155 protein-coding genes and 1 pseudogene are annotated in these 174,774 nt (G+C 63.8%); 106 read left to right on the top strand and 50 right to left on the bottom strand.

Annotated features, from left to right (window positions below; genetic code table 11):
• Nucleotides 1-766: 766 nt before the first annotated feature.
• From GGD67_RS39145 to GGD67_RS04230, 23 genes are all read left to right on the top strand, one after another.
• Nucleotides 767-1,246, top strand: coding sequence for a hypothetical protein (locus tag GGD67_RS39145; protein WP_183232663.1), 480 nt, complete (start codon nucleotides 767-769; stop codon nucleotides 1,244-1,246).
• 356 nt (nucleotides 1,247-1,602) lie between these two features.
• On the top strand, nucleotides 1,603-2,205 hold the full coding sequence (locus GGD67_RS04335; protein ID WP_179731067.1) for a secretin and TonB N-terminal domain-containing protein: 603 nt from the start codon (nucleotides 1,603-1,605) through the stop codon (nucleotides 2,203-2,205).
• Nucleotides 2,202-2,804: an RNA polymerase sigma factor gene (locus GGD67_RS04330; RefSeq protein ID WP_018319904.1), complete on the top strand. Its 603-nt coding sequence runs from the start codon at nucleotides 2,202-2,204 to the stop codon at nucleotides 2,802-2,804. Before GGD67_RS04335 ends, GGD67_RS04330 begins: the two co-directional genes overlap by 4 nt.
• Nucleotides 2,788-3,798: a DUF4880 domain-containing protein gene (locus GGD67_RS04325; protein ID WP_179731066.1), complete on the top strand. Its 1,011-nt coding sequence runs from the start codon at nucleotides 2,788-2,790 to the stop codon at nucleotides 3,796-3,798. The genes GGD67_RS04330 and GGD67_RS04325 overlap by 17 nt, the downstream gene beginning before the upstream one ends.
• A gap of 194 nt (nucleotides 3,799-3,992) precedes the next feature.
• Entirely contained in the window at nucleotides 3,993-15,554 is an 11,562-nt protein-coding gene (locus GGD67_RS04320) for a filamentous haemagglutinin family protein (RefSeq protein ID WP_179731064.1), read from the top strand.
• A gap of 161 nt (nucleotides 15,555-15,715) precedes the next feature.
• Nucleotides 15,716-16,519: an STN domain-containing protein gene (locus tag GGD67_RS04315; RefSeq protein ID WP_092252023.1), complete on the top strand. Its 804-nt coding sequence runs from the start codon at nucleotides 15,716-15,718 to the stop codon at nucleotides 16,517-16,519.
• Complete coding sequence (locus GGD67_RS04310; RefSeq protein ID WP_179731062.1) at nucleotides 16,516-17,241, top strand: energy transducer TonB; 726 nt, start codon at nucleotides 16,516-16,518, stop codon at nucleotides 17,239-17,241. Before GGD67_RS04315 ends, GGD67_RS04310 begins: the two co-directional genes overlap by 4 nt.
• Nucleotides 17,242-17,431: 190 nt before the next feature.
• The gene (locus tag GGD67_RS04305; protein ID WP_084674892.1) at nucleotides 17,432-17,974 is read left to right on the top strand and encodes an RNA polymerase sigma factor; all 543 of its coding nucleotides are present in this window, start codon (nucleotides 17,432-17,434) and stop codon (nucleotides 17,972-17,974) included.
• A gap of 419 nt (nucleotides 17,975-18,393) precedes the next feature.
• A complete protein-coding gene (locus GGD67_RS04300; RefSeq protein ID WP_179731060.1) occupies nucleotides 18,394-19,383 on the top strand; it encodes a FecR domain-containing protein in 990 nt (329 codons plus the stop codon).
• A gap of 319 nt (nucleotides 19,384-19,702) precedes the next feature.
• A complete protein-coding gene (locus tag GGD67_RS04295) occupies nucleotides 19,703-21,370 on the top strand; it encodes a ShlB/FhaC/HecB family hemolysin secretion/activation protein (RefSeq protein ID WP_020508725.1) in 1,668 nt (555 codons plus the stop codon).
• Entirely contained in the window at nucleotides 21,370-23,358 is a 1,989-nt protein-coding gene (locus GGD67_RS04290) for a MotA/TolQ/ExbB proton channel family protein (RefSeq protein ID WP_179731058.1), read from the top strand. Before GGD67_RS04295 ends, GGD67_RS04290 begins: the two co-directional genes overlap by 1 nt.
• A 5-nt stretch (nucleotides 23,359-23,363) precedes the next feature.
• Nucleotides 23,364-23,768: a biopolymer transporter ExbD gene (locus tag GGD67_RS04285; protein WP_018319914.1), complete on the top strand. Its 405-nt coding sequence runs from the start codon at nucleotides 23,364-23,366 to the stop codon at nucleotides 23,766-23,768.
• A gap of 59 nt (nucleotides 23,769-23,827) precedes the next feature.
• The gene (locus tag GGD67_RS04280) at nucleotides 23,828-24,313 is read left to right on the top strand and encodes a hypothetical protein (RefSeq protein WP_246784220.1); all 486 of its coding nucleotides are present in this window, start codon (nucleotides 23,828-23,830) and stop codon (nucleotides 24,311-24,313) included.
• Nucleotides 24,310-25,029, top strand: coding sequence for a TonB C-terminal domain-containing protein (locus GGD67_RS04275; RefSeq protein WP_179731057.1), 720 nt, complete (start codon nucleotides 24,310-24,312; stop codon nucleotides 25,027-25,029). The genes GGD67_RS04280 and GGD67_RS04275 overlap by 4 nt, the downstream gene beginning before the upstream one ends.
• Before the next feature lie 53 nt (nucleotides 25,030-25,082).
• Nucleotides 25,083-26,921, top strand: a complete 1,839-nt coding sequence (locus GGD67_RS04270; RefSeq protein WP_179731055.1) for a putative porin — start codon at nucleotides 25,083-25,085, stop codon at nucleotides 26,919-26,921.
• Nucleotides 26,922-26,923: 2 nt separating this feature from the next.
• Nucleotides 26,924-27,523, top strand: coding sequence for a hypothetical protein (locus GGD67_RS04265; protein WP_210286303.1), 600 nt, complete (start codon nucleotides 26,924-26,926; stop codon nucleotides 27,521-27,523).
• Between the two features lie 53 nt (nucleotides 27,524-27,576).
• Nucleotides 27,577-28,566, top strand: a complete 990-nt coding sequence (locus tag GGD67_RS04260; protein WP_179731053.1) for a peptidylprolyl isomerase — start codon at nucleotides 27,577-27,579, stop codon at nucleotides 28,564-28,566.
• An 18-nt stretch (nucleotides 28,567-28,584) separates the two neighbouring features.
• Nucleotides 28,585-29,100 carry a YbjN domain-containing protein gene (locus GGD67_RS04255; RefSeq protein ID WP_179731051.1) on the top strand — a complete coding sequence of 172 codons (516 nt, stop codon included), beginning with the start codon at nucleotides 28,585-28,587 and terminating at the stop codon, nucleotides 29,098-29,100.
• Between the two features lie 65 nt (nucleotides 29,101-29,165).
• The gene (locus GGD67_RS04250; RefSeq protein ID WP_179731049.1) at nucleotides 29,166-29,651 is read left to right on the top strand and encodes a hypothetical protein; all 486 of its coding nucleotides are present in this window, start codon (nucleotides 29,166-29,168) and stop codon (nucleotides 29,649-29,651) included.
• 96 nt (nucleotides 29,652-29,747) lie between these two features.
• A complete protein-coding gene (locus tag GGD67_RS04245; protein ID WP_179731444.1) occupies nucleotides 29,748-30,392 on the top strand; it encodes a transglycosylase SLT domain-containing protein in 645 nt (214 codons plus the stop codon).
• 52 nt (nucleotides 30,393-30,444) lie between these two features.
• A complete protein-coding gene (locus GGD67_RS39140; RefSeq protein WP_246790729.1) occupies nucleotides 30,445-30,888 on the top strand; it encodes a hypothetical protein in 444 nt (147 codons plus the stop codon).
• Nucleotides 30,889-31,267: 379 nt separating this feature from the next.
• Nucleotides 31,268-31,717 carry a potassium channel family protein gene (locus GGD67_RS04235; protein ID WP_179731047.1) on the top strand — a complete coding sequence of 150 codons (450 nt, stop codon included), beginning with the start codon at nucleotides 31,268-31,270 and terminating at the stop codon, nucleotides 31,715-31,717.
• A gap of 23 nt (nucleotides 31,718-31,740) precedes the next feature.
• On the top strand, nucleotides 31,741-31,983 hold the full coding sequence (locus GGD67_RS04230; RefSeq protein WP_018319925.1) for a hypothetical protein: 243 nt from the start codon (nucleotides 31,741-31,743) through the stop codon (nucleotides 31,981-31,983).
• A gap of 23 nt (nucleotides 31,984-32,006) precedes the next feature.
• Here GGD67_RS04230 and GGD67_RS04225 read toward each other — a convergent pair whose 3' ends face one another.
• Nucleotides 32,007-32,690, bottom strand: coding sequence for a helix-turn-helix domain-containing protein (locus GGD67_RS04225; protein ID WP_018319926.1), 684 nt, complete (start codon nucleotides 32,688-32,690; stop codon nucleotides 32,007-32,009).
• A 308-nt stretch (nucleotides 32,691-32,998) separates the two neighbouring features.
• On the opposite strand from GGD67_RS04225, the gene GGD67_RS04220 reads away from it, so the two are divergent.
• Both GGD67_RS04220 and GGD67_RS04215 read left to right on the top strand, forming a co-directional pair.
• The gene (locus GGD67_RS04220; protein WP_026202278.1) at nucleotides 32,999-33,622 is read left to right on the top strand and encodes a response regulator transcription factor; all 624 of its coding nucleotides are present in this window, start codon (nucleotides 32,999-33,001) and stop codon (nucleotides 33,620-33,622) included.
• A 132-nt stretch (nucleotides 33,623-33,754) separates the two neighbouring features.
• Nucleotides 33,755-34,186, top strand: a complete 432-nt coding sequence (locus tag GGD67_RS04215; protein ID WP_312009892.1) for a response regulator — start codon at nucleotides 33,755-33,757, stop codon at nucleotides 34,184-34,186.
• Nucleotides 34,187-34,201: 15 nt separating this feature from the next.
• On the opposite strand, the gene GGD67_RS04210 is transcribed toward GGD67_RS04215, so the two are convergent.
• The 3 genes from GGD67_RS04210 to GGD67_RS04200 are packed head-to-tail and all read right to left on the bottom strand — an operon-like array spanning nucleotide 34,202 to nucleotide 37,401.
• Entirely contained in the window at nucleotides 34,202-34,789 is a 588-nt protein-coding gene (locus tag GGD67_RS04210) for an invasion associated locus B family protein (protein ID WP_179731045.1), read from the bottom strand.
• A 23-nt stretch (nucleotides 34,790-34,812) separates the two neighbouring features.
• Entirely contained in the window at nucleotides 34,813-35,700 is an 888-nt protein-coding gene (locus GGD67_RS04205; RefSeq protein ID WP_246790739.1) for an alpha/beta hydrolase family protein, read from the bottom strand.
• A gap of 12 nt (nucleotides 35,701-35,712) precedes the next feature.
• Nucleotides 35,713-37,401, bottom strand: a complete 1,689-nt coding sequence (locus GGD67_RS04200) for an aspartate:alanine exchanger family transporter (RefSeq protein ID WP_179731044.1) — start codon at nucleotides 37,399-37,401, stop codon at nucleotides 35,713-35,715.
• A 136-nt stretch (nucleotides 37,402-37,537) separates the two neighbouring features.
• On the opposite strand from GGD67_RS04200, the gene GGD67_RS04195 reads away from it, so the two are divergent.
• The 5 genes from GGD67_RS04195 to GGD67_RS04175 all read left to right on the top strand — a co-directional run bounded on the left by GGD67_RS04195 (nucleotide 37,538) and on the right by GGD67_RS04175 (nucleotide 45,023).
• On the top strand, nucleotides 37,538-38,218 hold the full coding sequence (locus GGD67_RS04195) for a YoaK family protein (protein WP_179731439.1): 681 nt from the start codon (nucleotides 37,538-37,540) through the stop codon (nucleotides 38,216-38,218).
• A complete protein-coding gene (locus tag GGD67_RS04190; protein WP_179731042.1) occupies nucleotides 38,215-39,918 on the top strand; it encodes a SulP family inorganic anion transporter in 1,704 nt (567 codons plus the stop codon). The genes GGD67_RS04195 and GGD67_RS04190 overlap by 4 nt, the downstream gene beginning before the upstream one ends.
• 183 nt (nucleotides 39,919-40,101) lie before the next feature.
• Entirely contained in the window at nucleotides 40,102-42,855 is a 2,754-nt protein-coding gene (locus tag GGD67_RS04185) for a decarboxylase (protein WP_179731039.1), read from the top strand.
• 12 nt (nucleotides 42,856-42,867) lie between these two features.
• A complete protein-coding gene (locus tag GGD67_RS04180) occupies nucleotides 42,868-44,568 on the top strand; it encodes an aspartate:alanine exchanger family transporter (protein WP_179731037.1) in 1,701 nt (566 codons plus the stop codon).
• A 20-nt stretch (nucleotides 44,569-44,588) separates the two neighbouring features.
• Complete coding sequence (locus tag GGD67_RS04175; protein WP_026202281.1) at nucleotides 44,589-45,023, top strand: hypothetical protein; 435 nt, start codon at nucleotides 44,589-44,591, stop codon at nucleotides 45,021-45,023.
• 54 nt (nucleotides 45,024-45,077) lie between these two features.
• Here GGD67_RS04175 and ppk2 read toward each other — a convergent pair whose 3' ends face one another.
• Together ppk2 and GGD67_RS04165 are read right to left on the bottom strand one after the other, a co-directional pair.
• Nucleotides 45,078-45,878, bottom strand: a complete 801-nt coding sequence (gene ppk2, locus GGD67_RS04170; RefSeq protein WP_018319936.1) for a polyphosphate kinase 2 — start codon at nucleotides 45,876-45,878, stop codon at nucleotides 45,078-45,080.
• 40 nt (nucleotides 45,879-45,918) lie between these two features.
• Nucleotides 45,919-46,371 carry a hypothetical protein gene (locus GGD67_RS04165; RefSeq protein WP_018319937.1) on the bottom strand — a complete coding sequence of 151 codons (453 nt, stop codon included), beginning with the start codon at nucleotides 46,369-46,371 and terminating at the stop codon, nucleotides 45,919-45,921.
• A gap of 162 nt (nucleotides 46,372-46,533) precedes the next feature.
• Here GGD67_RS04165 and GGD67_RS04160 point away from each other — a divergent pair, with 162 nt between their 5' ends.
• From GGD67_RS04160 to GGD67_RS04130, 7 genes are all read left to right on the top strand, one after another.
• Nucleotides 46,534-46,950 carry a hypothetical protein gene (locus GGD67_RS04160; RefSeq protein WP_179731437.1) on the top strand — a complete coding sequence of 139 codons (417 nt, stop codon included), beginning with the start codon at nucleotides 46,534-46,536 and terminating at the stop codon, nucleotides 46,948-46,950.
• Nucleotides 46,943-48,175, top strand: a complete 1,233-nt coding sequence (locus GGD67_RS04155; RefSeq protein WP_179731035.1) for an HlyD family secretion protein — start codon at nucleotides 46,943-46,945, stop codon at nucleotides 48,173-48,175. The genes GGD67_RS04160 and GGD67_RS04155 overlap by 8 nt, the downstream gene beginning before the upstream one ends.
• A 90-nt stretch (nucleotides 48,176-48,265) precedes the next feature.
• Complete coding sequence (locus GGD67_RS04150; RefSeq protein WP_179731033.1) at nucleotides 48,266-50,158, top strand: HAMP domain-containing sensor histidine kinase; 1,893 nt, start codon at nucleotides 48,266-48,268, stop codon at nucleotides 50,156-50,158.
• Nucleotides 50,159-50,266: 108 nt separating this feature from the next.
• Entirely contained in the window at nucleotides 50,267-51,247 is a 981-nt protein-coding gene (locus GGD67_RS04145; RefSeq protein WP_179731031.1) for an ABC transporter substrate-binding protein, read from the top strand.
• Between the two features lie 113 nt (nucleotides 51,248-51,360).
• Nucleotides 51,361-53,064 carry a DUF3300 domain-containing protein gene (locus tag GGD67_RS04140; RefSeq protein ID WP_179731029.1) on the top strand — a complete coding sequence of 568 codons (1,704 nt, stop codon included), beginning with the start codon at nucleotides 51,361-51,363 and terminating at the stop codon, nucleotides 53,062-53,064.
• On the top strand, nucleotides 53,061-53,978 hold the full coding sequence (locus tag GGD67_RS04135; protein WP_092252067.1) for a DUF2950 domain-containing protein: 918 nt from the start codon (nucleotides 53,061-53,063) through the stop codon (nucleotides 53,976-53,978). Before GGD67_RS04140 ends, GGD67_RS04135 begins: the two co-directional genes overlap by 4 nt.
• A 7-nt stretch (nucleotides 53,979-53,985) precedes the next feature.
• Nucleotides 53,986-54,432 carry a hypothetical protein gene (locus GGD67_RS04130; RefSeq protein ID WP_244550579.1) on the top strand — a complete coding sequence of 149 codons (447 nt, stop codon included), beginning with the start codon at nucleotides 53,986-53,988 and terminating at the stop codon, nucleotides 54,430-54,432.
• 182 nt (nucleotides 54,433-54,614) lie between these two features.
• On the opposite strand, the gene lpdA is transcribed toward GGD67_RS04130, so the two are convergent.
• The 5 genes from lpdA to GGD67_RS04105 are packed head-to-tail and all read right to left on the bottom strand — an operon-like array spanning nucleotide 54,615 to nucleotide 59,826.
• Nucleotides 54,615-56,012 (bottom strand): dihydrolipoyl dehydrogenase, encoded by a 1,398-nt coding sequence (gene lpdA / locus GGD67_RS04125; RefSeq protein ID WP_179731027.1) that lies wholly within the window; start codon nucleotides 56,010-56,012, stop codon nucleotides 54,615-54,617.
• 4 nt (nucleotides 56,013-56,016) lie between these two features.
• Nucleotides 56,017-57,288, bottom strand: a complete 1,272-nt coding sequence (locus tag GGD67_RS04120) for a dihydrolipoamide acetyltransferase family protein (RefSeq protein WP_179731025.1) — start codon at nucleotides 57,286-57,288, stop codon at nucleotides 56,017-56,019.
• Nucleotide 57,289: 1 nt separating this feature from the next.
• Nucleotides 57,290-58,303 (bottom strand): alpha-ketoacid dehydrogenase subunit beta, encoded by a 1,014-nt coding sequence (locus tag GGD67_RS04115; protein WP_018319947.1) that lies wholly within the window; start codon nucleotides 58,301-58,303, stop codon nucleotides 57,290-57,292.
• A 3-nt stretch (nucleotides 58,304-58,306) separates the two neighbouring features.
• Entirely contained in the window at nucleotides 58,307-59,566 is a 1,260-nt protein-coding gene (locus tag GGD67_RS04110; protein WP_049814964.1) for a 3-methyl-2-oxobutanoate dehydrogenase (2-methylpropanoyl-transferring) subunit alpha, read from the bottom strand.
• On the bottom strand, nucleotides 59,563-59,826 hold the full coding sequence (locus tag GGD67_RS04105) for a hypothetical protein (protein ID WP_157644358.1): 264 nt from the start codon (nucleotides 59,824-59,826) through the stop codon (nucleotides 59,563-59,565). Before GGD67_RS04105 ends, GGD67_RS04110 begins: the two co-directional genes overlap by 4 nt.
• A gap of 135 nt (nucleotides 59,827-59,961) precedes the next feature.
• On the opposite strand from GGD67_RS04105, the gene GGD67_RS04100 reads away from it, so the two are divergent.
• The gene (locus tag GGD67_RS04100) at nucleotides 59,962-60,474 is read left to right on the top strand and encodes an Lrp/AsnC family transcriptional regulator (protein WP_179731023.1); all 513 of its coding nucleotides are present in this window, start codon (nucleotides 59,962-59,964) and stop codon (nucleotides 60,472-60,474) included.
• Between the two features lie 107 nt (nucleotides 60,475-60,581).
• Here GGD67_RS04100 and GGD67_RS04095 read toward each other — a convergent pair.
• Nucleotides 60,582-61,151 (bottom strand): annotated as a pseudogene (locus GGD67_RS04095) (MFS transporter); the annotation flags it as partial.
• A 178-nt stretch (nucleotides 61,152-61,329) separates the two neighbouring features.
• Here GGD67_RS04095 and GGD67_RS04090 point away from each other — a divergent pair.
• From GGD67_RS04090 to dusA, 15 genes are all read left to right on the top strand, one after another.
• A complete protein-coding gene (locus GGD67_RS04090; RefSeq protein WP_179731021.1) occupies nucleotides 61,330-62,382 on the top strand; it encodes an NAD(P)-dependent alcohol dehydrogenase in 1,053 nt (350 codons plus the stop codon).
• Between the two features lie 1,132 nt (nucleotides 62,383-63,514).
• Nucleotides 63,515-65,185 (top strand): aromatic/alkene/methane monooxygenase hydroxylase/oxygenase subunit alpha, encoded by a 1,671-nt coding sequence (locus tag GGD67_RS04085; RefSeq protein WP_179731019.1) that lies wholly within the window; start codon nucleotides 63,515-63,517, stop codon nucleotides 65,183-65,185.
• Nucleotides 65,186-65,269: 84 nt separating this feature from the next.
• Nucleotides 65,270-66,310 carry a 2Fe-2S iron-sulfur cluster-binding protein gene (locus tag GGD67_RS04080; protein ID WP_092252087.1) on the top strand — a complete coding sequence of 347 codons (1,041 nt, stop codon included), beginning with the start codon at nucleotides 65,270-65,272 and terminating at the stop codon, nucleotides 66,308-66,310.
• Nucleotides 66,311-66,371: 61 nt separating this feature from the next.
• Nucleotides 66,372-67,442, top strand: a complete 1,071-nt coding sequence (locus GGD67_RS04075) for an aromatic/alkene monooxygenase hydroxylase subunit beta (protein ID WP_092252089.1) — start codon at nucleotides 66,372-66,374, stop codon at nucleotides 67,440-67,442.
• 6 nt (nucleotides 67,443-67,448) lie between these two features.
• Nucleotides 67,449-67,820: an MmoB/DmpM family protein gene (locus GGD67_RS04070; RefSeq protein ID WP_018319956.1), complete on the top strand. Its 372-nt coding sequence runs from the start codon at nucleotides 67,449-67,451 to the stop codon at nucleotides 67,818-67,820.
• Nucleotides 67,821-67,942: 122 nt separating this feature from the next.
• The gene (locus tag GGD67_RS04065; RefSeq protein ID WP_092252091.1) at nucleotides 67,943-68,965 is read left to right on the top strand and encodes an amidohydrolase family protein; all 1,023 of its coding nucleotides are present in this window, start codon (nucleotides 67,943-67,945) and stop codon (nucleotides 68,963-68,965) included.
• Between the two features lie 5 nt (nucleotides 68,966-68,970).
• Nucleotides 68,971-69,807 (top strand): metal-sulfur cluster assembly factor, encoded by an 837-nt coding sequence (locus tag GGD67_RS04060; RefSeq protein ID WP_179731018.1) that lies wholly within the window; start codon nucleotides 68,971-68,973, stop codon nucleotides 69,805-69,807.
• Between the two features lie 104 nt (nucleotides 69,808-69,911).
• Entirely contained in the window at nucleotides 69,912-71,543 is a 1,632-nt protein-coding gene (locus tag GGD67_RS04055) for a molecular chaperone GroEL (RefSeq protein ID WP_179731016.1), read from the top strand.
• A 175-nt stretch (nucleotides 71,544-71,718) separates the two neighbouring features.
• A complete protein-coding gene (locus GGD67_RS04050; protein ID WP_018319960.1) occupies nucleotides 71,719-72,213 on the top strand; it encodes a hypothetical protein in 495 nt (164 codons plus the stop codon).
• A 121-nt stretch (nucleotides 72,214-72,334) separates the two neighbouring features.
• Complete coding sequence (locus tag GGD67_RS04045; protein ID WP_246784222.1) at nucleotides 72,335-74,383, top strand: sigma-54-dependent Fis family transcriptional regulator; 2,049 nt, start codon at nucleotides 72,335-72,337, stop codon at nucleotides 74,381-74,383.
• A 17-nt stretch (nucleotides 74,384-74,400) separates the two neighbouring features.
• Entirely contained in the window at nucleotides 74,401-74,850 is a 450-nt protein-coding gene (locus GGD67_RS04040; RefSeq protein ID WP_179731012.1) for a hypothetical protein, read from the top strand.
• Nucleotides 74,847-75,155, top strand: a complete 309-nt coding sequence (locus tag GGD67_RS04035; RefSeq protein WP_018319964.1) for a hypothetical protein — start codon at nucleotides 74,847-74,849, stop codon at nucleotides 75,153-75,155. Before GGD67_RS04040 ends, GGD67_RS04035 begins: the two co-directional genes overlap by 4 nt.
• A gap of 8 nt (nucleotides 75,156-75,163) precedes the next feature.
• Entirely contained in the window at nucleotides 75,164-76,279 is a 1,116-nt protein-coding gene (locus GGD67_RS04030; protein WP_246784223.1) for a WD40 repeat domain-containing protein, read from the top strand.
• Nucleotides 76,280-76,326: 47 nt separating this feature from the next.
• Nucleotides 76,327-76,509: a hypothetical protein gene (locus GGD67_RS04025; RefSeq protein WP_092252105.1), complete on the top strand. Its 183-nt coding sequence runs from the start codon at nucleotides 76,327-76,329 to the stop codon at nucleotides 76,507-76,509.
• Nucleotides 76,510-76,848: 339 nt separating this feature from the next.
• The gene (gene dusA / locus GGD67_RS04020) at nucleotides 76,849-77,847 is read left to right on the top strand and encodes a tRNA dihydrouridine(20/20a) synthase DusA (protein WP_179731010.1); all 999 of its coding nucleotides are present in this window, start codon (nucleotides 76,849-76,851) and stop codon (nucleotides 77,845-77,847) included.
• 341 nt (nucleotides 77,848-78,188) lie between these two features.
• Here the strand turns inward: dusA and GGD67_RS04015 are convergent, their stop codons facing one another.
• From GGD67_RS04015 to GGD67_RS03995, 5 genes are all read right to left on the bottom strand, one after another.
• Nucleotides 78,189-78,743: a TIGR02281 family clan AA aspartic protease gene (locus GGD67_RS04015; protein WP_018319969.1), complete on the bottom strand. Its 555-nt coding sequence runs from the start codon at nucleotides 78,741-78,743 to the stop codon at nucleotides 78,189-78,191.
• Nucleotides 78,744-78,771: 28 nt separating this feature from the next.
• Nucleotides 78,772-78,975 carry a DUF1289 domain-containing protein gene (locus tag GGD67_RS04010; protein ID WP_026202286.1) on the bottom strand — a complete coding sequence of 68 codons (204 nt, stop codon included), beginning with the start codon at nucleotides 78,973-78,975 and terminating at the stop codon, nucleotides 78,772-78,774.
• 45 nt (nucleotides 78,976-79,020) lie between these two features.
• The gene (locus GGD67_RS04005; protein ID WP_179731008.1) at nucleotides 79,021-80,616 is read right to left on the bottom strand and encodes a HAMP domain-containing sensor histidine kinase; all 1,596 of its coding nucleotides are present in this window, start codon (nucleotides 80,614-80,616) and stop codon (nucleotides 79,021-79,023) included.
• Nucleotides 80,617-80,754: 138 nt separating this feature from the next.
• Nucleotides 80,755-82,035, bottom strand: coding sequence for a sodium:proton antiporter NhaD (gene nhaD / locus GGD67_RS04000; RefSeq protein ID WP_179731006.1), 1,281 nt, complete (start codon nucleotides 82,033-82,035; stop codon nucleotides 80,755-80,757).
• A gap of 114 nt (nucleotides 82,036-82,149) precedes the next feature.
• Entirely contained in the window at nucleotides 82,150-83,022 is an 873-nt protein-coding gene (locus GGD67_RS03995; RefSeq protein ID WP_179731004.1) for an NAD(P)-dependent oxidoreductase, read from the bottom strand.
• Between the two features lie 197 nt (nucleotides 83,023-83,219).
• Between GGD67_RS03995 and GGD67_RS03990 the strand changes: the two genes are divergently transcribed.
• From GGD67_RS03990 to GGD67_RS03955, 8 genes are all read left to right on the top strand, one after another.
• The gene (locus GGD67_RS03990; protein ID WP_179731002.1) at nucleotides 83,220-83,657 is read left to right on the top strand and encodes a VOC family protein; all 438 of its coding nucleotides are present in this window, start codon (nucleotides 83,220-83,222) and stop codon (nucleotides 83,655-83,657) included.
• Nucleotides 83,658-83,786: 129 nt separating this feature from the next.
• Nucleotides 83,787-84,929: an Mrp/NBP35 family ATP-binding protein gene (locus GGD67_RS03985; protein ID WP_018319975.1), complete on the top strand. Its 1,143-nt coding sequence runs from the start codon at nucleotides 83,787-83,789 to the stop codon at nucleotides 84,927-84,929.
• A 219-nt stretch (nucleotides 84,930-85,148) separates the two neighbouring features.
• Complete coding sequence (locus GGD67_RS03980; RefSeq protein WP_018319976.1) at nucleotides 85,149-86,237, top strand: TRAP transporter substrate-binding protein; 1,089 nt, start codon at nucleotides 85,149-85,151, stop codon at nucleotides 86,235-86,237.
• A 168-nt stretch (nucleotides 86,238-86,405) separates the two neighbouring features.
• Nucleotides 86,406-87,494, top strand: a complete 1,089-nt coding sequence (locus GGD67_RS03975; protein ID WP_018319977.1) for a TRAP transporter substrate-binding protein — start codon at nucleotides 86,406-86,408, stop codon at nucleotides 87,492-87,494.
• A gap of 185 nt (nucleotides 87,495-87,679) precedes the next feature.
• On the top strand, nucleotides 87,680-88,030 hold the full coding sequence (locus tag GGD67_RS03970; RefSeq protein ID WP_179731000.1) for a hypothetical protein: 351 nt from the start codon (nucleotides 87,680-87,682) through the stop codon (nucleotides 88,028-88,030).
• A 478-nt stretch (nucleotides 88,031-88,508) separates the two neighbouring features.
• On the top strand, nucleotides 88,509-89,072 hold the full coding sequence (locus GGD67_RS03965) for a MarR family winged helix-turn-helix transcriptional regulator (protein ID WP_092252365.1): 564 nt from the start codon (nucleotides 88,509-88,511) through the stop codon (nucleotides 89,070-89,072).
• Nucleotides 89,073-89,266: 194 nt separating this feature from the next.
• The gene (locus GGD67_RS03960) at nucleotides 89,267-89,941 is read left to right on the top strand and encodes a response regulator transcription factor (RefSeq protein WP_018319980.1); all 675 of its coding nucleotides are present in this window, start codon (nucleotides 89,267-89,269) and stop codon (nucleotides 89,939-89,941) included.
• Nucleotide 89,942: 1 nt separating this feature from the next.
• Nucleotides 89,943-91,391 carry an ATP-binding protein gene (locus GGD67_RS03955; protein ID WP_179730998.1) on the top strand — a complete coding sequence of 483 codons (1,449 nt, stop codon included), beginning with the start codon at nucleotides 89,943-89,945 and terminating at the stop codon, nucleotides 91,389-91,391.
• A gap of 205 nt (nucleotides 91,392-91,596) precedes the next feature.
• Here GGD67_RS03955 and GGD67_RS03950 read toward each other — a convergent pair whose 3' ends face one another.
• The 5 genes from GGD67_RS03950 to GGD67_RS03930 all read right to left on the bottom strand — a co-directional run bounded on the left by GGD67_RS03950 (nucleotide 91,597) and on the right by GGD67_RS03930 (nucleotide 97,586).
• Nucleotides 91,597-92,886, bottom strand: a complete 1,290-nt coding sequence (locus tag GGD67_RS03950; protein WP_179730996.1) for a M20/M25/M40 family metallo-hydrolase — start codon at nucleotides 92,884-92,886, stop codon at nucleotides 91,597-91,599.
• A 223-nt stretch (nucleotides 92,887-93,109) separates the two neighbouring features.
• Nucleotides 93,110-94,765, bottom strand: coding sequence for a TRAP transporter large permease subunit (locus GGD67_RS03945; protein ID WP_179730994.1), 1,656 nt, complete (start codon nucleotides 94,763-94,765; stop codon nucleotides 93,110-93,112).
• Nucleotides 94,766-94,791: 26 nt separating this feature from the next.
• Nucleotides 94,792-95,373 carry a TRAP transporter small permease subunit gene (locus GGD67_RS03940; RefSeq protein WP_092252375.1) on the bottom strand — a complete coding sequence of 194 codons (582 nt, stop codon included), beginning with the start codon at nucleotides 95,371-95,373 and terminating at the stop codon, nucleotides 94,792-94,794.
• Nucleotides 95,374-95,542: 169 nt separating this feature from the next.
• Nucleotides 95,543-96,562: a GTP 3',8-cyclase MoaA gene (gene moaA / locus GGD67_RS03935; RefSeq protein WP_179730991.1), complete on the bottom strand. Its 1,020-nt coding sequence runs from the start codon at nucleotides 96,560-96,562 to the stop codon at nucleotides 95,543-95,545.
• 349 nt (nucleotides 96,563-96,911) lie between these two features.
• Nucleotides 96,912-97,586, bottom strand: a complete 675-nt coding sequence (locus GGD67_RS03930) for an HAD family hydrolase (RefSeq protein ID WP_179730990.1) — start codon at nucleotides 97,584-97,586, stop codon at nucleotides 96,912-96,914.
• A 168-nt stretch (nucleotides 97,587-97,754) separates the two neighbouring features.
• On the opposite strand from GGD67_RS03930, the gene rpiA reads away from it, so the two are divergent.
• The 3 genes from rpiA to gor are packed head-to-tail and all read left to right on the top strand — an operon-like array spanning nucleotide 97,755 to nucleotide 100,448.
• The gene (rpiA, locus tag GGD67_RS03925) at nucleotides 97,755-98,468 is read left to right on the top strand and encodes a ribose-5-phosphate isomerase RpiA (RefSeq protein ID WP_092253038.1); all 714 of its coding nucleotides are present in this window, start codon (nucleotides 97,755-97,757) and stop codon (nucleotides 98,466-98,468) included.
• A 2-nt stretch (nucleotides 98,469-98,470) separates the two neighbouring features.
• Nucleotides 98,471-99,013 (top strand): DUF2059 domain-containing protein, encoded by a 543-nt coding sequence (locus GGD67_RS03920; protein ID WP_018319988.1) that lies wholly within the window; start codon nucleotides 98,471-98,473, stop codon nucleotides 99,011-99,013.
• 46 nt (nucleotides 99,014-99,059) lie between these two features.
• On the top strand, nucleotides 99,060-100,448 hold the full coding sequence (gene gor, locus GGD67_RS03915) for a glutathione-disulfide reductase (protein ID WP_179730988.1): 1,389 nt from the start codon (nucleotides 99,060-99,062) through the stop codon (nucleotides 100,446-100,448).
• A gap of 8 nt (nucleotides 100,449-100,456) precedes the next feature.
• On the opposite strand, the gene GGD67_RS03910 is transcribed toward gor, so the two are convergent.
• On the bottom strand, nucleotides 100,457-101,596 hold the full coding sequence (locus tag GGD67_RS03910) for a hypothetical protein (protein ID WP_179730986.1): 1,140 nt from the start codon (nucleotides 101,594-101,596) through the stop codon (nucleotides 100,457-100,459).
• Nucleotides 101,597-101,974: 378 nt separating this feature from the next.
• Between GGD67_RS03910 and GGD67_RS03905 the strand changes: the two genes are divergently transcribed.
• On the top strand, nucleotides 101,975-102,283 hold the full coding sequence (locus GGD67_RS03905; RefSeq protein WP_246784224.1) for a hypothetical protein: 309 nt from the start codon (nucleotides 101,975-101,977) through the stop codon (nucleotides 102,281-102,283).
• 13 nt (nucleotides 102,284-102,296) lie between these two features.
• Here GGD67_RS03905 and GGD67_RS03900 read toward each other — a convergent pair whose 3' ends face one another.
• From GGD67_RS03900 to GGD67_RS03890, 3 genes are all read right to left on the bottom strand, one after another.
• Nucleotides 102,297-102,482: a hypothetical protein gene (locus GGD67_RS03900; RefSeq protein ID WP_018319991.1), complete on the bottom strand. Its 186-nt coding sequence runs from the start codon at nucleotides 102,480-102,482 to the stop codon at nucleotides 102,297-102,299.
• Nucleotides 102,483-102,545: 63 nt separating this feature from the next.
• The gene (locus GGD67_RS03895) at nucleotides 102,546-103,775 is read right to left on the bottom strand and encodes a carboxylate-amine ligase (protein WP_179730984.1); all 1,230 of its coding nucleotides are present in this window, start codon (nucleotides 103,773-103,775) and stop codon (nucleotides 102,546-102,548) included.
• 19 nt (nucleotides 103,776-103,794) lie between these two features.
• Nucleotides 103,795-104,622: a class II glutamine amidotransferase gene (locus GGD67_RS03890; RefSeq protein ID WP_179731433.1), complete on the bottom strand. Its 828-nt coding sequence runs from the start codon at nucleotides 104,620-104,622 to the stop codon at nucleotides 103,795-103,797.
• A 499-nt stretch (nucleotides 104,623-105,121) separates the two neighbouring features.
• On the opposite strand from GGD67_RS03890, the gene GGD67_RS03885 reads away from it, so the two are divergent.
• The 5 genes from GGD67_RS03885 (at nucleotide 105,122) to GGD67_RS03865 (ending at nucleotide 107,674) form a co-directional block, all read left to right on the top strand.
• A complete protein-coding gene (locus GGD67_RS03885; RefSeq protein ID WP_179730982.1) occupies nucleotides 105,122-105,595 on the top strand; it encodes a tellurite resistance TerB family protein in 474 nt (157 codons plus the stop codon).
• A 2-nt stretch (nucleotides 105,596-105,597) separates the two neighbouring features.
• Complete coding sequence (locus GGD67_RS03880; protein ID WP_018319995.1) at nucleotides 105,598-105,960, top strand: hypothetical protein; 363 nt, start codon at nucleotides 105,598-105,600, stop codon at nucleotides 105,958-105,960.
• On the top strand, nucleotides 105,957-106,592 hold the full coding sequence (locus GGD67_RS03875; RefSeq protein WP_018319996.1) for a TerC family protein: 636 nt from the start codon (nucleotides 105,957-105,959) through the stop codon (nucleotides 106,590-106,592). Before GGD67_RS03880 ends, GGD67_RS03875 begins: the two co-directional genes overlap by 4 nt.
• A gap of 33 nt (nucleotides 106,593-106,625) precedes the next feature.
• A complete protein-coding gene (locus GGD67_RS03870; RefSeq protein ID WP_092252397.1) occupies nucleotides 106,626-107,207 on the top strand; it encodes a TIGR00645 family protein in 582 nt (193 codons plus the stop codon).
• A 203-nt stretch (nucleotides 107,208-107,410) separates the two neighbouring features.
• Complete coding sequence (locus GGD67_RS03865; RefSeq protein ID WP_179730981.1) at nucleotides 107,411-107,674, top strand: hypothetical protein; 264 nt, start codon at nucleotides 107,411-107,413, stop codon at nucleotides 107,672-107,674.
• A 164-nt stretch (nucleotides 107,675-107,838) separates the two neighbouring features.
• On the opposite strand, the gene GGD67_RS03860 is transcribed toward GGD67_RS03865, so the two are convergent.
• Both GGD67_RS03860 and GGD67_RS03855 read right to left on the bottom strand, forming a co-directional pair.
• Nucleotides 107,839-108,006, bottom strand: a complete 168-nt coding sequence (locus GGD67_RS03860; RefSeq protein WP_018319998.1) for a hypothetical protein — start codon at nucleotides 108,004-108,006, stop codon at nucleotides 107,839-107,841.
• A 1,442-nt stretch (nucleotides 108,007-109,448) separates the two neighbouring features.
• Complete coding sequence (locus GGD67_RS03855) at nucleotides 109,449-110,345, bottom strand: alpha/beta fold hydrolase (RefSeq protein ID WP_179730979.1); 897 nt, start codon at nucleotides 110,343-110,345, stop codon at nucleotides 109,449-109,451.
• Nucleotides 110,346-110,525: 180 nt separating this feature from the next.
• On the opposite strand from GGD67_RS03855, the gene GGD67_RS03850 reads away from it, so the two are divergent.
• Genes GGD67_RS03850 through GGD67_RS03840 form a run of 3 tightly spaced genes read left to right on the top strand, consistent with a single transcriptional unit; the run spans nucleotide 110,526 to nucleotide 114,046 of the window.
• The gene (locus GGD67_RS03850) at nucleotides 110,526-111,914 is read left to right on the top strand and encodes a class II 3-deoxy-7-phosphoheptulonate synthase (protein WP_018320917.1); all 1,389 of its coding nucleotides are present in this window, start codon (nucleotides 110,526-110,528) and stop codon (nucleotides 111,912-111,914) included.
• 4 nt (nucleotides 111,915-111,918) lie between these two features.
• Nucleotides 111,919-112,272 carry a diacylglycerol kinase gene (locus GGD67_RS03845; RefSeq protein WP_018320918.1) on the top strand — a complete coding sequence of 118 codons (354 nt, stop codon included), beginning with the start codon at nucleotides 111,919-111,921 and terminating at the stop codon, nucleotides 112,270-112,272.
• 16 nt (nucleotides 112,273-112,288) lie between these two features.
• The gene (locus tag GGD67_RS03840) at nucleotides 112,289-114,046 is read left to right on the top strand and encodes an NAD+ synthase (protein ID WP_179730977.1); all 1,758 of its coding nucleotides are present in this window, start codon (nucleotides 112,289-112,291) and stop codon (nucleotides 114,044-114,046) included.
• Nucleotides 114,047-114,069: 23 nt separating this feature from the next.
• Here GGD67_RS03840 and GGD67_RS03835 read toward each other — a convergent pair whose 3' ends face one another.
• From GGD67_RS03835 to GGD67_RS03815, 5 genes are all read right to left on the bottom strand, one after another.
• Nucleotides 114,070-114,462 carry a cytochrome C oxidase subunit IV family protein gene (locus GGD67_RS03835; protein ID WP_179730975.1) on the bottom strand — a complete coding sequence of 131 codons (393 nt, stop codon included), beginning with the start codon at nucleotides 114,460-114,462 and terminating at the stop codon, nucleotides 114,070-114,072.
• A 9-nt stretch (nucleotides 114,463-114,471) separates the two neighbouring features.
• Nucleotides 114,472-115,194, bottom strand: coding sequence for a heme-copper oxidase subunit III family protein (locus tag GGD67_RS03830; RefSeq protein ID WP_179730973.1), 723 nt, complete (start codon nucleotides 115,192-115,194; stop codon nucleotides 114,472-114,474).
• A 14-nt stretch (nucleotides 115,195-115,208) separates the two neighbouring features.
• A complete protein-coding gene (locus GGD67_RS03825) occupies nucleotides 115,209-115,913 on the bottom strand; it encodes a cytochrome c oxidase subunit 3 (RefSeq protein WP_018320922.1) in 705 nt (234 codons plus the stop codon).
• On the bottom strand, nucleotides 115,910-117,688 hold the full coding sequence (locus tag GGD67_RS03820; RefSeq protein WP_018320923.1) for a cbb3-type cytochrome c oxidase subunit I: 1,779 nt from the start codon (nucleotides 117,686-117,688) through the stop codon (nucleotides 115,910-115,912). The genes GGD67_RS03825 and GGD67_RS03820 overlap by 4 nt, the downstream gene beginning before the upstream one ends.
• A gap of 79 nt (nucleotides 117,689-117,767) precedes the next feature.
• On the bottom strand, nucleotides 117,768-118,601 hold the full coding sequence (locus tag GGD67_RS03815; RefSeq protein WP_018320924.1) for a cytochrome c oxidase subunit II: 834 nt from the start codon (nucleotides 118,599-118,601) through the stop codon (nucleotides 117,768-117,770).
• Nucleotides 118,602-119,133: 532 nt separating this feature from the next.
• On the opposite strand from GGD67_RS03815, the gene GGD67_RS03810 reads away from it, so the two are divergent.
• Nucleotides 119,134-120,039, top strand: coding sequence for a DUF2189 domain-containing protein (locus GGD67_RS03810; protein ID WP_179731431.1), 906 nt, complete (start codon nucleotides 119,134-119,136; stop codon nucleotides 120,037-120,039).
• Nucleotides 120,040-120,254: 215 nt separating this feature from the next.
• On the opposite strand, the gene GGD67_RS03805 is transcribed toward GGD67_RS03810, so the two are convergent.
• Nucleotides 120,255-121,436 (bottom strand): DUF2865 domain-containing protein, encoded by a 1,182-nt coding sequence (locus GGD67_RS03805; RefSeq protein ID WP_179730971.1) that lies wholly within the window; start codon nucleotides 121,434-121,436, stop codon nucleotides 120,255-120,257.
• A 178-nt stretch (nucleotides 121,437-121,614) separates the two neighbouring features.
• Nucleotides 121,615-121,920 carry a hypothetical protein gene (locus GGD67_RS03800; protein ID WP_018320927.1) on the bottom strand — a complete coding sequence of 102 codons (306 nt, stop codon included), beginning with the start codon at nucleotides 121,918-121,920 and terminating at the stop codon, nucleotides 121,615-121,617.
• Between the two features lie 292 nt (nucleotides 121,921-122,212).
• On the opposite strand from GGD67_RS03800, the gene cysS reads away from it, so the two are divergent.
• From cysS to GGD67_RS03780, 4 genes are all read left to right on the top strand, one after another.
• Nucleotides 122,213-123,595: a cysteine--tRNA ligase gene (gene cysS, locus GGD67_RS03795; RefSeq protein WP_179730968.1), complete on the top strand. Its 1,383-nt coding sequence runs from the start codon at nucleotides 122,213-122,215 to the stop codon at nucleotides 123,593-123,595.
• A 115-nt stretch (nucleotides 123,596-123,710) separates the two neighbouring features.
• Nucleotides 123,711-124,202, top strand: a complete 492-nt coding sequence (locus tag GGD67_RS03790; RefSeq protein ID WP_177236916.1) for a GNAT family N-acetyltransferase — start codon at nucleotides 123,711-123,713, stop codon at nucleotides 124,200-124,202.
• Nucleotides 124,199-125,797: a citramalate synthase gene (cimA, locus tag GGD67_RS03785; protein WP_179730966.1), complete on the top strand. Its 1,599-nt coding sequence runs from the start codon at nucleotides 124,199-124,201 to the stop codon at nucleotides 125,795-125,797. The genes GGD67_RS03790 and cimA overlap by 4 nt, the downstream gene beginning before the upstream one ends.
• 136 nt (nucleotides 125,798-125,933) lie before the next feature.
• Nucleotides 125,934-126,311: a VOC family protein gene (locus tag GGD67_RS03780; protein ID WP_179730965.1), complete on the top strand. Its 378-nt coding sequence runs from the start codon at nucleotides 125,934-125,936 to the stop codon at nucleotides 126,309-126,311.
• 4 nt (nucleotides 126,312-126,315) lie between these two features.
• On the opposite strand, the gene GGD67_RS03775 is transcribed toward GGD67_RS03780, so the two are convergent.
• Nucleotides 126,316-126,921, bottom strand: coding sequence for a TIGR00730 family Rossman fold protein (locus GGD67_RS03775; protein ID WP_026202462.1), 606 nt, complete (start codon nucleotides 126,919-126,921; stop codon nucleotides 126,316-126,318).
• A 201-nt stretch (nucleotides 126,922-127,122) separates the two neighbouring features.
• On the opposite strand from GGD67_RS03775, the gene GGD67_RS03770 reads away from it, so the two are divergent.
• From GGD67_RS03770 to GGD67_RS03755, 4 genes are all read left to right on the top strand, one after another.
• The gene (locus GGD67_RS03770) at nucleotides 127,123-129,081 is read left to right on the top strand and encodes an ABC transporter ATP-binding protein/permease (RefSeq protein ID WP_179730963.1); all 1,959 of its coding nucleotides are present in this window, start codon (nucleotides 127,123-127,125) and stop codon (nucleotides 129,079-129,081) included.
• A 49-nt stretch (nucleotides 129,082-129,130) separates the two neighbouring features.
• Entirely contained in the window at nucleotides 129,131-129,859 is a 729-nt protein-coding gene (locus tag GGD67_RS03765; protein WP_312009894.1) for a phosphatidylserine decarboxylase, read from the top strand.
• Nucleotides 129,860-129,946: 87 nt separating this feature from the next.
• Nucleotides 129,947-130,831, top strand: coding sequence for a phosphatidylcholine/phosphatidylserine synthase (locus tag GGD67_RS03760; RefSeq protein ID WP_018320936.1), 885 nt, complete (start codon nucleotides 129,947-129,949; stop codon nucleotides 130,829-130,831).
• A 122-nt stretch (nucleotides 130,832-130,953) separates the two neighbouring features.
• Entirely contained in the window at nucleotides 130,954-131,673 is a 720-nt protein-coding gene (locus GGD67_RS03755) for an RraA family protein (protein ID WP_028145264.1), read from the top strand.
• A gap of 15 nt (nucleotides 131,674-131,688) precedes the next feature.
• Here GGD67_RS03755 and GGD67_RS03750 read toward each other — a convergent pair whose 3' ends face one another.
• Nucleotides 131,689-131,982, bottom strand: coding sequence for a hypothetical protein (locus tag GGD67_RS03750; RefSeq protein WP_018320938.1), 294 nt, complete (start codon nucleotides 131,980-131,982; stop codon nucleotides 131,689-131,691).
• Nucleotides 131,983-132,081: 99 nt separating this feature from the next.
• Between GGD67_RS03750 and GGD67_RS03745 the strand changes: the two genes are divergently transcribed.
• From GGD67_RS03745 to GGD67_RS03710, 8 genes are all read left to right on the top strand, one after another.
• Nucleotides 132,082-132,906 (top strand): SDR family NAD(P)-dependent oxidoreductase, encoded by an 825-nt coding sequence (locus GGD67_RS03745; RefSeq protein WP_179730961.1) that lies wholly within the window; start codon nucleotides 132,082-132,084, stop codon nucleotides 132,904-132,906.
• A 213-nt stretch (nucleotides 132,907-133,119) separates the two neighbouring features.
• Entirely contained in the window at nucleotides 133,120-133,893 is a 774-nt protein-coding gene (locus GGD67_RS03740; protein ID WP_018320941.1) for a motility protein A, read from the top strand.
• A 23-nt stretch (nucleotides 133,894-133,916) separates the two neighbouring features.
• Nucleotides 133,917-134,747, top strand: coding sequence for a flagellar motor protein MotB (locus GGD67_RS03735; protein WP_018320942.1), 831 nt, complete (start codon nucleotides 133,917-133,919; stop codon nucleotides 134,745-134,747).
• A gap of 173 nt (nucleotides 134,748-134,920) precedes the next feature.
• Nucleotides 134,921-136,819, top strand: a complete 1,899-nt coding sequence (locus GGD67_RS03730) for a potassium transporter Kup (protein ID WP_018320943.1) — start codon at nucleotides 134,921-134,923, stop codon at nucleotides 136,817-136,819.
• A gap of 140 nt (nucleotides 136,820-136,959) precedes the next feature.
• Nucleotides 136,960-138,888, top strand: coding sequence for a potassium transporter Kup (locus GGD67_RS03725; protein WP_091954077.1), 1,929 nt, complete (start codon nucleotides 136,960-136,962; stop codon nucleotides 138,886-138,888).
• A gap of 158 nt (nucleotides 138,889-139,046) precedes the next feature.
• Entirely contained in the window at nucleotides 139,047-139,373 is a 327-nt protein-coding gene (locus GGD67_RS03720; protein WP_008139644.1) for a rhodanese-like domain-containing protein, read from the top strand.
• A gap of 7 nt (nucleotides 139,374-139,380) precedes the next feature.
• Nucleotides 139,381-140,562 carry an aminotransferase gene (locus GGD67_RS03715; RefSeq protein ID WP_179731429.1) on the top strand — a complete coding sequence of 394 codons (1,182 nt, stop codon included), beginning with the start codon at nucleotides 139,381-139,383 and terminating at the stop codon, nucleotides 140,560-140,562.
• Between the two features lie 2 nt (nucleotides 140,563-140,564).
• Entirely contained in the window at nucleotides 140,565-141,677 is a 1,113-nt protein-coding gene (locus tag GGD67_RS03710) for a polyamine ABC transporter substrate-binding protein (RefSeq protein ID WP_179730959.1), read from the top strand.
• A 39-nt stretch (nucleotides 141,678-141,716) separates the two neighbouring features.
• On the opposite strand, the gene GGD67_RS03705 is transcribed toward GGD67_RS03710, so the two are convergent.
• The 6 genes from GGD67_RS03705 to GGD67_RS03680 form a co-directional block, all read right to left on the bottom strand.
• A complete protein-coding gene (locus GGD67_RS03705; RefSeq protein WP_179730957.1) occupies nucleotides 141,717-142,649 on the bottom strand; it encodes a lipid A biosynthesis lauroyl acyltransferase in 933 nt (310 codons plus the stop codon).
• 8 nt (nucleotides 142,650-142,657) lie between these two features.
• Nucleotides 142,658-143,935, bottom strand: a complete 1,278-nt coding sequence (locus GGD67_RS03700) for a beta-ketoacyl-ACP synthase (protein WP_179730955.1) — start codon at nucleotides 143,933-143,935, stop codon at nucleotides 142,658-142,660.
• 18 nt (nucleotides 143,936-143,953) lie between these two features.
• Nucleotides 143,954-145,159 carry a beta-ketoacyl-ACP synthase gene (locus tag GGD67_RS03695; RefSeq protein ID WP_018320950.1) on the bottom strand — a complete coding sequence of 402 codons (1,206 nt, stop codon included), beginning with the start codon at nucleotides 145,157-145,159 and terminating at the stop codon, nucleotides 143,954-143,956.
• Nucleotides 145,156-145,626: a 3-hydroxyacyl-ACP dehydratase FabZ family protein gene (locus GGD67_RS03690; RefSeq protein WP_092252447.1), complete on the bottom strand. Its 471-nt coding sequence runs from the start codon at nucleotides 145,624-145,626 to the stop codon at nucleotides 145,156-145,158. The genes GGD67_RS03695 and GGD67_RS03690 overlap by 4 nt, the downstream gene beginning before the upstream one ends.
• A 10-nt stretch (nucleotides 145,627-145,636) precedes the next feature.
• Nucleotides 145,637-145,924 carry an acyl carrier protein gene (locus GGD67_RS03685; protein ID WP_007592476.1) on the bottom strand — a complete coding sequence of 96 codons (288 nt, stop codon included), beginning with the start codon at nucleotides 145,922-145,924 and terminating at the stop codon, nucleotides 145,637-145,639.
• 223 nt (nucleotides 145,925-146,147) lie between these two features.
• Complete coding sequence (locus GGD67_RS03680; RefSeq protein ID WP_018320952.1) at nucleotides 146,148-146,489, bottom strand: hypothetical protein; 342 nt, start codon at nucleotides 146,487-146,489, stop codon at nucleotides 146,148-146,150.
• A 341-nt stretch (nucleotides 146,490-146,830) separates the two neighbouring features.
• Between GGD67_RS03680 and GGD67_RS03675 the strand changes: the two genes are divergently transcribed.
• Both GGD67_RS03675 and GGD67_RS03670 read left to right on the top strand, forming a co-directional pair.
• The gene (locus GGD67_RS03675; RefSeq protein WP_179730953.1) at nucleotides 146,831-147,460 is read left to right on the top strand and encodes a ParB-like protein; all 630 of its coding nucleotides are present in this window, start codon (nucleotides 146,831-146,833) and stop codon (nucleotides 147,458-147,460) included.
• A gap of 23 nt (nucleotides 147,461-147,483) precedes the next feature.
• Entirely contained in the window at nucleotides 147,484-148,170 is a 687-nt protein-coding gene (locus tag GGD67_RS03670; RefSeq protein WP_183232670.1) for a hypothetical protein, read from the top strand.
• 24 nt (nucleotides 148,171-148,194) lie between these two features.
• Here GGD67_RS03670 and GGD67_RS03665 read toward each other — a convergent pair whose 3' ends face one another.
• On the bottom strand, nucleotides 148,195-148,350 hold the full coding sequence (locus GGD67_RS03665; RefSeq protein WP_177236918.1) for a hypothetical protein: 156 nt from the start codon (nucleotides 148,348-148,350) through the stop codon (nucleotides 148,195-148,197).
• 267 nt (nucleotides 148,351-148,617) lie between these two features.
• Here GGD67_RS03665 and GGD67_RS03660 point away from each other — a divergent pair, with 267 nt between their 5' ends.
• The 4 genes from GGD67_RS03660 to GGD67_RS03645 all read left to right on the top strand — a co-directional run bounded on the left by GGD67_RS03660 (nucleotide 148,618) and on the right by GGD67_RS03645 (nucleotide 155,372).
• On the top strand, nucleotides 148,618-148,761 hold the full coding sequence (locus GGD67_RS03660; RefSeq protein WP_179730950.1) for a hypothetical protein: 144 nt from the start codon (nucleotides 148,618-148,620) through the stop codon (nucleotides 148,759-148,761).
• A gap of 361 nt (nucleotides 148,762-149,122) precedes the next feature.
• Nucleotides 149,123-151,699, top strand: coding sequence for an HAD-IC family P-type ATPase (locus GGD67_RS03655; protein ID WP_179731427.1), 2,577 nt, complete (start codon nucleotides 149,123-149,125; stop codon nucleotides 151,697-151,699).
• Between the two features lie 557 nt (nucleotides 151,700-152,256).
• Complete coding sequence (locus tag GGD67_RS03650; protein WP_179731425.1) at nucleotides 152,257-154,221, top strand: TonB-dependent siderophore receptor; 1,965 nt, start codon at nucleotides 152,257-152,259, stop codon at nucleotides 154,219-154,221.
• 5 nt (nucleotides 154,222-154,226) lie between these two features.
• Nucleotides 154,227-155,372: a PepSY domain-containing protein gene (locus GGD67_RS03645; protein WP_179730948.1), complete on the top strand. Its 1,146-nt coding sequence runs from the start codon at nucleotides 154,227-154,229 to the stop codon at nucleotides 155,370-155,372.
• Nucleotides 155,373-155,589: 217 nt separating this feature from the next.
• On the opposite strand, the gene GGD67_RS03640 is transcribed toward GGD67_RS03645, so the two are convergent.
• Nucleotides 155,590-156,105 (bottom strand): MgtC/SapB family protein, encoded by a 516-nt coding sequence (locus tag GGD67_RS03640; protein ID WP_018320963.1) that lies wholly within the window; start codon nucleotides 156,103-156,105, stop codon nucleotides 155,590-155,592.
• Between the two features lie 281 nt (nucleotides 156,106-156,386).
• Nucleotides 156,387-158,126: an ATP-binding protein gene (locus GGD67_RS03635; protein ID WP_026202466.1), complete on the bottom strand. Its 1,740-nt coding sequence runs from the start codon at nucleotides 158,124-158,126 to the stop codon at nucleotides 156,387-156,389.
• Nucleotides 158,127-158,542: 416 nt separating this feature from the next.
• Between GGD67_RS03635 and GGD67_RS03630 the strand changes: the two genes are divergently transcribed.
• A complete protein-coding gene (locus GGD67_RS03630; protein ID WP_179730946.1) occupies nucleotides 158,543-159,511 on the top strand; it encodes a catechol 2,3-dioxygenase in 969 nt (322 codons plus the stop codon).
• Here GGD67_RS03630 and GGD67_RS03625 read toward each other — a convergent pair.
• Both GGD67_RS03625 and GGD67_RS03620 read right to left on the bottom strand, forming a co-directional pair.
• Nucleotides 159,508-163,029, bottom strand: coding sequence for a molybdopterin cofactor-binding domain-containing protein (locus GGD67_RS03625; protein WP_179730944.1), 3,522 nt, complete (start codon nucleotides 163,027-163,029; stop codon nucleotides 159,508-159,510). The two genes, GGD67_RS03630 and GGD67_RS03625, sit on opposite strands and share 4 nt — an antisense overlap.
• On the bottom strand, nucleotides 163,029-163,511 hold the full coding sequence (locus tag GGD67_RS03620) for a (2Fe-2S)-binding protein (RefSeq protein WP_018320967.1): 483 nt from the start codon (nucleotides 163,509-163,511) through the stop codon (nucleotides 163,029-163,031). The genes GGD67_RS03625 and GGD67_RS03620 overlap by 1 nt, the downstream gene beginning before the upstream one ends.
• Before the next feature lie 251 nt (nucleotides 163,512-163,762).
• On the opposite strand from GGD67_RS03620, the gene GGD67_RS03615 reads away from it, so the two are divergent.
• The 9 genes from GGD67_RS03615 (at nucleotide 163,763) to GGD67_RS03575 (ending at nucleotide 172,629) form a co-directional block, all read left to right on the top strand.
• Nucleotides 163,763-165,220, top strand: a complete 1,458-nt coding sequence (locus GGD67_RS03615) for a 6-hydroxynicotinate reductase (RefSeq protein ID WP_179730942.1) — start codon at nucleotides 163,763-163,765, stop codon at nucleotides 165,218-165,220.
• Nucleotides 165,217-166,113: a UPF0280 family protein gene (locus tag GGD67_RS03610; RefSeq protein ID WP_179730941.1), complete on the top strand. Its 897-nt coding sequence runs from the start codon at nucleotides 165,217-165,219 to the stop codon at nucleotides 166,111-166,113. Before GGD67_RS03615 ends, GGD67_RS03610 begins: the two co-directional genes overlap by 4 nt.
• 15 nt (nucleotides 166,114-166,128) lie before the next feature.
• The gene (locus tag GGD67_RS03605) at nucleotides 166,129-166,713 is read left to right on the top strand and encodes an amino acid synthesis family protein (protein ID WP_179730938.1); all 585 of its coding nucleotides are present in this window, start codon (nucleotides 166,129-166,131) and stop codon (nucleotides 166,711-166,713) included.
• Between the two features lie 79 nt (nucleotides 166,714-166,792).
• Nucleotides 166,793-167,995, top strand: a complete 1,203-nt coding sequence (locus tag GGD67_RS03600; RefSeq protein WP_179730936.1) for an ABC transporter substrate-binding protein — start codon at nucleotides 166,793-166,795, stop codon at nucleotides 167,993-167,995.
• A gap of 202 nt (nucleotides 167,996-168,197) precedes the next feature.
• Complete coding sequence (locus GGD67_RS03595; RefSeq protein ID WP_179731422.1) at nucleotides 168,198-170,087, top strand: ABC transporter permease; 1,890 nt, start codon at nucleotides 168,198-168,200, stop codon at nucleotides 170,085-170,087.
• Nucleotides 170,084-170,875 (top strand): ABC transporter ATP-binding protein, encoded by a 792-nt coding sequence (locus tag GGD67_RS03590; RefSeq protein ID WP_018320973.1) that lies wholly within the window; start codon nucleotides 170,084-170,086, stop codon nucleotides 170,873-170,875. Before GGD67_RS03595 ends, GGD67_RS03590 begins: the two co-directional genes overlap by 4 nt.
• Nucleotides 170,872-171,576 (top strand): ABC transporter ATP-binding protein, encoded by a 705-nt coding sequence (locus tag GGD67_RS03585; RefSeq protein WP_018320974.1) that lies wholly within the window; start codon nucleotides 170,872-170,874, stop codon nucleotides 171,574-171,576. Before GGD67_RS03590 ends, GGD67_RS03585 begins: the two co-directional genes overlap by 4 nt.
• Nucleotides 171,577-171,590: 14 nt before the next feature.
• Nucleotides 171,591-172,046: a MarR family winged helix-turn-helix transcriptional regulator gene (locus GGD67_RS03580; RefSeq protein WP_018320975.1), complete on the top strand. Its 456-nt coding sequence runs from the start codon at nucleotides 171,591-171,593 to the stop codon at nucleotides 172,044-172,046.
• Between the two features lie 193 nt (nucleotides 172,047-172,239).
• Nucleotides 172,240-172,629 (top strand): hypothetical protein, encoded by a 390-nt coding sequence (locus GGD67_RS03575; RefSeq protein ID WP_018320976.1) that lies wholly within the window; start codon nucleotides 172,240-172,242, stop codon nucleotides 172,627-172,629.
• Nucleotides 172,630-172,639: 10 nt separating this feature from the next.
• Here the strand turns inward: GGD67_RS03575 and GGD67_RS03570 are convergent, their stop codons facing one another.
• Entirely contained in the window at nucleotides 172,640-173,329 is a 690-nt protein-coding gene (locus GGD67_RS03570; protein WP_179730934.1) for a hypothetical protein, read from the bottom strand.
• 125 nt (nucleotides 173,330-173,454) lie between these two features.
• Entirely contained in the window at nucleotides 173,455-174,651 is a 1,197-nt protein-coding gene (locus GGD67_RS03565; RefSeq protein WP_179730932.1) for an amidohydrolase family protein, read from the bottom strand.
• Nucleotides 174,652-174,774 lie beyond the last annotated feature (123 nt).

Below are 174,774 nucleotides of genomic sequence, written 5' to 3'. Positions count from 1 at the left end.
CCAGCACGCTTCGAAGCCACCGGAGTTGACTGAAGCTGGCTTCATACGGGGAAATGGCGTCGGCAATGACAACGAGCATCATCCCCCCGCTTCGGACACTTCGCGAGGGTCAGCGAAGACGGCAGAAGCCGATGGTGTGGAGCACGGCAATTCGGGGCAGTCAGCCTCTGCAAAACCACCGGAAGCAGCCGACCCTGGTGAGCCAGGCCTTGGTAGCCCGGGCCGCGGTAACTCCCAGCACGCTTCGAAGCCACCGGAGTTGACTGAAGCTGGCTTCATACGGGGAAATGGCGTCGGCAATGACAACGAGCATCATCCCCCCGCTTCGGACGCTTCGCGAGGGTCAGCGAAGACGGCAGAAGCAGATGGTGTGGAGCACGGCAATTGGGGGCAGTCAGCCTCTGCAAACGCGCCGGAAGCAGCCGACCCCGGTGAGTCAGGCCCCGGTAGCCTGGGCCGCGGTAACTCACAGTACGCTTCGGAGCCAGCGGAGCTGACTGAAGCTGGCTTCATGCGGGCAAATGGCGTCGGCAATGACAACGAGCATCATCCCCCCGCTTCGGACGCTTCGCGAGGGTCAGCGAAGACGGTAGAAGCAGATGGTGTGGAGCACGGCAATTCGGGGCAGTCAGCCTCTGCAAAGCCACCGGAAGCAGCCGACCCCGGTGAGCCAGGCCCCGGTAGCCTGGGCCGCGGTAACTCACAGCACAATTCGGAGCCAGGGTCTGCAAAGGCGGCAGTCACGGAGTTAGCCGAAGCTGGTTCTATGCCAGGTTTCGGCAACGACAACGAGCGTCATTTCTCGGCTTCGGAAGCTTCACCAGATTCAGCGAAGACGGCTGAAGCAGATGGCGTGGAACGCGGCAATTCAAGGCACTCAAATTTTTCAGACGCACCTGAAGCAGCCGAGATGGTCGAACCAAGCGTCGCAAATGGCAGTAACGCCGGAAACTGGCCGCAGGCTGCGCAACCTGCTGCAACCGCGTTGGAGCCCGTACAGCCGGCTAAAGTTGCCTCCGAGATTGGCGGCGCGGAATTGGCGTTTCGCTTCGATAGCTATGCGACTCCTCCCACATTCGGCGCGGTAGTCGAGCTTGGTAGCCCGCTCGGTTCGCACGTTTCGCCCGGTCAGGAAGAGGACCTCCACGTCATCGGCAAATCGATTCCCAATGCAATGGACGAACACGCGGTCGCCCCCGTTCATAACGCTCCGCATCACGCCGCGCCTCATGACTTCCTGATTTGAAGCGCTCCATCGTTATTGATCGATGCAATCTTCGTGATTCACGCAACCGACCTTCTTTGAAAGCTCAGACCATTGCTCGAGAGCGGGCGCCGCCCCGTTGCGTGCTTCCGGCTCGGAAAGTGATCAGTGACATATCCTTGTCAAGAAACGTTAGTATATTGAGAACTTCTTGTGGCATCCAGGCAAGGGTTCGGGACGATCGTCATTCGCCTCTCGCGGTGCTGATGGCTTGCCGGAGCAATTGATCGGTGTCACGTCGCGTGCCGTATCTGGCTGTGTGTTTGATGTTTGCGGCCGTTGCAGCCGAAGCGGAGCCAAACGGTGCAACAATCGGGTCGCCGCGCGCGAGCTCGGAAATGTCCGCGCCTATGTCGTTCGACATTCCGGCCCAGCAGCTTGCTTCCGCACTCGAGCGATACGGCGATGCGACCGGTCGCGAAGTCCTCTACAGTCCGGCGCTTGCGCAGGGCCGCACCTCAGAAGCCGTCAAGGGCAGCTTTGAACCGGAGACGGCGCTGCAGCTGCTGCTTGCGGGCACCGGCCTTACCGCCCGCTTCCTGAAAGACGGCTCGTTCGTTCTAGCCCCGGCGCCCGAAGCCGTCGGACCGCCGGAAGGCAGTGCTGCTGCTCTCGCGCGCCAATACTATGGTGTCGTTCAGGCGCGGCTGCGCGATGCTCTGTGCCGGACCAACGGGGCGCGGCCGGGAAGCTATCGCGTCGCGGCCCTGGTCTGGATCGCGCCGTCAGGGGCCGTAGCCAGGTTCGAACGACTTGGATCGGCCGGCACGGCCGAGCTGGACCGCGGCATCGACAGCGCGCTTCGACAGTTCAGTGTGGGTGCCCCGGTGCCCCTCGGCTTTGCACAGCCGGTATTGATCGTGGTCCTGCCGCAGGCCTCGGGCGTCACAATGAGTTGTGGTGCGACGGCGTTGCCGCAGGCGGTCGGAGGCGTGCGGTGACTGAAGCCTCCGTGGCGATGCTGCGCCGGCTGCTGCTCGACCGATATGACGATCTCAAGCGGGGCTTGACCCGCCGCCTGGGTTCGTCCGAGATGGCGGGTGACGTCCTGCACGACACTTGGCTGCGCCTTGCCCGCACGGATACGACGATTGGCACCTTGCACAATCCGGTCAGCTATCTGCTGCGCATACTCTTCAACGTCGCACATGACCATCGTCGCGCTGAAAAGCGCCGTTTGACGAAGATCGACATCGAGCATCTGCTCGAGGTCGCCGACGAGACGCCTGGTCCCGCCGAAGTCGCGGAGGCGCGGTCGGATCTGGATGCGATGGCCGCCATACTCGCTGAGCTGCCGCCGCGCCGTCGCACCATCCTGCTCGCGGCCAGGGTGGACAACATGGCGCGGCAGGAGATCGCGGATCGGCTTGGCGTATCCTTGCGCCTTGTCTCAAAGGAGCTGCAACTCGCCCATGAGTATTGTCTGGCGCGGCAAAGGCAAATGGGTGACGCGGATTGCGCACCGGACCCGCGAAATTCGTCATTGAACCGAGACCTGTCGCCGCCGCGCGGTGATCGCGACCATGACCAGGCTGAATGACTCCATGATTCAGGGACAGACGCAAAGGCTCGACCTGCTGCAACGCGAGGCGATCGCGTGGGTCCAGCGCATCGATTCCGGCCATGCGACGTCTGCTGATGCCGAGACCTTGCAACGATGGTGTGCCGCGAGCCCGGAGCATGCGGCTGCCTTCGCTGCGGCGAGCGGTGTATGGCGCGACATCCGCCGGGCCGGCGCGAGCATTCCGCGCAACCAAATCGAGGCGTTGCCGGTCCACCAGACGCCACGCCCGGTGCTCGATCGCCGGCTACTTCTCGGTGGCGGGCTGGCTGCCGCCGCAGCCGCCTATGTCGCTGTTACCAACCCGCCGCTGGGCCTGTGGCCGTCCCTCCGTGAACTGAATGCCGACTACAGAACGGCCGTTGGCGAGCAGCGGCAAGTCAGGCCGGCGAAGAACGTCGCGGTCCGGTTGAATACGCAGACCAGCATTGCGGTCCACCCCGCTGGCGGGGAGGGCGATCGCCTGGAGCTGCTTGCAGGGCAGGCGCTCTTCGAGTCGGTCGAGAGCGTACGTCCGCTCGTCGTGTTGGCGGCGGATGGGCGTTCGATCGGCCGCCATGCACGCTTTGACGTGCGTTGCATGAACGGCCCGGCCGGCACGGTGGTGAGCGTCGCCTGCTTCGACGGACAGGTGCGCATCGAGCGCAACGGCAGTTCTGCCGTCATCGGCCCGGCGCAGAGCTTGCGTTACGACGCCAGCGGGCTCGGTCGGGTTGCCGCGATTGACGCAGAGGCGGAATCCGCCTGGCAGCGCGGAATCGTCCTGTTCCGCGCTACCCCGCTCGCGGATGTGGTGGACGAGGTCAATCGCTATCGCGCCGGCCGAATTCTCCTTGTCAATCCAGGCCTCGCGCAGAGGCCGGTCAGTGGCCGCTTCCGCATCGATCAGATGGATGAAATCCTCGTGCGCCTCGAACAGGCCTTCGATGTCAAGGCCCGAAAGCTGCCGGGCGGCCTGGTTCTGCTGGGCTGACGCCCCGCTGACAAGAAACTTTCACACAGAAACCGTGCGCGTTCGCCTACAGGCTTCCGTCTTAGAGCTAGATCGTCATCGCTCGGAATGACGAGGCACGACCCTTCATCGGGTTTAGCCGTGCTGCCAGAAGGAATGCCGTCTTGTCCCACCGCACCGTCCGTTTTCGCTCGTCCCGGTCCGTCAGACACGCGATGTTTCTCAGCGGTGCCAGTGTGGCTGCATTGCTGGTGGGGTCGGCTGCGGCCGATGCGCGCAACCTCGGCAGCGGCAGCGCGAGCCCGGTGGCAAACGTCGCCGTGACGACCAACACGGCGGGGCAGGCGGCATCGATCGCATCAGCGCAGGCGATGAGCCGGATCAACGCGTCGCTCCGTGCGATGCGCGACGTGCAGGCGGCGGCGAGAGCCGGCGCGTTGATCGGTCCGAATAATCTCGGCCTGAACAAAAATCATCCCGGAAATCTGCTTCCGAATGTGCCGAATGGTTTGGCTCCCGGAGGTCTCAATCCGACCAGCAATCCCACCGCGGTGATCGACGGCCAACCGGCCTGGACCGGCGCCGCTCAGCCGACCCAATCGACAGGCTCGAATGGGCGGGTCCAGGTTGAGGTCGTGCAGAACCAGCAGAAGGCGATCCTGACCTGGAACAAGTTCAATGTCGGACGCGAGACCGACTTATACTTCAACCAGTCCGCCGGAGGCGGTGGCGCCGCCAGCTGGATCGCGCTCAACCGTGTCCTCGACCCGAGCCTCGTTCCCAGCCAGATTCTCGGCACCATCAGGAGCGAGGGGCAGGTTTATATCATCAACAGGAACGGGATCATCTTCGGTGGCTCCAGCCAGGTGGATGTCGGCACCCTCGTGGCCACATCTCTCGCCTTGTCGAACGCGCAGTTCCTGGCTGGGATCAACACTTCCATAGTGCTCACCAACGACATTCACCTGCCGACCTTCGGCGAATACAATCCGCGGCTGGCCAATTCGCAAAAGCCGGCCACCGATCCGAGCCAGCCTGCGCGCTTCACGCCGGATGGCGTGCCGGGTGACGTCACCATCCAGGCTGGAGCTCAGATCAGCGCAAAGACCGGCGGCAAGGCAATGCTGTTCGCGCCGATCGTTTCCAATGCCGGCCAAATCAGCGTCCCCGACGGCCAGATCATCATGGCTGCCGGCGAACAGGTCTATCTGAGAACCAATCCGAGCGACGTACGCGGCGTGGACGTCGCCGTGACGGCCCCGATGCCCTGGCTGTTCAACTACAACCATTTGATGGGTGCGATCGCCGGCTGGGATCTCTTCACGGAGAAACCCTGGGGCGAAAGCGTTCGCGACATCCTGCTGCCCGAGATGTACGCGCGCGCGGCATCGGTCGGCTACAAGGTCGTGAACACCGGCGTCGTGCAATCCGATCGCGGCAACATCACCGTGATGGGGCGCGAGATCTTCCAGGGCGGCGTGATGCTGGCGGCAACCGCGCTCAACAACCGTGAAGGATCGATCCGACTGGATGCCTACAGCAACGGCATGATGGCCTCGAGCGGCAGCCTCGACGCCCAGCTCGTGTATTGGAAGACGGGTGACCTGCATCTTTCGCCGGGCAGCGTCACCGCCGTTCTGCCTGATGCCACCGACACGAGTGAGATCGAGGAGACGGCGAAGGCCACGCGCTACAAGCCGGGGCGCGTCGAATTACGCGGTAACCTGATCGATATCGGGGCGCAGGCGAACATTCTGGTTCCCGCCGGCACCATCAGCATCGTGGCCAGCACCGTGCCCGCGCCCACCGAGGAGCCCATCAACGGCGAGACGCCGGTCCGTGACGGTAGCCGGATCTATATCGGCGAGGATGCCTATGTCAGCGCCGCCGGCGTGCAGGACGTCCTGATCCCGATGTCGCGGAGATTTGTGCAGGCCGAATTGCGCATCAACGAGCTGCGTGATTCACCGCTGCTGCGGAATTCGTGGCTGCGGGGCCAGAAGATCACGGTCGATCGCAGCGCCAGCGGCGTCTTCGCCGATGGCGCTATGGCCGGCGTGAACTGGGGAGGGGCCGCGGGCGAATGGATCGGGACGCCGCTGGGCGACGTCTCGGCCTGGATCGGCAACAGCAAGACAAATCTCGCCGAGCTGTCGACCATTGGCGGCAACATCACCCTCAAATCGGCCGGCTCGATCATCACCCGTCAGGGCTCGTTGCTCGATGTCTCGGGCGGGTCGTTCCGCTATCAGGACGGAATGGTCAACTCGACGAAGTTGCTCGGCGCCGATGGAAAAATCTACGACATCGCCTCGGCGACGCCGGACAGGATCTACGTCGGTTTCGCCGGCGGGTTCAATCGCACGCACAACAATTGGGGTAAATCGGAGTCCTGGAGCACGCCGTGGTCGACGAGCCACTTCGAACGTGGCTTCACCGAGGGACGCGACGCCGGCGCCATCCAGTTCTATGCCACCGAAGGTGTTGCGCTGGAGGGCGGCTACTGGGGCGGCGTGATCGTCGGCGAGCGTCAAGCCGTAAGCGGCAAGACCGCCAAGGCCGGCTCGCTGACATTCGGCGGCGACGGCGACGAAGATCGGCTCTGGCTGCTCGGCAAGCTCGTGATCTCCAAGGATCCCACACAGCTGCCGACGAATTTCACGGCCACGTCGCAGCTTCCGTCCACCTGGTATTCGGGCGCTCCCGGCAACCAGGATTCGTTCCGGTTGCGAACGACCTATCTCGACTCGGATGCGCTTGCAGATGCCGGACTGGGGAAGATCGAGCTCTACGTCTCCAATAACGTCACGATCGAGAAGGGCACGAAGCTCGAGCTGACGCCGGGCAGCACATTTTCGATCAAGGCCAATTCCACCGTTGCATATAGCCAGGATTTCAAGATCGACGGGGTGATTCACGCACCCGGCGGCAATGTCAACCTCTTGGGCGCGGAGAACGTATCATTCGGAGCCGGTGCGGCCATCGACGTCAGCGGCCAATGGGTCAACCAAGTGAAAGGCGGCGCTGCCTCCGCGCTGCCGCCGGTCGTCAATGGCGGCAGCATCACGCTCGATCAGGCCCACTATCAGCCAGGCGTCGTGCTCGATATATCCGGCGGTGGCTGGTACAGGCTGCGCGGCGGCAAGCCGCAAGTGAAATTCGGCGATGCCGGCAAGATTACGCTGAACACGACCGAAGTGGCGGAATTGGCGAACGCCGATATGCGGGCCTATGCGGCTGGCTCCGGCGGCAGTCTGGCCATGAATCTGACTACGGAGTCGCTGCAGATCGGAGGCGGTACGCCGACGTCCCCCAACACCGTTCGCCTGTCGGAAACCCTGTTCTCGGAGCGTGGTTTCCGTTCGCTCCAGATCTCCACGGGCGGCGATATCACGATCGCCGAAGGAGCAAGCGTCACGCAGCTCCCATACAACGTTGATCTCAGGGGCATCGACGTCTCGGGCTTCAGCATGGGCACGTCGATCAGCGAGATGGGCCCGCTCGCCGTGTTGTCGCCGCCGCAGCGCCTGGCGCTCAAGCCGACGTCGCTCTCGCTCAGCGGCAGGTCCGTGACGGTCGGCACGGGAGCGACGGTGCGGACGGACACCGGCGGCACGATCGCGCTGTCCCTGCTCGGTTCTTCGACCGGTACACTGTCTGTTGCCGGCAGGGTGGAGGCCCTGGCTGGCACGATCAATCTTGCTGCAAGCACAGGATCGATCGTTGTGGCAAATACTGGCGCGATCGTCGCGCGCGGTACGGCAGTCGGCGAAATCGACGTCAAGGGACGCCGCAGCGGCGTCGTACGCAATGGCGGCTCGGTTGCGTTTGAGGCGGCCACGGTCGCACTCGAAGCCGGCTCGCTGGTCGACGTCGCGGGTGTCAGTGGCGAATTCGACATCGAGTCGAATGACCACCAGTTCGCGCCAGTCACCCTCGCCAGCAATGGCGGTTCGATCAGTGTCAAAGCCCAGCAGGGCTTGGTGCAGGGAGCCTGGCGCGGCCAGAGCGGGGGCAGTGGCGCACGTGGCGGCAAGGTGACGTTGGCGTCTGCGCTGTCGACCGTAATCCTGTCCGAAACGGCGGCTTCCCAGTCCGGTCTGGTCGTGCGCAGCTCGAGCCTGCAGGGGGCCGGCTTCGCCGATCTCGTTCTCCCGTCGACGACACGGCTGGATGGTGTCGACCTCGCCTTCAGCGGCTCGATTTCGATCACCGGATCCCTGGTCAACGGCAACGGCGCCAGCTCGCGGTTCTTTGCGCCTTACATCTCGTTGTTCAGCCTGGCGCCGAGCAATCCGGTGCGCGCAGGCACGCTGACGCTGGCCGGGTCCGTGATCGACATCGTGCAGGCAAACATCCGCGGCTTCGAACGAACGGTGCTCGAGGCGAGTGACATCCGGCTGACGCACAGTAATGTCAGCCAGTCCGCGTTCCTGGACGTCGACGGCACGCTGATCGTAAAGGCCGGTCAGATCTATCCCACCTCGCAGATCAACGCGACGATCAGGGCCAGCGACAAGCTGATCGTGCAGCAGAACGGAACTCCCGGTCTGGCACTGTCGGCCGGCGGGACACTGACGCTCGAAGCGCCGACGATCGAGCAGAACGGCACCCTGCGCGCGCCGTTCGGCCAGATCACGCTCAAGGCCAGCCAGCGCCTCACCCTCGGCGCCGGCAGCGTCACCTCGGTGACCGGCGACGGCCTCGTGCTGCCTTACGGTGCTCTCAGCAACAACGAAAACTGGACGGTGACGACCGGGCCGTTGCCGACAACCATTGCCAGCCTGCCGGAAAAGCGCGTGACGCTCGAGGCGCCGACGGTCGAGCTCGCCCCCGGATCGGTGGTGAACATCAAGGGTGGCGGCGACTTGATGGCATGGGAGCACGTGCCGGGACCGGGCGGCTCACACGACATGCTGGCGCTTCCGGGCCTGTTCGCGGTCATGCCGGCTTTCGCGGGTGCGACAGCGCCCAGCTCGGCGTCGATCCGCAGCGGAGATCGCATCTGGCTCGACGCCGGCAGCGGATTGCCGGCAGGCTGGTACACGCTGCTGCCCGCCTCCTACGCGATGCTTCCGGGCGCTTATGCGATCCAGGCAGTCGCCGGTTCGACAGGCCGGGCGACGACGTCCGCGGTAATGGCCGACGGCACGGCGGTCGTGTCCGGCTATCGCGCCAATGCGCTCGACGGCAGCCGCGACCAGCAGTCGTCCGCGTGGCGCGTGATGTCGGGCTCTGTGCTAAGGCAATACAGCGAGTACAATGAAGCCTTCGCCAACACCTTCTTCGCCTCCGATGCGTTCAAGCTGACGCAGTATCGGCTCACGGGTCAGCAGATCGTCACGCCGCGTCTGCCGGTCGACGGCGGCTCGGTGGTGTTCAAGGCGACGCAGGACCTGATCTTGAAGGGCGAGTTGCATTCTCAGGCCGCAGCGGGAGGCCGCGGCGGCCTGGTCGATATCGCCGCCAACAAGATCGCAATCCTGGGTGCCGACCAGAGCGCCGGCACTTTGCGGGCCGATGGTTATCTGGTCATCGATGCCGCTGCTCTGTCCGGCTTCGGCGCCGGCAGCCTGCTGGTCGGTGGTTTCCGCAGCGGCGACGTCGGCGGTCTGCGTGTTGATGTGCAGGCTCACGACATCGTCGTGCGCAACAGTGCAAATTCGGCGTTGACGGGACCGGAGATCATCCTGGCCGCAAGCGACACGATCGATGTCTCCGCAGGCAGCGTCATCGTCGCGCGCGGCGAGGCGCCGACCGGCGCCGGCGATCTCGTGATGGCCCCGCAGGCGTCCGATCGCGACTGGGGTGCTTTGATCCGCCTGTCCAACGGCGACGCGGTGCGGGTCCGCCGCAAGAACGTCGATACGACTGTTGGCGGCCGGGTGACGATCGGTGCCGGTGCCACCCTCGACGGCGGCAAGAGTCTTCTGATCGACGCGACGGGGAACGCGCTCGTCACCCAGGCCAGCCTGACGGGCGCAGCGCTGTCCCTGGCTTCGGGCCGGATTGGCTTCGGCGGCGGCAGCGGGCTGGTGCTCGATGCCGCGGCACTGGCCGCGCTCAACAACACCCAGCACCTGACCTTGCGCAGCTATTCAACCATCGATTTCCACAGCGCGGTGGACCTGTCGGGCCTCAAGGCCGTGACGCTTGATGCCGCAGGGCTGGTGGGCCGTGGCAACAGCGAGATCGCGGTGAACGGCAATCGGGTTGTGCTGGAAAATACGGCGAGCACGTTCAGCGAGCCGGTTGGCGCCGGTCATGGCAGTTTGAAGCTCACGGCAACCGAGCTGACCCTGGGTGAGGGCGCCAAGGCACTGCGTGGTTTCGACACCATCGTGCTGACGGGAACGACACGCATTACCGGCGAAGGCAAGGGCTCGCTCGATGTCGCCGGCGCGGCGGTGACTCTGTCAGCGCCGGTCATGACCGGCCGGGGCGGCAGCCAGCAGTCGGTCACCACGACCGGAATCCTCACGGTTGCCGCTTACGGGACGGCTAGCCCTGCGCGCGACCAGGACAGCCTCGGCTCCCGCTGGACGCTCACCGGCCGCGCCGTCGATTTCGCCGGACGCATTGACGCGCTTGGCGGAACGGTGAAGCTGAACGCCACCAATGGCAACGTCAATCTCGCGGCGGGTTCGCGGATCGACGTCGGGGGCTTCGAGAAGACGTTCTTCGACGTGTCCGAATATGCCGATGCCGGAACCATCTCGCTGGGGGCCCGCGGCGGCTCGGTGCTGCTCGCGTCCGGCGCGACCCTCGACCTCGGCTCGGCCCGCGACTCCGAAGGACGTCCCATCGGTGGCGGTGCGGGCACGCTCGCGATCGAACAGGACAGCAGCCAGGTCACGCTGGAAGGCACGATCAATGCCAGGGCCGCTGCGGGCAAACGCGGCGGCTCCTTCTCGCTCGACATCGCCGCGTTGTCGGATTTCGGCGGGCTCAACCAGCGCCTGAATGGTGCCGGCTTCACCAAATCGCGCAGCTTCCGGATTCGTTCCGGCGACGTCACGCTCGACGGTGCGACCACGGCCGAGGAATTCGCGCTGGCTGCCGATCAGGGAACGGTGACCGTCGCAGGCTCGATCGACGCGCGTGCGACCTATGGCGGCTCGATCTCGATCTATGGCGGCCAGGGTCTCACCGTGACGAATGCGGCGCTGCTGCGGGCAGGTGCGACCGACACGGTGGATGGGCTCGGCTCCGGCCGGGTCACACTCGGAATCTCGAACGGCGTGCTGCGGGTATTGGGCGGCGTGATCGACGTGGCGGGCGGCGAAGGCGGCAAGGTCACCCTGCGTGCGCCCGTCATCGAGCAGCCAGGGGCCGACAAGGTGAATGTCAGCTTTGCCGGCACGATCAACGGCGCGCGCGAGATCGTGCTGGAGGGCTACAAACGCTTCGACCTTGCGACGCTTGCATCCGATCCGCGCTTCGTCGGCGTCACCGTCAATAGCGGCGGCCAGGCCGAACTCGATCTCACGAAGGCCGCGGCGGGCAAGCTCAATGTGCTGGCAGATTACGGCGCCGGCACGCTGGTCGAATTCGTGCGCGACTTCGACGTCAGTGCCGGCTATGCGGATCTTGGCTCACTGACGAGCCAGTCGAACTTCCACGCGCGCGCGGGCATGGAGCTCAATTTTTCCGGCGACATCGTGCTCAAGAGTAACTGGAATCTCGGCGCAGGCGTGGTCAATCAGGCCTCGGCGCTCGCGGCTGGCGTGATGGCGATCGAGCCGGTACTGGGCAAGGCCTATGTGGTTGCCGGCAAGGAAAGCGCTTTGCTCCGTGACCATACGACCATGGCTTATCGCACCGGCGGCAGCATTCTCGGAGAGCCGGGCGTCCTGACTATGCGCGCCGGGGGCAATATCGATCTGAAGGGCAGCGTGACGGACGGCTTCTTCCAGTTCGCCAACCCGCTGGATTCGACATACGTCGCCGCCAAAGGCACCATCTCGACGAACCTGAGCATGGTGTTCAACGTCGGCCGCACCAGTACCACGTCCAATCTCTCGCCCTACGACAGCGCGAGCACAACCAACCCTTCAGTCTATGCCGGTATCACCTTTGCGACGGTCGGCACGAGGAAGACCGAAACCGTGACGGCGCCGCCCACGCTGGTCGGTGTTCCCTATAGCGCAGAGGCCAACTCGCCGGGCGCAAGTGCGCCGAATGCGCTCGCTTATTCGGTCCTGTTCCCCTCCATCACCGAGCCGGACGGCTCGAGGGTGGCGGTGCCGTCCTGGAGCTTGGGGCTCGTCGCGGGCGCCACGCCGATGGGCGAAAGCGCCGACCCGACGCGCCTCGCCAGCGGCGCGACGGGCAAGATCACGCTCAGCGAGCAGGCGGGTTACACCTATGTCAGCGGCCTGAATTCCGTCGCCGCGACCGCTTTTGTCGACTCGGTTGCCAGCTTTGGCGCGGGCAGTGCGCCTGGTTCGACGACGATGAATCCCGCCGATTGGCCTGCGAGCCTGGAGTCCACCTCTGGCACCCGTCTCAACAGCAATTCCAGCGCGCAGATTTCTTTCGGTCTGCCGACGGATCCAGCCTACGGCTACGTGCTCGACCTCTGGAATAACTATGCCGCCGCGAAGGGCCTGAACACCAATCCGGCGCAACCGCAGGCCGACTTCAGATGGACCAGCACGGCCGCCAGCGGCGGTAGCCGCCTCAACGTCATCACGAAGTACTCGACCTTCAAGGACTTCTACCTGACGAAGATCGTCCCCAATCTTGCGACCATCACTTCGCTCTATGCGACGACCAAGCCCGGGCCGACCACGACCACCGTCAATCCGATCACCATGGTTCGCACCGGCACCGGCGACGTCAGCATCGCGGCGCGTAGTGATCTGCAGCTCAAGGGCGGCGCCTCGATCTATACCGCTGGCCGGCGCGATCTCGCCACGTTCAACGATTTCACCACCGCGCCGGCGAACGCGACCTACGGAGTGGGCGGCGGCCATCTCGCCGTTGCGGTCGGCGGCAATATCGACGTGGCCCTGCCGGCAGACCGCTCGCAGATGCAGCACTATTCGGAGTGGCTAAACCGGCAGGGAGCGACGGATAACGCCTACGTCTTCGGTCCCTGGGCTCATTCCGCCTACGGCCAGATGCCGGCTCAACAAAGCTCCTGGTGGATTGACTACGCTAACTTCCTGCGCGGGGTCGGCGCGCTCGGCGGCGGCAATGTCGAGGTCCGCGCCGATGGCGATCTCAACAATCTGACGGTCGCGCTGCCGACCAATGGCCGTGTGCGGGGCGGGCGCTCCACGACGGAGGCAAAGCTCCTGGAACTGCGCAACGGCGGCGCGATGACCGTTGAGGCGGGCGGCGCCGTTCGCGCCGGCTATTACTACATCGGGCGCGGAGCCGGAACGATTACCGCTGGTGAATTTGCGGTCGGGCGCGATGTCAAGGCGCTGGTAGGGACGCAAATCGTCACCTATCCGATCGCCCCGATCCTGTCGCTCGGTGACGCAACCCTGGACGTGCGAACCGCAGGCGACCTGCGGCTGCAAACGGTCCTCGATCCGCTTCTGGTCGGCAAGGGGATGTCCCACGAACTGACGTTCATGAGCAGTCAAAGCGAGCGCACCGCGCTCAACCTGACATCGACGGGCGGAGACGTGATCCTGGTCGGGCAGGCGACATATCTGTCCAAGGACATAACGACGCCGGCCTTGCAGGTGTTTGCGAATGTGAACTCGTTGGCCGCAAACATCTATCCGTCGAAAACGCGCGTCACGGCGCTGAACGGCTCCGTGCTGAACAGCACGCTGTACACGATGCCGAGCAGAAATCCGGAGCTGCGGCTTCTCGCCGCAAACGACGTCCTCGTCGGCGAAATCGTCATGTCCCGCGCTGCACTTGAGATGATTCCGTCACCGTTCGAGCCTGTGGGAGGCACCGTTTCCTCTCCGGTCAACCTCGGCGGTTCCTCGCCGGACACCCTGAGCGGGCTCCACAACGTCCTGGTCAATCCCTTCTCCGCGCCGGCCAGCAATATCGCCGGCCACACGCTGCATCTGTACAACCTTCGCAATCCCGACCATCTGCCGAACGAGGCAGACTACGAGCCGAGCCGTGTCTATGCCTTGAACGGATCGATCGTTGGAACGCTAATAACCCAGAGCGGCTCGATCCTCACGGCCGGCGTCATGGCCAACGAGCAGACCTGGTTCCGTGCCGGCACGGATATCCGCAACATCAACTACTCACTGCGCAACGTTCATCCGACCGACGTGTCGTTACTCGAGGCCGGCAACGACATCATCGGCGGCCCGGTGCGAGGCTCGATCTTTGTCCAGGGACCGGGCGCAATGCAGGTGAGCGCGGGCCGTGACGTATACGCGCCGGAATTGGCGATCTTCAGCACAGGCAATCAGGAATATGATTCCAACAACCGGCCAAAGGATTTCACGCAGATCCTCGGCCTGCCTCAGCAGAGCGCGGCGATCACCGTGATGGCGGGCCTCAAGGGCAAGCAACCATCCTATGATGCGTTCCTGGCGGTCTATCTCGATCCGGCAAACATCGGGAAGATGCCCGATTATCTCAAGACCACGTTGGCGGACGGCACGGCGGTACCGCTCTATCTCACCGACGCATTCGAGCAACGTTCCTCCGGGCCGCACAGGACCCGCACCGGCATCGTCTCCTTCGTGGAGGACGTGACCGGCGAGAAGCTGTCTCCGCTTGATGCCTGGACCAAATTCCAGACCCTGCCGATGCTGGTGCGTGAACGCTTCGTTCGGCAGGTCTACATGCAGGAGCTACGGGCCGCAGGCGATGACCAGAACACACCCGACACGAGCGGTAAGCCACGCAATGGCGGTTATAATCGCGGTTATGCCGCGATCGAGACGCTGTTCCCGGGCAGCGACTGGGCGGGCGACGTCAGGACCGGAAATGCCAAGTTCCGGACCATGTCGGGCGGCAGCATCGAGGTCTTGACCCCCGGTGGCGGCCTGCAAGTTGCTGCGCTCGGCAAGCCGGCGCCGGTGGAGTTCGGCCTCGTCACACTGGGACCGGGCGACATCAACCTCTTTGCGCGCGACAGCGTCACCGTGAACCGCTCGCGTATCCTGACCTTTGCCGGCGGCAACGAGATCATCTGGTCGACGCAGGGCGACATCGACGCCGGCCGCGGCGCCAAGACCGCACGCGTGCCGTCGGCACCGGAGATCCAGACCGATCTCGATGCCGTCACGCGCGTGCTCGAGAAGGCCGATATCTCCGGAAGCGGCATCGGAACGATCATCGGCTTCACCGGGGTGACGGAAGGTGACGTTAACCTGATCGCTCCCCAGGGTACCGTGAATGCCGGCGACGCCGGCATCCGCGTCAGCGGCGACATCCTCATTGCGGCGCGCTTCGTCGTCAACGTGGACAACATCCAGGTGTCGGGCCAGAGCAAAGGAGTGCCGAAGGCGGAGGTCAAAACTGCGCCGCTCGCGATCGATACCAAGGACAAGGCTGCAAATGACGCCGTGAAGGACGTGACCAAGCAGGGATCTTCGGATCGGCCGTCGGTGATCATCGTCGAAGTTCTCGGGTACGGTGGTGGCGGCGGCGGTCAGTCTCCTCAGCCCGACGCCGGCGACGATGAGAAGCGGCGGGCGCCCGACAAGCAGAGCTACGATCCGAACGGCATGTTCCGCGTGCTCGGCAATGGCGAGTTCACGGCCGAGCAGTTGAAGAACCTGACGGAGGACGAGCGAGCCGTGCTGTTGCAGCGGCTGGGGCGCAAGGCGTCGCTCTAAGGCAGGGCCCGGGCAGGCATCCGGGTCCGACGTCCGGTCGTGCCGGTTCGTATCGATCGGCCGGGTGGGGCCCCACCCGGCCGGATGCACCGGTTAGATCACTGTCATGCAAACGATATAGAGGAGGCATCGCCCGCGCTTCAACGATCCAAACAGCCGAAGTGCGGTTTCTGGTCGACAAGAGCAGCACGATGAAAGCAGTTACATTGCATGGCGTCGCGGCGTCGGATGCCGACGGTCCTCGAGGCGGTCGCCGCGCCGCGTTCCGCTTGCTGGTGCTATTGCCCGCCTGGCTGATGACGGTCATCCTCGGCGCCAATGCCGCGGAAGAAGACCGGGTGGCGCGTGCGGAAAGGCCGATCGCATTCCGCATTCCGGCACAGTCCCTGGCTGGTGCGCTGCAAGCCTATGGACAGATCACCGGCATTCAAGTGCTCTATGAAAGCAACTCCGCGGTCGGTCGAACGTCGGTCGCGGTTGAAGGAACGTATGCCGCCGATGAAGCGCTGAACCTGCTGCTCGCGGGCACGGAGCTGAAGGTGCGCTATATTCGTCCCGACGCCATCACGCTTGCTCTTCCCAGCGCAGAAGGTGTCGGCTATGCACCTCCGGCGGCTCCGCTCGCAACATCGGACCTGTTCCTGGGAAGATTGCGCGTGCGTCAGACCGGCGATGCCGACGACGCCGCCAGATTGCAGGATTATAGCCAAAGAGTGCAGATGGACATTCAGAATGCGCTTCGAAAGAACGCAAGGACGCGCGATGGCAATTATCGCGCGGTGCTGGATATCTGGATCGATCCCGCGCGCACGATCGAACGCACCGAGTTATTCCGCTCGACCGGGGACCATGAACGGGATCTTGCGGTGTCGGCGGCGCTTCGGGGCTTGACGATCAGCAAGCCGGCGCCAGCGAATACGCCACAGCCGGTCCGCGTCGTCATCATGGTGAAGTCCCTGCAATGAGCGACAGCGATGTCCGCCCCGGAAACGAGAAGGGACGAGCGGCGGTCTTTGGATCCTATCGAGACGACGACCTGGATGCCGCCTCGCCATCGGGAGAGTTCTATCGCCTGCTGGGTATTCCCGCCCTGGCGGCCGTTCTTTTCGTTGGTGGCGTTTACTGGATCAGGATGCAAGTGCCAGCCGGCTCTCCGGGACAACAGTCGGCTGCGATCGTGCAGGTTCAGCTGCTTCCGCGGCCCGATGCCGTTCCGATAGCAGTCGCTTCGGATTCTCAACCGGAAAAGGAGAATGTCGCCAGCAGCGCCGATACGCCATTGAAGGACCCAAATCCGACGCCATCCGACGATCCCGTTCCGGTCCCGAAAGCGAGAAGCTTCACGCCCGGAGACGCTCCGCCCTCAAATGTCATGTCGACGCCGTCGGCCGTGAGCGGACCTGCCAGCAGCGCCGCCATCAAATTTCAGCAGTCGCTGCTTCGGCACGTTTCGCGCTATCAGCGCTATCCCAACGCGGCGCGCGCGATGCACCTTGAAGGAACGGTCGTCACGCAGTTCGCCATGGCCAGGGATGGTACGCTACTCGGCGTCTGGGTTCGGACGAGCTCGGGTCAATTGCTGCTCGACAAGGAGGCGATCGAGACCATCCGGCGAGCCCAGCCGCTGCCGCCGATTCCGCCCGAGCTGCCGGATCGGCTCAATATTCATCTGGAGCTCGAGTTTTGACCCGTCATGAAGTCCGTGCTTGGGCGATGGACAGGCATTCGTGCAGTGGCGGGCCGGACGCGATGTCGTCGCTCGCGCCTTGTGTCATAAATGTGTAGCCCGGCAACGCTACGACCTTCCGAACCTTTTGCAGTAGTTGCGTAGGCAATGTTTGCGCCGGAAATACCAGAGTATGTTGGGCACGTGAAACGTGGCTGATAGCAATCGAATACGGCTGCGGGGGCAGTTGGTCGAGAACTATGAAGGCCTGATCCGGAAGCTTACGCGCCGGTTAGGATCGGCCGATTTCGCCCACGAAGCCTTGCACGAAACGTTTCTGCGTCTCGACCGAGTCACGGATGCCGAGCCCGTACGCAGTCCTGCCGATTACATCTTTCGTACCGCCATCAATATCGCGAAGGATCGCCAGAAAGCGCAGAACTATCGTGTCAGCGCGTCGGAGATAGATGCGCTTCTCGATATACGTGATGACGAACCCGATCCGGCCAGAGTGGTCGAGGCGCGTTCGGAAATCGAGGCATTCAAGCGCGCGCTTGCCGAGTTGCCGCCACGGCCCCGCGAGGTTCTTCGGAGTATTTCGATCGAGGGGCAACCAGCGCACCAGGTCGCAGCACGTCTCAATGTCAGCATCCGGACCGTCGAGAGCGATCTGAAGCTGGCGCTTGGCCATTGTGCCGACAGCCTCGAACATACATTGCGACGCCGTCTCGGCGGCCCGCGTCCGCGATCCTGAGCGCGTCGATATTGCAACCCGGCGCATCGGAGGGCTTTTTTCGCCTGGCGCAGGCAGAAGGTTTGATCGATAGGCTATCCTTGCACGGTTTTTCTTCGGGATAGCCGGGCGCCATTCGTCTATCGAATAGATGCACCGGCAGGCGTCTCAGGCCGCGAGCTAAACAGAGGACTTCCGGGGGGAATGACGCAGGTGACGGCAGTGACAGCGATTGCAAGGTGGGCTAAGCCGGCAGTCGCGGCCGCTCGCTTCCCCGACCGCGGATGTGTCTTGCCGTTGATTGCCGGGGCGTTGCGGCCGATGTCCCGGTCCGGAGGGTGCTGTTCGAAATTGAGGGGAATCGATAACATATCGCCTCTGACCGTCTTTGGCCTGGTGTGGGTACCGGTCTGGCGAGTGCGATAGATGGGCTAGGGATCTTGACCGCGACCAACGAAACAAGTGAGCCGGATGCGCTTCTGCACGAAGCCCTGGACTTCGTCGTTCGCCTCAAGACGGGTGAACCGACCAGGGCAGACGTCGAGGCGCTGCAGGCGTGGCGTCAGCAAAGCGGCGCGCACGAAGCCGCCTTCAGGAACGCGGCCCGGATCTTTCGTCATGCGGGCGTCGCTGCGCAGGAGTTGGCGGATCGGCCGGTGACAGGAGACGTCGCACGGCTGACACGAAGACCGGTGTCCCGGCCCATTGGACGGCGCGCCTTTCTGGGAGGTGCGGGCGCCGCGGCAGCGGCCGCGGTGGGGTACGCAATCGTTCGTCCGCCGCTTGGCCTTTGGCCGTCGCTCGGAGAACTCTCCGCCGATTACCGGACCGGAAAGGGCGAGTTGCGCAAAATCGCGGTCGCGCCGAACGTGTCTCTGGAGCTGAATACGCAGACCAGCATCGCGCTGCGTTCGGCGTCAAACGAAACCCGGATTGAACTGATATCGGGCGAAGCCTCTGTAGCGGCGACGTCCGCCGCCACCCCCTTTGTGCTGCTGGCGGCGAATGGTCAGATCTCCGCGGTGGAAGCGGATTTCAACGCGCGTTGCCTCGATGGCGCCGTGTCGGTGACCTGCCTGAGCGGCAGCGTTGATGTTGCGCAAGGCGAGAGAACGGTGCGACTTGGCAGGGCACAGCAGGTGTCCTATGCGCCGGGCGGCATCGAAGCCTCGGTGCAGGTCGACACGGGGCAGGTGACAGCCTGGCAATCAGGGCTCCTGATCTTCCGCGATCGGCCGCTTGCGGACGTCGTGGAAGAGGTCAATCGTTATCGTTCCGGCAAGATCATCATCACCAATGCGGATCTCAAACGCCGCGTGGTCAACGGCACGTTTCAGATCGACAAGCTCGGGGATTTCGTGCCCCAGGTTCAGCAGCTGTTCGGAGCCCAGGCGCGGTCGCTGCCGGGCGGAGTTGTGCTGCTCGGTTGAGCCTCATCCGGCCGGGTTCGAATATGCGCAGACTCGTTGCCGCGCCCATTCTCGTTACTGCGCGCGAATCGATGCCGGCACATCACGCCAGATGCTGCTCCTAAAATAATCGCTAACGTTTCCCGATCTCGCAAAAAAGTTTTGCGGGTTGGGCGCGGCCCAATCGTCTTTAGAGCGAGGGGACGTGATCACGGTGTCCGGCCGTGACCTCGTTTAGCTGGTTCGGGAGTCGGGCGGGGCATCTGTGAAAAGTGGAATTGATTGCGAGCACCGCCGGCATGCGTCGGCGGGCACGGCGTTGCTTTGTCTGACGGCGGGCATGTTGGCCGGCGGCCTCGTTGCCGCGCTTCCGGCCCATGCGGCCAAGGTCTCCGCAGCCGGAGCGCCGAAGACTAACAACCCGTCCGCTCCCCCGGCAAGTGAAGCTGCTGCCGCGCAAAAGCCGGCCGCCGCCGTGCAGCGGTTCGACATCGACGATTTCGCGATCCAGGGCGCCGAGACGCTCCCGCAGATCGACATCGAAGAGGCGGTGTATCCATATCTCGGGCCGAACAAGAGTGCCGACGACGTCGAAAAGGCGCGAACGGCACTCGAGAAAGCATATCACGACAGGGGTTATCAGACCGTCAGCGTCTCCGTTCCGCAGCAGAACGCGCAGGCCAGGATGATCACCCTCAAGGTGACGGAGCTGAAGGTCGGCCGTCTGCGGGTCAAGAACGCGCGCTATTTCCGGCTCGACAAGATCGCCGAGGGCGCGGGCTCTCTCAAGGAGGGGACGGTCCCGAACTTCAACGAAGTTACCAAGGATATCGTCGCGCTCAACCAGTGGCCCGATCGACGCGTAACTCCCGCCCTGCGCGCCGGTGTGACGCCGGGCACGGTCGACGTCGACCTGAATGTCGAGGACAAGGTCCCGATACATGCCAACGTCGAAGTGAATAACCGCAAGTCCCCCAATACGACGGCGCTGCGCGTCAGCAGCACGGTGCACTACGACAATCTCTGGCAGCTCGGCCACTCCGTCAATTTCAGCTATCAGGTCGCGCCGGAGCGTCCGGGCGACGCGGAAGTGTTTTCCGGCTCCTATCTGGCGCGGGTGCAGAACGTCGATTGGCTGAGCGTCCTGTTCTACGGCGTGAAATCGAGCAGCGATGTCGCGACCGTGGGCGGCACGAACGTGATCGGGCCCGGAGAGATCATCGGCAGTCGCGCGGTGATGACGCTGCCGACGCGGGAAAACCTGTTCCATACGCTTTCGGCCGGGGTCGACTACAAGCATTTCGATCAGACCGTAAAGCTCGGCGGTGTCGGCTTCTCATCTCCGGTCACCTATTATCCGTTTGTCGCAAGTTATGGCGCGACATTCCAGGACGAGGGGTTCACGACCCAGTTCAATGCCGCCGTCACCTACAATCTGCGGCCGCTGGGCGATGGCGTGGTGCCGTTCGACAACAAGCGCTACGCGGCTTCCCCCAGTTTCACCCATTTCAACGTCGATGTCGCGCATACCCAGGAATTGCCGGAAGGCTTCCAGCTCTACGGCAAGGTGCAGGGACAGGTCGCGGACGGACCGCTGGTCTCGAGCGAGCAATTCAGCGTCGGCGGCCTCGACACCGTGCGCGGCTATCTCGAGTCGGAGACGCTCGGCGACAACGGCGTTGTCGGCAATCTCGAGCTGCGCAGCCCCAATGTGGGCGAGATGCTGCAAAGCCGGATGAAGGACGAGACCGGGCAGGGCAAGGCGCGCTTCACGATCTTCAACGAATGGCGGGCGTTCGCATTTGCGGACGCCGGCATGGCGACCATGCTGAATGCACTTCCCGACCAGCAATCGCAATTCAATCTGTGGAGTTACGGCGTCGGCAGCCGTTTCAAGATGTTCGACTACCTGAACGGCACGCTGGTTTATTCGGTGCCGATGGTCAGTCAGACCTACTCGAGCGCGAGGAGTCCGCGCGTCAATTTCCGAATCTGGGGTGAATTCTGATGACTGCGGGATGGGATCATATGGCTGGCGTGTGCCGATCGGCGCTTCGGCGAGCTCTGACAGGACTGGTGCTGGCGTTGGTTGCGGCCGCAATGTTGTGTCCGTCGCCTGCCAAGGCGTGGTGGAACGACGAGTGGCAGCTCCGCAAGAAGATCACGATCGACGCCAGCGCATCGGGTGCCGGCATTACCGATCCGATCGGGACTGCGCCCGTCCTGGTTCGGCTACATGTCGGAAATTTCCGCTTTGCATCCGCTAAGGATGACGGCAGCGACCTGCGCTTCGTGGCCGGCGACGATAAGACACCGCTGAAGCACCACATCGAGAAGTACGACTCGCTGCTCGGCGAGGCGCTGCTCTGGGTGGCCGTGCCCAACCTTCAGCCCGGCGCCAAGACCGACATCTGGCTCTATTCGGGCAACAAGAAGGCGGTCGCGACCAGCGATCCGAAGGGGACTTACGATCCGGATACGCTGCTGGTCTATCACTTCAGCGAACGGGGCACGCCGGCGCTGGATGCGTCGGTCTGGGCCAACAATGCGCAAAGCGTCGGCCAGCCCGCAGACGGCTCGCTGATCGGCACCGGCTTGCGCCTCGACGGTCGCGGCGTGCTGACTCTGCCGGCTGCATCGTCGCTCGCCTTGAGCGACAACGCTGCATTCACATGGTCTGCCTGGATCAAGCCAGGAGCGATGCAGCCCAACGCAGCCCTGTATAGCCGCCGTGACGGCGCCAACGGTCTCGTTATCGGGCTGGATAATGGCGTGCCGTTCGTGGAGGTCACGAACGCGGGGTCCGCGCAACGCAGCGGCGCCGCTGCGCCGCTGGCGCCGAATGGCTGGCATCATGTCGCCGTCGTCGCGAACGGCGGCCAGGTCGTGCTCTATCTTGATGGTGCACCCTATGCGTCGCTCGCGGCAACGCTGCCGGCGCTTAGCACGAATGCCACGGTCGGGGGCGATGCAGCGCCTGCATCACCCGTGGCCAGTGCCGCGGCGGCACAGCCATCGTCTGCAGCGGACGGTGCGGTAGCTCCGGATGCGTCAGCCCCGGCACCGGAGGCCGCAACTGTTGCCGCCGCGGCCATGGCCGCCTTCGTCGGCGACATCGACGAACTGCAGTTCGCAAAGGTTGCGCGGTCGCCGGGTTTCATCAAGTTCGTCGCCACCGGGCAGGGACCGAACCAGGCCAAGCTCGTGACTTTCAGCGTCGACGAGGAGACCGCGAGCTGGCTGTCGGGTTACTTCGCAGTGATCCTGAAATCGGTGACGCTCGACGGCTGGATCGTGATCGGCATCCTGTTGATCCTCGCGGTCGTCAGCTGGGTCGTGATGTACGACAGGGCTTCCTACCTGAACAAGCAAGCCAAGGCCAACGCGCGCTTCATGAAGAGCTTCCGCGAGCTCGCGGTCGATCTCACCATGCTCGATCGCGGCGACGCCGACGAGATCTGGACCCTGGGTGGCCGTATCGACGAAGTCGATGCAAAGATGATGCAGGCGTCGTCGCTCTATCGCATCTACCATATCGGGGCCTCGGAGATCCGCCATCGCTTCGCCGGGAAGGGCGAGCGTATGCCGGTGCTCTCGGCCGCGTCGATTGCCGCCATCCGCGCCGCGCTGGACGGCGGCTCGGTGAAGGAGACGCAACGGCTCAACCGGCTCATGGTGGTGCTGACCATCGCGATCTCGGGCGGACCGTTCCTCGGCCTGCTCGGCACCGTCGTTGGCGTCATGATCACCTTCGCCGCCATCGCAGCCAGCGGAGACGTCAACGTCAATGCGATCGCCCCGGGCATCGCCGCCGCGTTGGTCGCGACGGTCGCCGGCCTCGGCGTCGCGATCCCGGCGCTGTTCGGCTACAACTACCTGATCTCCCGCATCAAGGATCTGACCACCGACATCCAGGTCTTCGTCGACGAGTTCGTGACGAAGATGGCGGAGTTCTACTCCGCCGACCAGATCGAACGCAGCATCGCCGCGGAGTAACGACGATGCAGGTCCAGAACGACTCCAAGCCGTATGACGACATCAACATCACGCCGATGCTGGATCTCGCCTACGTTCTGCTGGTGATTTTCATCATCATGACGACGGCGACTGTGCAGGGCCAGAAGGTCAATCTGCCGAAAGCGTCAGCTGCGCCGAGCCTCGCTACCCAGACCACCAAGGCGATCACGGTCGCCAACGACGGCAAGATCTTCCTCGATACGATCCCGGTGACGCTGCCGGAGCTCGAGCAGCGCCTGGTGCAGCAGAAGGCGTTGACGCCGGAATTCCCCGTGGTGCTGCGCGGCGATGCGCAAGCCCAATATCAGAGCGTGATGGACGTGCTCGACCTGCTTGGCCGTGTCGGCCTGACGCAGGTCGGGCTCGCGACCAAGCCGCTTGTGAAGTGACGAAACGAATGGGCACCTCCATGGTTATGCGCGCCGATCCGCGAAGGGGAGCCAGGGCCTTGTGGGCATGGCTTCGCGGGATATCGTCCGGTGCGGACCAGGCCGCCGTCGACGTGCCATCGACCCTCGTAAGCGCGCATTCGCTCGAGCCGCGGGCACCGACTGCTGGAATGCGGGAGGTCGAGCAAGCCGGCGTCGGACGAAGCGCGCCCGATACCGGCACGGTGCTTCATTTCCCGATCCGCGGTGAAGCCCTGCTGGTCAAGCTTGCGGACCTGCTGCGCACGCAAGTCGCGAGCCGCGCGCCCGAGCGCGATCCGTTGCTTCTGGCGATGTCGCGCTGCCCAGGCTCGCGCCTGTCGATCGATCGCGTTGCCTATGTCGACTTCCTGCCCGATCAGGCAACCTATCACGTCGTCATCGAGGCGGCTCCCGATGCCACGATCACGCTGGATACGACCGACTTCGATACGGTCGTGAATTTCGTCGTGCAGTACGTCACCGGCAGGAATTCCGAACCGGTAGCGCTCGAGGCGGTGTCATGACGACACCGAATGAGCAGGGCGGTCCGCGGCCGCCAACCTTGCCGCGAGCGAAATCATGGCTGCGTTACGGTGCTGCCCTGGCCGTCATTGGCGTCCTTGGCGTCATGATATTCCTGCTCGTCGGCCACGACGATATGCCGCCGCCGCGCCAGGTGCGCGAGCTGACCGTCGTCACGATCACGCCGCCGCCGCCTCCGCCGCCACCTCCACCGCCGGCCGAGCAGAAGATGGTCGAGCAGCCGAAGATGGCGGAGCCCGAATTCAAGGAAGACAAGCCGGTCGAGAAGCCGAAGGACGAGCCGATCAAGGACGCCAAGAACGAAGAGCCGCCGGGGCCGCTGGCGCTCGATGCCAAGGCCGTCGGGCCCGGCGACCTGTTCAATCTCGGCAGCAAGGTGGGCGGCAGCCCCTATGGCGGCGGAGGAGGCGGCGGCAGTCGTTGGGGCTGGTATGCCTCCATCGTGCAGTCGCAGATCGAGGCGGCGCTGCGCGCCAACGGCAAGACGCGCAATGCGACGATGCAGGTGCAAATCCGGCTGTGGGCGGATGCGACCGGCCGCGTCAGTCGCATTCAGCTGGTCTCGTCGACCGGCGACGCCGAGCTCGACGCCGCTATCCGCAACGACGTGCTTGGCAGTCTCGTGTTGCGGGAGCCGCCACCCAGGGACATGCCGATGCCGATGGTGACGCGCGTCACGGCGCGCCGGCCAAGCTGATCCGCCGCAACCAATTCGTTCGAGTCGAGTGACTAGCAGAGGACTGGGGACTTATGTTCAAGAAGAAACGCGACGTACGCCGCCTGACGTCGTCGACCGCCATATCGCTGTGTGCGCTTGCCGTCGCGGCGCCCGCTTTTGGCCAGGCCGCACCGGATCAGAGCCCGATGGCGGCGAAGAAGTCCGAAGCCAAGCGTCCCACCGTGTCCGACGCAAAGCCGCTGTCGTCGAACACGACGATCAACCTGGTCAACTTGCTGGTGAAGCAAGGCGTGATCAAGGAGGAGCAGGCCCAGGCGCTGATCAAGCAGGCCGACGACGAAGCCTATGTGTCGCGCCAGGCCACGAAGGACGCCGCCGCCAAGGCCGATGAAGCGGCAAAGGCCGCGACCGCTGCAACTGCGGCTGCCTCGCCGCCCGGCACCCGGCACGTCACGTACGTGCCGGAGGTGGTCAAACGGCAGCTGCGCGAGGAGATCAAGAAGGAAGTGATGGCCAAGGCGCAAAAGGAAAACTGGGCTTCGCCCGGCGCCTATCCGGAGTGGGCGCAGCGGATCCGATTCACGGGCGAAATACGCTCGCGCTATCAAGGCAGCTTCTTTCCGGAAGGCAACGATCAGCTTCACGCTTATAATTTCAACGCGATCAACACGGGCTCCCCGTACGATCTCAATAGCAACAGCTTCGCGCCGACCTACAACGCCACGCAGGACCGGCACCAGGCCCGGCTTCGCGCCCGCCTGGGCATGGAGGCCGACATCTTCAATGGGTTTACCGCGGGCATACGCATCGCGACGGGAGAGAACAGTTCGCCCGTCTCCACCAATCAGTCGCTTGGCGCGAACGGCGGCAACTTCTCGAAATACGCGCTGTGGCTCGATCGGGGCTATCTCAAGCATCAATCCTGGGATGGAAACCTGTCGGTGTCCGTCGGCCGCTTCGACAATCCGTTCTGGTCGCCGACCGATCTCGTCTGGCACAAGGATCTCGGCTTCGACGGCCTCGCCGTGCAAGGAAAGTATGAGATCGCCAAGGACGTCACGCCGTTCGCGGTAGCCGGTGCGTTCCCGATCTACAATACCGACTTCAACCTCGGTACCAATTTCGATGCGAACACCGGCGGGGTCACGAAGTTCGCCAGCCACGACAAATGGCTGTTCGGCGGCCAGGCGGGCGTGGCGGCGCGCCTCAGCTCCGAAACGTCGATGCGCGTCGCCGCCGCCTATTACGATTTCTCCAATGTCCAGGGACGCTTCTCCAGCCCCTGTCTGGTGCAATCATCGTCGGATCTGTGCGACAGCGATGTGACCCGGCCCTCGTTCGCCCAGAAGGGCAACACCTATACGACGCTGCGCAATATCGTCTCCGACCCGGCGGTGGCCGTGCCGCCGCTCTTTCAATATTTTGGTCTGGTCGGGCAGTATCGGCCTGTCGTCGGCAGCGTGCAGTTCGATCTCGGCCATTTCCACCCGGTGCATATCGTGCTCGACGGCGAGTACGTCTGGAACAGCGCGTTCGACCGCAATCTGATGAATCGATATGCCGTCAACAACCGCGGGCCCGATGTCGCGGCCGGTGTGCCAGGTGCCTTCAACGGCGGAAATCAGGGATGGCTCGGCCGCGTCACCGTCGGCCATAGGCAGATCAAGCATCTCTGGGATTGGAACGTGCATGCGGGTTACAAATATCTGCAATCCGACGCCACCATCGACGCGTTCGTCGATTCCGATTTCGGGCTCGGCGGCACCAATCTCAAGGGCTACTTCGTCGGTGGCAATGTCGGACTCAGCGATGACGTGTGGGCCAGCGTCCGCTGGCTGAGCGCGAACAACATCGCGGGCGTGCCTTACGCCGTCGATGTCCTGCAAGTCGATCTGAACGCGAGGTTCTGATCATGCTTTCCCGGATTCCCGGTCTCGTGGCGGCCGCAATCGCGACCGCGATGTTCTGTGGCGAGGTTCATGCCGAAAGCGAGACCGACCGCTTGCGCGAGGCGCTGCGCAGCGCCATCGCACAGGCGCGGCAGATGGAGGACCAGCGCACGGCGCTGCAGGCGAAGATCGCGGACGCTGACCGCGAGAAGGCGGCCCTGAAGGCGCAGATCGATGCGGCCAAGGCGGAAGCGAAGCAGCTTCAGAAGCAGCATCGCGAAGCAGTCGATGAATTCAATCAGCGTCTGGAGGAGCGCAACCAGACGCTGGAGAAGTGGAAGGTCGCTTACGAGGAGGCCGCCACCGTCGCCCGCACCAAGGACGCCGAGCGTGCCAAGTTCGAGAGCGAGGCGGCAGCGTTCAAGGCCAGCACCAAGAGTTGCCAGGCCAAGAACGTACAACTCGTCAATGTCGGCCGCGACATTCTCAATCGATATCGCAGCCTGACACTGGGCGACGCCGCAGTCGCGAGCGAGCCGCTGACGGGTCTAGGCCGCGTCGGCGCGCAGAATTTCGTCCAGGAAAGTGTCGACAAGCTGCTTGACCAGAAGGCAACACCATGAACCGTCCCAACGTTATCCGATCGTCGAGATCGACCCTTGTTGTCGGAGCTGCCGTGGCGATCTTGGGCCTGTCGGTGGAGACGGCATTTGCCCAGACCGCGCCGGCGCCTCAACGTCCGGCTCAACCCGCGGTGAAGCCGAAGCCGGCGGCTCCCGCCGCAACAGCGCCGACGTCGGCGACCCCCGCACCGTCGACCCAGGGGTTTGCTTCCGCCAGGACGACCGGCGGCGATGACGTCATCGCCCGGGTCGGCGAGGCCAATATTTCGGCGGAGGAGCTCCGCGCTTATGTCGGCGCGCTGGGACCGCGCGAGCAGGCGGCGCTCGCAAAAGACCCGGCGCTGCTGAGTCAGGCGGTTCGCATGCTGCTCGCCAACCGGCTGGTCTTGCAGGAGGTGATCGCCAAGAAGTGGGATCAGCAGCCCAAAGTCGCGGCGCAGCTCGATCGCGTGCGCGAGAACGCCGTGGTCGAGATCTATCTGCAATCGGTCTCGACGCCTCCAGAGAGCTTCCCGAGCGAGGACGAGGTCCAAAAGGTCTACGACGCCAACCGCGGCGCCTTGCTGGTGCCTCGTCAGTTCCACCTCGCGCAGATTTTCGTCGCAGCGGCCGAGGGCGACAAGGCAGCTGACGACAAAGCGAAGAAGGCGATCGAGGTAATCCAGGCGAAGCTGAAGGCGCCAGGCGCCGATTTCGGCACGATTGCACAGGCGGATAGCGATTCAAAAGGCGGCGGCGATCTCGGCTGGGTGGCTGAAAACCAGATCCGGCCTGAGATCAAGGCGCAGGTGCAGGGACTGGCCAGGAATACGATCTCAGAGCCCGTCCGGCTCGACGATGGCTGGCACATCGTCAAGCTGATCGACACCAAGGCGGCGTACACCCGGACCTTGCCCGAAGTGCGCGATCAGCTGGTGCAGCAGATGCGCAGCGAGCGGGCCACCGCGCTGCGGCGGGCCTATCTCGCTGAATTGCTCAAGCAGAACCCGCCCATTCTCAACGAGCTTGCCCTTTCGGGTTTGCTCGACAATTCCCGGAAATGAGTCGCAGTGGAGTTAGCAATGTCCAATACAATTATCGTCAAGCTCACGCTCAATGATCTGCGTTCAGCACTGCAACAGGTCGGCTACCGCGTGGAGGAACTCACCGATCCCGTGGTCAATCTGACCTATCTCCGCTCGGCAACTGGCGGTCTGACCTTCGACATTCGTCCGGGGAATTGGCTCGCGGACCCGGAGAGTTTCGTCGATGCAGCCCTTACTGCGGTGCTCCAGGTTCAGGGCGAGCTTCCGCTCGATCTGGTCAATCGCTGGAACGCGACGCGCCGGTTTGCGCGTCTTCAACTCAGCCAGCAGTTCCTCGTGCTTTCCCTGGATGTCTCGGTCGCGGGCGGCGTGACCGCGGACCATCTGCGCGCGCAGATCGACATCTGGGATCGCCTGGTCCAGGAGCTGATCGTTTATTTGCGCGATGAACTTCGCGAGCTGTCGGCGAGGAAGGGAACGACTGCGCCGGTCGAACAGGCAGCCGGATACGAGAACGCCGACGTCAGCGGCCAGGCGGCCGCTCTTCAGTAGCTCGTTGCGATGTCCCCGAGGCTTCGGAAAGAGTTCGCGCGCAAGTCCAACGAGACATGTTGACGATGGCCGACCGCGAATCCCGCGCAACGTGGTGGAATAGAATCGCGGGCTCGCTGGCTGCGGCGGCCGGTTTGCTTGCCGCCGGAGCTGGCGTCGACGCATCGCCCGTTGCCGCGGACAGGAGCGACTACCGTGCGGCCGATGCAGCTCCGCCGGCTTGGCAGGCTTTCGCAGGGCGATTGAAGGAGAAGATCGAGCAGCGACTGGCGTCCGACGACGTAAGGGCACGACATTTCCAGGAGTACCTGGACCGCCGCGTCACAGGCGGCGATGCGCCGCCTGTGACATTCGTTCTGCGAGCTTGGGTATCGTCGGACGGTCGGCTGCATCGCGTCGAGTTTGACGGACTCGATGACCCCAAGGCTTCCGTCGAGCTTCGGGCCTTGCTGACCGGAGGAAATGTTGGTGTGCCACCGCCCGAGATGCTGCAACCGCTGCACTTGCGGTTCTCGCTGCGGGCGACGGATCGATTGCAGCAGGAGAAATAGAAAATGTCGGCCCGCAACGGGAGCGCTGGCTTGGCGCGGTCAATGATGTCGTTGCCGTCGACGGCTTTGGTCCCGGGATTGCTTCTGCTCGCCCAATTGTTGCCGGCAGGCGCTCGCGCCGAGGCGACCTCGGCACCGAAAACGGTCGACGCTCGTCACGCTGCGGTCGAAGCGCTGCCACCGCGAGCCCCCGATGCGGGTTCGCGTTATCGCGCCCTGATTGAAAAGGAGGCCGCGCAGGCCGGTCTCGCGCCCGAGATCGCCGAGGCAGTGATGGCTGTGGAGAGCGGGTATGATCCCCGGGCCGTCGGCGGGGTCGGCGAAGTCGGCTTGATGCAAATCCTGCCCTCGACGGCACGCATGCTCGGTTTCTCCGGCACGCTGGCCGATCTGGCCGTGCCCGAGATCAACATCCATTACGGTGTCGTCTATCTTGCGAAGGCCTGGCGCCTCGCCGGTGGCGACCTCTGTACCGCCGCGATGAAATATCGCGCCGGCCATGGCGAAACGCGCTTCTCATTCCTTTCGGTGAACTACTGCATGGCGGTGCGTTCCAAGCTCACCGCTCGCGGCTTTCGCGTGACCGGCAGTGTTCCCGTGCCGACGTTTGGCGAGCCGGCTCCATCGGGCCGCGGCTGCGGGCGGAAATGTCTGGGCCTGTCGCGAACGGGCACGGTGAATATTGTTGCGCTCAACACCCAGCTCAGCGCGCTCGTTGCGCAGGCGCGGGCAGGGCGATAGGGGCCGTGCGAACGAACGGATTGTCCGGGGTGAGCCAGTTCGCGCCCACTCTTTGGAAGAGGAGATCGCGATGCGGCTGGTAGCGCCTTCGTTCGTTCTGACAGCCTGTCTCCTGTCACAAGCCGTGGCCGAAGAGCAGGTCAACGTTCTTCCGCCGATCGTAATCGGAAACAGCGCCCCCAGGATCGCTCCTGATGGCCGCATGTCGGCCTCGCCCACCGGCAGCCGCGCGCCGGCCTTGCCCGACAGATGCGTAGAGGTGGAAATCGGTTCCAGCCGATCGATGGACTGTCTCAACCAGAAGCTCAGGAGGGAGGTCGATCGAGTCAATCCGAGCATCAATCTGCCGCCCATCGATGCCAGGTCGCCTGATCCCAAGCTCGGGGTCGTCAACATCCCCGGTGTTCAGCAGCAATATGGCCGGAACTTCGGAGTTTCCGTCACTCCCTACCGGCCGCCGCCGCCGGTGTTCTCCTCGCCGATCGGGCATCGATGAAGGGATCCAAGGCCTGTTAGCGGAATCGTGCTCCGAGAGCGTCTCAGCTCTCGCGACGGTTTGCTGACGAAGCAATCAGATTCCCACGGCGGAGCTGCTTTGGATGCTTCGCGAAGCTGTCACCGGGGCCCGGCGCAGTCATGAAATCTGCTATTCCCGGGGTGGACTTGAACGACTATAGGGTCCGCATGTTATCTCACCGCTTTTCCGTGGCCCCCATGATGCGATCCACCATTGACGTGGATCAATCGCGACGCTTGCCGGCGGCGCCCAGCTACGCATGGCCGAGCAGCTGACCTGATGCAGCTGTGGCGACGCAGTCGTTTCGGAACTCGGTGATCGAAGACCAGGACCAGCCAGTTGCAATGCGGTGGGCGCTATGATGCTTCAGTTTCTCGTCGGCACGCTTGTTAGCCTGGTCGGTATCGGGCTGCACGCACTGGTGACCGTCGTCGCGGTCGGTATAGCCCGCAGCGCAGGTTTGCGTCACACGACGCGGCCGGGATCGCACTTGATGGGCGTGATGATGGCCACCGCCGTGGTGCTGATGGTCGCGCACACACTCGAAGTCCTCGTGTGGGCTGCGACTTACGGCATTGTCGGCGCGGCAAGTGTCGAAAACGGACTGCTCTATTTTGCCTTCGTCAATTATACAACTCTCGGCTACGGTGATGTCACGCCCGTTCGCGAGTGGCGGCTCATTGGCCCACTGACAGCTATGAACGGGGTGCTGCTGTTTGGATGGTCGGCGGCCGTGCTGTTCGAGGTCCTGCGCAAGACGCTCGACCATCTCGAAGTCGTCAAGGCATCTGGAGCGGTTCGGGGGTAATCCGAGCGCCGCAACGGAGCGGCGTGGATGATGTGACGGGATCGGGACTCATCGCCGATTTCCTGTTCGGCTTGGGCGATCTGTTCGTGATCATCAACCCGTACGGGCTCGCTTTCATGGCGCGGCTGTTCGGCGAGGAAGCACCGGTGACGAAACTGTCAGCATTCCTGCTGCTTTGCATGGGCGTTCAAATCATCGTCACCGGCGTATTGGAGGTCGCGCGATCTCTATCGACGACGCGTCACGCGCCGTCTAGTAGACGCTGATCCGGGTGCAAGTCGAACCAAGATCAAGGCTGCAGATCGAGGCTGGCGAGCTGGTTCCGGTCGAGCAACACGATCTGCCGTTGGGTGTTGCCGATGAAGCCGAGGATGCCGAGTTCGTGCAGGCGCGACAGAGCGCGTGAGACGGTCTCCAGCGTCAGGCCGAGATAGTCGGCAATATCGCGTCGCGACATCGGGAGCGCGATGACGCCCGCCGCCGTCAGCCGCTTGTCCATTTCGAGCAGGAACGCCGCGACCCGCTCCAGCGAGGTCTTGCGGCCGAGCAACAGCATGTGGTCTTCCGCATGCTGGAGGTTGTTCGTGGTCATGCTGAGCAGGTTTCTGGCTACCATGGCATCGCTCTCGGCCACCGTTTCAAGACTTTGCCGCTTGATCAGGCGCACCGTGGTGTCGATGACCGCTTCCGTCGTGAATCGATGCTCCCCACCGTTCTCGAGCCCAAAGATGTCGCCGATGAGGTGGAATGCGCCGATCTGCCGGCGACCATCGGACAACAGCTTGTAGCTTCGCACCGCGCCCGCCTTGACCTGATAGACATATTCGGCGGGCTCTTTCTCACCGTAAATCTCGGTGCCTTTTCTGTACGAAAATTCGCTTAAACTGACGAGCGCATTTGAATCGCTGGTCATGCCGAGGTCACGGAGGGAATTGGGACGCAGTGCGGAATCGGTTGTGATGCGAACAAACATAGGCCAAGTCCTCAGCTCATCGCCGAATTTGGTCCGTTCGACGAGAATTTTCGCTGCTGGGAATGCGCCGCGCTGTCCCGCTCCCGCCGGGTTGATTTACGCCCAAGGCAGTATTTCAATCCATTGTCCCTAGGTTCATTGTACCAAGGGACAGCTTCTGGCGCTTGGTGCGCAGAATGAGAAAGCGCTGCCGCTGCGGGGATTTGGCTCATTGCAAGCAGATATTTCGGTTCTCAAACTGTTGAAGCTGACTTTGTCGAGCGAGAGGACGTCAATGGTCCTCGCTGGAACTGGGCGAGAGGTTGAAGGTGCCGGGTCTCGTTCACGTGGTTGATGACGACGAGTCCTTTCGGACCGCGATCGCACGGCGTCTGAAGCTCGCGGGCTATGAGGTCGCGACCTATGCGTCGGCGCTGGAGTTGGAGGAGTCTGCGCTGGATCCCGAGCAGGCCGGATGCATTCTGCTCGACGTGCGCATACCAGGATTGAGCGGCCCCGATTTGCAGGCGCGATTGATCGCGTCCGGCTCGACGCTGCCGATCATCTTCCTGACGGGGCATGCAGACACGCCGACTACCGTGCGGGCGATCAAGGCAGGTGCGGAAGACTTTCTGACCAAGCCGATATCCTCCGAGCAGTTGATCGATGCGATCGAGCGCGCTCTGGCGGGTCAGCGGACGGCGCGCGCCCAGCGCAGCAAGCTGGAGACGTTTCGGACTCATCTGGCCACGCTGACGCAACGCGAGGGACAGGTGTTCAATCTGATCGTGCGCGGCCGGATCAACAAGCAGATTGCGCATGAACTCGGGACGACCGAACGAACCGTGAAAGCTCACCGCCATCAGGTGATGGAGAAGATGCAGGTTCATTCGCTTGCCGAACTCGTTTCGATCGCGGAACGGCTCGGAATGCTCGGTACGAACGAGCATTAGCTGCTTCGTCACCGCAAGCCCGGTTCCCACGGTGTGATTGCCCTAAAGGACAATATCGAGGCGTGTTGACAGTGCACGGCGAGGCGTGCGCAATGATGCACAGGCGCCGGGTCGGCAACGCAAAGCAAGCGTGTGCAGTATCCCACCGCCGTCACAGCGCTCGCAGTTCGTTCATCTCCCGAAAGGCAGATCGCCTTGCCGCTATGCCCGTCCGTTTTTGTCGTCGATGACGATCAGTCCATGCGGACCAGCCTGAGCAGGTTGCTGCGTGGGCACGGTTTCGACGCCACGCTGTTCGACTCCGCGAGGGCCTTGCTCCAGCACGGCAAATTCTACACCGCGATCTGCATCGTCCTCGACATCGATCTTGGTGGAAAATCCGGCATCGACGTACGGCGAAGACTGGCTGAGCAGGGCGTCACCGCACCGGTTATCTACATTACCGGCAACGACAGCCACGCGAACCGCGCTGCGGCGCTTGGGTCCGGCTGCATCGCCTATCTGATCAAGCCCTTTACGGGCGAGTCACTGATCGAGTCCGTCGAACGCGCCGGCACCTCGTAAGATCGACTCCGGCCGTTATTCGTCGATCTGCTGCTCGAGCGTCCTGGCTGGCGTTCCCTTGTGGACTGAGGCGAATTGCGCCAGCGGAATCGAAGTCGTCAGGGCCAGGAGGTTCGAATCGACGAGTTCGAGCGTCAGGGTCTTGCCGGATTCCATTTTCCTGATGATCTTCGGCGCCGCCACATCGGCGGCGATGCACAGATTGGTGAGACACCAGGTGTAGGGCAGGCGGAAAGGCGCGCCCTGGTCGACGCTCAACCTGGGTGCATGTTGCAGGTACATGCCGACAGGCACGAACAGTTGCAGCCGGGCCGTGGCGGCGTCTTCGCGTTCGATCAGATCGACGCGCACGGCCGTCTGTCCGGTCGCGAATTGGCCGGTGATCGAGGTCCGGCACAGCGTGGGCGCGCCGCCGGCCTTGAAGCAGAGCTTCTGCCAACCGCCGTAGCTGATGTCCTTTGCTTCACGCTGACCACGTGTGGCGACTTCGGCCGCCGGCTTCTCGCCCTGGGCGCCCTTCGGTGCGGCATGGCCGGGCGCTGCCGTGGCGCCGGCGATGGTGATAAGCAGAAGAATGGCAAGGCAGTCGCGGGCATTGGGCATGATTTCACCTACGGATCCGGCATCTATTTCAGCGCGTCGAGGAACGTCGTTACCAGTGGCGACCAGAGCGGGATGGCATCCCTCGAGCCGATGAAGAAATGGCCCTCATTGCCGAACGGCGGCATCAGGTGATACTCGGCCCGGCCGCCGGCGGCGGTGAAAGCCGCATGCATGCGCTTCGACAGTTCGGGGCCGAAGAAAGTGTCGTTCTCGATATAGATCCACAGCATCGGCACACGCGATGTGCGGCCGAAATCCGCGGTGGCCTCAACCAGCCTGTCGGGGCCGCAGTTGTTGTTCGGCTTGCCGCCGACGCGTCCACCACGACCCGCAGCGAAGGTGATGATGGCCTTCACCTGCGGCGGGTTCATGCTCGACAAGGCGATCGAGGCCCAGCCACCGGCGGACTGCCCGATCACGATCACGTCCTTGGGGATGATGCGCTTCTCGGCGGCCAGATAGTCGATGATATCGAGGTCGACCTTGGCGACCGCGAGCCCGGCGTCGCGGAAATTGGGATTGCTGCACTTGCCGATCTTGGAGAAGAACGGTCCGTAGATCGCGCGCTCGGGAATGTCGATGGCGACTGCGCCATAGCCGGAGCCGACCGGCGCCACCACGAGGTAGCCGCGCCTTGCGAACCATTGGGCGGCGTCGCGAAATTGGACCAACGGAAAGAAGCTGCGGTCGGTCGGGTTGAGCGAGACGCCGTGGTTCATGATCACGAGCGGGAATGGGCCGTCGCCGACTGGACGCACCAGATAGGCAAACATCGGAAGCGGCAGTGGCAACGCCCAGATCTCTTCCTGAATGCGGAGGTCATCCGCCGCGCGCGCGGCCGCGGCGAAGGCGACCCACGCGAACAATACGGCCGCGAAACACCCCAGCACCGATCTGGCCGGTCGCCGCATCATGGGTCTCCGTCATCCGCTGTAGGTTGCCGCTACGATGATCGGCCCGAGGACGGTGAGCACCACGTTTCCGACCGCATAGGGCACGGCGACGCCGAGAACCGGCGTCTGGCTCTCGGCCACCTCGCACGCGCCGGTCACCGCGGCATCGACGGTCATGGCGCCGGCCAGTGCGCCGCAGGTCACGACCGGGTTCATGCGCAGCACATAGAAGGCAAACAGCGTCGCGACGATCAGCGGCACGAGCGTGATGACGAGACCCATGCCGACCAGAAGCAGCCCGTGGGCCTGGATCGCGGCCCAGGCCGCGGCGCCGTTGCCGAGCCCGATCGCCGCGATGAAGCCGCCGAGTCCGAGATCGCTCAGGGTCTGTTGCGCCGCCGGCGGCAATGCGCCCATGGTCGGCTTGCGCGACCGTAGCCAGCCGCAGACGAGGCCCGCGATCAGCGCGCCGCCGCCACCGCCAAGCGTGAGCGCGACGCCGCCGATCCTGAAGCTGACGAGCCCCGCGAGCAGGCCGGCGGCGATGCCGGCGGCAAGAAAGGCGATGTCGGCACGATCACCCGACCGCAGGATCTGGCCGATGGCCTTTGCTGCACGTTCGATATTGTGCGTGCTGCCGACAAGCGTCATGACGTCGCCGACATAGATCCGAGTGTCCGCGCTCAAGGGAACCTCGCGGCCCATGCGGGTGAGGGCACGTAGAAAAACGCCCCGGGCGTCGGTGCCGACGCGCGCCGCGATCTCCTGGATCGAGCGGCCGTGGAGATGGCGATTGTCCACGAGCACCTCCAGCACGTTGCCCGGGACGGCCTTCAAGATTTCGTCGGCGTCGATCTCGGTGCCGATGATCGGCTTGGCGGCGACGATGACCGCAGTGCGGCCGGCGATGACGATGTCGTCGCCGGCCTCGAGCACGGTCTCCAAACGTGGCTCGATGTCCGCGCTTTGGCGGACGATGCGCTCGACGACCGTGCGGCTGCCAAGTTCCTCCTCGATCGACTTGACGGTGCGCCCGGCGCCCGCGGTCACGCGATAGGCGCGGGCCTGGAACTTGCGATAAGAGAGATTTTCGGTTTTGGGCGGTTCGCCGCCGGCAAGCTCCGCCTCGAGCTTCTTTGCCTCAGCCTTCAGGTCTATCCGCATCAATTTCGGCGCGACGAAGGGGACGAACAGCAGCGTCAGGATATAGCCGAGCACGTAGGTCACCGCGTAGCCCGCCGCGATGTTCGCCTCCTGCTGGCTCAGCACATCCTTGGGCAGGCCGAGCTGGGCCAATGCGCCTGAGGCGGTCCCGATGACCGACGATTGCGTCAAGGCTCCGGCCGCGATCCCGGAGGCGGTGCCGGGATCGAGCCGGAAGCCGTGAGCAAACAACAGGACGACGACCAGTCCGGTGCCGCCCAGCACCAGCGCCATGGCGACCTGCGCGAGCGTGCGGACGCTCAAGGAGGCGAAGAACTCGGGCCCGGACCGGTAGCCGATGGTGAACACGAACAGGCTGAACAGGATGACGCGGAGCAGCGACGGGAACGCAAAACTGCCGAGCTGTCCGAGCAGCACGGAAACGATCAGGATGCAGGCTGTGGTCCCGACGGCAAAGCCGCGGATCCGGACTCGGCCGAGGATCGTGCCGATGGCGACGGCCAGCAGCAGAAAGATTTCGGGAGCGGTGGAGATGATCCACCTGACGGTATCCATGTCGCATCTCCCCCGGCGCTTTGCCGAGATCTCAGTCGGGAAATCGCGGGCATTGCTTGATCCAGATCAAGCCCTGCGAGCGGCAAGGCACCGCCTATCGGATGATGCGGAATTCGCGACAGCCGGCATCATCAACATGAGCGCTCTCGACCTCGCGGCCGGCGCCATCCGCCGCGACGAAACCGTGGAGATCGTCCTGCTGCTCGCCTTCGTCGGCGGCTATATCGACGCCTATACCTGGATCGTCCACGGCGTCATGGCGAATGCCCAGACGGCTAACCTGATCTTCCTCTGGGTTTACGCGACGGCCGGCGATTGGACGAAGGCGTTTCACTTCGTGCCGCCGCTTCTCGCCTTTGCCGCCGGTATCGTGATTGCCGCATGGCTGCGCCGCGCTGCGGGCGAGCGGGCCAGCGCAATCAGCACCCTGCTCGAGATATTGCTGCTGATCGCGATCAGCATCCTGCACAACAGGCTGCCGGATCTGGCTGGAACGCTCGGCATCTCGTTCGTCGCCGCGATGCAGACCGCGATCTTCACCAGGGTCGAGGGCGTTGTTTGCAGCACGGTGATGATCACGGGCAACATGCGCCAGGCGATCGAGGCTGTCTTTTTGGCCGCCGCCGGAGGCGCGCCGCTGGGGACGCTGCGTCGGTCGGGCATCTTCTTCGCCCTGTGCGCCGTGTTCGGCTTGGGCGCCGCGCTGGGCGCCTTCGCCACCAAGGCTATTCCGGACCTCGCGCTCGGCATTCCCGTGGTCGCGCTGTTGGTCGTCTTGCTGCGCTGCGAAGCGTCGCATCAGAGGGCGGTCCAATGAGTGCGCCGTCCGAACCTGGATGGATACGGTTCTTCCCGCCGGCCGGCTGGCTTGGCGCCTACCGGCGAGAGTGGTTTTCCTCCGACGCCGTCGCTGGTGTCACGCTGGCTGCTTACGCCATCCCGGTCTCGCTCGCCTATGCCGCGCTGGCCGGCCTGCCGCCTCAGATCGGCGTTTACGGCTATATGCTCGGCGGCCTCGGCTACGCGCTGTTGGGGGCGTCGCGGCAACTTGCGATCGGACCGACTTCGGCGATTTCCCTGATGATCGCGGGCACCGTCGGCGCGCTGGCCGGAGGCGATGCGATCCGCTATGCGCAGATCGCGAGCCTTGCGGCCTTTGCAGTGGCGGTGCTGTGCTTCATCGCGTGGTTGTTCAAGCTGAGCGTGCTGGTCCGCCTCGTCAGCGACAGCATCCTGGTCGGCTTCAAGGCCGGTGCCGGGCTCACGATCATCATGAGCCAGCTGCCGAGCTTGCTCGGCGTTGCCGGCGGCGGCCACAATTTCTTTGACCGCGCCATCACGCTGGCCGGCCAGCTCGGGACCGTCAACCTGCTCGTGCTCGCGGTTGGCGCTGTCGCGCTCTTGCTGCTCCTGTTTGGCGAGCGGCTCCTTCCGGGAAAGCCGGTCGGCATCACCATCGTCGCGCTCGCGATCGGGACGGCGACGCTCCTCGGCCTGCCGGCTCTCGGCGTGCCCGTCACCGGGAAGATACCGGAAGGTCTGCCGGCCCTGGGCATTCCGACGCTCGGCCTGCTGGACTTTGACGATCTCTTCCCGCTCGCCGCAGGGTGTATCCTGCTGGCCTATATCGAGGGCGTTTCGGCCGCCCGCAGCTTCGCCGCCAAGCACGGCTATCCCCTCGACGTCCGGCAGGAGTTCCTGGGGCTGGGCGCCGCGAACCTCGTCGTCGCCTTCGGCCATGGCTATCCGGTTGCCGGCGGGCTGTCGCAATCGGCCGTCAATGACAGCGCCGGCGCACGGACGCCGCTCGCTTTGGTGATCTGCTCGGTGACGCTCGGGCTGTGCCTTCTGTTCTTCACGGGACTCTTGACCAACCTGCCCAAGGCCGTGCTTGCAGCCATCGTCTTTGCCGCCGTCTACAAGCTCGTCGACGTTCGCGCGCTGGTGCGGATGTGGCAGGTCAGCCGGATCGACTTCTACGCCGCAACGATTGCGCTGGTCTCCGTGCTATTGCTCGGAATCCTGCAAGGCGTGCTGCTGGCCTCGATCGCTTCGATCTTTTTGCTGCTGGCCCGGGCCTCGCGGCCAAACATCGCGTTCCTCGGCCGCTTGCCCGGCAGCGGCCGTTATTCGGACAGTTCAAGGCACGCAGACGTCGAGCCCTTGACCGGCGTCATCGCGTTCCGGCCCGAGGCCTCGCTGCTCTATATCAATGCCGAGACGATCCTCGAAACCGTCCTGATCGCGCTTCGGCGCTCGCCCGAGATCCGGCTGGTGGTGTGCGATCTCTCGGCCTCGCCGTATATCGATCTCGCCGGCGCGGGCATGCTGCACGACCTCTACGACGAGCTCGCCGCGCGAAAGGTCATTTTCGCCATCGTCGGCGCGCACGCGCAGCTCCGCGACCTCTTGCGCGCGGAAGGGCTGGCGGAGAGGACGGATAGCGGCCAGTGGCTGCGATCGCTTGACAGCGTTCTCGGTGACGAGCAGGCCGTGACGGCGCAGCTGACGGCCTGAGCGGGCGTGTTGCAATGCGAACGACGGCTGCGGCCGACGGTCTCGCCAGAATGCGCCCGACCGTTGACTTGGATCAATGGAGCGACCGGCGCCGAACTCACGATCACGCTCATCTTCGCCCCAACTGGCATCAAATGACCATCGAGTGACCGTCAAGGCACCGCCGAGGATCGGGAGAGACGCATGTCCAAGGACACCAAGCAGGCGCAAAAGCGGATCGATCAGTTCTTTTCCGGGCCGGGCGCCCGGGCGGATGACTGGCGCGACCTCGTGGAGGCCGCGAAGGCGTGGGCCCGTGTCGGCAATCGCGCTGTCTACGATGCGGCACTGGCCGAGCTCTCGGTAACCGAGGAATTCTACGGCTATCCCGGGCTGCATCTGATGGCGGCATTGCGGGAGGCCGCGTCCGCGGGAGATGGGGCAACGACGCTCGCCCTTGCGACGCGGATTACCCAGGCCCTCGCGACCCGGTCTTTCCGCCAGCATGCCGGCGACTGGAGCGCGAAGGATGACGGCAATGGGGATGCGCCCGAGCTGGTGCCACCGACATTCGGTGCGCATACGGCTCGCCGGCCGTATTTCGAAACCCTGATCGTGACCGGCGTGTCATCCAGTCAGTGGCCGGCGCTCGCCGCCGAATGGCGCAAGTTGCGGCGTCCAATCGATGGCTTCATCTATGAGCCCGTCATCGTCGGCAGCCTGGAAGACGCGTTCTGCGCGACCATGCTCAATCCCAATATCGCGGCCGTCATCATCAACGAAGGCTTCGGGCTGCGCTCGCGCCACAATGCACCCGTGCTGCGCTCGATCACGGCTTCGGCCGGCCTCAACGACGAGTCCGACGCCTCTGCGCTCCGGCTCGCCCAGATCATCAAGCGCGTCCGTCCCGAGCTCGACCTCTACATGATCTCGAACCGCGACGTCGAGGAGTTGGCTGGAAACCCTGAAGCCAACGTCGTTCGCCGCATCTTCTACTCCGTCGAGGAGCTTCTCGAGCTGCATCTGTCCATCCTCGAAGGCATTCAGGATCGCTACGACACCCCGTTCTTCGACAATCTGAAGAAATATGCGCAGCGTCCGATCGGCACGTTCCATGCTTTGCCGATCGCCCGTGGAAAGTCGATCTTCAAGTCCGACTGGATCCGCGACATGGGCGAATTCTACGGGCCGAACCTGTTCCTGGCCGAGAGCAGCGCCACCACGGGCGGCCTCGACAGCATGCTGGAGCCGACCGGCAACATCAAGAAGGCGCAGGAGAAAGCGGCGAGGGCGCTCGGCGCTGACCGCGTCTTCTTCGTCACCAACGGCACGTCGACATCGAACAAGATGGCGGTGCAGGCGCTGCTCGCGCCGGGCGACATCGCGATCGTCGATCGCAACTGCCACAAGTCGCACCACTATGGAATGGTTCTGGCGGGTGCGCAGCCGCTTTATGTCGAAGCCTTCCCGATGACGGAATACTCGATGTACGGCGCGGTGCCGCTGAAGACGATCAAACAGGCGCTGCTCGGCGCCAGGGCCGACGGCCGGCTCGACCGCGTCAAGATGATCGACCTCACCAACTGCACCTTCGACGGCCACATCTACAACACCCGCCGGGTGATGGAGGAATGTCTCGCTATCAAGCCGGACCTGATCTTCCTCTGGGACGAGGCCTGGTTCGGCTTCGCGCGCTTCTCGCCGTTCCTGCGCCGGCGCACAGCGATGGGGGCGGCCAACGAGATCGAGGCGTGGATGCACGACCCGAAGTCGGTCGCGGCCTATGAGAAGCAGCAGGCCGAGCTCGGCAAGAACCCGTCGGATGAGATGCTGCTCAAGACCCGGCTGATTCCCGATCCCAGGCAGATCCGCCTGCGCGTCTACCAGACCAACTCGACCCACAAGTCGATGTCGGCGATCCGGCAGGGCTCCATGCTCTCGGTCAAGGACGTCGAATTCCACACGGTCGAGCAGCAGTTCAAGGAGGCCGTGTTCACCCACGCTTCCACCAGCCCGAACCAGCAACTCATCGCCAGCCTCGATATCTCCAGGCGGCAGATGGAGCTGGAAGGTTACGGCCTCGTGGCCAATGCGATGGAGATCGCGCTTGCCATTCGCCAGGCGGTCAACAACAACCCGCTGATCTCGAAATATTTCCGCATCCTCGGCGCCGACGCCATGGTGCCAGCCCAGTATCGCCAGAGCGGCTTTACCGATTATCTCGCCGCGGGCGTGAATTGGGTCAACACCCTCAAGAGCCTGGATGAGGACGAGTTCTGCCTCGATCCGACCCGTATGACATTGGTGTGCGGCATGGCCGGTTATGACGGCACCCAGTTCAAGGGTATCCTCGCCAATGAGTATAACATCCAGGTCAACAAGACCTCGCGCAACTCGGTCCTGGTCCAGTCCAACATCAACAACACCCGCAGCGACGTCGCGCATCTCATCCGCGTCCTCGCCGAGATCGCGGGCGAGGTCGATCGCGGGTTGGCGCAGGGCGGCGTTAATGCGAAGAAGACGTTCGAGGCACGGGTCAAGAGCCTGATGACCGACGTACCTGATCTGCCCAACTTCTCGCATTTCCACCCGAGCTTCCGCGGCGATGCCGGCAGCAAGACCAATGAAGGCGACATTCGCAGCGGCTTTTACGCTGCCTACGACGTGGCGGGTTGCGAGCACATCCGCCTCAACGATCCCGAGATCGATCGCCGGCTCAAGTCGGGACCAGAGCTCGTCTCGGCCAATTTCGTGATCCCGTATCCGCCGGGCTTCCCGATCATGGTGCCCGGTCAGGTCATCACGCAGGAGACCATCGACTTCATGCGCAAGCTCGATGTGAAGGAGATCCATGGCTACGACGCTAAGGAAGGGCTGAAGCTCGTCCGCTCCGAAGCCTTGGCGAAGATCGGCAAGCCCAGGCCCGCCGCGACACCGAAGTTGAAAGCGGCATCTTAGAGGGGATCGAACATGCAGGGCTTTTTCACGTTCCTGCAGCAGAATCCGTACCTGCTGCTGTTCTTCGTCGTCGGCCTCGCCGTCTATATCGGCCGGGCCAGCATCAAGGGGTATGGCCTCGGCATGGTCGCCGGCGCCATCGTGGTCGGCGCCGGCGTCTCGGTGTGGTCGTCGACCTACGGCGTGAAGCTCGAGCTGAACAATTTCGCCAAGAGCCTGTTCTACTATCTCTTCATGTATGGCGTCGGGTTGCGTGTCGGGCCGTCCTTCATCAACAGCCTGAAGGGCGACGGCTTGAAGTTTTGCATCCTGGCCGTGATATCGAGCGTGATCGGACTGGCGCTGGTGGTGATCGGCGCCAAGATGTTCTCTCTCCCGCCGGGCGCAGCCGGCGGCATGTTGGCGGGATCGCAGACCATGTCGGCGGCGATCGGCTCGGCCGAGCAGGCCGTCACGTCGGGCGTCGTCAAGCTGCCCGAGGGAATGAAGCCTGAGGATGCCTCAGGCATGATCGCGCTGTCCTACGGTATCACCTACATCTGGGGCACCGTCGGCATCATCCTGATCTGCAAATACCTGCCGCGCTGGTGGGGCGTCGACGCCAGGGCCGCCGCGAAGCAGTACGAGCGGGAATTCGGCGTCAAGGATCTCGAAGGCGGCGGCCTGACCGGCTATCGTCAGTTCGGTCTGCGGGCCTACCGGCTGGAGAACCCGGCGACGGTCGGCATGAGCATCGCAAAGTTCCGCGCGATAAATCCGGAATACCGGATCGTCAATGTCGGGCGGAACGGCGAGCCGCAAGGCGCGGATGCCGACCTCGTGCTGCAGAAGGGCGACATCGTCGCCCTCGGCGGCTCGACCGAGCACCTCACCGAGAAGATGGGCCTGATCGGTCCGGAGGTCTCGGATGCCAAGACGCTCGGCATTCCCATGGACCAGGCGGACATCCTCATCACCAACAAGGAGATGGTGGGACGTACCTTCGAGTCCTTCCGCGACACCGCGATTGCCGGCCAGCTGCAGGTCACCAAGGTCGAGCGCGGCGGTGTGCAGATTCCGGCCGGTCTCAAGACCAAGCTGGAGCGGATGGACATCGTTTCCGTGGTCGGCTTGAAGTCTGCCGTCAACGAGCTCGGCGAGATGTGGGGCCGCATCGCCCGGTCCAACACCTCGACCGATCTGCTGACGCTGGCTGTCGGCATGATCATTGGCTTCCTGATCGGCAAGATCGAATTCCCGGCATTCGGCGCCAAGGTCGGCCTCGGCAACGCCGGCGGTCTGCTGCTATCGGGTGTGATCGTATCGTCGATCGTGTCGCGTCTGCGATTCTTCGGCAATACGCCGAACGCGGCGCGCAACGTGCTGGAGGATCTCGGCCTCGTGGTCTTCGTGGCCATCGTCGGCGTCAATGCCGGCGCGGGACTGCTGTCCCAGCTCACGGGTGCAGTCGCCTTGAAGATATTCCTGGTCGGCTTCATTGCGTGCACGATCCCGCCGTTCATCGTCTGGGCGATCGGCTACCACGTCTTCAAGATCAACCCGGCCGTGCTGATGGGCGGCGTTGCCGGCGCGCGGTCGCACTCCGGCCCCGCCCGCGAGGCTGCGGTCGAGATCCAGAGCTCCGTGCCCTGGATCGGCTTCCCGGTCGGTTATGCCGTCTCGGGCATCCTGCTCACCGTGTTCGGCTACTTCGCAATGATCCTTGCGCAATGATCAAGAGGGGGAAGAAAGTCATGAAGAAACTTGCCGTTGGCGTCGCCCTGGTTGCCTCGATTGCGGCCCTGACCGGTCTCAGCACGCCGTCGCGTGCCGAGACCGGCGAGGTCGCCGTCGTCTTCACCAAGGGCGGCTTCATCGTCGGTGTCGGGGGCGGTGAGGGCGTTCTGCTCCTCAGGGGCAAGAAATATCCCTTCACCGTCTCCGGCATGAGCGTCGGCCTCACCGTCGGGGCCTCGACCACGAAGTTCGTCGGTCGGGCGCTCAATCTGAAGGGGCCAGCATCCATCGAAGGCTCCTATGCGGTGGGAGGAGCGGGCGGAGCCGTGGCCGCAGGCGCTGGCGCCGTTCAGCTGCAGAACGCCAATGGCGTGATCCTTCAGCTCAGCGGTCCGAGGGTTGGCGCGGAAGTGTCGGCTGCCGTCGGCGGTGTCACGATCCGCCTGAAGTGATCCTGAGGGCAATCAGGGCAATCGGGCTGCCTCACCGGCAGCCCTTTTCGCGTCTCAATACCGCTCGGCGACGAAGTTCATCCCCTTCAGGCCGGCCTGGTCGTTGTAGCGGCCCTTCTCGGAGCGCTTCGGCAGCTTGATTTTGTCCTTCTTGATGCGCTTGTAGGGAATCGCGCCGAGGAGATGTGCGATGCAGTTCAGCCGCGCCTTGCGCTTGTCATCGGAGCGGATGATGTACCACGGCGCTTCCTTCGTACTGGTCTGCTTGAGCATCAGATCGCGAGCTCGCGAATAGTCGTACCAGCGCCGGTAGGACTCCAGGTCCATCGGGCTCAGCTTCCATTGCCGCACGGGATCATCGATCCGGGCGTGGAAGCGACGCTCCTGCTCGTCCATTCCGACCTCGAGCCAGATCTTGATCAGGATGATACCACCGTCGATGACGTATCTCTCCATCTGCGGGCAGAGGGAGAGGAAGCGCTGGTGCTCGGCGGGCGTAGCAAAGCCCATGACATATTCGACGCCGGCGCGGTTGTACCAGCTCCGGTCGAAGATCACGATCTCGCCGCCCGCCGGAAACTGCTCCATGTAGCGCTGGAAGAAGAGCTGTGTCTTTTCGCGGTCCGACGGCGCCGGCAGCGCCACGACGCGGAACACGCGCGGGCTGACCTTCTCGGTGATCGCCTTGATCGTGCCGCCTTTGCCGGCAGCGTCACGGCCTTCGAACACGATGATCACCCGGAGCTTGTTCGCCCGCACGTAGTCCTGGAGGTGACAGAGCTCGACCTGGAGCTTTTCCAGCTCCTTCTCATAGTCCTTCCGCTTCATTCGCTCCGCGGGCGCATCCTTGGCCATGCCGGTCCTCTCGCTGCTGAGCTTGTCAATCGCCCCAGAACTAATCGTCCCAGGAGATGGTCACGCCGATATCGCCGGGCACGCCGCCCGGGAATTCGATGATCTGGTAGGCGATGCGATAGCCGCGCGGTTTCAGATAATCGGTCCAGAGCTGGAAGATCTCCTTGGGGATGCCGGTCAGCGTGGTCTCCCAACCCTTTTCCATCTGGTTGATGGCGCGCCCCCTGTCGGTGCAAAGCGAGTTGGGGAAGCGATAGACCAGCACCTCCGTCAGGCCGTTTCGCACCGCACGCTGGATGATGGTCGAGGCGAGTTTGATCTTCTCCTCCTCGCTCTTGCCGGAGGGTTTGCTGAGCCGCTCGATCAGCGCGCGCTTCTCGGCTTCGACCGCTGCGGCGAGGCGGACATACTCCTCGGCTTTCTCGGCCTCCTTGAGGGCGGCTTCCTTCCGAATCTGGGCGGCGTTGGGGATGAGATCGTCGAGGCCGGGCATGGCTTGCGGCTCCTGATGGTTATCCAATCAGCATCCAGGAAAGGCTAGGTCGGGCGGAGGGTGTTCCCTTGATTCAAATCAAGCAAACCGCGGCCTGCCGAACACAATATCGCACATGCGCATTTGATCGGGAGAGACGCTTTGAGCGACCAGCTTCATCCGATGGCTCCGCACCATTTGCCGTTTTATCTGGCGCCGGGGAGCGGGACCGATACGCTGATGGTTGTGATGGGGCTGTTCCTGATCGGCACCGTGCTCTGGGTCGGTACGCTCTATTGGAAGCTGCACAGCCTGCCCGAGCGGATGGCGCACAAATCACAAAAATTGCAGTTCGAGCTCGTCGCGGTGCTCGGCCTGATCTCGTTGTTCACGCACATGCATATTTTCTGGGTCGCCGGCCTCCTGCTCGCGTTGATCGATCTTCCCGATTTCGGCACCCCGCTGCGTAGCATCGCCGGGTCGGTCGAGAAGATTGCAGAGGCGGCGCCTGCCGCCGGTGGCGAAGAGATGCGGACGGAGGCCGCGACGCCTCCCGCACAGAAGCCGGAAGCCGCAAAGAAGGAGCACAGCCATGTTTGAGCTGATGTTCTGCTCGCTGCTGACGATCCTGCCAGACTATCTCTATCGCCGCTACGCCCAGGGCAAGCGTTTCGGCAGGGAGATCACCTTCTTCTCGGTCTGGTACGAGCTGCGCTGGGGCATCACCGGCTGCCTGATGCTTACGGTGTCGCTGATCACCATGATCTTCTACTTCCATCCTTCGACGTCATCGGCGACGCTCTATTTTCGCACCGTGCCGATCCTGCCCGAAGGCTCCGGCCGCGTTGCCGAGGTCAAGGTTGGCTTCAGCGAGCCGGTGAAGAAGGGCGACGTGCTGTTCACGCTCGACGCCTCGAAGCAGCAGGCCGCGCTCGAAACCGCCAGGCGGAAGGTTGCGGAGGTCGATGCCGCCATGCAGACGGCGCAGGCCGACGTGGTCAAGGCCGAGGCGCAGATCGGGGAGGCGAAGGCGAACTATCAGCAGGCCAAGGACGAGCTCGAGGTCAAGACCGAGCTCCAGCGCCGCAATCCCGGCATCGTTCCGCAGCGTGATATCGACAAGCTCCAGGTTTTGGTCGATCAACGTCAGTCCGGGATCGATGCCGCGACCGCCGCGAAGCAATCCGTATCAATGCAGGTCTCCATCCTGCTACCGGCGCAGAAGGCCAGCGCGGAGGCCGCGCTCGACCAGGCCCAGGTGGATATCGACAAGACCTTGGTCCGCGCCGGTGTCGATGGGCGCGTCGAGCAATTCCTGATCCGTCCCGGCGACGTCGTCAATCAACTCATGCGGCCCGCAGGCGTTCTCATCCCGGAGGGGGCCGGCCGCAAGATGCTGCAGGCCGGGTTCGGCCAGATCGAGGCACAGGTGATGAAAGAGGGCATGGTGGCGGAAGCGACCTGCATCTCCAGGCCATGGGTGATCATCCCCATGGTGATCACGACAGTCCAGGACTACATCGCGGCCGGACAATTCCGATCCGGGGAGCAATTGGTCGATCCGCAGAACGCCGTCCGCCCCGGCACCATCCTGGTGTTCCTGGAGCCGCTTTACAAAGGTGGCCTCGAAGGCGTGACGCCGGGCAGCAGCTGCGTCGTCAATGCCTATACCAGCAACCACGAGGAGATCTCGGCCAAGGGGACTTCGACCAGCCGGAAGATCGCCTTGCACGTGGTCGACGGTGTCGGCCTGGTGCACGCGCTGCTGCTGCGCATCCAGGCGCTGCTGCTGCCGATCCAGACGCTGGTGCTGAGCGGGCATTGAGCTGTGAAGCCGCCCCCGGGGCCTGTCGCAGCGGTGCAATTCCCGCTAGAATTGCCGCGACAGCAGTTGCTGGAGCTGCAAGGATGGAGCATGAGCGGGCGCACGTCCATCTCCAAGGTCAGGCCAGGGGCCGTGACGGCGCTATACTGTCTCGCGCTGCTTTTCGCCGTGTGCCTGTCCGCTGGGCGAGTTGGTGCAGTCGAGCGGAGTCTCCGTGGCGAGCTGAAGCGCGTCCTGGTATTGCATTCATTCGGCCGTGATTTTCGGCCGTGGAGCGAGTATGCGCGCGACATCAAGGCCAAGCTCGAACGGCAATCGCCCTGGCCACTCGATATACAGGAGCACGCGCTGCTCACCGCGCGCTTCAACAATCCCGGTCCTGAGGCACCTTTCGTCGACTATCTGCAATCGCTATACCAGGGAGCGATGCCCGACATCGTATTGAGCATCGGCGCGCCTGCGGCCCGGTTTGCGCAGAAATACCGCGGAAGATTATTCCCTGATGTGCCATTGATTCTCTCCGCGGTCGAGCATCGGCTGATCAATCGCGCCGATCTCAGCGACAACGACGTCGTCGTGGCGATCCGCAACGATTTCATGGCCGCGTTCCGCAACGTTCTCCAGATTTTGCCTGACACAAAGTCGATTGTGGTCGTGATCGGTGCCTCGCCGCTCGAGAAGTTCTGGGTGGAGGAGGTCAAGCGGGAACTGCAACCCTTGGGCGAGGAGGTCGAGCTGGTCTGGTACTCGGACTTGTCATTCGACGAAATCCTGAAGCGCGCTTCAAAGCTGCCGCCGCACACCGCGCTGTTCTGGGGGCTGATGTCGGTCGATGCGGCCGGGGTCGTCCACGAGAGCGACATCGCCTTGCGCAGCCTGTACGCGGCCGCGAATGCCCCGATCTTCTCCTACCAGGAGCCGTTCTTCGGTGACGGCACCGTCGGTGGACCGATGCATATGATCGCGGAAACGAGTTCCAGGACCGTCAGTGCGGCGATTGGCATTCTCGGCGGCGCGAAACCAGCGAGCATCAGTTACGAGCCGATCGGATTCGCCGCGCCGAGATATGATTGGCGCCAATTGCAGCATTGGGGCATCAGCGAGAGCCGTTTGCCTCCCGGCAGCGAAATCATGTTTCGCGAACAGAGCATCTGGGAGCGCTATCGTTGGCAGATGCTGCTGATCGCGTCCGTCATTCTGGTGCAGGCCGGCCTGATCAGCGGGATGCTGCATGAGCGCCGTCGGCGCCAGATCGCCGAAGTCGAGTCACGCCAGCGTCTGGCCGAGCTTGCTCACGCCAACCGCTATTCGGCCGTTGGCGAGTTGACCACGTCGATCGCCCATGAACTGAACCAGCCGCTCGGCTCCATCCTGACCAACGCCGAGACTGCGGAGCTGATGCTGAAGGCCGCTTCGCCCGACATCGACGAGATCCGGCAGATCCTCGCCGACATCCGGCGTGACGATCAGCGGGCCAGCGAAGTCATCCGCAGGCTACGCAGTATTCTGAAAAAGACGCCGTTCGAGGTCAAGGACATCGAGCTCAACGATATGGTCCGCGAAGCGATCGGCCTTGTGCGGGCCGTCGCCGATGGACGCCGGATCACATTGATCTACACGCCTGTCCTGGCCGACCTGCATGTCAGAGGCGATCCGATCCAGCTTCAGCAGGTCGTTCTCAACCTGATCATCAACGCGATGGATGCGATCTTCGACGCAGATCCCGGAAAACGCCAGGTCAGCGTCTCGACCCTGCGCGTCGGCAACGAAGCGGAGATCCGGGTCTTCGATACTGGTCCCGGGATTGCCGCTTCCGACCTTGCGAACGTGTTCAATCCGTTCTTCACGACCAAGCCCCAGGGCATGGGTATGGGGCTCGCGATCGCCAAAACCATCATCGAGGCCCATCACGGCACGATCTCTGCCGAAAACCAGGCCGCGGGCGGCGCGCTCTTCACGATCCGTCTTCCGATCCTTCACTGATCGCCGGTGTCTTGATTTTGATCAAGCTCACGGGATCGGCGAAGCCGTTTCCTTCTCGCAATTGCGCGATGACCGGGATGGGTGCGCATGTGGGGAGTGTCGGTGGCCATGAGACGCCGTGAGTTCATGTCGCTGGTTGGTGCCGCGGCGGCGTTCCCGGTCTTGGCGCGGGCCCAGGACAGAGCGCCGTTCGTCGGCGTGCTGACCGGCAATGTCGCCGGCGATCCCGGCGCGCAGATGCGTGTCGATGCCTTTCAGCAGGGGCTCACCGATCGTGGCTGGATCGCCAACCAGAACTATCGCCTCGAGGTGCGCTGGCCGGGTCCCAGTCCGGCACGCCAGCAATTGGAGGCGCTCGAGCTCATTGCCGCCGGGCCGGACGTACTGCTTTCGACCAGCACGGGCACGACCCGGACGCTGCGCGATGCCACGCAGCGAATTCCGATCGTCTTCGTCGGGCTCTCCGATCCCGTCGGGACCGGCCTCGTCGCCAATCTGGCGCGGCCGACCGGCAATCTCACCGGCTTCTCGCTCTATGAGCACTCGATGAGCGGGAAATGGCTCGGTCTGCTGAAGGATATGGTGCCGGGAATGAGCCACGCGGCGCTGCTGTTCAATCCGGAATCGTCGCCCTATGCGCCGTTCTATCTTCAGGCGGCGCACCAGATGGAAAACCGGCTCGGTCTCAAGGTCACCGGTGCCAGTGTCCGGAGCGGGGCCGAGATCGCGGCGGCCATCGAGACCGCGACACGCGACGGCGGCGGCCTCGTCGTGCTCCCTGATGGCGGCTTCTTTGGGGCCCAGAGCGCGATGACGATCGCGCTGCTGACGCAGCGCCGCGTGCCCGCGATTTTCGCGGTCCGCTTCTACGCGGTGAACGGTGGGCTGATGTCCTATGGCGCCGATCTCACCCAGCAATTTCGCGACGGCGCCGGCTACGTCGATCGCGTCCTGCGCGGCGCCGAGATTCGATCGCTCCCGGTGCAATTCGCCACCAGGTTCGAGCTCGTCATCAACATGAAGGCGGCCAATGCCCTCGGGCTGACGGTGCCGGCCCGCCTGCTGATGGACGCCGAACTGATCGAATGACGCGTGGCTCTCGCGCTGCAGCAGCCACGAGGGCCTCGTTTCGTTGATCTCGATCAACAAACGTCTGCGTCCCGGCCCGATCGTCCCACCCTGGAAGTGCAAGGGAGGATGCAATGTTTCGCTGCGGCAAGACCCTGATGGCGCTTGCGGTCGTCATGGCGACATCGTTCGCCGCATCGGCGCAAACCAACACGACGCCTGCGGCCCCGTCTCCGCAAGCGCAGCCGGGTCCTCCGCCTGCGCCGACGGCCGAGCTTCTGAAGCCGGAGCAGCTCGAGGCCTTGGTGGCGCCGATCGCACTGTACCCAGACGAGCTCCTTGCCAATGTGCTTGCCGCCTCAACCTATCCGTTGGAGGTGGTGCAGGCCGACCGCTGGCTGAAGGAACGCAAGACCCTGAAGGGCGATGCGCTGAAGACGGAGGTCGAGAAGCAGGCCTGGGACGACAGCATCAAGGCGCTGGCCAGCACTGCCGATGTCCTGACCATGATGAGCGATCAGCTCGACTGGACCAAGAAGCTCGGCGATGCCTTTCTCGCCCAGCAGCCTGACGTGATGGATGCGATCCAGCGCTTGCGCAACAAGGCCTATGACAACAAGAAGCTGGTCACGACCAAGCAGCAGAAGGTCAGTGTCCAGTCGCAGGAAGGCAAGCAGGTCGTTGTGATCCAGCAGGCCAATCCCGCGGAGATGTACGTGCCGTATTACGATCCGGCGACGGTCTATGGCAGCTGGCCCTATGCAGAGTATCCGCCGTATTATTGGGGCTACCCGTCCTATATCGGCGCCGGCGTGGTTGCGGCGGGCCTCGCTTTCGGCACGGCTTGGGCGATCGGGCGCTGGGGCAATTACTGGGGCGGCGGCTGCAATTGGGGCAACCGCAATGTCTACGTCAATCATCGCACCACCAACATCGGTAACGGCTGGCAGCATAATCCGGCGCATCGCGGTGGCGTGCGCTACAACAACAGCAACGTTCAGCAGCGTTTCGGCAACAACAACCTGAAGGCCGGCGTGTCGGACCGGATGGATTTCCGCGGCCGTGACGGCAACCAGGTGCTGCGGCCCAACCAAGGTGCTGGAGATCGCGCCGGCGATCGCGCCGGTGACCGTGCTGGTGATCGTGGTGGTCCCGGTGATCGCGCAGGCGATCGTGCGGGTGATCGTGCGGGCAACCGCGGCGATCGGCCCGGCGGTGGCGATCGCGCTGGAGCCGCGGATCGTGCCAAGGGCGGCGGCGACCGTGCCAAGGCTGCAAACAAGGGTGGCGGAGATCGCGCCAAGGCCGCCAACCGCGCCGGCGGCGGCGCGGCAGCCAACCGTGGTGGCGGCAATCGCGGCGGTGCGATGAACGTCTCCTCCGGCCGCTCGGCCGCGGCGGCGTCCGCGCGCGGACGATCCAGCATGGCAAGCATGCCGCGCGGTGGCGGCGGCGGACCGAGCATGGCCGGCCGCGGCGGCGGTGGCGGAATGGCAATGCGGGGCGGTGGCGGTGGCGGATTCCGCGGAGGCGGCGGTGGCGGCTTCCGTGGCGGTGGCGGCGGTGGCCGGCGCTCCGATATCGCGTTGAAGCATGACATCGTCCTGCTCGGTCATCTCGCGAACGGCCTCGGCTATTATCGCTTCAGCTACATCGGCAACGACAAGGCCTATGTCGGCGTCATGGCGCAGGAGGTCGAGCAGGTGATGCCTGCCGCCGTGATCCGCGGCAGCGATGGATATCTGCGGGTTCGCTACGAAAAACTCGGACTGACATTCCGCAGCTATGGCGACTGGCTCGCCGGCGGCGCGAAGATCCCTGCGGAGGTGACGCCATGACCGGCTTGAAATCATTCCGTCGCGCGATGTTGCCGGGACTCGTGGCGCTGGCGCTGCTCGGCTCAGCATCGCAGGCGCAGCAATCCTTCAAGACGCCGGAAGATGCAGCGGCCGCGCTTGCCGCCGCGGTCAAGAACGGACCAGACGATATCCTGAAAGTGCTGGGCCGCGCCGCAGACGACATCGTCTCGTCCGGCGACGAGATCGCCGACAACGACATCCGCCAGCGCTTCACGTCGATGTATGACGCCAAGCACGGCATCAAGGCGGAGGGCAACAAGACGGCGACCCTGATGCTGGGGCCCGATGACTTCCCGTTCCCGATTCCGCTGGTCAATACCAAGGCCGGCTGGGAGTTCGACACCGACGAGGGACGCATCGAGGTGCTGCGCCGGCGCATCGGCCGTAACGAGCTCGACGCGATCCAGACCGCGCTCGCCTTTGTCGACGCGCAGAACGAATACGCCGACAAGGACCGCGGTGAGGGCGCCGGCGTCTATGCGCAGCGCATCGTCTCATCGCCCGGCAAGAAGGACGGCTTGTTCTGGCGCGACGACAGCGACCCGAGCCCGCTTGGCGCGCTGGCGGCCGAGGCCTCGAAGGAGGGCTATCGCGCGGGCGACGTCGGACCTGCGCCCTATCACGGCTACTATTTCCGCATCCTCAAGGGGCAGGGCCGCGATGCGCCCGGCGGCGCGCTCGACTATGTGGTCAAGGGCAAGATGATTGGTGGTTTCGCCCTGATCGCGTGGCCCGCGGAGTACGGCAATTCGGGCATCATGACCTTCCTGGTCAATCACGCCGGCACCGTCTACCAGAAGGATCTTGGCAAGCGCACGGCGTTTGTCGCCGAGCGCACCACGCTGTTCGATCCCGATGAGACTTGGAAGAAGGTCGATGCCGCAAAACCCTGAATGGCGCATGTCCATGCGCCGGCGCCGGCTCGGCCTGATAGCGTTCCTCCTGTTGGCAATCGGACTGACCATGCCGGCGACCCCAGCCTTGGCGCAGGCGTCCGGTCACGTCAGGGCCAAGATCGTCAAGGCCGGCCTTCTGGTCGGCGGCGGCGCCGGGAATGGCGTGCTGACCTATCGTGGCAAGTCCTATCCGTTCAGGATCAGCGGCCTGAGTTTCGGCATCACGGTCGGCGCGACGGTCGGCCGGCTCGATGGCTGGGCCTCCGGGATCCGCGAGGTCGGCGACTTTGCCGGCACCTACAGTTCGGTCGGCGGTGGCTTTGCTCTGGTCGGCGGCGTCAGCGGCGCCCACCTCCGCAACGAAAAGGGCGTGACGATCGTGCTGCAAGGCCCCAAGGCGGGACTCGAGCTGGCGGCCAATATCAGTCAGATCACGATCTCTCTGCGATAGGACGACAATCGAGGAAACCGGTCCTGCCGCAGCAACATCGTGGTAGCGGCAGCTCACAATCTGTTGAGACATCGGACCATGTTCTCTGATGCTTGATCGTCCTTGGTCTCCCTCGATGACCAGTGACCGGACGTACGTTGTGGCGCCAGTTGGCAGCTCTACTGCGCAGGTGGCGCCTGTGCTTAGATATGAATCGCATGCCCTAGCGACTTCAGCGCAGCTTCCTGAAAGGCTTCGCTTTGGGTTGGATGCGCATGGATGGTCATGGCGATATCCTCCAGCCGCGCGCCCATCTCCAGCGCAAGAGTGAAGGCTGCCGAAAGCTCGGCGATGCCGGCGCCGACGCCCTGGATACCCAACAGGAGGTGGTTGTCGGCTCGCACGACCGTCCGGATGAAGCCGTCTTCCCGATCCAGCGTCAATGCGCGGCCGTTGGCCTTGAACGGGAAGAGGTCCGTCTTGACGTCGAATCCCCTGCTGCTCGCCTCGTTGGGTGACAGGCCGACCGTGACGAGCTCGGGGTCAGTGAAGCAGATCGCCGGGATCGAAACCCGGTCCCAGGCGCGACGGCGGCCGGCAACGATCTCGGCTACCATCTCGCCTTGCGCCATGGCGCGATGCGCCAGCATTGGCTCTCCCGTGACGTCTCCGATCGCGCAGATGCCGTGCATCGAGGTGCGACATCGGTCGTCAATTCGAATGAAAGGTCCGTCCATATCGAGATCGAGCTGCTCGAGGCCAAAGCCACTCGTCACGGGTCTGCGGCCGACCGTAACAAGAATCTTGTCGGCTGCGAGCGAAGCCTGCTCACCATTGGCGGTCTCGACCGCCAGCGCCGTTCCGTCGGTGGTGAGTGCTTTCACCTTTGCGTCCGTCAGAACCGTGACCCCGAGCGCGGTCAAGCGTCTTGCGACGGGCTCGCTCAGGTCGCGATCATATTGCGGGAGAATGCGTGGCGCGGCCTCGACGACCGTGACGGCCGTGCCGATTTTCGCGAATGCAGTACCGAGCTCGAGACCGATGTACCCGCCGCCGACCACGACAAGCGTCTTCGGGATTTCGGTGAGCGCTAATGCCTCGGTCGAAGAGATCACCCGCCCGCCGAAGGGGAGAAACGGTAGGGCGACCGGCTCGGAGCCTGTCGCAATCACCACCGTTTCGGCATGGATCACCTGCCGGCCGGATTGCGTTTCGACCTCGACGGTCTTGCCGTCGCGGAAGCGAGCGTAGCCGGCCACGAGCCTGACACCGGCCCTTCTCAAGAGACCAGCCACACCGCCGTTCAGACGTCGGACGATATTGTCCTTCCAGGCGATGGTCTTGGCGAAGTCGAGAGACGGCTTCGCGGTGGTGATGCCCAGTGCGCTCTCGCCCGCCGCGGCGCGCGCAATGGTTTCATACTCACCGGCCGCATGGATCAAGGCTTTGGAAGGAATGCAGCCGACATTGAGGCAGGTTCCACCCGGCTTCTCGGCCTCGACAATGATCGTATCGATGCCGAGCTGGCCGGCACGGATCGCGCAGGTGTAGCCGCCGGGGCCCGCGCCGATGACAAGGAGCTTGCACGTGATTTCGGTCATCATCCTACCCGTCAATGAAGATCATGGCGGGTGTCTCCAACTGTGTCTTGATCCGCTGCACGAACTGGGCTGCATCGAACCCATCGATGACCCGGTGGTCGAAGCTGGACGACAGGTTCATCATCTGACGCGGCACGAAGGCGACGCCATCCCAATGCGGACGGATCGCGATACGGTTGACGCCGATGATCGCGACCTCCGGATGATTGATGATGGGCGTCGTCGCGAGCCCGCCCAGCGCGCCGAGCGATGTGATGGTGATGGTCGAGCCGGTGAGCTCGTCACGGGTGGCGCTGCCGTTCCGAGCCGCTTCCGCGAGCCGTGCCACCTCGGCGGCGCAACTCCAGAGGTCGCGCGCTTCCGCATGCCGGACGACGGGGACCACGAGGCCGGCCGGCGTTTGCGTGGCGATCCCGATATGAACGCCTGCGTGCTGGTGAACGATCCCGGCCTCGTCGTCGAAATGGGCATTGAGATGCTGCTGCTCGGCGATCGCGCGCACCATGGCGCGCATCAGGAAGGGCAACATTGTCAGTTTGGGTCTACCCGGCTGCTTCTGGCTGTTGAGCTTCGCGCGCAAATCCTCGAGCGCGGTGACGTCGACCTCTTCGACATAAGTGATGTGCGGAATGCGCGAGCTCGCAACGGACATCTTCTCGGCGATCTTGCGTCGCAAGCCGACGATCTTGATGTCGGTGACCGCGGTTTGCGTTGGATACGGCGTCGCCGTCGTTCCGGTGCGGCCGCGCGCGAGATGGGCGTCGAGATCATCATGGGTGATCCGCCCGGCGGGACCCGTGCCGCGGATCTGACGCAAGTCGACGCCTGCCTCCCGCGCGCGGAGCCGAACCGCGGGGGCGGCGAGAGGCCGATCGCCTGCGTGGTGGGGTGGCGCCGCAGAGGGCTGCGACTTCAGCATGTTGGGCGGCTCGCGCGCCATGCGCGGGGCGCTTGCGGCAACGTCAGGCTTTTTGGCCAAAGTGCTTGCCGTGGACGAGGCCGACTTCACTGCCTCCGCCGCTGGCGCGCTTTTGCCGTCCACCTCCAGCCGAACAAAGTCCGAGCCGATGGCGAGAACGTCGCCCACACTGCCGGCGAGCCAGATGACCCGTCCGTCCGTCGGCGAGGGAATTTCAACCGTCGCCTTGTCGGTCATGACGGCACCGAGCACGGCGTCTTCGCGCACGACATCGCCGACCTTCACGTGCCATTCCACCAGCTCTGCTTCCGCAATGCCTTCGCCGACGTCGGGCAGCCTGACCACGCGCTCGGCCATCTCAAGCCTCCAGCGTTTCGATCAATGCGCGGCCGACACGCGCAGGGCCCGGAAAGTAGTCCCATTCCTGGGCATGCGGGTAGGGCGTGTCCCATCCGGCGACACGCACGATCGGGGCTTCCAGATGATAGAAGCATCGTGTCTGGACCAATGCGCAGAGCTCAGCACCGAAGCCAGAGGTCAGCGTCGCCTCGTGCACGATGACGCAGCGTCCGGTCTTCTTGACCGAGGCTTCGATGGTGTCGAGATCGAGAGGCAGCAGCGAGCGAAGATCGATGATCTCGGCATCGATGCCGGATTCGGTCGCGGCGGTCTCGGCGACGTGCACCATCGTCCCGTAGGCGAGGATGGTGACGGCCTCACCCGGCCTGCGGATCGCGGCGCTGCCGAGCGGAATTGCAAAATGCCCGTCGTCGACTTCGCCGAGATCATGCTTCGACCACGGCGTTACCGGCCGGTCGTGATGACCGTCGAATGGACCGTTATAGAGCCGCTTCGGTTCGAGGAAGATCACGGGATCGGGATCCTCGATCGCAGAGATCAGCAAGCCCTTGGCGTCCCGTGGGTTCGACGGCACGACCGTCTTGATACCGCAGACATGCGTGAACAGAGCTTCCGGGCTCTGGCTGTGTGTCTGGCCGCCAAAAATGCCGCCGCCGGTCGGCATGCGCACCACGAGCGGGCAGGTGAATTGACCGTTGGAGCGATAGCGCAACCGCGCGGCCTCGGAGACGATCTGGTCGTAAGCCGGATACATGTAGTCGGCGAACTGTATTTCGACACAGGGTTTCAGGCCGTAAGCCGCCATGCCCACTGCGATGCCGACGATACCGAGCTCGCTGATCGGGGTATCGAAGCAACGGCTCGTTCCGTATTTCGCTTGCAGGCCCTGGCTGGCGCGAAACACGCCCCCGAAATAGCCGACGTCCTCGCCGAACACGACGACGTCGTCATCGCGCGACATCATCACATCCATGGCCTCGCGAATCGCCTCGATCATGGTTTTGCGCGGCATCGCTCAGACTCCCGCTTCCTGGCGTTGCCGTCGCAGGTGCGGCGGCATCTCCGAGAACACGCCTTCGAACATGTCACGCGCCGAGGCATGCTGAGGTGAATGCAGCGTGCCGTAGCCCTCGGCCTCCTTCTGCGCCGCGATCACTGTGTCCATGATCTCCGCCTCGGCCTGCTTGTGCCGTTCCTCCGACCAGGCGCCGCGCACGATTAAATGATTCTTCAGCCTGATCACGGGATCTCCGAGGGGCCACGCTTCGGACTCCGTCTTCGGCCGATAGCCCGCGGGATCGTCCGAGGTGGAGTGCGCGCCGACGCGATAGGTCACGTGCTCGATCAGGGTGGGGCCAAGATTGCGGCGTGCACGCTCGCACGCCCATTTCGCGACGGCGTGGACGGCGAGGTAGTCGTTGCCGTCGACGCGTAGGGCCGGAATGCCGAAGCCGAGGCCGCGCGCCGCGAACGTGCCGGAGCCACCTCGCGCGATGCCCTGGAAGGTCGAGATGGCCCATTGATTGTTGACGATGTTGAGTACGACCGGCGCGCGATAGGTCGAAGCGAACACGAGGGCCGCGTGGAAGTCGGATTCAGCGGTTGCGCCATCGCCGATCCAGGCGACCGCGATCTTCGTGTCGTTCTTGATTGCCGAGGCCATCGCCCAGCCGACCGCCTGAATGTATTGGGTGGCAAGATTTCCCGAGATCGTGAAGAAGCCGTGCTCCCTTGAGGAATACATCACGGGCAGCTGGCGCCCCTTCAGGGGATCGTTTGTGTTGGAATAGATCTGGCAGGCCATCTCGACCAGGGAGTAGCCGCCGGCGATCAAAAGTCCGGCCTGGCGATAGGTTGGAAAATTCATGTCTCCCGGATTGAGCGCCTTGCGGAAGGCGCAGCTCACGGCCTCTTCGCCCATGTGCTGCATATAGAACGAGGTCTTGCCCTGACGCTGCGCCATCTGCATGCGCGCATCGAACGCACGCAGCGTCATCATGTGACGCAGGCCCTCAAGCAGTTCGTTGTCGGAGAGCGCACCTGCCCAGGGACCGACGGCCTCGCCGTCGCGATTGAGCACGCGGATAACCGAGAAGGCGAGATCACGAATCGTCTCGGCATCCACGTCGACGTCGGGACGATTGACCTGGCCTGCGCGCGGAATGCGGATGTTGGAGAAATCGGGCGTGCCACCCGGGCGAACCGCGGGCTCCGGCACGTGCAGCCTCAGTGGCGGATGCTCGGCGGATGGAGCCGCCCCGTCTTGCGGGATCATGTCACGGATGAGGTTGGGGTCGGGCATTGGCTTTCACCTCTCACCTCGATTGCATCGACGCAGAATAACGCACCAACGCGCCGAACGAGCCGGTCGATGACGTCGCGGTCATTGATGTCTATGGAAGCCGAGATGCGGCAGGCATCCGCATCCGCCCGCGCACTGAGAGCAGCAAGCGGCAGCCCTGCGACACGGGTCTGGTCGAGCAGGCGGCCGAGTGCGGCGTGCATATTGCTGGTCTGCAGTTCGAGAACAAACACCGCATGCGTCTCATTTTGGTAAGCACATCGTACTGGCAAAAGCCGGGATTGTCGTTCTTTTGATCTGGGTGTAGTCTAAAAATGCGGTAAGAATTTTCTAAATAAGTATAGCAAAGCGAGAATAGGATTCTTGGTATGGCATCGACCGGACGTGCCAGAGGGCCTGTCAAAGCTCCGCGCAAGGATGCACTTCGGCTCGACGAGATCGATCGCAAGATCCTGCGTGCCTTGCAGCAGGATGCGCGCCTGACGACGGCGCAACTCGCCGACAGAATCGGGCTCTCCGCCACGCCATGCTGGAACAGGCTGAAGCGTTTGGAGACGCAGGGCTATATCGATGGCTACGTCGCGCTGCTCAATCAGGACAAGCTTGGCCTGCCCGAAACGGTCATCATAGAGCTGACGCTCGACCGCCACGACGAGGAGATGCTCGAGCGCTTTGGCCAATTGCTTACGAATTTGCCGGAGGTGATCGAGGCCTATCTCACCACCGGCGATTACGATTACATCGTGAAGGTCGCGGTCGAAAGCACCGCCGGCTATGAACGCTTCCTGCGCGAAAAGCTCTATCGCATCCCTGGCATCCGCCACAGCCGGTCGTCGTTTGCGCTGCGCTGCCTGAAGAAGCTGACCTCGGTCCAGGTCTAGTAAGGGATCAGGGCACTCCGTCGCACCTAATCGCTTCTGACGCTGAGTCCCCCATACCCCAAGTTGGGAAATGGGCCTCGCATTTGCCACGGCGATGCTGGAAAGGCTTATCGCCCCGGCTCGGCGAACTCGTGCTTGCTCTCGTGCCCGCCGACGAAGACCAGGATGCCGGCGATCAAGGGCAGGATCGCGAGCACGAGCAGCCCTGTCGAGGTTTGCCCTGTCGCTTCCTTGACCCAGCCGATCAGATAAGGACCGCCAAAGCCGGCGAGATTGCCGATCGAGTTGATCAGCGCGATCGCGCCGGCCGCCGCCGTTCCCGAAAGCCAGGCTGTCGGCAGGGTCCAGAACACTCCAAAGCAGCAGAATACGCCGACGGCAGCCACCGTCAGCGCCACCATCGTCATGGTGGGATCGGTGAGATAGGAGGAAACGGCGAGCGCAATTGCGGTCAGGATCAGCGGCGCGCCGACATGCATCACGCGCTCACGGGTGGCATCCGAATGCCGCGCCCACAGGATCATCGCGATGGTGCCGAACAGATACGGGATCGCGGTGACGAAGCCGGTCTGGGCGTTGGTCAACCCGAACGCCTTGACGATCTGCGGCAGCCAGAACTGCATGCCGTAGAGAGCGCCGACGAAGCCGAAATAGATCGCGCTCAGCGCGATAGCCTTTCTGCGTTGCAGCGCGGACGTCACTTTTCATCCATGATGAAACAACCGCGCAGCAAAGTCCACCCGCGGCCCGGACAATGGCTGTTGGCGCCGCGACATGAATCTACTGGCACAAAAAATGCTGAGGCTCGAATGACCCGACGGCGCACCGAAGTTCGCCGGGGGCACGGAGGAGAAAATGAGAGCCCAAGTATTGAGAGCCTACGACGAGAAACTTTCCAACGACCTTTGGGTCGGGGAAGAGAAGGTGCCTGATCCGAAGCTGACAAAATCAACGGACGTCATCGTCCGCATCGGTGGTGCGGGCGTATGCCGAACCGACCTTCACATCGTCGAAGGCGTGTGGAAGCCGCACATGGATCCGAGCGGTGACAAGCTGCTTCCCCTCATTATGGGGCACGAAAATGCAGGCTGGATCGAAGAGGTTGGCAAGGAAGTCGAGGGACTAAAGAAGGGCGATCCTGTCATCGTCCATCCGAAGATCAGCGGCGGGACGTGTCTCGCCTGTCGCCGAGGATTCGACATGCACGGTCCTGGAACGTTCCCAGGCCTCGATTGCAACGGCGGCTATGCAGAGTTCCTTTGCACCTCAGAACGCAACATCGTCCCGCTGCCACGGACTTTGGCGCCAAAGGATGTCGCGCCATACGCTGATGCAGGCCTCACCGCCTATCGCGCTGTCAAGAAGGCCACGCGTCACCTTTTGCCAGGCGAATCTTGCGTTGTTATCGGTGCGGGAGGGTTGGGCCACATCGGAATCCAGTGCCTCAAAGCGATGTGTGCGGCCGACATTATTGTCGTCGACAAGTCCGAAGCTTCGCTACAACTGGCCGAAAAATCAGGCGCCGATCATCTCGTGAAAGCTGACGGCCACGAAGTGGAAGCCGTTCTGGGCCTGACCGGTGGAAACGGTGCGGAAGCAGTGATCGACTTCGTCGGCGAGAAGGGCACGACGTCGAAGGGCCTGGCAATGACCCGTCCGATGGGCAGCTACTACGTCGTCGGTTACGGCGAGGACATTCGGGTGCCGACAGTTGACATGGTGATAACCGAGAAGAACATTATCGGCAATCTGGTCGGCACATGGGCCGAACTAACCGAGCTGATGGCCCTTGCGGACCGAGGTCTGGTTGAGCTTGCCACGGCCGAGTATCGCCTTGCGGACGCCAATAAGGCCTTGCACGATCTCAATGCCGGCAAAATTCATGGACGGGCCGTGTTGATCCCTTGAAGGATAGCTGCATCATCCATCGCGAGCATGCATTTCCTCGCGATGGATCGAGCGAGCGGCCATCGTCATGCTCGCGTGGTGTCGTCTGACGCCGTCACCGGAGCCCCGGCCGCGTCACGCGCTGCAGCAGTCCAATCAGATCGGGCTCACACAAGCTCATATCGCAGTGCAAACACCGCAAAGGTGGACAGTGGTCTGATCTCCGGAGTCTCATTGTGCGCCATCGTCTCAATCTGCATCGTTGTCAATCTCATATCGATATGATCGCTTAGGAACGCCGTATGAGGTTCGTCCTCGTCAATGGCAGAACACCGTGGCTGAAGACGTTCTGCATGTCTTGCTCAGAGCCCATTCACGCTCACTATCTGAGAGAATTCAGCACCGGGCTCCCTTTCTGCGATCATGATTGCTACGCCCAGTATACGGAACGCTGGATCGAGAAGGTCCGGCAATCAAACCAGGCGGCCGGTTTCGAGGGCTATCGCTAGTCCGAGTGGGCGGGCAACGAGCCGGTCTCGGCAATGCGCGGCCTTCAACGCGAAAGAGTCTGTCGCATCGAGGAGCTGTGTTCAATTCCCAAAGCGCCCAACGTATTGCCCGGGGAAATTCTGGCGCTGCTGCAGCGCAAACATTGCGCCGCGAAGTGGCGGTCTCCGCGTTGCTCCGATTCTCATTTTGCAACTCTTGTCGCAGTTTGCATTTCCGCGGCTCGCCAACCGGGAGCCGCGACGTCTCCGTCAGTGCTGATCCTCACCTCCGGCAGTCAGAAATCGATTTGGCGGGGCAAGAGAGCGCTGGCACGCCCATTGCAAAGCTGTTTGGCACAACAACGCTGACTGCTCCGTCCGGGGCGAGCCGCGAAAAGAACGAGGGAAGGGGATGTCAAGCTGAGGGCGAACCTCGCGCGGGCTGACTCAATTGCGATCGGAAGACGGCTGGGTCCGAAGATCGCTCCTGATCATCCCTGAGGCGTTCCACAGTCATCCTAAGACCCTTGCCGATATCAAACGTCCGGCCGTGCAAACGGTCGCGAGGTGGCCCGTAACGCACGGGTAAGCACTGCTCGGTCCGCGAAGGTCCAGGCAGGCGGAATATCGATGTGGTTTCTGACCCGATCAGGAGGAAAGACGAGATGTCTGGAACGCTAACACTCAACAAGATCACCGCCCAGCGCGGCATTTCTGTCGGTGAGGCTGCAAAGAAGATTGCAGATCTCGGATGGAATCCGTCCTACGTCCAGGAAGCGATGACCTTCCCCACCGACTACAAGATCACGAAGGCGCCGAAGGATCCGATGAAGCAGGTCCTTCGCTCCTATTTCCCGATGCAGGAGGAAAAGGACAACCGCGTCTACGGCGCCCTCGATGCCGCGCTTCGCGGCGACATGTTCCGCAACGTCGAGCCACGTTGGGTCGAGTGGATGAAGCTGTTCCTGGCGATCATCCCGTTCCCGGAAATCTCCGCCGCGCGGTCCATGGCCATGGTCGGGCGCCTTGCACCCGGCGAAGATCTCCGTACTGGCTTCACCATGCAGATGGTCGACGAATTCCGTCACTCGACCATCCAGATGAACCTGAAGAAATGGTACATGGAGAATTACATCGACCCGGCCGGTTTCGATATCACGGAGGAGGCGTTCGGCAAGTGCTACGCCACCACGATCGGTCGCCAGTTCGGTGAAGGCTTCATCACCGGTGACGCCATCACGTCGGCGAACGTCTACCTGACCGTCGTCGCCGAGACGGCGTTCACCAACACGCTGTTCGTCGCCATGCCGTCGGAGGCGGCGCGCAACGGCGACTATGCGCTGCCAACCGTGTTCCTTTCGGTTCAGTCGGACGAGAGCCGCCATATCGGCAACGGCCACTCGATGCTGATGTCCATGCTGAAGGAGCCGGAGAACCACCTGCTGCTCGAACGCGACATGCGGTATGCCTTCTGGCAGAACCATGCCATCGTCGACGCGGCGATCGGGACGTTCATCGAATACGGCACCACGAACCGCGACAAGAACAAGGAGTCGTATGCGGAGATGTGGCACCGCTGGATCTTCGAGGACTATTACCGGACCTATATGCTGCCCCTCGAGAAGTACGGCATCAAGATCCATCATGACGACGTGCAGACCGCCTGGAAGCGGCTGACCGAGAAGCACTACGTCCACAAGGTCGCGCAATTCTTCGCAGTCGGCTGGTCGGCGAACTTCTGGCGCATCGAGGCCCAGACCGACAAGGACTTCGAGTGGTTCGAGCACAAATATCCGGGCTGGTACGCGCAGTTCGGCGAGTTCTGGAAATGGTACGAGAAGCTGTCGCATCGCGGCCAGACCAACATCCTGTTCAACAGCGATGTCGGCTACGTCTATCCGCATCGTTGCTGGTCGTGCCTCGTTCCGTGCCTGATCCGTGAGGACATGGTCACCGACGAGATCGACGGCAAGCTGCACACCTTCGCCCATGAACTTGACCGCTGGACGGCCGTCGAAGCCTTCGCCGGCGAGTACCAGGGTCGTCCGACCCCGGCGATGGGACGGTTCAGCGGCCGTCGCGAGTGGGAGAGCGTCTACCACAACGTGGATATCGCCGACGCCATCAAGGATCTCGGCTTCGTGCGCACGGACGGCAAGACGCTGGTCGCCCAGCCGCATCTGCGGTTCGACCAGAAGGAAATGTGGACGCTCGACGATGTCCGCGGCCACATCCTCAAGAGCCCGCTGCAGACGCTGCGGGAGATGAGCCCGGCCGACCGCGAGAAGCATCTCGCCGACTACCGCAAGGGGTTCACGATCAATCCCTGCAACTAAGTGAGACGGAAGGGGCCGGCTGCGGCCGGCTCCTTCCAGATCGCTCCCCGGAAGAAATGAAAGCGTTCGTTTGAGGAGGCCCCTATGGGCGCGCCCGCTAATGTCGTTCGCCTGCAACCGGTAGGCATAGAGTTCGAGGTCGAGGAGAACGAAACGGTTCTCGACGCTGCGTTTCGTCAAGGGATCGCGCTGCCGCATGGTTGCAAGGAGGGGCAGTGCTCGGCGTGCAAGTGCGTTCTTACTGGGGGGGACGTGGAGCTGAAGAAATACTCGACGTTTGCCCTGAACGAGATGGAGCGTGGCCAGGACTACATTTTGCTCTGTCGGACCTTGGCGTACTCGGATCTGGAGGTGGAGCTCCTCAACTATGACGAGGAAGTGCTGTCGAAATCGATTCCCGTCAAGGATTTCACGGGCACCGTTACGAACGTCTCTGCGCTGACCCATGACATCCGCCGCCTCGAAATCACACTGGAGCAACCTCTGAAGTTCTGGGCGGGTCAATATGTCGACATCACGCTCCCGGGACCAGAGACGATTACGCGCTCGTTTTCCATGGCAAATTCGCCGGGCGAAAGCCAAAAACTCGCGTTCATCATCAAGAAGTATCCCAACGGGCGCTTCTCCTCACGACTTGACGGAGATCTCGCCGTCGGAACCGAAGTCGGAATCAAAGGACCCTACGGGACCTGCTTCCGACGAGAAAACAAAACGGGAGCCATGATCCTGGTCGGTGGCGGATCCGGAATGTCGCCGCTGTGGTCCATCCTGCATGATCACATCAGCTCCGGGGAAGTTCGTCCGGTGCGCTTCTTCTACGGAGCCAGGACGCAGGGCGACCTTTTCTATCTCGATCGCTTCGCCGAGCTCGCAGCCAACCATCCGGAGTTCACCTTCGTCCCCGTTCTTTCCCATGCAGCGGACGATACGGCCTGGAGTGGAGCGAAGGGCTTCGTGCACGAAGCGGTCGGATCGCACCTTCGCAGCGCCGGATATGGCGAAGACGTCGACGTTTACGCTTGCGGACCATCGCCGATGATCGAGGCGTTGACGCCGGTACTGCAGATGAACGACGTCGAGTCAGACCGAACCTTCTTCGACAAGTTTACGCCAGCCAACAACTAGGGCGGCTTTGACCGCCGAGCGACCCATCTTAAGGCCCGACAACAGGAGGAGGAAGACGACCATGACTGCCGTTCAAACTGAATCAGCCAAATCCGGTGCAGCAGGTTCTGCGGTGTTCCCGGACTCGGATAGCCGAAAATATCGGTATTTCGAGCCGCGCAGCAAGCGAGCCACGCACTACGAGGACGTGACGGTCGACGTCCAACCCGACCCGGAACGCTACCTGTTGCAGGACTGGATCATCGCCTTTCCGAACGGCAAGGGTGCCTACACCAAGGACAACACGGCGGCGCTCAGCTCGAACTGGCACGCCTTCCGCGCCCCCGACCAGGAGTGGGAGCGCACTCACTACCAGCGGCAGTCCAGGATCGAGGCGATGGTCCAGGCGGTGATCGCCAACGGCCGCAAGTCCGGCGCACCGAAGAGCTTCGACAAGGCCTGGATCAAGATCCTGCAAAACCATCTGGGCGCCTGGAAGCATGCCGAGTTCGGTCTCGGCACGTCGCTGATGCAGGCTCAGCGCTACGGCTACACCCAGATGATCAACAACGCGACGCTGACCAACTCGTCGTACAAGCTCCGCCTTTCCCAGGACATCACGCTCTATCTGGCCGAAATCGGAATGGACATTCCGGGCTTCGACGACGCGGCAGGCAAGCGCGCCTGGCTCGAAGACAAGGGCTGGCAAGGTACCCGGGAAGCGATCGAATCGATCATGGGCTCGCCTGACTATCTCGAGCAGTACTTCGCCACGAACATCGTGTTCGAGCCACTCGTCGGCGAATTGTTCCGCAGCGGTTTCCTGATGCAGGTGGCCTCGTCGAACGGCGATTTCATCACGCCGCCGGTGATTTCGTCTGCGGAGGCGGATTACGAGCGAAATCTCGCCAACACGATCGATCTGATGCACCTCCTGGTGACCGACAATCAGCATGCCGCCCACAACAAGAAGCTGTTCCAGGGGTGGGTGAACAAGCATGTGGCGCTGGCGAACAAGGCGGCGGCCGGCCTTCAGCCGATCTGGTCGCAACCGCACTCGAAGCCGGTGCAATACGCCGATGCCCGTGCGCAGTCGGTCGAACGCATCAAGAAGATTCTCGGCGAGCTCGGCCTCACCCTTCCCAAGGAGTAAATTGCAATGTCCGTCGTCTCCAGATCTGCGACCAACCAGAACATCTTCCAGAAGATGGGAGATCTTCGTTTCGAGCAAACGATTTCCCATCAGTGCGGCGTCACCATGAACGACAGCGTCGAGGCGCGAGCCATTGCCGAGTTCATGGGAAAGAAGCCGAACGTCACCGTGACCTACCAGCCCGCGCTGATCCGCATCGACGGCGAGGGCAAGCTGATCTTCAAGATGGACGAGATCAGCGAAATCCTAGGGAAGGAAATGACGGCCGAGATCTTCGAGGTGAATACCTCGACCCACTACGGCCGGATGGTGCGCATCGACGACAATACGGTGACGCTGTTCGGCAACATGGACGAGGTCTTCGAATACATCGAGTGAGCTCCATTCTCCCTGACTGGGTGGGGCCGCTTCGTGGCCCCACCTCTTCTCGAACCGTTCCAGCGCGACGACTGCGCATCGATTGATCGAATAGAGCTAACCAAGGATTCCTGGAGATCACCATGTTTATCACTCCCAGCGGCGAGGAAGTTTTCGTTATCGACGGCCACACCCATTTCTGGGACGGTAGTCCGGCAAACCAGCTCAACATCCACGGCAAGCAGTTCATCGACTGCTTCTACGCTTATCACACCTCGCTCAGTCCGAAGGACAAGCTCTGGCCGAAGGAGCAGTTCGAGAAATACAGTGCCGATCAGATGTACCACGATCTGTTCGTCGATGGTCCGGACGACATGGCCGTCGTTCAGTCGACCTACCTGACCGAGTTCTACAAGAACGGGTTCAACACCATCGATCGCAATGCCGAGATGGCGAAGAGGTACAAGGACCGCTTCATCGTCAACGGCGCCTTCGACCCGCGGGATGGCGAGAAGGCTCTCGAGTACATCCACTACATGAAGGAGACGTTCGGCATCAAGGGCGTCAAGCTCTATACGGCCGAGTGGAAGGGCGACTCGCGCGGGTGGAAGCTTACGGATCCCAACGCCTATCGCTGCTTCGAGCTTTGCCAGAAGCTGGGGATCACCAACATCCACGTCCACAAGGGGCCGACGATCATTCCGTTGGACAAGGATGCCTTCGATGTTCACGACGTCGACCATGCCGCGACCGATTTCCAGGGGCTGAATTTCATCATCGAGCATTGCGGCCTGCCGCGACTCGACGATTTCTGCTGGATCGCCGTGCAGGAGACCAACGTCTATGGCGGCCTGGCGGTGGCGCTGCCGTTCATCCACGGCCGTCCGCGCTACTTTGCCGAGGTGATCAGCGAATTGCTGTTCTGGGTCGGTGAGGACAAGATTCTCTTCGGCAGCGACTACGCGATCTGGACGCCTCGCTGGCTGGTCGAGAAGTTCTGGAACTTCGAGCTGCCGGAAGACCTGAAGCAGGAGCACGGCGTCGACCTCACTCCCCAGGCGAAGCGGAAGATTCTGGGCCTCAATGCGGCGCGCCTCTATGGCGTCGACGTCGAGGCACAGAAGGCGAAGCTTGCGCAGCAGGTTCATGCGACTGCGGCGGAGTAGACATCATGAGCGCGCTCCAACATCAGCATGATCGTAAGACCGGCGAGGTGTGGGAGCGCCTTGCGATGGTGACGGATCCCGAGCTGGACGAGTCGGTTACCGAGCTCGGATTTGTCGAGCAAGTCTCCGTCGATCATGACGACGGCGTCGAGATCGTCTTTCGTCTGCCGACCTATTGGTGTTCGGCGAACTTCGCCTTCCTGATGGCCGATGACATGCGCCGGGCGGTATCCTCGCTGCCGTGGGTTCGCGAGGCCCGTCCGCAGCTTCGGGATCACATGGTCGCCGAGGAGATCAACAAGGGTGTCCGCGAGGGCATGTCGTTTGGTGATGCACTCAAGGACTTCGCGGCCGGCGGGTCGCTTGACGAGCTGCGGGAGAAATTTCGCCGCAAGGCATTCGAACGGCGCCAGGAGACCATGATACTGGCATTGCGAGGGCTGGGTTATGAGGATCCGGCGATCTGCCGGATGGATCTGAGCACCTTTGACGCGATCAACTTCGACTCGGAGGAGATTGCCCGCCAGAAGCCGCGTTATCGAGAGCTTCTGGTCGAGCGGAACCTCGCCAATCTCGCCGGCGATCGCGCCTTTGTCACCTACGATGGATGCACCATCAAGCGACACGAAATGGTCCCGTATCTGCAGCGGTTGCGAGGCGTGCGTATCAACATGGAGTTCAACAGCTCCTTGTGCAGAGGGCTTCTTGCGGTCCGCTATCGCGACGTCGATGGGGATCGGCCGAGCCAGACGCCCGGGCCATGCGGCGGCTGCCGCAGTGGTTGTGCCGCACAGTCAGTCGGGCCGGCGGTCACAAAGACAAATTCTGCCGCGCTTGTGTGAGGCTGGGCCGCTACACGAAGCGCCTGCGAGCGCCAATAGACGGAGCGGACAGCAAGCCCGCCCGAGCTGATAACCAAGAGACGACCACGTGGGAGTGAAGCGCAATGCCAAAAGTTCTGCTGCATGACATCGAAGCTCGCCGTGCTCTCGCGCGCGGGGTCCAGAAGCTCGCCGCCGCGGTCGAATCGACGCTCGGTCCGAAGGGCATGAACGCGATGGTGGATAGGCCGATCGGCACGCCCATCGTATCGCGAGACGGCGTGACCATCGCCTCCGAGATCGAACTGCCGGACCGGTTCGAGAACATGGGCGCACAGGTGGTGCGCGAGGTCTCGATGCAGACCAACGAAGTCGCCGGCGACGGTACGACGACGGCGATGGTGCTCGCGAACGGCCTCATTCAAGGCGGCGTTGTGGCCCTGGAGCGAGGCGCCAAGGCCGTCGATCTCTGCAAGGGGATCGACCGGGCCGTCGATGTCGTGGTCGAGACCCTGAAGGGTGCGGCGGTCGCCGTAACGGATCGCAAGACCCTGCAGGCGGTGGCGACGATCGCATCGACCGACGCTCACCTGGGCGGTCTGATCGCCGAGGCGGTCGAGCGCGTTGGCAAGGACGGCATCATCAGTTCCGAATACGGGCTGACGACGAGCACGACGCTCGAGGTCGTCGAAGGCATGTCGTTCGACCGCGGTTACATTTCCCACCATATGGTGACGGACGTCGAGAAGATGGAAGTGGTGCTGGATCAGCCCTACATTCTCCTGACCGATCTGAAGATCAGGACGCCGAGCGAACTGTCACCGGTCCGCGCGATGGTGGCCGCGGCCGGACGGCCGCTCGTCATCGTCGCTGAGGAGATCGCGCCGGAGGTCGTCGTTACGCTGCTGGGTGATGGCAACCGCGGCAAGGTGCTCGTGGTCAATCCACCAGACTACGGCCACTGGCGCAAGGCGATGATGGACGACCTCGCCATCATCACCGGCGGGCAGGTCATTGCCCGCGAGCTCGGCGGCAGGCTGGAGGAGATCGGCATCGGCGATCTCGGCACCGCGCGGCAGGTGCGGGCAAGTGCGCGTGAAACGGTCATCATCAGGGGCGGTGGCGACGATGCGGCGATTGCGGCGCGGCGCCAGCAGGTGGCCAAGCAGCACGATCTGGCACCGCCCAACATCGAGCAGGACAAGCTCAAGGAGCGCCTCGCCAAATTGTCGGGCGGAACCGCGGTTATCTTTGCGGGGGGCGTCACGCCGGTCGAGCAGAAGCGCACGATCCAGCTGATCGACGATGCGCTGAGCGCAGCGCGGGCCGCGGCCGAGGAGGGCATCGTGCCCGGTGGTGGCACGGCATTGGCGCAGTGCGCGCCGGTGGTGGCGCGCACGCTCGGCAACATCAATGGCGATCTGGGTGAAGGCATCAGGCTGGTACGTGAGACCTTGTCGCGTCCTGCCGCCTTCATCGCGCGAAATGCGGGGCATGATGCGCAGAAGGTCGTGGCCGAGCTGCAAAGCTCGCGTACGGGTGTCGGATTCGACGCCGCAAACGGCGTTTTCATCGACATGGTTTCGGCCGGCATCGTCGACCCCGTCAGGGTGACGTATACCGCGCTTCGAAACGCAGCCTCCGTCGCCACGCTGGTCCTGACCACCAACACGCTGGTTGCGGACGTGCCGCAATACACCGATCCGACGCAGGGACCGGCGCTCGGCGGCGGAGCAGAGAAGCTTGGCCGCGCATGAGGCGTGTGCACGCACCTTGTGTTCCGCCGCACCGCTTCAGGCTCGAGCGGTCGGGATATCTTAGGTGACAACGATCCGGAACGCGGTACAATCTTGGAAGCTCCGGCATGAGCCGAAGGAGGCGTGTAACAAGCCTCCACGGACATCCGACTAGCCGGGCAGGAGGAAGCGGGACATGGCCTACATCATCTCCAAACGCGACGGTCCGCACCGCGAAGAGGTGGCGGCGAAGGACTTCCTTCAGAAGAACCGCACCACCATCAACTCGCTCGCCAATCATCTGACGCTCGGGCGTTGGCAGGAGTTGCGCAATCCGAAGCCTCCTTCACAGCCTGAGCCATCCGGCAAGCTCTGGTCCACGTCTCCGGCGCGGCCAAAGGAGCTCGAGCCCTATGTGCGGATCAGCTTTAATGGCCGCGTCGTGATCGCCGATCTCGCTTCGGGCCGGCAACTCCATTTTGTCGGCGAGCTGCGCGGCAGCGGCCGATCGCGCCGCTTCGCGCTGGCGACGCGCGAGAACGGGATCTTCGATCCGCTGGACGACGAGTTGTACAAGGTCCTGGTCGACCTGGAAGGCGTGAGCGTCCCCGATGAGACGTCGGAGGCGCAGCTGGAGCAGGTCATCTCAAATCGTCTCGGCTTGGACGCGATCGCCAGAAGCATCGAATAGTCTTCACGACCTGGACCTTGCGGGATATCGATCTCGATCGGGTCCGGCTCATGTCGTTTCTGCCGATCAAGCTGCTGTTTGCCCATTCAGATTTGGTGCCCCAATGCTGACGGAAACGTTCATGGCTAAGCCGCCGTTTTCCCTGGAAGGCTACAAAGTTCCGGACGCGACTGATGCGGAGCAGGGGCGGCCCTACGATGAACGAGAGACCAACAGGGCGTGGGAAAACTTCCTGACGTTCGGGGACGCGAAGCGCGAGAACGCGCTGGTGCGAGGCGTCATCGAGGAGTCGTGGCAGCGCAGCATCCAATCGGGCGTCGATGCCCGTTGCAAGGGTAGCGGTCTCATCGCCTCGCCGGACGATCTCTATGAGCTGCGTCTGAAGAACGACGACCTGCTCGGCTCCAGCGCTCAGACCTTTCGCCGGGTGGCGGATGTCCTCGGCGATGCGGCCACGATGTTGGTCATCACCGACAGGAACGGCGTCGTGCTCGATGTCGGGGGCGACCAGCGGACGATCGATGCGGGACACGATATTCGCCTCGAAGTCGGCGCCGACTGGGGAGAGACGGTGACCGGCACCAACGGCATTGGCACGGCGCTCGTCACGGGCAAGCCGGTCCATGTCCACGCGGCGGAGCACTTCTCCGAAGGCATCAAGGCCTGGACCTGCGTCGGCAGTCCCATTCGCAGCCCGATCGACGGCAGCATCATCGGCATCATCGATTTTTCCGGACCCCAGGCGATCTTTCACCGACACAACGTCGCATTGGCGGTGATCGCGGCCAACCATATCGAGCTTGCCCTTTCGGAAAAGATCCGGCTCGAGAGAATAATGCTCCTCGAGGCGAGCATCTCTCGAATGCCGGGGATGGGCAGTGCCGACGGCGTGGTGATCCTGGATCGCTTTGGTCGGGTCGTCCATCACAACGACATGGCGTCGGCTCGCTGGCGTCGGCTCGCGCAGTCTCGTGAGTTGAGCATTGGGTCACAGATTCTTCCAAGTCGCGAAGGCCTGTTGGGAAAAGACCTGGCCGAGGGGTTGCCCGAGGAGCTGCGTGAGCAGCGGATCGAGCCACTAATCGTCGACGGGGTCGTGAAGGGCGCAATGCTCGTGCTTGCTTCGAAGCCGCGGACAAATCCTGCTGCATCCGAGATGTCGCCGACAACCCGCGCCGCCCTGATGTCGGCAAAGGAAGCAATCGTCGGATGTAGCGAGGCATTGCTTGAGGTGGTGCAGAAAATCGAGCGGGCGGCGCTTGGCCGGACAGCAATCCTGCTCGAGGGCGAGACGGGCGTCGGCAAGGAACTCTTCGCCCGCTTGGTTCATGCCGCCAGTCAGAAGACCGGCAAGGAGCCTTTCGTTGCCTTCAATTGCGGTGCGGTTTCGAAAGAGTTGCTCGGCGGCGAATTGTTCGGGCATGCGCCGGGCGCCTATACCGGCGCTACGCGCGAGGGAAGGCCCGGGCGGTTCGAATTTGCCAATGGCGGCGTGCTCAGCTTGGACGAGATCGGCGAGATGCCGATGGACCTGCAACCTTACCTGCTCCGTGTGCTGGAAGAGCGCGCGGTGTACAGACTGGGTGACAGCAAGGCGCGCCCGGTGGACGTCAGGCTGGTGGCGTCGACCAATCGGAACCTGAAGCAGGAAGTGGCCGAGGGACGTTTCCGGAAAGATCTGTACTTCCGGATTGGCGTCGTCAAGTTCACCATTCCGCCGCTCCGCGACCGGCTGGGCGATGTCGAGATCCTGATCGATCACTTCAACAGGCAATTCGCTACGATCTACAGCACCCAGCCGCTGCGCTTCGAGGCGGCCACGATGGAGCTGCTGCGCCGCTATTCCTGGCCGGGAAACGTTCGCGAGCTGCGCAATCTGATTGAGAACCTGGTGCTGATGACGATAACCGGCATCGTCACGCCCAGGGACCTGCCAGAGGATTTCGTGGAGGTCACGCCGGCTCAACCTCCCTCGATGTCGGTGCAGTCGGAGAACGGCGCGACGGGATCGGAGGGCGACGAGATCGCGCGCTTTGACGAGATGGAGCGGCGTGCCATCGAGAGGGCCGTCGCAAACGCCGGCGGCAATATTGCGGCTGCCGCGGAAAAGCTCGGGCTCTCGCGCGCTACGCTGTACCGCAAATTGCACCAATACCGGTCCCGGACCTAGCGATCGGAGAGCCTTTCATGGCGGCTGTCTGGGATGAGCAAAAGGGCGGGAAAGGTCCGGCCCCCGCGGCGACGCTGGCCTCGCAGATCCTTGCGCGCGCTGACCGCGACGTCACTTTCGTGGTGCACCTGGTTGGCGAAAGCCAGAGTTTGCTGGTGCGGCATTTCATCTTGTTCATCGAGACCGAGCTCGCAAAGCGCGGCATGAGCTACGGCGTACATCCGCTGCTGCGGCCGTTCGTCGAAACGCATGCACGCGAGCTGTCGGATTTCGTATTGCAGGGGATCGGCTTGCGGCATCAGTTCGGTCTTCAGGCCATCGAGACGATGAGGGGCGATCCGGCGCGGTTGCTGAGGGTCGATCTGTGGGACTCGCTCCAATCTTACGTCAACGACGCGCAGCAACACTTCGTATCCGATGCCCGGGGTCTCCAGCGGATCCTTGATCAAATCGAGCCGAGCGCATGAGTGTCGATCCGGAGGTTCTTGTCGAGATGCTGAAGGAGCGGTTGCTCGTCGTTCAGCAGATGTCGGCCGCTCAATCGTGGAACCTTCTGAACCGTCAGCTTGCCGGTGGAGCAGAATTCGAGATTCAGAGGATTGAGCAGGAGATCGCGGCGACGGGCGATTCGCATGCATTCGGCCACGTTATCGAGGAAGCGCACGAGCGCTTGAAGGAAGCAAGGGCCGGAATGGCAACATGCGACGCCCAATGCGCCGCGCTGGAACGACGCCTTGAAGAACTCGACAGGTGTATTGCGACCGGCAGGTGAGACGACCGATGGACACGATGGAAGCTGAGACGGCTACGCTCTATGACTTGCTTGGTCGGCATTGGACCATGGGGGCGCCGGTTACGAACGCGGCGTTCGACGCTGCGGGACAGGCAGTGGCGTTCGGGCTTGCCGATGGCTCTCTGGCCATCGCTCCGCTGGCCGACAGCGAACCGCCGAAAGACCGTTATCGTATGGCCTTGGACGGCGGCCGATCGACGATCTCACCGCGGCGGAATCCGGTCCCGCCATTGACGAAAGTCGTCATCAGCGATGCTTCACTTCATCTCGCCTCGATCGAGCCGGAGGGCTTCATCGCAAGCGATGGCAGTCAGTTGCTGCACGTGTCGGCATCCGGCGTCACGCGACAGGCCGCAAAATTAGCGGCCCCGATTGATCTCGTTGCCCCGGTGCATGCCGGCGGTATTCTGGCGGCTTCCGACGGGTCGGTCATATACTGCGATTCCAACGGCGACGTCGGATGGCTTCAGGAGCGTGCGGGAGGGCGTTCATCCGCGATCGCCGTCTCGCCAGACGGTCGGAGCTTCGCGATAGGAGCTGACGGTTGTCTGCTTGTGCGTGCCTTCGGACCCCGACCTGAGCCCACCGCTACAATGGCTTTCGGCTTCATCTCCAGCTTGGCATGGAGTCCCGATGGAAGCTGGCTGGCAATGTCCGTCGCAGAAGGAGGTATCGTATTGCTGCGCCTTTCCGATGCGCGCGCCGTTCGGATTCCGAGCTATCCTGCAAGCGTCCGGTCTCTTTCGTGGAGTGCAGACTCCCGCGTTCTTGTGACGAGCGGAGCCTACCGCATGATCGCATGGGACGTTTCCAGTCTCGACGACGGTGGCGAACAGCCGAAGAGCGTTGGCACCGGCCGCGGTGGCTTCGTCCTTGTCGAGGCAGTGGACATGCATCCGGGACGTCCGTTGGCTGCGGCAGGATACAGCGACGGCAGGGTCGTCGTTGCCAGGATCGGCGAACCCGACGAACTGGTCGTCAAACCGCCGGGCCGGAGCCCGGTCCAAACCGTCTGCTGGTCCGACGACGGCCAGCATCTTGCCATCGGGACATATGGCGGCGAGGCGGCGATCGTGACGTTTCCGCCGCAAATCTTCAAGTAACGGCGAGCTGGGCGACGAGCCTTGCCGCGAGCTCCAGGAGCAAGTTCATGACAGCCACCGAAGCGCGAAGCGAAGCCACAAGCAAGGATCACTTCTTCAAGGAACTGGCGGAGCTCTCCGAGCGCATGATTGCCGCGCACGGAAAGGAGTTTTCGATGGGGGCCTTGGTGTTGGCGGCGAGGTTCATCGCCGAAAACAAGCCTTTCGAGAGTAGCGCAACAACGCAGTGACAGGTCATCTAACTGCACGCGAAATCTAATCGAAGGGTCAAGGGGGCAGCATGTTGAAGGGGCTTATTCGGGACAACGAACTCGTCCACAAGGCCGAGTGGCTCGAGACGCTGTCGCTGCATTGTGGCATCGGATTGTGGGATGCGATCCTATATGAGGGGGATGCGATGCACGCCAAGGCGCGGTGGACCTGGTCGAGCGAATTCCGGCGCTTGTGCGGGTACAAGACGGAAGCCGAATTTCCCAACGTCGCGGACAGCTTCGCACGCGCCTCGCGGCTATACTATTCTCACGGAAATAGTATAACGGGAATGGACCGCAAGAGGACCAGGTAACAGATTGAAATCGCAAGACTATCGCTTTTCCGTCGCCCCCATGATGGATTGGAGCGACCGGCACTGCCGGGTGTTCCACCGCCACCTGACGCGGCGGGCGCTGCTCTATACGGAAATGGTGACGACCGGCGCTGTGATTCATGGCGACCGTGAGCGGCTGCTTGGGTTCGATGCGAGCGAGCATCCGGTGGCGCTTCAGCTTGGCGGCTCGGATCCGCGCGAACTGGCGCAAGCTGCGCGGATCGGCGAGACGTTCGGCTATGACGAGATCAACCTCAATGTCGGCTGCCCGTCGGACCGCGTGAAGGATGGCCGCTTCGGCGCCTGCCTGATGGCGGAACCAGAGCTGGTAGCGAGGTGCGTCGAGGCGATGAAACGCGCTGTCGCGGTTCCCGTCACGGTGAAGTGCCGCATCGGCATCGACGACCAGGATCCGGAAGTCGCCCTTGATGCGCTTGCGCGCGCGGTGGTCGCCTCCGGCTGCGACGCACTGATCGTGCATGCCCGCAAGGCCTGGCTCAACGGGTTGTCTCCGAAGGAGAACCGCGACATCCCGCCGCTCGACTATGAGCGCGTCTATCGGCTCAAGCGCGCAATGCCTGACGTGCCTGTCATCATCAACGGCGGCATTCGAGGCCTCGACGAAGCGAGAGCGCATCTCGAACATGTCGATGGCGTGATGCTCGGCCGCGCCGCCTATCAGGACCCGTGGCGGCTGCTCGGCGTCGATCACGAAATCTTCGGCGAGGCGACGTCGCACGCGACCATGCAGGACGCGCTCGAGGCGATGATGCCCTATATCGAGCAGCAGCTCGCGCGCGGCTCGCGGCTGCATGCGATCACACGGCATTTCGTCGGCGCATTCCATGCCGTGCCCGGCGCGCGGGCCTTCCGCCGCCATCTGGCCGAGCAGGGGGTGAAAGCAGGCGCCGGTCCCGAGGTGCTGCGCGATGCGATCGCGCGCGTCGGTGCGCGCGCTCCTGCGGAGGAAGCCGCGGCCTAGTCGCATTCCTGCGGGCCGATGTAATGTTTCAGAGGCCGATGAGTTGACGCGACGGACGGCCGGACCGACTCTGGCGGATTGCGCGATGTTGCCCTTCTGCCGGTGTTTTGCCCGACGTGTCACCAATATCCTTGCCCCGACGCATCCAATAACTCCGGGGAGGCGCCCATCGTTGTCCCGCGTAAGTCCTTGATCGCACAAGCATCGGCTACTGTGCATGGGGTTGTTTTCGCGTTTTCTGTTCGCCGCACCAACCGGCATGCACGCATCGCGCAGGGATTAAGTCGCGGCCCGTGTGAAGCGAGGTCGTTGGCGCCTGCGCGACGGTTCTTGCGGATGGTCTAGTCGAGCGCCGTACGCGAGCGGCGATGGCTGCTCTGAAGCTCGGGATAGCCGGTCAGCATCAGCTTGTCGGCGCGAACCCCCCAGCTCTCCAGGCGGTCGAGGAAGCTCATGCCAAGCAGATTGGTCTTCATCTGCCCGCGCTGGACGACGAGGGCCGGCACCGATTTTTCGACGAGATGGCCGACGGAGAGACGGTCGAGCGTGAGGCGGGCTGCCTTGGTATGGCCGCCCGCGGTTTCGAGGTCGACATCGTATTCGAGCATCTCGAGCGGCAGCCCGATGGCTTTCGCGGTCTCCCAGGTCAGCACCACCGACGTCGCGCCGGTATCGATCACCATTGGCGCCGCGACACCGTTGATCTTCGCACGCAGCGCGAATTCGCCGCCCTGGCCGCGCGGGATCTGCACGGCAGGAGCGGGCGTTGCCGTCTGCGCGCGAAAGATGTGCGAGACCTTGTGGCTGGCGCGCGCGATCTGATCGGGATCGCCATAGGCGACGACCGCGCCCGCCGTGCCGGCAAGCATGACGAGAACAAGCAGGAAGCGGATCATCGCGCGCCTCCGCAGGCGGGCAGGCCGGTCAGGTGCGTTTCGGCGATGCCGCGATCGGCGCCAGTCCGGCTTCCGTCATGCGTGCCGGCAACAGCGCCATGACCGCGAGCCGGTCTGCGCTTTCCATGGCGTGCCAGCGCGCGATCTCGGGCAAGGTCCGGCCGCAGCCGAAGCACAGCTTGGTCCTGGGATCGATCATGCAGACGGCGACGCACGGCGTTTCTTTGCTCATTCGGACATAGTGGGGGATTGTCGGGCATGTCTGCAAGCATCTGGTTTAAGAGCCTGTGCCTGCGCTCATGATCGGCTTGTGGCGCGGCCGGCGCTTCTCCTCGGGCAGTACGGAACTATCGGGCTGGAGCGGCGGGGAATCATCCGACAGCGGCGCCAGCGCGCTCATCACGCGCTCCGGCGGGAAGGTGACGATCACCTCGGTGCCGATGCGCAACTTCGATTTCAGCGTGAACGTGCCGCCATGGAGGTCGATTAGATTCTTGGCGATCGGCAGGCCGAGACCGGCGCCCTGTTCGGCGGACTTGATCGAGTTGGAGCCCTGGCCGAACGAGGCGAGCACGACCGGGATCTCGTCCTCAGGGATTCCGGAGCCGGAATCCCGCACCGAGAGATATTGTCCGCCCGAGGCGGTCCATCCCGCCTTGAGCCAGATCTCGCCGCCTTGCGGGGTGAACTTGATCGAGTTGGAGAGCAGGTTGAGCACGACCTGGCGGATCGCGCGCTCGTCGGCCCACAGCCGCGGCATGGCCTGCTCGAACACCTCGTGGATGGTGATGCCACGGCTGGAGGCGCGCAGCTTCATCAGGTGATGGCAGTCGGCGACGATGCCGACCAGCGACACCGCTTCCTCGTTGAGCTCGTAGCGGCCGGCCTCGATCCGCGACAAGTCGAGGATCTCGTTGATGAGGTTGAGCAGGTGCACGCCGGAATTATGGATGTCGGCGGAATATTCCTTGTAGACCGGCACGGCATGCGCGCCAAAAATCTCGCTCTTCATCACCTCGGAGAAGCCGAGGATGGCGTTCAGCGGCGTGCGCAGCTCGTGGCTCATCTGCGCAAGGAAGCGCGACTTGGCGACGTTGGCGGATTCGGCGCGGTGGCGCGCCTCGTCCGAGATCGCCTTGGCCTGTTCGAGCTCGCCGATCAGCGCGTCCTTCTCCGCGCGCGCTTCCAGCGTGGCGAAGGTGGAGGAGTGCAGGCGGTGCGCCAGCAGCACAAAATAGCCTTCGGCGGCGAGCGCAAGCGCGGCCAGAATGTAATTGTCCAGCGAGCCGGTCATCACGAAGCTCAGCGCCATGGCGACCGCGACCGGCGCGGTGGCGGCGAGGGCTGCGATCGGCAGATTGGCGGCGAGCATGCTCGACACTGCGATCACCAGCAGCATCAGGAACATCATCAGCGTTTCCGTGACCATGTCGAGCACGGGATGGATCAGGATCGCCATCCAGCACAGGCCATAGAGCAGGTCGAGCACGACGAAGCGCGTCCGCCAGGCGCGCGTGGCCGCGGGCGAGGCGGGCTCGGTCAGGAAGCGCCGGCAACTGCGGGTCATGGCGCTGTGGATGCAGAGCATGCCGGCGGTCCAGGCCGCGGCCGGGATCGGCTGCATCCACAGGCCGAACAGCACGCCGGTCGCGACCACCAGCAGCATCACGACATAGGAAGCCGACAGCCGCGTCTGAGCGTATTGACGCAGCATCTCGGCGTCGAAGGCCGGCCGGGTTCCGCTGGTCGACGTTAACTTGTCCCGCGCCTCGCGCACCCGCTGCGCCGCAGCCCTTCGGCTGCTCGCCGATGGAGCGCTCACCGGCTCGGCCGGAAGCTGCACAACCTCAGGCTTTTCAGCGGGGTTACTCATCAAGCAACAACGATTCCTGCCCACGCCGGACGCGGGCCTTCTGCATTGTCTATCTCTGGCAAGAAATCCTTAAGAGGTGCCTTAAGGAGCTAAAGAATTACGTTAACCCGGCGTTAATTTTGGAGATCGCCTGCGCCGTCAATGCAGCGCCGCGTACTGCGCGATGTAGACCATCGCACCCGCCAGATACCCCACCAGCGCGGGGCCTGCGATGCGGCGGGCGTACCAGAAGAATTCGATCTTCTCGAGTCCCATGGCGGCAACGCCCGCGGCCGAACCGATGATCAGGATCGAGCCGCCGGTGCCGGCGCAATAGGCGATGAACTCCCAGATGAAGCTATCGGGCGGATGTTGCACTAGACTGTACATGCCCATCGTGGCCGCGACGAGCGGCACGTTGTCGATGATGGCGCTCAAGAGGCCGAGCAGGATGACGATGACGTCGAGACGCCCGACCGTGGCGTCGAGCCATTTCGCCAACAGTTCCAGCACGCGAGCATGCTCCAGGCACGCGACGGCCATGAGGATGCCGACGAAGAACACGATCGAGCTCATGTCGATGCGCGTCAGCGCATGGACGAGGGTGAGGGGACGGCGCGCGTCCTCGTCCTTGTGGCGGTGAACGATCTCGCCGACCAGCCAGAGGATGCCCAGCCCGAAAAGAATACCCATGAAAGGCGCAAGGTGCGTCACGGCCTTGAAAACCGGAACGGCAACCAGGGTGCCGAGGCCGAGGTAGAACATCAAGTTGCGCTCGAACACCTCGACCCTGAGGGCCTGTGCTTGGCCTTGCAGCGGAGGGACGATCTCCTTTCCCTTGAGCGAATAGCCGATGATGAGCAGCGGTATCAGCAAGTTGAGCAGTGAGGGCAAGAACACCGACTTCATGATGCTGAGGGGAGTGATCTGCCCTCCGATCCAGAGCATCGTCGTGGTGACGTCGCCGATCACGGTCCAGGCGCCGCCGGCATTGGCCGCGATGACGATGATGGAGGCGAACAGCAGGCGATCGCTCTTGTTGCCGATCAGCTTCTGGATCAGCGAGATCATCACGATGGTGGTGGTGAGATTGTCGAGGATCGCGCTCAGGAAGAACGTCACGAAGCCGATGATCCACATCAGCGTGGTCTGCTTCGTGGTGCGGATGACCGAGGTGATGACTTCGAAGCCGTTATGGGCGTCGATCACCTCGACGATCGTCATGGCACCGATCAGGAAGAAGACGATCTGCGCGGTCGAGGCGACGGATTCGTCGAGCTGGTGGTTGACGAGCGAGGGGTCGCCGACGGACAGCGCGTAGATGGTCCAGAGCAGGCCGGCTCCCAGGAGAGCCGAAGCGCTTTTGTTGACGCCGAGCGGATGTTCGAGCGCGATGGCAGCATACGCAACGATGAAAACGGCGGCTATCACGCTCAGCAAGTCAATTCCCCCCGGAATCCGTTCTTCGGCTCAATGCGAGCCTCGTCGCGACGGGCGCCGCGTCGAGACCCGCGAGGGCCGCAGCTGCCCCGGCTGCGGCCGTCAATGCGTTCCTCAGCGTTGCAGGCGCGCGAGCAGGCTCGACGTATCCCAGCGCTTGCCGCCCATCTTCTCGACCTCGGAATAGAACTGATCGACCAGCGCGGTGACCGGCAGGTTGGCGCCGTTGCGGCGGGCTTCAGCCAGCGAGATCGAGAGGTCCTTACGCATCCATTCGACCGCGAAGCCGAAATCGTACTTGTCCTCGTTCATGGTCTTGTAGCGATTTTCCATCTGCCAGGACTGCGCCGCGCCCTTGGAGATGGTCTCGATCACTGCGGCGACGTCGAGGCCGCTCTTCTTGGCGAAGTGGACCCCCTCGGAGAGACCCTGCACCAGACCGGCGATGCAGATCTGGTTGACCATCTTCGTCAGCTGGCCGCTGCCGGCGGGCCCGAGCAGTTTGCACATCCGCGCATAGGCGCCTGTGATGATCGGCTCGGCGCCGGAATAGGCGTCCTGCGCGCCGCCGCACATCACCGTCAGAACGCCGTTCTCGGCGCCGGCCTGGCCGCCGGAGACAGGGGCGTCGATGAACTTGAAGCTGGCCTTGGTCGCGGCCGCATCCAGCTCACGTGCGACTTCGGCGGAGGCGGTGGTGTGGTCGACGAAGGTCGCACCCTTCTTCATGCCGGCGAAGGCGCCATCGGGGCCGATCGTGACCGCGCGCAGATCATTGTCGTTGCCGACGCAGCACATCACGAAATCCTGACCTTCGGCGGCCGCCTTCGGGGTCGGTGCGGTCTTGCCGCCGAACTTGTCCGCCCATTCCTTCGCCTTGGCCGCGGTGCGGTTGTAGACGGTGACCTCATGGCCCCCTTTTTTCACGAGGTGGCCGGCCATGGGGTAGCCCATGACGCCGAGACCGAGGAAAGCGACTTTAGCCATGTGTGGTACCTTGTCCGTAGCTTGAGTTTTACGGTTGCAGCCGGGCGAGGGCGCCAGGGCGGCGTCCTCGAAGTTCCGCCGCGAGGGCGGATCGGAGGCGCACCATAAACCGTTAAGGGCGGAGGGCAACGGCTTCGTTTGGCGGTCCCCTGTGCTAAGATGGCGGACCTAAGGACTTCAAAAAAGGGAGCGAAAGCATGGGCGGCGTGAGCGTTGGCGTCCTCGATCATTTCAACATCCGGACCCGGAATCTGGCCGAGACCGTCCGCTTCTACGAGGATGTGCTGGGCCTGGAAAAAGGTGCCCGGCCGAATTTCGCCTTCCCTGGCGCCTGGATGTACAGCGAGGGCAAGGCGGTGGTGCACCTCGTCGATATTTCTGCGACGGCCGAGCCACAAAAGCCGGATTCCGGCGTTGTCCATCATGTCGCCTTCGCCAGTCGCGGCTTCGCCGGCATGAAGCAGCGGCTGGCATTCAAGGACATGAAGTTCGAGTCCCGCCAGGTGCCCGGCGGCGACCTCTGGCAGATCTTCGTCAACGACCCCAACGGGGTCATGATCGAGCTGAATTACGAGGCGGCCAGGGAGCAGGGGGCAGCGCCCGCCGAAAAGGCTGACGATATCGGCAGGCAGTAGCCTTTTGGGCGTTTCCGCTCTAATGGGGCATCCTAAAGTCTCGAGCATGACCTTGCCGGAAAGCCGTGCCACGCTTGGCGCTGGTGCCGTCCTCCCGGTCCGGATCATGCTCCGTTCAGGAGATGCGCTTTGAGCGTGACGCAGCAACAGGTTCTCGACAGCCTCGCCCGGATCAAATCCCCCCGCGGGGTCGCGCTCACCAATGCCAATGTGCTGAGCGCGATCAGCGCGTCCGACGGCAAGGTGTTCTTCTCAATCAATGTCGATGCCGCCGAGGCGAGGGCCTGGGAGTCCATCCGGGCCGAAGCCGAGGCCGCTGTGCGCACCATTCCCGGCGTCACCACCGTCATGGTGGCGCTGACCGCCGAGCGCAAGCCGGGCTCCGCGCCGCCGCCACCCCCGCAGCCCAGCCGCGGCGCGCCGGGCGTGCAGCCCGTCCATGCCCACAAGCCGCCGCCGCAGGGTGGCGCCCAATCGCCCATGGCGCGGCAGTCGGAAATCCCCGGCGTTGCCGCCGTGATCGCGGTCGCCTCCGGCAAGGGCGGCGTCGGCAAGTCGACCACCGCGCTGAACTTGGCGCTGGGCCTGCGCGACCTCGGCCTCAGGGTCGGGCTGCTCGATGCCGACATCTACGGCCCCTCGGTGCCGCGGCTGACCGGCCTGCACGACAAGCCGGAGCTGAACGACGAGCGAAAAATGATTCCGCTTCGGCGCTTCGGTCTCGCCATCATGTCGATCGGCTTCCTGGTCGAGGAAGAGACCGCGATGATCTGGCGCGGTCCCATGGTGATGTCGGCGGTGACGCAGATGCTGCGTGACGTCGAATGGGGCAAGCTCGACGTGCTGGTCGTCGACATGCCGCCGGGCACCGGCGATGCCCAGCTCACGCTGGCGCAGAACGTGCCGCTGAAGGGCGCCGTGATCGTCTCGACCCCGCAGGATCTGTCCCTGATCGACGCGCGGCGGGGGCTTGCCATGTTCAAGAAGGTCAACGTGCCCGTGCTCGGCATCGTCGAGAACATGAGCTACTTCCAGTGCCCGCATTGCGGCACGCGGTCGGACATTTTCGGCCATGGCGGGGCGCGGCACGAGGCCGAGAAGCTCAAGGTACCCTTCCTCGGCGAGATCCCGCTGCACATGGCGATTCGGGCCAGCTCGGATGCCGGCAATCCCGTCGTCGACAGCGAGCCGGACGGTCCTCATGCGGCGATCTACCGCGCCATTGCAGGGCAGGTGCGCGACCAGCTCAAGGGCGTCATCGCGGCCGCCTGAGCCGGCCGCCCGCGGCCCGCCTTCTCGTCCTTTTGGGGGACATGCGACTTTCGTAGAGCCCCGTCATGCCATTGTCGCGTTCCGCAAGCGGGGCTTCCGTGGTAAAGGCCCACGGCAGTCAAGCCCCTTCGGTTCGACGCGGCCCTAACGCGTCGCCGGAATGAGCGGCGGCAAGAAGAGAAGTTAAGGGGAAACGCCCCAGCAAGGAGAGACCTGAAGATGAAGCGTCGTGATTTTCTGAAAGTGTCGGCAGCAGGCGCGGCGGCAACCGCTGTGGCCTCGCCGGCGATCGCACAGTCCTCGCCCGAGGTGAAGTGGCGCTTGACTTCGAGCTTCCCGAAGTCGCTCGATACCATTTATGGCGGTGCCGAGCAGTTGGCGAAGTACGTCGCCGAGATGACCGACAACAAATTCCAGATCCAGGTGTTCGCCGCCGGTGAACTCGTTCCCGGCCTGCAGGCGCTCGATGCGACCTCCAGCGGCACCGTCGAGATGTGCCACACGGTGTCCTATTACTACGTCGGCAAGGATCCGACCTTCGCGATCTTCGCCTCGGTGCCGTTCGGCCTCAACGCGCGCCAGCAGAATTCGTGGCTCTATCAGGGCGGCGGCAACGAGCTCGCCAACGAGTTCTTCAAGAAGTCGAACGTCGTCGGCTTCCCGTGCGGCAATACCGGCACCCAGATGGGCGGCTGGTTCCGCAAGGAGATCAAGACCGTTGCCGACCTCTCGGGCCTCAAGATGCGCATCGGCGGCATTGCCGGCCAGGTGCTCCAGAAGGTCGGCGTGGTGCCGCAGCAGCTCGCCGGCGGCGACATCTATCCGGCGCTGGAGAAGGGCACCATCGACGCCGCCGAGTGGGTCGGGCCTTACGATGACGAGAAGCTCGGCTTCGCCAAGGTCGCCAAGTACTATTATTACCCCGGCTTCTGGGAAGGTGGTCCGACCGTCCACGCCTTCACCAACCTGGATAAGTGGAATTCGCTGCCGAAAAACTATCAGGCGATCCTCACCAACGCGACGGCCAACGCCAACGCCTGGATGGCCGCACGCTACGACATGCAGAACCCGGCGGCGCTGAAGCGCCTGGTTGCCGGCGGCACCCAGCTTCGTCCCTTCACCAACGAGGTGCTGGAAGCCTGCCTCAAGGCGACCAACGAGCTCTGGGCGGAGATCTCGGCCAAGAACCCCGACTTCAAGAAGTCGATCGACGCCATGCAGGCCTACCGCTCCGACGAATACCTGTGGTGGCAGGTTGCCGAATATACCTACGACAGCTTCATGATCCGCTCGCGCACGCGCGGCTGATCGCCTAGGCCTAAAGTCGCAAGACCGGAAAGCCCGGCCTCCAGTGGAGGCCGGGCTTTTTCTTTGCCGCAGTGCGATCGGGATGGAATTAGGCGGCGGCTTGCGTCATGGTGGTGCCAAGCCTCGGCAAGAAGGCCCACAATCACTGGTACATCAGGGCAGGAAATCATGAAGAGAAGAGACTTCATCAAGGTCACAGGACTTGGCGCGGCCGGCGCCGCCACGCTCGCGGCTCCCGCGATCGCGCAGTCGATGCCGGAAATCAAATGGCGCATGCCGACGAGCTGGCCGAAGTCGCTCGACACGCTGTTTGGCGGCGCCGAGATGATGTGCAAGATGGTCGCCGAGGCGACCGACAACAAATTCCAGATCCAGATCTTCGCGGCCGGCGAGATCGTGCCGGGCCTCCAGGTGCTCGACGCCGTTCAGAACGGCACCTGCGAAATCGGTCATACCGCGTCCTACTATTATTTCGGCAAGGATCCGACCTTCACCTTCGGTTCGGCCGTGCCGTTCGGCCCCAACATGCGCATCAACCAGGCCTGGTACATGCAGGGCGGCGGGCGCGATGTCCTCAACGAGTTCTACAAGAGCTACAACGTCACCTCGCTGCTCGCGGGCAACACCGGCTGCCAGATGGGCGGCTGGTTCAGGAAGGAGGTCAACACGCCCGACGATCTCAAGGGCATGAAATTCCGCATCGGCGGCTTCACCGGCCGCGTGCTCCAGAAGCTCGGCGTGGTGCCGCAGCAGCTCGCCGGCGGCGACATCTATCCCGCGCTGGAGAAGGGCACCATCGATGCGGCCGAATGGGTCGGCCCCTATGACGACGAGAAGCTCGGCTTCTACAAGATCGCGCCGCACTACTACTATCCCGGCTGGTGGGAAGGCGGGCCGATGCTGCTGGCCTTCGTCAACCTCGACAAGTGGAACGCGCTGCCGAAATATTACCAGAGCGTGCTGGAGCAGGCCGGCCACTACGCCAACAACTACATGATGGCGCGCTACGACACCGCCAATCCGCTGGCGCTGAAGAAGCTGCTCGCGGGTGGCACCAAGCTGCACGCCTTCTCGCCGTCGATCATGGATGCCTGCTACAAGGCCGCCAAGGAGCTGCATGCCGAAGTCGGCGCGACCAACGCCAATTTCAAGAAGGTGCACGACTCCCTCGCCAAGTTCACGAGCGACGGCTACGCCTGGTTCCAGGTCGCAGAGGTCGGCTACGACATCTTCATGGCGCGGCGCTCGCAGAGCTGAGCTCAACACCGTTGGATGCAGCGCCCCGGAGCGAAAGCTCCGGGGCGTTTTCTTGTGCGTCCTGGCCGGCGCCGGACGCAAAATTTGAAAAACAACCCCATGCACAGTAGCCAGCGGCTCGAAGCAGTGGCAAAATGTAAAAATCGAATAAACCGAAATATAGTCGGCAGCCGTTGGACGTGACGATGAGTTTCGATCCCGAGCCCGTTCAAAGCGCGCTGCTCAAGGCGTGGTCGCGGTCGACCGCGAGCCAATGGACGGCTGACAATCCGGCCGCAGGACAATGCAACGTCACGTCGCTGCTCGTTCATGAACTCTTCGGCGGCGACCTGCTGAAGACGCCACTGCCGGCCGGCGACCATTTTTACAATCGGATCGAAGGCAAGAGGTACGACTTCACGGCGAGCCAGTTCGACCGGCCGATCGCTTATGCGGACTTGCCTGCAGATGGGGCCGACGCGTTGCTGGGAGCAACGAGCGATCAATTAGCCGAACTCAGGGCAGCATTTCAGCAGAGCCATACCAAGTCAGGCTAGCGCCACCAGGTGGAAGACGAATGCGAGTCTGACAACATTGCATGCGTTGCCTTCCGTTGAGATTTGCCGGAGGTGTCTGTTCGGAGCGTTCAATCCATAAGGCGGTTCTTCGCTGCGCTCTCTCCATCCTTCACGCTGAAGCGCCATTGCTTACACGAACCTGACAAGCGCGCCCTTCTCTGATGCCTGCTCACCAGCGGTGCGCCGGGAGCGACCATCGCGTTCGGACGCGAGAGATTTCGTGTCATTCAACGCCCACGCGCTGCGTAATTTTTCGGTGTTCCTTTTACGGAACGGTCGAGTTATCGGAATCCGGCAATCGGGCTGAAGTCGCGGCGTGTCATCACGCCGGTCGCGCTTCACGGTACGGTATACCGGACTCAACCAGTCCCGACGGGAATGCAGCATTCACCGAATACGGCGGTTCTCGATCGTTGATCGAGATGCAAGGGCGGCCGTTTCCCGCGGGACTTCTCAAATGAAACTGGCAATTGAAATTCTACAACTCCTGGTCCAGTCGGCCGACAGCTGGCTTTTTGAAGGGAGCCTTGCGGGGCTGAGCGATCGGGAATGGATGGCCTTGCGCTTCCTCGCCCGCGCTAACAGGTTCTCGCGGACGCCCACGGCTCTTGCCAGCTTTCTGGGCACGACCCGCAGCGTCGCATCGCAGATCGCCGCCGTGCTCGAGAGCAAGGGGTTGATGGTTCGCAAGCCATCTGCAGAAGACAAGCGCTCGATTGCACTCTGCATCACGGGCGAAGGCGAAAAGTTCCTCGAGCGCGATCCAATTAACGTCCTTCGAGATCAGCTCGTGACACTTGAACTCCCCGATCGATCTCAGCTGCGCGATACGCTTCGCCGCGTCCTCGATGGGCTCGATGTTGCCAAGCGCCGTCACAACGCCGACGTCTGCGGCAGGTGCATGTTCCTGATCGAGAGCGGAGAGGGGAGGGATCGTCACTTCAAGTGCCGGCTGTTCCGGAAATCCTTAGCTCCAAAGGATACGACCCTGCTTTGCGCCTATTTCGAGGGACGAGGCTAGGATAGCTGCTACGAACGTCCGCAGGCCCCTGCCTTTGGGTCACCTTTTGGGGCACACCTGGTCGGCTTACACAAACCTGACAGACGACTGGTTCGGCCGGACGCTTTTTCGCTGGCCGAGGCGTCCGGAATGATGGAAGACAGCGAAGATGCCGCGCGAGGCGTGCGGTGACCTGAGTATCCGGCGGATATGCGATGCGTCTTCTGATCGTCGAGGACAATGCCGAGCTGTCGCGCCTCGTCGCTGGCGGGCTGGCGGCGGCCGGCTACCAGAGCGACATCGTGGGCAGCGCGGCCGAGGCGCGCGAGGCGGTGAGCAGCGTCAGCTATGCCGCGATGATCCTCGATCTCGGGCTGCCCGACGGCGACGGCCTGTCGGTGCTGCGCGAGTTGCGCATCAAGATGGAACCGCTCCCCGTGCTGGTGCTGACCGCCCGCGGCGGCCTGCAGGACCGCGTCAGCGGCCTGCGCAGCGGCGCCGACGACTATCTCGCCAAGCCGTTCGCGATGGAGGAACTGGTGGCACGGCTGGAGGCGATCCTGCGCCGGCCGGGCCAGCTGCTCGGCCGCTCGCTCAGTCTCGCCAACCTCGTCTACGACACCGAGAGCCGCCAGATCTTCGTCGACGACCAGCCGCGGATCATCTCGGCGCGCGAGACCTCGGTGCTGGAGATTTTGCTGCGCCGGCAGGGGCGGGTGGTGCCGAAGAAGAACGTCGAGGACCACATCTTCGGGCTGGACGGCGAGGTCGCCTCCAACGCGGTCGAGGTCTATGTCTCGCGGCTGCGCAAGCAGCTCGCCGAACACGGCGCCAAGGTCGTGATCCATACCATCCGCGGCGTCGGCTATCTCATGGATGTGGAGAAATAGCGTGGCCCAGCCCGGATCCAACGTCGGATCCTATGCCGGGTCCTATGGCAGGTCTCCGACGTTCAAATCGCTGATCTGGCGCATCGTGTTCCTGCACATCCTGGCGGTCGCGGTGGTCGCGATCTTCCTGCCGCTGGTGCTGTTCTGGCTGCTCAATTCCGAGATCGACCAGCTGCATCGCGATGCCATGCGCGCCCAGGCCGAGGTGCTGGCGGAGCGCATCGTTGTCCAGCCGGGCGGCCTGCTGACGTTCAATCTGCCCGACAGTCTCAAGGGCCTCTATTCTGAAGCGTATGGCCGCTATCAGTACGATATTCGCGATGCCGAGGGCCGGCTGCTGTTCTCCTCGCATCGGCGCTCTGCCGCCACCGCGGCACCGCGCTCGTCGGAGAGCATTTCCGGCGCCGCCGTCACCCGCGACCTCGACGGCAAGACGGTGCGCATCCAGGTCGCCGAGGACCTCGCACACCGAGACGTCATCATCGACGACATCGTGTCGAATTTCTTCCGGCGCGTGGGATGGATCACCATCCCGATTCTGCTGGTCCTGCTCGCCACCGACATCATCATCTTCCGCCGCGCGATCGCGCCGCTGTGGAAGGCCTCCGAGGAAGCCAGCAATATCGGGCCGGCGCGCACCGACATCCGCCTGCCGACGGAGCAGATCCCGCGCGAGATCTTGCCGCTCGTCACCGCCGTCAACCAGGCGCTCGACCGCCTCGAAGGCGGCTTTCGGGTGCAGCGGCAGTTCACGGCGGATGCCGCGCATCAATTGCGCACGCCGCTCGCGATCCTGCGCACGCGGATCGAGACGCTCGACGATCGCGCGGCACGGCAGGCGCTGCATGCCGACATCGAAACCATGAGCCGCCTCGTCGCGCAATTGCTGGAGATCGCCGAGCTCGATACCCTGGTGCTCGATCCCGGCGAGACTGCGGATTTGCGCGCCGTCTGCGCCGAAGTGGTCGCCTCGATTGCCCCGTTCGCGATCGCGCAGCACAAGGACATCGCGCTCCGGGGTACCGACGCGCCTGTCAGGATCCACGGCAATTCGGAGATGCTGCAGCGCGCTGTCTTCAACCTCGCGGAAAACGCCATCAAGTTCACGGCCAAGGACACCACCGTCGACGTCGAGGTGCGCGAGGACGGTTCGGTGCGCGTGCGCGATAGCGGCCCGGGGATCGCAGAGGCCGAGCGCGAGCTGATCTTCCAGCGCTTCTGGCGCGCCGACCGCCGGCGCAGCGACGGCGCGGGACTGGGGCTTTCCATCGTGCGCGCGGTGGCGGACGACCACGCGGCCACGGTCGCGGTGGAGAATCTTCCGGGGGGCGGGGCTGAGTTCACGCTGCGGTTTCGGCTGGCGCAGGAGGCTGCTTCTTTCCCCTCTCCCCTCATGTCCGCCGAAGCCTTGGCGAAGGCGGATGTGGGAGAGGGTGGCTCGCCGCGATAAGCGGCGAGACGGGTGAGGGGTTCTCTCCACGAGTCCCACTCTCAATCGAGCGCATGGAGAGAACCCCTCATCCGGCGCCGTAGCCGACGCTGCGCGTCGGCGTATGCTTAAGACGGCGGCCGTAGGCCGCCTATGCCACCTTCTCCCACATCCGCCTTCGCCAAGGCTTCGGCGGACATGAGGGGAGAAGGAAGAAAGCGCGCCCCTATTTCAGCTTGCCCGTGGACAGGTCCATGATCATGCGTGTGGCGAGATACAGCCGCGGCACGATGCTGCCCACCTGCACATATTCGGCGTCGTTGGAGTGCGCACCGAAGCCCGACAGGCCCATGCCCTCCACCACGGCTCCGCTGGTCTTCAGCGCGGCAAATGCCGCGTCGGTGCCGCCGCCGGTCGCCTTCTCGTCGACCTTGAGGGACATGCCGATCTCCCCATAGATCGTCTTGCCGTAGGCCGCCACGCGGCGCGAGGCCTCATTCGCCTCTAACGGCGGGCGACGCACCTCGAACTTGAGGGCGACCTTGGAGTCCGGCAGCAGGCGATTCTTGATCTTGTCCTGCAGCGCCTTCTCCAACTCGTCGAAGTCGGACACCTTGAGCGCACGCGCATCGGCCTGGGCGGTGGCGTCGGCAGGGATCACGTTGCGGTTGGTGCCTGATTTGGAGACCGTCCAGTTCAGCTTCAGGCCCTGCTCCGGCTTGGAAAGGTCCTTCATCTGCAGAACCTGGTGCGAGAGCTCGTACAGCGCATTCACGCCGCCCTCGGGCCTTGCGCCGGCATGTGACGACTTGCCTTGCACGCTGAGATAGGCCGAGCCGATGCCGCTGGTGGCGAGGCGCAGCGTGCCATCCATTCCGCCGCCTTCGAACGAGAATACCGCGTCCTGATCCGAGGCGAATTTGGTGATGGTGCTGCGCCAGCCGGGCGAGGAGATCTCCTCGTCGCCGTTCGTGAGCACCGTGAGCGTGCCGTAATCACGGAAGCTCAGCTTTTGCAGTAGCGCCACGGTATGGAGAATGAGGGCGACGCCCTGCTTGTCGTCGGCGATGCCGAGGCCGTAGGCCTTGTCGCCGTCGATGCGGAACGGCTGATCCTTCAGCATGCCCTTCAGGTACACCGTGTCCATATGGGCGATCAGCATGATCTTTTTAGTTCCCGTGCCCTTGAACACGGCGTGCACGGCCGGCCCGATCTTCTCGGGCGTGTCGTCGAGGCGATAGATGTCGGTGGGTTGCAGGATCTCCACCGTGCCGCCGAGCTGCTTGAGCTGACCGGCAACGCGCTCGGCGATCTGGTTCAGGCCTTCGACGTCCTTGCTGCCGGATTCGATGTTGACGAGATCGCGCAGCGTGTCGAGCAGCGGCTGCTGCTCTTTCTGCGCCAGCGCGTGAACATCGGTGACCGGCTCGGCCCGCACCATCGTTGCGGCACAGGTCAGCCAGAGTGAGGCGATCAACGGGCCAAGGACCGAGGGAGCAGGGTGCAATCGGGGCATGAGCGGCATCCATAGGCTGAGGATGGCCCGGTATGCCTCCGTTTCCGGTGCTTGTCACGCGCGGTGTACCCTCTCCCCTTGTGGGAGAGGGTGGCTTCGCGAAAGCGAAGCCGGGTGAGGGGTATCTATCCCCACGAGCGGTCTCGCGACGGAGAGAACCCCCTCATCCGGCGCTTGGCGCCACCTTCTCCCACAGGGGAGAAGGAAGAAAGCGCATCCGCCGCTACTTCGACGGCGGTCCGAGATCCAGCGGCGGCAGCTCGATCTGCGGCACCTCGATCTTGATCGTGCTGGGATCGATGTTGGTCTGCACGCCCTTGTAGTGCATGACCATCGACGGGAACGCGATCACCAGGCCGACCATGATCATCTGGATGACGACGAATGGCACCGCGCCCCAATAGATCTGGCCCGTGGTGACCGGTTCCATCCGCTTGCCGGTGACGCGATCGGTGTATCGCTCCTTCGGCGCGACCGAGCGGAGATAGAACAGCGCAAAGCCGAACGGCGGATGCATGAACGAGGTCTGCATGTTGACGCCGAGGATGACGCCGAACCAGATCAGGTCGATGCCGAGATGCTCGGCGGCAGGTCCGAGCAGCGGGATCACGATGAAGGCCAGCTCGAAGAAATCCAGGAAGAAGGCCAGCACGAACACGAAGACGTTGACGAAGATCAGGAAGCCGATCTGGCCGCCGGGCAGCGAGGTGAGCAGATGCTCGACCCAGACGTGCCCGTTGACGCCGTAGAAGGTGAGCGAGAACACGCGGGCGCCGACCAGGATGAACACGACGAAAGCCGACAGCTTGGCGGTCGATTCCGTGGCCTGCCGGATCAGGTCCCAGCTCAGCCGCCGCTTCGCGGCACCGAGGATGAGGGCGCCGGCGGCACCCATCGCGCCGCCTTCGGTCGGGGTCGCGATGCCGATGAAGATCGTGCCCAGCACCAGGAAGATCAGGAACAGCGGCGGCACCATGACGAAGGTGGTCTGCTGCGCCATCTTCGAGAGGAAGCGGAAGCCGGTGAGCTTGTCGATGACCCAGTTCACCACGGCGACGGCGAAGGCGAAGATGATGCCGCAGAACATGCTGAGCACGACGTAATCGGCACCATGCACGGTCGAATTGCGCATCATGAACCAACCGAACACGCAGCTCGCGAGGAACAGCATACCGAGCGAGACCAGGCCGCGGCTGCCACTCTCCTCGCGGAAGCCGATGGCTTCCTTCGGCAGGCCCGGGGTGGCCTTCGGGAAGAACATGCTGACGAGGAAGGCGTAGAGGGCGTAGAGGCCGGCGAGCACGAGGCCGGGGATGAAGGCGCCTTCGTACATGTCGCCGACGGACTTGCCGAGTTGGTCGGCCATGACGATCAGAACGAGCGAGGGCGGAATGATCTGCGCGAGCGTGCCGGACGCCGCGATGACGCCGGCGGCCACGCGGCGGTCATAGCCGTAGCGCAGCATGATCGGCAGCGAGATCAGACCCATCGAGATCACGGAAGCGGCGACCACGCCGGTGGTCGCGGCGAGCAGCGCGCCGACGAAGATCACGGCATAGGCAAGGCCGCCGCGGATGGTCCCGAACAATTGGCCGATGGTGTCGAGCAGGTCCTCGGCCATGCCAGACCGTTCCAGCACCAACCCCATGAAGGTGAAGAAGGGAATGGCGAGCAGCGTGTCGTTGTTCATCACGCCGTAGACGCGCTCGGGAAGAGCCTGGAGGAAGTCCGGGCGGAACTCGCCGAGCTGGATGCCGACGATGGCGTAGAACAGGCCGACGGCGCCGAGCGAGAATGCCGCGGGATAGCCAAGCAACAGCATGACGACCAGCGACGCGAACATGATGGGCGCCATATTGGCGATGATAAACGCGGTCATGATTTCCCCTAAACCGTCGCCAACGGCTACTTCTTCTCGATCGCTTCGACGAGATGCTCGACTTCCGCCTCCAGCGCCGACACCTGGGATTCATGCGGGTCCGGAATCATTCCGCGCATGACGGCAATTCGCTTGATCAGCTCGGAGATGGCTTGAACGAGCAGGAAGGCGAACCCGATCATGATCAGGGATTTGGCGGGCCATTGCGGCAGACCGCCGGCGTTGCCGGATTGCTCGTTGATATGGAATGAGCGCTGGAAGAACGGCACGCCGGTGATGATCATGACGATGCACAGCGGAATGAGGAAGAACAGGTGACCAACCACGTCGATGAGGTTGCGGACCGTCTTCGGCAGCGTGTTGTTCACGATGTCGATGCGGATATGCTCGTTGTCGAGCAGCGTCCAGGGCGAGCACAGCAGGAACACGATGCTGAACAGCACCCATTGCAGCTCGAGCCACGAATTGGAGGACGTGTCGAACGTCTTGCGGACGATCGCATTGACCGCCGAGATGATGACGGCGGCCACGATCAGCCACGCCAGGCGCTTGCCCGTCCAGCGCGTGAAGGCGTCGATTCTCTGGCTCAGCTTCAGGAGCGCTTGCAACGAAAGGTCCTCCCCAATGGTGCCGCGGTCGCCTTGACTGCCCGGGCGGGGCGCGTCGGCTTGTCTGGCCGCGCAGGCATGAGGCTGCCGCACCAAAACAGCGGGCGCGCAGGCCGTCAATTGGAACTTGGTTGATAGTTCAGGGAAATAAGGCCGCAGCCGGGTGGTGTCAGCCGCCGGTGACGCTCATGTGCCTGGAGACGCTGGGACGGTCGTGGCGGCGGTCGATGATGAAATCGTGGCCCTTGGGTTTCAGGCCGATGGCGCGGTCGATCGCATCCGCAAGCAGCATGTCGTCATCGGATGCACGCAGAGGTTTACGCAGATCGGAGGCATCCTCGTGGCCGAGACAGGTGTGCAGCGTTCCCGTGCAGGTAATACGAACCCGGTTGCAGGATTCGCAGAAATTATGCGTCATCGGCGTGATGAAGCCGAGCTTGCCGCCGGTCTCGGTGACGCTGACATAGCGGGCCGGACCTCCGGTGCTCTCCGCTAAATCCGTCAGCGTGAATTGCTGGGCGAGGCGCGCGCGCACCAGCGAGAGCGGCAGATACTGGTCGATGCGGCCCGAGCCGATCTCGCCCATCGGCATGACCTCGATCAGCGTCAGGCCCATGCCCTTGCCGTGGGCCCAGCGCATCAGGTCGGGAAGCTCGTCCTCGTTGAGGTTCTTCAGCGCCACCGCGTTGATCTTCACGGCGAGTCCTGCGGCGCGCGCGGCCTCGATGCCTTCCAGCACCTTGTCGATCTCGCCCCAGCGGGTGATCTCGCGAAACTTCTTGGAATCGAGCGTATCGAGCGAGACGTTGATGCGGCGCACGCCACAATCGGCGAGCTCGCTTGCGTGTTTCGCAAGCTGGGTGCCGTTGGTGGTCAGCGTCAGCTCGTTCAGGGCGCCGCTCGACAGATGCCGCGAGAGCGAGCGGACCAGCGTCATCACGTTGCGCCGGACCAGCGGCTCGCCACCGGTGAGCCGCAGCTTCTTGACGCCCTTGGCGATGAAGGCCGAGCAGAGCCGGTCGAGTTCCTCCAGCGTCAACAGGTTCGCCTTGGGCAGGAACGTCATGTCTTCCGACATGCAGTAGAAGCAGCGCAGGTCGCAGCGATCGGTGACGGAAACGCGCAAATAGCTGATGGTCCGCCCGAACGGATCGGTCATCGGGGTGGACAGCGCGGCGGATCCGTTCATGCGAGAGGCCTTGTCACTAACGGCGACGGGTGCACCTGGCTTCAGCGGTGCTCGGCACCCAATCTAAGCATCGGACGCGACGAGGACAATCGGGTGGTATACGTAGATCAACGCCTGCCGGAGCAGCCACCAAGACTTGCCGCTCCCAATAGGCTGGCTCCGGCTAGCGCAACCGCGATGACACGACGCATGAGCCATCCACTTCGTCTGCGACAAACCGCCACATAACCCCGGGCGGACCTTAGGAGGCGTCGTCTGGGGAAGGCAACCGGCCGGCTGCGCATAGATAATGGATGGTTAGGTGCGGGGTCTCGCGAAATACCGTAGCGATATCAGTATCTTGGTTGCGTCATGCCGTCATCAGGCTGCTGGCGGCGGCTGGCAGGTCGCGCATGTGATGGATCAGCCGGTCCGGCTTCAGCTCGGCGATCGGCACGTCGGTATAGCCAAAACTGACTCCGATCACCGGCACCCCGGCCCGGCGGGCCACCCCGACATCGGTTCCGGCATCGCCGACCATGATGCTGGCTTTGACCGCTCCGCCGGCGCGCGCCACCGTTTCACGAAAGATGGTCGGGTCGGGCTTCTGGACGCCAAAGGTGTCCGCGCCGCAGATCGCCGCGAAGCGGCGACTGAGGTCGAGCTCGTCCAGCAGCCGCTTCGACAGCCATTCCAGCTTGTTGGTGCAGACGGCGAGGCGATGGCCTTGCGCGGAAAAATGGTCCAGCGCGGCCTCGAGCCCCTCGAAGGGGCGGGATTCGACGGCGATGTGATCGGCGTAATAGGCGATGAAATCCGCGGTCATCCGGTCCATGTCGGCGGGGGTGACGGTGCGGCCCTCGGCCTCCAGCCCCCGCTCGATCAGCTTGCGGGCGCCGGCGCCGATCATGTTGCGGGCCGTGGCCATCGGCACGGGCGGCAGCCCTTCGCGGTCGAGCACGTGGTTCAGCGCGGTGATCAGGTCGGGCGCCGTATCCACAAGCGTGCCGTCGAGATCGAAGACGATGGTGTGAGGGGAGGTCATGGTCCAAGCGCTACCGGCCCGGTCAGGTCAGTGCAAGGGGCGGCGCCATAAGTTCAGCTTATAGCCTGGTTCCCAGACCCTGTTCTCCGGCGGAAAACGAGGCTACATAGGCCGCCGAAAGCGGCCACGATCGGCGGCATGTTCGAGACTTCAGAGGCGGGCGCAAACGTGAATATGGACCAGTTGAAGCGACAGGCCGCGGCGCGCGCGCTCGAGGAGGTGCGGGACGGCATGCAGCTCGGGCTCGGCACCGGCTCGACCGCCAAGCATTTCGTCGAGCTGCTCGGCGAGCGCGTCGCCGCCGGGCTCAAGGTGATCGGCGTGCCGACCTCCGAGGCGACTCGCCTCGATGCTGTGCGGTGCGGCGTGCCGCTGACCACGCTCGACGAGATCGACCATCTCGACATCACCATCGACGGCGCCGACGAAATCGATCCGGCGCTCAACCTGATCAAGGGCGGCGGCGGTGCGCTGTTGCGCGAGAAGATCGTGGCCGCGGCCTCGGATCGCATGATCGTGATTGCAGATGACACCAAATGGGTGCCGACGCTCGGCCGCTTTCCGCTGCCGGTCGAGGTCATCCCGTTCGGGCTCGGCGCGACGCGCCGGGCGATCGAGAAGGCATTTGCCGAATGCGGCGTTTCCGGGCAAATGGCGGTCCGCAAGGCCAAGGAAGGCCACGTTTTCGTCACCGACGGCGGCCACTGGATCGTCGATGCCCAGCTCGGACAGATCGGGGATCCTGCCGGCCTCGCCAGCGCGTTGAGCGCGATTCCCGGCGTGGTCGAGCATGGGTTGTTCATCGGCTTGGCCAGCTCGGCTGTTCTGGCGGGCGGCGAGGGAATTCGCGTGATTGAACGGCGTAAGCCGAAAGGAGACTAGGAATGAAGAGCGTTTTGAGATTTTTGCCGGCTGCGACCCTCGCTGTGGGACTGGCCCTCGCGGTCGTCCCGGCCGCCGCGCAGCAGCCGGCGCCGAAGGCTGGCGCCGCACCCGCCCAGCCCAAGGCCTCGCCTGCGGCGATCGCGGCGGCGAGGGAGATCCTGCAGATCAAGAACGCCACCGCGATGTACGCGGGCGCGGTGCCTGGTCTGGTCGAGAAGACCAAGATTGCGCTGACCCAGCAGAACCTCAACTACCAGAAGGACCTCAACGAGGTCGCCCCGATCGTCGCCCAGCAGCTGCAAGGCCGCCAGAACGAGATTGGCGAAGGCATGGCGCAGATCTACGCCAGCGAGTTCACCGAGCAGGAGCTGAAGGATCTCGTCACCTTCTACAAGTCGCCGCTGGGCAAGAAGCTGATCGACGCCGAGCCGCGCGCCATCGGCCTGTCCATGGCCTTCATGAACTCCTGGGCCCAGAACTTCGCCGAGACCGTGATGGGAGCCTTCCGCGCCGAGATGCGCAAGCGTGGCAAGGAGATCTGACAGACACTATCTGATCAGAAATTCCTGACCGGGGTCGGAGTGGACAATGGCTGAATTCGACGTCGACCTCTTCGTCATCGGTGGCGGTTCGGGCGGCGTGCGTGCCGCCCGCATCGCGGCGGGCTACGGCGCCCGCGTGACGATCGCGGAAGAGTACCGCATGGGCGGGACCTGCGTGATCCGCGGCTGCGTGCCGAAGAAGCTGTTCGTGATCGGCTCGCATTTTCGCCACGAGCTCGAGGACGCCGCAGGTTTCGGCTGGACCGTTCCGCCTGCCAGCTTCGACTGGCCGACGCTGATCGCCAACAAGGACAAGGAGATCGCGCGGCTGGAGGCGGCCTACACCGCCAATGTCGAGAAGTCAGGCGCGCAGATCGTCAAGAGCCGCGCGGTGATCGAGGACAAGCACACCGTGCGTCTGCTCGAAAACGACCGCAAGATCACCGCAAGATACATCCTGATCGCCACCGGCGGCGCGCCCAACCACGGCGCATCGATTCCCGGCATCGAGCACGTGATCTCCTCCAACGAGGCGTTCCACCTTGCGAGGCTGCCGAAGCGGATCGTGATCCAGGGCGGCGGCTACATCGCGCTGGAATTCGCCGGCATCTTCGCCGGCTTCGGCTCCGACGTCACCGTGATCTATCGCGGCGACAACATCCTCCGCGGTTTTGACGAGGATGTCCGGACCCACGTTCGTGCCGAGATGGAGAAGCAGGGCATCACCATTCTCACCGGCTGCACGGTGAGCAAGGTCGACCGCCACGGCGATGAATTCACCACGCATCTGTCGAACGGATCGAGCATCGCCTCGGAGCAGGTGATGTTCGCCATCGGCCGCCATCCGGCGGTGGCCAATCTCGGGCTGGAGAACGCGGGCGTCGCCATCAACCCAGCGAATGGCGGCATCGCGGTCGACCATTTCTCCAGGAGCTCGGTCGACAGCATCTATGCGATCGGCGACGTCACCCATCGCTTCAACCTGACGCCGGTCGCGATCCGCGAAGGCCACGCCTTCGCCGACACCGTGTTCGGCAAGCGCGAGGTGAAGGTCGACCACGCCAATATCCCGACCGCGGTGTTCTCGCAGCCAGAGGTCGGCACCGTTGGTCTCACCGAGACTGAAGCGCGGGCGCAGTTCAGTCACGTCGACATCTACAAGACCTCGTTCCGCCCGATCAAGGCGACGATGTCCGGCCGCGACACCCGCGTGCTGATGAAGCTCGTGGTCGACGGCTCGACCGATCGCGTGCTCGGCTGCCACATCGTCGGCGATGCCGCGGCCGAGATCACGCAAGCCGTCGCGATCGCGGTGAAGATGAAGGCGACCAAGGCTGATTTCGACGCGACCATCGCGCTGCATCCGACCGCGGCCGAAGAGCTCGTCACCATGCGCACCCCGACCGCGCGCCACGTGCGCCAGGCCGCGGAGTAGGGCGTCTCCTAAGCGTAGAGATATCCGACAGGCTTGCCTTCGGTGCGCAGCGGACGAATGTCTTTCTGCGTGATGATCTGGCCGGCGAGACCGTCGATCTCGTCGCGCTGCGTCGGCGTCCAGCCGCGAAGGTCGTCGATACCCTTGAGAAGGCCGAGCCGCAGCACCTGCGTGTTCTCGCCGACCGCAATGAGGCTGATCGAGCTCTTGCCTGCGGTCACGACGTCGCCGGCCGCGAGCTCGAAGGTCTCGCCGGCCTTGTTCCTGAATTCGGCCGTGCCGCGAATGACGCGATAGATCACGACCTCGCCCTTGGCGAACGAGGCGGCGTCCGCGGATGCCGATGTGCTCTTCGGCAGGAGCGACCGGCCGCGCGGATCTGTTGCGATGATGTGGCCGGTGACGAGCTGGCCGCTCGGCGCCTCGATGCCGATATCGCGCACGTAAACCGGCAGCGCCGATTTGATCGAGCCGTCGCCAAGCGGCTTGAACAGTGCATCCAGCGCCAGCGGATCCTGAAGCCAGAAGCCGGCATTGGCCGGGCGATCGTGCAACGGATGGCTCCAGGCCACGCGCGGCGTTTCGGCTTCGTTGATCTGATCGGGGCCGACGATGGTGGGATTCGGAAAGGTGGTGGGATCGGTGATGAAGGCTTCGAGGAATTTGCCCGAATAGCCCATCGAGACCGGATCCGGCACCACCGTCTGCGGCGTCTTCAAATTCTCTTCGGTTGGCAAACCCGACCAGGTGTAGAACAGCTGGCGATGCACGATCGCGCTTTGCAGCATCACCGCGCCGGGTCCGACATTGTAGAAGCGCCCGTCATAGTCGAAGGTGAAAGCGCCCGAGGTGACCAGCACGAGCTGAAAGCCGCCGGGCGGCAGATGCAGATGGAAGTCGGTGGGACCGGTGTCGGGACGGTAGATCGGCAGATTGGTCGCGACTTCGTGGAGCAGGAAGGTTTCGTTGTTGGCGTGAAAGCCTTCATTGGCGCGATTGTAGAGCGCTTGCGGGCGATACGTCGCCTCGAACTTCGCATTCCGATCGCGATCGATCGCGATGAAGTCCTGCGTGTTGAGGCGGAGCGGCGCGCCATTCGGATGGGTGAGGCCGGTCGTCTTGAGATCGCCCGCAGCATGCACGTTCATGACGTTCTCCGCTCTGCGCCGTTGCTTCGCTTGCACCGTCACTGCGAATTTTGGGCCAGTTGGTTTGCGAAGCAGCAAGCGGGCCTGGCGCCGCGATGCCGGCGTGCCCGTTCAGGAAAAATCCGGTGGCGGCACGGGAGGTTAGATCGACGGCTCGTTCTGCTGGTCGGACGCGTGCTGGGGATGCGCGCGTCCGGCGCAGTGAGGGGACCTGTCTAATTTGTCGGCAAGCCCCGCGAGTGCGCGTGCAGCGGTGGCGGTGCCGGATCGGTCCGATGGCGCCTTCGGGATTTAGCGAAAACGTCGCGACCGGGCAGGGCGGCGATTGACAGATTGTTCACGTTTTGTTCTTATGCTGCGACCGAGATGGAGGCAGCCATGGACAACCGTATCAACGAAATTCGCAGAACCATCAGAGCGCTCCGCGTCAGCATGCGCGAAGCCGAAGCGATCATGCATGAGCAGATCAACCGCGACGAGGATTGCAGCTTCGTGGCGCAGGAAGTCATCAAGATGCGCTCGGTCATGAGCCTGCTCGCGAAGGAGCGGATCGCGCTCGGCGATCACGAGCCGATCGTCGTGAACAATTTCTTCATCCCGCGGCGCCGGCCGACGCGAGAGCCGGTCACGGCTCTTTCGCCGACCGCGGATTCCGTGTTCCGTCCGCGCGTGGTGGCGCGGGTTTGACGCAGAGGGCGGCTCAATCAAAGGCGTGAGGCGCGGCCCGATCCGGCTTGCCGGCCGGGCTGTCAGCCCACTTTGCCATCTCCATGGTCCGGGCGTCGACGCCCTCGCACCAGAAGCAGCTTGGCCGCGCGCGGCCGTTCTCGGACAGGATCGGGACCAGGCTGTGGCCGCAACCGGCGCACCAGGCGATGTCAGTCATGCATTCCCCCACGGCGTAGCAAATTCAGAAATGACGTTCTCGTCCGGGAAGCTTGCGCGGGCGCTATGACGGCGCTGGAGCGCTGCGCCCGATCGGCGCGCTGGTTCCTGAGATCGTCGATGTAGCGATCCATCGTGACACGGCTGCGATGTCGTCGCCGTTTTCGCGATAGGCGCGAAGCTGGAATTCGGCCGAGCTGCCGCGGTCTACAATGACCCGGGAATGCTCGATCTCGGCGGCGCAGCCCAGTGCGTCGGCGTCCTCGGTGGTGTCGTCGATGATTCGGGAGAGCATCTCCGAGATCGTGACCGGTCCGTCTCTGGAGGCGAAGATGCAATCGGTGCCGTAGCGCTGGGCGCGCCATTTATTCTCAACCGCAATTGCGCGTTCGACCGCGGTGACCCCTTTGGACAGATCCGGTCGCAGATAGAGGCGGCGCGTCAGGCAGCGATAGAGCGAGGCGATGGCGACGGCATCGTCGACGAAGGTGCAGGTATCGGGCGCCCGAAGCTCGAGGGTCGGATGCCGCATCGACGGGCGCATCGCCCACCAGATGTGGCTCTCGTCGGGAATCACGCCGGAGCGCTGCAACGCGCCGACATAGTCGTCGTAGTCCTGCCGGCTCTCGAACAGTTCGGGCAGGCCGGTGCGCGGCAGCTCGGAATAGGCGGCGAGACGGTAGCCCTTCAGCCCGGTCTTGTGCGAATTCCAGAACGGGGAGGACGCGGACAGCGCGATGAACAGCGGCAGATGCGGCAGCATCGCCCGCATCACCGCCATGCGCTTCTCGGGATCAGGCAGCTGGACGTGCACATGCATGCCGCACATCATGTTGCGATGGCCGATGCTGCGCAGATCCTCGATCATCTCCTCATAGCGCGGTTTCGGGCTTGGCTGCGACATGCGCCAGACCGCGGTCGGGTGCGTGCCGCAGGCCATGATCACGAAACCATATTGCGCGGCGACGTTCGCGACTTCGCGCCGCAGGAAGCGAAGCTCTTCGCGGGCGTCGTTGACGTCGACGTGAACGTTGGTGGCGACCTCGAGCTGCGATTGCAGCATCTCCCGCATGGCCTGGCCGCCGGTCGACCAATTCGCCGATTCGAACAGCTCGTTCGGAGTTTGAATGGCGACCTCGAAGCTGCGGCGGTCCGCCAGGAAGTACTCCTCCTCGATGCCGAAGGAATATTCAGCCGCCTTGGCCCCGCCGCCGGCAGAGCGAATGACCAGGTGCTGCCTATCACCCGAGGAATCGAGGCGCAGCAGTTTCAAAACGTCTGAAGTAGATGTCATTGGCCACCCGGCAAAGGCATTACCTGCGGGCGATAATCCGTCTGACGGGGGCGGGTTCCGCGTCGCACTTACCGGAAATTGCAACGTCGAACGGAACAATCTTCACGTTTTCGGACGCGCGCGCGATCAGCGCGTGATTTGGCGGCACTTCGGACCAATCCGATTCCTTGTCGAAGGGTTCGGACACGACGATGACCTGGCCGCCGTCCTCCCGGTAATACAGCGTGTTTGCGGCGTCGTTGACCGCAACGCGAAACGCATAGAGATCCCGGCCGTTCGCGATCGCACTGGTGAAGCGCAGCCGTTCGCGCAGCTGCCCCTCGTTGACGAGGCCGACGAGGGCGTGCAGCACGCGCCGCGTCGCTTGAAGCGGATCGCTGTCGAGCCCGGCACCCATCATCGCCAGGAACACAGCCTCCGAATCGGTCGTGCCCAGCCGCGATGGATAATAGGCATCGGGGATCAGCGCCTCGACCTTGCGCCGCAGCCGATTCCAGCTCCCGACGAATCCGTTGTGCATGAACATCCAGTGGCCGCAGGCAAAGGGATGGCAATTCTGCCGCGTCACCGCCGTGCCGGTGGCGGCGCGCACATGGGCAAAGAACAAATGCGAGCGCAGATGTCGGCAGAGATAGCGCAGGTTTTCGTCCGACCAGGCTGGGCGGGTCTCGCGATAAAGGCCGGGCTCCGGATGCTCGCCGTACCAGCCGAGACCAAAGCCGTCGCCATTCGAGCCCGCCGTGGATTGCAGCGAGCGGATGCTCTGCGCGACCAGCGAATGTTCGGGCTCGGTGACGTAAGGCTCAAACGAGGTGGTCTCGCCCCGGTATGCGATCCAGCGGCACATGGGAGTTCCTTGCGGCTTCCTGTCAGACAATGCGTGCTGAGTTGCACCGACACACCCGCCGAGGCGATGTTCCCGGCGCCGAGGGCTTGCCCCGGACGCAGTGCAGCGCCTCTTGGCGGCGCACTGCTGAGCCGGGGCCCACAAGATTGGGTGCGCCATCTGGGTCCCGGCTCTGCGCAGCAGCGCTACGCGTTGCATCGCGTCCGGGACACGGAGCGCGACGTGCTTAACGAAATGCACGACCGCGGAACCGATGCGGCCGCTGGTCGCAGTCATCTCGCCTTGATTCCGACGGACCCACCTTTATCTCTGACACGAACAAGAATCCGGGCCCCTCTGGCGAGGACGCCGACGTTCGTCGGCAAACCTCGTGATGTCGGATGACCTGTCCCGCGCGAATGCGATGGATCGGCCGATCGTCGGGCCTCTGTACGTTCTCTCCGACCATTCGTCCCCATCGCAGCTCCGTGCGGCCATTTCGCAACATTGAGGAGCAACGATGACTGACGCCAAGCATTCAAATCCGATCGAAATCGAAATCACGGAACCGTCCAGCCTGAACGAGCAGGCCGCGGTCGCGCTGGTGATCGTGGGCGCGCTGGTTGCGGTTGCCGACCGGCGGGTTTCGCCGGTCGAGCGCGACGAGGTGATCCGTTTCATCAAGGATCGCAAGCTGGCGCCGCACATCTCGGACGAACGGCTCTATGCGATGTTCGATGAGCTCGCCGAACGGCTCGAGGAACCGGATTTTGCCAATGTCGTGATCGACACGCTGCGGCCGGTTTCGAACCTGCCGCTGTCGTCCCATTTGATTGAGCTGTCGGAGCGGGTGGCTGCGGCGGATGAGGACGTCCATCCCCACGAAGTGCAGGCGATCAAATTGTTGCGCTTGCTGACGCTGGTGCTGCCGCGCGCGAAGCCGGTCACGTCGGGTCAAGGGCGCACCGAACGGCAGATGGCCACAGAGGAGTAGGCATGAGCGCAGCATCGCACGAGCGTACGAGTGAAGCCGCAAGTCCCGCCAGCGAAATGGCCGGCGGCGACCCGCGCCTCGAAAAGCTCGTCGATCGGCTGCCGCCCCGTATGGGTGACACGGTCACCTATCTGCTCAAGCCGTCGAACCGCTGGGTCAGAATTCCATCGGGCGCGCTCCTCATTGTGGGGGGCGTGCTTTCCTTCCTTCCGATCCTCGGCGTCTGGATGCTGCCGCTCGGTCTCGCGCTGCTTGCCGAGGACGTGCCTGCGTTGCGCTCCTCACGTTCGAAGGTCCTGGATTGGGTCGAGCGGAAGAAGCCGCATTGGCTCGATCCATCCGCATCGAAAAATGATCAATCATGACTGAATTCATCACGCCCGAAGCGCTCACTGCGCTGCTTCAAGTCGTCCTGATCGACCTCGTTCTCGCCGGCGACAATGCCGTCGTCATCGGCCTCGCCGCAGCGGGACTTCCGGCCAAACAGCGCCGCCGCGCCATCATCGTCGGTATCGCCGCCGCCACGGTACTGCGCATCGTCTTCGCCGGCGTCGCGACCCAGTTGCTGCAGGTCATTGGCCTGTTGCTTGCCGGCGGCGTGCTGCTGCTCTGGGTGTGCTGGAAGATGTGGCGCGAGCTGCGCGAGCAGTCGCATGGGGGGCAGCTGGCGTTCAGCCACGGCGGCGGCGCGGATGGTGCGACCGTGCAGCGAAAGACCTTCGGTCAGGCTGCGGTGCAGATCGTCGCCGCCGACGTCTCGATGTCGCTGGACAACGTGCTCGCGGTCGCGGGCGCCGCGCGCGAGCATCCCTACATTCTCGTCTTCGGGCTGTTGCTGTCGGTCGCTATGATGGGCGTTGCCGCCGATCTGCTTGGCCGCGTGCTCCAGAAGCATCGCTGGGTCGCCTATGTCGGCCTTGCCATCATCATTTACGTCGCCTTCGAGATGATCTATCGGGGCTCGCTCGAGCTCGCGCCTGTCATCGCGAGTCTCTGAGGCGACAACTCTTTCCGCAATCCGGAGTAATTCATGACGTCCGAACCCAAAGCACCTTCGGCGCAAGGCGAGCCGCCGCGCCTAGGCCTGTTTGCGCAGCTCATCTTTGGCTCGCGTTGGCTGCAAGTGCCGCTCTATGTCGGCCTGATCGTCGCGCAGGCCGTCTATGTGCTGCTGTTCCTGAAAGAGCTCTGGCATCTGGTCGCCCACTCGTTCGACGCCAGCGAGCAGCAGATCATGCTGGTCGTGCTCGGGCTGATCGACGTCGTCATGATCTCGAACCTTCTGATCATGGTGATCGTCGGCGGCTACGAGACCTTCGTGTCCCGCCTGAACCTGACCGGTCATCCCGACGAGCCGGAATGGCTGAGCCATGTCAATGCCAGCGTGCTCAAGATCAAGCTCGCTATGGCGATCATCGGCATCTCCTCGATCTCGTTGCTCAGGACCTTCATCGAGGCCGGCAATCTCGGCACCACGCGCAGCAATTTCACCGAGACCGGCGTGATGTGGCAGGTGCTGATCCACATGACCTTCATCGTCTCGGCGATCGGAATCGCCTGGGTCGACCGCCTCAGCGACAACGGCCATCGCAAGGAGGCCGCCCACGGCTGACGAACCTGGCCGCCTGACAACCTCCCGAGCGGCCAATCCTGAGCCCGCCTGATCGTCCGATCCGGCGGGCTCCTTTTTCAATCGATAAAATTGTCTGCAAACCGCTCAGCAGCAGCAAACCCTGCGGACAAGAAGCCTGGTGCCTTAAACCAGGCCTTTGGAACCGATCTGCATCCTGCTCGCAAAAGGGCAGGGCTATCGGCATGTCAATTCTAAGGGAGATCGTCGCATCGGTCGCGGGAGTCTACGCGCTCCTGCTCGTCTGTGACGCATTGTTCGGGGTCGGCGAGGCGCGCTTCGACGACGCCTATTATCACGCCAGCTTCTACGCACCGCGGCCGAAGGAGTTTCGGTTTGCGACCGACACGCCGCCGGCGGTCCGCGTCAGCGACGCGTTCTCGCAGTTCGCGCCGGGCGAGGCCAAGCCCAACAGGCGCTACTCGTCCCTGACGACGATTATCCGTTAGGGCCTGTACTCATTAATCGGCTGTCCGCCTGACGTCCGGTTTACCGCCAGCCAGGGCGCTGGCAGTTCAACCGCTAATGAGCTTGTCGAATCCGACCAGTAGCCAGAATCCGACGGCGCGACCCGAGCTAGATGGACCATGGCTGGAAACTGCCGGCAACGTGATCAATGAATATTGAGCTTTTCCAGAGGCAATTGCAGTTCCGCCGCTCTCTCGGCACGATCCCTCTTGCGGAACTCGTTCTCTTTGCGTTCGAACTTGATCATCTCCTGCTGAGCTGCTTCGAGCAGGCGATTTCGCTTAGCGTCGTCGTATTGCGTATTGTCGGTCATGATCAGGTCCTCTCGCGGCCTTACTCCTAAGCAAATCGGGCGACAGCGCCAAGGTTCGATGCCTGAAAATTACGGATTTATGACGGCGCGAGAGCAGGGCAGCAGTTAAAAGAGGCGCGGCCGGGCTTGAAATATGCGTCCCGGCGGCGCCCTATTCTCTAACTGAGCACTGAAATCTCAGTTGACGCCAATGTGCAACGAACATGCCACAGGCTCGTGACATCACCTTGCTCCTGCATCACGGTCGTGGCCCTTTCTGTGCCAACTAGTGCCTAAGGCACGCCTTCAGAAACTCGATAGGTGAAATACCTTTCCTGCCGCGCATGTGCCGTTTCACATCTTTTACGTGAAGCAACGCTAAGATCTCCGGTGAACGCCTTTTACAAATGTCGGTAATTTTCAGCAGTTGCAGCTCTTGGAGCTCGTAATGAATAGTCGTGGTCGGATTTGCGACCGTATGATCATTTTGAATCAACGGGTCTGGTTGCTCAACTCTCAACTTGCAGAACTTCGGAACCTCCGCGCTCGGGTATTGAAGACCTGCGAGAGAAGCAGCCGCAAACGATCGAAAGTCCGAGTTATCTGGGCCAAGCGGCGGTAAATTTGTAGTTGTAGTGTCCGCTCTGGGTTACGAACAGTAGATCAAGGTGGCGACTTCCGCTTTACGGTGGTGAGCCGACATTTATGGGTTCACGCCCTAATTCAAGGCGGACGCCGGCGGTCCCACGGCCTTCAGCTCAGAGGCTTCCTCGTCGGTGAAGATGCGGCTGCGCGCCGGGAATCGCACGCCTTTCAGCGTTTCCACGGAAACGCTCCAGCCGCGGCCGCACGATATCCACAAGGCCTTGTGTTGCCCGACAGGCAAAACACGCGAGCCCTGGGTCAACGCGCGCTGCCAAAAATATTCCACTTTACCGAAATTCGGAAATCGCGTATGTGTCGCGGCATCCCGGCCCAACGAATAGGGGCGTATCGCGATCGTCACGAACGCGGGCGGGGTGGCGGTGGACGTGGGTCACATCGGCGCTGAGGGTTTTGCAGGGCGGGCAACCGTGAGCGAAACACCTGGCGCACACGACCGGTGGGATCCGCGTACGGCAAAATCGTGTGGTCCTGGCGCCCGGGGTCTGTGCGCCAAGTCTTGCGGTGATGTGGCGGTCCAACCGGGCACGCGCATCAGTCATCCACAAGGCGACGGGGGCAATAGTGCAACGCTCCCCGGGGAGAGTACGACATAAGCCGTAAAGCCACTGCGCAGGGAAGGCCGGGATGCTCCGGTTGCCCTGTTACCCGCTATGCATGAAGCACACGCAATCTGCTCTTCGCATGGCGGTCGATGGGAGCCAACCGGCTCCCGGCCTTCCCTGCGCCCTCTTTCATGAGAGGGTGAGGTACTGGTCAAAGCTCGGGCGAGAAAAGCCGCGAGAACGCGAAGCTGTGTCTCAGTCCCCCTGGATCCATTCGGCGACGCCGCGCCACAGCGTGTCGCGATGCTCGGGCCGGAAAAAGCCGAAATGGCCGATCGTCTTGGCGCCGACGTCGGACGGCTTGACGTTGAGCACCTCCGGCTTGATCGCGGTGAACCCGCTCGCGAGCAGTTCGACCGCCGGCCGCGTCGCCCAGGGATCGTCGGAGAAGCACAGCGCCCGCAGCTCGCCCTCGAACTTCGCAAAATTCTCCAGCGCCGGCAGCTTGGAATCGAAGAGATAGCGGGGGCTCGAGACCCATTCGGCCCATTGCAGGAAGACGCCCTTGGGCAAATCCTCGCCGACGCCGGCCCAGCCCGGGGCGTAGCCGAGCGTGTGGGTGAGCGGTACGCCGATGAGGTTCATGAAGGCGAATACGCGGTATTTCTCCGGCGATGTCATCAGCCGCCACGTCGCGGCCTGCGAGGCCACGAACGCGGCGCGCGAGATTTCGCTGTTGTTGGCGATCAGCCCCAGCGCCTGACCGCCGAAGGAATGGCCGACATAGGCCAGCGGCAGGGTGTTGTAGCGCTCCCGCATCCAGCTGACCGCGGCGGTGACGTCGAGCGCGGCCCAATCCGACATCGAGGCCTTGAAGCCGACCAGCGATTTCGGCTGGTTGTAGCCGACCATCGCCGGCTGCCGGGAATCGCCGATGCCGCGATAATCGTAAGTGAGCACCGCGCAGCCGCGATGGGCGAGATAGGAGGCAAAGCCCCGATAAATCTTGCGCGGCACGGCGGTCGCCGAATTGATCAGGACGGCATGGCGTTTGGTGCCGCGCGGCAAGAACAGGGTGCCGGCCAGGGCATACCCGTCGGTCGCCGGGAAGTTGATCTCGTCGATGAAAACGTCGTCCAGTGCCGCGTCCATGGGCGCAAGGTATCCTACCAGTTTGCCTCGCCCTCCCAGCAAATGCGAATTTGGCTTTCCCCGCAAGGGTTTGCAGTGCCGGATGGATTTACAACTGGCGGGGCGGGGCCAGCCTGTGTATAAGGCGGCCCTCGCAACCCCTAGATCAGGTTGTGCTTTTTGCTTCACGGAGAGATTGCGATGTCCGAGCGGTGGACGCCCGAGTCCTGGCGCAGCAAGCCGGTGCTACAGGTGCCCGACTATCCCGACGCCAAGGCCCTGGCCGACGTGGAGGCGCAGCTTGCGACCTTTCCGCCGCTGGTGTTCGCGGGCGAGGCGCGCAACCTGAAGAAGGCGCTGGCCCGCGTTGCGGCCGGCGAGGCCTTCCTGCTCCAGGGCGGCGACTGCGCCGAGAGCTTTGCCGAGCACGGCGCCAACAACATCCGCGATTTTTTCCGCGTGCTGCTGCAGATGGCGGTGGTGCTGACCTACGCCGGCGCGGTGCCGGTGGTGAAGGTCGGCCGCATCGCCGGCCAGTTTGCAAAGCCGCGCTCGTCGCCGACCGAGAAGCTCAATGGCGTCGAGCTGCCGAGCTATCGCGGCGACATCGTCAACGACATCGCCTTCACCAGGGAAGCGCGCGTGCCGGATCCGCAGCGCCAGCTGATGGCCTATCGCCAGTCGGCCGCGACGCTGAACCTGCTGCGCGCGTTTGCGACCGGCGGCTACGCCAATCTCGGCAGCGTGCATGAGTGGATGCTCGGCTTCCTCAAGGATTCGCCGCAGTCCCGCCGCTACAAGGAATTGGCCGACCGCATCTCGGACGCGCTCAACTTCATGCGCGCCTGCGGCCTCGATCTCGAGAGCCATCCCGAGCTGCGCGCCACCGATTTCTACACCAGCCACGAGGCGCTGCTGCTCGGCTACGAGCAGGCCATGACCCGCGTCGATTCCACCACCGGCGACTGGTACGCGACCTCGGGCCACATGATCTGGATCGGCGACCGCACCCGCCAGCTCGATCACGGCCATATCGAATATTTCCGGGGCATCAAGAATCCGATCGGGCTGAAATGCGGCCCGTCGCTCAAGTCCGACGAGCTTTTGAAGCTGATCGACGTGCTCAATCCCGACAACGAGCCGGGACGGCTGACGCTGATCGGCCGCTTCGGCTCCGACAAGGTCGGCGAGCATCTGCCGAACATGATCCGCGCCGTGAAGCGCGAGGGCAAAGTGGTGGTCTGGTCGTGCGATCCCATGCACGGCAACACCATCACCTCGACCTCGGGCTACAAGACGCGCCCGTTCGACCGCGTCCTGTCGGAGGTGAAGTCTTTCTTCACGATCCATGCCGCCGAAGGCACCCATGCCGGCGGCGTGCATCTGGAGATGACCGGGCAGGACGTCACGGAGTGTATCGGCGGCGCCCGCGCCATCACGGACGAGGACCTCAACGACCGCTATCACACGGTCTGCGATCCCCGCCTCAATGCCGAGCAATCCATCGACATGGCTTTCCTGATCGCCGAGCTCCTCAAGCAGGAACGCGCGGGCAAGGCCACGCCGATGCCGGCCGCAGCGGGGCTCTAGGATCTTGCTGCGGATCTGGAAGGCCACGATCAATTCCCGTAACGGTCTGGCCTTTGCGTTCCGATCGGAGCAGGCCGTCCGCGAGGAGATATTTGCGCTCCTGGTGTCGCTGCCGCTGGCCTGGTTGGTCGGCGCGACCGCGATGCGCGCGGTCGAGCTGGTCTGTTCGGTTGCGTTCGTGCTGACAGTCGAGCTGCTCAACACCGCGATCGAAAAGCTGGCCGACCGGCTGACGATGGATCACGACAAGCAGATCGGGCGGGTCAAGGACATGGGCTCGGCGGCCGTCGGCGTCGCGCTGCTGATGGCAGGCGCGTTCTGGATCATCGCCATCATCGAGCGACTGGGATTTATCTGATCGGAGCGCGGCGGCCATGACCGAACGTCTCAAAGCATTCGCGGTCACGCTCGCCCAGCTCAATCCGACCCTGGGCGACATCGAGGGCAACGCCGTCAAGGCGCGCAGTGCGCGCGCGAGAGCCATCGCCGACGGCGCCGATCTCGTGCTGTTTCCGGAATTGTTCATCGCCGGCTATCCGCCGGAAGACCTCGTGCAGAAGCCGGCCTTCCAGGCGGCCTGCCGCGCTGCGATCGAGGCACTGGCCCGCGAGACCGCCGACGGCGGGCCGGCCATGCTGGTCGGCACGCCCTGGGTCGAGGACGGCAAGCTCTACAATGCGTGCGCGCTGCTCGACGGCGGCCGCATCGCTGGCTTGCGTTTCAAATGCAATCTGCCGAATTACGGCGTGTTCGACGAGAAGCGGCTGTTTTCGCGCGGCCCTGCGGCGGGCCCTGTGACCGTGCGCGGCGTGCGCATCGGCGTTCCCATCTGCGAGGACATCTGGCTGGAAGAGTCCCAGGATTACGAGAACGTGGTCGAGACGCTGGCCGAGACCGGCGCCGAGATCATCCTGGTGCCGAACGGCTCGCCTTACGCCCGCGACAAGAACGACGTGCGCCTGTCGGTCGCGGTCGCCCGCGTCACCGAGAGCGGCCTGCCGCTGGTCTATCTCAACCAGATCGGCGGCCAGGATGAGCTGGTGTTCGACGGCGCCTCCTTCGCGCTCAACGGCGATCTTTCGCTTGCGGCGCAATTGCCGGCGTTCGAGGAGAGCATCGTCACGCTGCGCTTTGTGAGAAATGGCGACGACTGGCGCTGCACGGGCCCGGTCGCCGAGCAACCCGAGGGCGACAAGGCCGATTACGCCGCCTGCGTGCTGGGCCTGCGCGACTACGTCACCAAGAACGGCTTTCCCGGCGTGCTGCTCGGCATTTCCGGCGGTATCGATTCGGCCCTCTGCGCGGCGATCGCGGTCGATGCGCTCGGCGCCGATCAGGTGCATGGCGTGATGCTGCCGTACCGCTACACTGCAGCACACTCGATCGCCGATGCGGGCGAGCTCGCCGGCCATCTCGGCATCCGCTATGAGGTGCTGCCGATCGCGGAGGCCGTGACCGGCTTCGAGACCATCCTCTCGGGCCTCTTCAAGAATCTGCCGCCCGATATCACCGAGGAAAACCTCCAGGCCCGCAGCCGCGGTACGCTTCTGATGGCGATCTCCAACAAGACCGGGTTGATGGTGGTGACGACAGGCAACAAGTCGGAAATGTCGGTCGGCTACGCCACGCTCTATGGCGACATGAACGGCGGCTTCAACCCGATCAAGGATATCTACAAGACCCAGGTGTTTCGGCTGGCAAGCCTGCGCAACGGCTGGAAGCCCGATGGCGCGCTCGGGCCGGCGGGCGAGGTGATCCCGCCCGACATCATCACGCGGCCGCCGAGCGCGGAGCTGCGCGAGAACCAGACCGACCAGGATTCGCTGCCGCCCTATGAGGTGCTCGATGCCATCCTGGAGCGTCTTGTCGAGCGCGAGCAGCCGCTGGATCAGATCATCGCCGCCGGTTTCGATCGCGAAACGGTCACCCGGATCGATCATCTGCTCAACGTCGCCGAATATAAGCGCCGCCAGGCCGCGCCCGGCGTGAAGGTGACGCCCAGGAATTTCGGCCGCGATCGCCGCTATCCCATCACCAACCGCTTTCGCGACAAGGGGGAGGGGCTGCCCGCCGTCGACGAAACGTTGGTCTCGCGCGGCAGCAAGGCGTCGATCGACGCGTTCGAGGGGTGAGGGTAGAGACTGGCCTGCCGGTGCTACGACGGGGTTGCGAAAAACAGCACCCGCAGGAAGTGCGTGTATTCGGATTCGAGCACCATGATCGACACAAAGACCAACACCGCGATCGGCGGCAGTAGGATGGCATAGGCCAAGGCCAGTCGCTCCCAGGCCATGTGCATGAAGACGGCGACGATCAGGCCGGCCTTCAACATCATGAACAGCAGGATCAGCGACCACCTCAGATAGCCATGCAGGCCAAAATAGTCGACGAGGTAGGAGCACGTGCTGAGGACAAACAACCAGCCCCAGACCACGAGGTAGAGCTTGATCGGGTGCTGTTGACCCTTGGCGTGAACGGCTCCCGTTGCGACTGCGCCATGCGCCGGAGCGTGGAGCTGTCCTTCCATGTGTACCGCCGCGTTTGTCATGCGCCGACCTCACCAAAGATAGAAGAATGCAAAGATGAATACCCACACGAGATCGACGAAGTGCCAGTACAGGCCCGTGATCTCGACGATCTCGTAATACCCCTTGCGGCTCGTGAAGAAGCCACGCCTCTCGACGTCGAAGTCGCCGCGCAAGACCTTCCGCGCAATGGCGATCAGGAAGATCACGCCGATCGTCACGTGGGTGCCGTGGAAGCCCGTGATCATGAAGAAGCTCGCGCCGAACTGCGGTGCGCCCCACGGATTGCCCCAGGGCCGGACGCCCTCCATGATCAGCTTGGTCCATTCGAAGGCCTGCATGCCGACGAAGGTTGCGCCGAACGCCGCCGTGGCCAACATCAAGGCTGCGGTTCTCACGCGATCGCGGCGGTAGCCGAAATTGACGGCCATCGCCATCGTCCCGCTGCTGCTGATCAGCACGAAGGTCATGATGGCGATCAGGATCAGGGGGATGTGGTTGCCGCCGATATTGAGGGCGAAGACTTCGCTGGGATTGGGCCACGGCACGGTCGTCGACATGCGCGCCGTCATGTAGGAAAGCAGGAAGCAACTGAAGATGAAGGTGTCGCTGAGGAGGAAGATCCACATCATGGCCTTGCCCCAGGACACGTTCTTGAAGGCGCGCTGATCAGACGCCCAGTCGGCGGCGATGCCGCGCCAGCCCTCAAGCCGCGCAGTCGAATGGCCCGGATTTGTCAGCACGGTCTCTGCCATCTGGTCTCGCCTCCCTAGCTCAGCAATCGGCGACAGATGTTGACGAAATCGTCGGTCCAGCCCGTGAGAAGCCCGAGCAGCACAAGCCAGACCAGCAGCAGGAAATGCCAATAGATGGCGCACAGCTCCACGCTCAAGCGCATGTCGGCGATCCCGGCGCCGCGCCACATCTTGGTCGAGGTTCGGCCCAAAGCCACCAGACCGCCGGTCAGATGCAGCCCGTGCACTGCGGTCAACAGGTAGAAGAAGGAGTTCGCCGGATTGGACGCCACGAAATATCCGGCCGCGCCGAGCTGTTGCCAGGCCAGAAGCTGTCCGCCGAGGAAGATCACGGCAGCTGCGCCGCCCGCGAGCAGGCCGATCATGACGCCTTCAGCGTCGTCTCGGTGCGCGGCCACGTAGGACCATTGCAGCGCGACGCTGCTCAGGATCAGGACGCCCGTGTTGAACCACAGCAGCCGCGGCACGGGCAGCGTCCGCCAGTCCGCCACGTCCATGCGCATCGAGTAGGCGCTGATGAAGAGGACGAACAATGCGCTCGCGACGGCGAGAAACACCCCAAGTCCGACCTTTGCTGCCGGCCAGGTCATGGCATCGCCGCCGGGGAAGTCACCAGCCGGGCCTTCCTCCAGCCAGGGCTTGGCCGTCAGCCGCTGCTGCGACAGCCACCACCCGGCGATCACCGCAAGCACAGCCAGGAAAAGGATGATGGCGCTCACGAAGCAGCTCCCTGAATGAGCTGCGTCGCGTGCGGCGGCTGGTTCTGCGGAATGAAGTCCTCCGCGGCGCCAGGCACACTGTAATCATAGGCCCAGCGGTACACGACCGGGAGCTCCTTGCCCCAGTTGCCGTGCCCCGGAGGCGTCTCCGGCGTCTGCCATTCCAGCGTCGTCGCCCGCCACGGATTGCCGCCTGAGGCCTCACCTTTGAACAGGCTCCAGGCAAGATTGAACAGGAACACCATCTGGCTGAAGCCGACGGTCAAGGCCACCACGGAGATGAAGGCGTTCAGTGAATGGGCCGAGGACGGGATGAACGACGTATCTCCAAGTTCGAAATACCGGCGCGGAACCCCGAGCAGTCCAAGATAGTGCATGGGGAAGAAGATCAGGTAGGCGCCGAGGAAAGTGACCCAGAAGTGAAACTTGCCGAGTGCGTCATTGTACATTCGCCCCGTGACCTTGGGGTACCAGTGATAGATCGCGCCGAGCACGACCATGATCGGCGCCACGCCCATCACCATGTGGAAATGCGCGACCACGAACATGGTATCCGAGAGGGGCACGTCGACGACGACGTTGCCGAGGAAGAGGCCGGTGAGCCCGCCGTTCACGAAGGTGATGATGAAGCCGAGGGCGAACAGCATCGGCACCCTGAGATGAATGTCGCCGCGCCACAGGGTCAGCACCCAGTTGTAGACCTTGATCGCAGTGGGGATGGCGATGATGAGCGTCGTGGTGGCGAAGAAGTACCCGAATTGCGGGAACATGCCGCTCACATACATGTGGTGCGCCCATACGATGAAGCTGAGCGCGCCGATGGCCACGATCGCCCAGACCATCATGCGGTAACCGAAGATGTTCTTGCGTGCATGCGTGCTGATCAGATCGGAAACGATGCCGAAGGCGGGCAGGGCAACGATGTAGACCTCGGGGTGGCCGAAGAACCAGAACAGGTGCTGGAAGAGCAGCGGGCTGCCCCCGCCATATTTCGATAGCTGGCCCATCTCGACGAGGGAGGGCATGAAGAAACTGGTTCCCAGCAGGCGGTCGAGCAGCAGCATGACCGAGGCAACGAAAAGTGCAGGGAATGCCAGCAACGCCATCACGGTTGCCGTGAAAATGCCCCACACCGTCAGGGGCAGGCGCATCAACGTCATGCCGCGGGTGCGTGCCTGGAGCACCGTCACCACGTAATTCAGCCCGCCCATGGTGAAGCCGATGATGAACAGGATCAGGGACGACATCATGAGAATGATGCCCCAATCCTGCCCGGGCGTTCCGGAGAGGATTGCTTGCGGCGGGTACAGCGTCCAGCCGGCGCCGGTCGGGCCGCCGGGCACGAAGAATGTCGAGGCCAGCACGAGGACTGCGAGCAGGTAGACCCAATAGCTCAGCATGTTCACATAGGGGAAAACCATGTCCCGGGCGCCGACCATCAGCGGGATCAGGTAGTTGCCGAAGCCGCCCAGGAACAATGCGGTGAGCAGGTAGATCACCATGATCATGCCGTGCATAGTGATGAACTGAAGGTACTGGTTGGCATCGATGAAGGAGAAGGTGCCGGGGAATCCCAGCTGCAGTCGCATCAGCCACGAGAGCACCAGGGCCACCAGCCCGATGGCCGAGGCCGTCAGCGAGTACTGAATGGCGATCACCTTGGCGTCCTGCGAGAAGACATACCGTGTCCACCAGCTCCTCGGATGATAGAGCTCGACATCAGGTACTTCGGCAGGCGGAGTGCCTGCGATCCCTTCATATGGAATATCGACCATAGAAAACCTCCTCGGTCGTTTCCATCGGGGGCGACGAGTTGGTCTCACGCACCCGATCCATCTTCGCGGCGGCGCCTTGCTACTTGCCGCCGGATTGATATGTCGCCTTCACGACGGTGCTTGCCGGCGGCAATCCTGCAAACGTTTTCTGTTGCTCCAGCCAGGCGTGATATTCACGCTCTTCGTCGACGATGACCTTGGCCCGCATCTGATAGTGAGCCGCGCCACAAAGCTCCGCACAGAGAACGTCGAACGTTCCGGTTCGGATCGGCGTGATCCAGAAATAAGTCACCATGCCCGGAACCATGTCCATCTTGGCCCGGAATTCGGGCACGTAGAAATCGTGCAGGACATCAACCGAGCGGAGCAGAACCTTGACCGGCTTTCCCAGTTGAAGGTGAAGGTCGCCGTTCTCGATCACGACGTCGTCCTGCGCATGCGGATCATCGCGATTGAGCCCCATCGGATTTTCGGACGCGATGTTGCGGACATCGGATGTGCCCAACCGCCCATCCTTGCCCGGAAGGCGGAAGCTCCATTGCCATTGCTGGCCCATCACCTCGACCTCGGTGGCATCCGCAGGCACCGTCACGAACTGGTGCCAGACCACGAGGCCAGGGGCGAGCATCGCCGCGACGCCGATTCCGGTTCCCACGCTCAGCCACCATTCGAGCTTTTTGTTTTCAGGATTGTAGTCAGCCCGTCTTCCCTCCTTGTGGTGAAAGCGGAAGACGCAATAGGCCATGAAGGCGATGACCGCGACGAAAACGAAGCCCGTGATCCAGAACGTGATGTTGATGGTGTGATCGATATAGGCCCAGTTCGTGGCGATCGGCGTCCACCACCATGGGCTGTAGAGGTGAAACAGCACCGAGCCGATCGCGACCAGAAGCAGTATCAGTGCGACAGCCATCCTGATCCATCCTTGCCATCGAAGGCTACGGATACGAATCCAGGGCGGAGCTCATGTCTGTCGCGATGGCTGGCCTTTTTCGGTTGGCACTTATGCCATCGCCGGCCTCTTGCCTCGCCCATTCCACTGGCCGCGAAATCAAGAGAATATTCGCGACCATCAACTCTAAGGGCGTCTGCGTCTAAAATGATACCAGCCCAACCCGGCGTCAATAGCGCAATGTAGGTGCCCCGACGTGGTTGATCGCCGTGCTGGCAAAGCCGACAGAGCATCAGGCGCGCAGGTTGGGTCTGGGTGATGCAACGCACAAATCCGTGCTGGTGCACAATTCACCCAACCGTGAGTGCAGCCTTGCGCCGCAAGCGCTAAAGTTTGCGAGGCAGGTCGCGACGGGTTCCGTCCGGCCAGGCTCGTTCGTTGAACCTGGGTTGCCGTACTCGACCCATCGCGTTTCCTGCTCATCAGGCGGACACGCGTGGCTGGAAAGCGCGTGTTATCGAAACCGCGATTTTCAGCACGGGAGGGTCCGTTCATGGCCACTCTGTACTCCCACGACATCATCAGGCGGCACGTATTCGGCGAAGCGGCCTCTTATCCCGTTCGCAAGATCAGCCTGTCCGATCTGACCGAGGCCCTGCGCCTGGGTTGGGAGGATTTCCAGGCGATGCCGAGTCACGCGATCGTCGTGTGCGTGATTTATCCCGTTCTCGGTCTCGTCCTGTTCAGGATGGTTCTCGGCTATTCGGTGCTGCCGCTACTATTTCCACTGGCCGCCGGCTTTGCCCTGATTGGCCCGTTTGCCGCGATCGGTCTCTACGAACTCAGCCGGCGTCGTGAGCGCGGCGAGGAGGTCGATGCATGGGATGCGGTCAAGGTGCTGCGCGCACCGTCGTTGGGCGCCATGGTCGAACTCGGCGTGCTCCTGCTGGTCCTGTTCGGGGCCTGGATCGGTGTCGCGAACGCAATCTATGTCTCAATCTTCGGTCATGCGGCGGCCGCAAGCATTCCCGACTTCGCAACGCGCGTGCTGACGACACCGGAAGGCTGGTCGCTCATCATCGTCGGTTGCGGTGTCGGCTTCCTGTTTGCGGTTGTGGCCTTGTGTGTCAGCGTCGTGTCGTTTCCGTTGATGCTCGACCGGCATGCGACTGCGATCGACGCGATCCGCACCTCGCTCCGAGCAGTAGCGGCGAACCCGGTTGCGATGGCCGGATGGGGCGTCATCGTCGCGGTGCTGCTCGTGATCGGCTCGTTACCGCTCTTCGTCGGTCTCGCTGTCGTTCTGCCGGTGCTTGGCCATGCCACCTGGCACCTCTATCGGCGGGTGGTCGAGCCAAATCCGAATCCACCGGACGCGCCGCCGCCGCCCAGGAAGGGAAGGCGCTACGCGGCGGACTTTCCGGCCAATCTCTTCCCGTGGAGCCGCGAGGGTGAGTGAGACGGGCGATCGCGCCCCATTGATTGTTGGCATCATCCGCGAAAGCGGATGATCCAATACTCCGCGGCGCTGCCGGTGCGCGCCAACTGTCGACACGGAGTACTGGATGCCCCGCTTGCCGCCTACGCTGAAGCTTCGGCGAGCCAAGACCTCAAACCCCGGCGAAGCCTTGGCGTAGCCGGGTCGCGGGGCATGACAGTTGAGCAAAAGATGATTTACTTTTGCTGCTGCGGCAGGAAGGTCGGCCCGACCGACCGGATCGGCTTGTTCTCGGAGCTCGCAGGGGGGGCGGTATCTGCCGGCGGCGTCGCGGCTGGTGAATTCGCCGTGGTCGGCGCGGGAGCTGCGCCCTTCTTGGCATTCGCAGGCGCACCCTTGTTGAGCCGCTGCTGCTGCATCTTCTTGGCGCTCTCCTCGGTGACGATGATGTCGCCCTGCTGCTCGGCTGCCGCCTTGTCGTCGGCCGATTTCAATGCGTCCGCCCAGGTCTGTCCTGCGGCCTTGCAGGAGCAGGAAGGGTTGAACTCGCTGCGGAATTTGAAAGCGGTCGGCAGCGCCGTGTAGGGTTGGCCACTGACGGAGACCGCGGAGTTCATGTCTTCGCCGGGATTGCGATGGGTGTAGAGCACGGCTTCCGCGGCCGGGCAGAGTGCCTTGCAGGTCTTCTCGTCGTCGGGGAAGCGCGCCGGCACCGTCGCAAACGAGACCGGGAAATAGGCGCCGTCGCAGGTGCGCACGCACACGGTGCGATAGGTGCCGGATTGCGGGCCGAGATCGGAGGGCGGCACGCCTTGCGGATTGCCCGCGTTGTTGCCGCCGAACAGATTGCTGAGGAAGTTGCCGCCGCCTTGCGACTGCACGGCGTTGGCATATTGCGGGCCGCAATTGTTCTGCGCCAGCGCAACCAGCACCGAGCGGCGCTGACTGTCGCGTTCCGCGCTGAAGCCGCCACCGCCGCGCAAACGCTCGAGATTGCCGGTGATCTGGTCCAGATTGGCGCGCATCTGCTGGATCTGGGTGTTGACCGGTCCGCATTGGGCCGACTGGCCGTTGAACAGCGAGAAGAAGCCGGAGGAATCGCAGCCCATGCGCTTGGCCTGCATGGTGACGCGGTCCAGCTCGGCCTGCTGCTTGGCCTGGGAATCCTGGTAACGGCGGATCTGGTCTTCGCGCGCGGGGTCACCACCGCCGCCGCGGTCCAGCGCCGCGAGCTGGCCTTCCAACCGCACGCACATCGGATTGGGCCCAAGTCCGTTCTGGCCGGGCTGAGGCGGCGGTCCGGGCGGACCGGCCTGCGCGAGGGCGCCGGTGACGAGCACGGCCGTGCTCATGAGCACGGTGCAGGCAAGAAGCAAGCGAGCACGAGAGAGGGACAAGAATTCAGGCATATCCGCCATTCTAGCGAGGTCATGGCCCAATGTGACTTGGACTGAAGCGACTTGGACTGAGGCGACTTGGACGCCGAAGCGATTTGGGCGCCGAAGCGCGCCCTCCCAATAGCCGCTTCCTGCGGCATCGTCACGTCGTTTTGGGGGCCAATGGACCGGGCCTAAGCTGCGCCAGCTCCGAGCGAATTCAGCGCTGGCAAGTGATTGCGACATATTCGTCGCAATGGCCATGGGAGCAGTTTGCGCCGGATTTGGGGACAGAGCCGGTAATTTCGTCGGGATCGACCCGGCGATAGCTTGATGCCTGGGCAAAATCTCGTGACTGGCAGTAGGTGCGGGCGACGGAGGCGCCGCATTTCTCGCCCTTGGCCAGGCACTGATCGACGCCGTAGCCGTCAGCCTGGTTGGCGATGATGAAGACGCGGGTCTCGGCGCGGGCACCGGATGCCGCGAGGATCGAGGCGCTGAAAATGAGCGCGAGCAAGGATCGCATGAAAATACCGGGAGGCAAAAAAGGGAACAATCTGGTTCCAGAATGGGCTCAAATAGTTAAGGATCACGAACCACCCCGGCGGGCTGCGCGCTTTGCGGACATAAAACGGCATTTCCGCGGCTCCCTTGACGCGGGGCCGCCTCATAGCCCATATGTGGCCGCATGAACGGTCTCCTCGCCATTTGCGCCATTTGCCGCGAGATTATGAGCTAGCGATTCGCTGGCTGGAGCCGTCTTTTCTCAAAAACATTGAGAGCCTTGGACGCCCGGCCAACAGCCGACGGGTATCCATATGGAATTGCGCCTTTACGATACGCTGACGAAGGAAAAACGCATCTTCGCGCCGCTCGATGCGAAAGACGTCCGCATGTATGTCTGCGGGCCGACCGTCTATGACTTCGCCCATATCGGCAATGCACGGCCGGTGATCGTGTTCGACGTGCTGTTTCGGCTGCTGCGCCATCTCTATGGCGAGGCGCACGTCAAATATGTCCGTAACATCACCGACGTCGACGACAAGATCAACGACCGCGCCGCGCGCGATTTCCCGGGCCTGCCGCTGAACGAGGCCATTCGCAAGGTCACCGAGCAGACCGGCAAGCAGTTTCACGCCGACGTCGATGCGCTTCGAGCGCTTCGGCCGAGCGTCGAGCCGCGCGCGACCGAGCATATCGGCGAGATGCGCGAGATCATCGAGCGGCTGATCAAGGGCGGCTTTGCCTATGCCGCCGAGGACCATGTTCTGTTCTCGCCGCAGGCGATGAACGCAGCAAATTCCTCGCTGCCCCGCTACGGTGCGCTGTCGAAGCGATCGCTCGACGAGATGATCGCCGGCGCCCGCGTCGATGTCGCGCCCTACAAGCGCGATGCCACCGATTTCGTGCTGTGGAAGCCGTCCAAGCCGGGCGAGCCGTCATGGCCGTCACCGGCCGGCATCAAGGCCGAGGGGCGTCCCGGCTGGCACATCGAGTGCTCGGCCATGGCCTGGAAGCATCTCGGCGAGCATTTCGACATCCATGGCGGTGGCATCGATCTCGTCTTTCCGCATCACGAGAACGAGGTCGCACAGACCTGCTGCGCCTTCCACCGAGAGCGCATGGCGAATTATTGGATGCACAACGGCTTCCTGCAGGTCGAAAGCGAGAAGATGTCGAAGAGCCTCGGCAACTTCATCACGATCCATGAGCTGCTCGCGGACTGGCCCGGCGAGGTACTGCGCTTGAACATGCTCAAGACGCACTACCGCTCGCCGATCGACTGGACCATGAAGTCGCTGGAGGAGAGCGCCAAGACGCTCGACGACTGGTATCGCGTTGCCGCCGACGTCGCGCCCGGCGAGCCGGCTGCGTCCGTGGTCGAGCCGCTGCTCGACGATCTCAACACGCCGCTGGCGATCGCGGCGTTGCATGGCCTGCGTGGAGGTGACGTGGGTGCTCTGGCGGGCTCGTTGCGCCTGCTCGGCTTCTTGTCCGAGAGCGCAGCGCAGTGGGAAGGACGCAAGCAGCAGGCGAGCGGCGTCGATGCCGGGGAAGTCGAGCGCCTGATCGCGGAGCGGACGGCGGCCCGTAGCCGCAAGGACTTTAGGGAATCCGATCGCATTCGCGATCTGCTCGCTGCAATGGGCGTCGCGATCAAGGACTCCAAGGAAGGAACGACGTGGGAGGTCGCGCGATGAAACGGCCCGACACGCCTTTCCCGCGGCACTGGCTCTATTACATCGCGCTGAAGATCGCGCTGCTCGCGGGTGCCGTGGCGCTGGTTCTCAAGCTCTATGGGATGTGGTGAGGACGATGGGACAGACTTTGCCAAAGCCCGGCTTGCGGCCGTTCCTGCCGGCGGACGTGCCAATTCTTGCTGCGATCTTCACCGCCAGCATCGAGGAGCTGACTGGCGACGACTATAGCGAGGCGCAGCAGCAGGCCTGGATGGAGGTGGCGGACAGCGAAGAGTTCGGCAAGCACCTCGCGTCAGACCTGACGCTGATCGCGACGCTCGATGGCTCGCCGGTTGGCTTTGCCTCGCTGCGCGGCAATGACCACATCCGCATGCTCTATGTGCATCCGGCCGTCAGCGGGCAGGGCATCGCCACCATGCTGGTCGATGCGCTGGAAAAGCTTGCCGGCGGCCGCGGCGCGCAGAGCCTCAACGTCGATGCCAGCGACACCGCGCAGGGCTTTTTCGCCAAGCGCGGCTACACTGCCCAGCAGCGCAATAGCGTCACCATCAATGACGAATGGCTTGCCAACACCACCATGAAGAAGACGCTCGGAGCGGGGCAATGAGCAAAGAGCGCCTTTATCTGTTCGACACCACGCTGCGCGATGGCGCGCAGACCAACGGCGTCGATTTCACGCTCACCGACAAGCAGGTTATCGCCGCGATGCTCGATGACCTCGGCATCGATTATGTCGAAGGCGGCTATCCCGGCGCCAATCCGCTTGACACCGAGTTCTTCGGCAGCAAGCCCAAGCTCGCCCATGCGCGCTTCACGGCGTTCGGCATGACGCGACGGGCCGGGCGCTCGGTCTCGAACGATCCGGGTGTGGCCGGGCTTTTGGCAGCGAAGGCCGACGCGATCTGCTTCGTCGCGAAGGCATCCGCCTATCAGGTGCGCGTCGCGCTCGAGACGACGAAGGAGGAAAACCTCGCCTCGATCCGCGACAGCGTCGCGGCCGCGAAGGCCGCCGGTCGCGAGGTCATGCTCGACTGCGAGCATTTCTTCGACGGCTACAAGGAAGATGCGAGCTTCGCGCTCGCCTGCGCCAAGGCCGCCTTCGAGGCCGGCGCGCGCTGGGTGGTGCTGTGCGACACCAATGGCGGCACCATGCCGCACGAGGTCGAGGCCATCGTCACCGAAGTTACTAAGCACGTCCCCGGCGACCACGTCGGCATCCACGCCCATAACGACACCGAGCAGGCGGTGGCCAATTCACTCGCCGCGGTGCGTGCCGGCGCGCGGCAGATCCAGGGCACGCTGAACGGCCTTGGCGAGCGCTGCGGCAACGCCAATCTCTGCTCGCTGATCCCCACGCTGAAGCTGAAGCCGGAGTTTTCGGACGCCTTCGAGATCGGCGTCACGGCCGAGAAGCTGGCAACTCTGGTCAAGGTCTCGCGCACGCTCGACGACATGCTCAACCGGGTGCCGAACCGGCATGCTCCTTACGTCGGCGAGAGCGCCTTCGTCACCAAGACCGGCATCCATGCGTCCGCGGTGCTGAAGGACCCGCAGACATACGAGCACGTACTGCCGGAGACGGTCGGCAATCACCGCAAGGTCCTGGTCTCGGACCAGGCCGGACGATCCAACGTCATCGCCGAGCTCGACCGTGCCGGCATTCCCTACGAGAAGAGCGATCCGAAGCTGACGCGCCTCGTCGAGGAATTGAAGGAGCGCGAGGCGGCCGGCTACGCCTATGAATCCGCCAACGCCTCGTTCGAGCTGCTGGCGCGCCGCACGCTCGGCAAGGTGCCGCATTATTTCGAGGTCGAGCAGTTCGACGTCAATGTCGAGCAGCGCTACAATTCGCACGGCGAACGTGTCACCGTCGCTTTGGCCGTGGTGAAGGTCGACGTCGCCGGCGAGCACCTGATCTCGGCTGCCGAAGGCAACGGTCCCGTCAACGCGCTCGACGTTGCCCTGCGCAAGGACCTCGGCAAGTACCAGAAATACATCGAGGGGCTGAAGCTGATCGACTACCGCGTGCGTATCCTCAACGGCGGCACCGGCGCGGTCACGCGCGTCCTGATCGAGAGCGAGGACGAGAACGGCGACAGCTGGACCACGGTCGGCGTCTCCCCCAACATCATCGACGCCTCGTTCCAGGCGCTGATGGATTCGGTGATCTACAAGCTCGTGAAGTCGGGCGCGCCGGCGTAGTCCCTCGATGACTGTCATACCCCGCGAAGGCGGGGTATCCAGTACGCCGCGGCTTCTCGGTAGCTCTCGCGCGGCTCGGAGTACTGGATCGCCCGGTCAAGCCGGGCGATGACAGTGGGTGAGGAAAGGGCAGGGCATGATCGACCACATCTCCGTCGGCGTCAGCGATCTCGAGCGCGCCGCGAAATTCTACGAGGCAACGCTCGCCGCCCTCGGCCTTTCGCGCCTCGTCACGCGGCCGCGCACGGTCGGTTTCGGCAAGGCCTATCCGGAATTCTGGATCAATCTACGCGAGACCATGCCGCCCGTAGCCCCCGAAAGCGGCGTCCATATCTGCCTGCGGGCGAAGACGACAAGCGAGGTCGATGCGTTTCACGCCGCAGCGCTGTCCGCCGGCGGCGTCTCGGACGGTGCGCCCGGCATCCGTCCGCATGACCGCGTACGCTACTACGCGGCCTTCGTCACCGACCCCGATGGTAACCGGATCGAGGCGGTGACGTTTCCGAGCGAGTAGGACGTCAGAGCTTGCGGGCGACTTCCGGGGCGAGCTTCTTCTCGGCCTCGTCGATCTGGGCCGCGGCCGCCTTCAGCTTCGGCAAGATGTCCTCGACCCGATCGGCCTTGAGGATGTCGACCGAAAGGCCGGCGCGGATGAACTCCGTCTGGCGCATGTGCGACAGCAGCGAGAACAGCGGCTCCCAGAAATTGTCGATGTTGGCCAGCAGGACCGGCTTGGCGTGACGGCCGAGCTGTTTCCAGGTCAATTGCTCGACCAGCTCTTCCAGCGTGCCGACGCCGCCGGGCAACGCCACGAAGGCGTCGGAGCGTTCGAACATCAAGCGCTTGCGCTCGTGCATGTCGGGGGTGACGATCATCTCCTGCACGCGTGTCAGCGCGTTCTCGCGCATCCGCAGGAATTCCGGGATGATGCCGGTGACGGTGCCGCCGTGATCGAGCACGGAGGTCGCGACCGAGCCCATCAGGCCGAGCGAGCCGCCGCCATAGACGAGCCGAACGTTGTTCTCGGCGAGCGCCTTGCCGAACGCCTTGGCGCCTTCGGTGAAGCGGGGATTGGTTCCGGGGCCGGAGCCGCAATAGACACAGACGGTTTTAATAGTGCTCATTGGTGCCATGATGCATTGCAGCGAAGAGGCGTCAAGCCCAATCGGTGATTCGGATCACCCGGAAATCTACCGGTAAATGGCGGCAAACAATCGAAGATTCGCCATCTGGCGGGGTGCGCTGGCATCGGGAAGGCTCTATATGACGTGCGAAAATCGTTAATCGCAGCGACGCCCGCATCCGGCGGGCTTTCAGGCTTTTTGATGGACCAACCTCAATCGTTCGACGGCGCCGACGTTCCCGATCCTCCTCCCGGCGGCGCACCGGAGCGGGCGACGCTGATGGGCACGCTGGCGCATCTGTGGCCCTATATCTGGCCGGGCGACCGCTTCGACCTGAAGATGCGCGTGATGTGGTCGCTTGTGCTGCTGCTCGCTGCCAAGCTGATCACGCTGACGGTGCCGTTTAGCTTCAAATGGGCGACGGACGCGCTGACCGGCGCCAACACGGCGCCGGTGCAGGCGGACAATTGGCACCTCTGGGTGATCGCCTCGCCGCTGTTGCTGACCGTGAGCTACGGCGTGATGCGCATCTTGATGGCGCTGCTGACGCAATGGCGCGACGGCATTTTCGCGCGCGTCGCCATGCATGCGGTGCGCAAGCTCGCCACCATCACCTTCGTCCACATGCACGAGCTCTCATTGCGCTTCCACCTCGAGCGCAAGACCGGCGGTCTGACGCGCGTGCTCGAGCGCGGGCGCGAGGGCATCGAGGTCATCGTGCGCATGGTGATCCTGCAGCTGATCCCGACCATCGTCGAGGTCTCGCTGCTGATGGCCGTGCTGCTCTGGCAGTTCGACTGGCGTTACGTGGTCGCCACCCTGATCACGGTCACGCTCTACATGTACTACACCTACATCGCGACCGAGTGGCGGATCGGCATCCGCCGCCGGATGAACGATTCCGACACCGAGGCGAACACCAAGGCGATCGACTCGCTGCTCAACTACGAAACCGTGAAGTATTTCGGCGCCGAGGCCCGCGAGGCGCAGCGCTACGACAAGTCGGTCGCGCGCTACGAGGAGGCGAGCGTCCACACCTACACCTCGCTCGCGGTGCTCAACACCGGCCAGGCCGTGATCTTCACGCTGGGGCTGACCGCGACCATGCTGATGTGCGCGATCGGCGTGCGCAATGGCACCAACACGGTCGGCGATTTCGTGCTGGTCAACGCCATGATGATCCAGCTCTACCAGCCGCTCAACTTCATGGGCATGGTCTATCGCGAGATCAAGCAGGCGATCATCGACATCGAGAAGATGTTCGGCGTGATCGGCCGCGAGGCCGAGATCAAGGACGCGCCCGATGCAACGCCTCTGGTCATCTCCGCCGGCACCGTGCGTTTCGAGGATGTGCGCTTTGCCTATGAGCCGACCCGCCCGATCCTCAAGGGCATCAGCTTCGAGGTCCCGGCCGGCAAGACCGTTGCCATCGTCGGACCGTCGGGCGCAGGCAAGTCGACCATCTCGCGGCTTCTGTTTCGCCTCTATGATGTCTCCGGCGGCAGGATCCTGATCGACGGCCAGGACATCCGCGCGGTGACGCAGGATTCGCTTCGGGCCTCGATCGGCATGGTGCCTCAGGACACCGTGCTGTTCAACGACACCATCCGCTACAACATCCGCTACGGTCGCTGGGACGCCGATGACGCTGAAGTCGAAGAGGCGGCGCAGCTGGCCCAGATCGACCATTTCATCCGCATGGCGCCGATGGGCTACGAGACCCAGGTCGGCGAGCGCGGGCTCAAACTGTCCGGCGGCGAGAAGCAGCGCGTCGCGATCGCGCGCACCGTCCTGAAGGCGCCGCCGATCCTGGTGCTGGACGAGGCGACCTCGGCGCTCGATACCCATACCGAGCACGAGATCCAGGGCGCGCTCGACCGCGTGGCGAAGAACCGCACCTCGCTGGTGATCGCGCACCGGCTTTCGACCATCGTCGGGGCCGACGAGATCATCGTGCTGGATCAGGGCCGCATTGCCGAGCGGGGGACCCATGGCCAGTTGCTCGCGCATGGCGGTCTCTATGCCAGCATGTGGAACAGGCAGCGTGAGGCCGAGGCGGCACGCGAGAAGCTGGCCAAGATGGCCGATACCAGCGAGGCACCCAACCGGGAGCCGCCACCGGTCAACGACGCCCTGACGGCGCCCGCGGCGGCGGAGTGACCTTGTCTCCGGTCCCAACTCTGGCCTAAACAAGCCCGCGCGACGACCCGTGCCATTAACCCCCGAGCGGCAGATACCGATGTCCATTCTCGATTCGATCCAGCGTCAGATCCCGCCGATCCACAAGGAGGGCTATCCCTTCATCGGCGGCTTTGCGCTGGCAAGCCTCGTCCTGTTCTGGCTGTGGTCGCCTTTGGGGTGGATCGGCACGATCCTGACCGTGTGGTGCGCGCTGTTCTTCCGCGACCCGGTGCGCGTGACGCCGGTGCGCGAGGGGCTTGTGGTGTCGCCGGCCGACGGCCGCGTCTCGATGATCACCATGGCGCTGCCGCCGGCCGAGCTCGGGCTCGGCGACCGGCCGCTGCCGCGCATCTCGGTGTTCATGAGCGTGTTCAACTGCCACGTGAACCGCGCTCCCGTAGCGGGCAGGGTGGACCGCATCGCCTACCGGCCTGGCCTTTTCATCAATGCCGAGCTCGACAAGGCCAGCGAGGACAATGAGCGCAACTCGCTGGTCATCTCGACAGCGACGGCGCGGATCGGCGTGGTGCAGATCGCAGGGCTCGTCGCCAAGCGCATCGTCTGCTTCGTCAGGGAGGGCCAGGCGATCGGCGCCGGCGAGCGCTTCGGCCTGATTCGCTTCGGCTCCCGGCTCGATGTCTATCTGCCCGTGGGGAGCAAAGCGCTGGTCTCGGAAGGGCAGACCGCGATCGCCGGCGAGACGATTTTGGCCGACCTTTCCGGAGACGACCCCAGCCGCGCCTTCCGCGCCAATTAACCAATAAGTCGGTCTGTGGGGGCCTTCCGCCGCAATGGCGGAGGGGGACGCGGCTTGCTATATCTCGCCTTGAGGTGAGGACCCGCGATGACGCCCTATGACTTCAAATACCCCGATACGCGCCGCCGGCGGTTCCGCCCGATTCCGGTGCGGATGCTGGTGCCCAACGTCATCACGCTGCTGGCGATCTGCGCCGGCCTGACCTCAATCCGGCTGTCGATCGAGGGGCGGATGTCGCTCGCGGTCTATGCCATCGTGTTCGCGGCCGCGCTCGACGGCATCGACGGCCGCATCGCGCGCATGATCAAGGGCCAGTCAAAGTTCGGCGCCGAGCTCGACAGCCTCGCCGATTTCGTCAATTTCGGCGTCGCGCCGGGCCTGATGCTGTATTTCTGGCAGCTGCACGAGCTCGGCAATGCCGGCTGGATCGCAGCCATGGTGTTCGCGATTTCCGGCGGCCTGCGCCTGGCGCGCTTCAATGCCACCATGGACGACCCGAACAAGCCGGCCTTCGCTGCCAATTTCTTCACCGGCGTGCCGGCGCCGGCCGGCGCGATCACCGTGCTGCTGCCGATCTATGTCGCGTTCCTCGATCTCGGCCGCTGGCCCGCAGGGTTGACCGCCGCCTACACACTGCTGATCGCCTTCCTGATGGTGTCGCGCCTGCCGGTGTTCTCCGGCAAGACCAAGCGCATGCGCGTGCCGCCGGAGCTGGTGCTGCCGGCGTTCGTCGCGGTGATCGTCTTCATCGCGCTGCTGATCGCCTATCCCTGGCACGTACTATCGATTGGCACGGTGCTGTATCTTCTCGCTTTGCCGCTCGGCTACAAATCCTATCGCGACCAGGCCCGCGCGATGGACGCCACCGCGCCGTCGGGAGGCGAGGTCACCTCGCCGCCGTCGGCGCCGACGCTGGCGAATTTGTCGGAGCCGCCCAACGACGACGACGACCGGCCCGGACGACTGCACTGAGCGGCCACGCGCGGATATCTGCCATGAGGCCCCCCGAGTTGGGTTGAGACCTGATCTCGGCTATATCGCCTTGTGCCGGCGGCATCGCGCCAACAGCGACCGCCAATCTGGGAGAGAACGCCGTGACTGATAAAGCGACCGGGCCGCTGCCCGCTTCCGTCCTCGAAGCGCTGGGCCGCTACGACACGCCGACGATCTGCAATGCCATGGAGATCGTGGCGCCCGAGCGCCGACTGATCGGCTACACCACCAAGCAACTGGTCTGCCCGTTTCCCGACCTGCCGCCGATCGTCGGCTATGCCCGCACGGTCGCGATCCGCTCGGTGCTGAAATCCTCGCTTCCGGCCGAAGAGCAGTCCAGGCGCCGCATCGAATATTACGAATATGTCGGCACCGGCCATGGTCCGCGCATCTCGGTGATCCAGGACATCGACGGTCCCGACGTCGGCTACGGCGCGTTCTGGGGTGAGGTGCAGAGCAACGTGCACAAGGCGCTCGGCTGCCTCGGCGTCATCACCGACGGCTCGATCCGCGACATCCCGCAATGGGCGCCGGGCTTCCAGGCGCTGGCCGGCTCGATCGGCCCGTCGCATGCCTGGGTGCATGCGGAGAGCTTTGGCGGCGAGGTTCGCGTTGCCGGCATGACCGTGAAGTCCGACGACCTGATCCATGCCGACCAGCACGGTGCGATTGTGATCCCGCTCGACATCGCCGCGAAGCTGCCGGAGGCCGCCGAACTCTGCGGCCGCCGCGAGACGCCGATCCTGGAGATCGCCCGCAGTCCCGACTTCTCGCTCGAGAAGCTGAAGGCCGCGCTGAAGCGCTCGGCGGAGATTCACTGAGGGGGGATGGGCCGCCTAAGGCTGCGACACCGGCCGTGGGCCCCCCTGTTCCGTCAGAAACAGGGCGGCCTGATCCGGCTCGCCGAACACTGCAGCGGCGCACCCGATCAGGGTGAAGCCGCCTGCAAGGTCCCACAGCGTGATGTCCTCCGCATTGTCCGGAAGGTGGATCAAGCGCGCTGCGATCACCGCGAAGGCGGCCTCGGCAAAGAGCACGAGGCTGAAGGCCGGTAGAACGAGTTCCGGCTCGAGCAGGTGGAGCGCCAACACCGCAGGCAGCGCGGTGAGAAGACTGAACAGCGTCAACATTGCAAAACGGCTCCCGCGATGGAGCATGCTGCAGGGCTAGAATAGCAGTCATCCCTGGTTCCGCCCCCGTGGCGCAGGGCCGCAGCCGGAGGACGCACGATGAAGATGAATGGCAAGACGATCCTGGTAACCGGCTCGACCGACGGCGTCGGCCGCTACGTCGCGCGCCGGCTGGCCGAAGACGGTGCAAGGGTCCTGATCCATGGCCGCGATGCGGCGCGTGCGAAGGTGTTGAGCGACGAGATCGCGAAAGCCGGCGGTGCCGCGCCGACCTTCTATCAGGCCGATCTGTCGTCGATGTCGGGTACGCGTGCGCTCGCCGAAGCGGTCATCCGCGATCACCAGCGTCTCGACGTCTTCGTCAGCAACGCCGGCATCGGTTCGCAGAACGACGGCCCGCAGCGGCAAGTTAGCGCCGACGGTCACGAGCTGCGTTTTGCAGTGAACTATCTCTCGGGTTTCTTGCTCGTCCATCTATTGCTGCCGCTGCTGAGGTCCGCGGCGCCGTCGCGGATCGTCAACGTCGCCTCCCTCGGCCAGCATCCGATCGATTTCGATGACGTCATGATCACGCAGGGCTACAGCGGTTCGCGTGCCTATGCACAGAGCAAGCTCTCCCAGATCATGTTCACCATCGATCTCGCTGACGAACTGAAGGGCGCGGGCATCACCGTGAATGCGCTGCATCCGGCGACCTACATGAACACCACGATGGTGCGCGCCGGCGGCGTCACGCCGATCTCGACGGTGGAGCAGGGCGGCGCGGCGATCCTGCGCCTCGTCGAGGGTGACGATGTCGCAGGCAAGAGCGGGCTGTTCTTCAACGGCATGAACGAGGCGCGCGCCAATCCGCAGGCCTACGATGCAGCTGCCCGCAAGCGCCTGCGCGAACTGAGCCTGAAGCTGACGGGTCTGGCACGCTAGCGCGCCGCAATCATGGTTAGCAAAGCGTTGAAATTCGTGTCGGCCATCGGCAAAGCCGGCCTCATCCCGATGCGCTGCGCCGGTCTGGCGTGCCGGATCAACTTAACCTTTACGCGGCTTTAAGGGCGGCACTCTAGGGTTTCCGATGCGGTTCGGGGTTGGGCCGCGCCAGCGGCCAGGACGGCCGTTGTTGCGTACGCGTTGGAGTATCCCATGGATATCATGACGAGCGTCGGGCTCATTGCGGGCATCATCGTCATCACGATGATGATCTTCATGGGCGGCGACCTTCACATGTTCATCTCCGAACATGCCATGATCATCATCTTCGGCGGCTCGATCTCCGCCACCATGATCCGCTTTCCGCTCTCGGCACTCCTGCACGGCCTTCCGCTCGGCGCCAAGTTCGCCTTCACCATGAGCCGCCTGTCGGCGCACGACCTCGTCGACGAGCTCGCCCGCATCGCCGAGATCGCCCGCAAGCAGGGCCCGGTGGGTCTGGAAAAGGTCGAGACCGATGAGCCCTTCCTCGCCAAGGGCATCCGCTACGTCGCCGACGGCTACGACCTCGACTTCATCCGCGACAATCTCGAGCGCGACCGCGACAACTTCCTCATGCACCTTGACGAGGGCAGCAAGATCTATCGCGCCATCGGCGACTGCGCTCCGGCCTTCGGCATGATCGGCACCCTGATCGGCATGGTGCAGATGTTCGCCAACATGACCGACCCTTCCAAGCTCGGCCCGTTCATGGCGACCGCGCTGCTCGCCACGCTCTACGGCGCGCTGGTCGCGAACCTGTTCTGTCTGCCGATCGCCGACAAGCTGCACGGCAAGCTGCTGGACGAGGAGACCAACCGCACGCTGATCATCGACGGCATCCTGATGATCCGCGACTCCAAGAGCCCGACCCTGGTGCGCGAAATGCTGCTGGCCTACCTGCCGGAGAAGCATCGCCACGCCGAGGGCGAGCCGGTGCCGGCGTAAGCACGCCCGCCGGGATTTGAGACATGGCCAAGAAGAAACGCGGCGATGCCCATGGAGGCGGTCACGGCTGGTTCGTGACCTTCGCCGACCTCATGGGCCTGATGATGAGCTTCTTCGTGATGCTCGTGGCGTTCTCGACGCAGGACGCCAACAAGCTGAAGATCGTCGCGGGATCGATGCGGGACGCCTTCGGCGTGCAGAGCGAAGCGCGCTATGCCGGCATCGTCGAGTCAGACGGTTTGCCGACCCGCCCGCGGCTGAAGAACGTCGACCATATCCAGCCCGAGGATGCCTCCAACACGCCGACGCCGGACCAGGAGGATCGCGACCGCACGTCGGGCGCGAAGATCAAGGTCGACCGCAATTTCGCGCTCGCCGCAGCCTCGCTGCGCCAGGCGTTGCAGGACATGCCGGAGCTGACCGAGATGTCCAAGCACATCATGTTCGAGGAGACCAAGCAGGGTCTCAACCTGGAGATCGTCGACCAGGACGGCCGCTCGATGTTCGCCGACGGCTCCAAGGTGCCCTATGATCGCACCCGCCGCCTGGTCGAGAAGCTCGCGATCCCGCTCAAGGCCACGCCGCTGCGCGTCTCCATCGCCGGCCATACCGCGGCCGGCTTCGTGCCGACCCGCAGCGACTACGGCGCCTTCGATCTGTCGGCCGACCGTGCCAATGCCGTGCGCCAGATCCTCGAACGCGAGGGCCTGCCGCCGTCGCACATCTTCGCCGTCTCCGGCAAGGCGGACACCCAGCCGCTGTTTCCGGACGATCCTTCGCTCGCGGCCAACCGGCGGGTGACCATCACCCTGATGCGCGAAGATCCGCCGCTGCCGCCGAATCTGAAGCCCTAACCCCCTTGCGCTACCATCTTACCTGAGGCATGTCGTCGCGCTGGCGATGAGCGTGGCTGCGGCGTCACAGCATCCAGCTCGGCGCCTGCTATGGTGGTGCGCCGATTGACAGGCGCGCCGGAAGCGTCAAAAGGCGCCGGATCAATTCCAGGGAAGAAGCGTTTTCCACCTTCATGACGGCGAGCATCACACAGGCCGAGACCCAGGACGGGCCGGTCACTTCAGGCTTTTGGTCCCTTACGCTCGGGAGCATCGGCGTCGTCTTCGGCGATATCGGCACTTCGCCGCTCTACGCATTCCACGAGGCTGTCAGGGGCGCCGCCCATGGCGAGCCGGTCTCGCGGGTCATGGTTCTCGGCGTGCTCTCCCTGATCCTGTGGGCGCTGCTGATCGTCGTCACCGCCAAATACGTGCTGCTGCTGCTGCGCGCCGACAACAACGGGGAGGGCGGCACGCTCTCGCTGATGGCGCTCGGGCAGCGCGCGCTCGGGCGGCGGAGCTGGTTCCTGCTCGCCCTCGGCGTGGTCGGCGCTTCCATGTTCATCGGCGATTCCATGATCACGCCGGCAATCTCAGTGCTATCGGCGGTCGAAGGCCTGAAGCTCGCAACCCCTGCGTTCGAGCATTACGTCGTGCCGCTCACGGTCCTTATTCTGGCGTTGCTGTTCGCGGTCCAAAGCAAGGGGACCGCGCTGGTCGCCTCGGCCTTCGGGCCGGTGATGGTGATCTGGTTCACCGTCATCGCCGTGATGGGAGCCGTCCACATCGCCGACGATCCGTCCGTGCTGGCGGCGATCAATCCCTATTACGCCGTGCAGTTCGTGCTGTCGCACGGCACGATTGGCCTTGTCACCCTCGGCGCGGTGTTCCTGGCGGTGACCGGGGGCGAGGCGCTCTATGCCGATCTCGGCCATTTCGGCCGCAAGCCGATCCAGTCGGCCTGGATGTTCTTCGTGCTGCCCGCGCTCTTGATCAATTATTTCGGGCAGGGCGCGCTGGTGCTGTCCGATCCCAGCGCGATCGAGCACTCGTTCTATCGCATGGTGCCCGAGAGCCTGGTGCTGCCGCTGGTCGGGCTTGCGACCGCCGCGACGGTGATCGCGAGCCAGGCGGTGATCACCGGCGCCTATTCGCTGGTCTATCAGGCGGTACAGCTCGGCCTCTTGCCGCGCTTCGAGGTCCGCTACACCTCCGAGACTCACGCCGGCCAGATCTACCTGCCGCGGGTGAACCGGCTGCTGCTGATCGGCGTGATGCTGCTGGTGCTGCTGTTCCACACCCCCAGCAACCTGGCCTCGGCCTACGGCATTGCGGTCTCCACCACCATGGTCGCCGACGGCATCATGGGCTTCATCGTGATCTGGAAATTGTGGAACTGGCGCGCTGCCACGGCTGCGGCCGTGATCATGCCCTTCGTCATCGTCGATCTGAGCTTCTTCAGCGCCAATCTCCTGAAGCTGCTTGAGGGCGCCTGGGTGCCGCTGCTGTTCGGCGTGGCCATGGCGGGAACGATCTGGACCTGGCGGAAGGGCTCCGGAATCCTGATCCAGAAAACGCGCCGGATCGAGGTGCCGCTGGACGATCTGATCCGCAGCCTGGAGAAGCGGCCCCCGCACATCGTCAAGGGCACCGCGGTGTTCCTGACCAGCGATCCCTCCTTTGTGCCGACCGCGCTGTTGCACAATCTCAAGCACAACAAGGTGCTGCACGAGCACAACGTGATCCTGACCATCGAGACCGCGCATACGCCCCGGGTCGATCTGGCGGAGCGTTTCCGTATGGAGAAGATCAGCGACAAGTTCTCGAAAGTCCGCCTGCGCTTCGGCTACATGGAGCAGCCGAACGTGCCCAAGGCACTTGCGATCGCGCGCAAGCAGGGCTGGCAGTTCGACATCATGTCGACGTCATTCTTCGTGTCCCGGAGGTCGCTGAAGGCGTCGGCGCAGTCGGGCATGCCGCTGTGGCAGGACCATTTGTTCATCGCGCTGAGCCGGTCCGCCAACGACGCCACCGATTACTTCCAGATCCCCACGGGACGGGTGGTTGAAGTCGGAACCCAAGTCACCATCTAGAACGCAACTGCCTCAGTCATGCAAATTTGCATGTCTAGGCCCCGGAATCGGGCTAGGCTATGCCGGTAGCGCAGGACTATAAGCCGCGCGCTCTTCCGCCGTTGTGCAGTGAAGCATTTTAGAGGCCACTGGGCTCTCCCATGACAAGTGATGTAGTGATTTCCGCCCCGGAAACGGCGGCGGCCAATGGCCATGGCGAGGCCCACACCACCGCCCGTTTCGGTGCGCTGACCCTCGGCAGCATCGGCGTCGTCTACGGCGATATCGGCACCAGCCCGCTCTACGCGTTCCGCGAAGCGGTGATGGCCGCCTCTGGCGCAGAGGGGCTGCCGACGCCGGCGGCGGTGCTCGGCGTGGTCTCGCTGATCCTGTGGGCACTCATCGTCGTGGTGACGCTCAAATACGTCGTGATCCTGCTCCGGGCCGACAACAATGGCGAGGGCGGCACGCTGGCGCTGATGGCGCTGGCCCAACGCGCGGTCGGCACCGGCGGGGCGACCGTCGTCCTGCTCGGCATCATTTCCGGCGCGCTGTTCTACGGCGATGCCGTGATTACGCCTGCGCTGTCGGTGCTGTCGGCGATCGAGGGCATGAAGGACGTCACGCTGCGGTTCGAGCCTTACATCGTGCCGTTGACGGTGGTGATCCTGGTCTGCCTGTTCGCCGTGCAGTCGCGCGGAACCGCCCGCGTCGCCGCCTTCTTCGGCCCGATCATGTGCGTCTGGTTTGCGGTCCTCGCGGCGGCGGCGATCCATCCGATCATCCAGCAGCCGCAAGTGCTGTATGCGCTGAACCCGCTCTACGCCGTGTCCTTCATGTTCCACCACGGCATCATCGGTTTCGTGACGCTGGGCGCCGTGTTCCTCGCGGTCACCGGGGCCGAGGCGCTCTATGCCGATCTCGGCCATTTCGGCAAGCGGCCGATCCAGACCGCGTGGCTGTTCATCGTGCTGCCGTCGCTGGCGCTGAACTATCTCGGGCAGGGCGCGCTCGTGCTCGGCGATCCCGGCGCGATCGTCAGCCCGTTTTTCCAGCTCTTCCCGCAGGGCTTTTTCCGCGGCTGCATGGTCGTGCTCGCCACCATGGCAACCGTCATCGCCAGCCAGGCGGTCATTACCGGCGCCTATTCGCTGACGCGCCAGGCGATCCAGCTGGGTCTGTTGCCGCGCTTCGAAATTCGCCATACGTCGGAAGCCCATTCCGGCCAGATCTTCATCCCGCGCATCAACCAGCTGCTGCTGGTCGCGGTGGTGCTGCTGGTGCTCCTGTTCCGCTCGTCCAGCGCGCTCGCCTCGGCCTACGGCATCTCCGTCACCGGGACCATGGTGGTCACGGCGATGATGGGCTTCGTCGTGATCTGGAAGGTCTGGCGCTGGTCGCCGCTCGCGGCCGGGGCGCTGATTGCGCCGTTCCTGTTCCTCGACCTCACGTTCCTGGCCGCCAACCTGCTCAAGGTGTTCGAGGGCGGCTGGGTGCCGCTGGCGCTCGGCGCGGTCATGATCATCCTGATGTACACGTGGCGGCGCGGCAGCCGGCTGCTGTTCGAGAAGTCGCGCAAGCTCGAGTTCCCGCTCGCCGATCTCGTGGCGATGCTGGAGAAGCGGCCGCCGCAGCGGGTGCCGGGAACCGCCGTGTTCCTGACCTCCGACCCGCTCAGCGCGCCGACGGCGCTGATGCATAGTCTGAAGCACTACAAAGTGCTGCATGAGAAGAACGTCATTCTCACCATCGAGACGGCGCAGACCCCACGGATCGATCCAGCCGAGCGCGTCAAGCTGGAGCAGATCAGCCCGACCTTCTCCAAGGTGACGCTGAAGTTTGGCTTCATGGAATCGCCCAACGTGCCGAAGGCGCTGGCGATCGCCCGCAAGCTCGGCTGGCAGTTCGACATCATGTCGACCTCGTTCTTCCTGTCGCGCAGAGCGTTGAAGCCTGCCGTCCATTCCGGCATGCCGCGCTGGCAGGACCGGCTGTTCATCTCGCTCAGCCGCTCGGCCAACGACGCCACGGACTATTTCCAGATCCCCTCAGGCCGCGTGGTCGAGGTCGGAACGCAGGTGACGATCTAGGCGGCCGAACCAACGCCGCACTTCAAGTCGCTGCGATTTAGCTTTAACTTGCGCCGCGCGGCTCAAGCCTTTGTAGCGCTTGATTTTCGTGAGCCGAGAGGCGAGGTTGCCGCCGGCCGGGATAGGTCCGGCTGGCACGCGCGACGTTGGAGGATGATGTGGCAAACCAGGTGCAGGATCTGACCCCGGACGAGGTCTCCAAGGGTGTTGCGGAGGGCCGCTATCTCCTCGTCGACGTGCGCGAGCCGAACGAGGTCGAAGCCGAGGCCTATCCCTACGGCGTCGTGGTGCCGCTCTCGACCTTCGATCCCAAGGCGATCCCCGATCCCCAGGGCAAGGAGGTCGTGTTTGCCTGCCGCTCGGGCAAACGCTCGGTGACGGCCTCGCTCGCGGCGCAGGCGGCGGGCCTGCCTTACGACAAGCATCTGGCCGGCGGCATGCTCGGCTGGAAGGCGGCGGGTCTTCCCAGCAAGGTCGGTGGCTGACCTCGCGATGACGTCCAAGAGCTCTTCGCTGAACAAGGTCTTCGCCGACCTTCCCGTCACCATCTTTGAGGCGATGTCGCAGGCCGCGCGCGACAATGCTGCCATCAATCTCGGCCAGGGCTTTCCCGATGATCCGGGCCCCGAGGACATCCGCCGCGCCGCGGCCGAGGCCTCGCTGAACGGCTACAACCAGTATCCCTCGATGATGGGCCTGCCGGAACTGCGCCAGGCGATCGCGACCCATTACGGTCATTGGCACGGGCTCAAGCTCGATCCGATGAGCGAGGTGATGGTCACCTCCGGCGGCACCGAGGCGCTGACCTCGGCCATCCTCGCGGTGGTCCAGCCCGGCGACGAGGTGGTCTGCTTCCAGCCGGTCTACGATTCCTATCTGCCGATCATCCGCCAGGCCGGCGGCATTCCGCGCCTGGTTCGTCTGGAGCCGCCGCACTGGCGGCTGAATGAGGACATGCTGAAAAGCGTCTTTAATTCAAAGACCAAGGCGGTGCTCTTCAACAACCCCTTGAATCCGTCGGCGGTGGTCTATCCGCGCGAGGACCTCGAGCTGCTTGCGCGCTACTGTCAGGAGTTCGACGTCATCGCGATCTGCGACGAGGTCTGGGAGCACGTCACCTTCGACGAGCACAAGCACATCCCGCTGATCACCATTCCCGGCATGCGCGAGCGCACCATCAAGGTCGGCTCGGCCGGCAAGATCTTCTCGCTGACGGGCTGGAAGATCGGCTTCGTCTGCGCCGCGCCGCCGCTGCTGCGCGTCGCCGCCAAGGTGCATCAGTTCCTGACCTTCACCACGGCGCCGAACCTGCAGGCCGCCGTCGCCTACGGCCTCGGCAAGCCGGACGAATATTTCCTGTCGATGCGGAAGGACTTGACGCGGAGCAGGGACCGCCTGACCAAGGGGCTGGAGAGCCTCGGCTTCCCCGTGCTGAAGTCGCAAGGCACCTACTTCCTCACCGTCGACCTGTCGCCGCTCGGGCTCAATGAGAGCGACACCGAATTCTGCTGGCGGATCGTCAAGGACTACAAGGTGGCGGCGATCCCGGTGTCGGCCTTCTACGAGCAGGACCCCGTGACCTCAGTGGTGCGCTTCTGCTTTGCCAAGAAGGACGAGACGCTCGACACCGCGCTGGAGCGGCTGTCGGACGCGGTGCGTGGACGCAAGAGGTAGAGATGACCAATGTCGGCCGCTCCGGGCTTTGCCGTGCTTTTGCAATCGCCGCCGCGCTGACGTTGCTTTCCGCTCCCGTTAGGGCCGAGGAGCGGGTCGTCAATTTCTACAACTGGTCCAACTATATGGCGCCGGATGTCCTCGAGGCCTTCACCAAGGAGACCGGCATCAAGGTGGTCTACGACACCTTCGATGCCAACGAGACGCTGGAGACGCGCCTGATGGCCGGCAAGTCCGGCTACGACGTCGTCGTGCCCACGGCCTATTTCCTGCAGCGCCAGATCAAGGCCAACATCTTCCAGAAGCTCGACAAGGCGAAGCTGCCGAACCTGGAAAATGCCTGGCCGATGGTGACCAAGAACCTTGCGACCTACGATCCCGGCAACAACTACGCCGCCAACTACATGTGGGGCACGACGGGCATCGGCTACAACGTCGCCAAGGTGAAGCAGATCCTGGGGCCGGATGCCAAGATCGACAGCTGGGACATCGTCTTCAAGCCGGAGAACCTCGCGAGGTTCAAAGACTGCGGCGTGCACATGCTCGATTCCGCCGACGACATCTTTCCGGCGGCGCTGAATTATCTCGGGCTCGATCCGAACTCGACCAAGCAGGCCGATCTCGAGAAGGCCGCCGATGTCGTCGCAAAAGTCCGCCCCTCCGTGCGCAAATTCCACTCCTCCGAATACTTAACCGCGCTCGCGACCGGCGAGATCTGCTTCGTGGTCGGCTGGTCCGGCGACATCATGCAGGCCCGCGCGCGTGCCGCTGAGGCGAAGAGTGGCATCGAGATCGGCTACGCCATTCCGAAGGAGGGCGCGCAGATGTTCTTCGACAATCTCGCGATCCCCGCGGATGCCAATAACGTCAACGAAGCCTACGAGCTGATCAACTATCTCTATCGGCCCGATGTCGCCGCCAAGAACTCGGACTTCTTGTCCTATGCCAACGGCAACCTCGCCAGCCAGAAGCTGGTCGATCCGAAGATTTTGAACGACAAGAACATCTATCCGGACGAGGCGACGCTCGCAAAACTGTTCGTCATCACGGCGCGCGAGCCGGCGACCCAGCGGATCATCAACCGGCTCTGGACCAAGGTGAAGACGGGGCGGTGAGGGGCATTCGTCGCTCCGCTCTTCGCAATGACGGCGTAACTACCGCCACCTGCGATGCAGCCAGAGCCACTGCTCGGGATGCTCGCGCACCCAGCTCTCCACGACGCTGGTGATTGCCTGGGTCGTGCCCTGGATGTCGATCTTGCCGTCGGCGTCGCGCACCGGCTTGACCTCTTCGGTGAGCTCGCCTCGAAAGCGGCCATCGGGCAGGCGGATGATGCGGACGCCGTGGATCGGGCATTCGACCTGGCGCAAGAGGCGGGCCAGCATCGGGTTGGCGCGGGTCTTGCGGCCGAAGAAGGTGACCTCGACGCCGGCGGTCAGATACTGGTCGATCAGCATGGCGACATGCTTGCCGTCCTTGAGCGCCTGCGCGAGCCGCAGCGGCGCGTCGCGGCCCGCCGGGATCAGCGTGCCCATGTTGACCTGGCGCATCTCCTGGATGATGCGGTCGGCGGAGGCGATGTTCGGCCGGCGATAGAGGATCGCGGTATCCAGCTCATGCGCGACGGCAGCGAGCGCCGGCAGCTCCCAATTGGCGAGATGCGCGGCAAAGATCAGCGCCGGCTTGCCGTCGTCGCGAATCTGGTCGAACAGCTCGATGCTGCGCGGCGACAATTCGATCCGGCTTTTTTCCGGGTGGTCGCGATCGTAATCCCAGACATGGTCGATATGGGCGAATTCGGCGCCGACGCGGCCGAGATTGTCCCAGACGCCCATCAGGATGGCTTCGATCTCCTCGGGCGACTTCTCGGGAAACGCCGCGGTGAGGTTGGCGCGGCCGATGCGGTGCTCGCGCAGGCGCGGTCCGATCATCTTCACGACGCGCGCGAAAAAGTCCGAGGTCTTGGCCGGATCGAAATAGCGCGTGGTGCGCAGCATGCCCACGGTGGCGGCGCCGATCAGGCTGCCGCCGATCGATTTTGCAGCCTCCCGCGCGCGGGCCTTCGTCCTCGCAGGAAGCAGCGCCATGCGTCCGGTCAGGCCGGTTCGCGGGTCAGGATCAGCGAGGCGTTCTGGCCGCCGAAGCCGAACGAGTTCGACATCACCGCGGTGACGCGGGCGTCGCGCGCCTTGTTGCCGACGACGTTGAACAGGATCGTGGGATCCGGCGTCTCGTAATTGATCGTCGGCGGGATGCGCTGATGCTCGAGCGTCAGCAGCGAGAAGATCGCCTCCACCGCGCCGGCCGCCGAGATGGTGTGGCCGACCATCGACTTGTTGGACGTCACCGGAATCTTCTGCGCGAGCTCGCCGAACACGGCCGATGTCGTGTTGAACTCCATCTTGTCGTTCTCGGGCGTCGCGGTGCCGTGCGCGTTGATGTGGTCGATCTGGTCCGGCGTCATGCCGGCATCGGCCAGCGTCTTGTTCATGCAGCCGATGATCGGCTTGCCGTCGGGCGAAGAGCGGGTGCGATGGAAGGAATCGGTGAGCTCGCCGCAGCCGGCGATGACGCCGAGAATCTTTGCGCCGCGCGCGGTGGCGGCCTCAAAGCTTTCCAGCACGAGCGCGCCGGCGCCTTCGGCCATGACGAAGCCGTCGCGGTTCTTGGAGAAGGGGCGGGAGGCGGCTTGCGGCGGATCGTTCTGGGTCGACAGCGCCGAAAGCAGCGAGAAGCGTACCAGGGCTTCCGGATTCACGGTGCCGTCGGTCGCAACGCACAGCGCAGCGTCGGTCTCGCCGCGGCGGATCGCCTCGACGCCGAGCTGGATCGAGGTGGCTCCGGACGCGCAGGCCGTCGACAGCGAGATCGGCGAGCCCTTGGTGCCGAAGGTCTCGGCGAGATGTGCGGCTACCGAGCCGAACATGAAGCGGTGATGATAGGCGCTGTACTTGCCGCCACCGGAGATGCGCAAGAGATCGTCATAGTTGAAGTCGAGCGCACCGACGGCGCGGCCGAGCTCGCGGCGCTGCGGCCATTCGACCTCGACCGGCGCAACCGCGAGGAAGAGGGGTCCCGGAAAATCGGCCTTGGCGCCGATGCCGGCCTGCTCGAGCGCTTCCTCCGTCACGAGCTCAGCCATCCGCTCGGACAGGCCGGTGGAGGAGAACGGATCGACGCTGACGAAATCGACGGTGCCGGCCATCGTGGTCTTCAGTCCGTCGACCGGAAAGCGCGTGATGGTGCGGATGCCGGATTCGCCGGCAACGAGCTTGGCCCAATTGTCGGCCTTGCCGGCACCGAGCGAGGTCATGATGCCCATGCCGGTGACGACGATGACGGGGCGCCCGAGTTTATCGCGTGGTGCAGTCATGTCGATCCCCCGGGTGAGCTAGCTAACTGCCTCGACCAGCGCCATGCCTTCGCCGCGCCAGTGTCCGGCTCCCACCACCACAATCTGGGTGGGCGCTCCCTGCATTTCAATCTCGGTGCCGGTGGAATCGTTCGGCGGGAACAGCGCACCGCGCGAGATCGACAGCGCGGCGAGCGCGATGCCGAGCGGGAATTGCGTCTCCATGGTGTGGCCGAACATCGTGCCGGTCGAACGCACAGGAAAGTCGGCATGGCCTTTCAGGAAGTCGCGCTCTTCGCTTGTCGCGGGCTCTGCACCGGTCGCGCCTGAGATGATCGCGCCCTTGCCTTCGCGCCTGGGCAGCTTGGCCCACAGCTGCTCCAGCGTCGCGGCCATGTCGCCGGGCTGCTTGCGCCGGGCGAGGTCGGCGACCACGCTCGACAGTCTTGCGAACGGCTTTGCGCCGCGCGCTTGCGCATGCGCTTTCGACTCCAGCACCAGGAAGGCGCCGGCAGACCCCAGCGCGAAGCCGGCGTGGTCCTTGCGCGCCCAGACCGGAGCGAACTTGTCCTTGAGGTTGAAATCGCCGAATTCGTAGAGGACGAGCAAATCCTTGCGCTCGCCATTGTGCGAGCCGCCGACCAGCGCGATGTCGCTCTCGCCCGAGGCGATGCGTGCCAGCGCGATGCGGGCGGCATCGGCGCCGGCGACCTCTTCGCCCATGAAAGTGCGCGAGGTGCCGCCAAGTCCGTGCACGATGGCGATGTTGCCTGCGAGCAGGTTGGAGAGCTGCGCCAGGAACAGCGTCGGCCTGAGATCGCTCATCAGGCGCTCGTTGAGGAAGCCGGGCGCGTTCGCCCCCTTGGCCTCGGCCGTCAAGACGCCGGTGTCGACGTTGAGATCGCGCTCGCCACCGCCGGCGGCCACCACCATGTCGATCTTCGACAGGATGTCCTTGTTGCCCTTGATCCCGGCGGAATCGAGCGCAAGGCCGGCGGCGTAGGTGCCGATGCGCTGCCAGGCTTCCATCTGGCGCTGGTCGCCCTTCTTCGGGATCTGGCTGTCGAAGCTAACAGGCGTCAAGGGATGCACGACGTAGGGCGCAAAGCCCTTCTCGTCGACATTGATGCGCTTCTCGGCAAGCGCGGCCCAGTTGGCGTCCAGGCCCTCGCCGAGCGAGGTCGCGAGTCCAATGCCGGTGATCCAGACTTCGGTCTGGCCGGGCTTCGAAGCAGTGTCAGTCATGGCGATACGGCCTGTTGCGGAAAGCCGACGCGCTCGGCGACTTTCGCCATGTAGCCGCGCATATCCGCATTGGGGAAGGGGATCAGCGTGAAGGTCAGCGCCGAGTTCGCGCGCAGCTTGCCGCCGACCCTGATCTTGGCTTCGGTCATGGCATAGCCGGAGCCTTCATGGACGAGGCTCGCCTCGATGCTCATGAGATCGCCTGGGAAGACCGAGCCGCGGACCTTGGCCTCCTTCACGGCGGCAAGGATCGGCATGCGCTCGAACTTGAACACGCCGAGTTGAAGCCAGCCCGAGGCCTGCGCCATCGATTCGATCAGGAGCACGCCGGGCATCAAGGGGTAACCCGGGAAGTGCCCCTCGAAGATGGTGCTCTCCTGCGGGACCTGCGCTTCGACGACGATCGTCTTCTCGTCGACCTTGAGGTCGACGATGCGATCGATCATGTGGAAGTATTCGAGTTGCATGACCGCGCGCTTAGGCGCTCGCGCCCTTGGCCGCAACCAGTTCGTCGATGCGGGCGCACAGATTCTTCAGCACGAAATACTGCTCGGTGGTCGCCTTGCCGTCGTTGACCTCCTGGGTCCACTTTTCCAGCGGGAGCTTGATGCCGAACTGCTTGTCGATCGCAAACGCGATATCGAGGAAATCGAGGCTGTCGATGCCGAGATCGTCAATGGCATGACTATCCGGCGTGATCGTGTCGCGCGGGATGTCGCAGGTTTCAGCGATGATCGTGGCGACCTGATCGAATGTGGAAGACATCACTAAGCCTTTGATATATTGCGGATATTTGTCAGATTATCCAGAGTGGCACGGTGGGTGGGCATCGCGCCCCTGATGACGCCCTCAAACCCCCCTCTGGCCGGGTCGAAAGCCCGTATATCGGAGCGCCGCCCTGAGTTCAATGGAGCCGGGCAGGCGGCGAGAGAGGGCTGGGGATGCCCCGCGGGAGTCCCTTGCCCGCCGGGGCCGGGGCGAGGCGGGCCTAGATATGTGGCGTCGTGATCTTGACGCAGTCGCGACGGCCCATCAGCACGCAATCCTGGGTCCGGCGCAGGTCGGCGATGCTGACCGCGAGCCAAATTCCGATTGCGGTCAGCGCGATGGTGAAGGCCAGCGCCGCGATGTTGGCGAGCATGCGATGGCGGAAATCGTCCGGCTCGGCGCGGGGCTTCTCGTAGCGCGACAGGTCGAGTGGTTCGGGGGCGACTCGCAACGGCTGCACGGTGCCGCTACCGCGGTGGACCGTCGGGGAAGGCGAGGTGCGCGGCCTGAACTGGAGCACCCGGTGCTCGTCGTCAGAGCTTATGGGCCGCTGGGTAGTCATGGGGCGGGGATCACTCCGAAGCAGCGATTTTAGATAGCACACGGGATGAACGTGTTGCAGAAAATCTTCGCAATGCCCGCGTGCATTTGTACGCTCGCACTATTTGTGCATGGACGGTGGGAAGCGACCGCGGAACCGGCCGTCGTGTCGGCGGCAGGGATGCAAGGGTTGCGTTGCAACAACGGAGGTAGCTAGGGCCAAGGACTTCACGCCTTCGTTCCCCTCTCTACATCGGCTTGTGATCTCCGCGTCCTTCCGAACACGTTTTGCCGCCGCAAGGCCCATGTCATAGTCGGGGGAACCTGATCCGTCAGTTGCATCCATGCGAGGGGCCTTCGATCATGACCACGACCAACGCGCGTGAGCCGAGAGTGCACCCGGTCCCGATCCTGTCGCTGCGGCCGACGCAGATGACGGTCGGCATGCGCGAGGTCAAGGAGAAGCGCAAGCGCTGGCGCGAGCATGACAAGAAGAAGCAGGCCGATCTTCTCGGCAAGCACATGATCCCCGTCGTCTACGGCCCCGACGCGCGGTACTATGTGATCGACCATCATCATCTCGGCCGCGCACTGCACGACGAAGGCGTCAAGGAGGTGCTGGTCACCATCGTCGGCGATCTCCGCATGGTCGAGCGCGAGGCTTTCTGGGGCGTGATGGACAACAAGCGTTGGGTCTATCCTTACGATGCCAAGGGCGAACGGCGACAGTTCCGCGACCTGCCGAAATCGGTTGCCGATCTCAAGGACGATCCGTTCCGCAGCCTTGCCGGCGAATTGCGCCGCCTGGGCGGCTTCGCCAAGGACACCACGCCGTTCTCCGAGTTCCTGTGGGCCGATTTCCTGCGCCGAAAAGTCTCGCGCAAGGCGGTGGAGGCTGATTTCGACAAGGCGATCGAGAAGGCGATGTCGGCGGCCAGGAGCAAGGATGCGATTTACCTGCCCGGCTGGTGCGGTCCGGAGGACGATGATTAGGGCAGCGGGCATTGCGTGCTGTGATGCCTCAGCAGGGCGTTTTCATCTTCACGATGATGGCGGCAATCGCGCCGCTCATTGCCCTTCTCCGTCGGGATGGACGGGCGCTGGGCCGGAGCTTGCTGGCCGTCGTTCTGGTGTGCTGGCTGGCCAGCTATCCATACTTGGTGCCAGTTGCGATCCTGCTCATCATTGCGTCGTTCGGATTGGCGTGCGGCGGATTGAGCTTGCGCCTGCCGGCCGTCTCAGCGGAGACGTCTCTCTGGATACGGACCATAGCGCTCTATTCGCTGTTCTTCGCCATCACCGGATATGCGCTGAATCTATTCCTCAGCTACAAGTGTGCGCCTCCAAGAATCCTGGCGGAGCCGCTTGCCTCGCCTCTGAATGACCGTGATGGTCCAATGACGGCGACCCTGAATGCGCAGTTCCCGGAAGGGACCGACGAGGCAGTGTTGAGAGCATCCTTGCTACAAGATGGTTTTTCGGACGTCGCGCAGCCGCGCCCGTTGTGCAGGTTGCCGGAGATACGGCCGGGATCGATGCGCCGCTACGGATCATGCCCTGCGGGTTCACGGGAGATGACTTACGAGTACCGCGGGCCGGTCAATTTCGTCTGCGGATCTACGCGCGTCTCAGTGAAATGGTCGGCCAATCCAGATGGAAAGATCGTGGGGCTCCAGGCGACCGGATATACCCCGTGCCTCTGAACGGAATAGGCGCCTGCGCTCCCGTCAGTCGCGCTGAAAGATCCTGGCGCCGGGATAGGCGCGGCGGGCGTAAGTGACCACCAGCGCGCGGTCCTGGGTGTCCAGGAAGGGCGTTCGGATCTGGTACGACCCGACGATGAGGTGCCACAGGCCATTGAGCTTCTGGATCACGATATTCATTTGAATAGTCCTTGATGACTCCCATTCCAGCGAATGCTGCTGGTCGCCGCAGTGCTCAGGATCGTGTCCGCGGATGTAGAATTCCCAACACGGCCGCGCTCCTCTGCAAAATACGTCGACCATTGTTAGTTGGTTAGGGAATGCGTCCAGATAAGCCGGATCCCATCACAGGCGCTTGAGTGAAATCAATTTCCGCGCCCATGAAACCGTCCTGAAACAGAGCCGTCCCATCTGTATGCGGTAGTCGAGCTCACACAGGAGGCGAACATGCGCCGTCTGGTTTTCGTAATTGCTTTGCTCGCGGTCGCTTCGGTCGGCATTTCGGCATCGTTTGCCGCAGTTCATCACGCGAAGTCGTTGACGTTCGCGGAGCGCTTTGCTCCGGCGCTCGAGTTGATGGCGAAGCGTTAGCGGCTGATCACTTCGACGCGGACATCAGGTCGCACCCGTCGACCGGCCGGGTGCGGCGATGGCCGAGTGAGGTTTGACCTGCCGCAAATCTGCGTCGCTCCGACCGGCTAAAGTCTGCCTGCATGGTTGCAGAAGCAGCGTTGTGCCCCGACGTCGCGGGCCCGGGCTCCAAGTCATGCAGGACTGGAGGCACGGCCGTGAGCATCATCTTTCGCATCGTCTTTATCGTCGCCGGCGCGGTCACCGCGCTGTTCGTCGCGCGAGATGCCCTGAACTTCACCATCATCCAGACCTTCGTCGCCGTCCTGCTGGTGACAGCCGTCGTGGGGGCTGGAAGTCTCTGGAGCATGCGGCGGAAGACGTGAGAAAGACAGAAAGCGGCGGTTCGCCCGGGCTCAGCGAAACCGAGGCCGGGCTGCGGCTGCAGCAGGAAGGTTACAACGAACTGCCTCGGCCCGAACGGCGCACGCCGCTGCGCATCGTTCTCGAGGTGCTGCGCGAGCCGATGCTCGCACTCCTTATGTGCGGCGGGCTGGTCTACCTGCTGCTCGGCGACCTCCGCGAGGCGCTGCTTCTGCTGGCATTCGGCGCCATATCCGTCGTGATCACGATCGTGCAAGAAACCCGCACCGAGCGCGTGCTGGAGGCGTTGCGAGAGTTGACCAGTCCGCGAGCGCTCGTGGTCAGGGACGGGGAGCGCCGGCGCATCGCCGGCCGGGACGTCGTCCGCGGCGATCTCCTCGTCCTGGCCGAGGGCGATCGGATTCCGGCGGATGCGGTGCTCGTCAGCGCGCGTGATCTGGCGGTCGATGAGTCCCTGCTGACCGGAGAATCGTTTCCGGTTCGCAAGCAGGCCCTCAAGACGCCGGTCGCCAAAGCTTCCTTGACTGAAAAGGACGGCTTGGCTGAGCATCGCCCGGGCGGCGATGACCTGCCTTTCGTGTATTCGGGCTCGCTGGTCGTGCGAGGCGAGGGCCTCGCCGAGGTCAAGGCCACCGGCCCTCGCAGCGAGATCGGGAAGATCGGACTGTCGCTGCATGGCTTGCAGCCGGAGCCGCCGCGGCTGCAGCAGCAGACCGCACGGCTCGTCCGGCTTTGCTTTCTCGGCGGCGCGATGATCAGCCTGGCGGCCGTCCTGCTTTACGGAACGCTGCGCGGGGATTGGCTGCAGGCGATGCTCGGAGGCATCGCGATCGGCATGTCCATGCTGCCTGAGGAGTTCGCCGTCGTCCTCACGGTGTTCATGGCCATGGGCGCCTGGCGGATCTCGAAGGCGCGGGTGCTGACGCGGCGCGCGGCCGCGATCGAGGTGCTCGGCTCCGCTACAGTGCTGTGCACCGACAAGACCGGCACGCTGACGCAGAACCGTATGTCGGTTGCGGAGCTGAGGCTACGCGACGGGACGAGCGTGCGCCTCGTGTCTTCGCAACCGGCGTCCGTCGGAGCGGAGTTTTTCGAGCTGGCGCGTTGCAGTGCTCTGGCGAGCTCGCCCCAACCATTCGATCCAATGGAGAAGGCCCTGCACGCGTTCGCGCAGGCGAGCCTGCCGGAGGGTGATGAATTCCCGGGTGCTCGAACCTTGATCCGCACCTACGGCCTGCGTCCCGAGCTGCTGGCGATGACCCAGGTTTGGCAATCGTCCCAGGGATTGTTCGCCTCGGCCAAAGGTGCTCCCGAAGCGATTGCGCGCCTCTGTAAATTGGACGGTGCGGACCAGGACGCGCTGCGGGATGCGGTCGCGGCGATGGCGAAGGACGGTCTTCGCGTGCTCGGCGTGGCCGCAGCGACCTGCGAGGCTGAGATCCTGCCGAGCTCGCAGGAAGGTTTTTCGTTTCGCTTCCTCGGTCTGGTCGGGTTGGCCGATCCGCTGCGTCCGCACGTCCCCGAGGCGGTGGCCGAATGTCGTTCGGCCGGCATCCGCGTCGTCATGATCACGGGCGACTATCCGGCGACCGCCATGGCGATCGCCGGGCAAGCCGGGCTCGACGTCAATGAGGTCACGACCGGCGAGCAGATCAGGCTCGCGGACGAGAGCGGGCTGGAGGCCCTCGTCAGGAACGTGAACGTGTTCGCGCGGGTCCTGCCGGAGCAGAAGCTGCGGATCGTTCAGGCGATGAAGCGCAACGGCGAGATCGTCGCGATGACCGGCGACGGCGTCAACGACGCGCCGTCCCTGAAGGCGGCCCATATCGGGATCGCGATGGGCGGCCGCGGCACCGATGTCGCCCGCGAGGCATCCTCGATCGTCCTGCTCGACGACGATTTCGGCTCCATCGTCGCATCCATCCGGCTGGGGCGCCGGATCTACGACAATCTCCGCAAGGCGATGGCCTTCATTTTCGCCGTCCACGTTCCGATCGCGGGGCTCGCCCTGCTTCCGCTGGTTTTCGGGCTGCCTCTGATTCTCGGACCCGTTCACATTGCGTTTCTGGAGCTGATCATCGATCCGGTCTGCTCGCTCGTGTTCGAAGCCGAGCGGGAGGAGCGCGATGTGATGACGCGCCCGCCGCGGCGTGCCGATGCGGAATTGTTCTCGTGGGCGTTGGTCGGCTGGAGCATCCTTCAAGGCGTCATGGCATTTGCCTTGATCGCCATGATCTTCGTCGTTGCGCTTCGTTCCGGTATTCCACCCGACGAGGCGCGCACGCTGGCTTTCATCGCGCTGGTCGTCTGCGTCGTCGCGCTGGTGCTGGTCAACCGGTCCTTCAGCGCGTCGTTCTTGTCAGCCTTCTTCCGTCCGAACCCGGCTTTGCTCTGGATATTCCTGTCGATCGCGCTCGTTCTCGCCGCGGCCCTGTTCTGGCCGCCTGCGTCCAGTCTGTTTCGTTTCGGCCCTCTGCACCTGGACGATCTGATGGTCACGCTCGGCGCGGGATTGCTGGTGCTCACGGTGCTCGAACTGCTGAAACCCATATGGGCACGACGCTTGCGATTCTAGATCGTGACGCGGCAGGTCGATCGCTCATCGCGGCGCGCGGCGGAATTCGTTCAGCGTCGGGAATTCGTGCAGCCAACGGAAGACGCCTGCGAGATGCTGACGTCGTTTCATTAGAACAGGTCTAGTCTACATAGATTCTACGACGTGAATGTCCGAAAGACTTTGATTGTGCGTTCGGAGTCTTTGCATGGTCGTCCCCGTAAATTCGGGGACTGGGAATGCTGGAATTTGTGTTTCACGCACGCGCAACGAAGCGCGGATGCGTGTCGACGTTGTGCGGTCTTCTCGTGCTTCCTCCGGCCATCGCCTTTGGCGGCAACGCGCAAGCCCAGGGCGTGCGTGGAGCATCGGATCTTCCGCCCGTCGTGGTCGAGCAAGGCCGCGCGAACAAGCGTCAGGTCACGACATCGCGCAGCTCGCGATCTGCGAGTGTCCGACGTGCGCGATCACACGTGGCAGGACAGGCTGCCGAGGCCGGTTCTCAGCCGGCCTCCGCTGCGGTGGAACGCGGTACGGATCCGGTGAAGGGGTTTGTGCCCGTCGTCAGCTCGGCTGCGATGAAGTCCGACACACCTATTCTTGAGACACCTCAATCCGTTTCGGTGGTCAGCCGCGATCAGCTCGATGCGCGCTCGGCCACGACGCTTGTCGAAGGATTGCAGTATGTCGCAGGTCTCGCCATCCAGCCGGGCGGCAAAGACCCGCGCTTCGACAACGTCTTCATCCGCGGCTTCGACAACAATGGCTACGGTGCCTATCGCGACGGGCTTCGTGAGGTCGGCGATCCCAACTTCTTGTCGCTGTTCCGCAACGAGCCCTACGGCTTCGAACGCATCGACGTTATCAAGGGACCGAGCTCGGTCATGTACGGGCAGGGCGCGCCGGGCGGCCTCGTTGACGTCATCAGCAAGCGGCCGCCCGAACGGGCCTTCGGCGAGATCGTCGGCCAGTTCGGCAATTACGACCGCTTCCAGGGCGCTTTCGATTTCGGCGGTCCTGCGACCAAGGATGGCACATTGCTCTACCGGCTGACCGGCGTGTTCAGGGATTCCGATGCGCAGATCGCGAACTTCTCGAATTTCGTGAAGGACAACCGGACCTATATCGCTCCGGCCGTGACCTGGAAGCCGACCAACGATACGACGCTGACCATTCTCGCCGACTACACGCACGATGTGACTGGAAATGCCTTTCCGCTGTCGATGGTCCATGTGACGGGCGGGAAGGTCACCGGCATCACGGCGTTGCCGGTGTTTCTCGGCGACCCCAGCTACAACAAATTCGAGCAGGAGCAGGAGCGCGTCGGCTACCAGCTCGAGCACCGCTTCAGCAACAACCTGATCTTCGAATCCAAGGCTCGTTATGGTCACACCGAGCTCGACTATCGGTATCTGACGTTCATCGGAACTCCGCTCGATACGACCTCGGTTTTTCCGCGACGTTCGATGCGTATCCAGGAGCAGATCGACACCCTGTCGACCGACAACCACCTGATCAGCAAGTTCAGCACCGGGCCGCTCCTACATACGGTGGTCTCCGGCGTCGACTATCTGACGTTCAACATGACGGACCGGACCTATTTCGGAGCTGCACCGCCGCTGAGCAAGATCAATCCCGTCTATGACCAGGCCATTGCGGTTCCGACTGCGCTCACTGCCCCCTCAGCGAACCAGACGATCGACCAAGTCGGCGTCTATGCGCAGGACCAGATGAAGATCCAGAGCTGGATCTTCACGTTGGGCGGACGTTACGACGCCTCGGAACAGAATACCTACGCCTTGGCGACCAACAAGACCACCGACACCAAGGACACGGCCTTCACCAAGCGAGGAGCCGTCTCCTACGTGTTCGATTCCGGAGTGGCGCCTTACTACAGCTATTCGGAATCGTTTCTGCCGACGCCGGGCACGGACTTTGCGGGCAGCCCGTTCAAGCCGACGAGGGCGCAGCAGCATGAGGTCGGCGTCAAGTACCAACCGTCGCGGACCTTGTTGATGACGGTGGCGCTGTATGACTTGACGCGTCAAAACTCGCTCACGAGCGATCCATCGCATCTCGGCTTCTCGGTCCAGCTCGGCGAGGTGAAATCGCGCGGCTTCGAGTTCGAGACGCTGGCGCAGATCATTCCCGGGCTGAACCTGGTGGCGACCTACACCAACCAGGATGTGAAGGTGACGCAGAGCACTGGCACCGACCTCGGCAAGGTGCCGACGCTGGTCGCCCGCCAGATGGCGTCGGCCTATCTCGACTACACTGTTCAGGGCGGCACATGGGACGGCTGGGGTCTTGGCGGCGGCGTCCGCTACAACGGGCCGACCTTCGCCGATATCACCAACACCATCGTCAACGAGGGCTACGTCGTGTTCGATGCCGGCCTGCATTATCGCCAGCCGAAGGGCGTCAACCTGGCGCTCAACGTGAAGAACATCGCCGATCGCGTCACGCTTGCCTGCACGGCGAACGGCGGCTGCCAATATACCAGCCCGCGCACCATCACGGGCACCGTCAGCTATCGCTGGTAGAGATCATGGTTCAGGCACGCACGATCCGGCTATGGTCGCGCATTCACACCTGGACGTCGCTGGTGTGCATGCTGTTCCTGCTGATGCTGTGCGTGACCGGGCTTCCGCTGGTCTTCCACGACGAGATCGACGATCTGCTCGAGGATGAGATCGCGGCGCCCGCCATGCCGGAGGGAACGCCGCGTCTCTCGCTCGACCGGATGATCGCTGCGGCTCAAGCGCGCTTTCCGAGGCACTACGTCCTGCTTCTCAATCTCAAGCAGACGGAGCCGCTGGTGACGGTTGCGGTGTCTCCGACCGCTGTCCCGGCGCCGGGTAACTTCCATCGTCTAACGTTCGATGCGCGGACGGCCGAAATGCTCGGGGAGGAGGCTCCACATCAGAGCGTCATGGATTTCGTGTTGCGGATTCACAAGGACATGTTCGCAGGCCTGCCGGGCGAATTGTTTCTCGGCGCGATGGGTCTCGTGTTCGCCGCGTCGATCATGTCCGGTGTGGTCGTCTATTGGCCGTTCATGCGGCGGCTCGATTTCGGCACGATCCGCCGGCGATCGTCTCCGCGCGCCAAATGGCTCGATACCCATAATCTCTTCGGCATCGTCACCGTGACCTGGGCGATGGTTGTGGGTCTCACCGGCATGATCAACACGCTGGCGACGCCGCTGTTCGACCTGTGGCGCGCGCAGTTGATCCCGGTCTTGCTGGCGCCTCATCTCGGCAAGCCCGTGGCTCCGATCCCGTCGGTTCAGACTGCCGTCGAGCTCGTCCGCGCAAGATTTCCGGATCGTCTGGTCACCTCGGTGACGATGCCGACATCGGCACGCTTCGGCAGCCCGCAGCATCTGGTCGTCTGGACCAAGGGCGCGACGCCCTTCACGGCGCGCATGCTCCAGCCGATGCTCGTCGACGCCAATGACGGCAAGACCATCGTGGCCCCCGAGGTGCCCTGGTATCTGAAGACGCTTCAGGTCTCCCGCCCGCTGCATTTCGGCGACTATGGTGGGCTTCCGCTGAAGATCATCTGGGCGCTGCTGGACATCATCACGATCATCATTCTCGTCAGCGGGATCTATCTCTGGGCGGCGCGGCGAAAGTCACCGGCCCGCCGCAAGCGGCTCGACGCGGGCCGGACCGCGGCAGTCGGCGTCTAGTCCTATGGCCATTCCCTCCCGGAACCAGCCTCGGGTCCACAGAAGCGCATGGGATGTCTTCCGCTGGCCTGTCCTTGTCGGCGTCATCTGCGGCGCAGGGCTCGGCCTTGCGCTCGTCGGAGACGGTGTCTGGGACGCGCTTTCGTGGCTGGCATTGTCGCTGCCGGTCGTTCTGGCCATCTTCTGCTGGCGTCGCGCGGATCAACCGCGCTGAGGTCTATGGATGCCGATCGGGCTCTGACAAATCGCGTGCTTCGATGTCGTGGCCGATGTCATGTCTCTCATCCTTGCCGCCAAGCATCCGATGCAGCCAGCGTTCGACGCGGCGGCCGATCGTGAGCAGCACGAAAGTGAACGCCAGCGCGACCATGACGATTTTCCATTGCCCGGCGCCGCACGCAATGCCGAGACAGGCGGCGAGGAAGGTGCAGGCCGCGCTGGTCAGGCCGCGCACGCGAAAACGGTCGCTCTCGTGGACGATGACGCCGGCTCCGAGGAAGCCGATGCCGGTCAGGATGCCCTGGATCACACGGCTCGTCGCATCGGTGATCTTGCCGGGCTCGGCGAACTGGACCGCGAGCAGCACGACGGCCGCGGTGGAGAGCCCGACGATGCCGAGCGTCTTCAGCCCGATCGGCTTGCCGTGCAGGTCGCGGTTCAAGCCGATCGCGCTACCGGCGAGCGTCGCGGTGCCGAGGCGCAGCAGGATTTCGGGCCAGTCCATTTCGGTCATCTAGTCACTTCTTCGGCACGCGTCCCATGCGTTCGAGCGAGGGTTCGTCATGTGTAGAACGCCGGCTTCGTACCGGCAAAACATAGTCGATGCGGGCGAGAGGCTCCAGAGGAGTCGTTAGGTCTCGTGCCCCGGACGCAGCGCAGCGCTCCAAGCATCGTCCGTTGCGGTGCGCTGCTGAGCCGGGGCCCAGAATGTCGGAGAGGAGGGTGTGCGCGGCGTGGGTCCCGGCTCTGCGCAGCAGCGTTTCACGCTGCCGCGCGTCCGGGACACGCGAGTCCTTACCGCAGCGGCTTCTTCAGCAGCGAGAAGCGGTCCGGATCGAGCCCCATCGAGGGCTGCAGCATCGGGGCCTCGACATTGGAGAGCGTCTTGGCGGGCGGAGCCGAGAACACAGGGTCATTCGGCACGTCGCGCTGCGAGGTGGCGCCGCGCCAGCGTTCGAGCACGGCGCTGACGAAATGCATGTCGTGGCCGGAGGTGACCGAAGGCACGCTGCTGATGGTAGCCTCGCCGCGCGGCAATTGGTGCGGTGGCACCTCCTTGAAGCGCAACCGGGTCGGTAGTGCGACGCCTTCGCCGAAGGCCAGCACTTCACGCGTGCCGAGCGAGGGCACGAAGGAGAGCAGGTTCGCGGCGGCGTCCGACACCGCGGCGCGCAGCAGCGCCTGGTCGCGCTCGTTGGCAAGACGCATCGTGAACAGCGTATTGCACTGGGAGATGATGGTGGCGTCGAGCTCGGCCGGCCGCTGGGTGATAAGGCCGAGATAGACGCCGTATTTGCGGCCTTCCTTGGCGATGCGCGACACCGCCTTGCGGGTCGGGCCGAAGCCGATATTGCGGTCGGCGGAGGCGTAGCGATGCGCTTCCTCGCAGACGAACAGCAGGGGCGAGACGCCGTCGCTCCACAGGCCGAAATCGAAGGCCATGCGGCACAGCACCGAGACGACGGAATCGATCACCTCGGCGGGGAAGCCGGCGAGCTGCATCACCGTCATCGGCTTGCCGTTCGCCGGCAGGCGGAACAGATGGCTGATGACCTCGGCCATGGTGTCGCCGCCGACATTGGCGTTGTCGAACATGAAGGCGTAGCGGGGGTCGTTGCGCACCGCTTCGATGCGCGAGATCAGCTTGTGATAGATGATGCGCGAGGAGCGGTTCTCGAGCTTGCCCATGCGCTCGTCGATCAGCGACATCAGGTCGACCAGGCGGTACGGCACCGGGGTGTCGACGGTGTAGCCGATCTGCTTGGGATCGATGCGCTTGAGGCCGATGCGGTCGGCGTTCTGATATTGGGTGTAGACGCCCTTGGCGAGCGGGATCACCTCGGCCAGGATGTCGAGCTCCTCGGGCACGCCGGCGCGGCCGCCGAACAGCACGTCGACGATTTCCTCGAAATTGAACAGCCAGAACGGCAGCTTCAGGTTTCGCGGGTTGAGCACCAGCGCCCGGTCGCCGAAGCAGCGACCGTATTCGTTGTGCACGTCGAGCAGGAAGATGCGCAGGTTCGGGCGCGCCTTCAGGATCTCGTTGAGCAGGAGCGACACGCCGGTGGATTTGCCGACGCCGGTCGATCCCAGCACTGCAAAATGCTTGGACAGCATTTCCTCGACATCGACATAGGCGACGACCGAGCGATCCTGCTGGAGGAAGCCGACATTGATCTGGTCCGAGCCGGTCGGCGCGTAAATTGTGCGCAGCTCCTGGCTGGTAATCAGATCGACGGAATCGCCGATGGTCGGATAGTTGGTGACGCCGCGCTGGAATTTCGGCTTGTCGCTGGCGTTGAGGATCTCGCCGAGCAGGTCGACCGAGGCAACCGCGATATAACTGTCGCTGCTCGACAGGTTCTCGCAGGACACCTCGGTGATCATCGCGACGATGACCGAGCTGGCGCTGCGAATACTGACGAAGCGGCCGACGGTCGCCCGAACTTCCGAGATCGGCATCTGGCTTTCTGCCAGCAGCCCGACCCGGGCCAGCGATCCGCGAACCGAAATCACGCGTCCAAAGGATGTCACGATGAATGAACCTGGCGAGAGCGAGGGATTTGCCCGGACTATGCGCGGCCGTGGCTGCACAAACGGTTAAGCGCCAGGCGCGGGCACTTCGTTAAATCCACGGCAATTCGGCCGGGAGGTTTGTTCCGATTGCATACTTGCGGGCGGAAACGGCGGGAAATCAGCGCTATTTCAGGCCGTTGGAGCCGAATGGCAATTAAGGAACATTTTACCATCCGGCCAGTCAGTCCACCCTTCGGGGGAACGTTCTCCTTCGATCCAGGGTGTTTGATTTGTTGACGGGACCTAATCATTTGTACATTAGTACAAATAGCTGGCGGGGCCTCGTGACCGCCTTGGACGCATGAGCGCGTTGCAGCTTGCGTCCGATGACGCGATCTGGTCGGCGGATCGCCAGCTGTGCCCCGGAGGAAAGCATGCAACCCGAACCGATCCTCGATCTCGCTCATCTCGGCCATATGGAGCTGCTGACGCCCAAGCCCGATGAGAGCCTGAAATTCTTCGTCGACGTCATGGGCATGACTGTCAGCGGCCAGAAGGGTGAGTCGGTCTACTTGCGCGGCTGGGACGATTACGAACGCTATTCGCTCAAGCTGACGGCATCGAAGACTTCGGGCATGGAACACATGGCACTGCGCGCGCGCAGCCAACAGGCGCTGGAGCGCCGCGTCGCCGCGCTCAAGGGTTCCGGTTTCGACATCGGCTGGATCGACGGCGACATGGGGCAGGGGCCGACGTTCCGCTGCCGCGATCCTGATGGTCACATCGTCGAGCTCTATTACGAGACCGAATGGTATCAGGCGCCGCCCGAGCTGAAACCCGCACTGAAGAACCAGGCGCAGCGCTTTCCCGCGCGCGGCGTCAATGTCCGCCGGCTCGATCATCTCAACTGCCTCGCCGTCGACATCAAGGCCAACCGCGAGTTCTTCGAGAATTACCTTGGCTGCCGCCTCACCGAGCAGATCGTGCTCAATGACGGCCGGGAAGCTGCGATGTGGTTGACGATGTCGAACAAGAGCTACGACTTCGCTTATTCGCTCGACCATTCAGGCGTGCCGGGCCGCTTCCACCACGTCACCTACGCGCTCGACAGCCGCGAAGAAATTCTGCGCGCTGCCGACATCTTCCTGGAGAATGGCATCCACATCGAGACCGGCCCGCACAAGCACGCAATCCAGCAGACCTTCTTCCTCTACGTCTACGAGCCCGGCGGCAACCGCGTCGAAGTCGCCAATGCCGGCGCACGCCTGATCCTCGCGCCGGACTGGAAGCCGATCGTGTGGACCGAGGAGGAGCGCAAGAAGGGCCAGGCGTGGGGGCTGAAGACGATCGAGTCCTTCCACACCCACGGCACGCCGCCGGTGGAGGCGAAGAAGCACGGTTAGTGGATTGAATTGCGCACCCGCGCGATCGTCTCGCGGACGCCTGACCATGCCGGCTTGCCCGGCGCGAATTGCTGGCGCAGGAAGTTGACGAGCTCCTCCACCTGTGCGTCGCTCATGCTGTTCCGGAACGCCGGCATGTAGCCCAGATCGCTCGACACGGGCTCGGCGATGCCGTGCAGGATCACCTGCACGAGATTGTCCGATGTGGCGCTGTGCAGATTGCTGTTGAGCGCGAGCGAGGGCCGGCTGCCGAACAACGGCAGGCCGCCGACCTCGTGGCAGACGGCGCAGGCTCCCTGATAGAGCCGCGCGCCGGTGGACGAGGCGACGGTGACTTGCGTTGCGCCCTCGAGTTTTACCGCGAGCGCAGGCGCATCGACCGCGGCATCGTTGAACGAATTGAGATAGACCGCCATCGCGCGGATGTCCTGGTCGGGCAGGGCCTTGAGATCCCTGACAACGGGTGCCATCGGGCCGGCGGCGACGCCGTGATAGCGTGAATGGCCGGTGCGCAAATAGGCGAACAGCTCATCCTCGCTCCACGCGATCGGGGCGTGAGAGAGCGAGGTCAGCGGCGGCGCCTCCCAGCCTTCGGCGAAGCCACCGGCGAGATAGGCATTGCGCTGCTCGGCGCCGAGCGCATTGCGCGGCGAGTGGCAGCCGCTGCAATGGCCGAGGCCCTCGACAAGATAGGCGCCGCGATTCCAGGTTTCGGACTTGGTGGGGTCGGGCTTGAATTCCTTTGCCTGGTGGAAGAGCGCATTCCAACCCGCGAGCAGCGGGCGCAGGTTGAACGGGAAGGCGAGCGTGTTCGCCGGCGCCGTCGCGCGCACTGCAGGCTGCGCCATCAGATAGGCATAGAGCGCCTGAAGGTCGGCTTCGCTTGTCTTGGAGAAGTGTGTGTAGGGAAATGCGGGATAGAGCTGCCGTCCGTCGCGATGCAAGCCGTCGCGCATCGCGCGCTCGAAGGCGGGATAGGACCATGCGCCGATGCCGGTCTCGACATCGGGGGTGATGTTGGTTGAATAGATCGTGCCGAATGGCGTCTCCAATGCGCGGCCGCCGGCATTGAGTACGCCGCCGATATTGGTGTGGCACTCCGCGCAATTGCCGAGCGCAGCAAGCTGCTCTCCCCGTGCGATCGTCGCGGTGGAATAGACCGATGCGTCGGGCCGGGCGATCGGCGCAATCGCGCGCCCCGGCAGAAGCGCCGCGCCGATGCCGATCGCGGCGGTGCAGACGGCAGCAATCGCAGCCAAGATGCCGGCGCGTTTGGCGAACGGATTCTCCCAGATGCGCGACGGCGGCGGCGCGGCGGGCGCGGGCAGGGCCTGCGGCACGGGCGAAGTTTCACCGTGCAATCCCCTCAGGATGCGTTCGGGCGTAAAGGGCGGCTCGCGAAAGCGCACGCCAGTGGCATCGAAGATCGCGTTCGCTATCGCCGCCGCGCTCGGCACCGAGGCGGATTCGCCGACGCCGAGCGGCGGCTGGTCCTGACGCGGCAGCATCAAGACGTCGATCTTGGGCACGTCGGGGAACGGGATGATGGGATAGGCGCCCCATTCCCGTGCCGCGACCGCGCCGCGCTCGAACGAGACTTCCTCCATCAGCGCGCGGCTGGTGGACTGGATGACGTTGCCGTGGATCTGGTGGCGGACGCCGTCCGGATTGATCATCAATCCGGAATCCTGTCCCGCAACCACGCGCGTCACGCTGACATCGCCGGTCGATTTGTTCACCGCGACGTCGGCAATCCAGGCCGACCACGCCGCGCCGTAGCCGGGAAACTTGCTGTGGACGTAGAGCGCATAGGCAAAGCCGCGGCCGTGGACGATCTCGCCGTCTTTCTCTTCGCGCGCCGGCCGGGGCGTCCAGCCCGCGCGTTCGGCGACCGCATTGACGAGATCGACGGCGCGCTGGTCCTTGAGGTAGCGCAGACGGTATTCGATCGGATCGACGCCGGCCTCGGTTGCGGCTTCGTCGATGTAGGATTCGTGCGCAAACGTGTTCGGCAGCGCCGAGACGCCGCGGAACCAGGAGGCGCGCACGATCGGCGGCATGTCATGGGCGACGACGCGCATGTGATCGTAATCGTAGGGCGGGATCGCCGTGCGGTCGCCCATCTGCAGCACGGCGGGCTCGGATGGAATGCGACCGGTGAGCAGCAGCGCCAGCGTCGGCGCAGCGTTCGAGGGATAACGCGTGGCGAGATCATACGCTGCGATACCGCCGTTCGCATCCAGGCCGCCATTGACGTCGATGAGCTGCGCGGTGCCCTTGGGTTCCCAGGCGTGTTCCTGCTCGCGTGTCAGCTGTACGCGGACGGGCCGGCCGACGGCGCGCGACAGCAGTAGTGCATCCGCGGTGACATCGTCAGCGCAATTGCGCCCGTAGCAGCCGGCGGCTTCCAGCCGGATCACCTCGACCTCGCTCTCGGGACGCTCGACCAACAATGCGAGGTCGCTGCGCAGCACGTGCGGATTTTGCGTGCCGGACCAGACCCGGATGTTGCCGTCCTGGAAGTCGGCAACCGCACAGGACGGGCCGATCGAGGCGTGCATCTGATACCGCCACACATAAGTGCGCTGCATCGGCTTGGCCGCGCCTGATATCGCCGCATCGACGTCGCCCTTGTCGATCAGCGTGCGCGGTGTCGATGGATTGGCGCGCAGCGCGGTCTCGACGTGGGAAAGATCGGTCAACGCCGGCGTCGGCTTCCAGCTGACTGCAAGCTGCTCGGCCGCGCGGATCGCATTTTCCTCACGTTCGGCGACGATTCCGACGAAGTCGCCGATGCGCACGACCGCCACGAGGCCAGGAATGTCGCGTACTGACGCTTCATCGACCGCGATCAGGCTGGTGCCGACGAACGGCCCGGCATCGACACCGGCATAGGGCGGTCGCACCACGCGGCCGTGCAGCATGCCGGGGACGCGGATATCGTGAACGAAGGTCAATTCGCCCGTGGCCTTGGCGGGCAGGTCGACGCGCGGCGTCGACTGACCGACGATGACATAATCGCCAACCGCTTTGACGGTGACGTCGTCGGCCAACTCCAGGCGGATCGTCTCGTCGCCGATCAATTCGCCGTAGCTGACGCTGCGGTTGTCATGTCCGCGCACCAGACCGTCCTCGATTCTGAGGTCTGCCGCCGGCAGCTCCAGCCGCTCGGCCGCGCGCGCGATCAGGAAGTGACGGGCTTGCGCCGCGGCCTTGCGCAGGGGCACGGCGGTGATCTGGATGGTCTCGCTCGCGATCGTCGCGCCCTGGTTCGGCACCACCGCAGTGTCGCCGAGCACCACGACGACACGCGCAAAGGACACATCCAGCTCTTCGGCGACGATCTGGCCGAGCGCGGTGCGGATGCCGGTGCCGAGATCGACATGGCCGTTATACGCGCTGATCGATCCATCCGCGGTGATGCGGATGAAAGTCTCGGACGTGAGTTCATCCACGGTGCGGACGACGGCGAGCGAACCGGACTGGCGCTCAGCTCCATCAGGGGCAGGGGAGGCCATCAATCAACGGCCTCGGTGAGCTGGCCTGAAGCGCGCATCACGGCGCGCAGGATTTCGACATGCGTGCCGCAGCGGCAGAGATTGTAGCGCAGCGCCGCCAGCGCTTCCTGCTCGGTCGGCCGCGGGTTGATCGCGAGCAGCGCCTTGGTGGTCATGATCATGCCGTTGAGGCAATAGCCGCATTGCGCGGCCTGCTCGTCGATGAAGGCCTGCTGCACGAGGTCAGGCTTGTCGCGCGTGCCGAGCCCTTCGAGCGTCACGATGTCGCGGCCGGCGCAGCCACCGACGGGAATCACGCAGGAGCGGGCCGCCGTCCCGTCGATCAGGACAGTGCAGGTGCCGCATTCGCCGAGGCCGCATCCATATTTCGGGCCGTTGAGCGCGAGATCGTTGCGCAGCACGTAGAGCAGCGGCGTCTCCGGCGCTGCAGCGACCTCGTGGATCCCCCCGTTCACGGTGAGGCGGATCGGTGTCTGCGTCATCCTCGTTTCCAAGCGCTCGGCCAAAGTCATGGCGAAAATCTACGTCGCGACGATACCGTTTGTACACAAACGTGCAAGCCATGCATGCCGCACTGCAGCGCGACTGCCTTCTTTGTGGACAGAGCGGATAGGCAAATGAGGTTTTATGCAGCAGCCGCATCTTTTGCGCTGCACCGCCGCTTGACAGCCATCCGGGGCGCGCGCAACATCGTTCGTATACGAATGATAACCGCGGTCTCGCTGGCTCTGACATGGTGATGGAAACGACGAGCGCTGCTATCGACAAGATCCGCTGCGATGCTTGTCCGGTGATGTGTTACATCAAGCCGGGCGCGGCGGGCGCCTGCGATCGCTACGCCAACCACGACGGCAAGCTCGTCCGCGTCGATCCGCATGTGATCCTGGAGCGCACGGTCTCGCATGGCGGCAAGCTGGTCCCGTTCAGCCGCACCGAAGACTGGGACGGCAAGATCGTCCACGAACCTTCGACCTTTGTGACTGCGATCGGTGCGGGCACGACCTACCCCGATTACAAGCCGGCGCCGTTCATCGTCTCCGCGGAGGTCGACGGCGTCGACATGGTGACTGTCGTCACCGAGGGCATTTTCTCCTATTGCGGCATCAAGGTGAAGATCGACACCGACCGCTATCTGGGGCCGGAGACCGCGACCGTGCGCGCGCAGGGCGAGGCGGTCGGCCATGTCACCACGAGCGAATACGGCTCGCAGATGCTGTCGCTGGGCGGCGTGCATCATCTCACCGGCGGCTCCAAGAAGGAGGGCCGCATCACCTGCGACACGCTGATGGATCTCGCCAATTGCAAGGCGGTCGAGCTGACCATCGACGGCGGCGCGAGCGTCGTCGTCCAGGCCGGCCAACCGCCGATCGTCAACGGCATGAAAGAAGAGCGCATGCGCGTCGGCTGCGGCTCGGCGACGATCGGCATGTTCGCCAAGCAATGGCACGGCAAGGTCGACGAAGTCGTCGTGGTCGACGACCACATCACCGGCGTGCTCTCGGAGCATCAGGCCGGAAAGCTGCTCGATATCGCCGATACCGGCATCAAGATGAAGGGCCGCCGCTCGACGCCCGGCCGCTATTTCCAGGTCGCAGATCCCGGCACGGGGTGGGGTGGCACCAACATCTCGGATCCGCTGGCCATCCTTGGGCCGTTCGATGCCAAGGAGGCAAGACCGGGTCTCTCGATGCTGATGGTCTCCACGACCGGCGAGCATTCGTCTTACTACGTGCTTGACGAGGCCCTGAAGCCGGTCGAGACCGAGATGCCGGATGATCTGAAATTCTCGGTCGAGCGCATCCAGGAGAATTGCGAGCCGGCGCTGTGCACGGTGCTGTTCATGGCCGGTGCCGGCGGCTCGCTGCGTGCCGGTGTCACCGACAATCCGGTGCGGCTGACGCGCTCGGTGAAGGACGCGCTGACGCGCGTCACCAGCGGCGGTGCACCGGTCTATGTCTGGCCGGGGGGCGGCATCACCTACATGGTCGACGTGACGCAGATGCCGGCGGGCGCGTTCGGCTACGTGCCGACGCCGGCGCTGGTTGCGCCGATCGAGTTCACGATGAAGCTGTCCGACTATGCCGCGCTCGGCGGGCACATGGATTACGTGAAGCCGCTCTCCGAGGTCCAGAACGGCGACGATGTCCGCCAGCTGCCCTGGCAGAACCCGATCCCGGGACCTCGGGCATGACGCGGCTCCCGCAAATCGCATTGCTGTCTGATGGCCGGCGGCTGCATTTGCAGGATGGACCGATTGATCTGGTCGTTGAGGCGAGGGGGCGCTCGGACGATGTGCGTGCAGCCTATGAGGCGGCTGTGCGCCGCTTCACCGGACTGCTCGACGAGCTCTGCGCCGAATTGCCGGAGCTGCGCACGGCCGCCGGGAATCGGACTTCGCTGAAGGGCGTGGTGGCCCGCCGGATGCATGCCGCTGTCGCACCCTATGCCTCCGATTGCTTCATCACGCCGATGGCGGCTGTTGCCGGTAGCGTGGCGGAGGAGATCCTGGGCGCCATGCTAGGCGCTGCGACGCTGAATCAGGCCTATGTCAACAATGGCGGCGATATCGCGCTTCATCTCGGCAAGGGCGAGCATTTTTCGGTCGGCCTGATGGACCGGCCCGATCGCGCCGGCGTGATGCGGACGATGAGGGTTGACGCGGATGACCCCGTGCGGGGCATCGCGACAAGCGGCCGGCACGGCCGCAGCTTTTCGCTCGGCATTGCCGATGCCGTGACGGTGCTGGCGGCAACGGCGTCGCAGGCCGATGCGGCGGCCACGATCATCGGCAACGCTGTCGATCTGCCCGGGCATCCCTCCATCATCCGGACGCCTGCAAGCGAGCTGCAGCCCGACAGCGATCTCGGCGAGCGTCTCGTGACGCGCGACGTCGGCGAGTTGTCGCAGGACGAGATCGCCGTCGCGCTCGAATCTGGCGCGGAATGTGCACGCCAATTGTTCGATCGCGGATTGATCGAGGGTGCCGTGGTGCGGCTTTGTGGTGATATGCTTGTCATCGAACCTAAGGATATAGAAGAGCAACGAACGCGCCCGCTTGTGCTGGAGAACGCGGTCTGTGCCTGAACGGGGAAGCGAAACATGAGCGCGATCATCCGCAAGATCGTCACCGTCGTCGAAGAGACGCAGATGGAGATGGGCCGCCAGGTCTCGCCGCCGACCCGGCGTGCCGCGGCGATCGCAGTCATCGAAAATCCCTTTGCCGGACAGTATGTCGAGGATCTCTCGCCGCTGATCGCAATCGGCGAGGAGCTGGGCGAGCTGTTGTCGAAGCGCGCCGTGGCGGCGCTTGGCATCGATGGTGCGAAGGCGCAAAGCTATGGCAAGGCCGCCGCCGTCGGCGAGAACGGTGAGCTGGAGCATGCCGCCGCGATCCTCCACCCCAAGTTGGGCGCGCCGGTGCGCAAGGTGCTGGGCAAGGGCGCGGCTCTGATCCCGTCGTCGAAGAAGCGCAGCGGGCCGGGTACGACGCTCGACATCCCGCTGGGGCACAAGGACGCAGCCTTCGTGCGCAGCCATTTCGACGGCATGGAAGTGCAGATCAACGACGCGCCGCGTGCCAACGAGATCATGGTCGCGGTCGCCGTCACCGACAGCGGCCGTCCGCTGCCGCGCGTCGGCGGGCTCACGGTTGCGGAAGTGAAGGGCGAGGACGGTCTGAGATAGGGCTCGAAGCGGGAGGCGGGCACAGCCTCTCGGATGAGATCACGCGGAAGACGTAAAGAGTTCAAAACTGGAGGTTGGGATGCGAGCAAGAAATTACTTCGTCGGCGCGGCCTTCGCGCTTCTGGCGGGCGGCATGGCTCATTCGGCCCTGGCGCAGGACATCAAGATCGGCGAGATCAACAGCTATTCGCTGCTGCCGGCGTTCACCGAGCCCTATCGCAAGGGCTGGCAGCTCGCGGTCGAAGAGATCAACGCGGCCGGCGGCATCAATGGCAAGAAGCTCGTTGTGATCTCCAAGGACGACGGCGGCAAGCCGGCGGACGCGCAGACCGCGGCGAACGAGTTGGTGTCGAGCGAGGGTGTCGCGATGCTGACGGGTACGTTCCTGTCGAACATCGGCCTTGCCGTCAGCGACTTCGCCAACCAGAAGAAGGTGTTCTTCCTCGCGGCCGAGCCGCTGACGGATGCCGTGACCTGGTCCAAGGGTAACAAGTACACCTTCCGCCTGCGTCCCTCGAACTACATGCAGGCGGCGATGCTGGTGGAAGCAGCCGCAAAGCTGCCGGCCAAGCGCTGGGCGACGATCGCGCCAAACTATGAGTACGGCCAGTCCGCCGTTGCCGTGTTCAAGAAGCTGATGTCGGAGAAGCGCCCTGACATCCAGTGGGTCGACGAGCAGTGGCCGCCGCAGGGCAAGATCGACGCGGGCCCCGTGGTGCAGGCGGTTGCCGCCGCCAATCCCGAAGCGATTCTCAACGTCACCTTCGGTGCCGACCTCGTCAAGCTCGTGCGCGAAGGCAACACCCGCGGCCTGTTCAAGGGCCGCGAGGTGGTCTCCTTCCTGACCGGCGAGCCGGAATATCTCGATCCGCTCAAGGATGAGACGCCCGAGGGCTGGATCGTCACCGGGTATCCCTGGTACTCGATCAAGACGCCCGAGCATGACGCGTTCCTGAAGGCGTACCAGGCCAAGTACAACGACTATCCGCGCCTCGGCTCCATCGTCGGCTACCAAACCATCAAGGCGGCCGCCGCGATCCTGGTGAAGGCGGGCTCGACCGATCCGGAGAAGCTGATCGCTGCCGCGGAGGGACTGTCGATGTCCTCGCCATTCGGCGAGATCACCTTCCGCAAGATCGACCATCAGTCGACGCTCGGTGCTTTCGTCGGCAAGACCGCGCTGAAGGACGGCAAGGGCGTGATGGTGGATTCGGCTTACAAGAAGGGCGCGGACTATCTGCCCAGCGATGCCGAAGTCGAGAAGCTGCGTCCGAAGGATTGATGTCTTCCTTCTCCCTCGCCCCGCTTGCGGGGAGAGGGTCGGGGGGAGGGGGAGCCTCCGCGAGGGAGGTGACAGCGAGCCCCTGCGGAGACTCCCCCTCACCCGAATTTGCGCATCGCGCAAATTCGACCTCTCCCCGCAAGCGGGGAGAGGTGGACCAAGACCCGCGTGCCGCGGCATGCAACACCAACCCGGACCGCCGATGGCCTTTTACGTCGTACAGTTTCTGACCGGTCTCGCCAGCGCGGCGTCGCTATTCCTGGTGGCCTCGGGCCTGTCGATCATCTTCGGCGTGACGCGGATCGTGAATTTCGCGCATGGCGCCTTCTACATGATCGGCGCTTACATCGCCTTCACGCTCACCGAGCGCCTGTCGGGTGCCTTCGGCTTCTGGGGCAGTATCGTTCTCGCGGCGATTGCGGTGGCGCTGATCGGTGTCCTCGTCGAGATGGTGCTGCTCCGGCGCATCTACCATGCGCCTGAACTGTTCCAGCTGCTCGCAACCTTCGGCCTGACCTTGATGGTCGAGGATCTCGTGGTGCTGATCTGGGGGCCTGACGATCTCGTCGGCCGTCGTGCGCCCGGCTTCAAGGGGGCCATCGATTTCTTCGGCCAGAACATCCCAAGCTACGACCTGTTCCTGATAGTGCTCGGGCCCGTCGTGCTCGGCATCCTCTGGCTGCTGTTCCAGCGCACGCGCTGGGGCGTCCTGGTGCGCGCGGCGACGCAAGACCGCGACATGGTCGCAGCCCTCGGCGTCAATCAGAAATGGCTGTTCACGTCCGTGTTCGCGGTCGGCGTCTTCCTCGCCGCGCTTGGCGGCGCGCTTCAGATTCCGCGCGATGCCGTGCATCACGCCATGGATCTGCGCATCATCGTCGAAGTCTTTGTCGTGGTCGTGATCGGCGGCCTCGGCAGCATCGTCGGTGCGTTCGTCGCGGCGGTGCTGGTCTCCGAGCTCAACGCCTTCGGCATCCTGATCTTCCCCAAGATTTCCATCATCCTGGTCTTCCTGGTGATGGCGGTGGTGCTGATCGTGCGACCGTGGGGCCTATTCGGCAAACCGGAGGCGCCGGCACGCAAGACGCCGGGGCTCACCGTCAATCCGTGGCGGCCATTGACGTCGAACGAGCGGCTTGCGGCGCTTGCGGCGCTCGTGATCGCGGCGATGCTGCCGCTGTTCGCCGGTAACTACGCGCTGACCGTCGGCTCGGAGATCGCGATCTTCGTCATCTTCGCCGTCAGCCTGCACTTCCTGATGTCGGTCGGCGGGCTCGCGTCCTTCGGCCATGCCGCTTATTTTGGCCTCGGCGCCTATGGCGTCGCTTTCCTCGCCAAGATGGCGGGGCTGCCGATGATCGTGTGCCTGTTGCTCGGGCCGCTGCTCGGCTGCATGGGCGCGGCCGTGTTCGGCTTCTTCGCCGTGCAGCTCTCCGGCGTCTACTTCGCCATGCTGACGCTCGCCTTCGCGCAGATCGTCTGGTCGATCGCGTTCCAATGGGTGAGCGTCACCGGCGGCGACAACGGCATATTGGGCGTCTGGCCGGAAAAATGGGCGGCGAGCCCGTCGCACTTCTACTGGTTGGCGCTCGGCGTTGCTACGCTGGTGACCATCGCGCTGCGGGCGATGGTGTTCTCGCCATTCGGCTACGCGCTAAGGGCGACGCGCGACTCTTTGCTGCGCACCGAGGCGATCGGCATCAATGCCAAGCGCATCCAGTGGACGGCCTTCGTGATCGCAGGGACGACCGCCGGCATCGGCGGCGCGCTGTTTGCCTACCTCAAGGGCAGTGTCTTCCCAGACAATCTCGGCATTTCGCTCTCGGTCGATGCGCTGGTGATGGTGCTGCTCGGCGGTGTCGAGACGGTGTCCGGCGCGGTGATCGGCGCCATCGTCTACAAAGCCCTGAACATCTGGCTGGTCAGCCAGACCGATTTGTCGAAGCTCGTGCTCGGCGGCTTCATCATGTTGATCGTCGTCGTCTTCCCCAAGGGCATTGTCGGCATGCTGGAGATGCTGGCGCAGCGCCGCAGGAAGGCATCGCCGCCGGGGTCTCCCTTGCTTGCCAAGCCGATCGAGTCTGCCGAATGAGTGTTGCACCTCCGCTTCTCGCCGTTGAAGGCTTGACCAAATCGTATGGCGGCATCCACGCCGTGCGCGGTGTGTCGTTCTCGCTGCGAGCCGGCGAGATTCTGGCGCTGATCGGGCCGAACGGCGCGGGAAAAAGCACCTGCTTCGACATGCTCAACGGCCAGAACAAGCCCGATACCGGCCATGTTCGCCTGCTCGGTGAAGAGATCACGGGCAGGAAGCCGCGGGAGGTCTGGCGGCTCGGCGTCGGGCGCACCTTCCAGATCACCGCGACCTTCGCCACCATGACCGTGCGCGAGAACGTGCAGGTCGCACTAATTTCGCACGGCAAGCAGCTGTTCAATCTGTTCGGTTCGGCACCGAAGTTCGACCGCGGCGAGGCCGGCCGTCTGCTCGAATTGGTCGGCATGGGCGGCTATGCCGATCGGCCCTGCGGTGAGCTTGCCTATGGCGACCTCAAGCGGCTCGAGCTTGCGGTGGCGCTCGCCAACCAGCCCAAGCTGTTGTTGATGGACGAGCCGACCGCCGGCATGGCGCCGCGCGAACGGGTCGACCTGATGCGGCTGACCGCGAGCATTGCGCGGGAGAAATCGATCGGCGTGCTCTTCACCGAGCACGACATGGACGTGGTGTTCGAGCACGCCGACCGCATCATCGTGTTGAATCGAGGGACGTTGATCGCCGAGGGCACGCCAGCCGAGGTGCGCGGCAATCCGCAGGTGCAGGCGGTCTATCTCGGCGAGGGCCTGGTCTACGATGCCCGCCATCGCGAGGGAGCATCAACATGAAGCTCACCGTCGAGGGCCTCAACAGCCATTATGGCCCGGCGCATATCCTGTTCGACATCGGCTTCGAGGTCGGCGAGGGCGAGGTGGTTGCGCTGCTCGGGCGCAACGGTGCCGGCAAGTCGACGACGTTCCGCTCGATCGTCGGCCTGGTCGCGCAACGAACCGGCCGCATCATGTTCGAGGGCAAGGACGTCTCGGCCAAGCCGACCCACGAGATCGTGCGCGAGGGACTCGGCTATGTGCCGGAGGAGCGCCGGATATTCACCGACCTGACCGTCGAGGAAAATCTCGAAGTGGGCAAGCAGCCCAAGCGTCCGAACGCGCCGCATTGGACGCGCGAAAAGCTGTTCGCGCTGTTTCCAAATCTCGGCGAGATGAAGAACCGTCCCGGCGGCCGCATGAGCGGCGGCGAGCAGCAGATGCTGACGATCGCGCGCACGCTGATGGGCAATCCGTCGCTGGTGCTGCTGGACGAGCCCTCGGAGGGCCTGTCGCCGAAGATCGTGGAGCAGATGGTCGACGCCATCCTGACCATGAAGAAGGAGGGCGTCAGCATCGTCGTCTCCGAGCAAAATTTGCATTTCGCGCGGTTGATTTCCGATCGCGCCTACATCATCGAGCGCGGCCGCATCTGCTTCGGCGGTACCATGGCCGAGCTCGATGCGCGTCCGGATATCCGCGACGCGCATCTGTCGTTGTGAGAGGCGGGGGACGGATGGCGAGAAGTGTCGCGGTGAAGAAGGGCGTCAAACCGGCAAAACCGCCTTACGTGCTCGACGAGCAGGTCGGTTTCATCCTGCGCCAGGTCTGGCAGCGCCACAGCTCGATCTTCTCCCGCGATATCGGCACCAATCTGACGCCGACGCAGTGGGCGGCATTGTCGAAGCTCGCCGAGACCGGGCCGTGCTCGCAGAACCAGCTCGGCCGGCTGACGGCGATGGACGTCGCGACGATCAAGGGCGTGATCGATCGGCTCACGGCGCGCGGGTTGACCGAAACCAGCCAGGATCCCGAGGACGGTCGGCGGCTGCTGGTCAGCCTGACGCGCGCCGGTCAGCAGCTTTCGGAGAAGGTCGCGCCGAACGCGCTCGCCATCACCCGCGAGACGCTGGCGCCGCTCGACACGAAAGAGCGCGAGATGCTGATGGCGCTGTTGAACAAGCTGCGGTGAGGGTGCCGTAGAAGGTCTCGTAGGGTGGGCAAAGGCGCGAAGCGCCGTGCCCACCACTTCTCAATGGTGGGCATGCTTCCGCCGTCGCTCTTCGAGCTATGGCGGACAAGTCGCTTTGCCCACCCTACGGCAGTTGAACGAGGTGCGGGGACGGGCGACTAACCTCGATGAGGGACTTGTCGAGGTATTAGTCATGAGAGTCGCGGCGAAGTTTACGATGCTCCTCACTCTCGGTGCGGTGCTGGCGGGCAGTTGCGCGCCTGCCTTTGCCGCGCAGCCCTACGAGGGCTTCTGGGCGTCCACCAAAAAAGACTGCCGCGATGACGACAGCCCCAACCGCATGAGCATCGAAGGCGGCAATCGCCTCTACTGGTACGAGACGCGCTGCCGCGCCGGCGAGATCACCGCCGACGGAAAGCTCGGCTGGAAAATGAAGCTCGCCTGCGAAGGCGAGGGCGAGAAGTTTCGCTCCAATCCCCGGGTCTCCATCGCCGTGGACGGCAAGCTGGTGATGGACAACGGACCGGTCGGGCAGGCCAAGCGCCAGACCTATGTGCGATGTGAGATCGCGAAGAAGCGCTGATCTCGAACGCTTACGTCTTGCCCGGCCATTTGGCGCGGTAGCGAATTTCGCTGCCGTCTGCGAGCCGCCGCCAGGTCCCGAACTCCGGCGTATGCGGCGCCCGGGCCGTCAAGTCGATCGGGTAGATGCGGCTCGGCTGGCCCTGGATATTGACAGCGAGCTGCCGGTGCGAGGTTCGAAACGCGAGCTCGACTTCGCCTGCGATGACGGGCTGGTCGCCGTCACGATAGAAGGCGGCCGGGGTCACTTCGCCCGGCATCGTGTTGAGGTCGGTCTGCAATTCGATGGTGATGCCCTGGGCCGATGTCGGCACCGCGACCCCGGCCGGAAAACGGACCTCAAATACGAGCAGGGGATTGCCGCCGTTCCGGTTGAGCCATGGCGTCGCAGTCGCATAGGCGTAAGCGATGTAGATGCCGATCCCGGCGACGCAGAGCAGGACGACGACGCCGAGAGACTTCAGGCTGTTGCGCGCGATGCTGCCATTGCCCGCGTCCTGGCCTGAACGCCTCACCAGCCAGTTGGCAACCACCGCGCCGGCGATCGCGCCGATGGGGGAGTAAACGAACAGTCCCAACAGACCCGAGGTGATCGGGTCCGCGCGGTTGCCGAAATCGAATAGGGAAAACAGCACAAAGATCGCGACATGGCCCGCCACCGCGCCAGCAACGCCGACGGCTATTCGCGATGAGTTCTTCATGTTTCCCTCGATGGTCCAGCAATGAAATGCCGCCGCCGGGGGCTGCCTGCGTTAGACGCAGCAGGTCGCAGACTTGTTCAACGCCATCGAGGGGCGATGCCGAGCGGTGTGCCGCTCCGGCTGCGTCACTTCGCCACCACCTCCGGCACTTTCCCCGCGGGCGGCGTGTTCCGGCTGCGCTGGGTGCGCACGATGCCGTCGATGATGGTCATGCCGATGCCCGGGAGGTCGCCGAGCTGGACGCTCTCCAGGATGTTCTTGCCGGGCGAGTGCTGGGCCTTGTCCATGATGACGAAGTCGGCGGAACGGCCGACTTCAATGAGGCCGCAATCGAGCTCGCGCATCCGGGCGGTGTTGCCGGTGGCGAGACAGAACGCAAGCTCGGCCGGCAGTTCGCCGAGCGAGGACAGCATCGAGACCATGCGCAAAATGCCGAGCGGCTGCACGCCGGAGCCGGCGGGCGCGTCGGTGCCGAGGATGACCCGGTGCAGATCGCCCATCTCGCGCGCGGTGCGCAGCGTAAACAGAGCGGAGCGCTCGTTGCCGTTATGCACCAGCTCGAGGCCGCGCTTGCAGCCCTCGCAGATGCAGCGGATCTGGTCGTCGGGCAGGGCGGTGTGGCCGCCATTGATGTGGCCGACCACGTCGGTATCGGCCTCCAGCACGACGTCCTTGTCGATCAGGCCGGAGCCGGGGATCGAGGGGCCGCCGGTGTGGATGGTGCTCTGGATGCCGTATTTGCGCGCCCAGCCGACCATCTTGCGCGCGGTCGGACCGTCCTTGACGCCGCCGAGGCCGACCTCGCCGAGCAGCTTGACGCCGGCGGCGGCCAGCTCCTTGAAGTCCTCCTCGACCATCTCGCATTCGATCACCGGCGCGCCGGCGTGAACCTTCACGCCGCCGGGGCGCAAATTCCAGAATGCGCGCTGCGCAAAGATCGCCATCGCCTTCAGCCCGACGACGTCGCGGGGGCGGCCGGGCATGTGCACCTCGCCGGCGGAGATCATGGTGGTAACGCCGCCATGGAGGTTGCTGTCGATCCACCCGATCTGGTTCTGACGCGGCGTCCAGTCGCCCGCCACAGGGTGGACGTGGCTGTCGATCAGGCCCGGCGCGACCGTGGTCCCGTTGGCCTCGACGATCGTGGTCGCGCCTTCAATGTCGACGTCCTTGAAGCGGCCGATTGCGGTGATCTTGCCGTTCTCGGCGACGATGGTGTCGCCATTCAGGATCGGCTTTTCCAGGGCGCCGGACAGGATCAGGCCGATATTCCGGATCACGAGCTTCGAGGGTCCGGTGGCCTGGGGTGCGTCATGCGCCATGGAAGGGGCTCCTTATTCCTAACTGCAACGCTTTCGATCTTGGGCAGCCTTGACCGCGGGATCAAGCAGGATTATTCATTAGTATACGAATGATCGTGTACAAACGACGCATAGCTGCCCGCC

It is taken from the genome of Bradyrhizobium sp. IAR9, assembly GCF_013408065.1.
In the GTDB taxonomy this organism is placed as follows: domain Bacteria; phylum Pseudomonadota; class Alphaproteobacteria; order Rhizobiales; family Xanthobacteraceae; genus Bradyrhizobium.
Note: the sequence above shows the minus strand (reverse complement) of the source record. Positions and strands in the feature narration are given on the sequence as shown.

What these genes read in the sequence shown, in the direction of transcription:
- GGD67_RS03705 (WP_179730957.1), bottom strand. Translation starts at nt 142,649, where the DNA reads ATGGCGCTGCTTCCTGCGAGGACGAAGGCCCGCGCGCGGGAGGCTGCA.
- GGD67_RS03810 (WP_179731431.1), top strand. Translation starts at nt 119,134, where the DNA reads ATGGCCACTCTGTACTCCCACGACATCATCAGGCGGCACGTATTCGGC.
- GGD67_RS03780 (WP_179730965.1), top strand. Translation starts at nt 125,934, where the DNA reads ATGATCGACCACATCTCCGTCGGCGTCAGCGATCTCGAGCGCGCCGCG.
- GGD67_RS04030 (WP_246784223.1), top strand. Translation starts at nt 75,164, where the DNA reads ATGGACACGATGGAAGCTGAGACGGCTACGCTCTATGACTTGCTTGGT.
- GGD67_RS03930 (WP_179730990.1), bottom strand. Translation starts at nt 97,586, where the DNA reads ATGACCTCCCCTCACACCATCGTCTTCGATCTCGACGGCACGCTTGTG.
- cimA (WP_179730966.1), top strand. Translation starts at nt 124,199, where the DNA reads ATGAGCAAAGAGCGCCTTTATCTGTTCGACACCACGCTGCGCGATGGC.
- GGD67_RS04320 (WP_179731064.1), top strand. Translation starts at nt 3,993, where the DNA reads ATGTTTCTCAGCGGTGCCAGTGTGGCTGCATTGCTGGTGGGGTCGGCT.
- GGD67_RS03895 (WP_179730984.1), bottom strand. Translation starts at nt 103,775, where the DNA reads ATGACATCTACTTCAGACGTTTTGAAACTGCTGCGCCTCGATTCCTCG.
- lpdA (WP_179731027.1), bottom strand. Translation starts at nt 56,012, where the DNA reads ATGACCGAAATCACGTGCAAGCTCCTTGTCATCGGCGCGGGCCCCGGC.
- GGD67_RS03800 (WP_018320927.1), bottom strand. Translation starts at nt 121,920, where the DNA reads ATGCGATCCTTGCTCGCGCTCATTTTCAGCGCCTCGATCCTCGCGGCA.
- GGD67_RS04180 (WP_179731037.1), top strand. Translation starts at nt 42,868, where the DNA reads ATGCAGGGCTTTTTCACGTTCCTGCAGCAGAATCCGTACCTGCTGCTG.
- GGD67_RS03595 (WP_179731422.1), top strand. Translation starts at nt 168,198, where the DNA reads ATGGCCTTTTACGTCGTACAGTTTCTGACCGGTCTCGCCAGCGCGGCG.
- GGD67_RS04175 (WP_026202281.1), top strand. Translation starts at nt 44,589, where the DNA reads ATGAAGAAACTTGCCGTTGGCGTCGCCCTGGTTGCCTCGATTGCGGCC.
- GGD67_RS04310 (WP_179731062.1), top strand. Translation starts at nt 16,516, where the DNA reads ATGAGCGACAGCGATGTCCGCCCCGGAAACGAGAAGGGACGAGCGGCG.
- GGD67_RS03990 (WP_179731002.1), top strand. Translation starts at nt 83,220, where the DNA reads ATGGGCGGCGTGAGCGTTGGCGTCCTCGATCATTTCAACATCCGGACC.
- GGD67_RS03865 (WP_179730981.1), top strand. Translation starts at nt 107,411, where the DNA reads ATGTCAATTCTAAGGGAGATCGTCGCATCGGTCGCGGGAGTCTACGCG.
- GGD67_RS04145 (WP_179731031.1), top strand. Translation starts at nt 50,267, where the DNA reads ATGAGACGCCGTGAGTTCATGTCGCTGGTTGGTGCCGCGGCGGCGTTC.
- GGD67_RS03965 (WP_092252365.1), top strand. Translation starts at nt 88,509, where the DNA reads ATGAAACTGGCAATTGAAATTCTACAACTCCTGGTCCAGTCGGCCGAC.
- GGD67_RS03570 (WP_179730934.1), bottom strand. Translation starts at nt 173,329, where the DNA reads ATGAAGAACTCATCGCGAATAGCCGTCGGCGTTGCTGGCGCGGTGGCG.
- GGD67_RS03815 (WP_018320924.1), bottom strand. Translation starts at nt 118,601, where the DNA reads ATGGCTGTCGCACTGATACTGCTTCTGGTCGCGATCGGCTCGGTGCTG.
- GGD67_RS03580 (WP_018320975.1), top strand. Translation starts at nt 171,591, where the DNA reads ATGGCGAGAAGTGTCGCGGTGAAGAAGGGCGTCAAACCGGCAAAACCG.
- GGD67_RS03685 (WP_007592476.1), bottom strand. Translation starts at nt 145,924, where the DNA reads ATGTCTTCCACATTCGATCAGGTCGCCACGATCATCGCTGAAACCTGC.
- GGD67_RS03575 (WP_018320976.1), top strand. Translation starts at nt 172,240, where the DNA reads ATGAGAGTCGCGGCGAAGTTTACGATGCTCCTCACTCTCGGTGCGGTG.
- gor (WP_179730988.1), top strand. Translation starts at nt 99,060, where the DNA reads ATGGCTGAATTCGACGTCGACCTCTTCGTCATCGGTGGCGGTTCGGGC.
- GGD67_RS04285 (WP_018319914.1), top strand. Translation starts at nt 23,364, where the DNA reads ATGCAGGTCCAGAACGACTCCAAGCCGTATGACGACATCAACATCACG.
- GGD67_RS03740 (WP_018320941.1), top strand. Translation starts at nt 133,120, where the DNA reads ATGGATATCATGACGAGCGTCGGGCTCATTGCGGGCATCATCGTCATC.
- GGD67_RS04165 (WP_018319937.1), bottom strand. Translation starts at nt 46,371, where the DNA reads ATGCCCGGCCTCGACGATCTCATCCCCAACGCCGCCCAGATTCGGAAG.
- GGD67_RS03645 (WP_179730948.1), top strand. Translation starts at nt 154,227, where the DNA reads ATGGTTCAGGCACGCACGATCCGGCTATGGTCGCGCATTCACACCTGG.
- GGD67_RS03950 (WP_179730996.1), bottom strand. Translation starts at nt 92,886, where the DNA reads ATGCCCCGATTGCACCCTGCTCCCTCGGTCCTTGGCCCGTTGATCGCC.
- GGD67_RS04065 (WP_092252091.1), top strand. Translation starts at nt 67,943, where the DNA reads ATGTTTATCACTCCCAGCGGCGAGGAAGTTTTCGTTATCGACGGCCAC.
- GGD67_RS04295 (WP_020508725.1), top strand. Translation starts at nt 19,703, where the DNA reads ATGTTGGCCGGCGGCCTCGTTGCCGCGCTTCCGGCCCATGCGGCCAAG.
- GGD67_RS03700 (WP_179730955.1), bottom strand. Translation starts at nt 143,935, where the DNA reads ATGACTGCACCACGCGATAAACTCGGGCGCCCCGTCATCGTCGTCACC.
- cysS (WP_179730968.1), top strand. Translation starts at nt 122,213, where the DNA reads ATGGAATTGCGCCTTTACGATACGCTGACGAAGGAAAAACGCATCTTC.
- GGD67_RS04250 (WP_179731049.1), top strand. Translation starts at nt 29,166, where the DNA reads ATGGCCGACCGCGAATCCCGCGCAACGTGGTGGAATAGAATCGCGGGC.
- GGD67_RS03565 (WP_179730932.1), bottom strand. Translation starts at nt 174,651, where the DNA reads ATGGCGCATGACGCACCCCAGGCCACCGGACCCTCGAAGCTCGTGATC.
- GGD67_RS04075 (WP_092252089.1), top strand. Translation starts at nt 66,372, where the DNA reads ATGACTGCCGTTCAAACTGAATCAGCCAAATCCGGTGCAGCAGGTTCT.
- GGD67_RS03975 (WP_018319977.1), top strand. Translation starts at nt 86,406, where the DNA reads ATGAAGAGAAGAGACTTCATCAAGGTCACAGGACTTGGCGCGGCCGGC.
- GGD67_RS04090 (WP_179731021.1), top strand. Translation starts at nt 61,330, where the DNA reads ATGAGAGCCCAAGTATTGAGAGCCTACGACGAGAAACTTTCCAACGAC.
- GGD67_RS04015 (WP_018319969.1), bottom strand. Translation starts at nt 78,743, where the DNA reads ATGATCCGCTTCCTGCTTGTTCTCGTCATGCTTGCCGGCACGGCGGGC.
- GGD67_RS04290 (WP_179731058.1), top strand. Translation starts at nt 21,370, where the DNA reads ATGACTGCGGGATGGGATCATATGGCTGGCGTGTGCCGATCGGCGCTT.
- GGD67_RS03875 (WP_018319996.1), top strand. Translation starts at nt 105,957, where the DNA reads ATGACTGAATTCATCACGCCCGAAGCGCTCACTGCGCTGCTTCAAGTC.
- GGD67_RS03625 (WP_179730944.1), bottom strand. Translation starts at nt 163,029, where the DNA reads ATGGCCTCCCCTGCCCCTGATGGAGCTGAGCGCCAGTCCGGTTCGCTC.
- GGD67_RS03710 (WP_179730959.1), top strand. Translation starts at nt 140,565, where the DNA reads ATGACCAATGTCGGCCGCTCCGGGCTTTGCCGTGCTTTTGCAATCGCC.
- GGD67_RS04070 (WP_018319956.1), top strand. Translation starts at nt 67,449, where the DNA reads ATGTCCGTCGTCTCCAGATCTGCGACCAACCAGAACATCTTCCAGAAG.
- GGD67_RS03750 (WP_018320938.1), bottom strand. Translation starts at nt 131,982, where the DNA reads ATGTTGACGCTGTTCAGTCTTCTCACCGCGCTGCCTGCGGTGTTGGCG.
- GGD67_RS03745 (WP_179730961.1), top strand. Translation starts at nt 132,082, where the DNA reads ATGAAGATGAATGGCAAGACGATCCTGGTAACCGGCTCGACCGACGGC.
- GGD67_RS04135 (WP_092252067.1), top strand. Translation starts at nt 53,061, where the DNA reads ATGACCGGCTTGAAATCATTCCGTCGCGCGATGTTGCCGGGACTCGTG.
- GGD67_RS04265 (WP_210286303.1), top strand. Translation starts at nt 26,924, where the DNA reads ATGCTTTCCCGGATTCCCGGTCTCGTGGCGGCCGCAATCGCGACCGCG.
- GGD67_RS03945 (WP_179730994.1), bottom strand. Translation starts at nt 94,765, where the DNA reads ATGACCGCGTTTATCATCGCCAATATGGCGCCCATCATGTTCGCGTCG.
- GGD67_RS03855 (WP_179730979.1), bottom strand. Translation starts at nt 110,345, where the DNA reads ATGGACGCGGCACTGGACGACGTTTTCATCGACGAGATCAACTTCCCG.
- GGD67_RS03805 (WP_179730971.1), bottom strand. Translation starts at nt 121,436, where the DNA reads ATGGCGGATATGCCTGAATTCTTGTCCCTCTCTCGTGCTCGCTTGCTT.
- GGD67_RS03840 (WP_179730977.1), top strand. Translation starts at nt 112,289, where the DNA reads ATGACCGAACGTCTCAAAGCATTCGCGGTCACGCTCGCCCAGCTCAAT.
- GGD67_RS04130 (WP_244550579.1), top strand. Translation starts at nt 53,986, where the DNA reads ATGTCCATGCGCCGGCGCCGGCTCGGCCTGATAGCGTTCCTCCTGTTG.
- GGD67_RS04080 (WP_092252087.1), top strand. Translation starts at nt 65,270, where the DNA reads ATGGGCGCGCCCGCTAATGTCGTTCGCCTGCAACCGGTAGGCATAGAG.
- GGD67_RS04255 (WP_179731051.1), top strand. Translation starts at nt 28,585, where the DNA reads ATGTCCAATACAATTATCGTCAAGCTCACGCTCAATGATCTGCGTTCA.
- GGD67_RS03920 (WP_018319988.1), top strand. Translation starts at nt 98,471, where the DNA reads ATGAAGAGCGTTTTGAGATTTTTGCCGGCTGCGACCCTCGCTGTGGGA.
- GGD67_RS03900 (WP_018319991.1), bottom strand. Translation starts at nt 102,482, where the DNA reads ATGACTGACATCGCCTGGTGCGCCGGTTGCGGCCACAGCCTGGTCCCG.
- GGD67_RS04025 (WP_092252105.1), top strand. Translation starts at nt 76,327, where the DNA reads ATGACAGCCACCGAAGCGCGAAGCGAAGCCACAAGCAAGGATCACTTC.
- GGD67_RS04195 (WP_179731439.1), top strand. Translation starts at nt 37,538, where the DNA reads ATGAGCGCTCTCGACCTCGCGGCCGGCGCCATCCGCCGCGACGAAACC.
- GGD67_RS04055 (WP_179731016.1), top strand. Translation starts at nt 69,912, where the DNA reads ATGCCAAAAGTTCTGCTGCATGACATCGAAGCTCGCCGTGCTCTCGCG.
- GGD67_RS03725 (WP_091954077.1), top strand. Translation starts at nt 136,960, where the DNA reads ATGACAAGTGATGTAGTGATTTCCGCCCCGGAAACGGCGGCGGCCAAT.
- GGD67_RS04060 (WP_179731018.1), top strand. Translation starts at nt 68,971, where the DNA reads ATGAGCGCGCTCCAACATCAGCATGATCGTAAGACCGGCGAGGTGTGG.
- GGD67_RS04160 (WP_179731437.1), top strand. Translation starts at nt 46,534, where the DNA reads ATGGCTCCGCACCATTTGCCGTTTTATCTGGCGCCGGGGAGCGGGACC.
- GGD67_RS04035 (WP_018319964.1), top strand. Translation starts at nt 74,847, where the DNA reads ATGAGTGTCGATCCGGAGGTTCTTGTCGAGATGCTGAAGGAGCGGTTG.
- GGD67_RS03675 (WP_179730953.1), top strand. Translation starts at nt 146,831, where the DNA reads ATGACCACGACCAACGCGCGTGAGCCGAGAGTGCACCCGGTCCCGATC.
- GGD67_RS03820 (WP_018320923.1), bottom strand. Translation starts at nt 117,688, where the DNA reads ATGGTCGATATTCCATATGAAGGGATCGCAGGCACTCCGCCTGCCGAA.
- GGD67_RS04005 (WP_179731008.1), bottom strand. Translation starts at nt 80,616, where the DNA reads ATGAGTAACCCCGCTGAAAAGCCTGAGGTTGTGCAGCTTCCGGCCGAG.
- GGD67_RS03770 (WP_179730963.1), top strand. Translation starts at nt 127,123, where the DNA reads ATGGACCAACCTCAATCGTTCGACGGCGCCGACGTTCCCGATCCTCCT.
- GGD67_RS04225 (WP_018319926.1), bottom strand. Translation starts at nt 32,690, where the DNA reads ATGTTTGTTCGCATCACAACCGATTCCGCACTGCGTCCCAATTCCCTC.
- GGD67_RS03760 (WP_018320936.1), top strand. Translation starts at nt 129,947, where the DNA reads ATGACGCCCTATGACTTCAAATACCCCGATACGCGCCGCCGGCGGTTC.
- GGD67_RS04140 (WP_179731029.1), top strand. Translation starts at nt 51,361, where the DNA reads ATGTTTCGCTGCGGCAAGACCCTGATGGCGCTTGCGGTCGTCATGGCG.
- GGD67_RS03905 (WP_246784224.1), top strand. Translation starts at nt 101,975, where the DNA reads ATGGACAACCGTATCAACGAAATTCGCAGAACCATCAGAGCGCTCCGC.
- GGD67_RS04335 (WP_179731067.1), top strand. Translation starts at nt 1,603, where the DNA reads ATGTCCGCGCCTATGTCGTTCGACATTCCGGCCCAGCAGCTTGCTTCC.
- GGD67_RS03640 (WP_018320963.1), bottom strand. Translation starts at nt 156,105, where the DNA reads ATGACCGAAATGGACTGGCCCGAAATCCTGCTGCGCCTCGGCACCGCG.
- GGD67_RS03910 (WP_179730986.1), bottom strand. Translation starts at nt 101,596, where the DNA reads ATGAACGTGCATGCTGCGGGCGATCTCAAGACGACCGGCCTCACCCAT.
- GGD67_RS04010 (WP_026202286.1), bottom strand. Translation starts at nt 78,975, where the DNA reads ATGAGCAAAGAAACGCCGTGCGTCGCCGTCTGCATGATCGATCCCAGG.
- GGD67_RS03885 (WP_179730982.1), top strand. Translation starts at nt 105,122, where the DNA reads ATGACTGACGCCAAGCATTCAAATCCGATCGAAATCGAAATCACGGAA.
- GGD67_RS39145 (WP_183232663.1), top strand. Translation starts at nt 767, where the DNA reads ATGCCAGGTTTCGGCAACGACAACGAGCGTCATTTCTCGGCTTCGGAA.
- GGD67_RS03880 (WP_018319995.1), top strand. Translation starts at nt 105,598, where the DNA reads ATGAGCGCAGCATCGCACGAGCGTACGAGTGAAGCCGCAAGTCCCGCC.
- GGD67_RS03590 (WP_018320973.1), top strand. Translation starts at nt 170,084, where the DNA reads ATGAGTGTTGCACCTCCGCTTCTCGCCGTTGAAGGCTTGACCAAATCG.
- GGD67_RS04270 (WP_179731055.1), top strand. Translation starts at nt 25,083, where the DNA reads ATGTTCAAGAAGAAACGCGACGTACGCCGCCTGACGTCGTCGACCGCC.
- GGD67_RS03610 (WP_179730941.1), top strand. Translation starts at nt 165,217, where the DNA reads ATGACGCGGCTCCCGCAAATCGCATTGCTGTCTGATGGCCGGCGGCTG.
- GGD67_RS03620 (WP_018320967.1), bottom strand. Translation starts at nt 163,511, where the DNA reads ATGACGCAGACACCGATCCGCCTCACCGTGAACGGGGGGATCCACGAG.
- GGD67_RS03650 (WP_179731425.1), top strand. Translation starts at nt 152,257, where the DNA reads ATGAAGTCCGACACACCTATTCTTGAGACACCTCAATCCGTTTCGGTG.
- GGD67_RS04185 (WP_179731039.1), top strand. Translation starts at nt 40,102, where the DNA reads ATGTCCAAGGACACCAAGCAGGCGCAAAAGCGGATCGATCAGTTCTTT.
- GGD67_RS04110 (WP_049814964.1), bottom strand. Translation starts at nt 59,566, where the DNA reads ATGATCCCGCAAGACGGGGCGGCTCCATCCGCCGAGCATCCGCCACTG.
- GGD67_RS03605 (WP_179730938.1), top strand. Translation starts at nt 166,129, where the DNA reads ATGAGCGCGATCATCCGCAAGATCGTCACCGTCGTCGAAGAGACGCAG.
- GGD67_RS03680 (WP_018320952.1), bottom strand. Translation starts at nt 146,489, where the DNA reads ATGACTACCCAGCGGCCCATAAGCTCTGACGACGAGCACCGGGTGCTC.
- GGD67_RS04085 (WP_179731019.1), top strand. Translation starts at nt 63,515, where the DNA reads ATGTCTGGAACGCTAACACTCAACAAGATCACCGCCCAGCGCGGCATT.
- GGD67_RS03890 (WP_179731433.1), bottom strand. Translation starts at nt 104,622, where the DNA reads ATGTGCCGCTGGATCGCATACCGGGGCGAGACCACCTCGTTTGAGCCT.
- GGD67_RS03665 (WP_177236918.1), bottom strand. Translation starts at nt 148,350, where the DNA reads ATGAATATCGTGATCCAGAAGCTCAATGGCCTGTGGCACCTCATCGTC.
- GGD67_RS03835 (WP_179730975.1), bottom strand. Translation starts at nt 114,462, where the DNA reads ATGACAAACGCGGCGGTACACATGGAAGGACAGCTCCACGCTCCGGCG.
- ppk2 (WP_018319936.1), bottom strand. Translation starts at nt 45,878, where the DNA reads ATGGCCAAGGATGCGCCCGCGGAGCGAATGAAGCGGAAGGACTATGAG.
- GGD67_RS03630 (WP_179730946.1), top strand. Translation starts at nt 158,543, where the DNA reads ATGCAACCCGAACCGATCCTCGATCTCGCTCATCTCGGCCATATGGAG.
- GGD67_RS04325 (WP_179731066.1), top strand. Translation starts at nt 2,788, where the DNA reads ATGACCAGGCTGAATGACTCCATGATTCAGGGACAGACGCAAAGGCTC.
- GGD67_RS04050 (WP_018319960.1), top strand. Translation starts at nt 71,719, where the DNA reads ATGGCCTACATCATCTCCAAACGCGACGGTCCGCACCGCGAAGAGGTG.
- GGD67_RS03970 (WP_179731000.1), top strand. Translation starts at nt 87,680, where the DNA reads ATGAGTTTCGATCCCGAGCCCGTTCAAAGCGCGCTGCTCAAGGCGTGG.
- GGD67_RS04275 (WP_179731057.1), top strand. Translation starts at nt 24,310, where the DNA reads ATGACGACACCGAATGAGCAGGGCGGTCCGCGGCCGCCAACCTTGCCG.
- GGD67_RS03860 (WP_018319998.1), bottom strand. Translation starts at nt 108,006, where the DNA reads ATGACCGACAATACGCAATACGACGACGCTAAGCGAAATCGCCTGCTC.
- GGD67_RS04205 (WP_246790739.1), bottom strand. Translation starts at nt 35,700, where the DNA reads ATGCGGCGACCGGCCAGATCGGTGCTGGGGTGTTTCGCGGCCGTATTG.
- GGD67_RS03960 (WP_018319980.1), top strand. Translation starts at nt 89,267, where the DNA reads ATGCGTCTTCTGATCGTCGAGGACAATGCCGAGCTGTCGCGCCTCGTC.
- GGD67_RS03600 (WP_179730936.1), top strand. Translation starts at nt 166,793, where the DNA reads ATGCGAGCAAGAAATTACTTCGTCGGCGCGGCCTTCGCGCTTCTGGCG.
- GGD67_RS04150 (WP_179731033.1), top strand. Translation starts at nt 48,266, where the DNA reads ATGAGCGGGCGCACGTCCATCTCCAAGGTCAGGCCAGGGGCCGTGACG.
- moaA (WP_179730991.1), bottom strand. Translation starts at nt 96,562, where the DNA reads ATGAACGGATCCGCCGCGCTGTCCACCCCGATGACCGATCCGTTCGGG.
- GGD67_RS04200 (WP_179731044.1), bottom strand. Translation starts at nt 37,401, where the DNA reads ATGGATACCGTCAGGTGGATCATCTCCACCGCTCCCGAAATCTTTCTG.
- GGD67_RS03790 (WP_177236916.1), top strand. Translation starts at nt 123,711, where the DNA reads ATGGGACAGACTTTGCCAAAGCCCGGCTTGCGGCCGTTCCTGCCGGCG.
- GGD67_RS04115 (WP_018319947.1), bottom strand. Translation starts at nt 58,303, where the DNA reads ATGCCGCGCAAAACCATGATCGAGGCGATTCGCGAGGCCATGGATGTG.
- GGD67_RS03870 (WP_092252397.1), top strand. Translation starts at nt 106,626, where the DNA reads ATGACGTCCGAACCCAAAGCACCTTCGGCGCAAGGCGAGCCGCCGCGC.
- GGD67_RS03830 (WP_179730973.1), bottom strand. Translation starts at nt 115,194, where the DNA reads ATGGCAGAGACCGTGCTGACAAATCCGGGCCATTCGACTGCGCGGCTT.
- GGD67_RS04120 (WP_179731025.1), bottom strand. Translation starts at nt 57,288, where the DNA reads ATGGCCGAGCGCGTGGTCAGGCTGCCCGACGTCGGCGAAGGCATTGCG.
- GGD67_RS04235 (WP_179731047.1), top strand. Translation starts at nt 31,268, where the DNA reads ATGATGCTTCAGTTTCTCGTCGGCACGCTTGTTAGCCTGGTCGGTATC.
- GGD67_RS03715 (WP_179731429.1), top strand. Translation starts at nt 139,381, where the DNA reads ATGACGTCCAAGAGCTCTTCGCTGAACAAGGTCTTCGCCGACCTTCCC.
- GGD67_RS03670 (WP_183232670.1), top strand. Translation starts at nt 147,484, where the DNA reads ATGCCTCAGCAGGGCGTTTTCATCTTCACGATGATGGCGGCAATCGCG.
- GGD67_RS03660 (WP_179730950.1), top strand. Translation starts at nt 148,618, where the DNA reads ATGCGCCGTCTGGTTTTCGTAATTGCTTTGCTCGCGGTCGCTTCGGTC.
- GGD67_RS04210 (WP_179731045.1), bottom strand. Translation starts at nt 34,789, where the DNA reads ATGCCCAATGCCCGCGACTGCCTTGCCATTCTTCTGCTTATCACCATC.
- GGD67_RS03980 (WP_018319976.1), top strand. Translation starts at nt 85,149, where the DNA reads ATGAAGCGTCGTGATTTTCTGAAAGTGTCGGCAGCAGGCGCGGCGGCA.
- GGD67_RS03615 (WP_179730942.1), top strand. Translation starts at nt 163,763, where the DNA reads ATGGTGATGGAAACGACGAGCGCTGCTATCGACAAGATCCGCTGCGAT.
- GGD67_RS03775 (WP_026202462.1), bottom strand. Translation starts at nt 126,921, where the DNA reads ATGAGCACTATTAAAACCGTCTGTGTCTATTGCGGCTCCGGCCCCGGA.
- GGD67_RS04155 (WP_179731035.1), top strand. Translation starts at nt 46,943, where the DNA reads ATGTTTGAGCTGATGTTCTGCTCGCTGCTGACGATCCTGCCAGACTAT.
- GGD67_RS03690 (WP_092252447.1), bottom strand. Translation starts at nt 145,626, where the DNA reads ATGCAACTCGAATACTTCCACATGATCGATCGCATCGTCGACCTCAAG.
- GGD67_RS04040 (WP_179731012.1), top strand. Translation starts at nt 74,401, where the DNA reads ATGGCGGCTGTCTGGGATGAGCAAAAGGGCGGGAAAGGTCCGGCCCCC.
- GGD67_RS03735 (WP_018320942.1), top strand. Translation starts at nt 133,917, where the DNA reads ATGGCCAAGAAGAAACGCGGCGATGCCCATGGAGGCGGTCACGGCTGG.
- GGD67_RS04190 (WP_179731042.1), top strand. Translation starts at nt 38,215, where the DNA reads ATGAGTGCGCCGTCCGAACCTGGATGGATACGGTTCTTCCCGCCGGCC.
- GGD67_RS03995 (WP_179731004.1), bottom strand. Translation starts at nt 83,022, where the DNA reads ATGGCTAAAGTCGCTTTCCTCGGTCTCGGCGTCATGGGCTACCCCATG.
- GGD67_RS04045 (WP_246784222.1), top strand. Translation starts at nt 72,335, where the DNA reads ATGGCTAAGCCGCCGTTTTCCCTGGAAGGCTACAAAGTTCCGGACGCG.
- GGD67_RS03730 (WP_018320943.1), top strand. Translation starts at nt 134,921, where the DNA reads ATGACGGCGAGCATCACACAGGCCGAGACCCAGGACGGGCCGGTCACT.
- GGD67_RS04100 (WP_179731023.1), top strand. Translation starts at nt 59,962, where the DNA reads ATGGCATCGACCGGACGTGCCAGAGGGCCTGTCAAAGCTCCGCGCAAG.
- GGD67_RS03585 (WP_018320974.1), top strand. Translation starts at nt 170,872, where the DNA reads ATGAAGCTCACCGTCGAGGGCCTCAACAGCCATTATGGCCCGGCGCAT.
- GGD67_RS03850 (WP_018320917.1), top strand. Translation starts at nt 110,526, where the DNA reads ATGTCCGAGCGGTGGACGCCCGAGTCCTGGCGCAGCAAGCCGGTGCTA.
- GGD67_RS03695 (WP_018320950.1), bottom strand. Translation starts at nt 145,159, where the DNA reads ATGACTGACACTGCTTCGAAGCCCGGCCAGACCGAAGTCTGGATCACC.